193 protein-coding genes, 1 other RNA gene, 2 pseudogenes and 1 riboswitch (2 of these 197 running past the window's edge) are annotated in these 230,686 nt (G+C 67.0%); of the genes and pseudogenes, 71 read left to right on the forward strand and 125 right to left on the reverse strand.

Features of this window, described 5'->3' with window-relative positions; all coding sequences use genetic code 11:
• The 9 genes from BIZ42_RS05550 to BIZ42_RS05590 all read right to left on the reverse strand — a co-directional run.
• On the reverse strand, positions 1-915 hold the 5' portion of the coding sequence (locus BIZ42_RS05550; RefSeq protein ID WP_070425800.1) for an alanine/glycine:cation symporter family protein. It extends 570 nt beyond the left edge of the window; only the first 915 of its 1,485 coding nucleotides appear in the window; its start codon is at positions 913-915; its stop codon lies off the left edge, out of view.
• A 61-nt stretch (positions 916-976) separates the two neighbouring features.
• Positions 977-1,978 (reverse strand): hypothetical protein, encoded by a 1,002-nt coding sequence (locus BIZ42_RS05555; RefSeq protein ID WP_216636708.1) that lies wholly within the window; start codon positions 1,976-1,978, stop codon positions 977-979.
• A gap of 565 nt (positions 1,979-2,543) precedes the next feature.
• The gene (locus tag BIZ42_RS05560; protein WP_237393584.1) at positions 2,544-3,323 is read right to left on the reverse strand and encodes a TrmH family RNA methyltransferase; all 780 of its coding nucleotides are present in this window, start codon (positions 3,321-3,323) and stop codon (positions 2,544-2,546) included.
• A gap of 52 nt (positions 3,324-3,375) precedes the next feature.
• Complete coding sequence (locus tag BIZ42_RS05565; RefSeq protein ID WP_019183918.1) at positions 3,376-4,893, reverse strand: alanine/glycine:cation symporter family protein; 1,518 nt, start codon at positions 4,891-4,893, stop codon at positions 3,376-3,378.
• Between the two features lie 129 nt (positions 4,894-5,022).
• Positions 5,023-8,148 carry an efflux RND transporter permease subunit gene (locus tag BIZ42_RS05570; protein ID WP_019183917.1) on the reverse strand — a complete coding sequence of 1,042 codons (3,126 nt, stop codon included), beginning with the start codon at positions 8,146-8,148 and terminating at the stop codon, positions 5,023-5,025.
• Positions 8,145-9,233 (reverse strand): efflux RND transporter periplasmic adaptor subunit, encoded by a 1,089-nt coding sequence (locus BIZ42_RS05575; RefSeq protein WP_026069891.1) that lies wholly within the window; start codon positions 9,231-9,233, stop codon positions 8,145-8,147. The genes BIZ42_RS05570 and BIZ42_RS05575 overlap by 4 nt, the downstream gene beginning before the upstream one ends.
• A gap of 248 nt (positions 9,234-9,481) precedes the next feature.
• Positions 9,482-11,539 carry a TonB-dependent copper receptor gene (locus BIZ42_RS05580; RefSeq protein ID WP_070427454.1) on the reverse strand — a complete coding sequence of 686 codons (2,058 nt, stop codon included), beginning with the start codon at positions 11,537-11,539 and terminating at the stop codon, positions 9,482-9,484.
• Positions 11,540-11,609: 70 nt separating this feature from the next.
• Positions 11,610-12,071 (reverse strand): hypothetical protein, encoded by a 462-nt coding sequence (locus tag BIZ42_RS05585; RefSeq protein WP_237393585.1) that lies wholly within the window; start codon positions 12,069-12,071, stop codon positions 11,610-11,612.
• Between the two features lie 248 nt (positions 12,072-12,319).
• The gene (locus tag BIZ42_RS05590; RefSeq protein WP_019183912.1) at positions 12,320-13,303 is read right to left on the reverse strand and encodes a LysR family transcriptional regulator; all 984 of its coding nucleotides are present in this window, start codon (positions 13,301-13,303) and stop codon (positions 12,320-12,322) included.
• 239 nt (positions 13,304-13,542) lie between these two features.
• On the opposite strand from BIZ42_RS05590, the gene cysK reads away from it, so the two are divergent.
• Both cysK and BIZ42_RS05600 read left to right on the forward strand, forming a co-directional pair.
• Positions 13,543-14,502 carry a cysteine synthase A gene (gene cysK / locus BIZ42_RS05595; RefSeq protein ID WP_019183911.1) on the forward strand — a complete coding sequence of 320 codons (960 nt, stop codon included), beginning with the start codon at positions 13,543-13,545 and terminating at the stop codon, positions 14,500-14,502.
• A 238-nt stretch (positions 14,503-14,740) separates the two neighbouring features.
• Positions 14,741-15,340: an O-acetyl-ADP-ribose deacetylase gene (locus BIZ42_RS05600; protein WP_070425804.1), complete on the forward strand. Its 600-nt coding sequence runs from the start codon at positions 14,741-14,743 to the stop codon at positions 15,338-15,340.
• On the opposite strand, the gene BIZ42_RS05605 is transcribed toward BIZ42_RS05600, so the two are convergent.
• The 8 genes from BIZ42_RS05605 to gap form a co-directional block, all read right to left on the reverse strand.
• The gene (locus tag BIZ42_RS05605) at positions 15,231-16,661 is read right to left on the reverse strand and encodes a M1 family metallopeptidase (RefSeq protein ID WP_237393561.1); all 1,431 of its coding nucleotides are present in this window, start codon (positions 16,659-16,661) and stop codon (positions 15,231-15,233) included. The genes BIZ42_RS05600 and BIZ42_RS05605 overlap by 110 nt on opposite strands.
• Positions 16,662-16,788: 127 nt before the next feature.
• A complete protein-coding gene (locus BIZ42_RS05610; RefSeq protein ID WP_019183908.1) occupies positions 16,789-17,793 on the reverse strand; it encodes a class I fructose-bisphosphate aldolase in 1,005 nt (334 codons plus the stop codon).
• A 151-nt stretch (positions 17,794-17,944) separates the two neighbouring features.
• Positions 17,945-19,411, reverse strand: coding sequence for a pyruvate kinase (gene pyk / locus BIZ42_RS05615; protein WP_019183907.1), 1,467 nt, complete (start codon positions 19,409-19,411; stop codon positions 17,945-17,947).
• A gap of 213 nt (positions 19,412-19,624) precedes the next feature.
• Entirely contained in the window at positions 19,625-20,266 is a 642-nt protein-coding gene (locus BIZ42_RS05620; RefSeq protein WP_070425806.1) for an HAD hydrolase-like protein, read from the reverse strand.
• Complete coding sequence (locus BIZ42_RS05625) at positions 20,263-21,438, reverse strand: phosphoglycerate kinase (protein WP_019183905.1); 1,176 nt, start codon at positions 21,436-21,438, stop codon at positions 20,263-20,265. The genes BIZ42_RS05620 and BIZ42_RS05625 overlap by 4 nt, the downstream gene beginning before the upstream one ends.
• 155 nt (positions 21,439-21,593) lie before the next feature.
• On the reverse strand, positions 21,594-22,949 hold the full coding sequence (locus BIZ42_RS05630; protein WP_070425807.1) for a DUF3999 domain-containing protein: 1,356 nt from the start codon (positions 22,947-22,949) through the stop codon (positions 21,594-21,596).
• The gene (locus BIZ42_RS05635) at positions 22,946-25,615 is read right to left on the reverse strand and encodes a DUF2339 domain-containing protein (RefSeq protein WP_070425808.1); all 2,670 of its coding nucleotides are present in this window, start codon (positions 25,613-25,615) and stop codon (positions 22,946-22,948) included. Before BIZ42_RS05635 ends, BIZ42_RS05630 begins: the two co-directional genes overlap by 4 nt.
• 179 nt (positions 25,616-25,794) lie before the next feature.
• Positions 25,795-26,796, reverse strand: coding sequence for a type I glyceraldehyde-3-phosphate dehydrogenase (gene gap / locus BIZ42_RS05640; protein ID WP_046273181.1), 1,002 nt, complete (start codon positions 26,794-26,796; stop codon positions 25,795-25,797).
• A gap of 200 nt (positions 26,797-26,996) precedes the next feature.
• Here gap and BIZ42_RS05645 point away from each other — a divergent pair, with 200 nt between their 5' ends.
• A complete protein-coding gene (locus BIZ42_RS05645) occupies positions 26,997-27,626 on the forward strand; it encodes an OmpW family outer membrane protein (protein WP_070425809.1) in 630 nt (209 codons plus the stop codon).
• A 123-nt stretch (positions 27,627-27,749) separates the two neighbouring features.
• Here BIZ42_RS05645 and BIZ42_RS05650 read toward each other — a convergent pair whose 3' ends face one another.
• A complete protein-coding gene (locus tag BIZ42_RS05650) occupies positions 27,750-28,451 on the reverse strand; it encodes an aspartate/glutamate racemase family protein (RefSeq protein ID WP_070425810.1) in 702 nt (233 codons plus the stop codon).
• 121 nt (positions 28,452-28,572) lie between these two features.
• Here BIZ42_RS05650 and BIZ42_RS05655 point away from each other — a divergent pair, with 121 nt between their 5' ends.
• Both BIZ42_RS05655 and BIZ42_RS05660 read left to right on the forward strand, forming a co-directional pair.
• Complete coding sequence (locus BIZ42_RS05655; RefSeq protein ID WP_070425811.1) at positions 28,573-29,388, forward strand: S1/P1 nuclease; 816 nt, start codon at positions 28,573-28,575, stop codon at positions 29,386-29,388.
• A gap of 10 nt (positions 29,389-29,398) precedes the next feature.
• Entirely contained in the window at positions 29,399-30,205 is an 807-nt protein-coding gene (locus tag BIZ42_RS05660) for an MBL fold metallo-hydrolase (RefSeq protein ID WP_070425812.1), read from the forward strand.
• Positions 30,206-30,251: 46 nt separating this feature from the next.
• On the opposite strand, the gene BIZ42_RS05665 is transcribed toward BIZ42_RS05660, so the two are convergent.
• Genes BIZ42_RS05665 through BIZ42_RS05675 form a run of 3 tightly spaced genes read right to left on the reverse strand, consistent with a single transcriptional unit; the run spans position 30,252 to position 32,381 of the window.
• Positions 30,252-30,821, reverse strand: coding sequence for a hypothetical protein (locus BIZ42_RS05665; RefSeq protein WP_070425813.1), 570 nt, complete (start codon positions 30,819-30,821; stop codon positions 30,252-30,254).
• Positions 30,818-32,023, reverse strand: coding sequence for a TonB family protein (locus tag BIZ42_RS05670; RefSeq protein ID WP_070425814.1), 1,206 nt, complete (start codon positions 32,021-32,023; stop codon positions 30,818-30,820). The genes BIZ42_RS05665 and BIZ42_RS05670 overlap by 4 nt, the downstream gene beginning before the upstream one ends.
• Positions 32,016-32,381: a BlaI/MecI/CopY family transcriptional regulator gene (locus BIZ42_RS05675; protein ID WP_026069888.1), complete on the reverse strand. Its 366-nt coding sequence runs from the start codon at positions 32,379-32,381 to the stop codon at positions 32,016-32,018. The genes BIZ42_RS05670 and BIZ42_RS05675 overlap by 8 nt, the downstream gene beginning before the upstream one ends.
• Positions 32,382-32,498: 117 nt before the next feature.
• Between BIZ42_RS05675 and BIZ42_RS05680 the strand changes: the two genes are divergently transcribed.
• Positions 32,499-33,056, forward strand: coding sequence for a flavin reductase family protein (locus BIZ42_RS05680; RefSeq protein ID WP_070425815.1), 558 nt, complete (start codon positions 32,499-32,501; stop codon positions 33,054-33,056).
• Between the two features lie 31 nt (positions 33,057-33,087).
• Complete coding sequence (locus BIZ42_RS05685; RefSeq protein ID WP_070425816.1) at positions 33,088-35,040, forward strand: acetyl-CoA hydrolase/transferase C-terminal domain-containing protein; 1,953 nt, start codon at positions 33,088-33,090, stop codon at positions 35,038-35,040.
• A gap of 198 nt (positions 35,041-35,238) precedes the next feature.
• On the opposite strand, the gene tkt is transcribed toward BIZ42_RS05685, so the two are convergent.
• The 13 genes from tkt to BIZ42_RS05750 all read right to left on the reverse strand — a co-directional run bounded on the left by tkt (position 35,239) and on the right by BIZ42_RS05750 (position 50,921).
• Positions 35,239-37,248 (reverse strand): transketolase, encoded by a 2,010-nt coding sequence (tkt, locus tag BIZ42_RS05690; protein WP_070425817.1) that lies wholly within the window; start codon positions 37,246-37,248, stop codon positions 35,239-35,241.
• A gap of 151 nt (positions 37,249-37,399) precedes the next feature.
• Positions 37,400-38,743: a dicarboxylate/amino acid:cation symporter gene (locus BIZ42_RS05695; RefSeq protein ID WP_070425818.1), complete on the reverse strand. Its 1,344-nt coding sequence runs from the start codon at positions 38,741-38,743 to the stop codon at positions 37,400-37,402.
• 67 nt (positions 38,744-38,810) lie between these two features.
• Complete coding sequence (locus BIZ42_RS05700) at positions 38,811-40,514, reverse strand: BatD family protein (RefSeq protein ID WP_070425819.1); 1,704 nt, start codon at positions 40,512-40,514, stop codon at positions 38,811-38,813.
• Positions 40,511-42,265: a tetratricopeptide repeat protein gene (locus tag BIZ42_RS05705; protein WP_070425820.1), complete on the reverse strand. Its 1,755-nt coding sequence runs from the start codon at positions 42,263-42,265 to the stop codon at positions 40,511-40,513. The genes BIZ42_RS05700 and BIZ42_RS05705 overlap by 4 nt, the downstream gene beginning before the upstream one ends.
• The gene (locus BIZ42_RS05710) at positions 42,262-43,269 is read right to left on the reverse strand and encodes a VWA domain-containing protein (protein ID WP_070425821.1); all 1,008 of its coding nucleotides are present in this window, start codon (positions 43,267-43,269) and stop codon (positions 42,262-42,264) included. Before BIZ42_RS05710 ends, BIZ42_RS05705 begins: the two co-directional genes overlap by 4 nt.
• Complete coding sequence (locus BIZ42_RS05715) at positions 43,266-43,733, reverse strand: DUF4381 family protein (RefSeq protein WP_070425822.1); 468 nt, start codon at positions 43,731-43,733, stop codon at positions 43,266-43,268. Before BIZ42_RS05715 ends, BIZ42_RS05710 begins: the two co-directional genes overlap by 4 nt.
• Entirely contained in the window at positions 43,730-44,653 is a 924-nt protein-coding gene (locus BIZ42_RS05720; protein ID WP_070425823.1) for a DUF58 domain-containing protein, read from the reverse strand. Before BIZ42_RS05720 ends, BIZ42_RS05715 begins: the two co-directional genes overlap by 4 nt.
• Positions 44,654-44,658: 5 nt before the next feature.
• Complete coding sequence (locus BIZ42_RS05725; protein WP_026069886.1) at positions 44,659-45,681, reverse strand: MoxR family ATPase; 1,023 nt, start codon at positions 45,679-45,681, stop codon at positions 44,659-44,661.
• A 138-nt stretch (positions 45,682-45,819) separates the two neighbouring features.
• Entirely contained in the window at positions 45,820-47,808 is a 1,989-nt protein-coding gene (locus tag BIZ42_RS05730; protein ID WP_070425824.1) for a type IV pilus secretin PilQ family protein, read from the reverse strand.
• 20 nt (positions 47,809-47,828) lie between these two features.
• On the reverse strand, positions 47,829-48,365 hold the full coding sequence (locus tag BIZ42_RS05735; RefSeq protein ID WP_156785693.1) for a pilus assembly protein PilP: 537 nt from the start codon (positions 48,363-48,365) through the stop codon (positions 47,829-47,831).
• The gene (locus tag BIZ42_RS05740; RefSeq protein WP_019183882.1) at positions 48,362-49,036 is read right to left on the reverse strand and encodes a type 4a pilus biogenesis protein PilO; all 675 of its coding nucleotides are present in this window, start codon (positions 49,034-49,036) and stop codon (positions 48,362-48,364) included. Before BIZ42_RS05740 ends, BIZ42_RS05735 begins: the two co-directional genes overlap by 4 nt.
• Positions 49,033-49,863 carry a PilN domain-containing protein gene (locus BIZ42_RS05745; protein WP_070425825.1) on the reverse strand — a complete coding sequence of 277 codons (831 nt, stop codon included), beginning with the start codon at positions 49,861-49,863 and terminating at the stop codon, positions 49,033-49,035. Before BIZ42_RS05745 ends, BIZ42_RS05740 begins: the two co-directional genes overlap by 4 nt.
• Positions 49,863-50,921, reverse strand: coding sequence for a pilus assembly protein PilM (locus BIZ42_RS05750; protein WP_019183880.1), 1,059 nt, complete (start codon positions 50,919-50,921; stop codon positions 49,863-49,865). The genes BIZ42_RS05745 and BIZ42_RS05750 overlap by 1 nt, the downstream gene beginning before the upstream one ends.
• Before the next feature lie 223 nt (positions 50,922-51,144).
• Here BIZ42_RS05750 and BIZ42_RS05755 point away from each other — a divergent pair, with 223 nt between their 5' ends.
• Complete coding sequence (locus tag BIZ42_RS05755; protein ID WP_070425826.1) at positions 51,145-53,574, forward strand: penicillin-binding protein 1A; 2,430 nt, start codon at positions 51,145-51,147, stop codon at positions 53,572-53,574.
• Between the two features lie 189 nt (positions 53,575-53,763).
• Entirely contained in the window at positions 53,764-54,411 is a 648-nt protein-coding gene (locus tag BIZ42_RS05760) for a hypothetical protein (protein WP_019183878.1), read from the forward strand.
• A 23-nt stretch (positions 54,412-54,434) separates the two neighbouring features.
• Here the strand turns inward: BIZ42_RS05760 and BIZ42_RS05765 are convergent, their stop codons facing one another.
• A complete protein-coding gene (locus BIZ42_RS05765; protein WP_070425827.1) occupies positions 54,435-55,199 on the reverse strand; it encodes an alpha/beta hydrolase in 765 nt (254 codons plus the stop codon).
• A gap of 95 nt (positions 55,200-55,294) precedes the next feature.
• Here BIZ42_RS05765 and BIZ42_RS05770 point away from each other — a divergent pair, with 95 nt between their 5' ends.
• Complete coding sequence (locus tag BIZ42_RS05770) at positions 55,295-56,071, forward strand: helix-turn-helix transcriptional regulator (protein ID WP_070425828.1); 777 nt, start codon at positions 55,295-55,297, stop codon at positions 56,069-56,071.
• Between the two features lie 65 nt (positions 56,072-56,136).
• Here the strand turns inward: BIZ42_RS05770 and BIZ42_RS05775 are convergent, their stop codons facing one another.
• The 10 genes from BIZ42_RS05775 to BIZ42_RS05820 all read right to left on the reverse strand — a co-directional run bounded on the left by BIZ42_RS05775 (position 56,137) and on the right by BIZ42_RS05820 (position 66,793).
• The gene (locus tag BIZ42_RS05775; RefSeq protein ID WP_070425829.1) at positions 56,137-56,502 is read right to left on the reverse strand and encodes a NirD/YgiW/YdeI family stress tolerance protein; all 366 of its coding nucleotides are present in this window, start codon (positions 56,500-56,502) and stop codon (positions 56,137-56,139) included.
• Between the two features lie 202 nt (positions 56,503-56,704).
• The gene (locus tag BIZ42_RS05780; RefSeq protein ID WP_019183874.1) at positions 56,705-57,982 is read right to left on the reverse strand and encodes a citrate synthase; all 1,278 of its coding nucleotides are present in this window, start codon (positions 57,980-57,982) and stop codon (positions 56,705-56,707) included.
• 316 nt (positions 57,983-58,298) lie between these two features.
• A complete protein-coding gene (locus BIZ42_RS05785; protein WP_019183873.1) occupies positions 58,299-58,559 on the reverse strand; it encodes a type B 50S ribosomal protein L31 in 261 nt (86 codons plus the stop codon).
• Between the two features lie 112 nt (positions 58,560-58,671).
• Positions 58,672-59,607, reverse strand: a complete 936-nt coding sequence (locus tag BIZ42_RS05790; RefSeq protein WP_019183872.1) for a nucleoside hydrolase — start codon at positions 59,605-59,607, stop codon at positions 58,672-58,674.
• Between the two features lie 167 nt (positions 59,608-59,774).
• Positions 59,775-61,886 carry an ATP-dependent DNA helicase RecG gene (gene recG, locus BIZ42_RS05795; RefSeq protein WP_070425830.1) on the reverse strand — a complete coding sequence of 704 codons (2,112 nt, stop codon included), beginning with the start codon at positions 61,884-61,886 and terminating at the stop codon, positions 59,775-59,777.
• A gap of 1 nt (position 61,887) precedes the next feature.
• Complete coding sequence (locus BIZ42_RS05800; protein ID WP_019183870.1) at positions 61,888-62,280, reverse strand: RidA family protein; 393 nt, start codon at positions 62,278-62,280, stop codon at positions 61,888-61,890.
• 261 nt (positions 62,281-62,541) lie between these two features.
• Complete coding sequence (locus BIZ42_RS05805) at positions 62,542-64,701, reverse strand: bifunctional (p)ppGpp synthetase/guanosine-3',5'-bis(diphosphate) 3'-pyrophosphohydrolase (protein ID WP_070425831.1); 2,160 nt, start codon at positions 64,699-64,701, stop codon at positions 62,542-62,544.
• Between the two features lie 157 nt (positions 64,702-64,858).
• On the reverse strand, positions 64,859-65,158 hold the full coding sequence (rpoZ, locus tag BIZ42_RS05810; protein ID WP_005410877.1) for a DNA-directed RNA polymerase subunit omega: 300 nt from the start codon (positions 65,156-65,158) through the stop codon (positions 64,859-64,861).
• A gap of 112 nt (positions 65,159-65,270) precedes the next feature.
• Positions 65,271-65,936, reverse strand: a complete 666-nt coding sequence (gene gmk, locus BIZ42_RS05815) for a guanylate kinase (protein WP_046274013.1) — start codon at positions 65,934-65,936, stop codon at positions 65,271-65,273.
• On the reverse strand, positions 65,933-66,793 hold the full coding sequence (locus tag BIZ42_RS05820; protein ID WP_019183867.1) for a YicC/YloC family endoribonuclease: 861 nt from the start codon (positions 66,791-66,793) through the stop codon (positions 65,933-65,935). The genes gmk and BIZ42_RS05820 overlap by 4 nt, the downstream gene beginning before the upstream one ends.
• A 120-nt stretch (positions 66,794-66,913) precedes the next feature.
• Between BIZ42_RS05820 and rph the strand changes: the two genes are divergently transcribed.
• The 7 genes from rph (at position 66,914) to pepQ (ending at position 74,266) form a co-directional block, all read left to right on the forward strand.
• Positions 66,914-67,642: a ribonuclease PH gene (gene rph, locus BIZ42_RS05825; protein ID WP_070425832.1), complete on the forward strand. Its 729-nt coding sequence runs from the start codon at positions 66,914-66,916 to the stop codon at positions 67,640-67,642.
• Positions 67,639-68,028 carry a VOC family protein gene (locus BIZ42_RS05830; protein ID WP_070425833.1) on the forward strand — a complete coding sequence of 130 codons (390 nt, stop codon included), beginning with the start codon at positions 67,639-67,641 and terminating at the stop codon, positions 68,026-68,028. Before rph ends, BIZ42_RS05830 begins: the two co-directional genes overlap by 4 nt.
• Entirely contained in the window at positions 68,025-68,618 is a 594-nt protein-coding gene (gene rdgB / locus BIZ42_RS05835; RefSeq protein ID WP_019183864.1) for an RdgB/HAM1 family non-canonical purine NTP pyrophosphatase, read from the forward strand. Before BIZ42_RS05830 ends, rdgB begins: the two co-directional genes overlap by 4 nt.
• Complete coding sequence (hemW, locus tag BIZ42_RS05840; protein WP_237393562.1) at positions 68,618-69,835, forward strand: radical SAM family heme chaperone HemW; 1,218 nt, start codon at positions 68,618-68,620, stop codon at positions 69,833-69,835. Before rdgB ends, hemW begins: the two co-directional genes overlap by 1 nt.
• A gap of 234 nt (positions 69,836-70,069) precedes the next feature.
• Positions 70,070-72,508 carry a DUF1631 domain-containing protein gene (locus tag BIZ42_RS05845; protein WP_070425834.1) on the forward strand — a complete coding sequence of 813 codons (2,439 nt, stop codon included), beginning with the start codon at positions 70,070-70,072 and terminating at the stop codon, positions 72,506-72,508.
• The gene (locus BIZ42_RS05850; RefSeq protein WP_019183861.1) at positions 72,505-72,855 is read left to right on the forward strand and encodes a PilZ domain-containing protein; all 351 of its coding nucleotides are present in this window, start codon (positions 72,505-72,507) and stop codon (positions 72,853-72,855) included. The genes BIZ42_RS05845 and BIZ42_RS05850 overlap by 4 nt, the downstream gene beginning before the upstream one ends.
• Positions 72,856-72,937: 82 nt before the next feature.
• The gene (gene pepQ / locus BIZ42_RS05855) at positions 72,938-74,266 is read left to right on the forward strand and encodes a Xaa-Pro dipeptidase (protein WP_070425835.1); all 1,329 of its coding nucleotides are present in this window, start codon (positions 72,938-72,940) and stop codon (positions 74,264-74,266) included.
• Positions 74,267-74,337: 71 nt separating this feature from the next.
• Here pepQ and BIZ42_RS05860 read toward each other — a convergent pair whose 3' ends face one another.
• Together BIZ42_RS05860 and BIZ42_RS05865 are read right to left on the reverse strand one after the other, a co-directional pair.
• Positions 74,338-75,663 (reverse strand): aminopeptidase P N-terminal domain-containing protein, encoded by a 1,326-nt coding sequence (locus tag BIZ42_RS05860; protein WP_070427457.1) that lies wholly within the window; start codon positions 75,661-75,663, stop codon positions 74,338-74,340.
• 7 nt (positions 75,664-75,670) lie between these two features.
• On the reverse strand, positions 75,671-76,219 hold the full coding sequence (locus BIZ42_RS05865) for a UPF0149 family protein (protein ID WP_019183858.1): 549 nt from the start codon (positions 76,217-76,219) through the stop codon (positions 75,671-75,673).
• Between the two features lie 165 nt (positions 76,220-76,384).
• Here BIZ42_RS05865 and BIZ42_RS05870 point away from each other — a divergent pair, with 165 nt between their 5' ends.
• From BIZ42_RS05870 to BIZ42_RS05905, 8 genes are all read left to right on the forward strand, one after another.
• Positions 76,385-76,606, forward strand: coding sequence for a TIGR02449 family protein (locus BIZ42_RS05870; RefSeq protein ID WP_019183857.1), 222 nt, complete (start codon positions 76,385-76,387; stop codon positions 76,604-76,606).
• Complete coding sequence (locus tag BIZ42_RS05875; protein WP_019183856.1) at positions 76,603-76,902, forward strand: cell division protein ZapA; 300 nt, start codon at positions 76,603-76,605, stop codon at positions 76,900-76,902. Before BIZ42_RS05870 ends, BIZ42_RS05875 begins: the two co-directional genes overlap by 4 nt.
• 130 nt (positions 76,903-77,032) lie before the next feature.
• Positions 77,033-77,217, forward strand: a non-coding RNA gene (ssrS, locus tag BIZ42_RS05880) — 6S RNA.
• Between the two features lie 79 nt (positions 77,218-77,296).
• Positions 77,297-77,896, forward strand: coding sequence for a 5-formyltetrahydrofolate cyclo-ligase (locus BIZ42_RS05885; protein ID WP_070425836.1), 600 nt, complete (start codon positions 77,297-77,299; stop codon positions 77,894-77,896).
• A 13-nt stretch (positions 77,897-77,909) separates the two neighbouring features.
• Positions 77,910-78,386, forward strand: coding sequence for an EVE domain-containing protein (locus BIZ42_RS05890; protein ID WP_070425837.1), 477 nt, complete (start codon positions 77,910-77,912; stop codon positions 78,384-78,386).
• A 27-nt stretch (positions 78,387-78,413) separates the two neighbouring features.
• Positions 78,414-79,061, forward strand: coding sequence for a ribose-5-phosphate isomerase RpiA (gene rpiA, locus BIZ42_RS05895; RefSeq protein WP_070425838.1), 648 nt, complete (start codon positions 78,414-78,416; stop codon positions 79,059-79,061).
• Positions 79,062-79,107: 46 nt separating this feature from the next.
• Positions 79,108-79,560 carry a DUF192 domain-containing protein gene (locus tag BIZ42_RS05900; RefSeq protein ID WP_070425839.1) on the forward strand — a complete coding sequence of 151 codons (453 nt, stop codon included), beginning with the start codon at positions 79,108-79,110 and terminating at the stop codon, positions 79,558-79,560.
• Between the two features lie 62 nt (positions 79,561-79,622).
• Positions 79,623-80,468: a tetratricopeptide repeat protein gene (locus tag BIZ42_RS05905; RefSeq protein ID WP_019183851.1), complete on the forward strand. Its 846-nt coding sequence runs from the start codon at positions 79,623-79,625 to the stop codon at positions 80,466-80,468.
• A gap of 30 nt (positions 80,469-80,498) precedes the next feature.
• Here BIZ42_RS05905 and BIZ42_RS05910 read toward each other — a convergent pair whose 3' ends face one another.
• Positions 80,499-80,690: a rubredoxin gene (locus BIZ42_RS05910; RefSeq protein ID WP_037553342.1), complete on the reverse strand. Its 192-nt coding sequence runs from the start codon at positions 80,688-80,690 to the stop codon at positions 80,499-80,501.
• Positions 80,691-80,762: 72 nt separating this feature from the next.
• On the opposite strand from BIZ42_RS05910, the gene thiE reads away from it, so the two are divergent.
• Positions 80,763-81,395 (forward strand): thiamine phosphate synthase, encoded by a 633-nt coding sequence (thiE, locus tag BIZ42_RS05915; RefSeq protein ID WP_070425840.1) that lies wholly within the window; start codon positions 80,763-80,765, stop codon positions 81,393-81,395.
• A gap of 15 nt (positions 81,396-81,410) precedes the next feature.
• On the forward strand, positions 81,411-82,700 hold the full coding sequence (hemL, locus tag BIZ42_RS05920) for a glutamate-1-semialdehyde 2,1-aminomutase (RefSeq protein WP_070425841.1): 1,290 nt from the start codon (positions 81,411-81,413) through the stop codon (positions 82,698-82,700).
• Positions 82,701-82,759: 59 nt separating this feature from the next.
• On the opposite strand, the gene azu is transcribed toward hemL, so the two are convergent.
• The gene (gene azu / locus BIZ42_RS05925) at positions 82,760-83,218 is read right to left on the reverse strand and encodes an azurin (protein WP_070425842.1); all 459 of its coding nucleotides are present in this window, start codon (positions 83,216-83,218) and stop codon (positions 82,760-82,762) included.
• Between the two features lie 113 nt (positions 83,219-83,331).
• On the opposite strand from azu, the gene BIZ42_RS05930 reads away from it, so the two are divergent.
• Positions 83,332-83,943: an HAD-IA family hydrolase gene (locus tag BIZ42_RS05930; protein WP_070425843.1), complete on the forward strand. Its 612-nt coding sequence runs from the start codon at positions 83,332-83,334 to the stop codon at positions 83,941-83,943.
• A gap of 72 nt (positions 83,944-84,015) precedes the next feature.
• Here BIZ42_RS05930 and BIZ42_RS05935 read toward each other — a convergent pair whose 3' ends face one another.
• Positions 84,016-85,245, reverse strand: coding sequence for an acetylornithine transaminase (locus tag BIZ42_RS05935; protein ID WP_070425844.1), 1,230 nt, complete (start codon positions 85,243-85,245; stop codon positions 84,016-84,018).
• Between the two features lie 65 nt (positions 85,246-85,310).
• Between BIZ42_RS05935 and BIZ42_RS05940 the strand changes: the two genes are divergently transcribed.
• Positions 85,311-86,183, forward strand: coding sequence for an ion transporter (locus tag BIZ42_RS05940; RefSeq protein ID WP_070425845.1), 873 nt, complete (start codon positions 85,311-85,313; stop codon positions 86,181-86,183).
• 40 nt (positions 86,184-86,223) lie between these two features.
• Here BIZ42_RS05940 and BIZ42_RS05945 read toward each other — a convergent pair whose 3' ends face one another.
• Positions 86,224-87,189 (reverse strand): YiiG family protein, encoded by a 966-nt coding sequence (locus tag BIZ42_RS05945; protein WP_070425846.1) that lies wholly within the window; start codon positions 87,187-87,189, stop codon positions 86,224-86,226.
• 90 nt (positions 87,190-87,279) lie between these two features.
• Positions 87,280-88,098, reverse strand: a complete 819-nt coding sequence (locus BIZ42_RS05950; protein WP_070425847.1) for an NAD(P)-dependent oxidoreductase — start codon at positions 88,096-88,098, stop codon at positions 87,280-87,282.
• A 116-nt stretch (positions 88,099-88,214) separates the two neighbouring features.
• Here BIZ42_RS05950 and BIZ42_RS05955 point away from each other — a divergent pair, with 116 nt between their 5' ends.
• A complete protein-coding gene (locus BIZ42_RS05955) occupies positions 88,215-88,886 on the forward strand; it encodes a hypothetical protein (RefSeq protein WP_070425848.1) in 672 nt (223 codons plus the stop codon).
• Between the two features lie 20 nt (positions 88,887-88,906).
• On the opposite strand, the gene BIZ42_RS05960 is transcribed toward BIZ42_RS05955, so the two are convergent.
• Entirely contained in the window at positions 88,907-89,569 is a 663-nt protein-coding gene (locus BIZ42_RS05960; RefSeq protein ID WP_070425849.1) for a phosphotransferase, read from the reverse strand.
• Between the two features lie 101 nt (positions 89,570-89,670).
• On the opposite strand from BIZ42_RS05960, the gene BIZ42_RS05965 reads away from it, so the two are divergent.
• A complete protein-coding gene (locus tag BIZ42_RS05965; RefSeq protein WP_070425850.1) occupies positions 89,671-91,674 on the forward strand; it encodes a bifunctional DedA family/phosphatase PAP2 family protein in 2,004 nt (667 codons plus the stop codon).
• A 51-nt stretch (positions 91,675-91,725) separates the two neighbouring features.
• On the opposite strand, the gene BIZ42_RS05970 is transcribed toward BIZ42_RS05965, so the two are convergent.
• The 3 genes from BIZ42_RS05970 to BIZ42_RS05980 form a co-directional block, all read right to left on the reverse strand.
• Complete coding sequence (locus tag BIZ42_RS05970) at positions 91,726-92,304, reverse strand: LON peptidase substrate-binding domain-containing protein (RefSeq protein ID WP_019183838.1); 579 nt, start codon at positions 92,302-92,304, stop codon at positions 91,726-91,728.
• Positions 92,305-92,317: 13 nt separating this feature from the next.
• Positions 92,318-93,682 carry a UDP-N-acetylmuramate:L-alanyl-gamma-D-glutamyl-meso-diaminopimelate ligase gene (gene mpl, locus BIZ42_RS05975; RefSeq protein WP_070425851.1) on the reverse strand — a complete coding sequence of 455 codons (1,365 nt, stop codon included), beginning with the start codon at positions 93,680-93,682 and terminating at the stop codon, positions 92,318-92,320.
• A 333-nt stretch (positions 93,683-94,015) separates the two neighbouring features.
• Positions 94,016-94,579 (reverse strand): adenylate kinase, encoded by a 564-nt coding sequence (locus tag BIZ42_RS05980; protein ID WP_019183836.1) that lies wholly within the window; start codon positions 94,577-94,579, stop codon positions 94,016-94,018.
• Positions 94,580-94,720: 141 nt separating this feature from the next.
• Here BIZ42_RS05980 and BIZ42_RS05985 point away from each other — a divergent pair, with 141 nt between their 5' ends.
• The gene (locus BIZ42_RS05985) at positions 94,721-95,977 is read left to right on the forward strand and encodes a 6-phosphofructokinase (protein WP_070425852.1); all 1,257 of its coding nucleotides are present in this window, start codon (positions 94,721-94,723) and stop codon (positions 95,975-95,977) included.
• Between the two features lie 96 nt (positions 95,978-96,073).
• Here the strand turns inward: BIZ42_RS05985 and BIZ42_RS05990 are convergent, their stop codons facing one another.
• Positions 96,074-96,577, reverse strand: a complete 504-nt coding sequence (locus tag BIZ42_RS05990; protein ID WP_070425853.1) for a hypothetical protein — start codon at positions 96,575-96,577, stop codon at positions 96,074-96,076.
• A 362-nt stretch (positions 96,578-96,939) separates the two neighbouring features.
• Here BIZ42_RS05990 and BIZ42_RS05995 point away from each other — a divergent pair, with 362 nt between their 5' ends.
• Entirely contained in the window at positions 96,940-98,967 is a 2,028-nt protein-coding gene (locus BIZ42_RS05995; RefSeq protein ID WP_019183833.1) for a sodium-translocating pyrophosphatase, read from the forward strand.
• 63 nt (positions 98,968-99,030) lie between these two features.
• On the opposite strand, the gene BIZ42_RS06000 is transcribed toward BIZ42_RS05995, so the two are convergent.
• From BIZ42_RS06000 to BIZ42_RS06025, 6 genes and pseudogenes are all read right to left on the reverse strand, one after another.
• Positions 99,031-99,855 (reverse strand): DUF5694 domain-containing protein, encoded by an 825-nt coding sequence (locus BIZ42_RS06000; protein WP_070425854.1) that lies wholly within the window; start codon positions 99,853-99,855, stop codon positions 99,031-99,033.
• Positions 99,856-99,996: 141 nt separating this feature from the next.
• A complete protein-coding gene (locus tag BIZ42_RS06005; protein WP_070425855.1) occupies positions 99,997-100,725 on the reverse strand; it encodes an energy transducer TonB in 729 nt (242 codons plus the stop codon).
• Positions 100,722-101,147, reverse strand: a complete 426-nt coding sequence (exbD, locus tag BIZ42_RS06010; RefSeq protein ID WP_019183831.1) for a TonB system transport protein ExbD — start codon at positions 101,145-101,147, stop codon at positions 100,722-100,724. Before exbD ends, BIZ42_RS06005 begins: the two co-directional genes overlap by 4 nt.
• A gap of 9 nt (positions 101,148-101,156) precedes the next feature.
• Positions 101,157-101,887 (reverse strand): annotated as a pseudogene (gene exbB, locus BIZ42_RS06015) (tonB-system energizer ExbB).
• Between the two features lie 113 nt (positions 101,888-102,000).
• Entirely contained in the window at positions 102,001-102,393 is a 393-nt protein-coding gene (locus BIZ42_RS06020) for a YbaN family protein (protein ID WP_046274323.1), read from the reverse strand.
• Between the two features lie 49 nt (positions 102,394-102,442).
• A complete protein-coding gene (locus BIZ42_RS06025; RefSeq protein ID WP_070425856.1) occupies positions 102,443-103,030 on the reverse strand; it encodes a biliverdin-producing heme oxygenase in 588 nt (195 codons plus the stop codon).
• 165 nt (positions 103,031-103,195) lie between these two features.
• Between BIZ42_RS06025 and BIZ42_RS06030 the strand changes: the two genes are divergently transcribed.
• The gene (locus BIZ42_RS06030) at positions 103,196-103,453 is read left to right on the forward strand and encodes a DUF2789 domain-containing protein (protein WP_019183827.1); all 258 of its coding nucleotides are present in this window, start codon (positions 103,196-103,198) and stop codon (positions 103,451-103,453) included.
• A 93-nt stretch (positions 103,454-103,546) separates the two neighbouring features.
• Here the strand turns inward: BIZ42_RS06030 and BIZ42_RS06035 are convergent, their stop codons facing one another.
• The 5 genes from BIZ42_RS06035 to BIZ42_RS06055 all read right to left on the reverse strand — a co-directional run bounded on the left by BIZ42_RS06035 (position 103,547) and on the right by BIZ42_RS06055 (position 109,343).
• Positions 103,547-106,462 (reverse strand): TonB-dependent receptor, encoded by a 2,916-nt coding sequence (locus BIZ42_RS06035; RefSeq protein WP_070425857.1) that lies wholly within the window; start codon positions 106,460-106,462, stop codon positions 103,547-103,549.
• 190 nt (positions 106,463-106,652) lie between these two features.
• Entirely contained in the window at positions 106,653-107,597 is a 945-nt protein-coding gene (locus BIZ42_RS06040; protein ID WP_070425858.1) for a FecR domain-containing protein, read from the reverse strand.
• 134 nt (positions 107,598-107,731) lie between these two features.
• Positions 107,732-108,232, reverse strand: a complete 501-nt coding sequence (locus BIZ42_RS06045) for a sigma-70 family RNA polymerase sigma factor (protein ID WP_046274129.1) — start codon at positions 108,230-108,232, stop codon at positions 107,732-107,734.
• A gap of 104 nt (positions 108,233-108,336) precedes the next feature.
• Complete coding sequence (locus BIZ42_RS06050) at positions 108,337-108,813, reverse strand: hypothetical protein (protein ID WP_070425859.1); 477 nt, start codon at positions 108,811-108,813, stop codon at positions 108,337-108,339.
• Positions 108,810-109,343 (reverse strand): hypothetical protein, encoded by a 534-nt coding sequence (locus BIZ42_RS06055; protein ID WP_237393564.1) that lies wholly within the window; start codon positions 109,341-109,343, stop codon positions 108,810-108,812. Before BIZ42_RS06055 ends, BIZ42_RS06050 begins: the two co-directional genes overlap by 4 nt.
• Positions 109,344-109,569: 226 nt before the next feature.
• On the opposite strand from BIZ42_RS06055, the gene ppa reads away from it, so the two are divergent.
• Together ppa and BIZ42_RS06065 are read left to right on the forward strand one after the other, a co-directional pair.
• On the forward strand, positions 109,570-110,106 hold the full coding sequence (ppa, locus tag BIZ42_RS06060) for an inorganic diphosphatase (protein WP_019183821.1): 537 nt from the start codon (positions 109,570-109,572) through the stop codon (positions 110,104-110,106).
• Between the two features lie 153 nt (positions 110,107-110,259).
• Positions 110,260-111,378, forward strand: a complete 1,119-nt coding sequence (locus BIZ42_RS06065) for an HDOD domain-containing protein (protein WP_070425860.1) — start codon at positions 110,260-110,262, stop codon at positions 111,376-111,378.
• 56 nt (positions 111,379-111,434) lie between these two features.
• Here BIZ42_RS06065 and BIZ42_RS06070 read toward each other — a convergent pair whose 3' ends face one another.
• The 6 genes from BIZ42_RS06070 to thiC all read right to left on the reverse strand — a co-directional run bounded on the left by BIZ42_RS06070 (position 111,435) and on the right by thiC (position 120,980).
• Complete coding sequence (locus BIZ42_RS06070; protein ID WP_237393565.1) at positions 111,435-111,635, reverse strand: hypothetical protein; 201 nt, start codon at positions 111,633-111,635, stop codon at positions 111,435-111,437.
• A gap of 178 nt (positions 111,636-111,813) precedes the next feature.
• Positions 111,814-114,672: a TonB-dependent receptor gene (locus BIZ42_RS06075; RefSeq protein ID WP_172838038.1), complete on the reverse strand. Its 2,859-nt coding sequence runs from the start codon at positions 114,670-114,672 to the stop codon at positions 111,814-111,816.
• 69 nt (positions 114,673-114,741) lie between these two features.
• Positions 114,742-115,623, reverse strand: a complete 882-nt coding sequence (locus BIZ42_RS06080; RefSeq protein ID WP_019183817.1) for a helix-turn-helix transcriptional regulator — start codon at positions 115,621-115,623, stop codon at positions 114,742-114,744.
• A gap of 113 nt (positions 115,624-115,736) precedes the next feature.
• Entirely contained in the window at positions 115,737-118,076 is a 2,340-nt protein-coding gene (locus tag BIZ42_RS06085) for a winged helix-turn-helix domain-containing protein (protein WP_070427459.1), read from the reverse strand.
• A 251-nt stretch (positions 118,077-118,327) separates the two neighbouring features.
• Positions 118,328-119,005 carry an ion channel gene (locus BIZ42_RS06090; protein ID WP_070425863.1) on the reverse strand — a complete coding sequence of 226 codons (678 nt, stop codon included), beginning with the start codon at positions 119,003-119,005 and terminating at the stop codon, positions 118,328-118,330.
• Positions 119,006-119,102: 97 nt separating this feature from the next.
• Positions 119,103-120,980, reverse strand: a complete 1,878-nt coding sequence (gene thiC, locus BIZ42_RS06095; protein ID WP_070425864.1) for a phosphomethylpyrimidine synthase ThiC — start codon at positions 120,978-120,980, stop codon at positions 119,103-119,105.
• A 113-nt stretch (positions 120,981-121,093) separates the two neighbouring features.
• Positions 121,094-121,195, reverse strand: a riboswitch (TPP riboswitch).
• Positions 121,196-121,482: 287 nt separating this feature from the next.
• On the opposite strand from thiC, the gene BIZ42_RS06100 reads away from it, so the two are divergent.
• On the forward strand, positions 121,483-123,051 hold the full coding sequence (locus tag BIZ42_RS06100; RefSeq protein ID WP_019183813.1) for a BCCT family transporter: 1,569 nt from the start codon (positions 121,483-121,485) through the stop codon (positions 123,049-123,051).
• A 211-nt stretch (positions 123,052-123,262) separates the two neighbouring features.
• Here the strand turns inward: BIZ42_RS06100 and ggt are convergent, their stop codons facing one another.
• Positions 123,263-124,981 (reverse strand): gamma-glutamyltransferase, encoded by a 1,719-nt coding sequence (ggt, locus tag BIZ42_RS06105; RefSeq protein ID WP_070425865.1) that lies wholly within the window; start codon positions 124,979-124,981, stop codon positions 123,263-123,265.
• 658 nt (positions 124,982-125,639) lie between these two features.
• Between ggt and ilvC the strand changes: the two genes are divergently transcribed.
• The 9 genes from ilvC (at position 125,640) to gdhA (ending at position 135,933) form a co-directional block, all read left to right on the forward strand.
• A complete protein-coding gene (gene ilvC, locus BIZ42_RS06110) occupies positions 125,640-126,614 on the forward strand; it encodes a ketol-acid reductoisomerase (protein ID WP_019183812.1) in 975 nt (324 codons plus the stop codon).
• Between the two features lie 40 nt (positions 126,615-126,654).
• Positions 126,655-128,388: an acetolactate synthase 2 catalytic subunit gene (gene ilvG / locus BIZ42_RS06115; RefSeq protein ID WP_070425866.1), complete on the forward strand. Its 1,734-nt coding sequence runs from the start codon at positions 126,655-126,657 to the stop codon at positions 128,386-128,388.
• Positions 128,372-128,626 (forward strand): ACT domain-containing protein, encoded by a 255-nt coding sequence (locus BIZ42_RS06120; protein WP_019183810.1) that lies wholly within the window; start codon positions 128,372-128,374, stop codon positions 128,624-128,626. Before ilvG ends, BIZ42_RS06120 begins: the two co-directional genes overlap by 17 nt.
• Positions 128,627-128,740: 114 nt before the next feature.
• The gene (locus tag BIZ42_RS06125; RefSeq protein WP_070427460.1) at positions 128,741-129,838 is read left to right on the forward strand and encodes a threonine dehydratase; all 1,098 of its coding nucleotides are present in this window, start codon (positions 128,741-128,743) and stop codon (positions 129,836-129,838) included.
• A 2-nt stretch (positions 129,839-129,840) separates the two neighbouring features.
• Positions 129,841-131,388: a 2-isopropylmalate synthase gene (locus BIZ42_RS06130; protein ID WP_037553334.1), complete on the forward strand. Its 1,548-nt coding sequence runs from the start codon at positions 129,841-129,843 to the stop codon at positions 131,386-131,388.
• Positions 131,389-131,428: 40 nt separating this feature from the next.
• A complete protein-coding gene (gene leuC, locus BIZ42_RS06135; protein ID WP_070427461.1) occupies positions 131,429-132,850 on the forward strand; it encodes a 3-isopropylmalate dehydratase large subunit in 1,422 nt (473 codons plus the stop codon).
• Positions 132,850-133,428 (forward strand): 3-isopropylmalate dehydratase small subunit, encoded by a 579-nt coding sequence (leuD, locus tag BIZ42_RS06140; protein ID WP_019183806.1) that lies wholly within the window; start codon positions 132,850-132,852, stop codon positions 133,426-133,428. Before leuC ends, leuD begins: the two co-directional genes overlap by 1 nt.
• Positions 133,418-134,479 carry a 3-isopropylmalate dehydrogenase gene (leuB, locus tag BIZ42_RS06145; RefSeq protein ID WP_070425867.1) on the forward strand — a complete coding sequence of 354 codons (1,062 nt, stop codon included), beginning with the start codon at positions 133,418-133,420 and terminating at the stop codon, positions 134,477-134,479. Before leuD ends, leuB begins: the two co-directional genes overlap by 11 nt.
• A gap of 110 nt (positions 134,480-134,589) precedes the next feature.
• Entirely contained in the window at positions 134,590-135,933 is a 1,344-nt protein-coding gene (gdhA, locus tag BIZ42_RS06150; RefSeq protein ID WP_070425868.1) for an NADP-specific glutamate dehydrogenase, read from the forward strand.
• An 11-nt stretch (positions 135,934-135,944) separates the two neighbouring features.
• On the opposite strand, the gene BIZ42_RS06155 is transcribed toward gdhA, so the two are convergent.
• From BIZ42_RS06155 to BIZ42_RS06165, 3 genes are all read right to left on the reverse strand, one after another.
• On the reverse strand, positions 135,945-137,021 hold the full coding sequence (locus tag BIZ42_RS06155) for a hypothetical protein (RefSeq protein ID WP_156785694.1): 1,077 nt from the start codon (positions 137,019-137,021) through the stop codon (positions 135,945-135,947).
• A gap of 202 nt (positions 137,022-137,223) precedes the next feature.
• Positions 137,224-140,388 carry an efflux RND transporter permease subunit gene (locus BIZ42_RS06160; protein ID WP_070425870.1) on the reverse strand — a complete coding sequence of 1,055 codons (3,165 nt, stop codon included), beginning with the start codon at positions 140,386-140,388 and terminating at the stop codon, positions 137,224-137,226.
• 4 nt (positions 140,389-140,392) lie between these two features.
• Positions 140,393-141,538, reverse strand: a complete 1,146-nt coding sequence (locus tag BIZ42_RS06165; RefSeq protein ID WP_070425871.1) for an efflux RND transporter periplasmic adaptor subunit — start codon at positions 141,536-141,538, stop codon at positions 140,393-140,395.
• 121 nt (positions 141,539-141,659) lie between these two features.
• Between BIZ42_RS06165 and BIZ42_RS06170 the strand changes: the two genes are divergently transcribed.
• From BIZ42_RS06170 to mgtE, 5 genes are all read left to right on the forward strand, one after another.
• Positions 141,660-142,325: a TetR/AcrR family transcriptional regulator gene (locus tag BIZ42_RS06170; RefSeq protein ID WP_070425872.1), complete on the forward strand. Its 666-nt coding sequence runs from the start codon at positions 141,660-141,662 to the stop codon at positions 142,323-142,325.
• A gap of 131 nt (positions 142,326-142,456) precedes the next feature.
• Positions 142,457-143,104 (forward strand): protein-L-isoaspartate O-methyltransferase, encoded by a 648-nt coding sequence (locus tag BIZ42_RS06175; protein WP_070425873.1) that lies wholly within the window; start codon positions 142,457-142,459, stop codon positions 143,102-143,104.
• Between the two features lie 16 nt (positions 143,105-143,120).
• A complete protein-coding gene (locus tag BIZ42_RS06180) occupies positions 143,121-144,482 on the forward strand; it encodes a TolC family outer membrane protein (protein ID WP_070425874.1) in 1,362 nt (453 codons plus the stop codon).
• Positions 144,483-144,940: 458 nt separating this feature from the next.
• On the forward strand, positions 144,941-145,609 hold the full coding sequence (locus tag BIZ42_RS06185; protein WP_070425875.1) for a hypothetical protein: 669 nt from the start codon (positions 144,941-144,943) through the stop codon (positions 145,607-145,609).
• A gap of 175 nt (positions 145,610-145,784) precedes the next feature.
• Complete coding sequence (mgtE, locus tag BIZ42_RS06190) at positions 145,785-147,167, forward strand: magnesium transporter (RefSeq protein WP_070425876.1); 1,383 nt, start codon at positions 145,785-145,787, stop codon at positions 147,165-147,167.
• Positions 147,168-147,224: 57 nt separating this feature from the next.
• On the opposite strand, the gene waaA is transcribed toward mgtE, so the two are convergent.
• A complete protein-coding gene (waaA, locus tag BIZ42_RS06195; protein ID WP_070425877.1) occupies positions 147,225-148,523 on the reverse strand; it encodes a lipid IV(A) 3-deoxy-D-manno-octulosonic acid transferase in 1,299 nt (432 codons plus the stop codon).
• Between the two features lie 95 nt (positions 148,524-148,618).
• Between waaA and BIZ42_RS06200 the strand changes: the two genes are divergently transcribed.
• Positions 148,619-149,542 carry an LpxL/LpxP family Kdo(2)-lipid IV(A) lauroyl/palmitoleoyl acyltransferase gene (locus BIZ42_RS06200; RefSeq protein ID WP_070425878.1) on the forward strand — a complete coding sequence of 308 codons (924 nt, stop codon included), beginning with the start codon at positions 148,619-148,621 and terminating at the stop codon, positions 149,540-149,542.
• A 56-nt stretch (positions 149,543-149,598) separates the two neighbouring features.
• On the opposite strand, the gene BIZ42_RS06205 is transcribed toward BIZ42_RS06200, so the two are convergent.
• The 3 genes from BIZ42_RS06205 to BIZ42_RS06215 are packed head-to-tail and all read right to left on the reverse strand — an operon-like array spanning position 149,599 to position 152,227.
• Positions 149,599-150,921 carry an O-antigen ligase gene (locus tag BIZ42_RS06205; protein WP_070425879.1) on the reverse strand — a complete coding sequence of 441 codons (1,323 nt, stop codon included), beginning with the start codon at positions 150,919-150,921 and terminating at the stop codon, positions 149,599-149,601.
• On the reverse strand, positions 150,902-152,014 hold the full coding sequence (locus BIZ42_RS06210; protein ID WP_070425880.1) for a glycosyltransferase: 1,113 nt from the start codon (positions 152,012-152,014) through the stop codon (positions 150,902-150,904). Before BIZ42_RS06210 ends, BIZ42_RS06205 begins: the two co-directional genes overlap by 20 nt.
• 15 nt (positions 152,015-152,029) lie before the next feature.
• Positions 152,030-152,227 carry a zinc-finger domain-containing protein gene (locus BIZ42_RS06215; protein ID WP_019183790.1) on the reverse strand — a complete coding sequence of 66 codons (198 nt, stop codon included), beginning with the start codon at positions 152,225-152,227 and terminating at the stop codon, positions 152,030-152,032.
• Between the two features lie 387 nt (positions 152,228-152,614).
• Between BIZ42_RS06215 and BIZ42_RS06220 the strand changes: the two genes are divergently transcribed.
• Positions 152,615-155,971 (forward strand): GH92 family glycosyl hydrolase, encoded by a 3,357-nt coding sequence (locus BIZ42_RS06220; RefSeq protein WP_070425881.1) that lies wholly within the window; start codon positions 152,615-152,617, stop codon positions 155,969-155,971.
• An 8-nt stretch (positions 155,972-155,979) separates the two neighbouring features.
• Positions 155,980-156,666, forward strand: coding sequence for a basic secretory family protein (locus BIZ42_RS06225; RefSeq protein WP_237393566.1), 687 nt, complete (start codon positions 155,980-155,982; stop codon positions 156,664-156,666).
• Positions 156,667-157,090: 424 nt separating this feature from the next.
• Here BIZ42_RS06225 and BIZ42_RS06230 read toward each other — a convergent pair whose 3' ends face one another.
• Both BIZ42_RS06230 and BIZ42_RS06235 read right to left on the reverse strand, forming a co-directional pair.
• Positions 157,091-159,385 carry an NADP-dependent malic enzyme gene (locus BIZ42_RS06230; protein WP_019183787.1) on the reverse strand — a complete coding sequence of 765 codons (2,295 nt, stop codon included), beginning with the start codon at positions 159,383-159,385 and terminating at the stop codon, positions 157,091-157,093.
• A gap of 199 nt (positions 159,386-159,584) precedes the next feature.
• The gene (locus BIZ42_RS06235; RefSeq protein WP_070425883.1) at positions 159,585-160,934 is read right to left on the reverse strand and encodes a dicarboxylate/amino acid:cation symporter; all 1,350 of its coding nucleotides are present in this window, start codon (positions 160,932-160,934) and stop codon (positions 159,585-159,587) included.
• A 264-nt stretch (positions 160,935-161,198) separates the two neighbouring features.
• Between BIZ42_RS06235 and BIZ42_RS06240 the strand changes: the two genes are divergently transcribed.
• Both BIZ42_RS06240 and BIZ42_RS06245 read left to right on the forward strand, forming a co-directional pair.
• The gene (locus BIZ42_RS06240; RefSeq protein WP_019183785.1) at positions 161,199-162,365 is read left to right on the forward strand and encodes a porin; all 1,167 of its coding nucleotides are present in this window, start codon (positions 161,199-161,201) and stop codon (positions 162,363-162,365) included.
• Between the two features lie 56 nt (positions 162,366-162,421).
• Positions 162,422-165,085 carry a PAS-domain containing protein gene (locus tag BIZ42_RS06245; RefSeq protein WP_070425884.1) on the forward strand — a complete coding sequence of 888 codons (2,664 nt, stop codon included), beginning with the start codon at positions 162,422-162,424 and terminating at the stop codon, positions 165,083-165,085.
• Here BIZ42_RS06245 and BIZ42_RS06250 read toward each other — a convergent pair.
• Positions 165,082-165,732: a response regulator transcription factor gene (locus BIZ42_RS06250; protein WP_070425885.1), complete on the reverse strand. Its 651-nt coding sequence runs from the start codon at positions 165,730-165,732 to the stop codon at positions 165,082-165,084. The genes BIZ42_RS06245 and BIZ42_RS06250 overlap by 4 nt on opposite strands.
• Before the next feature lie 111 nt (positions 165,733-165,843).
• Here BIZ42_RS06250 and BIZ42_RS06255 point away from each other — a divergent pair, with 111 nt between their 5' ends.
• Positions 165,844-167,145 (forward strand): citrate:proton symporter, encoded by a 1,302-nt coding sequence (locus BIZ42_RS06255; protein ID WP_070425886.1) that lies wholly within the window; start codon positions 165,844-165,846, stop codon positions 167,143-167,145.
• Here the strand turns inward: BIZ42_RS06255 and BIZ42_RS06260 are convergent.
• From BIZ42_RS06260 to BIZ42_RS06270, 3 genes are read right to left on the reverse strand one after another with little or no spacing between them, the layout of a single operon-like run.
• Positions 167,073-168,212: an ABC transporter substrate-binding protein gene (locus BIZ42_RS06260; RefSeq protein WP_070425887.1), complete on the reverse strand. Its 1,140-nt coding sequence runs from the start codon at positions 168,210-168,212 to the stop codon at positions 167,073-167,075. The genes BIZ42_RS06255 and BIZ42_RS06260 overlap by 73 nt on opposite strands.
• Positions 168,209-169,591 carry a sensor histidine kinase gene (locus BIZ42_RS06265; protein WP_156785803.1) on the reverse strand — a complete coding sequence of 461 codons (1,383 nt, stop codon included), beginning with the start codon at positions 169,589-169,591 and terminating at the stop codon, positions 168,209-168,211. The genes BIZ42_RS06260 and BIZ42_RS06265 overlap by 4 nt, the downstream gene beginning before the upstream one ends.
• On the reverse strand, positions 169,581-170,282 hold the full coding sequence (locus BIZ42_RS06270; RefSeq protein ID WP_019183779.1) for a response regulator transcription factor: 702 nt from the start codon (positions 170,280-170,282) through the stop codon (positions 169,581-169,583). Before BIZ42_RS06270 ends, BIZ42_RS06265 begins: the two co-directional genes overlap by 11 nt.
• Positions 170,283-170,438: 156 nt before the next feature.
• Between BIZ42_RS06270 and BIZ42_RS06275 the strand changes: the two genes are divergently transcribed.
• The 3 genes from BIZ42_RS06275 to phbB are packed head-to-tail and all read left to right on the forward strand — an operon-like array spanning position 170,439 to position 173,755.
• Positions 170,439-171,620, forward strand: a complete 1,182-nt coding sequence (locus tag BIZ42_RS06275; RefSeq protein WP_070425889.1) for a porin — start codon at positions 170,439-170,441, stop codon at positions 171,618-171,620.
• A gap of 40 nt (positions 171,621-171,660) precedes the next feature.
• Positions 171,661-172,989, forward strand: coding sequence for a CitMHS family transporter (locus tag BIZ42_RS06280; RefSeq protein ID WP_070427462.1), 1,329 nt, complete (start codon positions 171,661-171,663; stop codon positions 172,987-172,989).
• Positions 172,990-173,014: 25 nt separating this feature from the next.
• A complete protein-coding gene (gene phbB / locus BIZ42_RS06285; RefSeq protein ID WP_019183776.1) occupies positions 173,015-173,755 on the forward strand; it encodes an acetoacetyl-CoA reductase in 741 nt (246 codons plus the stop codon).
• Positions 173,756-173,823: 68 nt separating this feature from the next.
• Here the strand turns inward: phbB and BIZ42_RS06290 are convergent, their stop codons facing one another.
• The 30 genes from BIZ42_RS06290 to rsgA all read right to left on the reverse strand — a co-directional run bounded on the left by BIZ42_RS06290 (position 173,824) and on the right by rsgA (position 212,401).
• Positions 173,824-174,927 carry a DUF4274 domain-containing protein gene (locus BIZ42_RS06290; RefSeq protein ID WP_070425890.1) on the reverse strand — a complete coding sequence of 368 codons (1,104 nt, stop codon included), beginning with the start codon at positions 174,925-174,927 and terminating at the stop codon, positions 173,824-173,826.
• A 148-nt stretch (positions 174,928-175,075) separates the two neighbouring features.
• Entirely contained in the window at positions 175,076-177,367 is a 2,292-nt protein-coding gene (locus BIZ42_RS06295; protein WP_070425891.1) for a TonB-dependent receptor, read from the reverse strand.
• Positions 177,368-177,685: 318 nt separating this feature from the next.
• Entirely contained in the window at positions 177,686-178,771 is a 1,086-nt protein-coding gene (locus tag BIZ42_RS06300; protein ID WP_070425892.1) for a sterol desaturase family protein, read from the reverse strand.
• Positions 178,768-179,397, reverse strand: a complete 630-nt coding sequence (locus BIZ42_RS06305) for a phosphatase PAP2 family protein (RefSeq protein WP_070427463.1) — start codon at positions 179,395-179,397, stop codon at positions 178,768-178,770. The genes BIZ42_RS06300 and BIZ42_RS06305 overlap by 4 nt, the downstream gene beginning before the upstream one ends.
• Positions 179,387-180,214, reverse strand: a complete 828-nt coding sequence (locus tag BIZ42_RS19245; RefSeq protein ID WP_083279798.1) for an MBL fold metallo-hydrolase — start codon at positions 180,212-180,214, stop codon at positions 179,387-179,389. Before BIZ42_RS19245 ends, BIZ42_RS06305 begins: the two co-directional genes overlap by 11 nt.
• The gene (locus BIZ42_RS06310; protein WP_070425893.1) at positions 180,192-181,202 is read right to left on the reverse strand and encodes an NAD(P)-dependent oxidoreductase; all 1,011 of its coding nucleotides are present in this window, start codon (positions 181,200-181,202) and stop codon (positions 180,192-180,194) included. The genes BIZ42_RS19245 and BIZ42_RS06310 overlap by 23 nt, the downstream gene beginning before the upstream one ends.
• Positions 181,199-182,008 carry a ketoacyl-ACP synthase III gene (locus BIZ42_RS06315; protein ID WP_216636709.1) on the reverse strand — a complete coding sequence of 270 codons (810 nt, stop codon included), beginning with the start codon at positions 182,006-182,008 and terminating at the stop codon, positions 181,199-181,201. The genes BIZ42_RS06310 and BIZ42_RS06315 overlap by 4 nt, the downstream gene beginning before the upstream one ends.
• Positions 182,009-182,148: 140 nt before the next feature.
• Entirely contained in the window at positions 182,149-182,283 is a 135-nt protein-coding gene (locus tag BIZ42_RS19935) for a hypothetical protein (RefSeq protein WP_257785239.1), read from the reverse strand.
• Positions 182,284-182,625: 342 nt separating this feature from the next.
• Positions 182,626-183,942: a DUF2875 family protein gene (locus tag BIZ42_RS06320; RefSeq protein ID WP_070425895.1), complete on the reverse strand. Its 1,317-nt coding sequence runs from the start codon at positions 183,940-183,942 to the stop codon at positions 182,626-182,628.
• Between the two features lie 230 nt (positions 183,943-184,172).
• Positions 184,173-184,742, reverse strand: coding sequence for a DUF3274 domain-containing protein (locus BIZ42_RS06325; RefSeq protein ID WP_172838039.1), 570 nt, complete (start codon positions 184,740-184,742; stop codon positions 184,173-184,175).
• A gap of 14 nt (positions 184,743-184,756) precedes the next feature.
• Positions 184,757-186,418, reverse strand: a complete 1,662-nt coding sequence (locus tag BIZ42_RS06330; RefSeq protein ID WP_070425897.1) for a DUF3274 domain-containing protein — start codon at positions 186,416-186,418, stop codon at positions 184,757-184,759.
• Complete coding sequence (tssI, locus tag BIZ42_RS06335; RefSeq protein WP_172838040.1) at positions 186,405-188,909, reverse strand: type VI secretion system Vgr family protein; 2,505 nt, start codon at positions 188,907-188,909, stop codon at positions 186,405-186,407. Before tssI ends, BIZ42_RS06330 begins: the two co-directional genes overlap by 14 nt.
• A gap of 29 nt (positions 188,910-188,938) precedes the next feature.
• A complete protein-coding gene (locus BIZ42_RS06340) occupies positions 188,939-189,196 on the reverse strand; it encodes a PAAR domain-containing protein (RefSeq protein WP_070425898.1) in 258 nt (85 codons plus the stop codon).
• A 65-nt stretch (positions 189,197-189,261) separates the two neighbouring features.
• Positions 189,262-189,780, reverse strand: coding sequence for an Hcp family type VI secretion system effector (locus BIZ42_RS06345; RefSeq protein WP_070425899.1), 519 nt, complete (start codon positions 189,778-189,780; stop codon positions 189,262-189,264).
• 265 nt (positions 189,781-190,045) lie between these two features.
• A complete protein-coding gene (gene tssM, locus BIZ42_RS06350) occupies positions 190,046-193,660 on the reverse strand; it encodes a type VI secretion system membrane subunit TssM (RefSeq protein ID WP_070425900.1) in 3,615 nt (1,204 codons plus the stop codon).
• 34 nt (positions 193,661-193,694) lie between these two features.
• Positions 193,695-195,131 (reverse strand): type VI secretion system protein TssA, encoded by a 1,437-nt coding sequence (tssA, locus tag BIZ42_RS19870; RefSeq protein WP_156785695.1) that lies wholly within the window; start codon positions 195,129-195,131, stop codon positions 193,695-193,697.
• Positions 195,125-195,796: a type VI secretion system-associated protein VasI gene (gene vasI / locus BIZ42_RS06360; protein ID WP_083279803.1), complete on the reverse strand. Its 672-nt coding sequence runs from the start codon at positions 195,794-195,796 to the stop codon at positions 195,125-195,127. The genes tssA and vasI overlap by 7 nt, the downstream gene beginning before the upstream one ends.
• Positions 195,793-197,322 (reverse strand): sigma-54 dependent transcriptional regulator, encoded by a 1,530-nt coding sequence (locus BIZ42_RS06365; RefSeq protein ID WP_156785696.1) that lies wholly within the window; start codon positions 197,320-197,322, stop codon positions 195,793-195,795. Before BIZ42_RS06365 ends, vasI begins: the two co-directional genes overlap by 4 nt.
• Before the next feature lie 14 nt (positions 197,323-197,336).
• Positions 197,337-199,925: a type VI secretion system ATPase TssH gene (gene tssH, locus BIZ42_RS06370; RefSeq protein ID WP_070425903.1), complete on the reverse strand. Its 2,589-nt coding sequence runs from the start codon at positions 199,923-199,925 to the stop codon at positions 197,337-197,339.
• Positions 199,926-199,969: 44 nt separating this feature from the next.
• A complete protein-coding gene (gene icmH / locus BIZ42_RS06375) occupies positions 199,970-200,782 on the reverse strand; it encodes a type IVB secretion system protein IcmH/DotU (RefSeq protein ID WP_083279804.1) in 813 nt (270 codons plus the stop codon).
• 1 nt (position 200,783) lies between these two features.
• Positions 200,784-202,121: a type VI secretion system baseplate subunit TssK gene (gene tssK, locus BIZ42_RS06380; protein ID WP_070425904.1), complete on the reverse strand. Its 1,338-nt coding sequence runs from the start codon at positions 202,119-202,121 to the stop codon at positions 200,784-200,786.
• 3 nt (positions 202,122-202,124) lie between these two features.
• Positions 202,125-202,895 (reverse strand): type VI secretion system lipoprotein TssJ, encoded by a 771-nt coding sequence (tssJ, locus tag BIZ42_RS06385; RefSeq protein WP_156785697.1) that lies wholly within the window; start codon positions 202,893-202,895, stop codon positions 202,125-202,127.
• Between the two features lie 70 nt (positions 202,896-202,965).
• Positions 202,966-204,252: a type VI secretion system-associated FHA domain protein TagH gene (tagH, locus tag BIZ42_RS06390; protein ID WP_070425906.1), complete on the reverse strand. Its 1,287-nt coding sequence runs from the start codon at positions 204,250-204,252 to the stop codon at positions 202,966-202,968.
• Entirely contained in the window at positions 204,249-205,271 is a 1,023-nt protein-coding gene (tssG, locus tag BIZ42_RS06395; protein WP_070425907.1) for a type VI secretion system baseplate subunit TssG, read from the reverse strand. The genes tagH and tssG overlap by 4 nt, the downstream gene beginning before the upstream one ends.
• Positions 205,235-207,001, reverse strand: coding sequence for a type VI secretion system baseplate subunit TssF (gene tssF / locus BIZ42_RS06400; protein ID WP_070425908.1), 1,767 nt, complete (start codon positions 206,999-207,001; stop codon positions 205,235-205,237). The genes tssG and tssF overlap by 37 nt, the downstream gene beginning before the upstream one ends.
• 6 nt (positions 207,002-207,007) lie before the next feature.
• The gene (gene tssE / locus BIZ42_RS06405) at positions 207,008-207,436 is read right to left on the reverse strand and encodes a type VI secretion system baseplate subunit TssE (RefSeq protein ID WP_070425909.1); all 429 of its coding nucleotides are present in this window, start codon (positions 207,434-207,436) and stop codon (positions 207,008-207,010) included.
• Positions 207,437-207,448: 12 nt separating this feature from the next.
• Positions 207,449-208,927, reverse strand: coding sequence for a type VI secretion system contractile sheath large subunit (gene tssC, locus BIZ42_RS06410; RefSeq protein WP_070425910.1), 1,479 nt, complete (start codon positions 208,925-208,927; stop codon positions 207,449-207,451).
• A 32-nt stretch (positions 208,928-208,959) separates the two neighbouring features.
• Positions 208,960-209,472 (reverse strand): type VI secretion system contractile sheath small subunit, encoded by a 513-nt coding sequence (gene tssB, locus BIZ42_RS06415; RefSeq protein ID WP_070425911.1) that lies wholly within the window; start codon positions 209,470-209,472, stop codon positions 208,960-208,962.
• A 549-nt stretch (positions 209,473-210,021) separates the two neighbouring features.
• Positions 210,022-211,275 (reverse strand): flavohemoglobin expression-modulating QEGLA motif protein, encoded by a 1,254-nt coding sequence (locus tag BIZ42_RS06420; RefSeq protein WP_026069868.1) that lies wholly within the window; start codon positions 211,273-211,275, stop codon positions 210,022-210,024.
• Between the two features lie 19 nt (positions 211,276-211,294).
• On the reverse strand, positions 211,295-212,401 hold the full coding sequence (gene rsgA, locus BIZ42_RS06425; RefSeq protein ID WP_070425912.1) for a ribosome small subunit-dependent GTPase A: 1,107 nt from the start codon (positions 212,399-212,401) through the stop codon (positions 211,295-211,297).
• Between the two features lie 176 nt (positions 212,402-212,577).
• Between rsgA and BIZ42_RS06430 the strand changes: the two genes are divergently transcribed.
• From BIZ42_RS06430 to BIZ42_RS06450, 5 genes and pseudogenes are all read left to right on the forward strand, one after another.
• The gene (locus tag BIZ42_RS06430; protein WP_019183771.1) at positions 212,578-213,852 is read left to right on the forward strand and encodes a pyridoxal phosphate-dependent aminotransferase; all 1,275 of its coding nucleotides are present in this window, start codon (positions 212,578-212,580) and stop codon (positions 213,850-213,852) included.
• Positions 213,852-214,471 (forward strand): annotated as a pseudogene (locus BIZ42_RS06435) (GDSL-type esterase/lipase family protein). Before BIZ42_RS06430 ends, BIZ42_RS06435 begins: the two are co-directional and overlap by 1 nt.
• A gap of 17 nt (positions 214,472-214,488) precedes the next feature.
• Positions 214,489-215,172 (forward strand): class I SAM-dependent methyltransferase, encoded by a 684-nt coding sequence (locus BIZ42_RS06440; protein WP_070427467.1) that lies wholly within the window; start codon positions 214,489-214,491, stop codon positions 215,170-215,172.
• A 68-nt stretch (positions 215,173-215,240) separates the two neighbouring features.
• Positions 215,241-215,612, forward strand: a complete 372-nt coding sequence (locus tag BIZ42_RS06445) for a hypothetical protein (protein ID WP_046273503.1) — start codon at positions 215,241-215,243, stop codon at positions 215,610-215,612.
• Between the two features lie 35 nt (positions 215,613-215,647).
• The gene (locus tag BIZ42_RS06450; RefSeq protein WP_046273502.1) at positions 215,648-215,971 is read left to right on the forward strand and encodes a hypothetical protein; all 324 of its coding nucleotides are present in this window, start codon (positions 215,648-215,650) and stop codon (positions 215,969-215,971) included.
• 30 nt (positions 215,972-216,001) lie between these two features.
• Here the strand turns inward: BIZ42_RS06450 and BIZ42_RS06455 are convergent, their stop codons facing one another.
• Entirely contained in the window at positions 216,002-216,778 is a 777-nt protein-coding gene (locus BIZ42_RS06455) for a polysaccharide deacetylase family protein (RefSeq protein ID WP_070425913.1), read from the reverse strand.
• Between the two features lie 58 nt (positions 216,779-216,836).
• Here BIZ42_RS06455 and grxD point away from each other — a divergent pair, with 58 nt between their 5' ends.
• Positions 216,837-217,763 (forward strand): Grx4 family monothiol glutaredoxin, encoded by a 927-nt coding sequence (grxD, locus tag BIZ42_RS06460; RefSeq protein WP_070425914.1) that lies wholly within the window; start codon positions 216,837-216,839, stop codon positions 217,761-217,763.
• 76 nt (positions 217,764-217,839) lie between these two features.
• Here grxD and BIZ42_RS06465 read toward each other — a convergent pair whose 3' ends face one another.
• From BIZ42_RS06465 to BIZ42_RS06475, 3 genes are all read right to left on the reverse strand, one after another.
• A complete protein-coding gene (locus tag BIZ42_RS06465; RefSeq protein WP_019183764.1) occupies positions 217,840-218,379 on the reverse strand; it encodes a DUF924 family protein in 540 nt (179 codons plus the stop codon).
• Positions 218,380-218,431: 52 nt separating this feature from the next.
• Entirely contained in the window at positions 218,432-219,208 is a 777-nt protein-coding gene (locus BIZ42_RS06470) for an AMP nucleosidase (protein WP_019183763.1), read from the reverse strand.
• A gap of 110 nt (positions 219,209-219,318) precedes the next feature.
• Positions 219,319-222,900, reverse strand: coding sequence for an autotransporter serine protease (locus tag BIZ42_RS06475; protein WP_070425915.1), 3,582 nt, complete (start codon positions 222,898-222,900; stop codon positions 219,319-219,321).
• Between the two features lie 252 nt (positions 222,901-223,152).
• Between BIZ42_RS06475 and BIZ42_RS06480 the strand changes: the two genes are divergently transcribed.
• The 5 genes from BIZ42_RS06480 (at position 223,153) to BIZ42_RS06500 (ending at position 228,027) form a co-directional block, all read left to right on the forward strand.
• A complete protein-coding gene (locus BIZ42_RS06480) occupies positions 223,153-224,559 on the forward strand; it encodes an amidohydrolase (protein ID WP_070425916.1) in 1,407 nt (468 codons plus the stop codon).
• The gene (locus BIZ42_RS06485; RefSeq protein WP_070425917.1) at positions 224,556-225,836 is read left to right on the forward strand and encodes an amidohydrolase family protein; all 1,281 of its coding nucleotides are present in this window, start codon (positions 224,556-224,558) and stop codon (positions 225,834-225,836) included. Before BIZ42_RS06480 ends, BIZ42_RS06485 begins: the two co-directional genes overlap by 4 nt.
• 72 nt (positions 225,837-225,908) lie before the next feature.
• Complete coding sequence (locus BIZ42_RS06490; protein ID WP_156785804.1) at positions 225,909-226,541, forward strand: DsbA family protein; 633 nt, start codon at positions 225,909-225,911, stop codon at positions 226,539-226,541.
• 90 nt (positions 226,542-226,631) lie between these two features.
• Positions 226,632-227,576: a DegV family protein gene (locus tag BIZ42_RS06495; RefSeq protein ID WP_046273496.1), complete on the forward strand. Its 945-nt coding sequence runs from the start codon at positions 226,632-226,634 to the stop codon at positions 227,574-227,576.
• Between the two features lie 112 nt (positions 227,577-227,688).
• Positions 227,689-228,027, forward strand: a complete 339-nt coding sequence (locus BIZ42_RS06500; protein ID WP_026069862.1) for a hypothetical protein — start codon at positions 227,689-227,691, stop codon at positions 228,025-228,027.
• Here the strand turns inward: BIZ42_RS06500 and BIZ42_RS06505 are convergent.
• The 3 genes in view from BIZ42_RS06505 to BIZ42_RS06515 are tightly spaced (at most 17 nt apart) and all read right to left on the reverse strand, a layout consistent with a single transcriptional unit that may run on beyond the window.
• Positions 228,000-229,505, reverse strand: coding sequence for an efflux transporter outer membrane subunit (locus BIZ42_RS06505; protein ID WP_083279805.1), 1,506 nt, complete (start codon positions 229,503-229,505; stop codon positions 228,000-228,002). The two genes, BIZ42_RS06500 and BIZ42_RS06505, sit on opposite strands and share 28 nt — an antisense overlap.
• Positions 229,502-230,557, reverse strand: coding sequence for an HlyD family secretion protein (locus BIZ42_RS06510; protein WP_070425919.1), 1,056 nt, complete (start codon positions 230,555-230,557; stop codon positions 229,502-229,504). Before BIZ42_RS06510 ends, BIZ42_RS06505 begins: the two co-directional genes overlap by 4 nt.
• Positions 230,558-230,574: 17 nt before the next feature.
• Positions 230,575-230,686, reverse strand: partial view of an MFS transporter gene (locus BIZ42_RS06515; protein WP_156785805.1) — the 3' portion only. It continues 1,403 nt past the right edge of the window; the window shows 112 of its 1,515 coding nt (coding positions 1,404-1,515); its start codon lies off the right edge, out of view; the stop codon is at positions 230,575-230,577.

The following is a 230,686-nucleotide window of genomic DNA, read 5'->3' on the forward strand; positions in this document are numbered from 1 at the left end:
GACCACCAGCGTGTCGATGTAGATGGAGAACGACTGCACCAGGCCCTGTTTGACCGGATGGCTGACCTCGGCGGCGGCGGCAGGGTGCGCGCCGGTGCCCATGCCCGCCTCGTTGGACAGCACGCCGCGCCGGACGCCCCACATGATCGCTGCACCGATCATGCCGCCGAACGCAGCGTCCGTACCGAATGCACTGCGCACGATCAGCATGAACATCTCAGGCACGGCCTGCAGGTTGAAGACCACCGCGATCGCCGCCACCAGCAGGTACGCCACCGCCATGAACGGAACGACAAACTGCGCTACCTGCGCGATGCGACGCACGCCGCCGAAAATCACCAGCGCCAGCACCATGACCACCCCGGCCGCCGAGGCCCACGCCGGGACCTCCCACGCATGTGACAGCGACGCCGCGATGGCATTGGACTGGGTACCCGGCAGGAACAGACCGGCACCGATCACCGTGCTCAATGCGAACAGGCACGCATACCAACGTTGCCCAAGACCTTTCTCGATGTAGTACGCCGGGCCGCCGCGGTACAGGCCTTCGGCATCGCGCTGTTTGTAGATCTGCGCAAGCGTGGACTCGATGAAGGCGCTGGAGGCCCCGAAGAAGGCCACGATCCACATCCAGAAGATCGCGCCGGGCCCACCGTAGGCGATGGCCATCGCCACGCCTGCGATGTTGCCCACGCCGACCCGGCTGGACAGGGAAATGCTCAAGGCCTGGAATGAGGACACGCCGGCGGCCGACGCGCGCGATTGAAACATCAACCTCACCATGTCCGGCAACCTGCGCAGCTGGACGAAGCGGGTACGCACACTGAAATAAAGGCCTGCCAGCAGACACAGCCCAACCAGCGCAGGGCTCCAGATCACACCGAGAATCCAGCCAATGGCCGCTTCCACACTCATGGGGTACTCCTTATCGTGTCGGCGGGATGCCGTATGGCATCCACGAGCTTTGGTCGTTGCATCAGAAGTACATGCCCAAGGCCACCTGCGGGCTGATGAAGTGGCCGCTGTTGCGCCCGGCGACACTGAATTCCACGCCGGCGATCAGGCCGATCTTCGGAGTGAAGTGGTATTCGATTGCAGGTGCCAGAGTCAGGCTCGTGCTGGCAGGACGCACCTCATCGATGTGCTGCGCGATTCCCTGCGCATCGGGTGCATAGCCGATGAGGCGATGACGGGTTTCGCGACTCGCGGCCGCCTCCATCACCGCGACCCATCGGGGGTTGATGCTGTATTCGGCGGCCAGCGAGCCCGACAGCGTGGATCCGCGCGCGACGCTGCCGCGGAAGCCTGCGGGGGTGTCGTACACGCTGTGGCCGTGTACCGCCACACGTGCCGGTGCCGGGCTGGCGCTCAGTTGCCCGCGCCAGCGCAGCGGCCGGTCATTGGGCATCCACACCACCTGCTGGATGCCCAGCGCCAGGCTGGTGCGCTGGACGCCATCGCCCTGCGCATTGAGCGGATTGCCGCCAACCCGGTCGTGGCTGCCGGTGGCGTAGCGCTGGCTCAACGCCAACGAAACCGCTGGGCGGGTGCCATCGGCGCTCGGTGCCTGCAGCAGATACTGCAGCCTGGCAGTGGTATCGCCCGCGCGGAAGCCACTGCTGCGGGCGCTCCCCGATTCGGCACGGACCGCGCTCAGGTTGGCCTGCACCGTGACCCGCTCGCCGAGCCCATAGATGATCGGCATCACTGCCAGCCAGGCACCACTGTCCTGCGCGCTGCGATGGCGGTTACCGGCGCCGTCGTAGCTGGAGCGGCTGTCGACGCGGATCAGGTAAGGCTCCACGTACAGGTGCCCCTGCGCCACACCCGCAGGATTGGGCGTGATGAGCGGACCGGTGAAATTGGCATCGTCGAGGCTGCGCGCCTGCGCCCCACCCGGCGCGCAGAGGGTGGCACCGGCAACGACGGCGGCGACAAGGGGAATCAGACGGATCGAATGCGACAACGGCAAGGTCATGGACATCTCCGGAAGAATGGGCGGCGGCGCAGAGGTGCACCGACGCGCCAATCTGCACACGCTGCTGGCGGCCGGAAATGCTCAAAATCGTGAAACATCGTGTTTTGTGAGGGATCGCACAGCCCACATGCGCACGCCGCTCGAATGTCGCGGGAAACGGAAAGAGCAGTAGATCGCGAGGAGTCAATCGATCGCATTGCTAGATCGAAAGACCGCTGTTACGCCAGCGTGCAATGACGCGACGGCCTCGTTCGTACCGGCGAATGTCGGTGGGGAAGACAAAAAAAAGCCCGGTCGCAATGCGACCGGGCTACCGGGATAACGTCACACCCCACGCGGTGAGCGCCGCTAGACCTTCGCGGTCCGGACAAGCGGATCGCCGCGCTGCGGGGGTGTCTCTCCTCATCCACGCAGCACAGCGTCCACCCCGCACTGTGCGCAGTTTTCACTGCATGCACTATGCGATTAATCCGAAAGCGATGTAGTCACGACGATTTCGGTGAAACCGATCACACCGTGGGTGGCGCGAATGACGCCGCGCTCCCCCCGAAATTGCACGCTGTGGTCAAACGCGACTGCGTCCGTACCACTGCGCCAACAGGACTGCCGTCGCCGAAGCGACGTTGAGGCTTTCCACGACACCGGTACCCGGGATCGAGACCTGATGGTCACAGTCCTGGGCCAGCGCGCGGTCCATGCCTTCGCCTTCGGCGCCCATCACATACACCAGCCGCGATGGCAGCGCCGTGGCGAACAGATCATCGCCGCTCTCCACCAGCGTGGCCGCCAAGCTCAAACCGGCGGCACGCAATTGGGCCATCGCCTCGGGCAGCGCCGGCAGGCGCACCAGCGGCACGGCCTCGGCACCGCCTTCGGCCACGCGCGCGGCCGCACCGGACAGCGCCAGCGTCGAGTCCGGCGGCAACAGCAGCCCGGCCACACCGAAGTGCGCCGCCGAGCGCAGGATCGCGCCGAAGTTGTGCGGGTTGCCCACGCCATCCAGCCACAGGGCCAGCACCGGCTTCCCGGCCGGCAGCGTGGCCAGCCATTCATCCAGCGCCAGCATCGGCGCGCGCAGCACGTCGGCCACCAGGCCTTCGTGATGCGTGGTGGCGGCGAGCTTGTTCAGATCGCCGTCTTCCACCACGCGGTAGCCGACGCGGTTGGCCACGCACCACTTCAGCACCGGCTGCATGCGCGGAATCAGCGCCTCGGTGAGGTACAGCTTGCGCAGCGCCTGCGGGCGATGCTCGAACAACGCCTGCACGGCGTTCCAGCCATACAGGCGCAGCTCGTCGCTGCCACGGCCGGGCGGCGGCGGGGTGCCACCTTCGCGGGGCGGCAGCGGCGTGGCGCGCGGCGGCCGCGAGGACGGACGGCGCGCATTCTTCCAGGGATCATTCACTACGGGACAGCTCCAGCTTGCGGGTACGCCAGAAATCGGCGTTCTTGATGCCCAGGGCATCGGGGTCGAAAATCGGATCCAGGCCGAGCTTCTTCTGGCGCTCATAGTCGCGCAGCGCCAGCATCGCCGGCTTCTGCACGATCAGGATCGCGATGATGTTCAACCACGCCATCAGGCCCACCCCGATGTCGCCCAGCGCCCAGGCCAGGCCGGCGTTGTGGAAGGCACCGAAGATCACCATGCCGATGATGCCCAGGCGCAGCAGCAGCACGGTCAGCGGGCGCTTGGCGTTGTGGTTGATGTAGCTCAGGTTGGTTTCGGCCATGTAGTAATAGGCCATGATCGTGGTGAAGGCGAAGAAGAAGATCGCGATCGCCACGAAGCCTGCGCCCCAGCCCGGCAGCACGGTTTCCACCGCGGCCTGCGCGTAGCCGGCACCTTCAGCCACGCCGGCCAGGCCGGCGAACACGGGCGCGCCGCCAGCCACCGGCGAGTACACGTTGTAGGTGCCTGCGGCCAGGATCAGGAAGGCGGTGGCGGTGCACACCATCATGGTGTCGAAATAGATCGCGAAGGCCTGCACGTAACCCTGCTTGGCCGGGTGCGAGACCTCCGAGGCGGCTGCCGCGTGGGGGCCGGTACCCTGGCCGGCCTCGTTGGCATAGATGCCGCGCTTGACGCCCCACTCCACCGCCAGGCCCATCATGGCGCCGAACGCGGCGTGCGCGCCGAAGGCGCTGCTGAAGATGATGTTGAACATCTCCGGCACGCGCTCGTAGTTGAGGATCATGATGACGATGGCCATCAGGATGAAGCCGGCGGCCATGAACGGCACCACCACTTCGGCAAAGCTGGCGATGCGCTTGACCCCGCCGAAGATGACCACGCCCAGCAGCAGCGCGACCACGATGCCGATGCCCAGCTTGAGCGCCTGCACCGATTCCAGGCCCATGACCTGGCCATCCAGCGGCCCGCACAGGGCGCCACCACGGCAGGCATTGATGATGCTGTCGGCGATGGCATTGGCCTGCACGCCCGGCATCAGGAAGCCGGCGGCGATGATGGTCGCCACGGCGAAGGCCAGCGCGTACCACTTCAGGCCCATGGCCTTTTCGATGTAGTACGCCGGACCACCACGGTAGCGGCCTTCGGCATCCTTGGTCTTGTAGATCTGCGCCAGGGTGCACTCCACATACGACGTCGAGGCGCCGAGGAAGCCCATCACCCACATCCAGAAGATCGCGCCGGGGCCGCCGAAGGCGATCGCGGTGGCCACGCCGGCGATGTTGCCGATACCCATGCGGCCGGCCATGGACATGGCCAGTGCCTGGAACGAGGACACACCCGCCTCGGATTTTTCACCCTGTACGGTCAGGCGGCACATCTCCACGAACCCGCGGATCTGCATGAACCGGGTGCGGGCACTGAAATACAGGCCTGCGGCAAGACACAGGAAAATCAGAGCCTTGCTCCAGATGATCCCATTGATGAAATGGACTACTTCTTCCACGCGCTCTCTCCAGTCGGCGGAAACAAAAGGAACGTCCCCGTCGGCTGGGACCCGGTCGATTCTCCACGATCCGCGCCGGGCTGCGTAGTGGCAATTTCGATGAATGGGCGGCAATGCCGCCCATTCCGGTCAGGCATGGCCGCCCACGGAGGGGGTTTCCGCTTCCTGGCGGGCCAGTTCGCGCGCCACCGCTTCGGGCGAACGCGTGTACGGGGCCAGCAGCGAGTAGAAGGCGGGCACCACGAACAACGACAGGAAGGTGGACACGGTCACGCCGAAGATCACCACCACGCCGATCGTGCCGCGGCTGGCCGAACCGGGGCCACCGGCCACCACCAGCGGGATCGCACCGACCACGGTGGCGATGGAGGTCATCAGGATCGGACGCAGGCGGACCATGGCCGATTCGACGATGGCCTGGTGGACGTTGCGGCCTTCATCGCGCAGCTGGTTGGCGAACTCCACGATCAGGATGCCGTTCTTGGCCGCCAGGCCGACCAGCATCACGATGCCGATCTGGCTGAACAGATTGATCGTGCCGCCGCTGACATACAGCCCCAGCAGCGCGCCGAGCACGCCCAGCGGCACGGTCAGCATGATCACCAGCGGATGGATGAAGCTCTCGAACTGCGCGGCCAGCACCAGGAACACCACTAGCAGGGCCATCGCAAAGGTCAGCAGCACGGCGCTGCCGGCGTTCTGGTACTCACGTGATTCGCCCTTCCAGCTGATCTGCGCGTGCTGCGGCAGCTCTTCGCTGGCCACCTGCTGGGCCCAGGCGATGGCTTCACCCAGCGGATAGCCCGGGGCCAGGCCGGCATTGATGGTGATCGAGCGCAGCCGGTTGAAGCGGTTGAGGCTGCCGGCCTCGGCCACTTCGCTGAGCGTGACCAGGTTGGACAGCGGCACCAGTTCGCCGCCACTGGCGCGCACGCGGATCGCAGCCAGATCCGACGGCGAGGCGCGGCCTTCGCGACCGGCCTGGACCAGCACGTCGTACTCCTCGCCGTTGTCGACGAAGGTGGTGACGCGGCGCGAGCCCATCATGGTTTCCAGCGCGCTGCCGATCGCGGTGACCGACACGCCCAGATCGGCCGCACGCTGGCGGTCGATGTTCACGCGCATCTGCGGGCGCGTTTCCTTGTAGTCCGAATCCGTGCCGACCAGGCCGGGGTTGTCGGCCATGCGCAGCAGCATGCGGTCACGCCATTGCGCGATTTCCGCGTATTCCGGGCCACCGAGCACGATCTGGAACGGCTGGCCCTGGCTGCGGACCAGGCCGCCACCGACCTGGGTGCGCACGCGCACGCCACGCAGATCATTGAGGTGGGTCTGCAGTTCGGCCGCCACGTCCGGGGTGGAGACATCGCGCTGGCGCCACGGCTGCAGGAACACGCTGATCCGGCCGGTATGCATTTCTTCGCTGGAGCCCCAGCCACCGGGAACGCGCGGGTTCGCACGCACGATCGGCTCGTCCTCGCCGACGAAACCGGAGACGATCTTCTCGACCTGCTGGACCTGGCCGACGGTGTAGTCGAAGCCGGCGCCTTCCGGGCCGTCGATCATGATCTGGAACGAGCCGCGGTCTTCGGCCGGGGCCAGTTCGGAGGGCAGCACCTTGAGCAGCAGCGCGCTGGCCAGCAATGAGAGGATCATCACCACGATGTAGACCCAGGTGCGGGTCACGTGCGCTTCCAGGAAGCGGCCGTACGCGCCCGACAGGCGATCCAGGTTGCGGTTGATGACCCCGTGCAGGCCCTTCGGCGCCTGGCCGGTGTGCGGCTTGAGCAGCTTGGAGGCCATCATCGGGGTGAGCGTCAGCGAGACGAACGCGGACAAGGCTACCGCCGCGGCCAGCGCGACGGCCAGCTCACGGAACAGGCGGCCGGTGTTGCCTTCCAGGAAGCCGACCGGCAGGAACACCGCGACCAGCACGGCGGTGGTGGCGATCACCGCGAACGCCACCTGGGTGGTACCGCGTTTGGAGGCGACCAGCGGCGGCTCGCCCAGATCGATGCGGCGCTGGACGTTTTCCACGACCACGATGGCGTCATCCACCACCAGGCCGATACACAGCACCAGCGCGAGCAGGGTCAGCAGGTTGATCGAGAAACCGAAGGCATACAGGGCGATGAAGGCGGCGATCAGACAGACCGGCACCGTGACTGCGGGAATCAAGGCGGCACGGAAACTGCCCAGGAATAGCCAGATCACCGCCAGCACCAGCAGCATCGCCTCGACCAGTGTGGCGTAGACGCGATCGACAGCGGCCTCGATGAAGGTGGTGTTGTCGAAGGCGACGAAGATGCGCGTACCCTCCGGCAGCGTGCTGCTGATCCGGTCGGCTTCGGCGCGCGCTTCGCGGGCGACATCCAGCGCGTTGGCGGTGGAGGTCTTGACGATGCCCAGGCCGATGTTCGGCTCGCCGTTGCTGCGGTAGTAGGCGCGGCGCTCGGAGGAGGCCAGTTCGATCTTGGCCACATCGCCCATGCGCACCACGTAGCCGTCGGCGCCCTTGCCGAGCGGGATGCCGGCAAAGTCTTCGGGTTTGACGTAGTTGCGCTCTACGCGCAGGGTGAAATCGCGGTCGGTGGATTCGATGCGGCCGGCGGGCAGCTCGACGTTCTCGTTGCGCAGAGCGGTTTCCACATCGCCCACGGTCAAACCACGCGCGGCGAGCTGGTCGCGGTCCAGCCAGATCCGCATCGCATAGCGCTGGCGGCCACCGATGCGCACCTGGGCCACGCCATCCAGGCTGGAGAAGCGATCGACGATGTAGCGGTCGGCGTAATCGCTCAGCTCCAGCGTATCCATCGAGGTCGAGCTCATGTTGAGCCAGATGATGGGATCGGCGTCGCTCTCGACCTTCGCGATTTCCGGCGGCCGGGCCTCTTCGGGCATGCGGTCGGCCACGCGGCTGACCGCATCGCGCACGTCGTTGGCGGCCGCTTCGATATCGCGGTTGGAGGTGAATTCGATGCTGACCTGCGAGCGCCCGTTGGAGCTGCGCGCATTGATGGTATCGATGCCTTCGATGCCGGCCAGGGCATCTTCCAGCACCTGGGTGATGCGGCTTTCGATGACCGCCGCCGAGGCACCCGTGTAATCGACCGAGACCGAGACGATCGGCGGATCGATCGCCGGCAGTTCGCGCAGCGTCAGGCGGGTGAACGACATGAAGCCCAGCACCACCAGCAGCAGGCTCATCACCACGGCGAAGACCGGCCGCTGGATGGAAATATCGGAAAGCTTCATCCGGCGGTGTCCGGTTCAGCCGCGGCAGCGGCGGCCGGCGTGGCCGGTGCCGCCTCTTCGGCCTGGATCTTCAGGCCCGGGCGCAGCTTGCCGGTGCCATCCACGACGATGCGGTCACCGGCGGCGAGGCCATCGCGGATTTCGACCACGCCGCTGCGGCGCGCGCCGGCGGTGATGTCCACGCGCTCCACCACCTGGTCCGGTTTGACCCGGAACACATACGAATCGCGTCCGACCTGCACCACGGCGATTTCAGGAATCACCAGCGCCTGGCGCTCGGGGCGGAACATGCGCACATCCAGCAGCATGCCCGGGCGCAGGGCGTGGTCGGCGTTGATGAAATCGGCGCGCACGGTCACCGCACGCGTGCCCGGATCCACGCGGGTATCGATGGTGGCGACCTGCCCTTCAAAGTTGCGGCCCGGGTAGGCCACGCTGGTCGCGTTGACTTTGTCGCCGGTGCTCAGCGAGGCCAGCTCGGCTTCGGGCACCTGGAAGTCCACGTGCATGCGCTCGATGTCGTCCAGCGTGGTGATCGCGGTGCTGGGCGTGACCAGCGAACCGGCGCTGACCTGGCGGATGCCAAGCACGCCGGCGAAGGGCGCGCGCACGCGGCGATCACCGATATCCGACTGCATCTCACGCACGCGTGCATCGGCGGCATCGCGGATGGCGCGCTGCGTATCCAGGGTGGAGCTGGCCACCAGCTGCTGGGCGGCGAGTTCGCGCTGGCGCTTGTACAGCTGGTCCGCTTCCAGGAAGGTGGCCTGGGCCTGCAGCAGCGCGGCTTCCTGGGCCTGCCCGCGCAGGGTCACCAGCGGCGTGCCGGCACTGACCTGCTGCCCGCTTTCGAAGTGCACCGTCTCGATGATTTCGCTGACCTTGGCGGTGACCGTGACCGATTCGCGCGCCTTGGCCGTGCCCAGTGCCTGCAGGGTGTCGCTCCATGCCGAGGTCTGCACCACCTGGGTGGTGACCGGTACGGCGTCTGCCTGCCGGCGAGCGGCCTCGTCTTTGCTGCCACACCCAGCCAACGCGACCAGGGTGATGCCAGCGGCGAAGCGCGCTGCGATGCGTCCCAACATGTAATCCATTCCCGGTTGTTTCTCGACCGCCGAGTGTATAGAGGGGTCGAGCCGGGGCATATGTGCCAAGCGTTTACCGGCCTCTTCACATCCGCCGGTGACGGGCGAAAGCCTTTCCGTGCTGGGGCCTGCACCGGATGTATCGCCATGTATCGACGCATGTCGAAATGCGCGGGCGGCGCCGGGTGGTCGCGCCCGGCAGCGGCAGAGGCCGGGCGGGAGGCTTTGCCCCCGCCCGGCCGTGAGGCTCAGTAACGATAGTTCACTTTCAGCCAGGCGGTGCGGCCGGGCTCGTTGATGCGCACCGGGTCGGCCGGGAAGCCGAAATCGGCGCTGCCGGCCAGGTTCAGGTGCTCGCTGTAGGTGCGGTCGAACAGGTTGTCCACGCCGGCACTGACCAGCAGCGCTGCGTTGACCCGGTAGCTGGCGTTCAAGGCCAGGGTGGCGAAGCCGGCGCTGGGGCCCAGGTCGCGGGCGACCACGTTGCCCTGCCCGGCTGCCACGCGCCCCTGGCGGGATACGGCACGCGCCAGCGCCCCCACGCTCCAGCGGTCGCCTTCCCAGGCCGTGCTGAACCGGGCTTCCAGCGGCGGCATCTGCGGCAGCGCGCCGCCGTCGCTGCGGTTCTCGCCCCAGGCGTAGGCCAGTGTGCCGCCGAGCTTCCACTGCCGGGCCAGCTGCCATTCCGCACCCGCCTCGGCACCGGCGATGCGCGCGTCGACGTTGGTGGCCTGGCTGCTGCTGCCCATCATGCCGCCGTCGCGGTAGGTGAACAGGATGTAGTCCTGGAGGCGCCCGGCATACGCCGAGACCCAGGCGTTGAGGCGATCGGTGCGGTACTGCAGGCCCAGATCGAGCTGGGTGGTCTTCTCCGGCTGCACACCGCTGAAGGCGTTGATCGCGCCCACCGGGCCGAGATCCGGCGAGAACAGTTCCCAGTAGTCGGGCATGCGCTCGCTGTGGCCAACGCCGGCGTACCAGGTCAACGCGGGCGCGATGTCGCGCTCGAACCGGACGAAGCCGCTGCCCAGGTTCTCGCGACGGGTCTGCCCGGCGGTGGGATTGGGCATCGCCATCATGCCGGCGGTGGCGCGCTCGTCCTTCACTTCGGCGCGGTCGATGCGCAGGCCACCGACCCAGCGTTGCGCGGTGCCCTCGCCCAGGGTGATTTCGGTGAACGCCCCGAGGTTCTCCAAGCGTGCGTCGGTACGCCACGGCTGCTGGCGGTACACGTTGCGACCCATCGCGCTGCGGCTGCGATGACGGCTGTCCTGCGCATCCACGCCGGCCACGATGGCGATGTCCTGCCAGCGCCATTCCGAAGCGATACGGCCACCGGTGGTGCGGCGATCAACGTTGGAGGCCATCGGCATCGGCATGCTGCTGGCCGGGTTCGGCGTGCGCAGCGTGTAGTTGTCCATCACGTGGTCGGCGTCGTTGTAGTACAGGTTGGCCTGCAGCTTGTCCCACGCACCGGGCAGGTTGCCCTTCTCGAAGCGGGCGGCGTAGCTGGTGCGCTTGAACGCGGCACCGTCCATGCCGCGGCCGGCGTAGCGCGCGATCGCATCGCCGGTGCCGGCCGACAGCTCCAGCACGGTATCGGCATCGGGCGTCCAGCCGACCGCGACATCGCTGTTCCACTTGCGCCACCTGGAGGGCACCACATCGCCGTTGCCGTCCTTGTAGTCATCCGATTCGGAGCGGTTGCCGTTGACGCGCACATAGCCCGGCGATGCGCCGGCGGTGAGATCGAGCACCTGGTCGTTGCGGTTGCGCGAGCCGACCAGCGCACTGGCGTTGATGTCCATGCCCGGTTGATCGAAACGCGGCGTATCGCGCTCGAAGCGCACCGTGCCGGCCGAGGCACCGGCGCCCCAGCGCACGCTCTGCGGCCCCTTGATGATGGTCAGCCGGTCGAAGGTTTCCGGGGCGATGTAGGACAGCGGGTTGTCCATCCGCGAGGGACACGCGCCGATCAGGTTGCCCTCGTTGCTGACGATGTTCAGGCGCGAGCCGAACATACCGCGCAACACCGGATCGCCGTTGGTGCCGCCGTTGCGGACCGCGGCGAAGCCGGGAACCGTCTTCAGGTAATCGGCGCCATCGCTGGCCGGCACCGGCTGCCGCGGCAGGCGCGGATCGGTGACCCAGTGCAGCGGTGAGGACGGCGCGGTGGCGGTGACCACCAGCGTATCGAGGGTGCGGGCATCGTCATTGGCCGCATGCAGCGGTAGCGCGACCAGGGCCAGCGAGAGAGAAACAGACAGGCGCGTCAGTGCGCCCGCGCTGCGGGAAGAAACCGTCATGGTGGAACTCCAGAAAAACACGCAGGCACGCGCCGCCATCACGGCGACACGGGCAGGAAGGGCGGTGGTTTCAGGAGAGTGCGGGCGGGCCGCGCGCGGCGTGGGCCGGCCAGCGCAGGCTGCGAGGCGTGGGGACCGCGCGCAGCACGCGCGGTGCGATCACCGGCATCGCCGGCAACAGCAGGATCAGCACCGCCAGCCACGGCATCAGCCGCGAGGCCATCATGCAGTACTCGCAGGCGTCGCCATGCCCGGCATGCTCGCTCATCGGTGGCGACGATGCGGGGGTGTCGTGGGCGCTTGGCAGGGCGTGCGTCGGCATGGGCTGCATCGCCATGTCATGGCGCGCCATGTCGTGCTGCTGCATGTCGTGGTGGTGCACGTCGCGCTGCGCGATGTCGTGCTGCATGCCGTGCCCCGCGTGCGCATCCGGCGGCGCAGGCAGCGCGTGGGTCATGCCGGTCGGCATCAGCATCACCGGCGCCCCGGCATGCGCCTGCTGCCAGCGGCTGAGCAGCGGCGCCAGCGCCATCAGCAGCGTCGCCACGAAGGCAAGCTGCAGAAAAACGGCATACGGGCGACGGCGGACGTTCACCCCGTCATGGTAGCGCCCGACCGTGGGCCGGGCAGCCCGAAACCCTGCGACCAACCGTCGCAGTGGCCTTCTCGAAGCACCCCACCGACCCCCTCAACCCTCTGGAGAAAAGCCCCCTTCTGTTGAAGGAGGCGCGCCAACGGCGCGGGGTAGAGGGGGAATGCGCGGGCAGACCATCACCGTCGTCAGACGGTGATGGTCTGCGTCAGCGATTCCCAGGTGGGCGGCAGCGGCCAGTTGGCCTCCTGGTTGCCGTCGATCACCCGGCGCAGGTCGCGGGTGTCGATCTGCGGGGCCAGCACGTGCACCAGTTCCAGCGCGTAGTCGCGCAGTACGCGGTCGCGCGGCAGCACCGCCCAGGCGATGCACTCGTCGATCGGGGCCGGGGCCGGCCAGGCGCGCAGGTCTTCGTCGCTGGCGTTGACCGCCATTTCCGCGAGCAGGCCCACGCCCAGCCCGGTACGCACATAGGTCTTGATCAGGTCCGCATCGAGCGCAGTCAGCGCGATATCCGGGGTCAGCCCGGCGCTGGCGAAGGCGCGCTGGAGCGAGGAGCTCCCGCGGGTGGAGGATTCGTAGCTGATCAGTGGATGGCTGGCGAGCGCCTGCAGATCCGGCGCGGCACCTGGGCGGTCCAGCGCGTGCCCACGTGGCACCAGCACCAGCCGGCGCCAGCGGTACAGCGGAATGGCCAGGCCGGCAGTGGGCTCACCACCGGCGGTGCTGATGATGGCGATGTCCGCATCGCCCTGGCTGAGCAGGTCCAGCGCATCGCTTTCGGCGGCCTGCTGCAGGTGCACGCTGACCTGCGGGTAGGCCTGCTTGATCCGCGCCACCGCCGGCGGCAGCACGAAGCGCGCCTGGGTATGGGTGGTGGTGAGCACCAGCTGGCCCTGGCTCTCGCGGCGCTGGTTGGCCGCATAGGTCCGGATATTGTTCGCTTCGCCGAGGACGGCGCGGGCGCGGCCGATCACTTCCACCCCGGCCGGGGTCACCGCTTCCAGGCTGCGGCCCTTGCGTACGAACAGCAGAAAGCCCAGTTCATCCTCCAGCTGCTTGAGCTGCTTGGACAGGCCGGGCTGGGTGGCGTGCACGCGGGACGCCGCCAGCGTGATGTTCAGCTCGGCGTCGGCGATGGCGACCAGATAGCGAAGTTGGGTCAGCGTCATGGGCGGGCGATACGGCGCATGGAGAGGGGGCCATCCGACTGTAGGGCAAATGCCGTCACCAGCTTATAACCAAACGTTGTTTAAGAAGGTAATCAGGTCATTTCGCGCGGTCATATGCCGGCGGTACGGTCTGACCGACCCCGGCCCGGCCGCGAGCGGGCGCCCTGCGCCGCCACCGGCCCGAGCCTCCCCCTGCCGCTCGGCCTCCCGGGCGGCAACGACTTTCCCGGAGCATCCCCATGGCCCTGTACGACTCCATCCTGGACACCATCGGCAACACCCCGGTGGTGCGCCTGCACCGTCTCGCCCCCGAGCACGTCACCCTGTATGCCAAGGTCGAGTCGTTCAACCCCGGCGGCTCGGTCAAGGACCGGCTGGCGCTGGCGATCATTCTCGACGCCGAGGCCAAGGGCCTGCTCAAGCCGGGCGACACCATCGTGGAGGCGACTTCGGGCAACACCGGCGTGGCCCTGGCCATGGTGGCCGCCGCGCGCGGCTACAAGTTCGTGGCCACGATGGTGGAGACCTTCTCCATCGAGCGCCGCAAGCTGATGCGCGCCTATGGCGCCAAGGTGATCCTGACCCCGGCCGCCGAGCGCGGCTCGGGCATGGTGCGCCGGGCGAAGGAACTGGCCGAGGAACATGGCTGGTTCCTGGCCAGCCAGTTCGCCAACCCGGCCAACCCGGCCTATCACCGCAACACGACCGCCCCGGAAATCCTGCGCGATTTCGCCGGCAAGCGCCTGGATTACTTCGTGACCGGCTGGGGCACCGGTGGCACCCTGACCGGGGTCGGCGAGGTGCTCAAGGTCGCCCGCCCGGAAACCCGCATCGTCGCCACCGAGCCCGAAGGCGCCGCCCTGCTCAAGGGCGATGAGTGGAAGCCGCACAAGATCCAGGGCTGGACCCCGGACTTCGTGCCGGAGGTGCTCAACCGTGGCGTCTACGACGAACTGCTGACCATCGACGATGCACGGGCGATCGAGACCTCGCGCCGGCTGGCGGCCGAGGAAGGCATTTTCGTCGGCATCTCGGCCGGCGCCACCGTTGCCAGCGCGCTGGACATCGCGGCCAAGGCCGCGCCGGGGTCGGTGATCCTGGCGATGCTGCCCGACACCGGCGAGCGCTACTTCTCCACCCCGCTGTTTGCCGATATCAATGAAGGCTCCGACGACGACTGGCTGGCCGGTCTGCCCTGATCCCGCCGTTGGTCCGGAAGAACGCAACGCCCGCCCTGACCGGCGGGCGTTTTGCATGCGGCGCTTCATCTGCGGTGAAGCGATCCGGCGGCATCGTGTGAAGGTCAGCCAGCGCTCGGGCGGGTCGCACTGCCTGAGACGATGATGACGCAGCCTAGATGTCCTGCCCGGTACCGTGCAGGTCAGGCACGTCATTCCGTTGTATGGACCCGGTAACAGTGAGTAAGGAGCGGTACGCATGAAGATCGAAGTGTGGCAGGGCGACATCACGACCCTGGCGGTGGATGCGATCGTCAATGCGGCCAACGAATCCCTGCTGGGCGGCGGCGGCGTGGACGGCGCCATCCATCGCGCGGCCGGCCCGCAGCTGCTCGACGCCTGCCGTGCCCTGCCGGAGATCCGCCCGGGCATGCGCTGCCCGACCGGCGAGGTCCGCCAGACACCCGCTTTCAACCTGCCGGCAAAGTATGTGTTCCACACCGTCGGCCCGGTCTGGCAGGACGGCCTGCGCGATGAGCCGGCACTGCTGGCCAACTGTTATTGGAAGTCGCTGCAGCTGGCCGAGAAGCTGGACGTGGAATCGATCGCGTTCCCGGCCATCAGCTGCGGGGTGTTCGGCTATCCGCTGCACCAGGCTGCGCACATCGCCGCCACCGAGACCCTGACCTGGCAGCGCTCGCACCGCCAGCCGCGCCGGATCATCCTGGTGGCCTACAACGCGGCGACGTTCAAGGCGTACCAGTCGGCGCTGGCCGCACTGGGGCAGCCGGTGGAACCCTCGACCTCGGCGATCTTCGCGCCACTGGCGTTGGGGCTGCCGCCGGCGGCAGCGCACTGACACCTTCGCCCACGCCATAGACCCACTGGGCGAAGAACGGCTGCAATGAGCGGCCGGCCGCTGCTTCCATCGCCCGCTGGAAATCGACGGTCGCCACCGAGCGTCCATCGTTGGCCTGCGTGTAGTCACGGATGCCGCGCCAGAACGCGGCCTCGCCCATTTCCACGCGCAGCAGGTGCAGGACGTAGGCGCCCTTCTGGTACACGACCGCGCGGTCATCACCGCTCGGCGCGCTCCAGTCGGCATACACCAGCGCGTGATCGGCCCCCTTGGTACGCAGCGCCTCCAGCCGCGTGCGCCAGATCGTCACCTGCGCCTGGTAGGCCGCCTCTCCCTGCGTGTGCTGGAGGTAGGCGGCGGTCATGAAGTTGGCCATGCCCTCGTTGAGCCAGAAATGCTCCCAGCCGGCGCAGGTCACCCGGTTGCCCCACCACTGATGCGCGGCTTCGTGCGCCATCAAGGCGGTCTGGGTGGGATCCTCCAGCAGTTGCTGGCCATAGCGCTCGGACATCAGCGACAACCCGGCCATCTCCTGTCCGATCGTGCGGGCCACCAGCGCCTGCTGGTAGTCGCCGCGATACGGCAGGCCGGCGCGGTCGGCGAAGAAGTCGAGCATCTCGCCCGTAGCGGTGAACACGCGCTGCAGCTGCTCGGGCGACCGCTGCATGGACAGGAACCGCAAGTCGGTCGCGCCGTGGCGCTGCGTCGCTTCCTGATAGCGGCCGGCCGTGAAGCCATAGACATACCCCGGCATCGGCGTCTTGAGCTGCCAGCGATGTTCGATGCGCCCATCGGGAAGGGAGCGCAGCGGCAGCGTGCGGCCGGTGCCGGCAGCCAGCAGGCCCGCCGGCAGGGTCACGGACAGGTCCAGCGTGGCGCGCTCGTCGGGGGCATCCACCGAGGGCATCCACTGGCTGGTCGAGAAAATCGTGTAGACCTCATCGCGCTCGGGCGCGAATTCCAGGCCATACGGCGGTTCGCCGTGATAGCGGATCGTCACGCTGGCGGTGGCTCCCCGCGCGAGCGGTTCGGCCAGCGTGATCTGCACCTTCGCCGCGTGCTGCTCGAAGGCCAGCGCGCGATCCCCCTGCATCACGGCCGTCACTTTGAGCGAACCGCTGTCCAGGGTCACTGCGCGCAGTTCCTGCTCGGCTCTGAACCGCAGCGTCTGCTGCCCGGTGACGCGCTTGTTGGCGATGTCGGGCACCAGCGCGACGTCGTAATGCAGTACATCAAAGCCGCGCGGCGCCACTGCGTACGCTGGTGCGCTCCCCAGCAGCCATGGCACTACGCACAGCGAGACACAGAGACGTACGACCATGGGATCCATCCACGCGAAGATGGATCGCATCGTGCCAGAGCACGCGTGCATGTGCGCACCACTGCCCCGCCCAAACAAAAACGCCGGCACAAGGCCGGCGTTTTCGTTGACGGTGGTCAGGCGTGAATCAGCCGTTCCACTTGCCCAGGGCGGCCTGGCCGTTTTCCTTGGCGCGATCGTAGATCGTCTGCTGCGCCTTGGCGACGTTGGCCTTGGTGTCCTTGGCCCACAGCTTCAGCGCGGCCTGCTGCATGGCGCGGCCGTAGGAGAAGCTCAGCGGCCACGGCAGGTTGCCCATCTGGTTCATGGCGTTCAGATGCGCGGTGGACTGCTCATCGCTCTGGCCACCCGACAGGAACACCACGCCCGGCAGGATCGCCGGCACGGTGCTCTTGAGGCACATCACGGTCGACTCGGCCACTTCCTCGACGTCGGCCTGCTCTTCGCAGCCCTTGCCGGAGATGACCATCGAGGCCTTCAGGATGGTGCCTTCCAGCAGCACGTTCTGCTGGTACAGCGCGTCGAACAGCGAACGCAGGGTGGCTTCGGTGACTTCGTAGCAGGTCTCGATGTCGTGGTCGCCGTCCATGATCACTTCCGGCTCGACCATCGGCACCAGGCCACATTCCTGGCACAGCGCGGCGTAACGGGCCAGCGCGTGGGCGTTGGACTCGATGCAGGTACCCGAGGGGATGCTTTCACCGATGTTGATGACCGCACGCCACTTGGCGAAGCGCGCACCCAGCTTGTAGTACTCCTGCAGGCGCTCGCGCAGGCCGTCCAGGCCTTCGGTGACCAGCTCGCCCGGGCAGCCGGCCAGGGCATGGGCGCCCTTGTCGACCTTGATGCCCGGGATGATGCCCTGGGCGGCCATGTACTTGGCGAACGGGACGCCGTCCTTGGTGGACTGACGGATGGTCTCGTCGTACAGGATCGCGCCGGAGATGTGCTCGTTCAGCTTGGGCGTGGTGAGCAGCAGTTCGCGGTAGGCGCGACGGTTCTCCTCGGTGTTCTCCAGGCCGACGCTGGCGAAGCGCTTGCCGATGGTGCCGGTGGATTCGTCGATCGCGATGATGCCCTTGCCCGGGGCGACCATGGCCTGTGCGGTTTCAGCCAGCTGTTCGATGCTCATGTACTTCCTGTGGCGGGTGCGGGAAAACGCCAATTATAGACCCCGCCTCCCGTGAACTGACCGTCCACGGAATCTGGAAACGATTCCATCTGAAACGACGAACCCGCGCGGCCGTAAAGCCACGCGGGTCCGGGTGTTGCGCGGGGGTCGGTCAGAGCTCGCCCAGGCCGCTGGCACGGCCGTCTTCGCCCACTTCCAGCAGGCGCAGCGTGTTGGTGGCGCCATGGGTTTCCATGTGCTCGCCACTGGTGAAGACCACGCGGTCGCCGCCCTGCAGCTGGTTCGCTTCGAACAGCAGGCGGATGCTGCCACGTGCGGCTTCGCGCGGGGTCAGGCCGCGGCTGTCGAAGTTGATCGGGAACACGTCGCGCATCAGGGCCATCTGGCGGCGCGCGCCGTCATGGCGGGTCACCGCGAACACCGGGGCCGAGGCACGGAAACGCGACAGGTAACGCGCGGTGCCACCGGATTCGGTCATCGCCACGATCGCGCGCACGCCCACGTGCTGGGACAGGAACATGGTGGCCATGGCGATCGCCTGGTCGGCACGTTCCAGGTTGCGCGGCGAGGCGCCGAAGTCCGTCTCGGTCTGGAACTGGCGTTCGGCACCCAGGCAGATGCGGGCCATCGCTTCGACCGCCTTGACCGGGTACATGCCGGCGGCGGTTTCGGCCGACAGCATCACCGCATCGGTACCGTCGATGACCGAGTTGGCCACGTCCAGCACTTCGGCGCGGGTCGGGATCGGGCTTTCCACCATCGACTGCAGCATCTGGGTGGCGGTGATCACCACCTTGTTCTGCGCCAGCGAGGCCTTGATGATCTTCTTCTGCAGGCCCGGGAGTTCGGCATCGCCGATTTCCACGCCCAGATCACCACGCGCCACCATCACCACGTCACTGGCGTCGACGATCTCTTCCAGGTTGTCGATCGCTTCGGTGCGCTCGATCTTGGAGACCAGCGCGGCGTAGCAGCCGTGCGACTCGGCGATCTCGCGCGCATCGTTCATGTCCTGCGCGTTGCGGCAGAACGAGACGGCGATGAAGTCCACGCCGATCTTGGCCACGATGCCGATCAGTTCCTTGTCACGCTCGGTCAGCGCGCCCAGCGACAGGCCACCGCCCTGCTTGTTCAGGCCCTTGCGGTCGGACAGCACGCCATCGTTGAGCACGGTGTTGATGATGCGCTCGCCCTGCACTTCGGTGACCTGCAGCTGCATCAGGCCATCGTCGAGCAGCAGGATGTCACCGGCGGTCACGTCCTGCGGCAGGCCCAGGTAGCTCACGCCGACCTGGGTGGTGTCGCCGGCCGGCGCATTCGGCGAGGCGACCAGGTCGAAGCGGTCACCGGCCTTGAGCTTGATCTTGCCTTCGGCGAAACGCTCGATGCGGATCTTCGGGCCCGGCAGGTCGGCCAGGATGCCCACTTCCACGCCCACGCGGGCGGCCGCGGCACGCACATCGGCGGCGCGCTTGGCCTGGCCGGACGGGTCACCGTGGCTGAAGTTGAGGCGAACCACGTTCACGCCGGCGCGGAAGAGATCCTCCAGCACGCCCGGCGGGTCGGTGGCCGGTCCGAGGGTGGCGAGGATCTTGGTGCGACGCTGACGCTCAATCATGGTTAATGGGCTCCCGTTAAAGGAGCGAAATTAGCACACCCTTCATGTCCCATGAATACGTTTACAGCATTGGCGCAGTTGGGTTTCGCTGTTGTCCTGCAGACAGCGCGAGACGACCGGGCGGACAGCGCATTGGCTGCCCGCCGGCCAGCGCCAGCCCCGGCGGGGCTTTGCGCAGGACATGCGGCGGCGTACGGGACGCCGCCGGATGCTTCAATCGATCAGCGTGAGCAGCTCATCGGGGGCCTGCACCAGGTGCGCCGCACCGGCCGCCGTGAGTTCTTCGGCACCGCCAAAGCCCCACAACACGCCGATATTGCGCAGCCCGTGATGACGCGCGCCTTCGATATCCATGCGCCGGTCGCCGATCATCCAGCACTGGGCCGGGGTCAACGACAGCCGGTGCAGGGCCTCGGCGACCAGCTGCGGCTTCTCGCTGCGGCTGCCGTCCGGGGTGGCCCCGATCACGTCCTCGAAGCAGTCGCCGAACGGCAGGTGCTCGATGATGCGCCGCGCGTGCGGCTCGTTCTTGGCGGTGACGATCGCCAGCCGGTGGCCGCGATCCTTCAACGCCTGCACGACCTGGCCGATCCGCGGGTAGACCTCATGCTCGCGCCAGCCGACCACGTCGAAGCGCTCGCGGTAGTACGTCACCGCCTGCTCGACCTGGGCCGGGTCAGTGAACAACGGCGCGAAGCTGGTCCGCAGCGACGGCCCGATCCAGCGCCGCAGCTCGGCCTGCGGCGGAACCGGCTGGCCCATCTGCGTGAGCGCATGCGCCACGCACTGGGTGATCCCGACGGCCGAATCGATCAGCGTGCCGTCGAGGTCGAAGAACAGCACATCGCGGCTCACGAGCCGCGGGCCTCCAGCGCGGCGACGGCCGGCAGGGTCTTGCCTTCCAGGAACTCCAGGAAGGCGCCGCCGCCGGTGGAGATGTAGCTCACCTCGCCCGCGATGTCGTACTTGTCCACTGCGGCCAGGGTGTCGCCACCGCCCGCGATCGAGAACGCCGGCGAGGCGGCGATGGCACGGGCCAGCGCTTCGGTGCCATGGCTGAAGGCCTCGAACTCGAACACGCCGACCGGGCCGTTCCAGACCACGGTGCCGGCCTTGGCGATCAGGCCCGCATAGTGCTGGGCGGTATCCGGGCCGATATCCAGGATGAGGTCATCCTCGGCCACGTCGGCGACGGCCTTCACCGTGGCTTCGGCGTCGGGCAGGAACTGCTTGGCCACGACCACGTCGGTCGGCAGCGGGATGTCGGCGCCACGCGCCTTGGCATCGGCCACGATCTTCTTCGCGGTGTCCAGCAGGTCCGGCTCATACAGCGATTTGCCGACCGAATGACCGGCGGCTGCGATGAAGGTGTTGGCGATGCCGCCGCCGACGATCAGCTGGTCGACCTTGCCGACCAGGCTGGAGAGCAGCTCCAGCTTGGTGCTGACCTTGCTGCCGGCCACGATCGCCAGCAGCGGCTGGGCCGGGGCAAGCAGCGCCTTGGCCAGTGCGTCCAGTTCGGCCATCAGCAGCGGGCCGCCGGCAGCGACCGGAGCGAAGCGGATCACGCCATGGGTGGAGGCCTGTGCACGGTGCGCGGTGCCGAAGGCATCCATCACGAACACATCGCAGAGCGCAGCGTACTTCTTCGCCAGCGCTTCATCGTCCTTGCCTTCGCCCACGTTCATGCGGCAGTTTTCCAGCAGCACGATCGAGCCCGGCGCGACCTGCACGCCGTCCACCCAATCGCGCACCAGCGGTACCTCGACACCCAGCAGCTGCGACAGGCGCAGCGCCACCGGCGCCAGGGATTCGGCCTCGCTCCACACGCCTTCCTTGGGACGCCCCAGGTGCGAGGTCACCATCACGGCAGCGCCCTTCTCCAGGGCCAGCTTCAGCGTCGGCAGCGAGGCGGTGATGCGCTGCTCGGAGGTGATCTGGCCGTTGTCGATCGGCACGTTCAGATCCTGGCGGATCAGCACGCGCTTGCCGGAGAGATCGAGGTCGGTCATGCGAACAATGGACATAAGCAACTCTTTGGCTCTGAAGAAGGAAAGGCGCCGCGCGGCGCAGACCGTCATTGTCCCGGCTGGCGCGGTGCATCGCAAATCCAGTGAGAAAGGCGCAGTGGCGAGTGTTGGTCGTCGCGCGCGCGCAGGCCGTACCGACCAATGATCGGTCCCTACCCGTTCCGGTGTGGCTGGCGCAGCAGGCTGAGCGCGAACCCGCCGACGATCAGCACGCCGATCACCAGCAGGGCCCACAGCAGCCACTGCTTCCAGTCGCGCTGCGGGGCCAGCGCAGCATCGCCGGCGAGCACTTCCGGTGCGCCGTGCACGGTGGCCTGTGCCGGCTGCCACTGTGCGCCATGCTGTTGGCGCAGTTGGGCGATCACAGTGGCGACCGGCGCGTCCTGGCGCTCGGCGCGCACGCTGCCGGCGGCCACCGCATACGGCGGCTCGCCCTGGCTGAGGAACACCAGCGTTTCGGGCTGGTAACCGAGCTTGAGCGTTGGCGCCGGCATCGACTGCGGCTGGCCCGCGATCAGTTTCCAGTAACGATCGCGCGTGCTGCGCGTCAGCGGCTGGGTCTGGGATTGGCGGCGGTCGGCGGCGTCCTGCAGCTGATAGGCCACCCACGGGCCTGCGCGCACCTGCCATGGCTGGTCGGCGTCATCGCGGCTCAACAGCGTCCACTGCACCACGCTGTTGTCGGCGGTGGCGATGTCGGCCTGCGCGATCGGGAAGCGCCCATCGAGTTGATATTCAAACTCGCCCGGCTTGCCGGCGGTACCGCTCAACGATTGCCAGCGCCAGGCGATCGCCTGCGCGGTCGGCACCAGCTCGGCCTGCACGGTGGACAGCGCCGGCAACGCATCCGCGCCGATCGGCAGGATCCGGAAATACCTGGCCTGGCGCGCGATCTCGATGCGGCGCTGCTGCAGGCGGCGGCCTTCGTGCTGCAGGTCGACCAGCGGCACATCGTCGGCGATGCGCAGCCAGTCGCGCAGGTCGTTGCTCATTTCCACCCGCACGCGCGCCTGCAGGGGCGCCTGGGCCTGCCAATCCAGGCGCAGTGCCTGCACCCCGGTCTTGAGCGCACTGGCATCGATCAGCCAGCCCGCCGGTTGCCCGGCCGCCCCACCCCGCCCCAGGCGCGCTTCCACCCGGCGCACGCTGCCATCGGTGTTGCGCTCGGTGAGCAACTGCAGGTCATCGCCGGAGGTGCCCGCCATGGGGGGCAACGGGAACCAGGACAGCGTCTGCCATTGCGGTGCCTGGGCCAGCGGCTGGTCGGCCGCGAGCAACGCCGAGGGCAGTGCCTGACCTTGTGCATTGAACACCTGCACATCGGCCAGGCGTGGCGACACCGCGGTGCGGTACACCCCGTCATCCAGGGTCAACCGATATGCACCAGCCTGGGGTTGCGCGAGCTGCAGCGGCCATTGCTGGCGGTACGCCTGGCGGTCATCGGCCGTCTGCGCCAGCGCCGGCAGTGCGAATACGGCAAGGAGGATCAGCGGGCGGAAGGTCTTCAAGGGTGCGGCTCCACGGCAGAGTCCGGCGCGCGGGGCGGCGCCGGTGCCAGATAGCCCACGACCGTGCATAGCAGGCCGTAGGCGATGAAGGAAGAAATGCCGAGCAGGTTGCCCAGATGCTGCCGGTCGATCAGCACCAGCTTGGCCAGCACCACGCCCATCAGCACCGCACCGACCAGCCACAGCGCGCGCTGCCCGCGGCGCGAGCCCCATACCCAGCTGATCACGCCGAGCACGCTCCACACCACGGTCAGGCTGGTCTGGGCCAGGGTGGAGGACCACAGGCGTTCGTTCCACGGCACCCCGCCCCAGTGATGCACGGCGTGCAGGGTGATGCTGGTCAGCGCGACGAAGCCGGCAATGGCCAGCAGCGGAATGCGGAGGGCGCGCAGGCTATCGGGCGCGTGCGCGGACCACAGCCAGCGCGCGGCCAGCACCAGCACCGCCAGCTGCGCCAGCTCCACCGGGTTGAGCAGCGGCAGCCACGGCAACGGCGCGGCGCTGGCCGGAACCAGCAACAGGCCGGCCCAGCTCACGCCCAGCACGGCGAACAAGGTGATTTGCAGCGGGGTGCGCATCGGGTCGAAGCGCTCGCCCAGCGGCACCGTCAGCCAGCGCCAGCGCAACAACGCGACCGCGGTGACCAGCAGCCACGGCAACAGCATCAGGGCCAGGCCCCAGCCCTGCGCCAGCGCAAAGCGATCGGCCAGCCACAGGGTGGCCAGCGACACCACCGAGGGCCACAGCAGCCACCATAGGAACTGCGCCGCCAGCGAGGTGCGGTCGTCGCCCCCGCGCAGGCACCACAGGCTGCGCACGCCCAGCAGCGCGAATACCGCCCAGGCCAGCGCGCCATAGCCGGCGAACGGTTGGTCATGTACATCGGCCTGCCACAGCGCCAACGGGAAGGCGGCCAGCACCATCGCCAGCGTGGTCAGCACCAGCGCACGCGCCGGCCAGCGGCGATGCATCTCGGCGGCCAGCCAACCGGTCACGGCTGCGGCGATCAGCAGCGCATCGGGCTCGGTGCGGTGGGTGACGAAGCGCAGGATCTCGTGACTGAGGCTACCCAGCCACCACAGCAGGCCCCACAGGTAGTACACGATGGCCGGCGCATCGCGCTGCGCGCGGCGGTAACTGAAGGCAGCGGCAAAACCGGCCAGCGCCAGCAGCAAGCCACTCATGAAGGTCGGGTTGGCGATGGCGGTGGCATCCAGGTGCCAGTAGTCCGCGCCCACGACGAAGCCGAACGCGGCCCCCAGGGTCAGCACTGCCCCGGTGACCTGTGGCAGCCAGCGTTGCTGGCGCAGGCCCAGCCAGGCCAGCGCGGCACCTTCCAGTGCGAACACACTGGCGGTGGCCCGTGCAGACAGCGCCAGCGGCACCGCCAACGTGGCGAAGCCGACCGCGAGTACCGCGTGCGACTGGCCGAGCGCAGCGTAGCGCTCACGCTTGATCAACGCCCACGCCAGGCCTGCATACAACGCAGCCAGTGCCAGCGAACACAACGCCAGCAGCAGGCGGTCGTCATGCAGCAGGCCGGCCTGCAGCGAGAAGGCGATCAGCGGCGTGCCGAACACCAGGCTGCCATCGATCAGGTCGCGCTTTTCCGCACTCTGCCGACGCGCGTAGAGGATCGGGATCAGCAGATAGAAGGCGAAGAACAGCAGCAGGAACGGCTCGGTGCTGGCGAACTTGTCGGCGCTGTACTGGAGCACGCCCCAGGCCGTCCCGATGCCGAAGGTGAAGGCGAAACCGAGCAGGTTCAGGGCGCGCCACGGGCGCCACCAGGCAATCGCCAGGATCGCTGCATTGAGCACGGCGTAATACGAGAACAGCGCGACATGGTTGCCGCTGCCGGTGGACAGCCAGATCGGCGCCATGAAGCCGGCCAGGATGCCGAGCACGGCCAGCGTGCGCGAGTTCTGCACCACCGCCAGCACGCCCATGCCGGCGATCAGCAGCACGCTGAGCACGAAAGCGGGCGCGGCAGGCATCAGGTCATAGCGTTTGAACGCGGCGAAAATGGTCAGCAACAGGATGCCGATCGCCCCGCCCTGCAATGCCAGCGCGAACATGCGCCGGGTATCGCGCTGCACCCAGCCGAACACCAGCCCGGCCAGCGCCGCCACGGCGATGGCGGCCAGGCGCAGCTCGATCGGTGCATTCAACCAGCCCTGGTCGCTGGCGTACTTGAGCAGTGCGGCCACGCCGGCCAGCAGCACCAGCATGCCGATCTTGACCGGCACATTGCCTTCGGTGAACCACTGTTTGAGGGTGCCGACAAGCCGCTCGCCGATGCCAGGGCCCTGCGGTTCGGGCGGGGCGACCGGCTGCGCGGGCGGGGGCGGCAATGGCGGCGGTTGCGCCACGTCGATCACCGGTTCGATCCTCGGCTCCAGCGCCTCGGCGGCCGTCGTGGAGACAGGCGCAGAGGTGGCCCTCGCGGCGCCGACGGTGTCGACCGATGCCAGGTCGGTCCAGTGCAGCGACGTTTCCCGCTCCGCCGGCGCCGGCGCCGGCGCAGCCTCCCAGGCGGACCCGGCGGCGCGCTGCTCCAGCGCGGCGACGCGTCGGCGCAGCCCGGCGATCATCACCAGCGCCACGATCAGCAGCAGCGGGATCGCCAGCAGCACCAGCACCAGCAGGACAATCAGAGCTTCCATTCCAGGCCATCCTCAAGAGGTCGCCACGGCTGTACCCGGTAGGCACAGTGCCGGCGGCACGCGGGCCATGCTAATGGATCGGCGGCAGGCGCGGGATCAACGCCCCGCAGCGCCTGCCTGAAACGACAGACCCCGGCACGGGGCCGGGGTCTGTGGAATGACGCAGGGGACGCGCGGGCTTACGCCGCGACGACCTTGACCATTTCCAGGCACTTGTTGGAGTAGCCCCACTCGTTGTCGTACCAGGACACCAGCTTGACGAAGGTGCCGTCCAGCGCGATGCCGGCATCGGCATCGAACACCGAGGTGTGGGTCTCACCGCGGAAGTCGGTCGCCACGACCTTGTCTTCGGTGTAGCCCAGGATGCCCTTCAGCGCGCCTTCGCTCTGTGCCTTCACTTCAGCGCAGATCTCGGCGTAGGTGGCTTCCTTCTCCAGCTCGACGGTCAGATCGACCACCGACACGTCCGAGGTGGGCACGCGGAAGCTCATGCCGGTCAGCTTCTTGTTCAATTCCGGGATCACCACGCCGACGGCCTTGGCCGCACCGGTGGAGGACGGAATGATGTTTTCCAGGATGCCACGGCCACCGCGCCAGTCCTTGTTGGACGGGCCATCGACGGTCTTCTGGGTGGCGGTCGCGGCGTGCACGGTGGTCATCAGGCCACGCTTGATGCCCCACTTGTCGTTGATGACCTTGGCCAGCGGGGCCAGGCAGTTGGTGGTGCACGAGGCGTTGGAGACGATCGCCTGGCCGGCGTAGGTCTTGTCGTTCACACCGAACACGAACATCGGGGTGTCGTCCTTCGACGGTGCCGACAGGATGACCTTCTTTGCGCCCGCGTCGATGTGCTTCTGCGCGGTTTCCTTGGTCAGGAACAGGCCGGTGGATTCGATGACGACGTCCACGCCGACCTCGTCCCACTTCAGGTTGGCCGGATCGCGTTCCTGGGTCAGGCGGATCTTCTTGCCGTTGACCAGCAGGTCGTTGCCGGAGACTGCCACGTCAGCCTTGAAGCGGCCATGCACGGAGTCGTACTTCAGCATGTACGCCAGGTAATCCGGCTCCAGCAGATCGTTGATGGCGACGATTTCGATGTCATTGCCGAAGTTCAGCACGGCCGAACGCAGCACGTTGCGCCCGATGCGACCGAAACCGTTGATGCCAACCTTGATTGCCATGTTCACAAGCTCCTGCAGCCGCGACGGTGCGGCGCCGATGGAAAGGGGTGTTCATTCTAGCAGGGCCGGACCCGGGCAGGCCCGCGCAAGCCGAATGGGAACCGGTTACAACGGCAAATACCCGGATTGATCCGGATCAAGGCGCGCAACCGCGCGGGCGGCAAAACTGGCCCCATTCCAACCCGCCACGAGACCGTCTCATGCGCAAGACCTCCCCCCTCCTGCTCACCAGCCTGGCCGCCGCCCTGGCGCTGGCCGCCGCCCCGGCCATGGCCCAGTCCAAGGGCGACTGGACGATCGGTGCCGGCGTGCACCAGGTCGCCCCGAAGTCCAACAACGGTTCGCTGGCCGGCGGCACCCTGAAGGTCGATGTCGACAACGACATCAAGCCGACCATCACCGGTGAGTACTTCATCGCCGACAACCTCGGCATCGAGATCCTGGCCGCGCTGCCGTTCAAGCACGACATCAACATCGCCGGCCTGGGCAACGTGGGCGGCACCAAGCACCTGCCGCCGGTGGTGTCGCTGCAGTATCACTTCAACAGCGCGGGCAAGGTCTCCCCGTTCCTGGGTGCCGGCATCAACTACACCACCTTCTTCAGCGAGAAGACCGGCGGCGCGCTGGCCGGCAGCAAGCTGAAGATGGAGGACTCCTGGGGCCTGGCCGCCCATGCCGGCGTGGATTTCGCGATCAATGACAAGGGCTCGCTGCGCGTCGATGTGCGCTGGATGGACATCGACAGCAAGGTCAAGCTCGATGGCGAAAAGATCGGCACCGTCAACATCGACCCGCTCGCCTACGGCGTGTCGTACGTGTTCAAGTTCTGATCGGCGGATCAGAACCCAACAAGGCAACACCCTCGCAGCAAGACAGTTTCCCCGGCTTCGGCCGGGGTTTTTTTTGGACAGGCGCGGCGGTCTGAGGGTCACTGCGGGGCGTGACGCTCGCGGTTACGCTGCGGAAAGCAGATGCCGGGCCGCGGCCTGCGCATGCAGCGTGGTCGTATCGAACACCGGCACGGTTGCATCCTGCGCGCCGACCAGCAGCATGATCTCCGTGCAGCCCAGGATGATGCCCTGCGCGCCGCGATCCACCAGCCGCTGCATGACCGCGCGATACCTCTGGCGCGATGCCGGCAGCACCTGCCCCTGCACCAGCTCCTCATAGATGATCCGGTGCACTGCCGCGCGGTCCTCGGGCTCCGGGACCAGTACCTCCAGGCCATGCGCGTGCGTGAGCCGACCCTTGTAGAAATCGTGTTCCATCGTGAACGCGGTGCCGAGCAGGCCAATGCGCCGCAACCCGGCGCCCTTGATCGCTTCGGCCGTCGGGTCGGCGATGTGCAGCAGCGGAATCGCGATCGCCGCCTGCACCGCATCCGCCATGCGGTGCATGGTGTTGGTGCAGATCACGATGGCGGTGGCTCCGGCGCCCTGCAGGCGTTGGGCCGCATCGATCATCCGCTGCGTGGCACTGTCCCAGTCGCCGGCATGCTGCAGCGCCTCGATCTCGGCGAAATCGAACGACCACAGCAGGATCCGCCCGGAATGCAGCCCGCCCAGCGTGTCGCGCACCTGCTCGTTGATCAGGCGGTAATAGTGGGCCGAGCTTTCCCAGCTCATGCCGCCGATCAGGCCAACGATGTGGGCCATGGGGTCGCTCCTGCGTCCGCCCGATGCCGGGCACCCGCCGAGCCTAGCCGAACCCGAGCGGCACTGCAGCCGGCCAGATCGCGGCAAGCCCGCGCGTGGCCAGCCCGCTAGAATGCCGCAGATGAAAATGCCTTCCCTGCTCCCGGCCACCGCGCTCGCGCTGGCCCTCACCCTTGTTTCCACCGATGCCCTGGCCTGGGGCGCGCAAGGCCACCGCCTGGTGGCGCGGATCGCCGAGACCCGGCTGACCCCGCAGGCCCAGGCCGAGGTGGACCGTCTGCTCGCCGCCGAGCCGGATCCGACACTGCATGGCATCGCCCCGTGGGCCGATCAGCTGCGCGCCAAGGACCCCGGCCTGGGCAAGCGCTCGGCCGGCTGGCACTACGTCAACATCGGCGAAGACGATTGCCACTACGAAGTGCAGAAGCACTGCAGGAACGGCAACTGTGTGGTCGAGGCGCTGAAAGCACAGACCGCGATCCTCGGCGACCGCAGCAGGTCCGATGCCGAACGCGCGCAGGCACTGAAGTTCGTGGTGCACTTCGCCGGTGACATCCACCAGCCGATGCATGCCGGCTACGGCCATGACAAGGGCGGCAACGATTTCCAGGTGCAGTTCAACAACCGCGGTACCAACCTGCATTCACTGTGGGACAGCGGCATGCTGAATGAGCAGACGCTGGACGACGACCAGTACCTCAAGCGCCTGCTGGCCCTGCCCAAGCCGGTGTTCGCAACGCGCTCCAACATCGATGCCGATGCGGTGCAGTGGGCCGAGGCCAGTTGCCGGATCGCGATTGCACCTGGCGTTTACCCGGACAAGCGTACGCTGGCCCCGAGCTATGCGGCGACCTATCGCCCGGTCGCCGAGCGCGAGCTGCGCCTGGCCGGTGAACGCCTGGCGGTGCTGCTCAACGACACCCTGGGCAATCGCTGAGGCCATCACCATGTCACTGCACGTCGCCAGTTTCTTCCATCCGGACAGCCACACTTTCAGCTACGTGGTGCATGACCCGGCGACGTTGCAGGCGGCGGTGATCGATCCCGTGCTGGATTACGACCCGGACACCGATGCATTCGGTGCCGGGCCGCTTCAGCCGCTGCTGGCCCACGTAAGCGCGCACGGCCTGCAGGTGCGCTGGCTGCTGGACACCCATGCCCACGCCGACCACGTCAGCGCCGGGCGCTGGCTCAAGCGCCAGTGGCCGGACGCGACCCTGGCCATGGGTGCGGGCATCGTGCAGGTGCAGCGCACCTTCGCACCCCGTTACGCGCTGGAGGTGCCGACCGACGGCTCGCAGTTCGATCATCTGTTCGCCGATGGCGAACGCTTCACGCTCGGTGATATCGACGCCGAGGTGATCGCGGTGCCGGGCCATACCAGTGACAGCGTGGCGTATCGGATCGGCGATGCGCTGTTCACCGGTGATTCGCTGTTCATGCCTGACGGCGGCACCGCCCGCTGCGATTTCCCGGGCGGTGACGCGGCGCAGCTGTACCGCTCGATCCAGCGGCTGCTGGCCTTGCCGGACGCGACGCGCGTGTTCATCTGCCACGACTACGGCCCCGGTGGCCGCGAGGTCGCCAACGAGACCACCATCGGCGCGCAGCGCGCGCACAACATCCACCTGCATGACGGCATCAGCGAAGCCGAGTTCGTGGCCACCCGCCAGGCCCGGGATGCCACGCTGGCCGAGCCGAAACTGATGCACCCCTCGGTGAAAGCCAACATCCAGGGCGGCCCGCCGAGGTAGTGCCGGCCGCTGGCCGGCTCCCCTGCAACGGGTGGCCCCGTTTGCCTCAGCGGCCTTGGCCGCGCACCACGTGCTGCCCTTTCACGATCTCAAACGTGAAGCCGTACAGCAGGCTCACCGGTACCGGTTCGATGCGCTCGGCGCCCTCGCAGTTGCCTCGATCCGTGGGCACGCGCTGCGGAGGGAAATGACAAACGGCCGCGGGGACAAAGCGCCATATCGCCACCGCTTCCTGGGCAGCCTGCACGAGGGGCGCGTTCTCCGGGGCATTGCCGGCGGCACAATCGCTGCGGTCGATCACGGGCAGACTGCGTTCGACCTTGCCTTCCGCATCGATCACCAGCTGCAGGCACACTGTCGTCGGTGCCAGCGCGCGGCGCGGGTCGCGATCACCGACCGCCGGGTCCGGCCCCGCATTGAGCTGCGGCATCCGGTAGCCCTCGCTCGGCCCCAGCTGATACGTCTCCACCTTCCCGCTCCCCTGAGCGCCGACGTTCGGATCCAGACGCTGGTGAGCCACGCTCTCGGCACGCGTGTCCACCGTGGTCGGCGAGGGGTGACTGGCGCAGCCGGCCACCAGCATCGCCAGGACCACGGCCAGTGACCCCCGCTTCACAGCGTCGGGTCCGACGCATCCAGTTCGAATGTCATCGGAATCTTCAATGCCGAGGCAACGGCGTGTCCATTCTGGCGCGCCGGTTCGAACGTCCATTGCTTGGCCGCAGCGATCGAGGCCTCATCGAACACGCCGGCCGGGGTCGAACTGAGTACCCGGACATCGCCGGGCTTTCCAGCCGCATCCACCTCCACGCGCAGCACCACCTTGCCGGAAATGCCCTGATCAAACGCGGCTTTGGGATACCTGGGCGGCGTCAGGTCACGGGCCTGCGCGCCCACATCGCTCGTTGCCGCGTTGGCCTTCGCCGGCTCGTCGCCGGCGCCGCTCTGGCTGGCCCAGGCCACCGTGCAGAGCCCGACACACAGCCCGACCACCAGCACCTGCCCGGTCATCCACGGCAATGCCTTCCGCTTGTGTTCCTTCAACATGGCAATACGCTCCTTCAACATCGGTTGGCTGCGCCAGTGGCAGGCCATCGGGGCAACCGGGTGGACCAACTGCGCCTTCAGCAGCGCAGTGGCGTAGAGCCGGCGCAGGGCCGGATGCGGATCGACCGTGCGCGCGTCGCAGGCCAGTTCCTGATCGCGCAGGAAGCGGCGCGCCGCCCACGGCAGCAAGGGGTGGAACCAGAACACACAGCGCAGCACGGCAAGCGCGGCGTTTGCCCAGGGATCGCCATGGCGGCGATGGCTGTGCTCATGGCGCAGGATCAGCTCCTGCTCGGCCGGGCTGAATCGCTGCTCGAAGTCCGGGCTCACCACGATGCGCGGCTGCAACAGGCCGACCAGCGCCGGCAAGCCGGGATCGCCACTGGCCTGCCAGCTGCCATCCATGCGCGGCTGGAGCACGCCCAGTGCGTGCTCGAAGCGGCGCTGCGCGCGCCAGCTGACGCAGGCCACCGCTACCGCGCCCAGCAACCACACCGTCAACAGCAGTAGCGGCCACTGCGAGGCGTCGGTGGGCACGGCCGGCGCGCGCAGGGCCGAGGCCATGACCATGACCGGGTCCGTTTCAGTCATCGGCAGCCGTGGCAGTGGCAGGTAGGGCGCGACCAGCATCAACGGCAGCAACCACCAGCTGCGGTAGGCCAGCGCTGCGCCTCCGAGGCGCAGCAGCAGCGGCCTGGCCGCGGCCAGCACCAGCGTCGCCAGCGACAGCCACACGCTGGCCTGCAGCAGTCCATCAAGCAGCTCAGTCATGGCCCAGCTCCCGGATCAGCTGCTTCAGCTCGGCGATGTCCTGCGCGCTCAGCTCCCCGCGCTGGCTGAAGTGCGCCACCAGCGGCGCGACGCGACCGTCGAAGACCCGGTCCAGGAAGCCCTCGCTCTGCTCGGCCACCCAGGCCTGGCGCTGCAGCACCGGCGAGTACAGATAGCGACGCCCATCACGGCTGGCGCTGATCGCGCCCTTGGTCAGCAGCCGGTTGAGCAGGGTCTTGATGGTGGGCTCGGCCCAGTCGCGGCTGGCCAGCGCGGTCACCACCTCGTCAGCGCCCAGCGGATGGCTGCGCCACAACACCTCCATCACCACCGCTTCGGCTTCACTGATCTGGCTCATCATTTACATCCGTAATCGACAAACCGATTACGCCCGTAATCAACCTGGGTGTCAACCCTTCGACAGCCGGTTCATGCAGCCGCTGCCAGCATCGGCGCACGCCCCACGGAGCCCTCGATGAGACGCTACCGAAAATTCGACTACCCGGTCGACGATGTGCGCCGCTTCCTGGAGCCGGGCCCGATCGTGCTGCTCAGCTCGGCCTGGAAAGGCCAGCGCAACATCATGACCCTGGGCTGGCACATGGTGCTGGAGTTCACGCCCTCACGGCTGGCAACGATGATCTCCAGCGGCAACCACAGCTTCGAGCTGATCCGCCGCAGTGGCGAATGCGTCATCAATGTGCCCACCGCCGAGATGCTCGATACGGTGGTGGGCATCGGCAACAGCAGCGGCACGGAGATCGACAAGTTCGACCACTTCGGCCTGGAGGCGGTGGCCGCCACGGAGGTCGCCGCCCCCTTGATCGCCCAGTGCCACGCCAGCTTCGAGTGTCGGCTGGCAGACCGCAGCCAGATCAAACGGCATGGCCTGTTCATCTGGGAGGTCGTCAAAGCGCACGTCGCGCGCTCCCCGAAAGTGCCGCGCACGGTGCATTACCGCGGCGATGGCCAGTTCATGCTTTCCGGCGATGAAGTCTCGCGTCGCCGTCTGTTCAAACCGGAAATGCTGTAATGACCCGCATGATTTCGCAGGATAGCGCCGCATGACCGAACACCTGACCGACCTGGACGCCGCCGTCGAGTGGCTGCTGCAGCGGGTCGATGGCCCCCTGCGCATTGGCGCCCCGCTCGCACTGGGCAAGCCGCACCGGCTGCTAAACGCGCTGTATGCCCGTGTTGAACACGATGCCTCGCGGCCGCTGCAGCTGTATACCGCGCTGTCGCTGAATCCACCGCGTGGCGGCGCCGGGCTGGAAGCGCGCTTCATGACGCCCTTCGCCGAGCGTCATTTCGGTGCGGAGTTCCCGCGCCTGGCCTACGCCGATGCCATGGTGCGCGACCAGCTGCCGGCGCATGTGCAGGTGGAAGAGTTCTACATGCAGTCCGGTGCGCTGCTCAATTCCTCGCAGGCGCAGCGCAGCTACACCAGCCTCAACTACACCCATGCCGCCGATGCGGTGGCGCAGCGCGCACCGCATGCGATCGTGCAGAAAGTGGCGATGCGCGCGAACGACCGGCGCCTGTCGCTGTCGTGCAACAACGACATCACCCAGGACACGCTGGATGCGATGGTCGCGCGCGGGCTGCCACGCCCGTTGATGATCGCCGAGATCGATCCGCAGCTGCCCTACCTGGCCGGTTCGGCCACGGTGGATGTGTCGTTCTTCGATCTGGTGATCACGCCACCGGGGCCCTACCCGGACCTGTTCGGCCTGCCGCGCCAACCGGTGAGCGATGCCGACTATGCGATCGGCCTGTACGCCAGCACGCTGGTGCGCGATGGCGGCACGCTGCAGATCGGCATCGGTACGCTGGCCGATGCGCTCAGCCATGCGCTGGTGCTGCGGCATACCGACAACGCTCGCTACCGGCAGATCCTGCAGGCGCTCGATCCCGGCCTGGCCAGCAATCCCACCGTCCTTGAGTGCGGTGGCCTGGAGCCGTTCGAGATCGGCCTGTACGGTTGCAGTGAGATGCTCAACGAGGGCTTCCGCCGGCTGGTCCAGACCGGGGTGATCCGGCGCAAGGTGCACGACGATCTGGCGCTGCTGCAGCGGATCGAGAACGGCACCGCCTGGACCACCGACTACGCCACGCTCGAGGCCGAGGGCGAGTATCTGCACGGCGCGTTCTACCTGGGCTCGCCGGAGTTCTACCAGTGGCTGCGCGACCTGCCCGAGGAGGAGCGCAGCGCGATCGGCATGCGCCGCATCAGTGAGATCAACCAGCTCTACGGCGGCGATGAAACGCTGGAGCGGATGCAACGCCGCGATGCGCGCTTCTTCAACTCCTGCATGATGGCCACTGCGCTCGGCGCGGCCGTTTCCGATGCGCTGGACGACGGGCGCGTGGTTTCCGGCGTGGGCGGCCAGTACAACTTCGTGGCGATGGCCCATGCCCTGCCCGGTGCACGCAGCGCGCTGATCTTCCGTGCCACCCGCGAGGACAAGGGCACGCTGCAGTCCAACGTGCGCTGGAACTACGGGCACACCACGATTCCGCGGCATCTGCGCGACCTCTACATCAATGAGTACGGCATCGCCGACCTGCGCAACATGACCGACGAAGACTGCGTGATCGCGATGGCCACGATCACCGATGCGCAGTTCCAGGCCGCCTTGCTGGACAAAGCGAAAGCCTCGAAAAAGCTGGCCGCCGGGTTCACTGCGCCCGACGATGGGCGGCGCAACACCGCGGCCGAGGTCAGCGCGGCACTGGCGCCATTCCGCCAGTCCGGCCTGCTGCCGGACTATCCGCTGGGCAGTGATTTCACCGAAGTGGAGCAGCATCTGGTCAAGGCGCTGGGCTGGCTCAAGCAGAACACGCAGACACCGATGGCCAAGCTGCGCACGGTGCTGTCTGCGCTGACGCAACCGGCCGGCGATGGCGACCAGGCCTATCTGCAGCGGATGGGGCTGGAAGCGCCGAAGTCGTTCGGCGAACGCATCGAAGCGCGGTTAGTGCGCTTGGGATTGGCGCGCACCGCAGCCGGATGATGGAGCTCCACGCCATGCGTGGATGCGTGGTGATCACGCGTCAGCCATGGTCGAGGGTTGCGCCAACAGCATCCACGCATGGCGGGGATCTACCCTCGATCAAGGATGGCGTGGTGTTTGCCCTTCAACAAACGAAAAGGCCGGGGAATCTCCCCGGCCTTTCGCGTTGCAGCTACCGGGCATCGCCCGGCGCCACGATCAGTTCGCCAGCTGCGCCTTGGCCGCGGCCACGACGTGCTCGGCGGTGATCCCGAAGTGCTTGTACAGCGCTTCGGCCGGGGCCGAGGCACCGAAGGTGTCGATACCGACCACCGCACCGTCCAGGCCCACGTACTGGCGCCAGAAACCGGTGACGCCGGCTTCCACGGCCACGCGGTTGCGCACGGCGTTGGGCAGCACGGACTCGCGGTAGGCGGCGTCCTGGCGCTCGAACACGTCGGTGGACGGCATCGACACCACGCGGGTCTTGATGCCGGCGGCATCCAGTTCCGCCTTGGCGGTCACGGCCAGGCCCACTTCCGAACCGGTGCCGATCAGGATCACGTCCGGCACGCCGCCTTCAGCATCGGCCAGCACGTAACCACCGCGCTCGATCTGTGCGATCTGCTCAGCGTCGCGCGGCTGGTGCGGCAGGTTCTGGCGGCTGAAGACCAGGCAGCTCGGGCCATCCTTGCGGGTGATCGCCGACTTCCAGCTGACCGCCGATTCGACCGCATCGCACGGGCGCCACACATCGTTGTTGGGGATGTAGCGCAGCGAGGCCAGGTGCTCCACCGGCTGGTGGGTCGGGCCGTCTTCGCCGAGGCCGATCGAATCGTGCGTGTAAACGTGGATGGCGTGGGCCGGGATCAGCGCGCTCATGCGCACGCCGTTGCGGGCGTAATCGCTGAACACCAGGAAGGTGGCGTCGAAGGGAATGAACCCGCCATGCAGGGCCAGGCCGTTGGCGATCGCGGTCATGCCGAACTCGCGCACGCCGTAATAGACGTAGTTGGCGTTCGGGTCATCGGTGGCGACCGACTTGCTGGCCTTCCACAGGGTCAGGTTGGAGTGCGCCAGATCGGCCGAACCACCCACCAGCTCCGGCAGCAGCGGCGCGAACGCTTCGATCGCCAGCTGCGAGGCCTTGCGCGAGGCAATGGTCTGGCCGTCGGCCTGGACCTGGGCGATGTAGGCATCGGCCTTGGCAATGAAATCGGCCGGCAGCTCGCCGTGTGAACGACGGATCAGCTCATCGGCTTCGGCCGGGTACTGCGCGGCGTACTTGTCGAACTGCTGCTCCCACTCGGCCTGGCGCAGGGTGCCGGTACCGCCGGCACGCCAGCCGGCGTAGATCTCTTCCGGGATCTCGAACGGGCCGTACGGCCAGCCCAGCTGCTTGCGGGTCGCTTCCAGCTCGTCCTTGCCCAGCGGGGCGCCGTGGCTGGATTCCTTGCCGGCCTTGCCCGGCGAACCGAAGCCGATGGTGGTGCGGCAGCAGATCAGGGTCGGCTTGTCGAACTGCGACAGCGCGCTGTCGATGGCGGACTTGATGCTCTCCGGGTCGTGGCCATCGACGCCGCGCACCACGTTCCAGCCATAGGCTTCGAAACGCTCGGGGGTGTTGTCGGTGAACCAGCCATCGGTGTTGCCGTCGATGGAGATGTGGTTGTCGTCCCAGAAGCAGACCAGCTTGGACAGGCCCCAGGTGCCGGCCAGCGAGGCGGCTTCATGCGAGATGCCTTCCATCAGGCAGCCGTCGCCCAGGAACACCCAGGTGCGGTGGTCGACGATCTCGTGTTCGGGGCGGTTGTAGCGCTGCGCCAGCAGCTTCTCGGCCAGGGCGAAGCCCACGGCGTTGGCCAGACCCTGACCCAGCGGACCGGTGGTCGTCTCCACGCCGGGGGTTTCATGGTGCTCGGGGTGGCCGGCGGTCTTGCTGCCCAGCTGGCGGAACTGCTTGAGCTGCTCGATCGGCAGGTCGTAGCCGCTCAGGTGCAGCAGCGCGTACTGCAGCATCGAGCCGTGGCCGTTGGACAGCACGAAGCGGTCGCGGTTGAACCACTTGGGATTCTTCGGGTTGTGACGGAGATAGTCGTTCCAGAGCACTTCGGCGATGTCGGCCATGCCCATCGGCATGCCGGGATGACCGGACTTGGCGGTTTCGACCGCATCAGCGGCAAGGAAGCGGATGGCGTTGGCCAACTGGCGGCGGGTAGGCTGCGTCATGGTTCTGTCGGAGTCGGGAGGCTCCCGCGGAGCTGCGGGCAGCCCATTGTCCCACAGGTGATCGGCGGGGTCAGGCCGAAGACAGGCCAGGCCCTTAACGACGACACCCCGCACTGGGCGGGGCGTCAGGTCAGCTCGGGCCTGTGCAGGCTCAGTCGCGCGGGGCCGGCGCGGGGGCCGGGGCCACCGTGGCCACGACCGGGCCATCGTCCACCTCGCCCTTGGCCACCAGGGTGGTCAGGGCCAGATCGCCGGTGACGTTCAGCGCGGTACGGCACATGTCCAGGAAGTGGTTCACGCCCAGGATCAGGCCGATGCCCAGCGGGTTCACGCCCACCATGGCGCAGATCATGGCCACCACCGGCAGCGAGCCGGAGGGCACGCCGGCAGTGCCGATGCCACCCAGGATGCAGACCGCCATCACCATGAACTGCTGGCCGATGCTCAGGTCCACGCCGAAGAACTGCGCCAGGAAGATCACCGTCACGCCCTCGAACAGCGCGGTGCCGTTCTGGTTGGCGGTGGCGCCCACGGTCAGCACGAAGCGCGAGACCTTCTGCGGCAGGCCCATCTGGTCGGCCACGCGCAGCGCGGTCGGCAGGGTGGCATTGCTGGACGCGGTCGAGAAGGCCATCACGGTGGCCTCCTGGGTGTCGCGGAAGAATGCCAGCGGCGAGCGGCCGGACAGCCATACCGCGACGCCGTAGGTCACCACCATGTGCAGGCCCAGCGCCAGCACCACCACGCCGACGTAGGCGCCCAGGCGGATGATCAGCTCGAAGCCGAACAGCGCGGCCAGGTTGAACATGAAGCAGGCCACTGCGTACGGGGCCAGACGGATGACCAGGTTGATCAGGGTCATCGAGATTTCGAAGATGCCTTCGATGGCGCGACGCAGCGGGGCGACTTTCGCCTCGTCGGTCAGCACCATGCCGATGCCGAACATCAGCGCGAAGAACATCAGCGAGAGGATGGCGCCATTGCTGGAGGCCGCCTCGACCACGTTGCTCGGCACGATCGACAGCAGCATGTCCATGCCCTTGGGCGTGCCATGGATGCCAGCGACGATTTCCTTGCTGCGCTCGGCATTCTCGGTGAGCATCTGCGCGGCCACGACCGGGTCCACGCCTGCGCCGGGCTTGAGCACGTTGACCAGCACCAGGCCGATGCCCACGGCGATGCCGGAGAGCAGGATGGTGTAGGCCAGCGTCTTCCAGCCGATGCGGCCAAGGGCGCGGATGTCGCCCATCTCCGACACGCCCATGATCAGCGCCGAGAAGATGAGCGGCACGATCAGCATGAAGATCAGATTGAGGAACAGGCCCGAGGCCGGCGTGGTGATGTAGTCCATCACCCATTTGGCTGCGGCCTGCAGGCCGTCGATACTGCCACCGAGCGCATGGACGGTCAGCCCGAGGACCAGGCCGATGATGAAGCCAATGCCCATTTTCCAGTGCAAAGGCAGTTTCTGCCGGGTCGTTGCGGCCTCAGTCATGGAGCGGCGTTCCTCGAAAAAATGAAATCAGCTTAGCAAAGGCGGCCGCCCTGACCGACACGCTTTTTTATGAATGCGCAGATGGGTACAGCGGCGCCAGGCCATTGTTCTGCGTGGCCGCAGGGGGCCGCCAGTGCGGTCCGTCATGGAAGGCGCGGCGCAGATCCTGTCGGGCCTGGCCGACATCGCCGCCCTGCCCGCCCCAGCGGACCTGCTGCATCTGGACCAGCGCCGCCCGCTGCTGTGCGTCGTCGAGGCGCTCGAGCACCCGCTCGAACGTCTGCACACCGCCCATTCCCGCGAGCACCGCAATGATCTCGTCCAGTCCGCCGGCTTCCATCGCCCGGCGCAGGTCGGCGCGGGTGTACGGACTCCCCGACGCGGTGACGGATACCACCCCCTCGGCGCCCCGCACGACCGCCGGGCGCCGCCGTCGGCGCCAGCCCCAGGCCAGGGTCAACAGCCACAGCACGGCCAGGCCGGCCGACAGGGCGATCCAGCCCCAGGGACGTGGCGCGGCCTGCGCAGGCGCCAACTGCAGATCGGTGGACGCCGTGGCCGGCTCACCCGGCAGGGCCGAGGTGGTGTCCACCGGCAGGGGTGCTGCGGCACTGCCGCCGACGCCGGCGGCGATATCCAGCTGCAGGTCCGGCAGGCTCGCGTTGCGCGGCTGACCGGCCGCCACGTCCCACCACGCCATGCGCAGCCCCGGCACCGTCAGCGCACCGGCCTGGCGCGGCACGATCGCGAAGCGCCGGGTCAGCGTGAGCTGCGGCGTGCTGCCGTTGAAGGTTTCATCGAACTGCGGCGGCTCGGCGAAGACCTGCGCACCTGGCCCGACATCGGGCACCGGCAACTCCGGGAACTGCGCCTTGGTCGCGCCCTCGGCCACGGCCTCGACCACGATGGTGGCCGCTTCTCCGGCACGGCCGGTGGTGGGCGCGGCGGTGTAGCGCAGGCGCAGCCCATGCAGCGGCAGCCACGGCTGCGGTGCAGACGCGGGCTGCGCCTGGACCTGCAGCGTGCGCTCGGCCGATGCGGCGCGCAGGCGGCCATCGCCACCGAACATGTCGTTGAAAAAGCCGCCCGCGCTGCGCCCGTTGAACTGGGCCGCCGGCAGCACCAGCGCTCCGCTGCGCTCGGGGATCAGCAGGAAACGACGTACCACCACGTTGTAGCGGCGGCCATTGACCTCGCGCACCAGGGTGCGGTCTTCGCCCACCCGCTGCAGCGATGCACCGGCCGGCGTATCGAGCACCAGTTCACCGCTGAGCAGTTGCGCGGCGTAGAACAGGCGCACCACCACACCGACACTCTGCTGCACGTACGGCGTCGGATCATCGACCTCGGTTTCCAGGAACACGGCGGCATTGCCCGTGGCCGCGGCGGGGGCCGATGCGCTGCTCGCACCGACCTGCAGCGTCAGCGGCTGCGTACGGCTGCTGCCAACCTGCAGGGCGGGAACCTGCAGCGTGCCGCTCCGCTTCGGGCTGAGCGCCACCGCGTACAACGCGCGCGAGGTCATCGCGCCATTGCTCCACTGCACCTGGCGGCTGCTGGTCTGGCTGCTGAGATCGAAGTCGGTCCGCAGCGGTGCATAGTCCGGCGCACCACCGCCCGCATCGGATTCAATGTTGAGCGTGACGGTGTCGCTGTCGGTGATCTGGTCACGATCAAGCCATGACCGGGTCTGTGCCTGCGCGGCCAGGCTCGCGCACAGCAGCAGGACGAGCCCGGCGCGCAACCAGCGCTGTATCGTGGAGTGTGTCATCGCCCTTCCCGTTTCCTGCGTTCGTTTTCCAGCTGGAACTTGGCCCGCAGCAGGCTGCCCGGATCATCCGGTACGCGCCGCATCCAGGCCTCGACCGCCTGCTGCTGCTCACGCTGCTGCGGGGTGCCGCTGATCTGGCCGTGGGCCTTGTCGTTGCCGTCGTTGTTCCCTTGGCGCTGCATCGCCTGCTGCATGCGTTCGCGCTGGGCGGCGTCGGCCTCGGCCTGCGCCTGGCTGTCGGCGGCCTGCGGTGACTTCTCGCCCTGGGAGCGGCCATCCTTCGGATCACCGGACGAGGGCGGCGGTGACTGCCCCGGTTGGCCCTGGTTCTGCGGCGGCGAACCGTCACCCTCCTTGCCCTGTCCCTGCTGCCCCTGATTCGTGCCTGCGTCGGGCTTTTCGGGCGGGTTCTTTCCGTCCTTCTGATCGTTGTTCTGGTCGTTGTTCTGCGGCGGCTTGCGCTTCCGGGCGGCGTCGACCGCGGCGCGGTTGGCCACCGCATCGGCCATGCCGGGATGCTTCTTCAAGGCGCGGTCATAGGCTTCGATTGCCGCGTCGTACTGCCCCTGGCGCGCCAATGCGTTGCCGAGGTTGTACCAGCCGGCGTCGGTGTCGATGCCCTCGAACTGCTGCTGCGCGGCCTTGAAGTCGCCCTTGCGGTACGCATCCACGCCGCTGGACAAGCGTTGCTGATCGACCTGGTCGGCGCGTTGCCACCACGTTCCTTCGGCGGCGTGCGCCGTGGTGGGCAGCGCCATCGGCACGGCCGCCATCATCACCAGCACCGACAGTGCGCCGCGCCGCCGGAACGCAAACAGGGCCAGCACCATCAGCGGCGGCAGCAGCCAGAAACCTTCATCGCGCCAGGTGCGGCCCTGCCCTTCGCGGCTGTCATCGGCACTGACCCGCGGGATCAACACGTCCAGCGCGGCCAGATCCTTGTCGTCGGAGGCGATGCGGGCATAGCGACCGCCGCCGCGGCTGGCGACGCCGCGCAGGGTGCCCTCTTCCAGCCGCGCGGGCACGATCTGGCCTTCGCCATTACGGTAGGCCGCGCCCTGCGGCGTACCCAGGCCGAGCACGGAGACCACGAAACCCTGCGCGCGTGCCGAGGCCGCCGCCTGTTCTGCATCGGCATCGGCGCGATCGGTCAGCAGCAGAATGTCGCCACCGCGTGCGCCGGATTGCTGCAGCAGCTTCACCGCCGTTTCCAGCGCACGGTCCGCGCGCTGGCCATCGCGTGGCATCACGTCCGGTGCCAAGGCATCCAGGTACAGGGCGACATTGGCCATGTCGTCGGTCAGCGGCGCCACCGTGTAGGCGTCATCGGCGTACACCAGCAGGGCGACTTCACCGCCCTGGCGTTCGCGCAGCAGTGTGGCCAGTTTGGCGCGTGCCTGGAGCAGGCGCGACGGTGGCAGATCGGTCGCGGTCACCCGAGAAGAGAGATCCAGCGCAACCACCAGCGGCGACGGCGTCTGCCACAACGGTTGGGCGACCTGCCGCCACGAGGGACCGGCCAGGGCCACGATCGCGATCACCGTACCGGACAGCAACAGCACCAACCCACCCCAGGCGCGACGGTCGCGGCCGACCAGCAGGTGGCGCAGCAGATGCGCATCCACGGTCTGCCGCCACACGTTGGCCCGGCGCCGGCGCAACCACCAGATCGCCACCAGCAGCGGCAGCGCGAGCAGCGCCCACAGGGCCTCGGGGCGCGTGAAATGCAGGGCGTTCCAGCTCGCGCTCATATCCAGCGCCTCGGCAGCAGCCAGGCCAGGCCGGCCAGCAGCAACGCCAATGCCAGCGGCGGCGCGTAGCGCTCGATCCGCGGCCGCACCGCCGGGCCCGTCGATTTGACCGGTTCCAGCCGCTCCAGCTCGGCATAGATGCCGGCCAGCTCATCGGTATTGCGCGCGCGGAACGAGCGGCCACCGGTGAGCTCGGCAATCCTGTTCAAGGTCGCCTCGTCCACCGGGTCGTCGCCCGGCGCGATCTGCACGCCGAACAGACTGATGCCGCCATCGCCGCCGAAGGCCACGGTGTAGACGCGCACGCCTTCGGCCTGGGCGAGTTCGGCCGCGCGCAGCGGTTCGAGGACGCCGGCATTGCTGACGCCGTCGGTGAGCAGGATCAGCACGCGCTGGCCCTGGGGTTGTTCGCGCAGGCGTTTGACCGCCAGCGCGATCGCATCGCCGATCGCCGTCTCGCGCCCGGCCAGGCCGACCACGCTGTCGCGCAGCTGGTCACGCACGCTGGTGAGGTCGGCGGTCAACGGCGTGAGCGTGTAGGCGCGCTCGCCGAAGATCAGCAGGCCGACACGATCGCCGACGCGGCGGTCCAGGAAGTCGGCGAGCACTGCCTTGGCCGCGGTCAGCCGCTCGACCACCTGGTTGCCGAGCATCATGTCCGCCTCGCTCATGCTGCCGGATACATCCACTGCCAGCATCATCTGCCGGCCCTGCTGTGGCGGCGTCACTGCATCGCCGAGCTGCTGCGGCCGCGCGGCGGCCACGCACAGGCAGGCCCAGGCCAGCCACAGCAATGCACGCCCCAGCCGTGGCCCCGCACCGCCCGGGGCAGCACCGAGCGACTGCAGCTGGTCGGCGGCATAGGGCACCCGCAGCGCGGCGCCCGCGCCGGGGCGCGACGGCCACCAGCGCATGAGGATCGGCAACGGCAGCGCCAGCAGCATCCAGGGCCAGGCCAGGCTGTCGACCCAGCTCAACCACGTCGGCAGCGTGATCGCGATCATCGGCGCCGCTCCGTAAGCAGCGACAGATAGCGGCGGCGCGCGAGCACGCGCAGCCGCTGCACCGCCTCGGCATCCACGCTTGGCCGATAGCCACCGTCCAGCAGCAGCGCGCCGTCGCCGTCGCCGTCGGAGAAGGCGCGGCTGTTGTTCTCATCCAGGAACGCCAGCCACGCCGGCCCCTGCAGACGCTCCGCGCCTGGCTGGTACCGGCGCGCCGCACGGCGCAGCAGGGAAGCGATCGCAGCAACCTGCAGTACCGGCGAGCCGGCGTGGTCGACCTCGGCATCGAACAGCTCCAGCCACCGCTGGCGCGCGCGCCGCGCACGCCACTGCCAGACCCAGATCGCGACCACCACCAGCACGAGCGCGGCGAACACCAGCCACCAGCCCGGTGCGGGCGGCCACCATGGCGGTGACGGCGGCAGCTGCACATCACGCAGCGGCAGCGACGCGGCCGCGCTCATGCCACCACCGCGGTCGGCAGCGGGCTCAACCAGCTGTCGCTGGCGTCATCGGTAGAGACCACGTGCACCTGGATCCGGCGTGCGGACAAGGTGGTCTGCAATGCATCCAGCGGCGCGACGAATCGTTCGCGCCAATGCTCGCGCACCGCCGCATTGCCCAGATCAAGCAGGACGCGACGTCCCTGCGAGAGGAAGGGCAGCGCATCGGCAGGGGGCGCCTTTTCCAGCGGATCGACCAGCAGCATCACCACCACTTCGTGGTGCATGGCCAGCGCAGCCCAACGGGCAACGGTGATGGTGGAGGCGCGCGCCGGATCGGCCAGCACGACCACGCGTGCGCCCGGACGCAGCAACCGGGCCGCCTGCTCCAGCGCGCGATCCAGCCCGGCATCTTCGGCAGGCGGTTCGGCATACCAGCGGGTCAGGGCATTCAGCACGCGCAGCACCCCGCGGGTGCCACCGGCCGGTGCGATCGGCGGTTCCTGGGTACTGCCCCGCACGGCGGCGAGGCGATCGCCCTGGCGCTGCGCCAGCCAAGCCGCGACCGCGCCGACGCGTGCGGCCTGCACGGATTTGAAGCGGACCCGGGTGCCGAAATACAGCACCGGATCGGTGTCGGCGACCAGCAGTGTCAAACGTTCGCGCTCGGCCTGGAACAGCTTGGTGTGGGCCCGCCCGGTGCGCGCGGTGACCCGCCAGTCGATATGCCGCGCATCATCTCCCGGCACGTAGTCGCGGGACTCGGCGTACTCCATGCCCCGGCCACGCGCCGGTGACGGCGCACTGCCGGCATGACCGAGGCGGCCACGGCGGGCCGGCGGTGCGCGATGCGCACTGCGGCGCAGCGCCACCAGCTCGGCCAGGCTCGGCCGCAGGCCATCGCCCTCCAGCGGCGTGGCCGTATGCACGGGGGTCTCCATCGCGCTCAGGGCGCCGGCACGCGGGCCAGCAGCTCGGCGACCAGGCGCTCGCCATCCCAGCCTTCGGCGGTGGCTTCATAGCTGGGCAGCACGCGGTGGCGCAGTACGTCCGGCGCCACGTTACGCACATCGTCCGGGGTGACGAAGTCACGCCCGGCCAGCCAGGCGCGCGCACGCGCACAGCGTTCCAGCGCGATCGAGCCACGCGGGCTGGCGCCCCAGGCGATGCGCCGGGCCAGCGCCGGGTCGTAGCGGGCGGCATCGCGCGAGGCCAGCACGATCTCGATCAGGTAACGCTCCAGCGCCGGTGCCACGTGCAGCGACAGCACCGCCTTGCGCGCGGCGAACACATCGCTCAGCGGCATGCGGGCCGGCGCGGCGGCCGGCGTGGACAGCGCCTCGCGGGCGCGCTCGCGGGCCAGGCGCAGGATTTCGGTCTCCGCATCCGAATCGGGATAGCCGATCCGCACATGCATCAGGAAGCGGTCCAGCTGGGCTTCGGGCAGCGGGAAGGTGCCTTCCTGCTCGATCGGGTTCTGCGTGGCCATCACCAGGAACAGCGAGGGCAGCGGATAGGTATGCCGGCCCACGGTGACCTGGCGCTCGCCCATGGCTTCGAGCAGCGCGGACTGCACCTTGGCCGGTGCGCGGTTGATTTCGTCGGCAAGCAGGATGGGATGGAAGATCGGGCCGGGCACGAACTCGAACCGCCCTTCCTGCGGGCGCCAGATCTCGGTACCGGTCAGGTCGGCCGGCAGCAGGTCCGGGGTGAACTGCACGCGCGAGAAATCCGCATCCAGCCGGGCGGCCAGGGCACGGATCGCGGTGGTCTTGGCCAGGCCCGGGGCGCCTTCGACCAGCAGGTGGCCATCCGCCAGCAGTGCGGTCAGCAGGCGCTCGACGAGCGCGCTCTGGCCGACGATTTCGGACGACAGACCATCGCGCAGCGCGCGGAAGGCATCGTGCAGGCGGTCGTGCTCCACCGGAGCGGGCGTGGGGGTATCGGGCATGGGGGGCGGCAGATTCATGGCATCCATGTGACCTCCACGGTGGGCAGAGGTTCCATCGCCATGATGGCAGGACAGCGCCGGTTACGACATCAAGATTGGCTGAACGCAGAAAGGGCCGCACGCGGCGGCCCTTTCGTCATTGCATGCGGGTGCGTATCAATTCACGGCCGGGGTGGTCCGGGACACGCGCAGCACCTTGGGGGTCACGAACACCAGCAGTTCGGCCTTGTCCTTGTTGCGGCTGCGCTTCTTGAACAGATTGCCCAGGAACGGCACGTCGCCCAGGAACGGTACCTTGTTGACGCTGTTGCGGTCGGTGAACTCATACACGCCACCGATCACCACGGTCTGGCCATCATCGACCAGCACGGCGGTGTTCACTTCCCGGCGGTTGATGGTCGGCACGGTGCCGTAGCCATCCAGGACGATGTAGCTGTCCACTTCATCCTTCTTGACCGCCATGTTCAGGAACACGCGGTTGTCGTTGGTGATGGTCGGGGTGACCTTCAGCTCCAGCACCACTTCCTTGAACTGCACGTTGGCCTGGGCCACACCGCCGGCACCGCCACCGCTGATGGTGACGTAGCCGATTTCCTTACCCTGCTTGATCACCGCTTCGCGCTGGTTGGTGGTCACCACGCGCGGGTTGGAGATCACTTCGCCGCGGGATTCTTCCTGCATGGCCGACAGTTCGACGTCCAGCAGATAACCGGCATTGAGGATCGACAGCGCCAGCGAGCCGGGGCTCTTGAGCGCGTCCACCGGCAGGTTCCAGTTCAACCCGCTGTTGATGGTGGACGGCGCACGGACCGGGATCGCGCCGGTGCGGCCTCCGGCCACCCACTCGTTGATGGCCTTCTGGTACTCGAAATCCTTGGCCGCACGGTCGTTGATGTTCTTGCCGTTCTGCCCGAGGTCGCCGCTGAAGTACACGTTGTCGCGGCTGCCGCTGATGCCGAACTTCGCGCCGAGCTCGCGTGCGAAGGTATCGGTGGCGATCACGATCCGGCTTTCGATCAGCACCTGGTCCACCGGACGGTCGATCACGTTGATCAGCTCGCGCATACGCGCGATCTTCTTCGGGATGTCGCTGATCATCAGCGTATTGGTGCGCTCGTCGGCCACGATCCGGCCACGCGAGGACAGGAAGCCACTTTCTTCCTGCGAATTGCTGCCGCTGCCACTGCCGCCGCTGCCGCTGTTGCCGCCGCCGATACCCTTGGCCTCGGTCAGCGCTTTGAAGATCACCGCAGCGTTGTGGTAGTTGATCTGGATGTAATCGGTGACCAGGTCCTCGCGATTCTCGATCGCGATGCGCGCGTCTTCCTTGTCCTGCTCGAACTTGGCCAGCTCCGGCTGCGGTGCAACCCAGATCACGCCGCCATCGCGGCGCTTGTCCAGGCCCTTGGCGCGCAGCACGATGTCCAGCGCCTGGTCCCACGGTACGTTGATCAGGCGCAGGGTCACATTGCCCTGGACGCTGTCGGAGGCGACCACGTTGAGGTTGGATTCCTCGGCCACCAGCTGCAGCACGGTACGTACCGGCACGTCCTGGAAGTTGAAGGTCACCGGCTTGCCGCTGTAGCCGCGCTGGGCGACGGACGCCGCCGCCTGGCTGACCGTGGCGGCATTGACCGCACCGGTTGCCGGGGCCGCCTGGCGCGGGCTGATCTCCACCACGTACTCGTTGCCGCTCTGGTAGGCCAGCGATTCGAACGCGGTGTTGGTGTTGAGCACCAGCTGGGTGCCGCCGCCATACGGCTTGGCGTCGATGCGCTGCACCGGGGTGGCGAAGTCGGTCACGTTGATCGGCTTCTGCAGGTTTTCCGGCAGGCGCGCATTACCCACGTCGATGACGACGCTGTTGCCCTGGCTGCGCAGATCCGGGCTGGCGCCCTGACCGTCAAACTGCAGGATCAGCCGGCCGGCGCCATCGTCGCCGCGCTTGAAGTCGATCTTGGACACCGACAGCGAGGCCGGTGCAGTCGCCGGCGCGGTGGTGGCCGCCGGTTTGGGCACGGCGCCGCTGGGCGTGGCCGCCATCAGCGTGCCGTTGGCCACCATGAGCGCGACTCCCAGCGCGCACAGGTGGATCAGCTTCTGCCGCCGGACCGGACGCAGCCGCAGGGCGTTGGAAAAGGTCATCGTGCTATCCCCATAATCATTCATTGATCTTCAAGCGCGAGCGTTGCCGGCCGTTCCAGCCAGCCACCCGCGCCATCCGGCACCAGTTCAATCAGCTCAATCCGGTCCTCGAAGACCCCGGTCACCCGCCCGTCGCTCTGCCCCAGATAGACGCCCGGACGCACCCGATAGGTGACCTTGTCCGGTGCCATCACCAGCACGACGAGTCCGCCCCCACGGCCGATCGAACCCACCATGTCCAGGCTGTCCAGCGGGAAATCTTCCAGCGGCTCCTTGCGGCGGTTCGGATCCGGACGCAGCCCCGATCCCCCTTGCGGATTGGTCCAGGCGTCGGTGAACGGGTCGCGCATCCCCTGCGCGGAATACTCAAACGTCTCGAACTGCTGCATCACCGGCAACGGTTCAAGCGGCGGTGCCGGGCGTGCACGCACGTCGGCCACCCACTTTTCCAGGTTCGGTGCATCGCCGGGCGTGCTGGTCACGCCGCGGGCGCAGCCGGCCAGCAGCACCACGCCCAACAGGCCGCATACCCGTGCGGTCGGGGTCAAGCGGCTCATTTCCGGCCTCCCTTGGCGGCCTTTTCCTGCTCGGCAGCGGCTTTCTCCTGGGCTTCCATCTCCACGTCATCCAGGTAACGGTAGGTCTTGACCGTTCCGGACAACTCCAGCGCACCGCTGCGGGCGGTGATGCCGGTCTTGGGATCCTTGGGCTTCAGGTTGATGTCGTGCATGGTCAGGATGACCACGCGCGGCAGCGAGGCCACACCACTGACGAAGGCACCGAACTGGTGGTAACTGCCCACCATGCGCAGGGCGATCGGCTTCTCGGCGTAGAACTCCTTGGGCTGCTCGGCACCGGGCTGGAACAGCTCGTTGGCCAGCCCGCTGGAGAGCGCCGTCTGCGAGATGTCGATGATCAGGTCCGGCATTTCGGTCTTGCTGGGCAACTGGCGCAGCATCTGCTGCAGCACCTGCTCCATCTGGGTCAGCTGCTGCTTGAGCGGCTCCAGATTGACCGCACGGCCCTGCTCTTTCTCGAACTCGGTGCGCAGCTCGGCTTCCTTGTTGACCAGGGCCGAGAGCTCGTCGCGCTTGCCGCTGATCAGCAGGAACCAGCCCATGACCACGATGAACAGGGCGAGGACGACGCAGAACACGACCTTGGCCTGCTGCGGCCAGTTGCCGATGTTGTTGAAATCCAGCTCTTTGAGGTTGATTTTCTGGCTCATTGCTGGCTCCCCTCCGGCGCATTGGCAGGCGCCGGCGGAGGTGCGGGCGGCGTGGTCGGAACAATGCGGCTACCGGCCGGCTTGGCCGGTGCGGCGGCGTCCGGAGCGGTCGACCCTGCCGGTGCGGCGGCCGGATCCTGCGATGGCGCGGCCGGGGCGGCGGACAGCGGGGCGACCGGGGCAACCGGCGCGGCGGCGGTGGTGGTATCGACCACCGGACCATCCGCGGACAGGGCGGCATCGCTCTGTGCGGGCAGGTTCACCTTGACCACGAACATGTACGGCAGGGACTTGATGTCCAGCAGCTGCCCGGGGGCGGTGGAGGTCTTCTCCTTGTCCGGCGCCTTGGCCTCGATGATCGACAGCTCCGGGTTGGTCATCCAGCCCGAGCTTTCCAGGTTGCGCATGTAGGCACTGACGCGCGCATTGGACTGCGTGCGCCCTTCCAGGGTCAGCACGTCGCCTTCCTGCTTGAGCGTGGTCAGCACCACCCCGTCCGGAATGGTCCGCACCAGCGCATCGAACAGATGCACCATCTGCGAGCGCTTGGCCTGCAGTTCCTCGATCACGCCCTTGCGGGCCAGCAGGCGGTCCTTCTGGCGGTCCAGGCGTTCGATTTCCTTGTTCTGCTCCTTGACCTTGTCAATCTCGGCCTGCAGGAAGGTGTTGCGATCCACCTGCCCGCTGACCTGGCGGTCGTAATAGAACCAGATCAACAGCGACAGCAGCAGACCGCCGATGGCGGCGGCACCGAGCATGGCGTAGAAGTCGCGCTGGCGTTGCTTGCGCCGCTCGGCGCGCCAGGGCAATAGATTGATGCGCGCCATCAGTCAAAGCTCCTCAGCGCCAGACCGGTGGCGATCATCAGCGCCGGGGCGTCCTGGGCTAGGGCGTGTGCCTGCACCTTCGGGCCCAGGGTCATCTGTGCCAGCGGGTTGGCCACCACGGTGGCCACGCCCAGCTGCTCTTCCACCATGTCCGGCAGGCCGGTCAGGGCCGCGCAGCCGCCGGCGAGCACGATGTGGTCGACCCGGTTGAACTCGCTGCCTGCATAGAAGAACTGCAGCAGGCGACTGATCTGCTGGACCGTGGCTTCCTTGAACGGCTCGAGCACTTCCATCTCGTAGCTTTCCGGCAGCCCGCCCTGGCGCTTGGCCAGGCCGGCCTCTTCATAGGTCAGCCCGTAACGGCGCATCACTTCGTCGGTCAGCTGCTTGCCGCCGAACACCTGTTCGCGGCTGTACAGGCTGCGGCCGCCACGCAGGACATTCAGGGTGGTCATGGTGGCGCCGATGTCCACCAGCGCGACCACGCCATCACTGGCCACCGGCAGCTCGCTGGCGACCAGGGCAAAGGCGTTCTCGACCGCGAAGGCCTCCACGTCCATGACCCGCGCCACCAGCCCGCCCAGCTCCAGTGCCGACTGGCGCAGCTCGACGTTCTCTGAACGCGAGGCAGCCAGCAGCACCTGGACCATTTCCGGGTTGTTCGGAATCGCACCCAGCACTTCGAAGTCGAGGTTCACTTCCTCGATCGGGTACGGGATGTAGTTGACCGCCTCGAGCTCGACCTGGGCTTCCATGTCGTTCTCGTCCAGGTCGGCGGGCATCGGGATCAGCTTGGTGATCACGGCCGAGCCGGCCACGGCTGCCGCCGCATGGCGTGCCTTGGTTCCGGAGCGGTTCACGGCACGTCGAATGGCCTCCCCGACCGCTTCGACCTCCACGATGTTCTTTTCCACGACCGCATTCGGCGGGAGTGGTTCCACGGCGTAATGTTCCACGCGGAAACGATTGCCGCTGCGGGATAACTGCAACAGCTTTACTGCAGTCGAGCTGATATCGACGCCGATAAGAGGCGACTGGCTTTTTGGGATAAGCCCCACGGTTTCTCCCCTGCCGATGGGCACTTGGACGCAGAACCTGCGACCGCGCATTAATAACGTTTTTTTTGCAAATCGCAACCGTCAAGCTGTAAAACGGGCATCACTGCTCGTTTCACGCGTCCCCAGACGGTGATCGACTGCTCTCCCCGGGAACACCCCCAGCCGTTCCCTTGCGTAATCTATACTCTGCGACCACGAAATTCGCAATCGGAATCTGTCACTGATGACACGTCTTCGCCGTTGGCTGCGCTGGATGCTGGTCGCGTTCCTGGTCCTGGCATTGATCGGCGCCGCGGTTGCCGGCGGCCTTTACTACGCCGTCTCCTCCAAGCTCCCGGACGTGCAGACCCTGCGCGACGTCGAGATGCAGGAGCCCATGTACGTCTATGCCAGCGATGGCAAGCTGATGGCGGTGTTCGGCGAGACCCGGCGCACCCCCATCACCATGAAGGACGTCCCCGAGCGCCTCAAGCAGGCCTTCCTGGCCACCGAGGACGCGCGCTTCTACGAGCACGGCGGCGTGGACTACAAGGGCATCGGCCGCGCGGTGTGGCTGCTGGCCACCACCAACGACAAGCGCGTGCCCGGTGGTTCGACCATCACCCAGCAGGTCGCCCGGCAGTTCTTCCTGAGCTCGGAGTACAGCTACACCCGCAAGCTGGCCGAGATCCTGCTGGCGCGGAAGATCGAGAGCGAGCTGAGCAAGGACGAGATCTTCGAGCTGTATCTCAACAAGAGCTTCTTCGGCAACCGCGCCTACGGCGTGGCCGCCGCGGCCGAGTTCTACTACGGCAAGAAGCTGGGCGAGCTGGACCTGGACGAAATGGCCTCGCTGGCCGGCATCCCCAAGTTCCCCTCCAGCGGCAACCCGCTCAGCAACCCCGAGCGCGCCCGCGAGCGCCGCGACTTCTATGTGCTGCAGCGCATGGCCAGCCTGGGCTTCATCTCCCAGGCCGAGGCCGACGCAGCCAAGGCCGTGCCGATGCACGCCACCGCGCATGAGCCGCCGCTGCAGGTGGAGGCCCCGTACGTGGCCGAGCTGGTCCGCCAGGAAATGATCGCCCGCTTCGGCGGCGACGTGGTCAACAAGGGTTACCACGTGACCACCACGATCAACGCCGAACTGCAGACCGCGGCCAACCTCTCGGTGCGCGACGGCCTGCTGGCCTACGACCACCGCCACGGTTGGCACGGCGTGGAGCAGCACGTGGAGGTCCCGGCCGACGCCGACGCCGCCGCGCTGGCCACCAAGCTGTCCGGCATTTCCGCGCAGACCGGCCTGCTGCCGGCGATCGTCGCCGCCACCGCGGCCGATGGCAGCGCCACCGTGGTGCTGGGCAACCGCAGCGAAGTGGTGCTGCCGGCCAACGCCGCGCGCTGGACCAACAAGACCCCGGCCAAACTGGTCACCCGCGGCGACATCGTGCGCGTGCGCGCCGGCGAGAAAGAAGGCGAGTGGCTGCTCGACCAGATCCCGCGCGGCCAGGCTGCGCTGGTCTCGCTGGATGCCGAAAACGGCGCACTGAAAGCGTTGGTCGGTGGCTTCAGCTTCTCGGGCAACAAGTTCAACCGCGCCACCCAGGCGCGCCGCCAGCCGGGCTCGAGCTTCAAGCCCTTCATCTACGCGGCGGCCTTCGACAAGGGCTTCAACCCGGCCTCGATCGTGCTCGACGCCCCGGTCGTGTTCCGCGACCGCCGCGGCAAGACCTGGTCGCCACAGAACGATGGCGGCGGCTTCCGTGGCCCGATGCGCCTGCGTGAAGCGCTGGTGCAGTCGCGCAACCTGGTCTCGGTGCGCCTGCTCGACGGCATGGGCGTGGATTACGCGCGCAAGTACATCAGCGAATTCGGCTTCGCCGAGGCCGAGCTGCCGCCGAACCTGTCGATGTCGCTGGGCACCGCGTCGCTGACCCCGCTCTCGGTGGCCCGCGGTTACGCGGTGTTCGCCAACGGCGGCTCGCGGGTGGACACCTGGCTGATCGATCGGGTCACCGACCGTGATGGCGTGGAAGTGTTCAAGGAAAACCCGGCTGTTGCCTGCCGCGATTGCGCCGGCAACAGCGGCGTGCCGGTCAGCCAGGTGGTGGACGGGTTCAACTTCGGCTCCGCGCCGGCGGCAAACACCGCACCGGCCAAGCCCCAGCAGGCGACCGCCGCTGCCGAGGCACCGGCCCCGGTGCCGGTCAACCCGGATGCCAAGGTCGCGCCGCGCGCGATCGATGCGCGTACCGCCTACCAGCTGAACTCGATGATGCGCGACGTGGTCCAGCGCGGCACCGGCACCGCGGCCAAAGTGCTCGGCCGCGAGGACGTGGGCGGCAAGACCGGCTCGACCAATGATCACCGCGATGCCTGGTTCTCCGGTTTCGGTGGCCCGTACGCGACCACCGTGTGGGTCGGCCGCGACGACTTCCGCTCGCTCGGCTACCGCGAATACGGCGGCCGCGCCGCCCTGCCGATCTGGATCGAGTACATGCGCGTGGCGCTCAAGGACACGCCGATCGCGCAGAACGAGCCGCCGTCGGGCATGGTCCAGGCCACGCTCAACGGCGCCACCGAGTGGGTCAAGGTCGAAGACATGGAGAAGCTGGAGGAGTACGACTTCAACAGCCACACCCCGCAGGCCGACGACGCCGCGTTCGATATCTTCTGACTGCGTGCGCCGGGTACGCCCGGCGCGCCCCCCTCCTGCGTATCGTCCGCCCCATCGCCCCGGTGGAGCCACCCCATGGGTGGCTGCACGCAATCCCTGATCGCAGGCACAGCCACGCATGGCGTGGCTCTACCCGCCTGTCACATCGCCGGTGTACATTGCCGTGCAGGTCGCCAAGGAGTACCGGTCATGCATCGAGCCCGTCAGCATGCAGCCACGCAGACCCGTGAGCGCCGCCACCAGTTGGCGCATGAGGCCGCCCGCCTGATGGCCGAGGGCGGCATCCGCGATTACCACCAGGCCAAGCTCAAGGCCGCGACACGGCTCGGCATCCATGACGATGCCTCCCTGCCCCGCAACACCGAGATCGAAGACGCCCTGCGTGAGTACCAGCGCCTGTTTGCCGGTGCCGACCATGGTGCGCAGCTGCGCCAGCGCCGCGAGGCCGCCCTGCGCGCGATGGAGTTCCTCAAGGCGTTCTCGCCGCGCCTGTGCGGCCCGGTGCTCGACGGGACCGCCGATGCCAACAGTCCCGTGCAGCTGCAGGTGCACAGCGACGATGCCGATGCGGTGCAGCGCTTCTTCGACGAACACGGCATCCCGGCCGAATCGCGTACCCGCCGGCTGCGGCTGGACCGCGAGCGCAGCCTGGATGCACCGGTCTGGATCTTCAGTGCCGAAGCGCTGACGTTCGACATCGCCGTGCTGCCCTACGATGGCCTGCGCCAGCCGCCGCTCTCGGCCATCGATGAAAAGCCGATGCGGCGTGCCTCGGCGGCGCAACTGCGCGAGCTGCTGGCCGACAGTGAGATCGAGGGGTACCTCGGCAGCCGCTGAGGTCCCTGCTCCGGTGGGCCAGGTCAGGCATCGCCGAACGGGGCGAGAAACCGCTCGATGGCCGTGACCAGGGCCAGCGGGGTTTCATTCATCGGGTAATGCCCGGCGTTGCCCAGCACTTCGAGGGACGCGTGCGCATAGCGGCGCAGGTACGTCCGCTCCATCAGCGCAGCGTTGAACACCGGATCGTGCTCGCCGACCAGCACCTTCACTGGATGTCGGCCCACGATCCCGGCACTGAAATCGGTGTCGGCCCACGCCGGGAAATAGGCTGCGAACGCCTCCGCCGAGGCGCGCTGCATCGAGTACTGCGCCTTCCAGTCCAGCCATGTGCCGGGCAGCCGCCCGCCGGTGCTGCGATCGATGATGCCGCGACGGATCTCCGTACTGCCCGCTGCCGCCTCCAGCAGTCGTCGCGTCGGCGGCTCATGCGCGATGCCCCCACAGGGTACCGGTGCAACCGCGACCAGCGCACGCACACGGTCCGGTGCGAGCACCGCGATGCGCTCGATGGCCATGCCACCCATGGAATGGCCGACCACGCTGAAGGTGTCGATGCCCAGCGCATTGGCCAGGGTGAGCGCGTCCGTGGCGATCTCCTCGATCGTGAATTCGCCGCGCGCATCGTGCATGCCACCGTAGCCGCGGCAATCCATGAAGACGTAGCTGAACACGTCGCCGGACAGCCACGGCTCGATCGGCGCGAACGCATGCGCGTCGCCGAACCAGCCATGCAGCACCAGGACAGGGTGCGCGCCGGTGCCGACGCGGTGAAAGGTATTGGCCATGGCTGCAGCATCAGGAAGGAAGCGGGGGGGTGATGCTAAGCCGGCCGCGCATGGCCCGCCTTCGATGCCAGGTCAATGACGATAGAATCCGGGCCATGCGCAACGCCCTGCTCGATCCCTACGAAGACCTCCCGCGCGCCGTGGTCGTTACCGCGAACGACCATGCCGCCGGATCGGTCTTCCCGGCACACGCGCACCGGCGCGGCCAGTTCGCTTTCGCCTCGCGCGGCACCATCAGCCTGAGCACGTCCGAGGGGCACTGGCTGGTACCGCCGCAGCGCGCATGCTGGGTACCCGCGGGCATCACGCATGCGATGACCATGCGCGGCCCGGTCACGATGCTCAATGTGTTCGTGGCCGCCGAGGAAGTCGCCGCGGTCCAGTTGCCTGCGCGCTGCGGCGTCTACGGCGTCTCGCCGCTCCTGCGGCATCTGCTGGACGATGCAATCGACCTGCCGGCGATGTACGACCAGCGCGGTCGCGCCGGCCGGCTGATGCAGCTGCTCGTCGCAGAAATGGCCGCCATGCCGCGCCTGTCCCTGCATGCACCGCTGCCCTGCGAGCCGCGCCTTGTCCGCGCCTGCCAGCAGGTATTGGACCGGCCTGCGATCACGACGGGCCTGGACCAGATCGCCGCCGACGCCGGCATGAGCCGGCGTACCTTCACGCGCCAGTTCCGCGTGGAAACCGGGGTGAGCTTTGCCGAATGGCGCCAACAGGTCTGCCTGCTCGCCGCGATTGAACGGCTGGGTCACGGCCAGCCGGTCACCCGGGTCGCACTGGACTTGGGCTACGCCAGCCCCAGTGCGTTTTCATCGGCGTTCCGGCGCGTGCTGGGGACATCGCCCAGCCGCTACGCTCACACGCGCTGACACGCGGAACTGCAGGCAGAACGCCCCGGGGTGCGGGGCGCCAGGCAGTCCGGCGGTTCAGCGGCTCAGCGCGGGCCGACGATGCTTACGTGCTCCACATCGATATCGGTGGGCTTGAAGCGATGCGTATCCACTTCGCCGTGCAGCTCCACCACCGTCGTCGCGCTCACCGCCTGGTGGGCGGGCAGATCCTTGTCATCGATCTCGACATCGATCTCGCCGGTGGCGTCCTTGAAGCGATAGCGCTCGTGCCCGATCTTGGCGATCAGCGCGCCGCGCAGCACGACGGACTGGTCGTCACGCTGGCTGCGGGCTTCCGCCACCGTGGTGACGGCGCTGGTGGCGCCCGGGCCGGTGTATTGGGCATGCGCACCGGGACTGAACACACTCACCGGTACGGCGAGGGCAAAAAGGGCAATCAGACGGTTCATCTGGACTCCATGCTGTGGGGGTATGACCAAGGGTGTACCTCGACGGCCGTGACGCCCATACAACATGTACGAAAAGAGGTGTTTGCGACGCGAAGAGTCAGAAGCGGTTCATGCCACTGATCCAGTGGTCACCGTCCGGCACCGCCGGGAAAAGAAAACGCCCCGCGATGCGGGGCGTTTTCATCACGACCTGCCGGGGCGATCAGCCCTGGTAGTCACGCACGTCGCTGCCGGTGTAGACCTGGCGCGGACGGCCGATCTTCATTTCCGGATCGACCTGCTGTTCCAGCCAATGGGCGACCCAGCCGGAGGTACGGCCCAGGGCGAACATGACGGTGAACATTTCGGTCGGGATCTGCAGCGCCTTGTAGATGATGCCGCTGTAGAAATCGACGTTCGGGTACAGCTTGCGGGCGACGAAGTAGTCATCCTGCAGCGCGGCCTGCTCCAGCTTGACGGCCACGTCCAGCAGCGGATCCTGCACGCCCAGCTGTTCCAGCACCTTGCCGGTCATCACGCCGATGACCTTGGCACGCGGGTCGAAGTTCTTGTACACGCGGTGGCCAAAGCCCATCAGGCGGAAGCCGGAGGTCTTGTCCTTGGCCTTGAGCACGGCCGACTCGACGTTGTCGGCGGTGCCGATTTCTTCGAGCATCTTCAGCACGGCTTCGTTGGCACCGCCGTGGGCCGGACCCCACAGCGCGGTGACGCCAGCGGCGACCGACGCATACGGGTTGGCACCGGTCGAACCGACCAGGCGCACGGTCGAGGTCGAGGCGTTCTGCTCGTGATCGGCGTGCAGGATGAACAGCAGATCCAGTGCCTTGACCACGTCCTGGTTCAGCTCGTAGGTGCCATCGGCCGACTCGAAGGTCTGCTTCAGGAAGCGGCTGACGTAATCCAGCGAGGTGTCCGGCTTGTTGGCCGGCAGGCCCTTGCCGTGGCGGTAGATCAGGGCCGACAGGGTCGGCACCTTGGCGATCAGGCGCACGGCGGCGTGGCGACGCTGTTCGGCGTCGGACAGATCCAGCGAGGCGTGGTAGATGCCCGACAGCTGCGCGATGGCGGCGGTCAGGATGGCCATCGGATGGGCATCCTTGGCGAAGCTGCCGATCAGCGTGTTGATCGACGGATCCACATCGGCCTCGGCGGCCAGCTCGTCGGTGAAGGCCTTCAGCTGCTCGGCGCTCGGACGCTCGCCGTTGATCAGCAGGTAGGCCACTTCGACGTAGCTCGACTTTTCCGAGAGCTGCTCGATGGGATAGCCGCGATACAGCAGCACGCCCTTGTCACCGTCGATGTAGGTGATGGCGGACTTGCAGCTGGCGGTGGCGGTGAAGCCGGAGTCGTACGTGAAGAGACCGGTTTCCTTGGTCAGCTTCGAGATATCGACGCAATCGTTGCCGAGCGTGGGTTTGATGACTGGCAGAACAACCGACTTGTCGCCGGCGTTGAGCGTGACCTGATCAAGATCGGACACTGTGTGCGCTCCTCGAGGGAAGGCGCCCGCCCAAGCGCATGGGTCAGGCACGTGAAGGAAGTCCACGATCGTTATCGTGGATCCCGCCATTATCGCACAGCAACATTTTCGACGCCGTAGGACGGAAGTCGTAGACGCAGGTTCCGGGTCGCGGCAAAGGCGCCGTTGCAGTCGTCCCAAGGCATGGCGCCCGATCACGGACACAGCGTTCCGTCGGCGGGGCACACGGGCCTCACCTGGCGTTCAGCAATCCGGAAACAACAAAAAACAACGGCCGCCAAGGCGACCGTTGTTTTCATGCAGCTGCGTTGACAGCTCAGGCCGCGGTCGGCGCCGGCTTGCCGAAACGCTTCTGGAACTTGTCGATACGGCCGCTGGTGTCGATCACCTTGTGCTTGCCCGTGTAGAACGGATGCGAAGCCGAGGAGATTTCAACCTTGACGAGCGGGTACTCGTTGCCGTCTTCCCACTTGATCGTGTCCTTGGTGGACATGGTCGAACGGGTCAGGATCTTGAAATCAGAGGTAACGTCGTGGAAAACCACGTCGCGGTAAGCAGGATGAATATCGGCCTTCATGGGCGCGCACCGTAATAAGGGCTGGTGGTCAAGAGCGGCATTATAGTCCCGGCCGCCGCAAAGGGCAAGCCGGGTCCATCAACCGTGCGAAAGGTCCGCCGCAGCGGCGTCGTCAGACGCCGAGTGCCGCCCTCACCTGGGCCTCGAAGCGACCCTGGTCGTAGGCCATCAGCAGCTGGGTGTTGTCAGGCTGCCCGGTCTGGCGGTTCCAGTCGACAATGGTAGCACCCCGGCTGTGCACGCCGGCCAGTTCCACGTTCAGGGGACGCGATTCGACCCGCAGGGCACCCTCGGGCTGCAGTGCCCAGGCCATGGCCAGGGCATCGGCGGCGAACCAGCGCTCGCCACGGCTGTCTTCGGACCACAGGCGGGTCTGGCGCGAGATCAACTCGTAGAAGCGGGCCTTGTCGGTATCGGCCGCCAGCCACTTCTCGACATCCGCATGCAGCAGGCCGTGGGCGACCGTGGCTTCCCAATCGGCCACTTCGATGTGCGGGAAGCCGGTGAACACCACGTGCGCCGCTTCGGGATCGAAGGCGATGTTGAACTCGGCCGCCGGGGTGATGTTGCCGTGGCAGGTCACCGCCCCGCCCATCACCAGGAAGCGCTTCACGCGCTGCGGCAGGGTCGGGTCGAGTTTCAGGGCCAGGGCCAGGTTGGTCAGCGGGCCGAGCGCGACCAGGAACAGTTCACCGGCGTATTCGTGCGACAGGCGCAGGATCGCCAGCGCGGCATGTTCGGCCTCGGCCTGGCGCTTGGCGGCCGGCAGGTTCACATCGCCAAAGCCGTCGGCGCCATGCACGTGGGCGGCATCGACGGAGGGGTGCAGCAGCGGATCGGCGGTACCGGCGTAGACCGGCACATCGTCGCGGCCAGCCACTTCGCACAGTTTCAGGGCATTGCGGACCGTGTGGTCCAGGCCAACGTTGCCGGCGGCGATGGTCAGGCCAACGATATCGTGGCGCTCATCGGCGAAGGCCATCAACAGGGCCAGGGCATCATCGACACCCGGGTCGGTGTCGATCAACAGCGGAATCTTCTTGCTCATCGTTGCCGTCTTGATAATCGGCAAGGGACTTTCGCACCCTGCCATGACAAATACAAGGCGGGGGGGGCTCGGGCGCAGGCAGGTACCGACCGTTGGTCGGTACAGGGTTCAATGGTGCCGCGTCGATCGGCCCCACCCACGACCGGATGGGCCGTTTCGGCGCTGCTTTACGCCGATGCGTAGCGCACGGCCGTGCCGATCCAGCGCCGCACCACCTGGTCGGCCACGTCAGGCGCCTCCGCCAGCAGCCGCTCGGCCAGATCATGCACGCCCGGCAGCAGGTCCGCATCGCGGGCCAGATCGGCCATGCGGAACCCGGCCAGGCCGGTCTGCCGCGTCCCCAGCAGTTCGCCGGGGCCACGCAGTTCCAGGTCCTTCTCCGCGATCAGGAAACCATCGTTGGTCTGCCGCATCGTCTCCAGCCGCTCGCGCGCCATGTTCGACAGCGGCGCCTGGTACAGCAACACGCAGCGCGACACCGCCGAGCCGCGCCCTACCCGGCCGCGCAGCTGGTGCAGCTGGGCCAGCCCGAGGCGCTCGGCGTTCTCGATGATCATCAACGACGCATTGGGCACGTCCACGCCCACTTCGATGACGGTGGTGGCGACCAGCAGATCGATTTCGCCGGCCTTGAAGGCAACCATCGTGGCCAGCTTCTCGCTCGCCTTCAGCCGCCCGTGCACGAGCCCGACGCGCACACCGGGCAACAACGCCTGCAGCGATTCGAACGTGGCCTGGGCCGGCGTGGCATCGAGTTCTTCGCTTTCTTCGATCAGCGTGCAGACCCAGTACACCTGCTGGCCTTCGCGGCACGCCACCGCGATGCGTTCGATCAGCTCCGGGCGACGGTCGTTGTTGAGCGCCACGGTCTGCACCGGCGTGCGCCCGGGGGGCAGTTCGTCGATGGCCGACACGTCCAGATCGGCGTATTCGGACATTGCCAACGTGCGCGGAATCGGCGTGGCCGTCATCACCAGCTGGTGCGGCACGCTGCGTCCGTCGGCGCCCTTGTCGCGCAGGGCCAGGCGTTGATGCACACCGAAGCGGTGCTGCTCATCGACGATCGCCAGCGCCAGGTCCTTGAACACCACGCTTTCCTGCATCAGCGCGTGCGTGCCGACCACCACCTGCGCCTCGCCCGAGGCGACCTCGGCCAGCACCTTGGCGCGCGCCTTGCCGGTGACCTTGCCGGCCAGCCATGCGGTGCGCACGCCCAGCGGTGCCAGCCAGGCGCGAAGATTGTTCATGTGCTGCTCGGCCAGCAGTTCGGTCGGCGCGGCCAGCGCGACCTGCTTGCCCCGCTCCACCGCCAGCATCGCCGCCAGGGCGGCGACCACGGTCTTGCCCGAGCCGACATCGCCCTGCACCAGCCGCAGCATCGGATGCGCCTTGGCCAGGTCCTTGCGGATCTGCACGAACACGCGCTGCTGCGCGCCGGTCAACTGGAACGGCAGGCTGTCGCGCAGCTGGGCCACCAACGCGCCCTGCCCGCGCAGCGACGGCGCGTGATGGGCCTGCAGCGCCATGCGCTGACGCCGCAGGCTGAGGTGATGTGCCAGCAGTTCTTCCATCGCCAGCCGGCGTTGCGCCGGATGCCGCCCCGCGGCCAGCGCCGCCAGATCCGCATCCGGCGGTGGCCGGTGCACCGTCAGCAACGCACTGCGCAGCGAGGGCAGGCCCAGCCCGGACAACCAGCCCGCCGGCAGCAGTTCCAGCGTGGATTCTTCCGGCAACCGGTCCAGCGCCAACCCGATGAACCGGCGCATCGTCGCCGGCCCGACCCCTTCGACCGCCGGATAGACCGGGTCGAGGCTGTCACCGAGCTCGTCATCGTCATTGCTGCCCATCACCCGGTAGCTGGGGTGGACGATCTCCAGCCCGAGATGACCGGGCTTGGCGGTGCCGTAGCAGCGGATGCGCGTGCCCACGGCGAACTGCGAGACCTGCTGGGCGCGGAAGTGGAAGAACCGCAGCACCAGCGTGCCGTAGGAATCATCTTCGATGGCGACCTTGAGCACCGGCCGACCACGGAAACCGCGCTCGACCGCACTCACCCGCCCTTCCACCTGCGCCGCCACGCCCGGCTGCAACCGGGCGATGGTGGTCAGCCGGGTCCGATCTTCATAGCGCAGCGGCAGGTGCAGCCACAGATCCTGCAGCGAGGACAGGCCACGGGCAGCCAGCTTGGTCGCCACCGCCGGCCCGATGCCGGAGAGCATCGACAACGATGCCTCCCCGGCCGCGGCCAGCGCCGGTGCGGGAGCCCGTGACCGCGCCACGTCAGGCCTGGTCGAGCACCATCACCGCATCGACTTCGAAGTTGGCCGCCTTCGGCAGGCCCGACACTTCGATGGTCGAACGCGCCGGGAACGGCGCCTTGAAGTAGTCCTGCATCACCGCATTGACCTTGGCGAACTCGCCCAGATCGGTCAGGTACAGGCCCAGGCGGACGATCTGGTCCAGCGAACCGCCGGCTTCTTCGGCCACGGCCTTCAGATTGTCGAACGCACGGCGGGCCTGCGCCTCGATGTCGCCGGCACCAACGATGTCACCGGTGGCCGGGTCCAGCGGGATCTGGCCGGAGAAGTACACGGTATTGCCGGCGCGCACGGCCTGCGAATACGGACCGATCGCGGCCGGGGCGTTGGCGCTGGTGATGATCTGGCGGGACATGGGAGCTCCAGGGAACAAAAGTGGGCCCACCATTGTACCGCCGAAGCCGAGGCCCGAAGCCGCAATCCCTGGTAGAGCCGACCGTTGGTCGGCTGGCCGGAGAATGACGAAGACGATTGGTCGGCTGGCCGGAGAATGACGAAGACGATTGGTCGGCTGGCCGGAGAATGACGAAGACGATCGGTCGGCAGGCCGACCATATCGATCATCGCCGCATGGCGTGCAGGCAGCCGACCAACGGTCGGCTCTACGGAACGCGGCTTATTGCCTGCGGACCGATTGCACGACCGACAACCGCCGCAACCTGCGCATCACTTCCGCCAGATGGTTCCGGTCACGTACCTGCACGTTGAAACACAGCACCGCCGCATTGAAATCGCGATCCAGGTAATCGACCCGTTCGATGTTCGAATGGCTCTGCGCGATCGCCGCCGCCAACTGGGCCAGCACGCCGGTCCCGTTCTCCACTTCCACGATCAAGGACGTGTCGTAATCACCCGACACCGTCGTATCCCACCCGATCGGCACCCAGCGCTCCGGCGACTTGCGCAGCTCGGCCAGGTTCGGGCAATCCAGACGGTGCACCACGATGCCCTTGCCGGCGGTGTGGTAGCCCATGATGTCGTCACCCGGGATCGGCTGGCAGCAGTTGGCGAAGCTGACCACGCCGCGCTCGCTGCCATTGATCAGGATCTTCTCCTGCGAATGCTTCGAATGCGCCCCACCGCGCAGCTCGGCGTAGGCCATCAGCGCCTGCGCGGCCTGGTTGGGCATCCAGTTGCCCAGCGCCACTTCGGCCAGCAGGGCCTCCAGGCGGGGGTAGCGGTGTTCGGCCAGGAAGGCATCCAGGCGCCCCTTCGGCAGGCGCTCCAGCGAGCTGTCCATCGCCTCCAGCGCGCGGTCGAGCATGCGGTGGCCCAGCTGGACCGCGTCTTCGTGCTCCAGCTGTTTGAGCTGGTGGCGGATGGCGGTGCGCGCCTTGGAACTGACCACGAATTCCAGCCACTGCGGCTTGGGCGTGGCCGAGCGCGCGGTGATCACTTCCACCGTCTGGCCACTGACCAGCTTGGTGCGCAGCGGGACCAGCTTCTTGTCCACGCGCGAGGCCACGGCCATGTTGCCCACATCGGTGTGCACCGCGTAGGCGAAATCGAGCGCGGTGGAGTTGCGCGGCAGGGCCAGGATCTTGCCCTTCGGGGTAAACAGGTAGACCTCGTCCGGGAACAGGTCCACCTTGACGTTGTCCAGGAACTCCAGCGACGAACCGGCGGCGCGCTGGGAATCGATCAGTTCCACGATCCAGGCATGCGCACGGCTCTGCGCGCTGTTGGGCGAATCGCCACCGAACTTGTACGTCCAGTGCGCCGCCACACCGCGCTCGGCGATCAGGTCCATCTCTTCGGTGCGGATCTGCACCTCGATCGGCGAACCATATGGCCCGAACAACACCGTGTGCAATGACTGGTAGCCGTTGGCCTTGGGGATGGCGATGAAATCGCGGAAGCGACCGTCCAGCGGCTTGAAGGTGGCATGCACCGAGCCCAGCGCGTGATAACAGTTGGGCACGTTGCGCACCACCAACCGGAACCCGAACACATCCATCACCTGATCGAAGGATTTGTTCTCGTCGCGCATCTTGTTGTAGATGCTCCACGGCGTCTTGATGCGGCTGACCAGGCGGTGCTCCAGCCCTTCCTTGGCCAGGCGCTGGCTCAACTGCACTTCCACCTGCGCCATCGCCTCGCGGCGGACCACCGGCTGGCTGCGGATGTGCTTTTCCAGGATCGCGTGGCGCCACGGATACAGCGCCTTGAAACCCAGGTTCTGCAGCTCGCTCTTGACCAGGCTCATGCCCAGCCGCTGCGCGATGGGGGCGTAGATTTCCAGCGTCTCGCGCGCGATCCGGCCACGCGCCTCGCGGCTCTGCGCGCCGAGGGTACGCATGTTGTGCAGGCGGTCGGCGAGCTTGATCATGATCACGCGCAGGTCGCGCGACATCGCCAGCAGCATCTTGCGGAAGCTCTCGGCGGCCGCTTCCTGGCGGTCGCGGAACTTCAGCTTGTCCAGCTTGGTGACACCGTCGACCAGCTCGGCCACGGCCTCGCCGAACTCGGCGGCCAGCTCTTCGCGGGTCAGCGGGGTGTCTTCGATGGTGTCGTGCAGGATCGCCGCGATCAGCGCCTCCACGTCCAGGCCGAGCTCGGCCAGGACCTGGGCCACGGCGACCGGATGGGTGATGTAGGGCTCGCCCGACTTGCGGGTCTGGCCGGCATGCGCGGCGGCGCCTACTTCCCAGGCGCGGCGCAGCAGCGGCAGTTGGTCGGGCGGCAGATAGTGCGCTGCGCGCTCAAGCTGGAGGACATAATCGGGTACGGCCGCGCCGGCGGGCGTGGCGACCTTGGCAGTGGGGCCTGGGTTCATGCTCAAAGACTATGCCAGCGGCGTGATATCGGCAAACCCCTGAACAGGGAGTTTCACCTGCAACAACACGCCTGCACCGGATCCACCGGCGGCCCAAACGAAACAGCCCGCCAAACGGCGGGCTGTTCGCAGCAACAACAACGAACGCGCGGGGCGATCAGTCGTCGTTCTTGGACATGTCTTCGTCGGCGACGACTTCGGCAGCGGCCCATTCCAGTGCTTCACGCTCGGCACGCTCGCGCTCGGCCTTCTCGACTTCGTCGATCAGGGCGTTGTCGATCTTGCGGGCGGCAATTTCGCGCAGCGCCAGCACGGTCGGCTTGTCTTCGGTTTCGCTGTTGTCCAGGGTGGCCTGGACGCCATTGGCCAGCTGACGGGCGCGCTTGGACGCCATCATGACCAGTTCGAAACGGTTGTTCACGACTTCCAGACAATCTTCTACGGTGATGCGGGCCATGCGGGCTCCCGGCAGCCGGTGAGGGCTGCTCAATCGAATGAGGGAAAGGGGACGGATTGTACCGGCCGGGGCTGGACAAAATCAAGCCAACCGGCTAGCACCCCGTTGAGAATCAGTCAGTTGTGGCCGGGTCCTGGGTCAGCAGGGCCTGGATGAGGCCCGCGTGGCGGACCTTCTGGGCCTCCCGGCGCAGGCGGCTGGCCGTGAAGATCGCGCACAGCTCGTCCACCGCGGTCTCGAAGACCTCGTTGACGATCACGTAGTCGAAGTCGTTGAAGTGCAGCATCTCTTCACGCGCGGCGGCCAGGCGCTGGGCGATCACCGCCTCGCTGTCCTGCCCGCGCTTGCGCATCCGGTCCTGCAGCGCCTGTCTGGAGGGCGGCAGGATGAACACGGTGACCGTGCCCGGCACCAGCTGGCGGACCTGCTGGGCGCCCTGCCAGTCGATCTCCAGCAGCACGTCCTGGCCAGCCGCCAGCTGCGGCTCGACCGACTGCCGCGCGGTGCCCTTCCAGTCGCCATGTACCCAGGCATGCTCGAAGAAGTCACCGGCGGCGATCATCTTTTCGAACTCGGCGGCGCTGACGAAGTGGTAGTGCTCGCCGTTGATCTCACCCGGGCGGGTGGCGCGCGAGGTGAACGAGATCGACAGCGCGATCTGCGGGTCACGGGCCAGGGTGGCGTTGACGATGCTGCTCTTGCCGGCCCCGGAGGGCGCGGCCACGATGTACAGGGTGCCGCGCGCGGGCTCGGCGGCCGGAGGGGTCTGGCTGCTCATTCGATGTTCTGCACCTGTTCGCGGATCTGGTCGATGAGCACCTTCAGCTCGACGGCGGCATTGGAGGTACGGCTGTCCACCGACTTGGAGCCCAGCGTGTTGGCCTCGCGGTTGAATTCCTGCAGCAGGAAATCCAGGCGGCGGCCGACCGGCTCGCGCTGCTTGAAGACCCGGCGGATCTCGGCGATGTGGCTGCCCAGGCGGTCCAGTTCCTCATCCACGTCCAGCTTCTGCAGCCACATCACCAGCTCCTGCTCGGCACGGCCGGGATCGACCGGGTGCGGCAGATCGGCCAGGCGGGCCGACAGCTTGGTGCGCTGGCCTTCACGGATCAGCGGAATCAGCGTGGTGACCTCCGCGGCGATGCGCTCGATGCTGTCCACGCGCTCCTGGATCGCGGTGGCCAGCTTGTCGCCTTCACGCTCGCGCGCGGCCACGAAGCCATCCAGGGCGGTATCCAGCAGGGCCAGGGCCTCGGCATGCAGCGCGGCGGCATCCACTGCCTCGCCCTGCATCACGCCCGGCATCTGCAGCAGTTCGGTAAAGCTCACCTGCAGGCTGGGGAAGCCGGAGGACAACCGGGTGGCCAGCTCACCGAGCTGGCCCAGCAGCGCATCGTTGACCACCAGGGCACCGGTGACGTCCGGCGCACGCAGGCGCATGACCAGATCGATCTTGCCGCGGCTGCAGCGCGAAGCGACGCGCTCGCGCAGTTGCGGCTCCAACGCACGCAGTTCTTCAGGCAGGCGCACGCCGACCTCCAGGAACCGGTGGTTGACCGAGCGCAGCTCACAGGCCAGCGTCCCCCAGCGGGTGGCGCGCTCGCCGTTGGCGTAGGCGGTCATGCTTCGAATCATGCGGGTTTCCGGTGCTCTCAAAGTGCAAATGGTACCCTAGCGGTCTCCTTAGAGCCTCCTCGCCCGCCGGTCTCCGGCCCGGGCGTGGCCCCGCATCCCCCGTCTTACCGGAACTTGAGCATGACTGATTCCCGTCCCAGCGGCCGCCAGGCCGACCAGCTGCGCGAAGTGCGCATCGAGCGCGCCTTCACCCGTCACGCCGAGGGCTCGGTCCTGGTCAGCTTCGGGCAGACCCGCGTGCTGTGCACGGCCAGCGTGGAAAACCGCGTGCCGGGCTTCCTGCGTGGCAAGGGCGAAGGCTGGGTGACCGCCGAGTACGGCATGCTGCCGCGTTCGACCCACACCCGTAACGACCGCGAAGCCGCCCGCGGCAAGCAGGGTGGCCGCACGCTGGAGATCCAGCGCCTGATCGGCCGTACCCTGCGTGCCTGCATCGACCGCGGCGCGCTCGGCGAGCGCACCATCACGCTCGATTGCGACGTGCTGCAGGCCGATGGCGGCACCCGCACCGCGGCCATCACCGGTGCCTACGTGGCCCTGGTGGATGCGGTGAACTTCCTGATCAAGCGCGGCGACATCAAGCGCAACCCGATCTTCGGCGCGGTGGCGGCGGTGTCGGTCGGCGTGTACCGCGGCACCCCGGTGCTGGATCTGGATTACGCCGAAGACAGCGACTGCGATACCGACATGAACGTCGTGATGAACGACGGTGGCGGTTTCATCGAACTGCAGGGCACCGCCGAAGGCCACGCCTTCCGCCGTGATGAACTGGATGCGCTGCTGGTCCTGGCCGAAAAGGGCATCAAGGATCTGTTCGCTGCGCAGCAGGCGGCCCTGGCCAAGGCATGAACCGTCGTATCGCCCTGACCACCCTGGTAGTGGCCGACTACGACGAGGCGATCGCCTGGTACACCGGCGCGCTGGGCTTCAGCCCGATCGATGACATCGACCAGGGCGACAAGCGCTGGGTGGTGGTCGGTCCGGCCGACGGCAACGCGGCAGCCCTGCTGCTGGCACGCGCCAGCAACGACGAACAGCGCGCGCGGATCGGCAACCAGACCGGCGGCCGGGTCGGTTTCTTCCTGAACACCGATGATTTCTGGCGCGATCACGCGGCAATGACCGCGCGTGGCGTGGTCTTCCTCGAAACCCCACGCGAAGAGGTCTACGCGACGGTCGCGGTGTTCCGCGATCTGTACGGCAACACGTGGGACCTGCTGGAGCCCAAGCAATGAAACTGGTACTGGCCAGCGGCAACGCCGGCAAACTGAAGGAACTGCAGGCCATGCTCGGCGGCCTGCCGCTGGAGATCGTGGCGCAGGGTGAACTGGGCGTCAGCGACGTGCCGGAAACCGGCCTGACGTTCGTCGAGAACGCGCTGATCAAGGCACGCCACGCCTGCCAGAGCACCGGCCTGCCGGCGCTGGCCGACGACTCCGGCCTGATCGTGGACGCGCTCGACGGCGCGCCCGGCCTGTACAGCGCGCGCTATGCCGGCAGCCCGACCAACGATGCGGCCAACAACGCCAAACTGCTCGAGGCGATGCGCGAGGTGCCGGCCGAACGCCGCACGGCCCGCTTCTACGCCGTGATCGTGCTGCTGCGCCATGCCGATGATCCGCAGCCGCTGATCTGCGAAGGCAGCTGGGAAGGCGTGATCCTCGACGAACTGCGTGGCAGCCACGGCTTCGGCTACAACCCGCTGTTCCTGGACCCGGTGCTGGCCCAGACCGCGGCCGAAATGGCGCCGGACCTGAAGAACGCGATGAGCCACCGCGCCAAGGCCCTGCAGCTGCTCAAGCAGAAACTGCCCGCCCTGCTCTGATGTCACACGACCACTGCTCCCACCTGCCCGGCGAAGCCTGCGCCGGCGATCACGATCACGCCCCGCCGCTGGTGACGCCGCCGCTGGCGCTGTACGTGCATCTGCCGTGGTGCGTGCGCAAATGCCCGTACTGCGATTTCAACTCGCACGCGGCCAAGGGCGAACTTCCGTTCGATGCCTACATCGACGCACTGATCCGCGACCTGGACCAGGATCTGCCGCTGGTCTGGGGACGGGTGGTGAGCAGCGTGTTCTTCGGTGGCGGGACGCCGAGCCTGTTCCCGCCCGAAGCGATCGACCGCTTCCTGCAGGCCGCCTCGGCCCGGCTGCGCTTCGCGCCGAACCTGGAAGTGACCCTGGAGACCAACCCGGGCACCGCCGAGCATGGCCGTTTCGATCGTTACCGCGCCGCCGGGGTGAACCGGATCAGCTTCGGGATCCAGACGTTCAACGACGAGGCGCTCAAGCGCCTGGGCCGCATCCACGACAGTGGCGAGGCCGAGCGCGCAGTGAAACTGGCGCAGGACGCCGGCTACGACAACTTCAACATCGACCTGATGTACGCGCTGCCGCAGCAGACGCTGGCCCAGGCCGAGCATGATCTGGAGCGCGCCTTCGCGCTGCAGCCCACGCACCTGTCGCATTACCAGCTCACGCTGGAGCCGAACACCGTGTTCTTCGCGCGGCCGCCGCAGGGGATTCCCGACGAAGATTCAGCGTGGGACATCCAGGAGCACTGCCAGCGCCTGCTGGCCGAGGCCGGCTACGCGCAGTACGAAGTCAGCGCCTACGCCAAGCCGGGCCGGCAGAGCCAGCACAACCTCAACTACTGGCGCTTCGGCGATTACCTGGGCATCGGCGCCGGTGCGCACGGCAAGATCAGCAGCGGTGCCGAACAGCACGTGCTGCGCCGATGGAAGCACAAGCATCCGCAGGCCTTCATGGACACTGCCGGCACCCTGGCCTCGATCGGTGGCGACGATGTGATCAGCGCCGAACGCCTGCCGTTCGAGTACATGCTCAACCTGCTGCGCCTGCACGAGGGTTTCGGGCTGAAGGATTTCGAATCGCGCACCGGCCTGGACCGCGCGCAGATCGCCGCGCCGCTGGGCGTGGCCGTGGCCAACGGCTGGATGACCGTCAGCGGCGATCGCGCCACCCCGACCGAACTGGGCCGGCGCTTCACCAACGATGTCGTCGAGCTGTTCCTGCCCTGAAGGCACGACACCCCCCTGCAGTGCCGGCCGCTGGCCGGCTCCCCACATCCCCCTGTAATGCCGGCTGCTGGCCGGCTCCCCACACGCCCCGGTAGTGCCGGCCGTTGGCCGGCGCCAGACCTCCCGACGGGCCGTTATGGCAGGCATCCGGCGAAACCGTTAGATTCCGTGTTCTCAGGGGAGCTGGAAGCACATTGGATGTCTGCGCCCGCACTTTCGTCGTCCCAGCCCGACATGACGCGCTTTACGGACGTGGCCGCACCACCGCGCGTGCGCCGCCTGCTGGCCGCGTTGCACGCGCTGGCGGTACAGACCCTCACCACACCGCTCAGACTGACCATCGTGGAACTGGAGCGCGAGCTGTTCCGCGACGCCGAGCGCGCGCGCAACAGCCAGATCCAGGCCGACATCTTCGCCCAGGCCCGCCAGCTGCACGAGGTCAACGCGCAGTTCGGCCCGCGCTTCCTGGACGCCCTCGGTGACCGCCTGGCCACCCTGCGCGGGCCGCGCCATACCCAGCGCATCGTGCCAACCGAGGTGTCCGTGTCGGCGACCGCGCTGACCCTGGTCAACGACACCGACGTGGACCGCGACATCGTGCTGGTGGACATCATCCGCCGCGAGGCCCAGCGCTCGGCCACCGCCCTGCAGCTGTTGGGCCAGCGCTTCGGCGTGCTTGCCGCCGGCCCGGCCTTCGATGTCGATGACCTGCCGTTCGGCCCGCAGGCCTTGTGCCGGATCGTGCGCGAGCTGGGCGAGCAGTTCGCGCTCGGGCTGGAAACACAGCTGGCGCTGTACCGCGTGTTCGACCGCCAACTGCTGGAGCGGCTGGGCGAACTGCTGGAGCGCGCCAACATCCTGCTCGCGCACGAAGGCGTGCTGCCCGGGCTGGTCTACACCCCGTACCTGGCGCGCTCGGCCACCACCCGCCGGATCATCACCGGGCCCGAGCGCGGCCTGCCTGGCGCGCGCGGCGGCGCCGCTGCCGCGCGGCCCTTGACCGCCTGGAACGGCAGCGCCCCCAGCGCGGGCTGGGCGGCGATGACCCAGGCGGCAATGGCGCCGCCGGCCGCGGGGCCGGCCCATGGCATGTCCAACGGCGACGCAGCAGCGCCAGGTCCAGCAGCCGCCGCGTCTGCATCGGCGCCAGCCACCAGTGCCCCGCCTGCGGCGACCGATCTCGGCGCACCGGCTATGTCAGCCCTGCACCAGATGCTCGGTGCCGCCCGCCAGGCGCACGCCGCAGGCACCGTGCCGGGCGGCGATGCCATGGCCGCTCAGGCTGTCGCCGCGACGACCGGCGCGCCCACGCCCGCCGCCGACAACGCGTTTCTCGCCCCGGACGCCCCCCCGGCATTGGCGGTTCCCGCCGAAGCGGTGCATGCCACGCTGGCGCGCCTGCAGAGCCAGGCCATTCCCCCCGGCGGCGGCCGCCGCAGCATGGCCGACCTGCACAACGCCCTGCTCGCCCAGGTCCGCGCCGACCATGGCGCGCACGCGGCCCTGACCGTCAAGGACAGCGACACCTTCGACCTGCTCGACATGCTGTACGGGCAGATCCAGCGCGAGGTGCGGCCCGAGGCCGTGGCCGCCGACCTGCTGACCCGCCTGCAGGTACCGGTCGCCCGCGCGGCCCTGACCGATCCGGCCTTCTTCGTGCGCGACCAGCACCCGGCGCGGGAACTGCTCAACGCCGTGGCCGAGGCCGGTGCCAACTGGCTGGGCGAGGAGGATGTGGACCCGCTGCTGGTGCAGAAGCTCGGCCACGCGGTCGATCAGGTGGTGAACGACTATGACGGCGATGTGGCGGTGTTCGACACCGCCAACGAAGAGATCCAGCAACACTTTCGCGCGCTGGCCCACAAGGCCGAACTGGCCGAGCGTCGTCATGTCGAAGCCGCCCGCGGCAAGGAGCGACTGGAGGCGGCCAAACAGCAGGCCAGCGCCAGCATCGAGCAGCTGTGCACGCAGGCCGCGCCCCCGCGCTTCGTGCAGGCGCTGCTCAAGCAGGCGTGGTCGGATGTGCTGACCTTGACCCTGCTGCGCAACGGCGAAACCTCGCCGCAGTGGCAACAGCGCCAGCAGGAAACCACCCGGATCGCCGAGGTCACCTGCCTGGCCCCGGGCGCAGGCGCGCGCGATGACGCGCTGGGCAACGAGGTCGAGGCCGCCCTGCTGCAGGTCGGCTATCACCAGGATGAAGCAGCCGCGATCGCGCGTCGCCTGTCCACGCCGGGCGGCGAGGACGACAGCAGCTCGCGCACCGAACTCACCGCGCGCCTGCGCGCGCGCACCCGGCTGGGCGAACAGGCCGACGCCGGCGACCCGCGCAAGGTCGCCCCGCTCGCGCGCAGCACCGCAGAAGACGATTGTTACCGCCAGTTGCGCACACTGCCGTTCGGTACCTGGTTCGAGTTCACCACCAACCAGCAGGGCGACGTCCGCCGCCAGCGGCTCTCGTGGTACAGCCTGATCACCGACAACGCCCTGTTCGTCAATCAGCGCGGGCAGAAGGTTGGCGAGCATTCGCTGGACGCACTGGCCCGGCTGATGGCACACGGCCAGGTGCGGATCGTCACCGAAGACAAGGGCCGGCTGATCGACCGCGCCTGGCAGGCCACCCTGCGCACGTTGCGCTCGCTGGCCGGCAGCCCCGTGGAGAACGCTGGATGACCACGCCCGATACCCGCCGCGCACCGCGCCGCCAGGTGACCGAGCTGGTGCCCGTCACCGACCTGATGGCCGAGACCGTGATCGGCCGGCTCGGCAATGTCTCCGAAACCGGGATGTTGATGCTGGCCTCGGTGCCGATGCACGAGGACGCGCTGTACCAGCTGCACTTCGCCATTCCCGGCCCGCAGGGAGAGCCACTGCGGATCGACGTGGGCGTGCACCTGCTGTGGAGCGAGCAGACCCATGCGCCGGGCCAGGCCTGGGTGGGTTTCCGCTTCCTGACCCTGGCACGCGACGCACGCGAACAGCTGCGCCACTGGATCGCCGAGGAAACTTCGGCAGTCTGAGCGCCGGTTCCGGCACAGCGCCCGCGGGCGGATTGCGGCAGAATCCAAGGCTGCATTCCGCACTGCCAGCGAGCTTCATGCCATGAACCAGCCAGACCTCGGCGCCCTGTATTCCCACCACGCCAGCGTCATGCGCCAGCGCGCCGACGAAGCGCTCGCGCGTGGCGGCTTCGATCATCTGGTGATTCCCAGCGGCACCCAGCATTACCAGGCCTTCGATGATCGCGACTACCCGTACGCGGTGAATCCGAACTTCAAGGCGTGGCTGCCGCTGACCAAGCTGCCCAACAGCTGGCTGGTGTACACCCCGGGCCAGCGCCCGAAAGTGATCTTCTACCAGCCGTTCGACTACTGGCACGTAGTGCCGGATGCGCCGAACGGCTGGTGGGTCGAGCATGTCGATATCGAGATCATCCGCAAACCCGACGATGCGCTGGCACTGCTGCCCAAGGACGCGGCCCGCTGCGCGATTCTCGGCGAGCCGCAGAGCGCGCTGGGCGCGTTCGTGCCGAACAACCCGGCGCCGGTCATCGATTACCTGGACTGGCAGCGCGGCTACAAGACCCCCTATGAAATCGCCTTGATGCGCGAAGCGCAGCGGTTGGGCGTGCGCGGTCATCGTGCCGCCGAGGCGGCCTTCCGCGCCGGCGCCAGCGAATTCGAGATCCACATGGCCTACTGCCGGGCGGTCGGCCAGGATGCCAATGAGCTGCCGTACGGCAACATCATCGGCCTCAACGAGCATGCCGCAGTGCTGCACTACACCGACCTGGGCCGCAGCGCGCCGACCCCGCTGCGCAGCTTCCTGATCGACGCCGGCGCCAGTGCCTACGGGTACGCCAGTGACATCACCCGCACCTATGCGGCCAGCGGCCACGACGAATTCCAGGCCCTCATCGACGCGGTGGACGCGGCCCAGCAGACGATGGGCGCGGGCGTACGCGCCGGGGTGGATTACAAGCAGCTGCACATCGATGCGCACCTGTCGCTGATGGGCATCCTCAAGGACTTCGGGGTGCTCAACGTCTCGCCGGAAGCAGCGTTGGCCACCGGCGTGAGCGCGGCCTTCTTCCCGCACGGCCTGGGCCATCTGATCGGCCTGCAGGTGCACGACGTGGCGGGTTTCGCGGCCAGCGACCGCGGTGGCCGCATCGAGCGCCCGCAGGGTCACCCGTACCTGCGCATGACCCGCGCGCTGGAGCCGGGCATGGTGGTCACCATCGAACCAGGCGTGTACTTCATCGACATGCTGCTGGACGAAGTGAAGCAGGCCGGCCACGGGGCCAGCGTCAACTGGGACCGCGTGGACTTCTTCCGCCCGTACGGCGGCGTGCGCATCGAGGACGAAGTGCTGTGCACCGAAGCCGATGCCGACAACCTGACCCGCCCGGTGTTCGCGGCCGCCAGCTGATCCGACATGCAGGTGCCGACCCACGGTCGGCACCTGCGCGACATCGCGGTAGTGCCGGCCCCTGAAGCGGATCAGCGCTTGGCCATCTCGTCTTCCATCTCATCGGCACTGCGCGCCAACGCAGCGGTGAGCACCTGATGGCCGTCCTCGGTGATCAGCACATCATCTTCGGTACGAATGCCGATACCGCGCCAGCGCGCTTCCACGCTGCGGTCGTCCGGTGAGACATACAGGCCCGGCTCGATGGTGAACACCATGCCCGGCTCCAACATCCGCGAATCCCCCGCCAACCGGTAATCGCCGACGTCGTGCACGTCCAGGCCGAGCCAGTGCCCGGTCTTGTGCCGATAGAAACGCTGGTAATGCGCTTCGGCGATGTTTTCTTCCAGCGTGCCCTTGAGCAGGCCCAGCCGCAGCAGCCCCTCGGTCAGGGTTTCCACCGCAGCCAGATGACCGGCCTCATAGGCATTGCCCGGGCGCGCCTGCGCCAGTGCCGCGGCCTGCGCGGCGCCGACCAGGTCATGCAGCGCGCGCTGCTCGGCACTGAAACGGCCGTTGACCGGGAAGGTACGGGTGATGTCGCTGGCGTACCCGCGGTACTCGGCACCGGCATCGATCAGGACCAGCTCGCCGTCCTGCGCGCGCGCGTTGTTGTCGCGGTAATGCAGGATGCAGCCGTTGGCACCGGCACCGACGATGCTGCTGTACGCCGCACACGCATCATTGGCGCGGAACACCCGCTCCAGGTCGGCCTGCAGCTCGTACTCGTGGATGCCCGGCCGCGCCGCGTGCATCGCGGCGCGATGCGCCTGCACGCTGATATCGGCAGCGCGCTGCATCACGGCGATTTCCGCCGTGGATTTGAACAGCCGCTGTTCGTGCAGCAGGTGGCCCAGTTCCAGGAATTCATGCGGCGGCTGCGCGCCATGCCGCACCTGCGAACGCACGCGGTTGACCCAGCCGATCAGCTTGAGATCGAACTCGGCATCGCGGCCGAAGTGGTAGTACACCCGCGAGCGCCCTTCCAGCAGGCCGGGCAGGATGTCGTCCAGATCGTCGATCGGGTACGCATCGTCCATGCCGTAGTGCGAGACCGCCCCTTCCTGGCCGGCGCGCGCGCCATCCCAGGCTTCACGGTCGGCGTCGCGCTCGCGGCAGAACAGGATCACCTCGCCATGGCGACGGCCCGGGATCAGCACCAGCACGGCCTCCGGTTCCGGGAAGCCGCTCAGGTACCAGAAATCGGAGTCCTGCCGGAACGGGTAATGCGTATCCAGGCTGCGCACCCGCTCGGCGGCGGCCGGCAGCACCAGGATCGCGTCGTCGCCGGCCATCTCCATCAACTGCTGGCGGCGACGCGTGTATTCGGCGGCGGAGATGCCGGTCAGCTGCCGGATATCCATCTCAGTTCAGGCGCTGCCGATGGCGCGCCGCCATGACGCAGTCGCCGTGCAGGAGCAACACCGCCACGCGGATGAACTCCTCGATCTCGGCCAGCGCGTCTTCGTCATCGTCGTTGCCGCTTTCGAAGTCTTCGCTGGAGGCCTGCGCCAGTTTGGCCAGATCGGTCAGCGCCTCGTCACCCTCTTCGGACAACGCCGGGCGGTTCTGCCCGGAGCCCAGCCCGAACCCGCCCAGGAACGCACGCGCCCAGGTGAACAGGGCATCGGCCTGGGTGGCGGTATCGCTGGCATCGCTGAGCAGCAGTTCGAACGCGAAATCGCGGTCTTCCAGCTGCGCCACGCTGGCATCGAGCAGGCGTGCCAAGGCATCGCCCTCGGCCGGGGTCGGCAGGTTGTCATCGGCCAGCACGCGGGCGGGCCATTCACGCACCGGCGCACCGCCGGCAGACAGCCAGCCGCACAGGCCACCGTGCAGTTCAGCGGCGCTGGCGCCCAGGCCCAGGGCCTGGCTGGCCTGGTTTACGTCGTCGACACTCGGGAGTTCGGTCATCTTGGGGCTACGGTTTGTGAGCGCCACAGTGTACCAATCCACCCGTGTCCGCCGGGTTGCGATGGCCGTCCCCGCGGCCGGCCCCGGCACCCTGGGGGCGACCGCCCCCAGGCCCCGTCATTATTCGCTTGACCGCCCCGTCCGCCCTTGCCTATCGTGCCGGTCATGGAACCCGCCGACGCCATCGCCCAGTTGCAGGCCTTCGCTGCCCGCGTGGAGGCGTTGCTTGAGCGCAACCAGCGCCTGGCCGACGAGAACCGCAGCCTGCGCCATCAGCAGGAACAACTGGTGGCCGAGCGCTCCCAGCTGCTGGCCAAGAACGAGCAGGCCCGCTCCCGGGTCGAAGCGATGATCACCCGCCTCAAATCCCTGGAGCAGCACACATGAGCCAGACCGAACCGGTCAGTGTCCGCATCCTGGACCGTGAATACACGGTGGGCGTGGGCGCGGAGGAACGGGAGAGCCTGACCGCCGCCGCCCGGCTGCTGGACGCCAAGATGCGCGAGATCCGGGGCAGCAACAGGATGGCCGCGGTGGACCGCGTCGCGGTGCTGGCCGCGCTGAACCTGGCCCACGAGCTGCAGCAGCTGCGCGATGAGCACGCCCGCCAGGCGATCGCGCTGCAGCAGACGCTGAGCGATCTCAACCGCCGCCTGGATCGGGCGTTCGACAGCGCCGGGTGATCCACGGGCGTGGTTCCACGCCATTCGATTGCACACCTGCATCGCGTGGTCTTCATCGATCTGAATTGATGTGCAATTCGACCGACGAACGGACTGGTCGAATTGCCCAGGAAGGCTATAATCCTCGTCGCGTTCTCTGCTGTGAACGACGGCGTGTGCAAACATTCGCCTTGTCCCTTAATTACGACCACGGGTGCGCGACGGCGCCGGGAGTGCAAGTCCGCCTTGTAGCGGGAAGCCCGATGGAACCCCAGCGTACCCACTTGAACCCCGGGTTCAAGGTCGTTTCGCATGCATCGTCACGGCGGAGAATGCAATATTCCAGCAAGAGCGGCGTTCCCCTGGGACGTCGCTCTTGTTTTATCCGCTTCCCCCGCACGCTCCGGACCCAGGCATGACCGACCCGCGCTCCGCACTGCGCCAGCAGCTGCGCCAACGCCGCCGCGATCTCCCCGCCGCCGTGCGCCTGGCCGCCGCCGAGCAGTTGGCCGATGCCCTGCTCGCCCTGCCGTTCGCGCCTGCCCAGGGGCATGTTGCCGGGTACTGGGCGATGGATGGCGAGATCGCACTGCACCGCTGGCAGATGCAGTTGCCCGCCGGCCTGACCTACTGCCTGCCGGTGCTGCACGAGCAGACGCTGCGCTTCGCGCCATGGCGCCCGGGGCAGGCGCTGACCGCCAACCGCTTCGGCATTCCCGAACCCGACCTTTCGCTGGACGACACCCTCGCGCCGGAACAGATGGCGCTGGTCGTCGCGCCGCTGGTCGGTTTCGACGCGCAGGGCCGCCGGCTGGGGATGGGAGGCGGCTGGTATGATCGCAGCTTCGCATTCCGCCACCAGCGCCCGGCGCCGCCGTGGCTGGTCGGGGTCGGCTTCTCGGTCCAGCAGGTCGATGACCTGCCGGTACAACCGTGGGACGTCGCGGTGGATGCGATCTGCACCGACGTCTCCACCCTTGTCTGCGTACCGACCAACGGTCGGCACCGACCGTAATCAAAGACTCCGCATGACCGCACGCAAGCGCTACTGGCTGATGAAGTCCGAACCGGACGCCTTTTCCATCGATGATCTGCAGCGCGTGGGCCGCGAGCCCTGGAACGGCGTCCGCAACTACCAGGCGCGCAATTTCATGCGCGATGGCATGAAGGTCGGCGACGGGGTGATGTTCTACCACTCCAACACCAAGGTGCCGGGCATTGTCGGGCTGGCCACGGTAGCCAGCGAGGCCTACCCGGACGACACCCAGTTCGACCCCAGGTCCGATTACTACGACCCCAAGGCGACCCGCGAAGAACCGCGCTGGATGCTGGTGGACGTGGCGTTCGAGCGCAAGCTGCGCGACACCATTTCGCTGGACGAGATCAAGCTGCACGCCGATGCGCTGGGCGAAGGGTTCCCGCTGACCGCGCGCGGCAACCGCCTCTCCATCCTCCCGGTGACCGCCGCGCAGTGGAAGCTGCTGCTGTCGCTGGAAAAGCACTGATTCCCTTTCCTCCAAGAGTTGCCCGCCATGTCCGAAGCCAAACGCCTCGCCGCTGAAAAAGCCATCGAATACGTCGAAGACGGCATGATCGTCGGCGTCGGTACCGGCTCCACCGTTGCCTACTTCATCGACGCCCTGGCCAGGATCCAGCACCGCATCAAGGGCGCTGTCTCCAGCTCGGACCAGAGCACCGCGCGCCTGAAGCAGCACGGCATCGAGGTGCTCGAGCTCAACCACACCGGCAACCTCTCGCTGTATGTGGACGGTGCCGACGAATGCGATGGCAACAAGAACCTGATCAAGGGCGGCGGCGCCGCGCTGACGCGTGAGAAGATCATCGCCGAGGCCAGCGAGCGCTTCGTGTGCATCATCGACCCGAGCAAGCAGGTCAAGGTGCTGGGCAGGTTCCCGCTGCCGGTGGAAGTGATCCCGATGGCACGCAGCCTGGTCGCCCGCCGCATCATGGACATGACCGGCGGCCAGCCGGCCTGGCGTGAGGGCGTGGTCACCGACAACGGCAACGTGATCCTGGACATCCACCACCTGGAGATCACCGATCCGGTCAAGCTGGAGCGCGAGCTCAACCAGCTGCCCGGCGTGGTCAGCGTTGGCCTGTTCGCGCGCCGCCCGGCCGATGTGGTGATCATCGGCGGCGAGCCGCCGGTCGTGATCTGACCCCCGTGGCCGGCGCCCGCGCCGGCTGCCCCAACGAGGCAATCCCATGTCCCTGTCGCGCCTGCTGCCCCTGCTTCTGCTGCTCACCCTGGCCGGCTGTGCCAGCACCAACGCCCGTCACTGGGTGGAGTTGGACGGCAACCGCTACCACGTCGAACTGGCCACCAATGACGACACCCGCGCCCGCGGGCTGATGTTCCGCGACCAGATGCCGGAGGACCACGGCATGCTGTTCATCCATGAACGCGAAGAGCTGCAGGCGTACTGGATGAAGAACACCAAGATCGCCCTGGACATCCTGTACTTCGATGCACAGCGCCGCCTGGTCAGCCAGCAGCGTGACGTGCCACCGTGCTCGGCCGGTGACCGTTGCCCGCCCTACCCCAGCAGCGAGCCGGCCCGTTACGTGCTGGAACTCAATGCCGGGCAGGCCGAAAAGATGAAGCTCAAGGACGGTACCGAACTGAAGTTCGGCCCCGGCATCGCCGACGGTAAATAAAAGGGACCCGATAAACGCGCCGCGCCCTTGAATCGCGGCGCGTTTGTCGCCAGTCTTGTCCCATGCAGGGGCAGATCACATTGCCGACGTGGGAATCGCTGGCCGAGCTGGATGACGAGGCGCTGCCTTTGTTGCCGACCGCGCTGCTGATCGCCCGGGACGAATACCCGGACCTGGACCCTGCCGTCTACGACGCGGTCCTGCAGAGCCACGCCGACCACCTGCGCACCGAGATCGCCACGATCGACATGTGGCCGCTGAAGATCGCCGCGGTCAACCGCCATCTGTTCGACGAGCTCGGCTACAGCGGCGACCATGGCGAATACTACGACCCGCGCAACAGCTATCTGAACCAGGTCTTCGAGCGCCGCCTGGGCAACCCGATTTCACTGGCGCTGGTGCAGATGGAAGTCTCGCGCCGGCTCGGCATCCCGCTGGACGGGGTCTCCTTCCCCGGCCATTTCCTGGTGCGCCTGCCGCTCAACGACGGCGTGCTGGTGATGGACCCGTTCAACGGCGGCCGCCCGCTCGGCGTGGAAGAACTGCGCGAACGCGCCCGCTCGCACCTGGGCGGTGAAGTGCCCGACGACGATGTGCTGGCACAGATTCTGGACCCGGCCCCGGCGCGCGCGATCCTGATGCGGATGCTGCGCAACCTGCATGGCGTCTATGTGGAACGCGGTGAATGGGACCGTGCCGCGCGCAGTGCCGACCGCCTGCTCAAGCTCGCTCCGGAACAGGACGATGCCCTGCGCGACCGCGGCATGGCCTACCTGCAGCTGGACTACGAGGCGGGCGCGCGCAACGACCTGGGGCTGTACCTCAAGCGCAATGCCAAGGCCAGCGACGCCCAGTACGTGCGCGAGAAGCTGGTCAGCCTGGGTGGCGCGGTGCCGCGCCTGCATTGAAAGGCGCCATGACACGGCGCCGGCCCGGCCTCAGTCGACTTCGACCATCTCGAAATCGTCCTTGGTCACGCCACAGTCCGGGCACGTCCAGGTATCGGGAATGTCTTCCCAGCGCGTGCCCGGGGCGATGCCCTCTTCCGGCAACCCGTCTTCTTCCCGGTACAGGAAGCCGCAGACAACGCACATCCAGGTGCGGAAGGTGGTGGCGGTAGCGTCGGTCATCGGATAATCACGGCAGGACAAGAGCTGACAGCGCTCATTGTCCCACTCCCGTTGCGCTACCGGTAGCCATTGATGAATCACGCTTCAGCCCCCACGCCGCCCCGCGGCGTCTACCTCATCACCCCCGACGAACCCGATACCGCACGATTGCTGGCGCGCACCGCGCCGCTGTTGGCGGCCGGCGCCACCTGGCTGCAGTACCGCAACAAGACCGCCGATGCCGCCCTGCGCCTGCAGCAGGCGACCGCGCTGCAGGCGCTGTGCGCGCCGCACGGCGTGCCATTGATCATCAATGACGACCCGGCGCTGGCCCATGCCGTGGGCGCCGCTGGCGTGCACCTGGGCGGCACCGACGGCGACATCGGCGCGGCGCGCGCCCTGCTGGGCCCCGACGCCATCATCGGCGCGTCCTGCTACGACCAGCTGGCCAATGCCGCACGTGCCGTGGCCGAAGGGGCCAGTTATGTGGCCTTCGGCGCGTTCTTCCCCACCACCACCAAGGTCACCGCCAGCCGTGCCACGCCGGACCTGCTGCGGCAAAGCGCCGCACTGGGCGTGCCGCGGGTGGCGATCGGCGGGCTCAGCCCGGACAATGTGGGTCCCATCATCGCGGCCGGCGCCGACCTGGTGGCCGTGGTCAGCGGCATTTTCGCCGCCCCCGACCCGGTTGCCACCCAGCGCGCCTTCCTCGCCCAGTTTCCGTAAGACCCAGGACACCCCATGAACCACGACCAGTCCCACGCCCTGTTCACCCGCGCCCAGAAACTGCTGCCGGGCGGCGTCAACTCGCCCGTGCGCGCGTTCAAGTCGGTCGGCGGCGAGCCGTTCTTCGTGCAGCGTGCCGATGGCGCGTACCTGTACGACGTGGACGGCAACCGCTACATCGATTACGTCGGCTCCTGGGGCCCGATGATCGTCGGCCACAACCACACCGCGGTGCGCCAGGCGGTCAAGCAGGCGATCGGCAACGGCCTGTCCTTCGGTGCGCCGTGCGAAGCGGAAGTGACCATGGCCGAAACGCTGACCCGGCTGGTGCCGTCCTGCGAGATGGTGCGCATGGTCAACTCCGGTACCGAGGCCACGCTGTCGGCGATCCGGCTGGCGCGCGGCGCCACCGGCCGCACCCGCATCGTCAAGTTCGAAGGCTGCTATCACGGCCACGGCGATTCGTTCCTGGTCAAGGCCGGCAGCGGCATGCTGACCCTGGGCGTGCCGACCTCGCCGGGTGTCCCGGCTGGCCTGAGCGAACTCACCCTGACCCTGCCCTACAACGATTTCGAGGCCGCCACCGCGCTGTTCGCCGAACAGGGCGAGCACATCGCCGGCCTGATCATCGAGCCGGTGGTCGGCAACGCCAACTGCATCCCGCCGCGCGAGGGCTACCTGCAGCACCTGCGCGCGCTGTGCACGCAGTACGGCACGGTGCTGATCTTCGATGAAGTGATGACCGGCTTCCGCGTGGCCCTCGGCGGCGCGCAGGCGCACTACGGCGTCACCCCGGACCTGACCACCTTCGGCAAGATCATCGGCGGCGGCATGCCGGTGGGGGCCTATGGCGGCCGCCGCGAGCTGATGTCGCAGATTTCCCCGGCTGGCCCGATCTACCAGGCGGGCACGCTCAGCGGCAATCCGGTGGCGATGGCCGCGGGCCTGGCGATGCTGGAACTGGTGCAGGAACCGGGCTTCCATGATCGCCTGAGTGCCGCCGCTGCGCGCCTCTGCGCCGGGCTGGAAGCCGCGGCGGCCGAGGCCGGCGTGGCGGTGACGACCACCCAGGTCGGCGCCATGTTCGGCCTGTTCTTCACCGACCAGAAGGTGGAAACCTACTCCCAGGCGACGGCGTGCGACATCACCGCGTTCAACACCTTCTTCCACGCGATGCTGGAGCGCGGTGTGTTCCTGGCCCCCTCGGCCTACGAGGCCGGCTTCCTGTCCAGCGCCCACGACGACAGCATCATCGATGCGACCATCGAGGCCGCGCGCGAAGCCTTCAAGCTCGTCAAAGGCTGATGGGAGGCGGCAGGTGACGACCGTTGGTCGTCACGCCGTCCACCGGCCGGCATCGGCGCTCAGCCGAACAGAAAACGGCCTTTCATCATCGCGAAGTGCCCCGGGAACGAGCAGAAGAACGTGTAGTCGCCGCCCTTGGCCAGCTTCGCGGTCGAGAAGGTGACGCTGGTGGTCTGCCCGCCCCCGATCACCGGGGTATGCGCCAGCACACGCGCATCGCCCTTGGGCAGGTAGCTGTCGGCCAGGGTCGTGCGCATGCCGGCCATCGCCACCGGCTGGTAATCCGCGGTGCGGGTCAGCACCCAGTTGTGGCCCATCGCGGTCGCGGCAAGCTTGCCGGTGTGGCGCAGGGTCAGCTTCACCTGGGTGCAGTCCGCCGCAACCTTGATCTCCTTCTGGCTGAAGCTCATCTGGTCGGTGCTGTCGATGGCGATCGCGCAGACGCGCGCATGGGCGGCCGGGGCCAGCATCAGGCCGGCAAGCAACACGGGGGCAAGCAGTTTCACGGCGATCTCCATCGAACAGTCCACGCGATTCTAGAGTCCGTGCCCACGCCCGGCCTGCGACGCGATGTCGCAGCGAGCGCCCCGACTGCGGTACGGTCAGCGTTGGACCCGGACAAGAGTGCGCGATGACCGATGCCGTGGAGGGGCTGCTGCTGGATTTCGATGGCGTGCTGGTGCGCCATGCGCGGCATTTGCGCGTGCGTCACCTGGCCGCCAGCACCGGCTGCAGCGTCGCACAGGTGCACGCCGCCCTGTTCGACAGCGGCCTGGAGCAGCAGCATGACGCCGGCCTGGACAGCACGCTGTACCTGCAACAGTTGGGCGCGGCGTTGGGCAGCACGGTGAGCATCACGCAGTGGCAGGACGCCCGCATCGCCGCGTCCATGCCACAGGCCGGGGTCATCGAACGCATCGAACAGGTTGCACGCCGCATGCCGATCGCGATCCTGACCAACAACGGCGCGCTGATGGTGGACACCATCCCGCGCATCCTGCCCACCCTGGCCGCAGCGCTGCGCGGGCGCATCCTGTGCAGCGGCGCGCTGGGCGCTCGCAAACCGGACCCGGCCGTATTCGTGCAGGCGATGGCGCTGTTGGGCGCACGCGCCGGGCGCACGTTGTTCGTCGATGACCTGTTCACCAACGTGCGCGGTGCGCGTCAGGCAGGATTGCGGGCGGAAACCGCCACCGACAGTCGCAGCATCGGCAAGGTGTTGAAGCGGTACGCCCTGGCGTAGAGCCGACCGTTGGTCGGCTGGGTTCGCCCAGAACAACAGCAGCCGACCAACGGTCGGCTCTACCGCTGTTGGTTATCGCGAGGCGATGAAGGATTGCACCGCCGCGCGCAGGCGCTTGAGGCCTTCGGCGATTTCTTCATCGGTGATGTTCAGCGACGGCACGAAACGCAGCACGTCCGGGCCGGCCTGCAGGGTTAGCAGGCCGTGCTCGGCGGCGTGGTCGAGGATGGGACCGGCCTGGCCGGCAAAATCCTTGTCCAGCACCGCGCCCAGCATCAGGCCGCGGCCGCGGACCTGGCTGAACACCTTGAACTCGTCGTTGATCCTGCCCAGCCCATCGCGCAGCGCCTGCGACTGACGGCTGACGTTGTGTGCGATCTCCGGCGAGGACAGCTTGCGCAGCGCCACGCGCGCGACGGCCGCGGCCAGCGGGTTGCCGCCGAAGGTGGTGCCGTGGGCACCGAACTGCATCACCTCGGCCACCTTCGGGCCGGCCAGCATCGCGCCGATCGGGAAGCCGCCGCCCAGCGCCTTGGCCAGGGTGACGATGTCCGGCTTGATGTTGTCCTGCCAATGCGCGAACAACGTGCCGGTACGGCCCATGCCCGCCTGGATCTCATCGAGCACCACCAGCGCGTTGTGCTGGTCGCACAGCTCGCGCAGGCGCTGCAGGAAGCCCGGCTTGGCCGGCATCACGCCACCCTCGCCCTGGATCGGCTCGAGCATCACCGCGGCCACATCGCCGGCGGCCATCGCGGTTTCCAGCTGGACCTCGTCGTTGAAGTCGACATAGCGGAAGCCACCGGGCAGAGGCTCGTAGCCTTCCTGGTACTTCGGCTGGGCGGTGGCGGTGACCGCGGCCAGCGTGCGGCCGTGGAAGCTGCCGCGGAAGGTCACGATCACGCGCTGGTGCGCCGGGCGGCCCAGCGAAGAGGCCCACTTGCGGACCAGCTTGATCGCCACCTCATTGGCTTCGGCGCCGGAGTTGCACAGGAACACGCGCTCGGCGAAGCGCGAGGCGGTGACCAGCTCCTCGGCCAGGCGCAGCGGCGGCTCGCTGTAGAACACGTTGCTGGTGTGCCAGAGCTTGCCGGCTTGCTCGATCAGCGCCGCCTTCAGGTCCGGATCGTTGTGGCCCAGGCCGCACACGGCGATGCCGGCGGCCAGATCGATGAACTCGCGGCCCTGGTTGTCCCAGACGCGCGCGCCCTGGCCGCGCTCGAGCACCACCTGGCGCGGTTTGTAGACCGGCAGGTAGTAATGCGACAGGGACAACAGCGGATCGGTGGCAGCGGCGGTCATGGCAGTAAGGGGCTCAGGAAAGATCCCATTCTCGCGCTTTGGGCCGGTGGGGCACAATGCGGCCCATGCGACCGTTCACCGCCCCTCAGCTCAACCCCGCCACCGAGACCGGCTGGCGCCGCCAGTGGTTCGACATCATCTACCGCCACGACACCCGGCCCTCGCGCAATTTCGACCTGCTGCTGGTCTACGCGATCATCGCCAGCGTGGTGGTGGTCATGTTCGACAGCGTGCAGCGCTTCCATGCGGCCTACGCCGACTGGCTGTACGTGCTGGAATGGGGCTTCACGATCGTATTCACCGCCGAGTACCTGCTGCGGCTGGTGGTGGTCAAACGCCCACTGCGCTACGCATTCAGCATCTGGGGCATCATCGATCTGGCCTCGATCCTGCCCACCTACCTGTCGCTGTTCATCCCCGGCGCGCAGAGCCTGCTGGTGGTGCGCGCGCTGCGCATCCTGCGGGTGTTCCGGATCCTCAAGCTGACCCGCTACATCGAAGAAAGCGGCGTGCTGATGGAATCGCTGTGGCGCAGCCGCCGCAAGGTGCTGCTGTTCCTGTTCACGGTGATCACCATCACCATCATCGCCGGCACGATGATGTACGTGATCGAAGGCCCCAACCACGGGTTCACCAGCATCCCCAGCAGCATGTACTGGGCGGTGGTGACCATGGCCACGGTGGGCTTCGGCGACATCGTGCCGCAGACCGTGCTCGGCCGCTTCGTCACCTCGGTGCTGATCCTGATCGGCTACAGCATCATCGCCGTGCCGACCGGCATCTACACCGCCGAACTGGCCAATACCATGCGCGATGCCGAGCATGCCGCGCGCCGTGATGCGCGCGGCTGCCCGCATTGCGCACTGGAAGGCCACGAACCGGACGCCGTGCATTGCCGCCATTGCGGCGAAAAACTGCCACCGGTCTTCAACGTCTGATGCTTGCGGCGGGCCGCCAGGCAGCCCGCCGCGCGATCACTCAACGCGCGCCGCTGGTCCGCGCCAGGCGGTTGCTCATGTCGACCAGGTCGTTGTAGCTGGCCAGCAAGGCTTCGGCCGAGCCCTGCGGGTTGCTGATCCGCCCACCGCTCTCCATCAGCATCTGCTCGCTGCGGGTATACGGCTTCTTTGACTCGACGCGCTCGATACGGCGGCCGGCATCGCGGGCCAGCGCATCGGCGGCGCGCTCCACGTGGCCCCACATCGCATCGCCCTTGCCGATCTTGTCATCCTGCGCCTGCTGCAGCAGCGCCTGGAACGCCGCGAGCTGGGTGCGTGCCACCGCCAGATCGGGCGTCTCGCTGTTGAGCAGCTGCGTGAGCTGCTTGCCATCACCGAGGATCTTGATCTGGTAGTACGCCATCGAGCGGCCTTCGGAAGCTTCAATCTCCTTGAGCTGTTCCGCACGTCGTTCGTCTTCGCGCTTTTCCAGCGCGGCATCCAGTGCGGTGCCTGCGTCGAAGAAGGCCATGTAGGCCTTCATCAGCGGGGCATGCTGGCTGCGCATCCCGGCATGGTCATCGCGCAGGTAGTCCTCGCGGCTGTAATAACGGTCGGCCTGCTCGATCAGCGCGTACAGGTCGACGAACGTCTTCTGGTAAGCGCTCGCCGCCGGATCCAGCTCGGGCTCGGCCGGCGTCATCGCCAGCGCGGCGACCATCGGGGCGTTGCACGCTTCCACGCGATGCGAGAGCACCGTGCCCGGCCCACGCACCTGCTTCTCATTGCCGGTCGGGCCAGCCTCCGGATCCTGCATCCAGCCGATGTACTGCTGGAAGCCTTCGTGGATCGGCTGTTCAACGGCGTTGAAGCAGGCGATGTAGGCGTTCACCTTTTCCACGCCCTGGGTATCGGCAACGCTGCCCGGGCCCTTGCTGCAGGCGCCGAGCAGGCTGATCAAGGCGATGGCGGCGGCGAGCGGTGCGGTCCGTGTGCGGAATGACATGCATGTGTCCATACGATTTGGGGCCCGCACCATAGCAGCCCGGCCTGTGCAGCGTTTGTCATCGCGCACGCGACGCGCACCGCGCACGCGTCAATCCAGGAACAGATCGGGCATCAACGGACGCGACGGATCGACGGCATAGCCACTCAGATCGGTAATGCCGGCCTGCGCCAACACCTCGTCATCGAGCAGGAACTGCCCACTGAAGCCGGCCGCCTCGCGGGTCAGCACTGCGTGTGCGGCATCGGCAAGGATGGCAGGCGTGCGGCAGCCGCCGATGTCCACGCCGGGAATCATGTTGATCGCGTCAGTGGCGATCACGGTACGCGGCCACAACGCATTGACCGCCACGCCCTGTGGGCCGAACTCCGCGGCCAGGCCAAGCGTGACGAAGCTCATGCCCATCTTCGCCAGCGTGTAGCCGGTATGCGGCGCCCACCACTTCGGGTCCAGGCTTGGCGGCGGCGCGAGGGTGAGAATGTGTGGATTGGGTGCCTGCAGCAGGTGCGGCAGGCAGGCCTGCGCGCACAGGAAGCTGCCGCGTGCGTTGACCTGTTGCATCAGGTCGAAACGTTTCATCGGCGTGTCCAGCGTGCCGCGCAGCCAGATCGCGCTCGCGTTGTTGACCAGGATGTCGATGCCACCGAAGGTATCCACGGTGGCGGCGACGGCCGCACGCACCTGGTCTTCCTCGCGGATGTCGCACTTCAGCGCCAGTCCCTGGCCGCCGGCGGCGGTGACCGCCTCCGCTGCGCTGTGGATGGTGCCGGGCAGCTTGGGGTTGGGCACCGAGGACTTGGCCGCGATGGCGATGTTGGCCCCGTCCCGTGCAGCACGCAGTGCGATGGCCAGGCCGATGCCGCGCGAGGCGCCGGTGATGAACAGAGTCTTGCCTTGCAGACTGGCCATGCGCGGATTCCTTCGATGCGATTGCAGTGAACCGGCATTATGCCGCCCCGGCGCACACACCGGATTCATGCGCCGCGTCGATACTGGGCGTTCACGTTCTGCATGGAATGAGCGACATGACGGCGATCCGCCTTCCCCTGACCGCGCTGGCGCTGGTACTGGCCATGGCTGCCTGCCAGCCCGCCGGCGACCCGTCCACCGCCCCTGTGCAGGCGGCGGCCACCGTTCCCGGTACGGCCGGCGGCACCTCCCCCTTCAGCGAAGCGGCGATCTGGGACGGCGAGGTGGACGCCTGCCGTGGCCAGGCGCCGGTTGCCGATGATTGCCTGTCCAAGGCGATGCAGGCGGCCAAGGCCAGCCCGCAGGCGATCGCCGCGGCCCATCAGCTGGGCGCGCAGGGGAATCCCGGCTACGTCAGCGCATGGCGCGAGCAGGACGGCGTGGGCATTGCCACCATCGAGTACCCGTTCCGTGCCAATACCAATGAAGGCACGCTGCTGGTCGACAGTGCCGGGCATACCGTGGATGTGGATGCGGATGTCCTGCCGGAGATGTCGCGCGCCGATGCAACGGTCAAACCCTTCCTTGATGCGCACCCGGACGCCTCACCGTTCGCCCCCGCCGAGGCCAGCGGCAGTGAAGCGCTGCCCAACGGCGGGCTGCGCCTGATCTACAGCACGCCGCTGCGCACCTGCCATGCCTGCGCGGACGAGGGCATGCTGCGGGTCGCCTACGAGTTCGACGCGCAACGCCGCTTCACCGGCAAGCAGATCCTCGACCTGCGCTGAGCGCCAGGCATCGGCCCCTGCTACGGCTTGGGGCCCTGCCCTTCGTTGTCTTCCCAGTGCAGGATCCTGCGGGTGACGAAGCGGTAGACCGGCTTGCCGGTGCGGAACCAGAGGTCACGCACCCACGAGGTGCGCTTGAGCAACCGCTTCTCCACCGGCGTCAGCGACGGCCGGCAGTACATGCGCTTGTGCTTGAGCAGGTGGCGCAGGTCCTCGCGGGCCAGCAGGCGCATCCAGCGTGAGCGCGGATTGCCGATCACCGCCAGCTGGAAATCGATCAGGGCCGGCGAGCCGTCTTCGCGCACCAGCCAGTTGGCTTCCTTGGCCAGGTCGTTGTGCGCGATGCCGTGGCGATGGACCTGCTGCAGCAGACGGCGCGCCGCACGGAAGTAGGCCACGTCGCCATGCGGCGGACGCTGGTACATCGCATCGCCGGCCATGAAGCTGCGGTCCAGCCAGCGCCCGTTCCAGCCCAGCAACCGCGGCGTGGCGGGCATCCCATCCAGATGCGCCAGCGCGCGCGCCTCGCGCCGGGCCAGCCACCATGCCGGCAGGCGCAGCCACCACGGGGTGGCCTCCAGATCACGGCGCACGAAGCGCTGGCCGTCCTGCTCCATCAGCAGGATGCGGCCGAAGCTGTCGGCTTTGAGGGCGGTCGGGGCGGGATCGGCAGGGCGTGTCATGGCGCCATTCTAGGCGGCTGATCGCGCTCATTCACTGTAGATGCCGCACATTGCCCGCCGCTGGCCGGCAGTCAGTCACTTTGCCCCCCTATAATCCTCCGATGGACTCGTCATGGATCGATGCCACGCTTGCGTGGATCTCAGCTCACCCCGTGCTTGCCGGTGCGGTCATTTTCCTCATTGCCTTCTGCGATGCGGTCATCGTGCTGGGCGCGATCGTGCCCGCGTTGCCGCTGCTGTTCGCCGTGGGTGTGTTCATCGGCCTGGGCCAGATCACCGGGCCGTACGCGGTGGCCTGCGCAGCGCTGGGCGCGTTTGCCGGCGACGGCATCAGCTACTGGGTAGGCCGGCGCTGGGGGGATCGCCTGCGGGGCTTCTGGCCCTTCAGCAAGTATCCGCAGCTGCTCGACCGCGGCGAGACGATGTTCCGCCGCAACGCGTTCAAGAGCATCCTGGTGGCGCGCTATGTCGGCGCGATCCGCCCGTTCGTGCCGGCCATCGCCGGCATGATGAAGATGCCGCTCTCGCGCTACTTCCAGGCCAGTGGCATCGCCAGCCTGTCCTGGGCGGTGCTGTTCCTGGCCCCCGGCTGGGTGCTCGGCGAGGCGTATGACGCGGTCGCCGCCGTTGCCGGCCGGCTGGTGATGGTGCTGGGCCTGCTCGGCGTGATCATGGGCCTGGTCTGGGCGATCGTGCTGTACGGCTACCGCTGGTCGGCCTCGCGCATGGACAGCTGGCTGGCCATGCTGTTGAACTGGTCGCAGCGCCATCCAACGCTGGGCCGTTACTCGGTGGCGGTGTTCGATCCCCAGCGGCGTGAATCGGTGCCGCTGGCGATGCTGGCGGTGATGCTGCTGCTGCTTGGCTGGGGCTGGTTCGCCCTGTTGATGGCGGTGGTCGCCCATGGCGAACCGCTGCGGGTCGATCTGGCCGTGCACCACGCCATGCTGGCCCTGCGCAATCCGCTGGCCGATTACCCGATGGCCGCGCTGGCCTCGCTGGGCGCCTGGCAGGTCCTGTTGCCGGCCACGGCCGCCGGCATGGGCTACCTGGTCTGGCGCCGGCGCTGGATGGCGGCCGGTCACTGGCTGGCCGCGCTGGCCTTCGGCCTGGCCCTGTGCAAGCTGCTCGGCGCAACCGTGGATGTGGTCCGGCCGCCGGATGCGAGCAGCGGCTTCGGCTTCCCGTCGGTCTCGGTAACGATGGCCACGATCACCTTCGGCTTCTTCGCCGTGCTGATCGCGCGCGAACTGCCCGGCCGCACCCGCGTGTGGCCCTACCTGCTGTCGGGCATCATCGTCAGCCTGATCGGCTTCGCCCGCATCTACCTCGGCGCCCATTGGCTGAGCGATGTGATCGGCGGCATGCTGTTCGGCCTGTTCTGGCTGCTGGTGCTCGGCATCGCGTACCGCCGCCGCTTCAACCGCTCGTTCTGGGTCAAGCCGGTGGCGTGGCTGTTCTACGGTACCTTCGCCGTGGCCGCGCTCTGGTACGCCCCGCGCAACATCCCGGTGAAACTGGCGCGCTTCGAACCGGCGCAGCCGAGCCCGGCGCCGCTGGATGCACAGGCCTGGTGGACGACCGAGTGGCAGCACCTGCCCTCGCGCCGCAATGAATTCGATGACGACCAGCGCTGGCCGCTGGATGTGCAGGTGGCCGGCCCGCTGGCACCGCTGCAGCGCCGCCTGGAGAGCCAGGGCTGGCGCGTACAGCCGCAGGCCGGCTGGGAGCAGGCGCTGTTGATGCTCGACAAGTCATCGGACAAGGACAAGGTGCCGGTCCTGCCAGCCACCCTGGACACGCAGGTCGAATCGCTGCTGATGCTGCGGGCCGGCAATGCCCCCAACGAGATGTTCGCATTGCGCCTGTGGCCGGCGCCGGCGCGTCTGTCAGCGCCGGTGGATGAGCCGTTGTGGCTCGGCAGTGCGCAGACCCTGCACTACCAGCAGCACTTCAATCTGATCGGGATGTGGCGCCCGATGCGTGGCATCGACCCCTCGCTCAATGCGGTGCGCCAGGCACTGGATGGCCTGCCACAGCAGGTCGACACCCATCCGGATACGCAGATGCCGGTGCTGCGGGTGCGCATGCCCGCGGCCGAGTGAGGCAGCGCCGGGATCATCCCGGCCGTTCGTGCAGCGGGGCCTCGCCCCGCGTTACGGCATCCAGTCCAGCAACGCCTGCAGGCGCTGGTGCGGGTCATCGTGCTGCAGCAGCTGCAGGCGCTGCGCATCCTGCAGGGGCAGCAGCTCAGCCAGGCGCCAGCCGACCCAGCTGGCCTGCTCCATCTGCGCCGGGCTGACCGGAGCAAACGCGGCACCGGCCTGTTCGATGATGTGCTCAAGCACGGTCGCCATCAGGGCATGTTCGGGCTGCAGCTCATCGTCGCTGTCGGCCGCACACCAGGTCACCTCGGCAATGATCAGCCCATTGTCGCGCACGCGCGTGCGATCGACATGGAAGCGACGCTGGCCACGCAGGCGCAGCACCAGCACCCCATCGGCGCCCACGTCGAAATCCTCGATCCGCGCCTCCACGCCGTAGGCGGCCGGCACCGCGGGGGCGCCGGTTTCCTCACCGTGCAGGATCATGCAGACACCGAACGCGGTACCGGCGCGGCTGCATTCGCGCAGCATGTCCAGGTAGCGCCGCTCGAACACGCGCAGGCCCAGCGCGGCGCCGGGCAGCAGCACGGTGTGAAGCGGGAACAGGGGCAGTGACGCGGTGTCGGTCATGGCCAGCCCCCGCTCAGGACGGCTGCAGCTGTGCCAGGAAGCGCCGCGGCGCGCCGTCGAAGCCACCATTGGACATGAACACCACGTGGTCGCCGGGCATGGCGATCGCGTCCAGGCGCGACAGCAGCGCATCGGTATCCGGCACGGCATACGCGTCGCCTCGCACGGCGGCGATCACGCCGGCCGCATCCCAGGCCAACTCCGGGCGGTGCAGGAACACCACGGCATCGGCACCGTCCAGCGACGGCGCCAGCGCCTGCGCATGCGCGCCCAGCCGCATGGAATTGCTGCGCGGTTCCATCGCCACCACGATGCGGGCTTCACCAACCCTCGCACGCAGGCCCTCGAGGGTGGTGCGGATCGCGGTGGGGTGATGCGCGAAGTCATCGTAGACGGTGACATCGCGCGCCTGGCCGATCACTTCCAGCCGGCGCTTGACGCTGCGGAACGCGGCCAGCGCCGGCATCACCGTGGCCAGTTCGACACCTACCGCATGCGCGGCGGCCAGCGCCGCGAGCCCGTTGAGCACGTTATGGCGACCGAGCAGCGACCAGCGCACTTCACCGATGCGCTCGCCGCGATGGTGCACCACGAACACGCTGCCGTCGGCCTCCACCAGTTCGGCGTGCCATTCCAGCGCAGGATCGAAACCGAAGCGCTCCACCGGCGTCCAGCACCCCATCGCCAGCACCTCGGCGAGATAGGCATCTTCGCCGTTGACGATCAGGCGCCCGCGCGCGGGCACGGTGCGGATCAGGTGATGGAACTGGCGCTGGATCGCGGCCACGTCCGGGAAGATGTCGGCGTGGTCGTATTCGAGGTTGTTGAGGATCGCCACCAGCGGCCGGTAGTGCACGAACTTGCTGCGCTTGTCGAAGAACGCGGTGTCGTACTCGTCGGCTTCGACCACGAACTCGCGGCCGCTGCCGATGCGCGCGGACACGCCGAAATCCTCCGCCACGCCGCCGATCAGAAAGCCCGGCTCACGCCCGGCGCTGTGCAGCAGCCAGGTCAGGATGGTGGTGGTGGTGGTCTTGCCGTGTGTGCCGGCCACAGCCAGGGTGTCGCGGCCCGGCAGCACCTGCTCGGACAGCCACTGGGCCCCGGAGATATAGCGCTGGCCGGCATCCAGCACGGCTTCCACGGCAGGGTTGCCGCGCGAGAGCGCATTGCCGATCACCACCTCGTCGCAGTCCGGTGCCACGCTGTCGGCGCGGTAGCCCGGATCCAGGGCGATGCCCAGGCGTTCGAGCTGGGTGGACATCGGCGGGTAGATCGCCTGGTCGCTGCCGCGGACCGTATGGCCCTTCTCGCGTGCCAGCGCGGCCACGCCGCCCATGAAAGTGCCTGCAATACCAAGAATGTGGATCGTGCTCATGCCTGCGATTGTCGCCGATCATCACCGTCGATGGACATCGCCGTCAGATAACTCCTAGTCGAGTATCAGAGAAGTCCATCACGGTGTCAGGGAAATCCCGATAGCGCCGTACTGTGAAGACGGACACAATTCCATGGGCCAGCCGCAGCACCCCATTGGTCCTACTCCCCAAGAGGCCATCCCCAGGGGGGCTCATGCTGCGGGGCTCTGAGCAAGCCCGCTCGCTGGCACCTTCAAACCACACGCCTGGTCCCTTCGGGGGCCGGGCGTGTGTGTTTCAGGCACTGGGCAGCGCACTGCCCGTGCGGTGCCGCCGTAGCGGCACCGACCGGATCAGGCCTGGATCGCGGCGCGGATGCGCGCTTCCACGTCGTTCAGTTCACCCACGCCATCAACGCGTGCGAGCGTGCCACGGCCGGCATAGAAATCCACCACGGGCGCGGTCTGGTCGTTGTAGACCTGCAGGCGCTGACGCACCGATTCGGGGTTGTCATCGGCACGGCCCTGCTCGGCGGCGCGGCCGGCGATGCGCTCGACCAGCAGTTCGGTCGGCACGTCCAGCTGCACGACCGCATCCAGCGGCTGGCCGATCTTGGCCAGCAGGCTGTCCAGCGCATTGGCCTGGGCCACGTTGCGCGGGTAACCATCCAGGATGAAGCCCTTGGCCACATCGTCCTGGCCCAGGCGCGACTCGAGCATGCCCAGCAGGATGTCATCGGACACCAGGTTGCCGGCATCCATCACGGCCTTGGCCTGCTTGCCCAGCTCGGTCCCCGCCGCCACTTCGGCACGCAGCAGGTCGCCGGTGGAAATGTGCGCAATCGAAAGATGTTCCTTCAGGCGCGTCGCCTGCGTCCCCTTGCCCGAACCGGGCGGTCCCAACAGAACCAATCGCATCAACCTGACTCCAACGTGGTAAGAAAATGGAAGGGCGCGCGCCCCGGGATTGTCCACAATCACGCTGCACCGCAATACGCGCACTTTACCCCATACCGGTAATGTCTCTGCAATGTCCTTCCCCCAGACCAAGGTCGCACCATGCCCAACGGTACCCTGCTCTACGCCCAGTCAGGCGGCGTCACCGCCGTCATCAATGCCACGGCCTCGGCGGTCATCAGCACGGCAAGGGCCAAAGGAATCAAGGTCTTGGCCGCACGCAACGGCATTCTCGGCGCGCTCCGCGAGGACCTGATCGACACCTCGAAGGAAACCGCTGCCGCGATCGCCGCCCTCGCCCATACCCCCGGCGGCGCGTTCGGCTCGTGCCGCTACAAGCTCAAATCGCTGGAGGCCGACCGCGGCAGGTACGAGCGGCTGCTCCAGGTGCTGCGCGCGCACGATGTGCGCTGGTTCCTCTACAACGGCGGCAACGATTCGGCCGATACCGCCTGGAAGGTTTCCCAGCTGGCCAAGGCCTTCGACTACGACCTGACCTGCATCGGCGTGCCCAAGACCATCGACAACGATCTGGCCGTGACCGATACCTGCCCGGGCTTCGGCTCGGCGGCCAAGTACACGGCCGTCTCGGTGCGCGAAGCGGCGCTGGACGTGGCCGCGATGGCCGAGACCTCGACCAAGGTGTTCGTGTACGAAGCGATGGGCCGCCATGCCGGCTGGCTCGCGGCGGCCGCGGGGCTGGCCGGCCAGGGCGCCGATGACGCCCCGCACATCATCCTGCTGCCCGAGCGCGCCTACGACGAGGCCGCGTTCCTGGCCAAGGTGAAACAGGTGGTCGAGCGCGTGGGTTACTGCGTGGTGGTGGCCTCCGAGGGCATCCAGACGGCCGATGGCCGTTTCGTCGCCGATGCGGGCGGTGGCACCGATTCGTTCGGGCATACCCAGCTCGGCGGCGTGGCCTCGCAGCTGGCGGCCCGGGTCAAGGATGGACTGGGCTACAAGGTCCACTGGACCCTGCCCGACTACCTGCAGCGCTCGGCGCGCCATCTGGCCTCCAAAACCGACTGGGAGCAGGCACAGGCGGTGGGCAAGGCGGCGGTGCAGTTCGCGTTGAAGGGCCAGAACGCGGTGATGCCGGTGATCGTGCGCACCAGCGATAAACCCTATCGCTGGAAAATCGAGGCCGCCCCGCTGCACAAGGTGGCCAACCACGAGAAGAAGATGCCGGCCGGCTTCATCCGCCGCGATGGCTTCGGCATCACCGACAAGGCCCGCGCCTATCTCGCCCCGCTGATCAAGGGGGAAGCCCCGTTGCCGTTCGGGCCTGATGGGCTGCCGAAGTACGTGACGCTGAAGAACGTGGCAGTGAAGAAGAAGCTGCCTGCCTTCGAAGCATGAGCAACCCGTCGGTGCCGGCCGCTGGCCGGCACCGCGGTGTCCCCGGCAGCGTCCGGGAAGCCGGCCAGCGGCCGGCACTACCGGTGCGTGGTCAGGTCAGTTGCAGGCCTTGCCCTCGACCTTCATCTGCGCGGCGAACATCGGCACCTGCGCGATCTTGCCGGCGGCGGCCTGCTTCTTGGCGTCTTCCAGGTAGATGCGCGACTGGCCCTGGCCATCGCGTTCGGGCGTGGTGGTGACCGGCATGCGCCACACGCGCACCACCGCCTGCTGGGCCGGGCAGCCCGCATTCGGCACACGGATCACATCATTGAGTTTCCAGCCCTTGGCCTCGCTGGGCTGCGCCTTGTCGTAGTCGACGAAGCGGGCCCGCGGCTGGCACTGCTCGCTGGTACGCACCACGGCGAATTTGTACGGTTGGGCCGCTTCGCCGGTGAACACGCCTTCCAGCCGCGCGCAGGCTTCGGGAATCTGGCGCAGGGTGTGGGCCGCGCCCACCGCCTGCGGGGTGCCCGCGGCGCGCTGCAGTTCGGGGGTCTCGGCGGCGAAAGAGGACACGGCGGGCAACAGGGCCAGCCACAACAGATGACGGGGGGACATGGCAGGACTCCAACGGCTGGGGATGGGCCGAGGCTGCCAGTGGGTGGCTGAACGGCGTGGCAAAGGCGGCCCGTCGTCCGGATCTGCGTGGTTGCCGGCCAGCGGCCGGCACTACCCATGCCACTGGTCGGCGCTACCCATGTCACTGACAGTTCGGCCTCACGCATGCGGTTTGTAATCCTTGCTGGCTTGCATCGAGGATTTGCCCGCATACTCGGTCCACCAGGGATTGCTGAACACCGCCACACGCTAGACGACCGGGCACGGTCTGAACGGGTTGGTTCATGGTTGCAGCCCGTTGTGCCCCCGTGTGGAGAAGTTCATCCGTTCACTGGATGTCATTCCATCACCCGGGAGGGGACATGCTGGAACGTTATGGGCTTTCTCTGGCGCTGTTCTGCGCCATCCTCGCGATTCTCTACGGCATCGTGTCGGCACGCTGGATCCTCCGGCAGCCGGCTGGCAATGCGCGCATGCAGGAAATCGCCGCCGCCATCCAGGAAGGCGCGCGCGCCTACCTCAACCGCCAATACCTGACCATCGCCATCGCCGGTGCCGTGCTGTTCGTGCTGGTCGGCATCTTCCTCAGCTGGTACACCGCGATCGGCTTCGCGATCGGCGCCGTGCTCTCCGGCGCGGCCGGCTACATCGGCATGAACGTCTCCGTCCGCGCCAACGTGCGCACCGCCGAGGCGGCCCGCAACGGCCTGAGCGCAGCCATGGACGTGGCCTTCCGCGGCGGTGCGATCACCGGCATGCTGGTGGTCGGGCTGGGCCTGCTGGGCGTGGCCGGGTACTACGCGCTGCTGTTGAAGCTCGGGCTGGATGTCGCGCAGACGCTGCACGCGCTGGTCGGGCTGGCGTTCGGTTCGTCGCTGATCTCGATCTTCGCGCGGCTGGGCGGCGGCATCTTCACCAAGGGCGCCGACGTCGGCGCGGACCTGGTCGGCAAGGTCGAAGCCGGCATTCCCGAGGACGACCCGCGCAACCCGGCGGTGATCGCCGACAACGTGGGTGACAACGTCGGCGACTGCGCCGGCATGGCGGCGGACCTGTTCGAAACCTACGCCGTCACCGTGATCGCCACGATGCTGCTCGGCAACCTGATGATCGCCGAGGCCGGCGCCAATGCGGTGCTGTATCCGCTGGTGCTGGGCGGTGTCTCGATCATCGCCTCGATCGTGGGCGCGCTGTTCGTCAAAGTAAAACCGGGCGGCTCGATCATGGGCGCGCTGTACAAGGGCGTGATCGTATCCGGGGTGCTGGCGGCGATCGCGTTCTACCCGATCACCACGCAGTTGATGCCGGACAACGCGCATGGCGCGCTGAACCTGTATTTCTGCGCGTTGATCGGGCTGGTGCTGACCGGGTTGATCGTGTGGATCACCGAGTACTACACCGGCACCCAGTACAAACCGGTGCAGCACGTGGCGCAGGCCTCCACCACCGGGCATGGCACCAACATCATCGCCGGGCTCGGTGTCTCGATGAAGTCCACCGCCCTGCCGGTGATCGCGGTGTGCGTGGCGATCTGGCTGGCACACTATTTCGGCGGCCTGTACGGCATCGCCATCGCCGCCACGGCGATGCTCTCGATGGCCGGGATGATCGTCGCACTCGATGCCTACGGCCCGATCACCGACAACGCCGGCGGTATCGCCGAGATGGCCGAACTGCCGCCGGAGATCCGCGACATCACCGACCCGCTCGATGCGGTCGGCAACACCACCAAGGCGGTGACCAAGGGCTACGCCATCGGCTCAGCGGCCCTGGCCGCACTGGTGCTTTTCGCTGATTACACGCACAACCTGCAGGCCGCCAATCCCGGCGAGACCTTCGCCTTCGATCTGTCCAACCATGAAGTGATCATCGGCCTGCTGATCGGTGGCCTGATCCCCTACCTGTTCGGTGCGATGGCGATGGAAGCGGTGGGTCGCGCGGCGGGTGCGGTGGTGGAGGAAGTGCGCCGCCAGTTCCGCGAGATTCCCGGGATCATGGAAGGCACCGGCAAACCGCAGTACGACCGCGCGGTGGACATGCTGACCCGCTCGGCGATCCGCGAAATGATCATCCCCTCGCTGTTGCCGGTCGCCGTGCCGGTGGTGGTCGGCCTGCTGCTCGGGCCGCGTGCGCTCGGTGGCCTGCTGATCGGCACCATCGTCACCGGTCTGTTCGTGGCGATCTCGATGACCACCGGCGGCGGCGCCTGGGACAACGCCAAGAAGTACATCGAAGATGGCCATTTCGGCGGCAAGGGCAGTGAGGCGCACAAGGCCGCGGTGACCGGCGATACCGTCGGTGATCCGTACAAGGACACGGCCGGCCCGGCGATCAACCCGCTGATCAAGATCATCAACATCGTGGCACTGCTGCTGGTGCCACTGCTCTGAGGCAGAACGGGCGCGCTGGCCTCGTTGGCCGGCGCGCCCAAGGGGTGCGTGCGTGCCGTGCAGTCAGTGCGATGCAACCGGGCTCGTGTCCACCAGCCATCTGGCAGGATCGTGGATACGGTAAAGGCCCGAATCCTCCGCCAACTGGCGAAGCAGGTTGCCATGCCCCGCTCCATAGATCACCAACACGCGATCACCGGCGCGGGTGGCACGCGCGATCGCATTGAAGATCATCAGGTTGCGTCCGTACCACGACTGCACCCAGTTGGCGCCGACCGGGTCTTCCGGCGTGCCCAGCAGGCCCAGACGGTAGTAGGTGGCGGCGTTCCAATGCAGCCACTGCGCGCCATTGAAGTGGCGCAGCGCCTCCGCCACGGTCCCGTTGTCGAGCAGCCGTTGATCCTCGTCGACCTGCGCCTTCACCATTGCCGTGAAGGCCGCGTACTGCGCCTGCTGGCCGTACGTCTCGACGGCGGCGGTGTAATCGATGCGCGCCTTGTCGGTGATGGGCCCCTGGCCGTTCCAGTCCACGGCGTACACCTTGCCAAGGTCCAGCGCGCAGGCGATACGAAAGCCGAGCTGTTCGGATTCGCTGCGCGACAGCGCGCGCTTGCCTGCACAGGAAGCGACGAAGTTCTCCTGGAGCGTAGCTTGTCGAGCCGAGTCGACCTCGACCATGATCTTGGTGGGTCGATAGCGTTCCAACAGCTGGGCGACGTCGGCTATTTCCTGTTGGCGCTTTTCGCCCAACACATCATCGGCCGTCATGTTCTGCAGATCACGGCCAGGATTGTTCATGTGGTAACTGCCAATCAGCAGGTAGTCGGCAATCGGACCGCCGTCAGTGCTCCGCGCGTGAGCGACGCCGCTCAGGAGGGCGGCAACCATGCAGAGGGATACGACGGTGGGCCTGCATGCCATACGAGGTGCTCCTCAGCTGTTGACCGGACGTACCGGTGTTGCTGGAGTGTTGCAACGCGATCACGGCATGCACGCGGGTCGAAAGTCACTGCGAGCGTGATGCACGCCTCAACGCCGCCGGATGAAGAACGTCACCGGTACCATCACCTCCACCGGATCACCGGCCACCTCGGCGGGCGGCGGCGGCAGCGGGCTGCCGCGGCGCACCGTGGCCAGGGTTTCCTCATCCAGCAGCGGATGGCCGCTGCTCTGGCCCAGGCGGATGTTGGAGGCGTTGCCCTGGCGGTCGACCGAGAAGCGCACATAGGCCACGCCCTGCTGGCGCAGGCGCTCGGCCTGGCGCGGATAGCGGCGGTACTGTTCCAGATGGCCGAGCAGCAGCCCCTGCCAGGTGACCGCCGCGTTGCCCTGGTGGCCGGCCACGGTCTGCGTGGCAGCGTAGCGTTCGGACGGGCGTGCGGAGACATCCGGCGGTGCCAGCGTCTGATCGACGTTGTGCGGGTCGGTCGGCTCCTCTTCGCGCGGCGTCTGCCGACGCAGCACGTCCTGCGCGTCCGGGGTGTCGGCCGGCGGCAGATCGATCTTCGGCACCGGCGTGGGCTCGGGCCGATGCTGTTCGTGCTGCAGCGGCCCGGGCGGCATCTCCTTCGGTGGCGCGGATGGCGCCTCAGGCACCGGCGCCAGCTCCACCATCACCGCTTCCACGGGCGTGTCGCTGGCCAGCACCGGCGCACGGTGCTGCCACCACAGCGCGCCGCCGATCAGCGCGCCATGCACGGCCAACACGAGGGCCAGGCTGCCCACCCAGCGCAGCGTCGCGGCGGGGTCGCGGCTCATTCGCGGCGCTGCTCCAGCCCGACCAGCGCGATCCTGCGATACCCCGCCGTGCGCAGGGCATTCATGGTCTGCATCAGATCGCCATAGGGCACCGCCTGGTCGGCGCGCAGGTAGATGCGCTGCTCGTGGTCACCGGCGGTCAGCCGCTCCAGCGCAGCTTTCAGGCCATCACGGCCCACAGGCACGTCGTTGATGCTCAGTGACAGATCGGCCTGCACCGAGAGGAACACCGGTTCGCCATCGCGTGGCTGCGGCTGCGCAGTGCTGGCCGGCAGGTCCACCGGCGTGTCCACGGTGGCCAGCGGCGCGGCGACCATGAAGATGATCAGCAGCACCAGCATGACGTCGATGAAGGGCGTGACATTGATCTCGTGGCTTTCTTCCAGCGCGTCGTCGTCGTGGCGGGCGGTCTTGATGGGCATGGCCGGTCCTCAGCGCGCGTCGTGCACGGCCGGCGCCTTGCCAAGCCGGTCCAGATCGCGCGAGACCAGTTGCTGCACGCCCGCGGACAGATCCCCAGCAGGCCGCGGATACCGGCCAGCACGCGGGTGAAGTGGTTGTAGATCACCACGGCGGGAATCGCCGCGACCAGGCCCAGTGCGGTGGCAAGCAGCGCCTCGGCGATGCCCGGTGCGACGACGGCAAGATTGGTGGTGTTGGCATGGGCGATGCCGATGAAACTGTTCATGATTCCCCAGACCGTGCCGAACAGGCCGACGAACGGCGCGATCGCGCCGATGCTGGCGAGCAGGCCCACGCCGGTGCGCAGCTGGCGCGCATGCGCCAGTTCGATGCGTTCCAGGCGCGACGCGACGCGCTCCTTGATCCCGACGGGATCATGCGCGTCATGCGAGAGGCGCAGCTCGGTGCGGGCGGCATCGATCAACGCATGCGCGACGCCCTCGTCCAGCAACGGCTGCGTCTGCGGCGCCGGCAGGTGCGCGGCCTGCAGCAGCAGCGCACGGGCCGCGCGCAACGTCGTGCGCTGCCGCGCCAGCTCCCAGGTCTTGGCGACCAGCACGGTCCAGGTGGCGATCGAGGCGAGCGCCAGCCCGATCATCACGGCCTGCACCACGCCATCGGCGGCCTGGTACATGCCCCAGGGAGTCAGGTCATGCGGCAGCGCCGCCACGGTGGCAGGAAGAGCGATGGGCAGGGTCATGGGCGGAGTCGTCGGTCAGGGCATCGCGGCGCGTGACAGGGCCGGAGGCAGGCAAAGGGGGGAGGAATATCGGGGGCGAAGCGGTGGAAATCAGTGCGGGGCGGACAGCACGTTCAGCGCTCCGACGGGCGATCCGGCGTGGCCGATGGCCGCGGCGCGGGCCGTGACAGCACATAGGCCGCGCTGGCGGCGAAGAACAGGCCGACGCCGAGCAGCAGCGGCCAGGACGGATGCGCGCCCCAGCAGAACATGACGAAGCCGAACGCCATGCCTGCGCCGGCAAAGGCCTTGCCCTTGCGGCTGATCGCGCCCTGCTCGCGCCACAGGCGCAGCGGTGGGCCGTAACGAGGATGCTCGAGCAGCCGACGCTCGAACTTCGGCGAGCTGCGCGCGAAGCAGCCGACGGCCAGGATCAGGAAGATGGTGGTCGGCATCACCGGCAGCAGGGCGCCGATGACGCCCAGCGCCACCATGATCCAGCCCAGGCCGAACCAGAGCCAGCGCATCACGGGTGGCCGTGGCGGTCCGGCACGGCGGAGCTGTGCCGAACGGTGCTCATGCGAATTCTTCCTCGACGTGACCGTGCACGCTGCGGAAAGCGGCATCGGCGGCATCGATCACCTGTTGTTCCTGCGCCTGGGTGAGCGCGACGCCGTCGAGCGCGGCGGTGAACGCGCGCCAATGGCGGGCCGCGCCATCGGGATGTGCGGCCAGGTGGCGCGCGCCGAAGTCACTGTCCAGGCCGAGCCTGGCGGCCATCTTGTACAACACGGTGCCCCCCAGGTTGGAGCCTTCGGCCACATACAGCCAGCCGAGCGCGGCCGGCAGCGGCAGGTCGCCATCCAGGCCGGTGGATGCCGACAGTGGCAGGGTCTGTTCCAGATCGGCCAGGTCGCGGGCGATCAGCGGCAGCCGGCGGCGCTCGTCCAGGTCGGGCAGCAGCGCGTCCAGCGCGGGGTTGCCATACAGCGCGTCGATGTCGCGGTGAAAGCGGAACTGCACGCGCACGAATTTCGCGAACAGGTCGCGGCTGGCGAAGATGTCGCCGGCCATGATGCGCTTGTCCAGCGCGCCGTGGCTGTCACGGGTGGCGGCCTTGAGGCGTTGGCTGCGGGTGGCTTGGGGAGTATCGATGACGATCATGGCACTGCTTGGATGGGGAAGTGGGGCGCGGTTCTCTGTTGAAGACGTCTGTCACGGCTGCAACCCCAAGCCCATTGTCGCGTGGGAAGCGTTGCGTCCGTCACATGCCACCGTCACGGCCTTGCCCCGATAATACGGGCCACGCCCTGCCACTGGAATGACACGATGATCACCACCGAACCGCGCATGACCAATCTGTTCCTGCAGCTCGGGCTGGAGGCCAGCGAGGAGGCGATCGCCGCCTTCATCCGCGACCACCAGCTCTCCAACGATATCCGCCTGATCGAAGCGCCGTACTGGAACGACGGGCAGCGCCAGTTCCTGACCGAGCAGCTGCGCTCGGATGCCGAGTGGGCGATCGTGGTCGATGAGCTCAGCGAAGCCCTGCACGCCGATGCGACCGCGCAGGCCAACGCCGGCTGAGCGATTACGGGCATCTGATGCCGGCCGGCCCCGGATGGGCAGGCTGGATGCACGACAGGGGCCGGCCATGCCGGCCCCTGTCGAGTCCAGATATCAGTAGCGGTAGGTCAGCGCCATCCGCACCGTCCGGCCCGGTGCGGGCATCACGCCCAGCGCCAGCGGATCGAGATAGTAGCGGTCGGTCAGGTTGTCCACGTTGAGGTCGACCGCGAACTGCTCGCTGGCCTGCCAGCTGGCGAACAGATCCACGATGGTCGCCGGGCGGTACAGCTGCTGGATCGCCGACAGGCCCACGTTCCATTCCTTGTCCAGCGTGCTGATCGGGCCGGCGTTGTGGATCACCCGGGTGCCGAAGCTCAGGCGCTGGTCGAACAGGCGCGAGCCCAGGGTCAGGTTGACGTTGTAGCGCGGCGGGTTCTGGGTGTTGCTGTAGGACCCTTCGAAGCCACCATCCACGCAGTCCGGCGTGTTCTTCAGTTCCTCGATCTTCCGCTGGATGCCGTAGGCACGACGCTCGGCGGCGATGTCCGGCGCGCAGGTCTTGGCCTGAATGTAGTAGTGCGCGGACAGATCGGCGAACACCATGCCGCTGTCATAGCTGGACTGGAACTCCACGCCGGAAACCTTGAAGCGGTCCACGTTGCGGATCAGCCCGGCCGACAGGGTGCGGTAGTCGCGGGTGATCAGATCAGCGATGCGCGTGTTGAAGTAGGCCAGCTTGAAGCCGGCCTGGTCGCCCTCGGTGAACAGGCTGTGGCGCACCGTGCTCGCACCGACCTCCCAGGTCCCTGCCCGCTCCGGCTTGAGCTCACCGGTCGGCTTGGCCGCGGTGAACAGGCCCAGCGTGGTCTCGAACAGGCTCGGCAGCTTCACGCCCTCGGCGTACTTCACGTACACCATCGTGTCTTCGTCGAAACGGTAGGTGACGCTGGCACTGGGCATGAAGGCGCTGTCGCGCCGACGGATCGGCTGCGACCAGGTCCAGCTGACCGGCACGCTCAGATCTTCGGCATCATCGGCGTCGTAGAAGTTCCAGCCGGTGATGTCAGCCACCGTGCCCTTCTCATACGGTGATGCCAGCAGCGAGGCTTCGGTGAACTGGCCGTTGGCATCCGGATACCAGTTGAGCATGGCGATGCGCTTGGCGCGCCATGCCGGCAGATCGGGGTTGCCGTCCAGCAGCTGGGTGTAGCGGTACTGACCGATCACCCCGTACGTTTCCGGCGTGGCCAGGCGATTGCGGTCGTGCACGTTGACGCGGTTGTAGCGGCCACCGACCACCACTTCCCAATGCTCGTCCGGCTGCCATTTGACCGAGGCCACCGCGCTGTATTCCTTGCGCTCGGCGTTGCGCAGGAAGCGGTTGTTGACCAGGTCGTCGTGCATGACCGGCGAGTGCGGGCCCGGGCCGACGTCCTCGTCGCTGAAGGACAGGCCGTAGTCCAGCGTGAACAACCCGGCGCGACCGTCCAGATGCGTGGTGTTGCCCACATCGAAACCGAGCCGGGTCTGGGTCAGCTCATTGCGGTAGGCATCCTTGTAGCCCGGGTCGGTGTTGAACGAGGGGCCGTCGTACCACTCGGTGCGGCGATCGAAGTACCACGGGGTGATGCCGGTCAGGCCGTTGTACATCAGGCTGTCGGCGTCGGTGTACCAGAGGTTGGCCTTCAGATCGATCCGCTCGTTGTCCGGGTTGAAGCGGTAGCGCAGGTTGTAGGCATCCATGTCGACATGGCCCGGGTCCCACTGCGGCACGCGGTCGCGGTCCACGCGGATGATCTGCGAGGCCATGATCTCGCCGGCGGTGCCTTCATAACGGCGGTAGCCCGCTTCCAGCGTCTGCTCATCGTCGATGCGCCAGGTGCCTTTGAGCAGGAAGGACTCCGAGCGCGCGGAGGTGTTGAACACTTCGGTATCCGGCGGATTCAACGGTGCCAGCGTGCGTCGGGTCTGTGGGAAGTCGTCGTAGCCGTGCTTGCCCGAGAAGTAGTTGCCGTTCTCCCGCCATGCGTAGGCGGCGACCAGGTCGAAGCGATCCCAATGCTTGGCGGTGGCGATGTTGAAGAACTGGCTGCCCAGCGCGCTGCGGTCGGTGCGCGGTGCGGCGTCGTAGGCGGGCACGTTGTTGGCGCTGGCATTGGCCATGCCGGTGCGCACGCGCAGCCCGGCGTCACGGCCATCGCGCAGCACGTCCTCGATCTTCAGCGTTTCCATCTCCACCACGCCGCCGATGCCGCCGGAGGCATTGACGCCCAGGCTCGGCCCCTTGGTGATGGTGATGTTGGAGATCAGGTCCGGATCCAGATAGGTGCGTTGCGACTGGCCTGCGTAACCCCGGTAGGTATCCATGGTCGACTGCCCGCCGTCGATGATCACCGGAATGCGGCTCTGGCCCTGGATGCCGCGGATGTTCACGTCCAGCGCGTTGGCGGTGCGCGGATCGCCGGCGGTCACACCGGCCACGCCCTTGACGATGTCCGAGGTGGAGGTGCCGCGAAAGCGCTCGATGGTGGTGCGGTCGATGTAGGCGCTGGAACCGGCGGTGCGGTACACGTCCAGCGCGCGCTCGGCGTCGCTGCCGCCCTCGATGCGATCACCTGCCACGCTGAGCGCATCGGTGACGATCAGGCCGTCGTCGTTGCCGGCCACCCGTGCGCGCTCCAGCGTTACCGCTTCCGGCCCGACCTGGCGCATGTTCAACCCACTGCCCTGCAGCAGGCGCAGCAAGGCCGACGGTGCATCCATCTGCCCGGCCACCGCCGTGGAGGTGAGCCCTTCGGCCAGTGTTGCCGGATAGGCGACCTGGACACCGGATTGCCGCATGTAGGTGCGCAGCGCGTCGGCCAGCGGCTGGGCGGGAATGTCGAAACGCAGCGTGGCCGCAGCGGAGGCCGGGCTGGACTGGGCCAGGGCCGGCAGTGCCGGCGCGGTGGCCAGGCCGGCGCTGAGCAGGGCGATGCAGAGACGTGACGGGCGCAGGCGATGCCCCGCGCGGGTGGAAGTACGCATGAAAAAACCTGTCGAAAGATCAGTGCCGCAGAGGCGGGTCATCCACACGCAGGTGCGGATGCAGCGGACGTACGTGGCGGCGGCGGGTACGTTATGCCGGGTAAGACGAACGAACAGGTCGCTGCCCCAAGACCAATGCGCCGCCCCCGACTGGACGCACGCCACGCCGCCTCCGCAGCAGGCCGCCGCGCTACGGGTGGGTGGCCGGCGCCACGATCGCCACGCCCATCGGCAGGCGGGTCACGCTCAACCCGGCGCTGACCGCCAGGGCGTCCAGGGCCTGCTCCGGCCGGTCGATGCGGAAGGCCGCATTGATCGCGGGCAGACTGGCCAGATCCCCGCGCACGAAGGTGGGCCCGGACCGATAGCGCGCGATGCGCCGCACCGCCTCTTCCACCCCGGTTGCGTCGAGCAGCAGTTCGCCCTCACGCCAGGCCGCGATCCTGTCCAGCGCGACGTCTTCCTGCCGTGTGACCCGCCCACCCGGTGCGAAGCGCGCACGCTGGCCCGCGTCCAGATAGGTCCAGCCACCCCGATCGGCCGCCGCGACCCGGACCCGGCCCTGCGCCACGACGGTGTCCACGTGGTCACCTTCGCGTGCGACCGCGAACGCCGTGGAAATGTCCTCGATCACCCCGCCCTGCGCATCCACCTGGAATGGGCGCGCCGCGTCGGGTGTCACCTGGAACCACGCTTGGCCGCGCAGCAGCGCGATGCGCCGCACCTGCCCGTCGTAGTGGATGGCGATGGCGCTGTCGGCGTCAAGCACGGCGCGGCTGCCATCGGGAAGCACCACGGAGTGGATGGCCGTGCCGCTGCGGTGATCGGCCTGCAGCCGCAACCAGGCCTCCGGCGCCACCCAGGCCAACGCCAGCAAGGCGGCCGTGGCCGCGCCAACGGCGGGCCAGCGCAGGCGGCGCGGCGGCCGGCTGGCCACCACCGCCGGGGCCGGTTGCGGCCCGAGACTGCGCCACAGCTGGCGTTCGTATTCGAAGGTGCGCCGGTTGTCCGGCTCGGCCAGCCACTGCTCGAAGGCCTGCATCTGCCCGGGCTCGACCGCACCGGAGGCCAGCCAGGCAATCCAGGCGCGGGCCTGGACGGCAGTAGGGTCGGACGGTGGCAAGGGTCGGGACATCGGAGGCTGTTCGTGCGGGCTCATGGCTGGCAGTGGGTGCGCAGGCGCGCGCGGACGAAGAAGAGGCCGGAAGGGTCGGCATTATGATCAAGACGGATGGGAAACGGGCTTCCCCAAGCCCGGATGCGTGCCGCTCAGCGCCCGCTGCGCGCCCAGGCCAGGCGCTGCAAGGCGCTGCGCACGTGGTTTTCGACGGTCGTCACCGACACGCCCTGGCGCTTGGCGACCTCGACCTGGGTCATGCCCTGCAGGCGGTTGAGGCGGAAGATCGTGCGGGTCGGCTCGGGAAGATGTTCGGCCGCCGCCAGCACGCGCTGCAGTTCGTCCTGCGCCATCGCCTGCTCTTCGGTGGAGAGCACCTCGTCCGGCCCCCACAGGTAATGCTCGGCCAACAGGCGCGTGCGTCGCGTGCGCTCACGGCCGTGGTCGGTGGCCAGATTCGCCGCCAGCCGATACAGGTACGCCCGGGGGTTGCTGATCGGCTGGCCGCCGTCGACACCCCGGGCCTTGAACCAGATTGACTGGATCACATCCTCCGCGCCGCCATCACTGCCCAGAATGCGCTGCACCAGGCGCAGCAGCGCCGGGCGTTCGCGTATCAACAGCTCGGTGAGAGTGGTGGCGTTGGAGGACATGGGCCAGTGCACAAAGCGGGACCGCAGGGAGACGGCAATCCGTAAGGCGCGGCATGTTACTCCGCAAATGAGAATGAGTCACGTTTGGCCATGCCTCATGCCGGTCACAGGCATCCGGTCAGCCCTTCGTAGAGATTGGTCGTGGTGCCGGGCAGCCGCACGTGCAGTGGATCGTCCTGTTCCAGGGCCTGGAGCAGTATCGGCAGGGGCGTCCTGGCGGCCAGCGGGACGGGGCAGGCCCAGCTGCGCGCATCGACGATGATCCGCCCGCTCGATCCATCCACCTGCGCGGTGCTGCCGGTGAACGTCCATACGCACTCCTCCACGCCGCCATCGGCGGCGTTGACCGAACAGCGGAAACGCAGTGACTGCAGGTTGTGATACTCCCCTTCGCAGAAGGTATCGCCGCAGACCTCATCGAAGCCGCGGACCAGTCGCGTTTCCAGCGCGAGGAAGCGCTCCCTGCCGGCGGCCGGGGTCGGATAGCTGCGCGCATCGATGAAGGTCTCCGCAGTGGCGCCCCCTGCCGGGAAGCTGGCGGCTGCAAGTACAAGCGCGACGCTCGCGAGGAAGCGGTTCATGGGTGTCTCCTGTGGGACGCGGCAAGCGAACCGCCTTCGCCGAGGCAGCCGAGAAGCGCGTCATGGACCGACCGGCCGGTACCCGGCAGCGGCAGGATCAACGCGTCACGACGTCCCAGGGCGGCATGCAGGGCCTCCACCGGCGTGTGCGGGGCCAGTGGCACGGCGCACGCCCAGGTGCGGTTGTCGGGCATGACCTTGCCGGTGACGGCGTCCACCTCCAGGTTGCCGGCCGCAATGACCAGCGCGCATTCCGTCACGGTGCCCGTGGCCGCGTGCACCGAACAGCGGAACTGCAGCAGGACATGGTTGGCATGCGTTCCCTGGCAATACGTGGCGCCGCACAGGTCATGAAACTCCCGCATCAAATGGCCCTGGAGGGCGTAGAAACGGTCCCAGTTCGCCTCCTTGTAGGGAAAGTCGACCAGGTCCACGTACGGTCTGGACGAGGCATGGGCCTCGGCGGCCGGGGCCACCAGGCAGAGTGCCGCCGCCATCGAAAGGCCGGCCATCGGGGTCATCTTGGGCATCGCCAGGCTCGGAGTGGGTTCCACGCCATGATCGCCAGCGGCGCCGGCCCCGGCCATCAGGCCTCAACCGAGCGCCGTGTCGGGATGAAAGGGGCAGCCGTGTGGCGATTCTTCCCTGCCTGGCGGACCAATTCGGCGCCCCGGCGGCCAGGCCGCTGCACGTTGGCCGGCAAAGGCATAAAATAGCGGACTTTGCGCCCTACCCCCTCTCAGCTGGAGCACACCCATGGGTCTGGAACTCGTTTCGCCGGGCAAGAACCCGCCGGAAGAAATCAACGTCATCATCGAGATCCCGAAGGATTCCGAGCCGGTGAAGTACGAAGTGGACAAGGAAACCGGCGCGATCTTCGTCGACCGCATCCTCTCCACCCCGATGCGCTACCCCTGCAATTACGGCTACGTGCCGAGCACCCTGTGCGGCGACGGTGATCCGGCCGACGTGCTGGTGGTGCTGCCGCTGCCGCTGGTTCCGGGCTCGGTGGTGCGTTGCCGTCCGGTCGGCGTGCTCAAGATGAGCGATGAGGCCGGCAGCGACGAAAAGATCCTGGCCGTGCCGATCTCCAAGGTCTTCAGTGGCTATGCCCACGTGGAAGACATCGAGCAGGTGTCCAGCCACTGGCTGGAGCGCATCGGCCACTTCTTCGAGCATTACAAGGACCTGGAAAAGGGCAAGTGGGTCAAGCTCGATGGCTGGGGCGGCGCCGCCGAAGCCAAGAAGATCCTGGTCGAAGCGCACCAGCGCTACCTCGGCAACATCGCCTGAGACTGACCGGCATCGCTCCGGCACCGCCTGCCGGAGCGATGTGCATCACGTTTTTCCAATGCGGCACATCACTATTCGTGCCGGATTGGGTACATTGCGTCTCTTCACACCGTCCACGGTGCGTTTCACCGTGGTCAGCCAGGGGACCGTGTCGTGCGCATTCTGCTTGTTGGGGACGAAGCCAGCCTGTCGGCTGAGCTGTTGGAATTCATTGCCGATCTTGGGGAAGAGTGGCAACCGCTGACCGCCGCCGATGGCCAGAGCGCCATGGGCATCGTTGCCGGCTCGCCGGTGGATGCGGTGATCGTGTGCCCGCAGTTGCCCGATCTCAACGCCACCACGCTGCTCGGCCAGATCCGCACGCTGCGCCCTGAGACCATCCGCATCGCACTGGTGGATGCCGAGCACGGCAACCGCCCGCCGCCGGCGCGCCTGATCGGTGTCGCCCACCGTTTCCTGCCGATGCCGCTGGCCCCGGAAGTGCTGCTCGAAGCGCTGACCAGCCTGGAAGAGCTGCGCGAACTGCTCGACAGCGCGCGCCTGCGCAGTGCCATCGGCCGGATCGAGAAGCTGCCCTCGCCACCGCACCTGTATCTGTCCCTCACCCAGGCGCTGGAACACGACGACGACACCAATACCGCCGACGTGGCCAAGCTGGTCGCGGCCGACCCGGCCATCGCGGCCAAGGTGCTGCAGTTGTCCAACTCGGCGTTCTTCAACAGCGGCCGGATCATTTCCGACCTGCGCACCGCCGTGACCCGACTGGGACTGTCGACCCTGCGCGACCTGGTGCTGGCCAGCGAAGTGTTCTCGGCCCAACCGCTGTCCGGTGCCGAGCGCAACTCGCTGCAGCAGCGCGCACTGCTGGCCTCGCGCCTGGCCGCCAAACTGCTGCCCGATTCCAGCGCCGAACTGGGCGCCACCGCGGCCCTGCTGGCCGACATCGGCCTGCTGCTGCCGGGCGTGCGCAACGAGCGCACCCCGGAAGACGTGGCCGACAATCGCCCCGGCCATGCCGAGGCGGGCGCCTACCTGCTGGGGCTGTGGGGCCTGCCGATGCCGATCATCGAAGCCGTGGCGTTCCACCTGCAGCCGCATCGCTCCACCACCCGCAGCTTCTGGGTGACCGGTGCGGTCCACGTGGCCCTGGCGCTGATCAACGGCGACCCGGTCGACGAGGAGTATCTGCAGCGGGCCGGCGTGCTAAACAAGCTCCCGCAGTGGCGCGATCACGCCAACGCACTGATGGGGCTGGTGGCCAGCGACGCCTGAGTGTACGGCGGAGCATGCTCAAAGGATGGCGCGCCCCGTGGCGCGCCATCGTCGTTTCAGCGCTGCGGACAGGCGTCCAGCACGCACAGGCGCCACAGGCGCTCGCACATGGCGGCCGAGCCACCGTCGGCGAGGCATTCGATGCGGACGTCTTCGCAGTAGCGCCCTCCCGCGCAGATGATCAGGCCGGGCGACGCACTGGCCGCGGTCGCCAGGGAGGCAAGCAGTACAGCGGAAATCTTCTGAGCGAGCGTCATTTTCATATCGATCTCTCAATCGTCCACGATTGGACCGATTGACAGTATCAACTGCATTTCCGCTCGAATTGTGAGGCGGATCACCTTTCGCTGAAACTCAGACTTTCCCTACCCCACAACGCAAAGAGGGCGGACCTTGCGGCCCGCCCTCCTTTTTTTACGCCATTGCTTCGATGGATCAGAAGCGCTGGGTGTACTTCAGGTAGTAGAACCGACCGATGTCGAAGCCGCCGTAGTAGGAGAAGCTCGAGTTCGGCTGGCTGTACATCACCGGGCCTTCGTGGTTGAACACGTTGTTCGCGCCAGCCGAGATGGTGGCATCCCACGGGGTGTTGTAACGCACCTGCAGGTCATGGAACGTGTTCGAGCCGGTGTTGCGCACCGGGATCGCCAGCGTGTAGGCCGAGGAGTAGCTCGGGTTGTTGCACTCCGGACCGCCTTCGCGATCGTAGGCGCACTCTTCCTTCAGACCGGAGTAGTAACGCATGCCCCAGTTGACGCCGAAGTTGCCCAGGCTCCAATCGATGTTCAGGTTGGAACGGACGCGGAAGTTGCCGCCCCAGTCGCCCGTGCCCCAGCCGGTGTGCTGCTCGACGGCGGTTTCAGCTTCGTTGTCGCGCTTGTACTCGAGGTAGTCCACATAGGTGGTCTTCCAGTCGATGACGATGTTGCCGAAGGACAGTTCCGGCAGACGGTAACGGATACCCAGGTCGTAACCTGCGGTTTCCTGGTAGCCGCCGTTGATCAGCGTACGGGTCACGTCGACGACCTGGCCCGAATCGGTGTCACGGGTGACACGGTCACAGGCGTTGGCGTTGTTCAGCACGTAGCACTGGTTGAGGATCGAGGTGACCGACTCCGCCGCGATGACGTTGTCGATGCGGATCTTCCACCAGTCCAGGCTGACGTCCAGGCCCTGCACGAAGTTCGGGCTGTACACCAGGCCGACGGTCCAGGTCTTGGAAGTTTCCGGCAGCAGGCCGTCATTGGAACCGGACAGGTACGGGTAGTTCGACTGTGCGCCCGGGCCGGTGGCATCGATGCCACCGGACGCTTCCTGACGGAAGTTGGCCGGCACGGCGCCGCCGCAACGGGCAGCGACGTCGGGGTTGCGCACGGCAGCACCGAAGAAGGTGTCGCACGGGTCGGTGTACTTGTCGAAGCTCTGCGAGGTGCCACCGTACAGGTTGGCCACGGTCGGCGCACGGAAGCCGGTGGCATAGGTGCCACGGACCAGCAGGTCGTCGATCGGCTTCCACTTCAGGCCGAACTTGGAGTTCACCGTGTCGCCGAAGGTGTTGTAGTCCGAGTAACGGCCGGCCATATCGACCGACAGTTCCTTGGCGAACGGCAGATCGGCGAGGATCGGCACGTTCAGTTCCAGGTAGAACTCGTCCAGCTTGTAGCCACCGGCGGTCGGCGCACCGGCCAGGTCGGTGCTCAGGCCCGACTGCAGCAGTGCATCCGGGTTGTACTCGGCGTCTTCTTCGCGGTGCTCGTAACCGGTCGCGAAGGACAGGTCACCGGCCGGGAGGGTCACGATGACGCCGCTCAGGTTGGCGCTGTAGACCTTGCTGGTGGTCAGCGAGGTATCGTGGGTCGGCAGGAACAGGTACTTCTGCAGGTCCGGGTTGGACAGCGAACCGTCGGCGGTGGAGCCGTACGGCAGCAGCGGGTTCCACGGGGTGCAGCCGGCGATCGGAGCAGCGGCGGTACCGCACTGGGCGATACCGTTGGCATCCAGGTACGACGGGCCCACGGCATTCTTCACGTTCGGAATGAACAGGTTGCCGGTGCCGGTCTTGACGCCCTTGTTGCGGTTGTAGACGTAGCCCACATCCCAGTCGAAGTACTTGTCGGCGAACTCGAACGAGCCTTCCAGACCACCGCTGAAGCGGAAGGTGTTGAGCTCGGACTTGGTCTGGCGCGGCACTTCCCACGTACGACGCATGAAATCAACGTCGGTATCGAGCGGGTTGAAGACGCTGTCGCCGGACATCTGGGTGTCGTAGGCGGCCGAACGGTACGGGTAGCCGGCGATCTGCTGCAGCGCTTCGCGTTCGGTGTACAGGACGCTGGCGGTACCGCGGATGTTGTCGGTGAAGTCGAACTGACCGTTGGAGAAGACCGAACGACGCTTGATGCCGGTCGACAGGTACATCTGCTGCGACGGGTTGGACAGATCGGCGTTGCCCAGCTCGTGGTAGTCGCCGAAGTTGTTCGAGGCGCCGCCCGGGTTCAGGACGTAGTTGCCATCATCGGTAACCAGCACGCCCTTTTCGGTGATCGCGCTCCAGCCGTTGGTGTCGTCGTCGGTCGGAACCGGATGACGATAGCCGTTGGCAGAGGCGCTGTAGCGACGGTTCTTGGCCAGAACCGGCTCTTCTTCGCTGTACTCGGCGCCAAGGGTGATCGAACCGCGATCGCCGGTCTGGCCGTAGACGAAGTTGTAGGTGGTCTTGTCGCCGTCGCCCTGGCCGTACTGGCCCTTGTAGACGCTGGCTTCCAGGCCGTCGAAATTCTTGCGGGTGATGATGTTCACCACGCCGGCGATCGCGTCGGAACCGTAGATCGCCGAGGCGCCGTCGGTCAGCACTTCGATGCGCTCCACGACCGAGGTCGGGATCGAGGCCAGGTCGGTGTAGCCGCCGGAGCTGACGCCCATGCGCTTGCCGTCGAGCAGCACCAGGGTGCGCTCCGGACCGAGGTTGCGCAGGTCGACGTACTGGCCGCCGACTTCTTCGCCCGAGGACAGCGCATCGGCGCGGCTGATCGCCGGCGAGCCGGTGGCCGACAGGTTCTGCACGATGTCGGCGACGCTGGTGAAGCCCTGCTTCTCGATGTCGGCGCGCTGCAGCGCGATCACCGGCTGCGCGGTTTCAGTGCTGGCCTGACGGATACGCGAACCGGTGACCTGGATGCGGTCCAGGTCGGTCGTGCCGCTTGCTTCCTGAGCCGAAGCAAAGGCCGGCGTCAGGGCAAGCGCAATGCCGGCGGGCAGAAGGCCCAGCCGCACTGCGGGAGTACGAAAATTCATTTATCTCTCCGAGGTACGTTAGTAGCGTGTTAAAAACGCCTCGGAAAGTTACGATTGCGTTGCAATGAATTATTTGCGGGAGACAACCGAAGACTTTGCCGAATCTGGCGAGAGATTCGCACCGGCCTCACGATAGCGTGACGCAGACAACCCGAAGCGGGCCCGAAACGCCCGTGCGAAGCTGCAGCAGTTGTCAAATCCGCTGGCGGCCGCCACTTCGCCCACCATCATGTCCGTATCGCGCAGCAGATCGGCGGCCCGCTCCAGGCGCAGGCGCGCGGACAGCGATTGCGGACTCTCGGCATACAGGCTCTGGAACGTCTTGGACAGGTACCAGCTGGAGAAGTTGGTCAGCTCGGCCAGCTCCCCGATGCGCACCACCCGGTGGCTGTTGCCCTCCAGGTACAGGCGCGCGCGCTGCATGCGTCCAAACACCTGGCGCTTGCGGCTGCGGGAGCGGCCCGGGCAACGCTGCACGCCGGTCGCCATGCCCTGCTGCAGGGCCGCCAGGTGCAACAGCACCGGGCGCAGCGCCTGGGTCGGGTGGCCGCTGGCCAGCACATCACGCCACAGGCGCAGGGCGACACGGGCATCGCTGCGGCTCATGCTGCCGCGGCCGGCGTAGAGGCTGCAGTCGGTAAGCTCACCCAGCGCGCGCAGTGCGTCCGGGGCCAGGCTCAGGCCGATGCACAGGCCATCGCGACCGGCCTGGACCATCGGGCGGGATTCCTTTTCGAAGGCGATCCACTCACGCTGGCGCAGCCGGAAGCGCCCCTCTTTGGATTCCACCCATGCGCTGCCGCGCAGCTGGATCCAGACCGTGAAGGTCGTGCCAGGGCTCTGCAGGCTGCCCAGGCGGGCAACGCCCAGGCAGGTTGGCAGGGGACCGTCATCGACGACCTTGTCCAGAGAGAGCGCTTGACCGCGATCGGCCAGGGAGAGCTGACGCATGACGACACCGTGAGTTTGCCTTTGCTGGCCTGCAGTGTTGCCAAATCAGGCCACTGCCTCAGGAAGTCCTGGCGAGATTGATCCGAATTCGAGGCGAGAACCTTACGAAGAACTTACGAAGGGTCTTTCGTCTTGAAAATCATGGACTTGACGAAGCCGGGGAACAGCGACGGGACGCGTTCGGGAAGCGACATCACGCCAATGTCCGTGCCGTCGGCCACGGCCAGCGCCAGGTACAGCGCTTCGCCGCCCGGGCCCGCGCTGAATCCATTGCTGGCACTCAGCCGCTGTGCGTCCAGGCAGTGCTCCTGGTCGGCGACCGGCTGTGCGATGCGCGTGAACACGGTCGCGCAATCGGCACGGTTGGACAGGTAGTCGATGCTGCCCTGCGCCGATACGGTCCAGGTGCGATAGCGCCAGCGCGTGGGCCGGTCTTCACTGATCTGGCGGATGCTGCCCGGCGTCAGGGCGGCATCGGCCTGCCACAGCCCCCCGGCCGAGAGGCGGGTGAACAGCACACGTTCGCCGGCGATGTCATAGCGTGCCTGCGAGACGCCCTCGATGCTGCCGAGCAGGCGCCATGGCGTCACGCTGCGATCGAACAGGGACAAGCGCATGCGTTCGTCACGGTCGCGCTCCACCACCAGCAGCTGCTGCCCATCCCTGCCGTACAGCGCCTGCAGCGGCTGCCGTACCGGCACGGGCAGGCGCACGGTCTGCTCATCGCGCGGAGACACCTCATAGATGCCGGGGTTGGCATGTTCATCGCGGCCCAGCACCAGTACGCGTTTACCGTCGTGCGACCAGTCGGAGGACTGGCGTGCCTCAGGCCGCAGCCCTTCGATCGGACGCAGCGACTCCGGCCGCTGCATGTCGGCCCACCACAGCGCGTAGCTGCCCGAACGGTCCGACGAAAACACGATCTGCTGGCCTTCCGGCGACACCATCGGCTGCGCATCGCGTCCACTGGAGGGGAACAAGCGCTCCGGTGCGCCCAGCCCCCCGGCCGTCACCGGAACCCGGAACAGGCCGAACTGCGGGCGGCGGTGCACGAAGGCGAGCATGTCGCCGGTGCGCGAAACGGTCGGCGACTGCGCATCGTCCAGGCCGACATCACGCAGCACGCGGGTGTCGGTGTCCAGTTCATACAGGCGCGATTCGCTGTCGACGCGGCGGCCGAACACGAGGTGGCGGCTGTCGCTGCGCCAGGCCCAGCCACGGATCTCCGCCGAATCGTCGGTCAGCTGCTCCGGGGTGCCCCCTTCGGCAGGCATCCGCCACAGATCGCCGATCTGGGGATTGCGGACGAACACGATCCAGCGACCGTCCGGCGAATAGCGTGGCGCGTATTCGAAGTTGTCACGGCCGAGATCGTAATCAAGCGACTGCCATCGTCCGCTGGCGATATCCAGGGTGCGGATACCGCGCTGCGCATACCGGCCGGACAGCGAGCCGAACACCAGACCCCGCCCATCGGGCGTCCAATCGAAGCTGAGCAGTTCGGTACCGTCGCACCGGGTGACATGGCGCACTGCGCCGCCGGTCGCGCTGGCGATCAGCACTTCGCAACTCTCGGCAGGGCCGAACCGGGCGAACGCAATCTCACGACCGTCGGGCGACCAGCTCGGGAACCGGTCGGACATTCCCTTGGGAGGCTCGACCAACAGGCGTGCAGGCGTATTGCCGGAGGTCTGCACTTTGATGACGCTGCCCGGGCGGCTGGGCACATCGGCCTCATAGGCGATCTGCGATCCATCCGGGGACAATGTGGGATACGTCTCGAACCCTGCCGTTGCGGTAATCAGCCGGTAAGGCCGCTGCGGGCTGCCGATCACCCGCGTGCCATCTTCCACCGCCGCGTCCACCGCCGAGGCGGGCGGATCGCGCTGCATCAGCATTCCCGCCATCACCAGCAGCGCCACCAGCATCGCCATGCCGACCGCCACCACCGCATAGCGACGCAGGCGACGCCGACGGCGTTTGATCGGGTCCAGCTCGGTCAGCACCGGCGGCAATGCCGCAGGCACTTCAGCCACGGTGAGCACGCTTGCGGCCGGCTGCTGGAGGTCAGGCTCGATCAGCAGTGCAGGCGCGGCATCCTCGACCACGCTGACGGCCACCAGAAGCCGGTAACCGGTCTTGGCGATGGTTTCGATATAGGGCGCGGCCGCGTCATCATCGCTGGCGAACGCCTTGCGCAGCTGGGTCACCGCCTGGGTCAGCACGTCGTTGGTCGGCAGGGTATCCGGCCAGACCTCCGCGAACAGTTCATCCCGGGTCACGACCGCGCCCGGCGATCGCAGCAGCATCCTGAGCACGCCCAGCGCCTTGGGTGTGAGCCGACGTGGGCGACGCATGCCTTCGCTCATCACTTCCCGCGAGGAGAAAGTGACGATGAAGTCGCCGATTCGAATCACATCGGCGGAGGGGCGCTCACTGTCGTTGCTGATCATCCAGAACACGTGGAAATGCAAAAAAACCACTGGAATTCACGCGATCGTCACAATCGATACAGCCAGACGAACCGCCAGATTCCGCACACGCCATCGGCGCAAACCGCAAAAACACCAAGGCGCGCGAATACTAGCCTATGCCGGTTAACCACGCCTATGCGCGCGGGTGACGACAGGCTCTCTCTCGCCGATGAATTCACATAAATCGCCTCACCATTCGCGCCTTCTGGCGCGAATTTTTTATCCTGGATTCAGTTTCGTGCACGCGCCAACATGGTCAGCCCGACGAGCCGCGAGACCACCAGGGCGACGTACATCACGCCTGAAAACTGCTCCAGCATCACCAATGCACGCGCTTGGGAATGGATCGGCACGACGTCGCTCAGCCCCACCCCGGACAACAAGCTGAAGCTGAGATAAAGCAGCTCCATCCAGGTCCTCAATTCGCTCTCGCTGGTCGCCACGAAACTGCCCGGGTACCACTGCTGGCAGACCGCGAACGCGAAGGCGAAGGCCCAGGCCAAAAGCGTGAACGTGGCGCCCGCAGCGAACAGTTCGTCACGGGTCACCTTGTGGTCCTGCAGCATGTAGGCGATCAGGCTGCCGGCCGTATAGAAATACAGCAGGCATTCGAGCAGCTGTGCGGTGGTCACCAGTGCCGGGCGCTCCAGCAGGGCGCCTGCAATGGAGAACACCACCGAGGGAATCGCCAGCACCAGCGCCACCCACATTCCAAGCGGACTGCGCCGCACCACCCACAGCGCCAGGCCGAGCACGACGATGCCGAACGCGCCGAACAGCGCGCGGCTGGCGCCGGCCTCGTCCATCGCGGGGTAAAGCAGCACGCCCAGCAGCTGCACGGCCAACAACCAGGCCGAGGGATGCCGGCGCGCGATGGCCAGCCATTTGGTGCTGCGTGCTATCGCCATTGTGGTCCCCCACCCCTGCCTGGTCGCGCCGAGCTTAGCCGGAATCGTGCGCGCGCCGGATGATGGCCGGGACGGCGCGCCCGCCCCGGCCGATGCGTTACTCCTGCCGATACACCTCTGCGCCCAGATCGCGGAACTGTGCCGACTTCTCAGCCATGCCGACCTCCAGCGCCGTGCGCTCATCCAGGCCCTGCCCCGCTGCATAGTCACGCACGTCCTGGGTGATTTTCATCGAGCAGAAGTGCGGGCCGCACATCGAGCAGAAGTGGGCCAGCTTGTGCGCGTCCTTGGGCAGCGTTTCGTCGTGGAACTCCTTGGCCTTCTCCGGGTCCAGCCCGAGATGGAACTGGTCTTCCCAGCGGAATTCGAAGCGTGCCTTGCTCAGCGCGTTGTCACGCACCTGCGCGCCGGGATGGCCCTTGGCCAGGTCCGAGGCGTGCGCGGCGATGCGGTAGGCCATGATGCCGTCGCGCACGTCCTGGCGGTTGGGCAGCCCCAGGTGCTCTTTGGGCGTGACGTAACAGAGCATCGCCGTGCCGTACCAGCCGATCATGGCCGCGCCGATCGCACTGGTGATGTGGTCATAGCCCGGGGCGATATCGGTGGTCAGCGGGCCGAGTGTGTAGAACGGCGCCTCACCGCACTCACGCAGCTGCTTGTCCATGTTTTCCTTGATCAGCTGCATCGGCACGTGGCCGGGGCCTTCGATCATGGTCTGCACGTCGTGCTTCCAGGCGATCTTGGTCAACTCACCCAGTGTTTCCAGCTCACCGAACTGCGCCGCGTCGTTGGCGTCGGCGATGCACCCCGGGCGCAGGCCGTCGCCAAGCGAGAAGGTCACGTCGTAGGCCTTCATGATCTCGCAGATGTCTTCGAAGTGGGTGTACAGGAAGTTTTCCTTGTGGTGTGCCAGGCACCACTTGGCCATGATCGAGCCGCCACGCGAGACGATCCCGGTCACGCGCCCGGCGGTCAACGGCACATAGCGCAGCAGCACACCGGCATGGATGGTGAAGTAGTCCACGCCCTGCTCGGCCTGCTCGATCAGCGTGTCGCGGAAGATGTCCCAGGTGAGTTCCTCCGCGCGGCCATCGACCTTTTCCAGTGCCTGGTAGATCGGCACGGTACCGATCGCCACCGGCGAGTTGCGCAGGATCCATTCGCGGGTCTCGTGGATGTGCTTGCCGGTGGACAGGTCCATCACGGTGTCACCGCCCCAGCGGATCGCCCAGACCAGCTTTTCCACTTCCTCGGCGATGCCCGAGGAAACCGCGCTGTTGCCGATGTTGGCGTTGATCTTGGTGAGGAAGTTGCGGCCGATGATCATCGGTTCGCTTTCCGGATGGTTGATGTTGTTGGGCAGCACCGCACGGCCGCGGGCGATTTCATCGCGGACGAACTCCGGCGTGATGCGCGCCGGGATGGACGCGCCGAAGGCTTCGCCGGGATGCTGCCTGAGCAGCGCGGCATCGACGATGGCCTCGATGCGCTGGTTTTCGCGGATGGCGACGAATTCCATTTCCGGGGTGATGATGCCGCGCCGTGCGTAGTGCATCTGGGTGACGTTGGCACCGGACCGCGCGCGCCGTGGCTGCAGCCGCGACGGGAAGCGCACCGCATCCAGGCGCGCATCGGTTTCGCGGGAGCGGCCAAATGCCGAGCTCAGGCCATCGAGCACATCAGTATCGCCCCGCTCGGCCACCCAGCCGGCACGCAAGGGCGGCAGCCCCACGGAGAGGTCGATCCGCGCATTCGGATCGGTATACGGGCCAGACGTGTCATACACGGTGACCGGCGCGTTCTCTTCCCCACCAAACAGGGTCGGCGTGCGGGTCAGCACGATCTCGCGCATCGGCACCTGCAGGTCGCTGCGTGAACCCGGCACATGGATCTTGCGTGAGCCGGGAATCGGGCGCGTGACCGATTCGGACAATTGCTGGGCCTGCTGCTGCAGGGAGGAAAGCGCTGCGTTCATGACGTCGTCCTGGATCGGGTTCCGCCCGGGAATGGGCGGAACGGACGAAGCGGCGGCGCACGGCAGACGCAACACGGGCGGTCTTCGGGCGGGGCAGCCCTACGGCGCAGTGCATCAGCAATTGCGAAGCTTCCCTACGCCGGTATCAACCGGATCAGGTTCGAAGGGACTGTCTCAACCTTGGCCACTGGGCCGCGGTACCCCCGCTTCGGGGCGAATTAGAGCACAAAGCGAAGACCGTCAGCGCGCTGGGGCGGACCAACCAAGCTGCTTGGCCCTGGGTGTGAACAAGGCGCCGACATCTGATGCACTACGATGCTGCAGCGCGGTATGCGGTGCGATCAGGGGTAGCGTCCCGATCACGCGCGCATTGCGCATTGTTCGACGCCATTGACGTCCGTACTGACCGGCCTCGACCGGCTTGATCCGCCCCAGTCGTTGCCGCCGTGCCGCTGGAGATTGCAAGCCTCGGCTCGCCCCTACTGATCGGAGACACGCCTGCATGGTGTTCCGCATTTCCATCGCACTGGTCGCACTGCTGGTGCTGATCGCTGGCCTCGCGCCGGGCCCCTTCAACGAGGTCGTCCAGAGCGGCCTGTCCACCATCATCCGCAGTACCGGCTGGCTGTACCTGCTGGTGGTGTTCATCACCCTGTCGTTCCTGATGTACCTGGCCTTCGGCCGCTTCGGTTCGCTGCGCATCGGCGGCGAAGACGCCGAACCCGACTTCTCCAACGCGAGCTGGATGTCGATGCTGTTCGCGGCCGGCATGGGTATCGGCCTGGTGTTCTGGGGCGCGGCCGAGCCGATCTCGCATTTCGTGAAGCCACCGGAAGGGTTGGCCCCGCAAAGCATGGAGGCGGCGCGCGCATCGATGCGCTATGCGTTCTTCCATTGGGGCCTGCATCCCTGGGCGATCTACGCCCTGATCGGCCTGGCGATGGCGTGGTTCCAGTTCAACCGCAACGGCCGCGGGCTGATCAGTGATCTGCTGCAGCCGATCATCGGTGCGCACCACCGGGGCTGGATGGGCACTGTCGTCAACGTCGCTGCGGTGGTCGCCACGGCGATCGGTGTGGCAACGACGCTGGGCTTCGGCACGATCCAGATCGCCGCCGGTCTCGAGCGCGTGTTCGGCATCCAGGCCTCGGTGCCGGTGCAGCTGACCATCATCGCGGTGGCGTTCGTGCTGTACATGGCCTCCACCACCAGCGGCGTCAACCGTGGCATCAAGTGGCTCTCCAACTTCAACCTGGGTCTGGCGGCGGTACTGCTGGCGCTGGTGATGGTGCTGGGGCCCACCGGTTTCATCTTCGATACGTTCACTACCACGATCGGCTCCTACCTCAACTCGCTGGTCACCATGAGCCTGCGCATGTCGCCGTTCTCGGGCAGCACCTGGGTGGCGGACTGGACGATCTTCTACTGGGCCTGGTGGATCGCGTGGGCGCCGTTCGTGGGCTCGTTCATCGCCCGCGTCTCGCGTGGGCGCAGCATCCGCGAGTTCGTGCTGGGCGTGGTGATCGCACCGAGCGTGCTGGGCTTCCTGTGGTTCTCGGTATTCGGCGGCACCGCGCTGTGGTCGCAGATCTTCGGCCACGTGGACCTGGCGCAGGCGCTGGGCAATGGCTACGAGACGGTGCTGTTCACGATGTTCGACAGCCTGCCGATGCCGATGGTGTTGTCGGCGATCGCGCTGGTGCTGTTGATGATCTTCTTCGTGACCTCGGCTGATTCGGCGGTGCTGGTGCTGGCGACGATGTCGACCGAGGAATCCGGTGATCCGCCGCTGGCACGCCGGATGGTGTGGGGCGTGGCGATTGCGTTGATCGCGGGCGTGCTGCTGTTGGCCGGCGGCCTCAATGCGCTGCAGGGGATGATCACGATCGCGGCGCTGCCGTTTGCGTTGTTGATGTTGGCGGTGATGTGGTCGTTGTACCGGGTGCTGGACATGGAGCATGCGCTGCAGCGGCGCCGTGCGCAGCGTGCGCGGCGGTTGATGGATGAGTGGATCGAGCGGGAAATCGCGGCGCAGGAAGAAACGCGCGATGAGGCGGCTCGGGCGCCTTGAGCTGAACGCTTGAAGCATCCCGCCTTCCGGGCTATCGGTGGGCGGGGCGGGTGGGTTGCAGTGAGAGGAGCCACGCATGGCGTGGCTCTACCGCTTCGGCCATGTGCGCATTTGCCATGCGCACGCCCCCCCGAAGCCCCGAAGCGTCCTGCTCTACGCTCTGCTCTGCGCTAGTGCCGACCAACGGTCAGCACTACGGAGTGCGAGAAAATCAGTAACCCGCCGCCTGCCCATCCTTGCGGCTTTCCGACGCCCCGTAATACACCCCGGTCTCCGGATCACGCAGGATCGCCTGATACCCGCCATACGGGCCATCCGCAAAAACAACACGGTGGCCCTTGCGCATCAGCGCCCGCACCGTCTCATACGGGAAGCCCGTTTCCAGATTCACTTCGCCGCCATCGCTCATCGCCGTCGCCTGGCCGGTCGGCTCGGTCGAGCCCTCATGCTGGATGCGCGGCGCATCGCCGGCCTCCTGCAGATTCATCCCGAAGTCGACCATGTTCATCACGATCTGCGCATGGCCCTGCGGCTGCATCGCACCGCCCATCACCCCGAAGCTCATCCACGGCTTGCCATCCTTGGTGACGAACCCCGGAATGATCGTCTGGAACGGACGCTTGCCCGGTGCATACCCGTTCGGGTGATCCTTGCGCAGCACGAACATCTCGCCACGGTCCTGCAGGATGAAGCCCAGGCCCGGAGGCGCCATGCCACTGCCCATGCCACGGTAATTGGACTGGATCAGCGAGACCATCATGCCGTCGGCATCGGCCACGGTCATGTAGATCGTGTCGCCTTCCTGCAGCTGCTTGGGCGTGCCCGGCTGCACTTCGCTCAGCGCCTTGTCCATCGAGATCAGCTTGCGGCGCTCGGCGGCGTAGCCCTTGGAGATCAGCCGGTCGACCGGAGCCGGATGGAACGCCGGGTCGGTGTAGAAGCGCGCGCGGTCGGCGAAGGCCAGCTTCTTGGCCTCCACGAACAGGTGCACGTGTTCGGGTGAGCCAAAGGGAATCCTGGAGAAGTCGTAGCCTTCGAGCACATTGAGGATCTGCAGCGCCGCGATGCCCTGGCTGTTCGGGGGCAGCTCCCACACGTCATAGCCGCGGTAGTTGCTGCTGACCGGCTCCACCCACTCGCCGTGGTGGCTGGCCATGTCGTCATAGCTCAGGTAGCCGCCGTTGGCCTTGAAGTAGGTGCCGATGGTGCGGGCGATGTCGCCCTTGTAGAAGGCATCGCGACCGCCCTGGGCGATCTGCTCCAGGGTGTGGGCCAGGTTCGGGTTCTTCCACATCTCGCCCTTGCGCGGGGCATGGCCGTTGATCGTGAACTGCTCGGTGAAGCCAGGATACTTGGACAGTCGCGGCACCGAGCGGTCCCAGTAGTAGGCGATGACCTCGGCGACCGGGTGGCCTTCGCGGGCGTAGCGGATCGCCGGGGCCAGGTTGTCGGCCATCGGCTTGCGACCGAAGCGCTCGTGCAGGGCGAACCAGCCGTCCACCGCGCCGGGCACCGAGACCGGCAGCGGCCCGGTGGCGGGGATTTCCTTCAGGCCGCGGCGCTGGAACTCGGCCAGGGTCAGCGACTTGGGCGAGCGGCCCGAGCCGTTGTAGCCATACAGCTTCTCGGTTCTGGGGTCCCAGACGATCGCGAACAGGTCGCCACCCACGCCATTGCCGGTCGGCTCCATCAGGCCGAGGGCAGCATTGGCGGCGATCGCGGCATCCACGGCCGAGCCACCGGACTTCATCACGTCCAGGGCGATCTGCGTGGCCAGGGGCTGGGAGGTGGCGGCCATCGCGTGCGGTGCGATCACCTCCGAGCGGGTGGCAAAGGCATGGCCGGTGATCCGGTCTGCGGCGATCGCCGCGGCGGGCAGCGTGGACAGCAGGGCGGCGGCGAGCAGGCCGCGGGCGAGGCGTGGGGACACGGGGGAATTCCTGAAGGGTGGTAGCGACATCGATGGTGGCGGCAGATGCCCTGTGATGACATCCCACAATGGTCATGTACCGGGGAGGAAATCGGCCCCGGATCCGCGCAATCGACAGCGCCAAAATACTGAATTCCGGTTCACCGGAACGCTTTCAGCCGCAACCATCCTTGTCTGGCGGGGCATTGCGGTGGATGCAGACGAAACCGATGGAAATTGTCCTGCCAGGGTTGACACCGCCAAAACCCGTGTGGTTTTCTCGATCTCATGTTGCAGCGCACAGCCACCCGCGAATCCATCCAGCACGCCGACCCCGGCGCGGCCGCGATCCATTCGCTTCTCGTCCTCGTACTTATTACCCAACCAACAGGTGCGGGACGGACCGGCGTGTAAGCAAGACTGCCAGGTATCCATCAAAACCCGCACCCGACCAGGTGCGGGTTTTTTCGTTTCAGAACCCTTTGTTTTCCATCCTCCCCTCCGAGTTGCCTTCCACCATGACCCGCCAGCCCGCCCCGAGCCAGCCGACGCCCACCGCCCCCACGGCGGGTGCGTTCGCGTGTGGTCGCGGCCAGGCCGGTGCCACCCCTTCCCCTGATGGGCCGACGCGTCGCTGACCGTCGGCCCTCTTTTTTCTTGCCTCCAAAGGACCTCCCCCATGAGCACCAACGACCTGCCCCAGATCAAGATCGCTGTTGTCGGCTACGGCAGCCAGGGCCGCGCGCACGCGCTGAATCTGCGTGAATCCGGTTTCGATGTCGTCGTCGGGCTGCGCCCGGGCGGTCCGACCGAGGTCAAGGCACAGGCCGACGGCTTCACCGTCAAAGCCCCGTCCGAAGCGGTGAAGGATGCCGATCTGGTCGCGGTGCTGACCCCGGACATGGTGCAGAAGAAGCTCTACGAAGACGTGCTCGCACCAAACATGAAACAGGGCGCGGTGCTGCTGTTCGCGCATGGCCTGAACGTGCACTTCGACATGATCACTCCGCGCGAGGATCTGGACGTGGTGCTGGTCGCACCGAAGGGCCCGGGTGCGCTGGTCCGTCGCGAGTATGAAATCGGCCGCGGCGTGCCGTGCATCTGGGCGGTCTACCAGGACAAGAGCGGCAAGGCCGCCGAGTTCGCGCTGGCTTACGCCGGTGGTCTGGGCGGCGCGCGCGCCAACCTGATCCAGACCACCTTCAAGGAAGAGACCGAGACCGATCTGTTCGGCGAACAGGCCGTGCTGTGCGGCGGTGCTTCGGCACTGGTCCAGGCCGGGTTCGAAACCCTGGTCGAAGCCGGCTATCAGCCGGAAATCGCCTACTACGAAGTACTGCACGAATTGAAACTGATCGTGGATCTGTTCTACGAAGGCGGCATCACCCGCATGCTGGAATTCATCTCCGAGACCGCGCAGTACGGCGACTACGTCAGCGGCCCGCGCGTCATCGATGCCGGTACCAAGGCGCGCATGAAGGACGTGCTGACCGACATCCAGAACGGCACCTTCACCAAGAACTGGGTGGCCGAGTACGAAGCGGGTCTGCCGAACTACAACAAGTTCAAGCAGGCCGACCTGGAGCACCCGATCGAGAAGGTAGGCAAGGAACTGCGCGCCAAGATGGTCTGGTTGCAAAGTCAAGCCGCGTAAAACGCGCGGCTCCCCCACCCGCTTTCGTAAAGGTCACCGCATGAATACCTCCGCACACAGCACCGCGCCCCGCAACGGCGCACGCTGGTTGACGCAGGCCCTGGAAGCCGAGGGCGTGCATACGCTGTTCGGCTATCCGGGCGGCACCATCATGCCGTTCTACGACGCCCTGGTGGATTCCGGGCTGAAGCACATCCTGGTCCGCCACGAACAGGGCGCCGCCCTGGCTGCCAACGGCTTCGCCCGCGCCAGTGGCCGGGTCGGCGTCTGCGTCGCCACCTCCGGCCCGGGCGCCTCCAACCTGGTCACCGGCATCGCCGATGCGATGCTGGATTCGGTGCCGATGGTCTGCATCACCGGCCAGGTCGCCACCCCGCTGCTGGGCACCGACGCGTTCCAGGAACTGGACGTGTTCGGGCTGACCCTGCCGATCGTCAAGCACAGCTGGCTGGTGCGCTCGGTCGATGACCTGCCGCAGGTGGTCGCCGATGCGTTCCGGATCGCCCGCGAGGGTCGCCCGGGTCCGGTGCTGATCGATCTGCCCAAGGACGTGCAGGTCGCCGATGCGTCGCATCTGCCCGACCACGTCCCCTCCACCGTGGTGGCACCGCCTGCGCCGCAGGACGAGGCCATCGCGCACGCCATCGCCGCCATCGCCGAGGCCGAGAAGCCGGTGATCTATGCCGGTGGTGGCGTGGCGCTGGGCGATGCGGTGGAGGACTTCCGTGCCTTCGTCGAGGCCACGGCGATCCCGACCGTGCTGACCCTGCGCGGGCTGGGTGCGCTGCCGCCACAGCATCCGCACTACCTGGGCATGCTGGGCATGCACGGTACCCGCGCGGCCAACATGGCGGTGCAGGAAAGCGATCTGCTGGTGGTGGTCGGCGCCCGTTTCGATGACCGCGCCACCGGCAAGTTGAACGAGTTCGCTCCGTTTGCGCGCGTCGTGCATATCGATGCCGACGCGTACGAGATCTCCAAGCTGCGCACCGCCGACATCGCGGTGCCGGGCAACGTGGGTACGGCGCTGCGCGCGCTGACCGTCGCGGCCACCGCCCCGGCCACGCAGGAGGCCTGGGCGAAGCGCTGCCAGGGCCATCGTGAACGCTTCGCGCCGCGCTACGACGCACCGGGCAAGCACATCTATGCACCGGCGCTGCTGAAGCGCCTGAGCGAACTGGCCCCGAGCGACGCGATCATCGCCTGCGATGTCGGCCAGCATCAGATGTGGGTCGCCCAGCACTGCCGCTTCAACCACCCACGCAACCACCTGACCAGCGGCGCGCTGGGCACGATGGGCTTCGGCCTGCCGGCAGCGATGGGCGCGCAGTTCGCCTGCCCCGACCGCACCGTGGTGCTGGTCTCCGGCGATGGCAGTTTCATGATGAACGTGCAGGAGTTGGTCACCATCGCCCGCTGCCGCCTGCCGGTGAAGATCGTGCTGCTGGACAACAGCTCGCTGGGCATGGTCCGCCAGTGGCAGGAGCTGTTCTTCGCCGAGCGCTACAGCGAGATCGATCTGTCCGACAACCCGGACTTCGCTGCGCTGGCGCAGGTGTTCGGCATTCCGGCCACGCGTATCGAAGCGCGTGACGATGTCGAGGGCGGCCTGGCCGCGATGCTGGCCCAGCCCGGCCCGGCGCTGCTGCATGTGGCCATCGATGCCCGTGCCAACGTTTGGCCGCTGGTGCCGCCCAACAACGCCAACAGCACGATGCTGGAAAGCAACCCCGCCCATCAGTCCCAGGAGTTCCCCAATGCAATACCGGCTTGACCTGGTGCTGACCCCGGCCGAAGGCGCGCTGCTGCGCGTGATCGGCATGGCCGAACGCCGCGGCTTCGCGCCGCGCGCGATCGCCGGCGCGCCCAATGCCGCCGACGATGGCCGCTGGCACCTGCAGCTGGTGGTGGACAGCACCCGTCCACCGGAAACGCTGCGCCGCCAGATCGAGAAGATCTACGACTGTGTTTCGGTGCGCATCAGCGCACTGGAACCCGGAGTATCCGCATGAACGCCCGCACCGCTGCATCGGTGCCGGTACGGAGGTGCCTTCTCGGTCGTGCGCCGCACCGTGCGCCGTCGCAGCGCGTACCGCATGGCGACGATCACCGTGGCCGGGTGCACGATGCCGGCTAGCCGCGCCCCGCAGGAACCGGACGTAGGCGACGTAAGCGTCGCCGACGTGCTGGCCGCGCAGGCGCGGCTGCGCCGCTTCCTGCCGCCCACGCCGCTGCATTACGCCGAACGTTTCGGCGTGTGGCTGAAGCTGGAGAACCTGCAGCGCACCGGGTCGTACAAGGTGCGCGGCGCCCTGAACGCACTGCTGGCCGGGCGTGAGCGCGGCGATGACCGCCCGGTCATCTGCGCCTCCGCCGGCAACCACGCCCAGGGCGTGGCCTGGGCCGCCTACCGTCTGAACATCCCCGCCATCACCGTGATGCCCCACGGTGCGCCCGCCACCAAGATTGCCGGCGTCGCCCACTGGGGCGCCACGGTCCGCCAGCACGGCGAGAGTTACGACGAGGCCTATGCCTTCGCCCGCGCCCTGGCCGACCAGCACGGCTACCGTTTCCTGTCCGCCTTCGACGATCCCGATGTGATCGCCGGCCAGGGCACCCTGGGCATCGAACTGGCCCCGCATGCGCCCGACGTGGTGATCGTGCCGATCGGCGGCGGTGGCCTGGCTTCGGGCGTCGCGCTGGCGCTGAAATCGCAGGGTGTACGCATCGTCGGCGCGCAGGTCGAGGGCGTCGATTCGATGGCCCGTGCGATCCGCGGCGACGTGCGTGAGATCGCCCCGGTCGCCACCCTGGCCGACGGCGTCAAGGTGAAGATCCCCGGTTTCCTGACCCGCAGGCTGTGCAGCGCGTTGCTGGATGATGTCGTCATCGTCCGCGAAGCCGAGCTGCGCGAAACCCTGGTGCGGCTGGCGCTGGAAGAACACGTCATCGCCGAAGGCGCCGGCGCGCTGGCGCTGGCGGCCGGCCGCCGCGTGGCCGGCAAGCGCAAGTGCGCGGTGGTCTCCGGCGGCAACATCGATGCGCTGGTCCTGGCCCAGCTGCTGGCCGACATCCGTCCCCGCCCCCCGCGCAAACCGCGCCGCCGCGCCAGCGAGCGAACACGCCCGCCCCTACCAACCGTGCTCGCGACACCCCCGATTTCCGTTTCGATTCCTACCTCTGCCATCCCATCCGACATTGCCGTCGAGGAGACCTCCTGGTGACCATGCCCAACTCCCCCCGAATCAGAATTTTCGACACCACCCTGCGCGACGGCGAACAATCGCCCGGCTGCAGCATGAGCCCGCAGCAGAAGCTGGTGATGGCCCGCGCGCTGGACGAGCTGGGCGTTGATGTCATGGAAACCGGCTTCCCGGCCAGTTCCCAGTCCGACCGCGAAGCGATGGCGATGATCGCCCGTGAGGTCCGTCGCCCGACCCTGGCCGTGCTGTCGCGCTGCCTGGCCGCCGATATCGAAACCTCGGCCAAGGCGCTGGAAGCCGCCGCGAACCCGCGCCTGCATGTGTTCCTGTCGACCAGCCCGCTGCATCGCGAGCACAAACTGCGCATGAGCCGCGAGCAGGTGCTGGAGTCGGTGCACAAGCACGTCAGCCTGGCCCGCAGCTACGTGGGCGATGTGGAGTTCTCCGCTGAAGATGCCACGCGCACCGAGGAAGATTTCCTGATCGAGGTTGCCCGCGTGGCCGTGGCCGCCGGCGCCACCACCATCAACCTGCCCGACACCGTGGGGTTCACCACGCCCGAAGAGATCCGCGGCATGTTCCAGCGGGTGATCGCCGGCGTGCCCGACAGCGACCGCATCATCTTCAGCGCGCACTGCCACAACGATCTGGGCCTGGCCGTGGCCAACTCGCTGGCCGCCATCGAAGGTGGCGCACGCCAGGTCGAGTGCACGATCAACGGCATCGGGGAGCGCGCGGGCAACTGCTCGCTGGAAGAGATCGCGATGGTGCTGAAGGTACGCAACGCCTTCTACGACGAAGACACGCGCATCAACACCCAGCGCATCGTGGCCACCTCCCAGCTGCTGCAGCGCCTGGTCGGCATGCCGGTCCAGCGCAACAAGGCGATCGTCGGTGCCAACGCCTTCGCGCACGAGTCGGGCATCCACCAGCACGGCATGCTGCGCCACCGCGGCACCTACGAAATCATGCGACCGGAAGACGTGGGCTGGGAGTCCTCGCAGATGGTGCTGGGCCGCCACAGTGGCCGCGCCGCGGTCGACCAGCGCCTGCGTGCGTTGGGCTTCTGGCTGGAAGAAGAAGAGCTGAAGCTGGTCTTCGAGCAGTTCAAGGCGCTGTGCGAGCAGCAGCGCGTGGTCACCGATGCCGACCTGCAGACCCTGATGCAGGGCAGTGCCACCCAGAACGGCTACCGCCTGGCGTCGATGACGATCAGCGATGTCGGCAGCCGCGCCAATGCGCTGGTGGAGCTGTCCGATCCTGAAGGCAACCGGGTTGCCGAGACCGCCCAGGGCGATGGCCCGGTGGATGCGTTGTTCGGCGCGCTGTCGGCCGCCACCGGCGTGCAGTTGATGCTGGACAGCTACCACGTGCACAGTGTGGGCATCGGCGCCGATGCGCGCGGCGAAGCCAACCTGAGCGTGCGCCACGAAGGCGTGGAGTACGAAGGCACCGGCACCAGCCGCGACATCATCGAAGCCTCCGCATTGGCGTGGCTGGAGGTGGCCAACCGTCTGCTGCGCCAGCGCAGCGCGACGACCGAGCAGCCCACGGCCACCGCCGCGGCCTGAGCACCCCATGACGTACCCCGAACCGCAGCAAGGCCAGTCCATGACCCCAGCTCCCCGCACCCTGTACGACAAACTGTGGGACGCCCACGTCGTCGTGCCCGAAACCGACAGCGCCCCCGCCGTGCTGTACATCGACCTGCACCTGATCCACGAAGTGACCTCGCCGCAGGCCTTCACCGAACTGCGCGAGCGCGGCCTCTCCCCGCGCCGGCCGGACCGGACCAAGGCGACGATGGACCACTCCACCCCCACCCTGCCGGCCGCTGCCGACGGCAAGCTGCCGTATGCCAGCGCCGCCTCCGAAGCCCAGGTGGCGATGCTGGCCGACAACTGCGCCACGCACGGCATCGAGCTGTTCGACCTGCAATCGGCCAGCCGCGGCATCGTGCACGTGATCGCCCCCGAGCAGGGCTTTACCCAGCCGGGGATGACCATCGTCTGCGGTGACAGCCACACCTCCACCCACGGCGCGTTCGGCGCGCTGGCCTTCGGCATCGGCACCAGCGAGGTCGGCCACGTGCTGGCCACCCAGTGCCTGCTGCAGCGCAAGGCCAAAACGATGGCGATCACCGTGGATGGCACGCTGGCGCAGGGCGTCGGCGCCAAGGACGTGGTGCTGCATATCATCGGTGTGATCGGCGTCAACGGTGGCACCGGCCATGTGCTGGAGTTCCGTGGCAGCGCGATCGAAGCGATGGACATGGAGCAGCGCATGACCTTGTGCAACATGTCCATCGAAGCCGGGGCACGTGCCGGCATGGTCGCCCCCGACCAGGTCACCTTCGACTGGGTGGCCGCCACCCCGCGTGGCCCCAAGGGCGCCGACTTCGATGCCGCGGTCAGCGCGTGGTCGCAGCTGCGCAGCGATCCCGGTGCGCGCTTCGACGTGGAGGTCCACATCGACGCCGCCGACATCCGGCCGACCCTGACCTGGGGCACCCACCCCGGCACCGCCATCGCCGTGGACCAGCCGATTCCGGCGGCCAACGATGCGGCCGACCAGAAGGGGCTGGATTACATGCACTTCCACGCCGGGCAGACCCTGGCCGGCACCCCGGTGGATGTGGTCTTCGTCGGCTCCTGCACCAACGGCCGGCTGAGCGACATGCGCGAAGTGGCGCAGGTACTCCAGGGCCGCCGCGTCGCCCCGAGCGTGCGCATGCTGGTGGTGCCGGGCTCGGAAATCGTCAAGCGCCAGGCCGAAGCCGAAGGCATCGATGTGGTGGTGCGCGCTGCCGGTGCCGAATGGCGCGAGCCCGGCTGTTCGATGTGCATCGCCATGAACGGCGACCTGGTTGCCCCGGGGCAGCTGGCGGTCAGCACCAGCAACCGCAACTTCGAAGGCCGCCAGGGCCCCGGCTCGCGCACCCTGCTGGCCTCGCCGATGACGGCCGCCTGGGCGGCGGTGAACGGCCGCGTTGCCGACCCACGTGAACTGTATGCCACGCTGGAGGTGGCCTGATGAGCGGCTTCCGTACCCTGACCTCGACCAGCGTGGTGCTGCGCGAGACCAACATCGATACCGACCAGATCATCCCCGCGCGCTTCCTGTCCACCACCGAGCGTGTCGGCCTGGGCAAGCATGCGTTCAATGATTGGCGCTGGCAGAGCGAAGGCGTGCCGAACCCGGCTTTCGCCTTCAACCAGCCGCACAACGCCGGCCGCAGCATCCTGCTGGCCGGCCGCAACTTCGGCTGCGGCTCTTCGCGCGAGCATGCGCCGTGGGCGCTGACCGACCTGGGCCTGCGCGCCATCGTCAGCAGCGAGATCGCCGATATCTTCCGCGGCAATTCGCTGAAGAACGGCCTGCTGCCGATCGTGCTGGACGAAGCCGACGTGCAGACGCTGATGCAGCGCCCGGATGACGCACTGACCATCGACGTGGCCGCACGCGAACTGCGCACGCCCGATGGGCGTGTGTATACCTTCCCGCTGGACGGCTTCTCGCAGACCTGCCTGCTGGAAGGCGTGGACCAATTGGGGTATCTGTTGGGCCGTACTCCTGATATCGAACGTTACGAGAGTGAACATGCACGCTGAGATTGTCGTATTGCCGGGTGACGGCATCGGTCCGGAAGTCGCCACCGCCGCCGTGGCGGTGCTGGAGGCCGTCGCCACCCGTTTCGGGCACACCTTCGGGTTCCAGGAGCACGACATCGGTGGTATCGCCATCGATCGCCACGGCGAACCACTGCCGGCCAGCACGCTGGAGGCCTGCCGGAAGGCGGACGCCATCCTGCTCGGTGCGGTGGGCGGGCCGAAGTGGTCCGATCCCAACGCCAAGGTGCGCCCGGAACAGGGCCTGCTGGCGATCCGCAAGGCACTGGGGCTGTATGCAAACCTTCGCCCGGTGCGCACGCATGCCGCCGCGCTCGGCGCTTCGCCGATCAAGGCCGAACTGCTGGAGGGCGTGGACTTCGTCGTCGTGCGCGAACTGACCGGCGGCATCTACTTCGGTGAGAAGACCCGCACCGCCGACACCGCCAGCGACCTGTGCAGTTACAGCGTGGGCGAGATCGAGCGCGTCATGCGCACCGCGTTCCGGCTCGCGCAGACCCGCCGCGGCAAGGTCACCTCGGTGGACAAGGCCAACGTCCTGGAGACCTCGCGCCTGTGGCGCGACGTCGCCGCACGGATCGGCCGCGAGGAATTCCCGGAGATTGCCTTGGAGCACCAGCTGGTCGATTCGATGGCCATGCATCTGCTGGCCAAGCCACGCGAGTACGACGTGATCGTGACCGAGAACATGTTCGGCGACATCCTCACCGACGAAGCCTCGATGCTGGCCGGCTCGCTCGGCCTGCTGCCCTCGGCCTCGCTGGGCGAGCCCGGCGCGGTCGGCATCTACGAGCCGATCCACGGCTCGGCGCCGGACATCGCCGGCAAAGGCATCGCCAATCCCTACGCCACGATCTTCAGCGCTGCGATGCTGCTGCGGCATTCACTGGGGCTGGACGAAGAGGCTGCTACGGTCGAGGCAGCGGTGTACGCCGTGCTCGATGACGGCGTGTTCACCGCCGACCTCGCCGCCAAGGGTTTCGCGGTGAGTACTGCCGCCGCAACCGACGCGGTCCTTGCCAAGCTGCAATGATCGCAACGAGCGCGGCCTGAGGGCCGCGTTCGTGTTTCTACATCCCGCACGGCCTCCCTGTCCCGTCGGCCACGTCGCAGTCAGCGGCCGGCCCCCAACAAGGAAAGCCCTTGAACCATCGTTCCTCTGACGACTTTCTCAACCACGTGGCCCAGCGTGATCCGCACCAGCCGGAATTCCTGCAGGCCGTCAAAGAAGTGATCCAGAGCCTGTGGCCGTTCCTGCAGCGCCACCCCCGCTACCTGGAACAGGGCCTGCTGGAGCGGCTGGTGGAGCCGGAGCGGGTGATCCAGTTCCGCGTTGCCTGGGCCGATGATGCCGGCAAGACCCATGTCAACCGTGGCTGGCGCGTGCAGCACAGCTCGGCGATCGGCCCGTTCAAGGGCGGCATGCGCTTTCATCCCTCGGTGAACCAGTCGATCCTGAAGTTCCTGGCGTTCGAGCAGACACTGAAGAACGCGCTGACCACCCTGCCGATGGGCGGTGGCAAGGGCGGTTCGGATTTCAATCCCAAGGGCCGCAGCGACAGCGAGGTGATGCGCTTCTGCCAGGCGCTGATGCTGGAACTGCATCGCCACCTGGGGGCAGACACCGATGTACCGGCTGGCGATATCGGCGTGGGCGCCCGCGAGGTCGGCTACATGGCCGGCATGATGAAGAAGCTCACCAACAATGCCGCCTGCGTGTTCACCGGCAAAGGCCTCTCCTATGGTGGCAGCCTGATGCGCCCGGAAGCGACGGGCTTCGGCACGGTCTACTTCGTCGAGCAGATGCTGCACCATGCGCGGCGCGATACCGATGGCGCGAAAGTGCTGATTTCCGGCGCTGGCAACGTGGCCCAGCATGCGGCGATCAAAGCCATCGAACTCGGCGCGAAAGTCCTCACGCTTTCCGATTCCGGCGGCACGCTGTACGCCCGGGAGGGCTTCGACGAAGCGGGCCTGCAGGAGGTGATGGAACTGCGCAACGAACGTCGCGGCTGCCTGTCGGAACTGGCCGACGACACACGCTTCGAGTACCTGGACGGCAAGCGCCCCTGGCACATCCCGGCTGAGATCGCCCTGCCCTGCGCCACCCAGAACGAACTGGACGAGAACGACGCCCGCGCCTTGGTGGACAACGATGTGCTGTGCGTGGCTGAAGGCGCCAACATGCCGTCGACACTGGAGGCCATGGAGGTCTTCCTCAAGGCAGGCACCCTGTATGCGCCGGGCAAGGCCAGCAACGCCGGCGGCGTGGCCACCTCGGGGCTGGAAATGAGCCAGAACGCGCAGCGCCTGTCATGGCACCACGCCGATGTCGATGAGCGCCTGCACGGCATCATGAAGGATATCCACGCCAACTGCGTGCGCCACGGCAAACGGGCCGATGGCAGCGTGAACTACGTGGATGGCGCCAATATCGCCGGCTTCGTCAAAGTGGCCGATGCGATGCTGGCGCAGGGCGTTTACTGATCCTGCCGGCTCTACCGGCGCGGGGCGACGAGGGTGCCATCCATCCTGTCGCCCGGCCACCAGCCGAACTCGCTGACGCGCTCTTCGTAGCCACACCCCACCAGGGTTGCGCCGTCTTCTTCGTCCAGTACCCACAGACGGCGTTGCTCTTCCCAACCATCCGGCGCGACCCGTACCGGCATATCCTTCAGATAGACCGGCTCGCCAAAATCGTTCTCCGCTGACGATAGACCCCAACGCCGCGCCAACTCAGCGGCGGGCACATCCTCTACGGCGCCAAATGCAATCGAATCCACGAGCCGCAGGCTGCGCACGGTCACATCGCGCAGCGGCAACGGGCGCGGCAGTATCCATTGGAAGCGCTCCGCATCGGATTCATCTCCCCACGTCGCGAACGGTGGGCTGGGCGGTCCATTCATCAACAAAGAGGTCGCCAGCGTCACCGAAGCCCGCCGGTCGGCCTTGCACTCCAGTATGTTTCCCACCAGCGGCATCACGTCCGTGCCGGCGGGATACGTCATGGGTGCCACGTCGCCCGCTCGCTCCTGCTGCTGCCGGCGGCTGTCGATGACCTCTGCGCACGCCACCCGCAGATCGCCCGGGCGCTGCGGATCCACATCCACCTCGATCACACGCTGCCGGATCCATCCGTCGCCGTCATTGCGCACCGCCACGGGGGTGAGCCACCTACCCTGGCGCTGCGGATAGTGGTGCGGCGTCAGGGCAGCGGTACCAGTGAGGTTGCCGATCGGGGTGTCGGCCAGGATGGCGTGGATGCCATCGCCGCCAACCGCGATCAGGTCCGTAGGCGTGCCAAGCACCGTGACCGCGGCGGGGAGGCGAAAGCGTTGGGCTGCACCGGGAAGATCCTCCGCACGCGTGCCAGCGCGCTGCAGCAGCTCGGCGGCGAGCGCCGCCTCGGTATACGTCGTAGGTTGGCAGGACACCAGGGCGGTTACGGCGGCCATCGCGCGCGCATCGGCCGGAAGTGCGACGGGCGCCAACGCCGCTTCGCTGGCAGCCGCTGACGCTACAAGCGAGCCCAGCAACGTCGAACCCATCAGCAGCATGGGGTGCAGAAACTTCATGGAGAACCTGTGGCAGTTGGGCAGACAACTGCCTACGCTGACCACTGCGCGCACAGGAGGCAATGCAACTTCTACGAAAATTGCGCGTGATGCACCACTGCGGGGAAACAACTGCCCCCGGCCAGGCAACCGCCCAGATGCCCCGTCGCGGCACCGGTGGCGCCGACCAGCGGTCGGCCCCACCCATTGGCATGGCCGCAGGTCAGCCAGCGCCCGCCTCATCCGGCTTCACCCGGAACCACGCCGCATACAGTGCGGGCAGGAATACCAGGGTCAGCACGGTGCCGACGATCAGGCCACCCATGATCGAGATCGCCATCGAACCGTAGAACGCACTGCGCGACAGCGGGATCATCGCCAGCACCGCGGCCAGCGCGGTCAGCACGATCGGGCGGAAGCGACGCACGGTGGCATCGATGATTGCGTGCCAGCGGTCGTGGCCGGCGTCGATGTCCTGCTGGATCTGGTCGATCAGGATCACCGAATTGCGCATGATCATGCCGGCCAGCGCGATCGTGCCCAGCAGGGCCACGAAGCCGAACGGTGCACGGAACAGCAACAGGAACAGGGTCGCGCCGATGATGCCCAGCGGCGCGGTGACCAGCACCATCGCCGCACGCGAGAAGCTGCGCAGCTGCAGCATCAGCAACGTGGCCACCACGATCAGGAACAGCGGCATGCCGGCCTTGATCGAATCCTGGCCACGCGTGGAATCCTCCACGGTGCCGCCGGTTTCAAGCAGGTAACCGGACGGCAGCCCGGCACGGATTTCCTCCAGTGTCGGCAGGATCTGCTGCACCACGTCCAGCGGCTGCTTCGCATCGGCGATGTCGGCGCGCACCGTCACCGTCGGCAGGCGGTTGCGGTGCCAGATGATGCCGTCCTCGAACACGTACTCCAGGCGCGCCACCTGCGACAGCGTCACCGAGGTGCCGCTGCTGGTCGGGATCGCCAGGCTGCCCAGCATGTCCAGCCGCACGCGTTCGTTGTCCGGCCCACGCAGCAGCATTTCGATCAGGCGGTTGCCTTCCCGGTAGGTGCTCACACTCATGCCCGACAACGAGGTGCCCAGCAGCTGGCTCACCTGCGCGCTGCTCACACCCAGTGCGCGTGCCCGGTCCTGGTCGATCACCAGCCGTACCACTTTGCTCGGCTCGCTCCAGTCCAGGTTGACGTTCATCACGTGCGGGTTCGCACGCACCTTGGCTTCCACCTGCCGGGCGATGGCCTGCACCTGCTCGATATGCTCGCCGGAGATGCGCATCTGCACCGGGTAGCCGACCGGCGGGCCGTTTTCCAGGCGGGTCACGCGCATCTGCACGTCCGGGAACTGCGGAATCACGTCCTTGAGCAGCCAGTCGCGGGTCGCCTCACGTGCCTTGGTGTTCTCGGTCAGCACCACGAACTGCGAGAAGTTGGTGGCGGGCAGCTGCTGGTCCAACGGCAGGTAGAAGCGCGGCGAGCCGGTGCCCACGTAAGCGACATAGTTGCTGATGCCCTCGCGGTCCTTGAGCAGTTTTTCCAGCTTGGCCGCCTGGGCCTGGGTCGCCTGCAGCGAGGCGCCCTCGGCCAGTTCGATGTCCACCATCAGTTCCGGGCGGGTCGAATCCGGGAAGAACTGCTGCGGCACGAAGCGGAAGATCAGCAGCGAAAACACGAACAGCGCGGCGGTGGCGGCGATCACCCACCAGCGATGGCGCAGGCAGACATCGAGGAACCTGCGGAAGCGCACGTAGAACGGACGCTGGTACGGATCGTGGTCGTGCGCATGCACCTTCGGTGCGATCCAGCGCGCGAACGCGGGATGGCGGTCGGCCCACTGCAGGCGACGCGCGTGCCAGCGCCCGGCCAGGCTCTCCGGCCTGGGCGGCTGCGGGTTGAACAGGTCCGGCAACATCTTGTCGCCCAGGTACGGAATGAACAGCACCGCGGCGATCCACGACACCACCAGTGCGATGGTCACCACCTGGAACAACGAGCGGGTGTACTCGCCCGTGCTGGAGGCGGCCGTAGCGATCGGCAGGAAGCCGGCCGCGGTGATCAGCGTGCCGGTCAGCATCGGGAACGCGGTCGACTCCCAGGCGAAGCTGGCCGCGCGCAGGCGGTCGTACCCCTGCTCCATCTTGGTGGCCATCATCTCCACGGCGATGATCGCATCGTCCACCAGCAGGCCCAGCGCCAGCACCAGCGCGCCCAGGGAAATCTTGTGCAGGCCGATGCCGAAGTAATGCATGACGAAGAACGTCATCGCCAGCACCAGCGGAATGGTCACACCCACCACCAGGCCGGTGCGCAGGCCGAGCGAGAAGAAGCTCACCAGCAGCACGATCACCACCGCTTCGGTCAGCACCTGCACGAACTCGCCGACCGACTCTTCCACCGCATGCGGCTGGTCGGAGACCTTGCGCAGCTGCATGCCGGCGGGCAGTGTCTTCTGCAGCCGTTCGAACTCGGCGTCCAGCGTGCTGCCCAGCTTGAGGATGTCGCCGCCGTCTTTCATCGCCACGGCGATGCCGATCGCGTCTTCCCCCATGAAGCGCATCTTCGGCGAGGCCGGATCGGCAAAACCGCGTTTGATCTCGGCGATGTCGCCCAGGTGGACGGTGCGGTCGCCAGCCTGGATCGGGAAGCTGCGGATGTCCTCCACGCTCTGGAACTGGCCGGTGACGCGCAGCTGCACGCGATCGGTCGGGGTTTCAAAGAAGCTGGTGGCGGCAATCGCGTTCTGGTCGGCCAAGGCCTGCTGCACCTGCTGCAGCGATACGCCCAGCGTGGCCAGCTTGGTGTTGGACAGCTCGATCCAGACCTTTTCGTCCTGCAGGCCTTCCAGCTCGATCTTGCCCACATCGGGCACGCGCTGCAGTTCCAGCTGGATGCGGTCGGCGTAGTCGCGCATCACGGCGTAGTCGAAGCCCTGCCCGGTCAACGCGTAGATGTTGCCGAAGGTGTCGCCGAATTCGTCGTTGAAGAACGGCCCGACGATCTCGCGCGGCAGGGTCGGCTTGATGTCGCCCACGCGCTTGCGCACCTGGTACCACAGGTCGGGAATCGCCTTGGAGCGCAAGCTGTCGCGCGCCACGAAGATCACCTGCGACTCGCCCGGGCGCGAGTAGGAGCGGATGAACTCGTACTGCCCGGTGTTCAGCAGGGCTTTCTCGATCGGCTCGGTGACCTGGCGGGAGACCTGTTCGGCGGTCGCGCCGGGCCAGTTCGTGCGCACCACCATCACCTTGAAGGTGAACGGGGGATCTTCGGACTGGCCCAGGTGCTTGTACGACCACGCGCCGATGATCGCGAAGGCCAGCATCGCAAACAGCACCAGGGGCCGGTTGCCCAGCGCCCATTCGGAAAGATTGAAGCGGCGCACGGGATCAGTTCCCCTTGCCGGCAGCAGGCGCGTCGGCCGCGGCAGGCTTGGCCGCCGGTGCCAGCACCGGGCGGTTCTGGCGGTCCACCGCCGTCACCGGCTGGCCCTCGCGCAGCAGATGGCCGCCGGCGGCGACCACCCAGTCGTTCGCGTTCACCCCGCTCAGCACCGGAACCGATTCAACGGCGTACGCCCCGACCGTCACCGGCGTGGCCTTCAACGTGTGCTTGGCCGGATCGACCACCCACACGCTGCTGCGGCCGTCGGCGCCGCGCTGTACGGCGGCCAGCGGCAACTGCAGCGTGCCCTGGCGTCCTGCGGCGGCGAACACGCGCGCGCTCTGGCCCAGTTCCACTTCGGTCAACGCTTCCGGTGCCAGGCTGACGCGGGTGGCATAGGTGCGCCCCTGTGCATCGGCGGCCGGGGCGATCTCACGGATCGTACCCGGCAGCATCTGGCCGGGGCGGTTCCACAGTTCCACCTGCACCGGCTGGCCGACCTGGTAATCGCGGATGTTGCTCTCCGGCAGGGCGATCACGACTTCGCGGCCACCGTCGGCGGCCAGGGTGAAGACAGTCTGCCCAGCGCTGACCACCTGCCCGGCTTCGGCCTGGCGACTGGCGATCACGCCATCGGCCGGCGCGCGCAGCTGCGCGTACTCGGCCTGGTTGCGCGCCACGGCCAGATTGGCGCGGGCAGCATTGGCCTGGCCCTGCGCGGCCTTGAAGGCAGCAGTCTGGCTGTCCAGCGCGGACTGGCTGACCAGTTGCTGCTCGGCCAGGGTGGCGTAGCGCTTCTGGTCATCACGGGCACGGATCAGGTCGGCTTCGGCAGCGGCCAGCTGCGCCTGTGAGGCGCTGGCCTGGGAGGCGTAGTCGGCGGCGTCCAGCTCGGCCAGCAACTGGCCCTTGCGCACGCGCTGGCCGGCATCGACATGGCGCTTGATCAGATTGCCGCCGACGCGGAAGGAGAGCGGGCTTTCCTCGCGGGCCCGGATCTCACCGGGGTAGGCGGCCACTTCCTGGCCGGCCACGGTGCCCGGGTGGACAACCAGCACCGGCATCGGCGCGGCCGGTTCGGCATCCTGCTTGCCACATGCTGCCAACGCCAGCGCCAGCAACCCACCACCCATCCATCGCATGTTTTTCATGAGGTCCTGGACCTGAAAGTAACTCGGGGAAAGCCACTGGAAACGCTCTGTTCCAATCGCCTCAATATTGAACCAGCCGGTATAGTATAAATATCGAACCGATTGGTCTAGTATTGATTGGATGACTGATCCGACCTCCTCCAAATCGCCCTCCAAGCCGGTCGCCAAGGCCGCCGGGCCGGGGCGCCCGAAGGATCTGGGCAAGCGCGCGGCCATCCTGGAAGCGGCCAAGTCGCTGTTCGTCGACCAAGGCTACAACGGGGTGAGCATGGACAGCATCGCCGCCCAGGCGGGCGTATCGAAGCTGACCGTTTACAGCCATTTCGGCGACAAAGAGACGCTTTTCACCGAAGCAGTGCAGTCCAAATGCGTCGAGATGCTGCCTGACGAACTGTTCGTCACCGACGTCGAAGGCCCGCTGCGCGACCAGCTGATGGGCATCGGCCACGCCTTCTTCACCCTGATCACCTCCGATGCGGCCGTCGCCGTGCAGCGGGTGATGATGTCGCCGGATACCGATGACCGGATACGCGAGATGTTCTGGCTGGCCGGCCCGCAGCGGACCACCGATGCGCTGGCCGACTTCCTGCGTGCCCGTACGGCCCGCGGCGAGCTGGAGATCACCGATTTCCCGACGGCCGCCATCCAGTTCCTGACCTTGATCAAGGGCGAGCTGCATACGCATATGATGTGCGGGCTGCGGCCGGCCCCGGCCGAGTGCGATGCCAACGCTCATGTGAGCGCCAGCGTCGACTTTTTCCTGCGGGCGTATGCCCGGCGGCACTAAACTGAATGGACCGGAGGTCGCGGTGACTTCCGGCACTGCGACCCCGGCGCGACGGCAGCGATGCTCTCAGCGCGCCGCCGGCTCCCGGCACCGGTAAAATGGCCGGCCCACTGCGCTGGATATAGAACCTCATGACGATCGATTACTCCCACGCCCGCGAACTGATGGTCGAACAGCAGATCCGCCCCTGGGATGTGCTGGAAATCCGCGTGCTCGATGTACTGGCACGCTTGCCGCGGGAGGCGTTCGTCGCTGAATCGCACCGGGCCCTGGCCTATGCCGACATCGAGCTGCCGCTGGGCAACGGGCAGAAGATGATGAAGCCGGTCATCGAAGGCCGCACCCTGCAGGCGCTGGATCTGCAGCCGGGCGATGAAGTGCTGGAAATCGGCACCGGCAGCGGCTACCTGAGCGCCTGCATGGGCGAGCTGGCCCGCGAAGTGCTGAGCCTGGAGATCGATGCCGAGCTGGCCACCACCGCGCGCGCGCGTCTGGACGCCGCCGGCCTGGGCAACAACGTCCGCATCGAAACCGCCGACGCGCTGAGCTGGAATACCGAGCGCCGCTTCGATGCGATCTGCGTCACCGGCGCGGTGGATGTCATCCCGTCACGTTTCGCCCAGTGGCTGCGTCCGGGCGGTCGACTGTTCGTGATCCGTGGTCGGTCCCCGGTCATGGAAGCGGTGCTGGTCAAGGCGGACGGCACCACTGAATCGCTGTTCGAAACCGATATCGACTACCTGCGCGGTGCCGCCCCGGCACCCCAGTTCCAACTCTGAGTCCAAGGAAGCCGCAATGATCCGCCGATCCCTCGCCCTTGCGCTGGCCGCCGCCCTGCTGCCGATGACCGCCTCTGCCGCCGACCTGCTGCAGGTCTACGAAATGGCGCGCAATGGCGATCCGCAGCTCTCGGCTGCCGAGTCGACCCGCCTGTATGACAAGGAAGGCGCCGTGCAGGCGCGTGCCGCATTGCTGCCGCAGCTCAACGGCGAGGCCTCGCTCAACCGCAGCCGCACCAACCCGAACCATGATCTGACCTCCAGCTCGTTCACCACCAAGAGCCGGAACTACACGATCAACGGCAGCCAGACGGTCTTCAACTTCACCCAGTTCGCCAACCTGCGTTCGCAGCGCGAACTGAGCCGCGCAGCGGATTTCACCCTGGATTCGGCCAACGACGACCTGATCGTGCGCACCTCGGCGGCGTACTTCAACGTGCTGGTGGGCATTGAATCGCTGTCGGCCGCGCAGACCAACGAAGCCGCTGCCAAGAAGCAGTTCGACTTCGCCGACAAGCGCCTGGAAGTGGGCCTGGCCCCGATCACCGACGTGCACGAAGCCCGCGCCCAGTACGACCAGGCGCGCGCCAACACGATCATCGCGCAGAACACCCTGGCCGACGCCTACCAGGCGCTGACCGAACTGACCGGCCAGCCGGTCACCGACCTGCGCGCCCTGCCGGCCGATTTCCGTCCGGAGCTGCCGGCCAAGTACGCCACCATCGATACGCTGGTGAACGAGGCCGTTGCGCAGAATCCGGCGCTGAAGGCGCAGGAACTGAAGGTCAACGCCGCCGAAGCCGGCGTCTCGGCCGCCCGCGGCGCGCACTACCCGACCCTGTCGATCGGTGCCACGGCCGGCAAGTCGGCCAGCTGGGGTGATGTGGTCGGCGACAGCGGCAGCTTCAGCCCGGACCGCCGCACCAACAGCGTCGGCCTGACCCTGAACGTGCCGATCTTCTCCGGCGGCGCCACCCAGTCCGGCGTGCGCCAGGCGCTGGCCCAGCGTGACATCGCCCAGGACGGTTACGAGCAGCAGAAGCGCGCCCTGGACCGCAACACCCGCAACGCCTACCAGACCCTGGTGGCGGGCATCAGCGAAGTGGAAGCGCGTCGCCTGGCGGTCGTGTCGGCACAGAGTGCCTATGACGCTTCGCAGGTCGGCCTGGAAGTCGGCACGCGTACCGTGCTGGACGTGATCCAGAACCAGCGCATCCTGTTCTCCGCGCAGCTGGACTACGCCAACGCCCGCTACACCTTCCTGCAGAACCGCCTGCAGCTGGGCCAGGCCGTCGGCACGCTGGACATCGCCGAACTGCAGGACATCAACCGCCTGCTGACCCAGAAGGCGGCCACGCCGAGCACCACCGTCAACTGATCGACGGCGCACGGCGAGATAAAAAACCACCCGCCTGCGGGTGGTTTTTTTTTGCGTGCAAGGTGGTGATCGCGACATGCCACAGATGCTGCCCATGTGGCGGCCGCCATCGCGACCGCTTCGTGCGATGCCTACCCGCGCACACTCTCCACCGTGAAGCGGTCCACAGTCCGGCACGTGCCGTGAAAAAGGGCTTGACCCTCCGGCAGCGGCCGACTAAGGTCCGCCCCGCACCACCTTCCCTTTCCCTCCAGAGGCCCCCTCCTTGGACAGTCATAGTCGATCTCGTTGCTGCTCCTGAGCCGACGGACCCACTGACCCCAAGGTCGGTTCCGTCCGCACAGGACGGGGCCCACCGGCGCAGCTGACACGCTCGCCCGCCTCGCAACATCCGTATCGCCGTTCCACCGACCCCAAGAAGGGTGCCGCTGGCGTTTCCGTTTGCCTGGAGATTGCCCATGCACGTTTCCCGTGTGTTCGCCCTGCCCCTCGTGGCCGTGGCGATGCTTCCGCTCGACACCCGCGCCGCCGCCAGCCTGATGGTGGACGACGCCTCCATCACCGATGCCGGTCGCTGCCAGTTGGAAAGCTGGGGCCGCCATACCGATGCCGGCAATGACTGGACGGCCGTACCGGCCTGCACGTTCGCCGATACCGAATGGTCGCTCGGCGCCAGCCATCAACACGCCACCTCGACGACGCAGTGGGCCGTGGGCGCCAAGCGGGTACTGCGTGATCTGGATCAGCGCCGCTGGGGCGTGGCGATCAGTGCCGGCCTCGGCAGCGACTGGCACCGCCCGCGCGCCGACGACTGGAGCCTCAATGCACCGCTGACGGTGGTGCTCGGCGCGTCGGATCGCACCCTGCTGCACCTCAACCTGGGCTGGGCACGCACGGGCGATGCACGTGGCCGCACCGATGGCATCGGCGTGGAAGTCGTGGCTGCACCGCAGTGGTCACTGCTGGCCGAAACCGCCCGCGATGCGGCGCGCCAGCGCAGCAGCCAGTTCGGCGTGCGCCACGAACTCTGGCGTGGCGCCAGCGTGGATCTGCTCGCGGGACGTGCCCACCACCGGCGCGACGGGCAGTGGATCACGCTCGGCCTCAATCTCGCCGCCGCGCCGTAATGCCCCGCGTGCCGACTGAGCGCACCGACTGATCCCGCCGGCCGCCTGCGCTGCGTACGCGGCGCGCACGCACACCCCTGCCTGCCTCGCCCGGGCGCACGCCGATGCGTGCCACGCCTGCACCTCATCACTGCGCGTTGCCACCCCACGCGCCGCTTTCTGCTGGAGAACCACCATGAACCGCGAAGACCTCCTGTTCTCGATCCGCACCCTCTCGCTCTCCCTCGACGCCGCTGGCTTTGCCAGCATCGCCGCGACCACCCATCCGTCCGATCTGGTCGATGCGCTCGACGCGCTGAGCGTGGACAGGTCGCTGCCGTTGCTGATGACGCTCGCGCCACCGGCGCGCGCGGATCTGTTCGCGCACTTCGCCGAGCTCCGCCAGGATCAACTGCTGGCCGCGATGCCGCGCGAGGCGGTAGTGCAGCTGTTCGAACACATGCCATCGGATGATCGTGCCGATCTGTTCAACCGCCTTGGCGATGACGCCAAGCAGACACTGCTGCCGGCGCTGACCAAGGTGGAACGCGACGACATCCTCAAGATGGCGTCCTATCCCGAGGGCACGGTCGGTTCGGCGACGACGTCCGACTATGTCTGGGTCTCGCCGGAAATGACGGTCGCGCAGGCGCTTTCACACATCCGCGCCACCGCGCTGCACAGCGAGACGGTGAACATCCTGTTCGTGCTCGACCACACCCTGCGCCTGCGCGGCACCGTGGCGCTGCGCGATCTGGTCCTGGCCAACGAGAACCGCACGGTCGCCTCGATCATGCATGAGCAGCCGATCGCCGCGAAGGCACATTGGCCGCGACTGCAGGCCGCCGAGCTGATCCGTCGCTACGATCTGCTCGCGCTGCCAGTCACCAACGGCGGAGACCGCATGATCGGCATCGTCACCGTCGACGATGCGATGGACATCGACAAGGAACAGGACGCCTCGCAGCTGGCGCGCTTCGGCGGTACGGTGAGCGCGCACGGCAACGACCTGGACGTTCGCAGCACGCCACTGAAGCAGATGTTCCGCGTGCGGGTGTTCTGGCTGGCGATCCTGACCTGCTTCGGCATCGTCACCAGCACCTTCGTGGCCGCGCAGGAAGAGCTGCTGTCGCAGGTGATCGTGCTGGCCGCCTTCATCGCCCCGATCGTGGACATGGGCGGCAACACCGGCAGCCAGTCGGCCACGCTGGTGATCCGCAGCATGGCACTGGGCGAATTGAAGCTGAGCTGGCGCGATGTGGCGTTCGTGATCAAACGCGAACTGCCGGTGGCCGCCGCGCTGGGCATCAGCATCGCCGTGCTGGAAGCGGTCCTGGCCTATTTCAGCAAGGGCGTTGGCATGGACGTGCTGCTGGTGGTGGGCTCGAGCATGCTGGTGTGCACCGCACTGGGCGGCATCATCGGCGCATTGCTGCCGTTCGCCGCACGCCGCATCGGGGCGGATCCAGCCACGCTGTCGGCCCCGATGATCACCTCGGTGATGGACCTGGTCGGCGTGTTCATCTACTTCGGCTTTGCCTACGCCTTTTTGGGCGACCTGCTGGTCGCCGCTGCCTGACGCACGCGCGGGCCTGGTCGTCGCATCGCGCGATCAGGCCTGCAACCAAGCCTGTAATCAGGCCACCGGCGGCGGCAACTGCGGGGCGATCAGGGCCACGGTGCGCTTCAGTGCGCCGCGCCCGTTGCTCACCAGCGCGCAGCCCGCCCGGGCCATGTCCTCGCGGGCCTGCGGATCACGCAGCAGGGTCAGCAGTGCATCGCCGACCCCGTTGGCATCCTCGGCAATGACCACCGCACCGGCCTCGCGCATGCGCCGGGAAATCTCGGCGAAGTTGTGCAGGTGCGGGCCAGTGACCGCTGCGGTGCCCATTGCCGCCGGCTCCAGCAGGTTGTGCCCCCCGATGGCCTGCAGGCTGCCACCGACGAAGGCCACCTGGGCGCACCCGTAGAACGACATCAACTCGCCAAGCGTATCGATCACGAACACATCGGTATCGGCCTGCGGCCACTGCTGCTGGCGGCGCGTGGCCACCTTCCAGCCCTGCTCGCGGGCCAGCGCTTCCACCCTTGGGAAGCGCTCGGGATGCCGCGGCGCCCACAACAGCAACAGGCCCGGCACCGCCTCGCGCAGGCGGCGGTGCAGATCGATGGTGGCCTGCTCTTCGCCCTCGTGCGTACTGGCGGCGATCCAGACCGGATGCTGGGCGGGCACCAGCTCATGGAAGCGCGCGATGAAGTCCTGCACGTTCGGCGTGGCGATATCGAATTTCAGATTGCCCAGCGGCTGCACCTGGTCCGGGCGGGCGCCGAGCTGGATGAAGCGCTCGGCATCGTCGGCCGATTGCGCCGCCACACAGGTCACGGTACGCAGCGCGCGGCCGATCAGCGGCCGCAGCAGGCGGTAACCGCGCAGCGAGCGCGCCGACAACCGCGCATTGAGGATGTAGACCGGGATGCTGCGGTCGCGGCACCCGAACAGCAGGTTCGGCCACAGCTCGGTTTCCAGGATCAGCGCCAGGCTCGGCTTGAAGTGGCCGAGGAAGCGACCGACGCTGCCCGGCACGTCGTAGGGCAGGTACACGTGGTCGACCGCATCGCCCCACAACGCGCGGACCCGTTCGGAGCCGGTCGGGGTGATGGTGGTGATCACCCAGCGGATGTCCGGACGCAGCGCACGCAAGGCGTTCACCAGTGGCGCTGCGGCGTTCACCTCACCCACCGAGACCGCGTGCAGCCAGACCCGCGGCTGGCCGCTGGAGTGCGGATAGGAGGCATAGCGCTCATCCCAGCGCTGGAAGTACTCGCGCACCCGGAAGCCCCGCCACACCAGGTGGTACACGGTGATCGGCAACAGCAGGTAGAGCACGGCCGAGTACAGGCCGCGCAGGATCCATTCGACAGGGCTTTTACGCATGGGCAAAGGATACGGGAGCGGCGCGGGGAAGACACGCCGCGGCGCCGTGATGGCCCTGCCGGGACGCATCCGGGCGCATCCATTAGAATCGAGGCATGTCCGATAACGCTTCCACCGCCACCCGGCCGTCCCTGCGCAATCCGCGCCACTGGCCGACCTTCGCTTTCATGCTGGTCGCCTTCGCGATCGCCCGCCTGCCGTGGATGCTGCAGCGTGCGCTTGGCCGCGGTGTCGGCACGGTCGCCTACCGGCTGGCCAGCAGCCGCCGGCGCGCCGCCGAGGTCAACCTGAAGCTGTGCTTCCCCGAGAAGGACGATGCCTGGCGCCAGCGCCTGCTGCGCGACAGCTTCGACGCGCTGGGCGTGGGCATCTTCGAATTCGCCCGGGCCTGGTGGGGCAGCATCGACAGCATCCGCCCGCAGGTGCAGATCGAGGGGCTGGAGCACCTGCACCGCATGCAGGCCGAGGGCCGTGGGGTGCTGCTGGTGTCCGGCCACTTCATGACGCTGGAGATGTGTGGCCGCCTGCTGTGCGACCACGTCGAGCTCTCCGGCATGTACCGCAAGCATCGCAACCCGGTGTACGAGTGGGCGGTGAAGTTCGGCCGCCTGCGCTACGCCAAGGCGATGTACGCCAACGAGGACATCCGCGCGACGGTGCGGCATCTGAAGAAGGGCGGCTTCCTCTGGTACGCGCCGGACCAGGACATGCGCGGCAAGGACACGGTGTTCGTGCCGTTCTTCGGCCACACCGCTTCGACCATCACCGCCACGCACCAGCTGGCCCGGATGACCGGCTGCGCGGTGATCCCGTATTTCCACCGTCGCGAAGGCGGCAAGTACTTCCTGAAGATCGGCGCGCCGCTGGAGAATTTCCCCAGCGAGGATGTCGAGGCCGATACCGCGCGCGTCAACCAGGCCATCGAAGCGATGGTGCGCGAGGCCCCTGACCAGTACCTGTGGATCCACCGCCGCTTCAAGCGCCAGCCCGGCGGCCGCAGCGATTATTACCGGTCGTAGCGCCACCCCGGCATGTCCCCATACCCGGGCCACAAGCAGCCACGCATGGCGTGGCCCTACCCGTCCTCGCGTGCCAACAGACTGCCGGCATACAGCGCGGCCAACAACAGCGTGAGGCCTCCCCAGAAGGTGGAATAGAACGCCAGATGCGTGTTGAGCGGGAACACGGTCACCGCCAGCGCCAGCATCGCCGGGCGTGCGCGCTCACGGGCCTGGGCCGGCGCGAAGCGCCACGCGCGCCACGCCTGTGCGACCGCCGCCAGCCACAGCAGCAGGCCGAGGATGCCGGTTTCAGACAGTATCTCGAGCACGATCTGGTGCGCGTGCAGTGCCGGACCCGCGCCCCAGACTTCCTGGGCGGCAGGGTCCGGGTTGCAGGCCGGGTAGGCGTCGCGGAAGCCACGTGCGCCGACGCCGTTGATGGGGTGCGCTTCGATCATGCAGGCAGCCGCCGCCCAGATCTGCGCGCGGCCGGACAGGGCTTGATTGACGCCATCGCTCTCACCCTCCCAGGCCATGGCGGTACGCGCAACGCGGTCACCGACCTGGGGCACGGTCACGGCCAGGACGACCGCTGCCACCGCACCGAAGGCGACGCAGGCCAGCAGCCCGCGCACGCCGATCAGGCGCCAGCCGGAGAACACCAGCACCAGCGCATAGGTCAGCCAGGCCGCGCGCGAACCGGCCAGCACCAGCACCACCCCCACCGCAGCCGCTCCCAGCGACCAGCCGAGAATGCCGGCGCGGCGGGAGGCCGCGAACAGCAGGAACGGCGAGAGGCTGGCCAGCACCTGGCCGAACTTGAGATTGCAGGGGCCGAGCACCCCGCTGAGCCGGTCCACCAGTGCCATCTCTTCAGGCGAGCACAGGCCGTGGCCACTGACGGCCCACTTGAGCTGGTCCATCGACCAGAACAACGGACTGCTGCCGATGAGGGCCTGGGCCAATGCATCGGCGGTCCACAGGCCGGTGATCGCGGCCAGGCCGCCCAGGGTCAGCGCGCGCCGCTGCGGGGTGGCCACGGCTATCGCCACCAGCCACATGAAGGGCAGGTAGCGTAGGCCGGCGGCGGTTTTGCGCCACGCGGTGCCGGGGTCGATCGCATCGAAGGCGGACACTGCCTGTGGCAGCCAATAGCCCAGGAACAGGATGCTGGTCAGCGCCCACGCCGGGCTGCTGAGCAGCCGCTGATTGCCCTGCAGCCGCAGCTGCACCATGCGCACTGCCGCATACAGCGCGCCGAGTACCAGCACGCCTTCGGCGATGCCCGGCAACGGCCACAGCGCAACGAACGCGATGACCCACCACGGCGCCCAGCGGCCAGCGCGGGAGGCCGGCGACCCGGGCACGAGGGTCGTCTCAGCCGACGAGGGAGGCATAGAGCTGGAGCGTGTCACGCTGCATCGCCTGCAAGGTAAACGGGATCCGCGACGGCAAGGCCGGCGGCTGCAGCAACAGCTGCTGCGCGCGCGCCAACAGCGCATCGGCGTCGCCCAAGGGTACCGCGCCGGAGGGTTGCAGCTGAGTCAACAACTCGCCCACGCCGCCGTGGTTCCAGCCCAGCACGGGGCGCCCCACCGACAGCGCTTCGACCACGGTGCGGCCGAACGCTTCGGCCTTGTCCGAGAGCTGAAGCACCAGATCGCTGGCCGCATAGGCCTGCGCGATGCGCGAGGTCGGCGCGGTCATCAGCACCGCATCGAACACACCCAGGCTGCGTGCCTGGGCGTCCAGTTCGGCGACATAGGATTCGCGGCCCGGCTCGCGCGTGCCCGGCATCCACAGTCTGGCCGGCACGCCGGCAGCATGCAGCCCGGCCAGCAGGGTCAGGGCGTGGCGATGCCCTTTCAGGCGGGTGCCGCGGCCCGGCAGCAACAGCAGCGGCGCATCGCCGGCCAGCGCCGGATGCTGCCCGGCCACGGCCAGGCGCGCGCGCCTGTCCTGGCGGCCCACGCGCGGGAACTGCGCGACATCGACACCGCGGGGGATCACCTGCAGCCGCTCGGCCGGGACACTGGGGTAATGCGTCTGCACGAACTCGCGCACGCTGTTGGACACGCAGATCACGCGCTCGCCGCTGGTCATCACCGCGCTGTAGCGGCCCGGGGAATTGAGGCCGTGCACGGTGGTGACCCAATGTGGGCGGGTCGCCGCCGGCAGATTGCGCACCGCGTACAGGCCCAGCCACGCCGGCAGCCGCGAGCGCGCGTGCACGATGTCCGCGCCCACCTCATTGAAGAGATTGCGCAGGGTCAGCACGTGACGCAGCGTCAGCAGCGATTTGCGGCCGATATCCAGGGTCAGGTGTTCGGCGCCACTGGCCAGCAGCGGCTCGACCAGGCGCCCACCGGCGGACACGACGATGGCCCGGTGGCCGGCGGCAACCAGGGCGGAGGCGATCTCAAGGGTGGAGCGTTCGACCCCGCCGGAGTGCAGCGCCGGCAGCAGCTGCACCACGGTCAGTCGGCGCACAGTGTGGTCCGCGGATCAGTCGGCGAGCACGAACACGGCGCCGCAGTACGGGCACGCGGCCTCGCAGTTGGGCTCGTCTTCGATCGGCAGGTACACGCGCGGGTGCGAGTTCCACAGCGCCATTTCCGGCGTCGGGCAGCTCAGCGGCAGGTCGCTGCGGTGCACGGTGTAACGCTTCTCGGCGTTGGCGGGCGCAGTGGCGGTATGGCTCATGGCGTGGACACACAAAGGGGGTTGCGAGACCGTGGATTCTAGCATCTGGTGGCCGCGTCAGGCCGCAGGGGCCCTGCGGGTGCCTGGCGCCGCCGCGGGTGGCCCGGCGACGCATCATCGGTCCTTTTAAATCGATCCAAATTGATTGTCAACAATTCGATATGAAACGGATTTGCCGGATTTAGATCGAACTAATTGCACTTGTCAGGGCCAGTTGCGGTGATGCAGGATCGACCGGTACCGATCATCGACCCGATCGCCTGCCCGCCCCCACCGGACATGCATCGCCTCTTTACCTGCCGTCTGCCGATGGCTGGGGCGACGCCGTCCGCCGTGGCCATCGATGCGGGTCCTGCCTGCCGCCTGCCCTTCTCGGGAGACCCTTGCATGACCCTGTCCGACCTGCGCCCCGCCCGCCGCGCCCTTCCCCTCGCTCTGGCCTTGGCCTGCGCCTCGATCGCTCTGCCGGCCGCTGCGCAGGACCTGCAGACCTCGTTCGAGCCCGGCCAGCCGGCCCCGGCCGCGGCGGCCGGCGACGGCGCCCTGCAGGTCCGGATCGGCAATGGCCCCGCCGCGCCCTACGCAGCCAAGCCCGGCGTCGGTTACAGCGGCCTGCATGCGCTGCATTACGCCAGCACCGGCGGCCAGGCGCGCCGCCAGCTCTTCGAAACCGATCTGACCATCGACGCCGACACCACCCTGTCCTGGCTCGTGCTGCCCGAGATCGTCGGCAAGGACACCGTGGCCTCGACCTACGTCTCGCTTGACCTGGTCCTGGACGACGGCACGCGCGTTTCGGCCAGTGCCGCGCGCGATCACCATGGCGTGGCGCTGGGCGCGCGCGCGCAGGGCGATTCGAAGACGCTGTACCCGCAGCAGTGGGCGCGCAAAGCCGTGCGCCTGGGCGACACCCCGGCCCTGCGCGGGCGGCGCGTGGTCGCACTGGAGCTGGAGGTGGCCAGCGCCGACGGCGCCCCGGTCGCCGGTTGGATCGACGACGTCCGCCTGCAGGCGCAGCCGCGCGGCACGCCGCAGCGTCCCTCGGACTGGGTGCTGACCACCCGCGGCACGCAGGCCAACGGCACCTTCTCGCGCGGCAACAATTTCCCGGCCACCGCCGTGCCGCACGGCTTCAACTTCTGGACGCCGGTGACCGATGCCGGCTCGCTGACCTGGCTGTACCGCTGGAACGAACAGAACGACGCGGCCAACCGGCCGCGCCTGCAGGCGCTGGCACTGAGCCACCAGCCCAGCCCGTGGATGGGCGACCGCCAGACCTTCCAGGTGATGCCGTCGGCCACGCGCGGGGTGCCCGACGCCGATCGCAGCAAGCGCGCGCTCACCTTCTCGCGCGAGAACGAACAGGCCCGTCCGTACCGCTATGACGTGCGCTTCGACAACGGCATCGCGGCATCGATCGCGCCAACCGACCACGCCGCGGTGTTCCGCTTCGTATTCCCGGAAGGGGGCGATGCCAACCTGCTGTTCGACAATGTCGATGCCCGCGGCGGGCTGACCCTGGATGCGGCGACCCAGACGCTCTCCGGCTACACCGACACCCGCAGCGGCCTGTCCACCGGCGCCACCCGCATGTACGTGGTGGCCAGCTTCGACCGGCCGTGGCGCAGCAGCGGCACCGTGGAGACCGGCCGCCCGACCGGCTACATCAAGTTCGATGCCGGTGCCGACCGCCGCGTCTCGATGCGCATCGCCACCTCGCTGATCTCGGTCGAGCAGGCGCGCCACAACCTCGCGCTGGAGCTGTCGGCCGCTGACGATGTCGACCGCGTGGCCGCACGCGCGCAGGATGCCTGGGACCAGCGCCTGGGCCGCTTCGACGTGGGCGACGCCACCGACGACCAGAAGACCACGCTGTATTCCAACCTGTACCGCCTTTACCTCTATCCCAACTCCGGGCACGAGAACGCCGGTACTGCGGCGGCACCTGACTGGCGCTATGCCAGCCAGGCCAGCGCCTCGGATGAGAACACCGACGGTAGCGCCACGCGCAGCTTCGCGCCGGTGCGCGACGGCAAGGTCTACGTCAACAACGGCTTCTGGGACACCTTCCGCACCACCTGGCCGGCGTATGCGCTGTTCACCAAGGACGATGCCGGTGCGCTGGTGCAGGGCTTCCTGGAGCAGTACCGCGCCGGCGGCTGGGTCGCCCGCTGGTCCTCGCCCGGCTATGCCGACCTGATGGTGGGCACCAGTTCGGACGTGGCCTTCGCCGATGCATGGCTGAAGGGGATCGGCGGTTTCGACGCGCAGGAGGCCTATGCCGCCGCGCTGAAGAATGCGACCGTGGTTCCGCCGGACCGCCATGTCGGGCGCAAGGGCATGGACCGTTCCACCTTCCGCGGCTACGCCACCGCCGATGTGCATGAAGGCATGTCGTGGACGATGGAAGGCGCGCTCAACGATTTCGGCGTGGCCAACATGGCAGAGGCGCTGGCCAGACAGGCCGATACCCCGGCCGCCCGCGAACGCTATGCCACTGAAGCCGATTATTTCCGTCACCGCGCTGGCACCTACGCCACGCTGTTCGATCCGGCCGCGGGCTTCTTCCAGGGGCGCAAACCGGATGGCAGCTGGCGGCTGGATGCCAAGGACTACGACCCGCGCGTGTGGGGCCATGACTACACCGAATCCAACGGCTGGACCTTCGCCTTCACCGCCGCGCACGACGGCGAAGGGCTGGCCGCGCTGTACGGTGGCCGCGAGCAGCTGGCGGCCAAGCTGGACACGTTCTTCGCCACCCCGGAAACCGCCGATGCCGCGTTCTCGGGTTCCTACGGCGGCACCATCCATGAAATGACCGAGGCGCGCGATGTGCGCATGGGCATGTACGCGCACAGCAACCAGCCGGCGCACCACATCCCGTGGATGTACCTGTATGCCGGGCAGCCGTGGAAGACCCAGCAGCATGTGCGCGAGATCCTGTCGCGCCTGTACCTGGGCAGTGAGATCGGCCAGGGCTACCCGGGCGATGAGGACAACGGCGAGACCTCGGCGTGGTACCTGTTCGCGTCGCTGGGCATCTATCCGCTGCGCATGGGCGCGCCGGAGTACGTGATCGGTTCGCCGCTGTTCCGCCACGCCCGTGTCGAGCTGCAGGGCGGCGCGGTGCTGACCGTCAACGCGCCGGAGAACTCGGCCACCAACATCTACGTGCAGTCGTTGAAGGTGAACGGCACGCCGTGGACCAGGACCTGGCTGCCGCACGAGCTGCTCGCCAAGGGCGCCACGCTGGACTTCGTCATGGGCCCGGAACCTTCGCGCTGGGGCACCGGCCCGGATGATGCACCGCGCTCGCTCACCGCGCGCGGCCAGCAGCCGGCCCTGCTGCACGACCTGCTTGGCAGCGGCGCCACCGCCCAGCTCGGCGACGGGCGGGCGGCCACGTCGCTGATCGATGACGACGCGGCCACGGCGCTGCCGCTGGGCGGCTCCAGCACGATCACCTTCAGCAACGTCGCCGCGGGTACACCCTCGATGTACACCCTGACCAGCGGCAATGGCCCGATCCGCGGCGGCGAATGGACGCTGGAGGCACGCACCACCGGGGGCCGCTGGGTGCAGGTCGACCAGCGCCGGGGCGAAGCCTTCGCCTGGGCCATGCAGACCCGTCCGTTCCGCATCGCCCAGCCGGGCCGCTATGCCGAGTACCGCCTGCGCATTGCGGCACCCGGCCGCCTGCAGCTGGCCGAAGTCGAACTGCTCGCCCCGGCCACCACCCGATGAGGCCCCGCATGCCGATCTCCCGTTGCCTGTTGGCCGCCCTGCTGGTCGGCGCCGGGCTGGCCGATGCCCACGCGTTCGAGACCACACAGACCCGCGAGGATGTGACCCTGCACTACCGCGACCCCAGCGATGCGCTGGCCGCGCCGGTGCGCGAGCGCATCATCGAGACGTTTTTCGGCGCCTACCTGCGCGAGCGCGCCGATTTCCATCCTGCCGCGCCGACCCAGGTCGGCATCGTGATCGACCCCGGTTACGACGGCATCGCCTTTGTCGGTGAGAAGGCGCAGGCGGCGACGATCACGATCAACCCGGCCTGGCTGTCCAAGCACCCGGGCGACATCGACCTGGTTACCCATGAGGCCATGCACATCGTGCAGGGCTACCCGGAGTACGCCAACGCGCGCGTGCCGGGCTGGCTGGTGGAAGGCATCGCCGATTACGCCCGCGACCGCTACGGCAAGGACAATGCCGGGGCCGGCTGGGCGTTGCCCACGCAGGTCAAGCCGGAGCAGAACTTCGATACCGGCTACCGGGTGACCGGTGCGTTTCTCGCCTGGAGCGAGGCGCAACATCCCGGGCTGGTGAAGGCGCTTGATGGCGCCCTGCGCGAGGGGCGCTACACGCCGGCGTTGTGGGAAACGCTCAGCGGCGTGGCGTTGCCGGCGTTGTGGGAACAGTACGTGCGGGCACGCTGATTGCTCCAAGTGCCCGATCGGCGTCTGCGGGGCGCCGGCCAGCGGCCGGCACTACCGGTGCCATCGGTGCCCACGGTTGTTGGTAGGCACCGACCGTTGGTCGGTACGCTTTCGTGGGTCAGCGCGCGCCCACCAACCCGGCGTAGAGCGCGAACAACTGCTGGAAATACCGCTTCGTGCGTGGATCGCGCATGACACCGTTCCCGTGGCTGGCCGTGGAGGATATGGTCGGGCCCAGGGTGGCGACGCCCCCACCGGAGCGCCACCACGGCCGGGCCGCGTGGTGCTATTGGGCGCCTGGGAGGTTGCAGGGCGGTGACGTCTGTGCGGCGCGCGTGTGGCAGAGCCACCGGTTTCGCTGCCTGAAACGAGAACGCGCCCCGAAGGGCGCGTTCTGGCAACTGAGATCAAAAAGACCGGCAGGTTACGCGCCGTTCTTTTCGGCCTCCAGCTGCTTGCGGATCTGCGCATCCACGGCCGCGATCGCGGTCATGTTGAGCACGCGGCGCGAGGTCGCGCTGGTGGTCAGGATGTGCACCGGCTTGGCCACGCCCATCAGGATCGGGCCGATCGCCACGCCGTCGGTGAACACGCGCACCAGGTTGTAGGCGATGTTGGCCGCTTCCAGGTTGGGCAGCACGAACAGGTTGGCGCGGCCCTTCAGCGTGCTGTTGGGCAGCAGCTTCTGGCGCAGGGCTTCATCCCATGCGGTGTCGCCCTGCATCTCGCCATCCACGTTCAAGCGCGGGTTGCGCTTGAGCAGCATCTCGCGGACCGCACGCATCTTCAGCGCGTCCCTGGAATCGTGGCTGCCGAAGTTGGAGTGCGACAGCAGCGCCACCTTCGGCTCGATGCCGAACAGCTTCATTCGGTACGCCGCCTGCAGCGTGGCTTCGGTGATCTGCTCGGCGGTCGGGTCTTCCTGGACGTGGGTATCCACGAAGAAGAACACGCCCTGCTGGTTGATCACGCCGGTCATCGCCGAGGTGGAGGTCACCTTGGCTTCCAGCGGCAGCACGCTGCGCACGTAGCCCAGCTTCTTGTGGAAGCGGCCGACCACGCCGGTCAGCATCGCGTCGGCTTCGCCGCGCGCCACCATCACGGCCGCGATCAGGGTCGGGCGCGAGCGCATCAGGTTCTTGGCCGCGGCCACGGTCACACCGCGGCGGCCGGTGAGGTTGTGGTAGTACTGCCAGTAATCGTTGAAGCGCGGGTCGTCGTTGATGTTGGTGATGTCGAAGTCGACACCGGCCTTCATGCGCAGGCCCAGGCGCTCGATACGCGATTCGATCACGTCCGGGCGGCCGATCAGGATCGGCTGCGCCAGGCCTTCATCGACCACGTTCTGCACCGCGCGCAGCACCACTTCTTCTTCGCCTTCGGCGTACACCACGCGCTGCTTGTCCGAGCGGGCGCGGTCGTAGACCGGCTTCATCATCAGGCTGGTGCGGTAAACGAACTGGGCCAGCTTCTCGCGGTAGGCGCCCATGTCGGCGACCGGACGGGTGGCCACGCCCGAATCCATCGCGGCCTGGGCCACGGCGGCCGACAGCTCCACCAGCAGGCGGCGGTCGAACGGACGCGGAATCAGGTAGTCACGGCCGAAGCTCGGGGTCTCATCGCCATAGGCCGAGCCCAGGTCGCTGGCCTCGCGGCGTGCCATTGCGGCGATCGCGTGCACGCAGGCGATCTTCATTTCCTCGTTGATCGCGGTCGCGCCGACGTCCAGCGCACCACGGAACAGGTACGGGAAGCACAGCACGTTGTTGATCTGGTTCGGGTAGTCCGAACGACCGGTACCGATCAGCGCGTCCGGACGCACCGAACGGGCCACTTCCGGCATGATTTCCGGGGTCGGGTTGGCCAGGGCGAAGATCACCGGATCCTTGGCCATGGTCTTGACCATGTCCGCGGTCAGGATGCCCGGGGCCGACAGGCCCAGGAAGATGTCCGCCCCATCGACGATCTCGGCCAGCGTGCGCTTGTCGGTATCACGCGCGTAACGCGCCTTCTCCGGGTCCAGATCGCTGCGGCCGGTGTGGATCACGCCGTCGCGGTCGAAGGCGAGGATGTTCTCTTTCTTCAGGCCCAGCGAGACCAGCATGTTGACGCAGGAGATGCCCGCCGCACCCATGCCGGTGGTGGCCAGCTTCACCTCTTCGATCTTCTTGCCGGTCACCAGCATGGCGTTGAGCACGGCCGCACCGACGATGATCGCAGTGCCGTGCTGATCGTCGTGGAACACCGGGATGTTCATGCGCTCGCGCAGCTTGCGCTCGACGATGAAGCACTCCGGTGCCTTGATGTCTTCCAGGTTGATGCCACCGAAGGTCGGTTCCAGCGAGGCGATGATGTCGACCAGCTTGTCCGGGTCGTTTTCATCGATCTCGATGTCGAACACATCGATGCCGGCGAACTTCTGGAACAGCACGCCCTTGCCTTCCATGACCGGCTTGCCGGCCAGCGGGCCGATGTTGCCCAGGCCCAGCACGGCGGTGCCATTGGAGATCACGGCGACCAGGTTGCCGCGCGCGGTGAGCTCGCTGGCCTGCTGCGGGTCGGCCATGATCGCCTCGCAGGCGTGTGCCACGCCCGGGGAGTACGCCAACGACAGATCGCGCTGGGTCAACATCGGCTTGGTCGCGGTGACCTTGATCTTGCCGGGCGGCGAGAGCCGGTGATAGTCGAGGGCTGCCTGTTTGAAATCTTCGTTGGACATCGCTTTCTGCAGATGAATGGGCGAGAGGAACAGGGGATCATACCCCCGTTGGCGTGGACGGACCTGTCGCTACGCTGTCGCGGTCATGCTGCAACCGCACATAATCCAGCAGCGCGCACCGGGCCTTCAAAACAAAACATGGCCGTGCCGCCCCGGCAGGAACGGCACGACCATGCACCACACAATCAGCTCATCGGGCTCAATGCGCCGGGGCCGGGAGCGTCGCCGGCAGGTCATCGACCACCAGCGGCGGCAGCTCGGCTTCACGGCCATCGAGCACCATCGCCAGGCGGTCACGGTCCAGCGCGTTTTCCCAGCGCGAGACCACCACCGTGGCCACGGCATTGCCGATGAAGTTGGTCAGCGAGCGGCATTCGCTCATGAAGCGGTCCACGCCCAGGATCAGCGCCATGCCGGCCACCGGCACTTCCGGCACCACCGCCAGGGTGGCGGCCAGGGTGATGAAGCCGGCACCGGTGACGCCGGCAGCGCCCTTGGAGCTGAGCATCGCCACCAGCAGCAGCGCGATCTGGTGGCCCAGGGTCAGCTCGGTGTTGGTGGCCTGGGCGATGAACAGCGCGGCCAGGGTCATGTAGATGTTGGTGCCGTCGAGGTTGAACGAGTAACCGGTGGGGACCACCAGGCCGACCACCGACTTGCTGCAGCCAGCCTTTTCCATCTTCTCCATCAGCGAGGGCAGCGCCGATTCCGAGGATGAGGTGCCCAGCACCAGCAGCAGCTCGGCCTTGAGGTAACGGGCCAGCTTGAACACCGAGAACCCGCACAGGCGGCAGACCACGCCCAGGATCACCGCCACGAACAGGAAGGCGGTCAGGTAGAACGAGCCGACCAGCCAGGCCAGGTTGACCAGCGAGCCGACCCCGTACTTGCCGATGGTGAAGGCGATCGCGCCGAACGCGCCGATCGGGGCGGCCTTCATCAGGATGTGGACCAGGCGGAACACCGGCGCGGTCAGCGCCTCCAGGAAGGTCAGCACCGGGCGGCCCTTCTCGCCGGTCAGGGCCAGCGCGATGCCGAACAGCACCGCCACGAACAGCACCTGCAGGATGTTGCCCTCGACGAAGGCACTGACCAGGGTGGCCGGGATGATGTCCATCGCGAAGCCGACCAGGGTCAGCTCATGGGATTTCTGCACATAGCCGTTGACCGCAGTCTGGTCCAGGTCGGCCGGGTTGATGTTCATCCCCGCGCCCGGCTGCACCACGTGCGCCACCACCATGCCGACCACCAGGGCCAGCGTGGAGAAGAACAGGAAGTAGGCCATCGATTTGGCGAACACCCGGCCCACGGTGCGCAGGTGGGTCATGCCGGCGATGCCGGTGACGATGGTCAGGAAGATCACCGGGGCGATGATCATCTTCACCAGCTTGATGAAGGCGTCGCCCAGCGGCTTGAGCGATTCGGCGAAGGCCGGCTCGTAATGGCCGAGGATGGCACCGAGGACGATCGCCACCACCACCTGGAAATACAGTTGGCGGTAGAACGGCAGCGGCTTGGCCGCCAGCGGGGCGGTGGTGGGAACGTGCATGGGAAAGCTCCGGCAGTGTCACGAAGGATGCCGGCCGCATTGGGCGGCATCTGGCGTGGCCTTTTTACGCCCGCATCTCGCCAACGCAGATAACCTATTGGTACTAGCCCCCCGGTTCAGCTGGCCGGACTGCCTACACTGCCCCGGCACCGCGCCCCCACGGCGGCGGGTGGCCCGGCAGCGGATCAAGGGGGACAGACCCACAGATTTGCCGTCCGCGGCCGTTGTTGTTCTGCCCCACCCTTATTCAAGCAGCTACCGCCCATGCGCCCTACGCCCCTGTTCATCGCCCTGGCCCTGACCACCGCCCCGCTCGCCGCCACCGCGGCCGACTGGGACAACTGGCCGACCAAGACCACTTTCAGTGACGGTACCGAGCTGGCAGCGACTGCCAACATCGCCTATGACCTCAACGACTTCTCCGGCGGCAGCGGCATCGAAGACGCCGACGCCGTGCGCCGCAAGGAATTCGGCGCGACCCTGAAGAAGAAGGGCGTGTACGACGCCATGGTCTATTACGACTTCCAGGCCGACACCTGGCTGGACGTGTTCGTCCGCTTCGAGAGCAAGGCCTTCTTCGGCAGCGACATCGGCCGCTTCCGCTTCGGCTACATGAAGACCCCGGTCGGCCTGGACGCCGGCACCTCCTCGCGCGCCGGCAGCTTCCTGGAAACCGCCCTGCCCGTGCAGGCGTTCTACGAAGGCCGCCGCACCGGTGCCGAATGGGTGCTGGAGCGCCCGCAGTACCTGCTGCAGGCTGGCGCCTACGGCGGCAAGGACCTGCAGGGCGACAACCCCGGCACCACCCAGGCCGTGCGCGGCGTGTGGACCCCGGTCAAGGCCGCAGGCGACGTGGTCCACCTGGGCCTGGCCTATTCGCAGGAAAACCCGCGCGGTTACCGCGATGGCCGTGACGTCTCGCACGCCGCCAGCGCGCGCCTGCGTGCGCGTCCGGAAGCCGGCCTGACCGACATCCGCCTGGTCGACTCCGGTGCCCTGACCACCGCCGACAAGATCGTGCGCACCGGGCTGGAAGGCATCTGGATCCGCGGCCCGTTCTCGCTGCAGGGCGAAGCGCTGCAGACCACGGTCAGCCGTGACGGCAAGCCGGATTACACCGGCAGCGGCCAGTACGCGATGGCGAGCTGGATCCTGACCGGCGAATCGCGCCCGTACAGCGCCGGCGCGGTGGCCAACGTCAAGCCGGCCCACGGCTACGGCGCGGTCGAGCTGGTCACCCGCTACAGCCGCATCGATCTGGACGATGCCGACGTGTTCGGCGGCCGCCAGCACGATTGGACCCTTGGCGCCAACTGGTACCTGACCTCGCACTTCAAGTTCCAGGCGAACTACGTCAAGGTCGACGCCAGCCGTCGCGGCGTGCGCAGCCAGCCGGAGATCTTCGAACTGCGCGCGCAGATGCATTTCTGAGCCCGCCCGGCGGACGCGTTGACGCGCGTCCGCCCTGCCCTGCCTAAACTGGCGCCATGTATCTCGTCTCCCGCTATCGCCCCTGGTGGCTGCTCATCGTCCTGATGCTCGGCGGCACGGCGCTGTGTGCGCTGCTGGCCGGGCGCTATGCGCAACAGCGGGCGCTGGATGACGAAAGCCTGCAGGTGCGGCGTCAGCTCGGCCTGTATGCGCAGACCCTGCAGCAGCGCATCGATCGCTTCGGCACGCTGCCGCAGGTGCTGGCGCTGGATCCGGACCTGCACCAGGCGGTGTCCCATCCGCTCACCGCCGCCGAGCGGCAGCGGCTGAACCTCAAGCTGGCCCAGGCCAACAGCGTCACCCGTGCCTCGACCCTGACCCTGATCGACCGGCACGGCATCGCCGTGGCCGCCAGCAACTGGGACCAGCCGACCAGCAATGTCGGCGAGGACTACAGCTACCGCCCCTACTACCAGCAGGCGATGGCGCGCGGCAGCGGGCATTTCTACGGCATCGGCATGACCACAGCCGTGCCGGGCTACTTCCTCTCGCAGGCGATCTACGACGATCGCGGCACCGTGCTGGGCGTGGTGGCGATCAAGATCGAGCTGCGCGCACTCGAACAGGAATGGCTGCAGAGCCCGGACATCGTGCTGGCCACCGACGCGCATGACGTGGTGTTCCTGGCCAACGGCGATGCCTGGCGTTACCGCCTGCTGCGCCCGCTCGGCCCGCAGGAGCGCAGCGAGATGCTGGCAACCCGCCAGTACGCCGACCGCTCGCTGCAGCCGCTGCAGGCCCGCACCGCGGAGGTGCTCGCCGATGGCGGGCGCATGGTGCGTGTGGAGCAGCCCGCCCTGCCACGGCCGGTGCTATGGCAGACCCTGGCCCTGAACGAACCGCAGTGGAAACTGCACCTGCTGCATGACGCCAGCGCCAGCACGGCCGTCGGCCGCAGCGCCGCGCTGGCCGCTGGCGGGATCTGGTTGGCGCTGTGTTTCCTGGGCCTGTTCGTGCAGCAGCGCCGACGCCTGGCCGCGCACCGCCAGCGCAGCCGGCGCGAGCTGGAAAGCGTGCTCAAGCAGCATGCACAGGAGCTGCGCACCGCCCAGGACGGCGTGCTGCAGGCCGCGCAGCAGGCCGACAGCGGTCTCAGCCGCAGCCTGGCCCACCTGCCACAGGGCGTGGTGGTGATCGACAACGAGCAGAAGCTGGTGGCGTGGAACGCACGCTACCTGGAGCTGTTCCGCTTTCCGACCGGGCTGATCCGGGTCGGACGCCCGATCGAGGAGATCTTCCGCTACAACGCGCGCCGTGGCCTGCTTGGCCCCGGGCCGATCGATGAAGCCATCGAACGCCGGTTGAACCATCTGCGCAGCGGGCGCCCGCACATGCGCGAGAGCGAGAAAGACGACGGCACGGTGCTGGAGATCCGCGGCAACCCGCTGCCCGACGGTGGCTTCGTCACCAGCTACGCCGACATCACCGCCTACAAGAACACCGCGCGCGAACTGCGCTCGCTCGCCGATGCGCTGGAGCACCGCGTCGCCGAGCGCACCCGGGATCTGGATGAAGCGCGCCGCGAAGCCGAACGGGCCAACCGCTACAAGTCGCGCTTCGTGGCCTCGGCCGTACACGATCTGCTGCAGCCGCTGAACGCCGCGCGGATGTTCGTTTCGGTGCTGCGCGGCAAGCTGCAGGGCGACGCGCGCGAACTCAGCGAGCACGTGGATGCCGCGCTCGCGGCGCAGGACGCCATCCTCAACAGCCTGCTCGATATCTCGCGGCTGGAATCGGGTGCGCTGCAGACCCATGTGCGCGCCTTCGCGCTGTCGCCGCTGCTGGAAACGCTGGCGCGCGAGTTCGGGCTTGCTGCCGAAAGCCGCGGCCTGCAATTGCGCTGGGTGGATACGCGGGCGGTGGTGGTCAGCGACGAGGCGTTGCTGCGCCGGATCCTGCAGAACTTCCTGTCCAATGCGCTGCGCTACACCCCGCGGGGCCGGGTACTGATCGGCTGCCGCCGCGACGGTGCCCAGCTGCGCATCGAAGTGCATGACCAGGGGCCGGGCATTCCCGACAGCCTGCAGGGCGAGATCTTCGAAGAGTTCCGGCGGCTGGACGATGGCGTGGACCAGGAACGCGGGGCCGGGCTGGGCCTGGCGATCGTGGAGCGCATCGGCCGCCTGCTCGGCCACCCGATCCGCCTGCGCTCGACGCTGGGGCGTGGCAGTGTGTTTTCGGTAAGCCTGCCCATGGGCGAGGCGGCAGACGTGGTGCCCGCATCGGCGCCCGCGGCTGCCCCGGTGGTGGACACCGGCGATGACAGCCCGCTACGCCATTGCCGGGTCTGGAGCATCGATGATGATCCGCGGGTCTGCGCCGCCACCCGCGCGCTGTTGGAACGCTGGGGCTGTGCGGTGGAACTGGCCGATGGCCCGCAGGCCGCGCTGGACCTGGCCGCGCCCGCCACGGTGCCGCAGCTGCTGCTGCTCGATGTGCGCATGGGCGAGTTCCATGGCCCCGATCTTTACGAGGCGCTGTGCGTGCAATGGCAGGCGCGGCCCCCGGTGATCCTGGTCACGGCCGAACGCGACGATGCACTGCGCGCACAAGCGGCCGAAAACGGGTGGGGATTTCTGTCCAAACCGGTGCGTCCGCCGGCCTTGCGCGCGCTGATGACGCAGGTGCTGCTGCGCCATCGCGGTGATGCCACGCGCTAGATGCCGGCGCCTGCGTCCCCTTCCGGCTCCAGCGCCTTCACCAGCACCGCCGCCTGCGTGCGGCTGTGGCACTCGAGCTTCTTCAGGATCGCGGTCACGTGCACCTTGACCGTATTTTCGGCCAAGCCCAGTTCATAGGCGATCTGCTTGTTGAGCAGGCCGTCGGCCAGGCACAACAGCACCCGGAACTGCTGCGGGGTCAGTTGCGCCAGCCGCGTGGCCAGCAGCGCATCGGATTCGGACCGCTCTGCCGCCATCGCCGGGAACCACACGCCGCCATCGAGCACCGCCGCCACCGCCTGGCCGAGCGTTTCGGCCGGCGCTGATTTGGGAATGAACCCCGCCGCGCCGAACTGCTGCGCCCGCCGGATCACGCGCGGGTGGTCGTTGGAGGACACGATCACCACCGGTATGTCCGGATGCGCACCGCGTACGTGCAGCAGCGAGGAGAATCCGCGCGCACCGGGCATGGTCAGGTCGAGCAGGACCAGTTCGATTTCGGCGTGCTGATCGAGCGCGCTTTCCAGCGTGGCGGCACTGGCCACTTCGATCACGTGGACCTGGGGCAGCGCCTGACGCAGGGAATGCACGACCGCAGCGCGGAGCAGCGGGTGGTCATCGGCGACCAGGACGGTGATGTCACTCATGCACGAAGTGTGGCATGCCACCCGGCGCACTGTCGCATTCGGCCGCTGACAGCTGGATGACAGCTCACCGGTGACAGGGTCGGATCGACATTTCCTTGTACTGGAGGCTGCATGCTGACACTCATCGGGCTATTGACCATTGCTGCACTGGTGGCTCTGCTGATCACCGGGCGAACGACGGCCATCATCGCCCTCGTGTTGGTCCCGCTGGTGGCTGCGCTGATTGTCGGAACCGGCACGGATGCGCTTGCTGGCTACTTCAATGACGGCCTGAGGCGGGTCGCCCCGATCGCTGCGATGTTCATGTTCGCGATCACCTTCTTCGGGGTGCTGCAGGATGCGGGGCTGTTCCGCCCCCTGGTTGACGGGCTGGTGCGGATGACTGCGGGCAATGTCGTCGCGGTCGCCATGATGACCGCACTGCTGGGGATGGTGGCGCATCTGGACGGTGCCGGTGCCACCACCTTCCTGCTCACCGTGCCGGCGCTGCTGCCGCTGTACCGGCGCCTGCACATGAGTCCGTACCTGATGCTGCTCCTGCTGGCGACCGGTGCAGGCATCTTCAACATGCTTCCGTGGGCGGGTCCGCTCGGGCGCGCTGCCGCCGTGACCGGCATCGACGTCGGCGTGCTGTGGCAGCCGCTGCTGCCGGTGCAGGTGGTCGGTGCGGTGTTGCTGCTGGCGATGGCGGCCGTGCTGGGGCTGCGCGAACGCGGGCGTGCTGCCCGCCTTGCCGCCAGCGGCGGCGACCTGGCGCCTGCCGGGACCGCTGCGCCGCTGCCCCGCGCAGCGGCGCCGGTGCCCGTGCGCCATGCGGGGCTGAACGCGCTGCTGTTCGTCGCGGTCCTGGGTGCGCTGGTCGGTAGTCTGTTGCCCTCGGCCTACATCTTCATGATCGGCCTGGCGCTGGCCCTGCTGATCAACTACCGCCGCCCCGCGCAGCAGATGGAGGCGATCGCCGCGCATGCGCCGGCGGCGCTGAAGATGGGTGCGATCATCCTGGCCGCGGGCTCGTTCCTGGGGGTGATGGACGGCAGCGGGATGCTGCGCTCCATCGCGGCGGACCTGGCCCATGTGCTTCCCGATTCCATGCTGCCATGGCTGCATGTGCTGCTCGGCGTGGTCGGCTTGCCGATGGAACTGCTGCTCAGTACCGATGCCTACTATTTCGGACTGCTGCCGGTGGTACTGGAGATCACTACGCCGCTCGGCGTGGACCCCGCACACAGCGTGTATGCGCTGACCATCGGGAACATCGTGGGGACCTTCATCAGCCCGTTCTCACCGGCGCTATGGCTGGCGCTGGGGCTGGCCGGAGCGGACATCGGGCGCCACATCCGCTACTCGCTGGGGTGGATGTGGGGCTTCTCTCTGCTTCTGCTGGGGGCCGCCTGGTTGCTGGGCGTGTTCTGATCTTCGCGCGGCGTGCTGTCACTGCCTGCGGGCAGCACGCTGGCGCGCCAGGCTTCCAGGAACTGGCGACGCTTGAGTGCGTCCAGATACACCAGCAGGCCGGGGCCGAGCTGGATCGGGCGAAGGTTGCTGGATGGCCCGCCGCCAGTAGTAGCCGCGGGCAGGATCGAGGTCAGGCGTGCCTCCCGTGAGAGGACCTGCTGCCCGCGCGGAGATAGCAGGTAATCCAGGAATCGGCCCGCTTCCTCGGGGTGCCGGCTGCTGCGCGGTATGACCGCCGTACGCAGCACCACCAGGGTGTAGTCCTCCGGCTCGACGATGGCCAACGGCGCGCCGGCCTCGATCCGTGCGCGTGCATACGACCCCAGCACGTTGTAGACAAGCGCCAGTTCGCCCCGGCTGACCCGGTCCAGCAGCACGCCGGTCCGTTCCTCCAACTGCACCGCGTTGTCGCCCAGTGCACCCAGCAGCGCGCCGGCAATGCTGCCGCGCTGGCTGTCCTGGGTGGCCATGAGGTAACCCACGTTGCTGCGCTCGATATCGTACGTGCCCACCCGCCCTTTCAACGGTGCATCGGCAGCGTGCAGCAGATCGAGCAGTTGCCGGCGCGTGCGCGGCACCCGGTTCGCCGCCAGGCGGCGGGTGTTGTAGACCATGACCACCGGCTCGTAGCTGATCCCGAACGCCTCGTGCCGCCACTGCGCCCAGGAGGGCAAGGCATCGGTCTGCGCCGAGCGGTGCGGCAGCGCGTGTCCATCGTTGACGAGCTTGGTCTGCAGGTCCATGCCGCTGCTGATGAGCAGATCCGGTGCCGCACCAGGCCCCGGCACGTGCAGGTAACGGCTGTAGATATCCTGGGTGATGATGTCTTCGTAGATCACCTCCGTCCCCGGATGCAGCCGCTGGTAGTCGGCGATCACCGTGGCGAACACCTCGATGTCGGTCGAGCCATGGATGCGCAGCTGCGCGGTGGGCGTGCCCTGCGCGGGAAAGCGCTGCACGTCGCCGGGGTCGGCCGCTGCAGTGAAAGCCACCAGCATCAACCACAGACCAGACAGAACCTTCATGCGTGCCTCCTCGGCAGCCGGATCGTGGCGATCAGGCCGCCGCCCACCCGGTTGGACAGATCGATATGGCCGCCATGGCTGTCAACCACGCGCTTGACGATCGCCAGCCCGAGCCCGGCGCCACCGGCGGCCGCACCTTCGCCACGCGCGAAACGCTCGAAGACCCGCTCCGCATCGGCCGGCGCGATGCCCGGGCCGTGATCGGCGATGGTCAGTACGCAGTGGGTGTCATCGGTGGTCAACGCGAGCTGCAACGCGCCGTCCCCACCGTACTTGAGCGCGTTGTCGATCAGGTTCTTGATCGCTTCGCGCAGCAGCAGTGCATCGCCGTTGACCCAGGCCGGCTCGCGGGTCACCGCCAACTGCACGCGGGGTGCGGGCAATGCCTGCGGGAGCGCCTCATGCAGGGCCTGGTGCACGGTCTCGGCCAGGTCCACCGGCGCGAACCGCTGCAGGTTCGCGCGATGGATCACGCTGGCATCGCTGAGCAGCTGGTTGAGCAGGCGGCTCATGTGGGTTGCGTTGCGCTCGATCGCCTGCAGGCTGCGGCGCATGTCCTCCGGATCATCATCATCCAGTGCCAGCTGCGCCTGCGCGCGCAGCGCGGCCAGCGGCGTACGCATCTGGTGCGCGGCCTCGGCCATGAACGCGCGCAGGGTTTCATTGCTGGTCGACAGCCGCCCCATGAAGCGGTTCAGCGCACCGACCATCTGGTCCATCTCCTGCGGCGTGGCCGCATCCAGTGGCCGCAGATCGGAGGGCTCGCGCCGGGACAGCTCGCGTTCGACCCGCACCAGCGGCCGCAGCGCCCGGTGCACGCCGAGCGCGACCAGGGCCAGCGACAACAGCGAGAGCACCACGATCGCGACCAGGGCGCGGGTCACCATGTCCTGGGCCAGCGCCTCGCGTGCGCGCCGGGTCTGCCCGACCTGCACACGGACTTCCGCCTGCGCGGACGGGGAGGAGACCCGCCGCGACACCACGACGAAGCGCACGGTCTCGCCGCTGTACGGCGCATCGAACAACTGCGGACGATCGGTCGGCGGGCGCGGCGGTGCCGGCAGGTCGTCGTAGCCGGTCACGGTCTGGTTGCGTGCATCGGAGACGCGATAGAACACGCGGTCTTCCGGCGCCATCGCCAGCAGGTCGAGCGCGGCGTAGGGCAGATCGACCTGCCACTGCGCCTCCACCAGCGCCACCGAATCGATGATCGACAGTGCCGAGGACACCAGCAGGTGATCATAGGAACGATTGGCCGCGCGCTGGCCATAGTCGCGTGCACCGAAGAACAGCGCCACGGCGAACAGCGCCATCAAGCCGCCGAGATAGAGCCACAGCGTGCGCCGGATCGAGCTCGGCGCGCGGGCATCACCCGCCATCGGGACGGCTGCCATCGGGCGTGGCGTCGTGTGCTTCGAGCAGATAGCCGCTGCCGCGTACGGTGACGATGCGCAGCGGGGCATCGGCCAGCTTGCGCCGCAGGCGACCGACGTAGAGTTCGATCGCGTTCGGGCCGGCCTCGTCATCGAAGCCGAACAGGCCATTGCCGATCTCGTCCTTGCCCACCACCTGCCCCAGCCGCCCCATCAGGATCTCAAGCAGGCGGTACTCGCGGTTGGGCAGCTCGATCGGCTGGCCGTCCAGGCTGACCCGGTGCGCGGCGTTGTCGAACTGGAAGCCACCAATCTGCACAACCTCGCTGGCCTGCCCGCGGGTGCGGCGCAGCAGCACGCGGCAGCGCGCCTCGAACTCGCGGAAATCGAACGGTTTGCCGAGGTAATCATCCGCGCCGACATCCAGCGCCTGCACGCGATCTTCGATCCCGTCACGCGCGGTGAGCATCAGCACCGGCGTGCTGTCGCCGCGCTCGCGCATGCCGGCCAGCACGCGCAGACCGTCCAGCTTGGGCAGGCCGATATCGAGCACGACCAGATCGAAGCTCTGGTAGCGCAGCACGCTCGCCGCGGCCAGCCCGTCGCTCTGCCAGTCCACGGCATGCCCACTGCGGCGCATGCGGCGGACGATCGCGTCGGCCAGGTCCGGGTTGTCTTCCACCAGCAGGATGCGCATCGGTCGGGATCGGGAAAGGTGCGGGAATGCTAGCGCGTGCGGCCGCCTCCGTGCGCTTCGCTGCGGTGCAGCAATGACTGACAGGTGGATGACAGCATCCCGGCACTAGGCTGCGCCCTCGCGTCACCACTGAACATCCGGCACCTGGGAGGGTCCATGGAACTGAACGCATTGCGCTGCTGTCTGCCGGCTGCCTGCACCCTGTTGTTGGCCGCGCCGGCCTGGGCCGCCGACGACCGTGATGACGAGCGCCCGGTCACCGCCAGCCTCGGCGGCCGCCTGCACCTGGATTTCGCCGATTTCCACAACGACCGCCGCGGCACCCCGAACAAGGACGACACCGAGATCCGCCGCGCGTGGCTTGACGTATCCGGCAAGTTCTTCGTGGTCGACTACAAGATGGAAGCGGATTTCTCCGGCGACCGGGTCGAGGCCAAGGACGTGTTCGTCAGCCGCAGCTTCGGCGAAGCGGGCAAGCTGACCGTGGGCCAGTTCAAGCAGTTCTTCTCGTTGGATGACCGCACCAGCTCCAACTACGGCTCCTTCCTGGAGCGCGGCAACGCCGGCACCACGCTGGCCCCGCTGTATCGCCTCGGCGCGTCCTGGCAGGCCGCACGCGGCGACATGACGTGGGCCGCCAGCGCCTACAGCCTGGAGAGCATCGACGCATGGCAGGTCAAAGGCCGTGCCGCCGGTGGCCGCGCTACCTGGGCGCCGGGCGCCACCGCCGGCGACGTGCTGCACCTGGGCCTCTCGCTGGCCCATGAGCGCTACGACAACCCCGGCACGGACGGCGTGCCTGCCCTGCGCATCCGCCCGCGCCCGGCCGGCCACCTCTCCGATAACAGCCGCCTGACGCTGGTCGATTTCTCGGCCGGGCGCGATACCGACGTCAACAAGTGGTCGCTGGAATACGCACAGGTGAACGGGCCGCTGTCCTGGCAGGGCGAGTTCAGCGGCGCCACCTTCGACGATGGCAGCCAGCGCGGCAAGGTGCTGGCCGGCTACGGCCTGGTCAGCTGGTTCGTCACCGGCGAATCGCGCGTGTACGACCGCAAGACCGGGCGCTTTGGGCGGGTCAAGGATTTCCAGCACCGGGCCGGCGCGTTCGAACTGGCCCTGCGCTACGACCAGATGCGCGGCGACCAGCACCTGATCGGCCAGCCCGACCTGCGCGACGGCCAGACCGAAGCCTGGACGCTGGGCGGCAACTGGTACATGCGCCCGAACCTGCGCTTCATGCTCAACCTGATCGAAAGCCGCAACCGCGACCGTCTGGCCGACGCCACCGTGGACCGCACCCGTGCCGTGACCGGCCGCCTGCAGTACGACTTCTGATCCCCTCCTTCCCCTCTGTTGCTTCTGGAGAATGCAGATGATGCTGAGCATCCTCGGCTTTGGCATGGTCATTACATTCATGTACTTGATCATGAGCAAGCGGCTCTCGCCGCTGGTTGCCCTCATCACCATTCCGATCCTGTTCGCGCTGATCGGCGGCTTCGCAGCCGGTATCGACGACATGATGCTGGAAGGCATCAAGAAGATCGCGCCGACCGGCGTGATGTTGATGTTCGCCATCCTGTACTTCGGGGTGATGATCGATGCCGGGCTGTTCGATCCGCTGGTGCGGATCATCCTGCGCTTCGTCAAGGGCGACCCGATGAAGATCGTGCTCGGCACCGCCATCCTGGCGATGCTGATCTCGCTCGACGGCGATGGCTCGACCACCTACATGATCACCGTGTCGGCGATGCTGCCGCTGTATCAGCGGCTGGGCATGAACGCGTTGAACATGACCTGCGTGACCATCCTCGCCGGCGGCGTGATGAACCTCACCCCGTGGGGCGGCCCGACCGCGCGTGCCGCCACCGCGCTGCACGTGGATCCGGCCGACGTGTTCGTGCCGCTGATTCCCTCGATGGTGATCGCCTGCGCCGGCGTGCTGGTGCTGGCCTGGTACCTGGGCATGAAGGAGCGCCGTCGCTTGGGCGTGGTGACCCTGCCGCAGGGCGGCAGCTGGATGGACAACAGCGTCTCCGATGATGGCAACACCCTGCCGACCGTGGAAGACGCCGAAGACATCAAGCGCCCGAAGCTGCTGTGGGTCAATCTGGGCCTGACCATCGCCCTGATGACCGCGCTGATCATGGGCCTGCTGCCGATGCCGGTGCTGTTCATGGTCGGCTTCGCGATCGCCCTGGTCATCAACTACCCGAACCTGGCCGAGCAGCGCCGCCGCGTGGTCAACCACGCCGGCAACGTGCTCTCGGTAGTCTCGCTGATCTTCGCGGCCGGCATCTTCACCGGCATCCTCAACAACACCGGCATGGTCGAGGCGATGTCGCACAGCTTCCTGGCGGTCATTCCCGACAGCTGGGGTCCGTACCTGGCGGTGATCACCGCGTTGGCCTCGATGCCCTTCACCTTCTTCATGTCCAACGACGCCTTCTATTTCGGCGTGCTGCCGATCCTGTCCGAGGCGGCCGGCAACTACGGCATCACCCCGGTGGAAATGGCGCGTGCCTCGCTGGCCGGCCAACCGGTGCATCTGCTCAGCCCGCTGGTGCCCTCGACCTATCTGCTGGTCGGCCTGGCCAAGGTGGAGTTCGCCGACCACCAGAAGTTCACCCTGAAATGGGCCATCGGCATTTCGCTGCTGCTGATGTTCGGTGGGCTGCTGTTCGGTCTGTATCCGCTTGCGTCCTGACCCGTTTACCAAGGAGCGTTCCGCCATGACTCTTCGCATCGCCTACGTCACCAGCGCCATGGGCAGTGTCGGCACTGCCATCTGCCAGAAGCTGGCCCGCAACGGCCACACCGTGGTGGCCGGCTGCGCACCCAATTCGCCGCGCAAGGCTGCCTGGCTGCGCGAACAGCGCGAGCTTGGTTTCGATTTCATCGCCTCGGAGGGCAACGCAGCGGACTGGGCCTCCACGGTGGCGGCGTTTGCGAAAGTGAAAGCCGAGGTGGGCGAGATCGACGTGCTGGTCAACAATGCCGGGGGCAGCCGCGACGTCTTGTTCCGCCAGATGAGCCCGGACGACTGGAATGCAGTGATGGGGTCCAACCTGCACGCGCTGTTCAACATCACCAAGCAGGTGATCGATGGCATGAGCACGCGCGGCTGGGGCCGGATCGTGAACATCGGCTCGGTCAGTGCGCACAAGGGCCAGATCGGCCAGGTGAACTTCGCGACGGCAAAGGCGGCGATGCATGGTTTCAGCCGGGCGCTGGCCAATGAGGTGGCGACGCGCGGGGTGACGGTGAATACGATTTCGCCCGGGTACATCGCGAGCCAGTCGATCAGCAGTTTCCCGCCGGATGTACTGGATCGCCTGGCGGGGTCGGTGCCGATCCGTCGTCTGGGCAAGCCGGAGGAGGTGGCCAGTCTGTGCGCGTGGTTGGCGTCGGATGACGCGGCGTATGTGACGGGTGCGGATTATGCAGTAAATGGTGGTCTGCACATGTTCTGAGGCCTCTGCAGGCGCGGCGTGGATCTGCCGGTTCAGTAGATCCACGCCACCCGCGGATGCTTCATCCTTTACCCGCGGGCGTTCGCCAGCGCCTCGGCAATGTCTTCGGGCAGGCCGGTGATGAAATCCACGTCGTCCGACTCGTCCACGATCTGGCCCGGACGTGGCCGCCACATCTGCCCGGGGATGGCGCGCCGCTCGTCCCGCCCCGGCCAACGCGTGGGGAAACGCGGCCGGATCCGAGCCAGGTCGAAACCCAGCCCGTGGTCCGCGTAACCGTCATCAGCCAGGCGCTGCTCGATCCGTCTCAGCACCGCCGCCGTGTAGCGGTGAGATTCCGGCACATCTTCGATCGTAGCGAAGGGGACGTACCACGACGCGCCCAGGTTCCAGTAGAGCGCCAGTGCGCTGGACGCAGCCAGTGTCGGCTGCTCCAGCAACCATTGCAGCGCGTCTGACAGCGCGCTGGTTTCAGCGAACAGCATCAGTTGATGGCATTCCTGTGGTGAAGCCTGGCGAAGAAAGGTCTCAAGTACCGCCCACCCGGGGTCCGCGGCCGTCGCCAACGGTAAGAGCGTTGGCGGCGTCACGTCGGCCCAGATGTCAATCTCGCCGGCTACGGCATCGCCCAAGGCCGGACCACGATCAGGCTGCACGCCAGCGGCCATGTCGTGCAGCTGCGCTGCGAGCGCAAGCGGCAGGCCGTCATCAAAGACCGTGTCGACGGCCTCCGCAAAGGGATCGCAGGCCTGCTCGCCGACCACCGCGACCCTCATGGCATCCGGGACGGTGCGACGCATGACCAGGCTTGGATAATCACCCATCGAAGGGCCCGGCCAGTTGCCCGGGTCGAAGTCGAGTCCACGGCCCGCATAGAATCCATCGATGTAGCGTTGCTCGATGCGGCGGACGATCGCATGGGCCTCGCGCTCATGCTCGGGTACGTCGCCGTCAGCGGCGTACTGGGTGAACCAGGCCGCGCCCAGCGACCAGTACATCATCAGCGCCGTCGCGCGATCCAGCTCGCTGCGATCCGCCAGCCAAGCCAGCAGCTCGGGGCTGTCATCGTAGTTGCGGCGCGCGACGTAAATGTGGCGCTGCTCGGGAGATGCCTTCAGCAGGTAGTCCTGCAGCAGCGCGCAGGAGGCGCGGTCGAACTCGTCGGGGGTCAAGGGGCACTTCCATTGTGGGGACCCCTGCAGTTTAGTGCTCCCTTGCCAACGAAGTTCAGAGCCCTGTCCTGCGGACTATGCAGGCGCGGCGTGGATCTACTGGGTTTCAGTAGATCCACGCCATGCGTGGCTGCGCCACCCCACCGGATCAGAACTCCGCAGCGACCGTCATGAACAGCTGGCGCGGCGCGCTGGCGTGGATCGCGTAGCGGGTGCCGGTCGGGTCGGTCGGGGCGAACGAACTGAGCTGGCCGGCGTAGCGCTTGTTGGTCAGGTTGGTTGCGTTGAGCGAGACCTTGATGTCGCGCAGGCCCATGCCCGGCCCGAACGAGTACCCCATGCCCGCATCGAAGGTGGTCACACCCGGCACCGACTGGTCGTTGGTGTAGGTGTAGTACCGCTTGCCCGTGTACTTCGCGCGCAGGCTGGCGAAGAAGCCATCGCGGTTCCAGCTGATTTCACTGGAGGCCATACGCTCGGGCGTATCGACCGTGATCTTCCCGGCCACCGGCACGATCGCACCGCCCGAGGTGTAGTTGTCCTCGTAGGTGGTCTTGTTCCACGAGAGCGCGTTGTACCACTGCAGGCCGTCCATCGGCTTGAGGATGAAGGTCAGTTCCGCACCGCGGCTTTTCACCGAACCGACGTTGATGAAGCGCGTGATGCACTCCGGTCGCGTGCCCACTTCGATGCTGGTGCAGGGGTTGAGCGAGAGCAGGCGGTTGTCGAACGTCACGTGGTAGGCCGCGATCGAGGCCTGGTACTTCTCGCCGAAGGTGCGGAAGCCGGCTTCCAGCGTCTTGGACTTTTCCGGCTCCAGCCCGGCGCTGGCGGCGAAGGATTCCGGCGAGACCTGCAGCGGGCCACCGCTGCCGCCACCGACGAAGGCGGCGATGTTCTCCGAGTACGAGGCGAATACTTCCTGGTTCGGGCTCAGCTTGAAGCCGATACCGGCCTGCGGCAGCACCGATTCCTTGGCGGTCAGGGTGCCGGAGGCGTAGCTGGCTTCGGTGCCCGGCTTCGCGTTGGCGGTCATGCGGGTGTTCGGGCTCTTGATGCCCACATCCACGGTCAAGCGGTCGTCCAGGAAGCGCATGCGGTCCTGCACGTAGAACTGGCGCGTGCGGATGTCGAAGTCCTGGTCGAACAGGCGGCGGTCCGGGTGGTTGAGGTAGCCGTCATCCAGGAACGGGCCGGTGATGTAGTAGAAGTTGCGCTCCACGTTGTGGTCGTTGCGCTCGTACCACAGCCCTGCTTCCAGCGAATGGATGCCCCACTGCCAGCTCAGCGCGGCGGTGATGCCCTGGCGGTTGATGGTGTAGTTGGTGCTGCGGATGGAGATCGGCAGCATCTCCGGCGTGCCCGGGTTGGACGGCTGGCCCGGTGCCCACCAGTGGCCCTGGCCGCGGTTCTCGTGGTGATAGCCGAGCAGCTTCAGGCGGGCGCTGTCGCCCAGGGCGAGGTCGGCATCGAGCGAATACAGGTTGTCATCACGCAGGGCGCGGCTCTGGTAGTACGCATCATCGATGCTGTTGACGCCACCGGTGAATGCACACTTCTGGGCGTTGTAGGTGCCTGGTGCGCAATAGGCGGCGGCGACGGCGCGATCCCAGTCCGGCGCGTAGATGTTCCAGTCCCAGCCCAGGCCGCGTGCCAACATGCTCTTGGAGAGGTAGGCGTAGTTGGCCTGGCTCACGCGCGAGGTCGCGGCGAACGCGCCGAAGCGGTTGTCACCCACGTTCCAGATCGCCTTGGCATTGAACTGGCGGGTGGTCTGGTTCTGGTTCGGCTCGGCCCACATATCCGCGTCCTGGTGCACGCCGGAGACGTAGGCAGAGAAGCCATTGATATCGCCGGTGTCCACGCGCAGGTAGCCACGGCGCTGGTTGTCATCGCCCACGGTGACACTGGCCTTGCCGCCGAACTCGGTGGACGGGTCCTGCGAGAAGTACTGGATGGTGCCACCGAGGTTGCTGGTGGAGGCCACGCCCAGCGAGCCGATGCCCTGCGACAGCTCGGCGCCGGCCAGGTTCTCGGCGATCAGCGCACGCGCGATGCTCAGGCCGTTGTAGTTGCCGTAGCTGTTGTCACCCAGCGGGATGCCGTCCAGCGTGTAGCCCAGGCGGCTCTTGTCGAAGCCACGCAGGCTGATCGTCTGCGATTCTTCATTGGCGCCGAAGGCATCGTTGGACTGCACGGAGACGCCCGGCAGGCGGTCGAGGATCTTCTGGCCGCTGGTACCCGGCGGCAGCACTTCCTTGTCCACGGCGGTAATGCGCTGCACCTGGCGGGTCTCGCCCTGGCCGATCACCGAAACGGTGTCCAGGGTCTGCGCGCTGAGCGCGACGTTGGCAGCGGCGGTGGCGTCTACATCGGCAGCGTGGGCGTTGGCGGCGCACAGCGCGAGCGCCACCACGATCGTCAGGGGTCGGGTAAGCATAGGGTTCCGTTGCGTGCTGGGGGTCCCTGCGCGGGGCAGGTGCGCGACCATGGTGCAGACGGAAGATGAAAGGATTCTTACGGAGCGGTGGGCAGGCAAAAAGTGCGACGGCGCTCATGAACCTGATGATTCAACGGTTACCCAGTCACTGACCAACATGCGGTTTCGGGGGCAGCCGTCAAAATTCCCTTATTGACTCATGATTTTGCCAATCCCTTGGGCGCCATGGTGTCATCTCTCACGCCACCTGCCTCACTTCCAGGCCGCAGTCAGCTCCTGGTAAAACTCCGGGATCCGGCCAAGCCGCGCCACGCCGCGCTACCGTTTGACACGATGGAATCCGAGCAGGACGTGGCCGATGAAAGCCAGCAGCAAGAGCCGAACCGCCACCTCCTTGACCGGCAAGAGGAATATGAATATGCATGGCATTGCTAACGCAAGGACACGCCACATCCACAGTCCCCAGCGCCGGCCGTCGGACATGCCACCTATCGCCAAGGTCATAGCGAAGCTGCCGACCAGCCAAATCGTGCCCGCAGGCTGAGACCACGTGTTCTCGTGAAACACGTAATAGATCGCAGAAGCAAAAACCAGCACGCCACCGGACGCGATGTAGATGTCGGACACCTTGCCCGTCACCGGAAGACCTTCTACGCGAGGCTCCCGCAATCCCAACCACCGAATGAAAGGCAGATTACTGGCCCAGAAAGGATTGAGGCTGCGCTGTGCGCCCTGCACCCCAAGAACGATCGGCACGTCCTTCAGCTCCTTCTGGAAGGTTCCGAACAGGCGATCCCAGAGCAGCAAGGTTCCGCCGAAGTTTTTATCTCGGTAGTCCGCATTACACCCATGATGCACGCGATGGTGCGTCGGCGTCACCAACCATTGCTCCAACACGCCTAGGCGTGGCGTCACACCGTTGTGATTGAAGAACTGAACCGAGTAGTGAAACGTCGAAACCACAAGGAACACCTCAGCAGGTACACCTATCACCGCCAGCGGAAGAAAGAATGGAATTGACGCCAACGATGAGTACCACGAATTCCGCACGCCCAGCGAAGTGTTGAAGTATTCGCCCTGGTGGTGTACCTCGTGGATCGCCCACATGAACGCCCAGCGATGGTGCATACGGTGCAACCAATAGAAGCAAAAGTCCCAACCAAAGAAACAGAACGCCACAACGCCCCACATTGGCCAGCCTTCGAGCCAGTGGAAACTCGCGTTTCTGGACACCCACACAAAAATTCCAACCTCCAGCCCTCGAAACAGCCACATCAGTAGATGGCCGGAGTTGAGGTTGAAGATAGTGTCGCGCCAGCAATAGGGGCCACGACCGCGCAACCATAGCCCTTCAAGCAACACGGCCACGAGCATGGCGAGCAGTGGGACGAAAAGCAGGCTCATACAGGACGCCTCCACCTGCACCGGGCCGCGAGACACCCGGCCAGCAGGGCGACAATCACTCCTGCAATAGCGTCGATCGCGAGGTGGCGCCGCGTCTGGATGACGGAGTAGATGATCGCAAGACACCAAAACCACATCACTGCCGAGACCACTGGACGTCTTCGGTCATTCACCGCCAATGCGCCGATAAAGGTAAGCGCCACGTGCAGGGATGGAAAGCAGTTTCCATCTGTGTCGAAAGATTGCAACCAGCCCAGCAGCAATGAACCATACCCTGACCCAGGCAACTCCTGGACCGGCAAGGAGGTCGGAAACAGCATGAAGACAATTCCGCTCAATATCGCGCACCACTGCGTCGCCAATCGGAGGCGGCGCAGATTCCTCGCCGCCACTAAGCCATAGGCCGTCGGGACGAACGCGAAGAACGACATGTACCACCATATGCCTATGGGATCGAAGGTGACCCACCGGTCAAGCACACTCTCCGACAGGACGAACCTCGTCCTTTCAATATTCGCGCACAGGGCATACACCACACCCACAGTGCCCCAGCCCAGCAGCAATTCACCCACTCGTTGCAGCGCTCCTGAAACGGGTTGCGCTGAATTACCACTCTTATACGACATAGCCACCATCCTGATGCCCAAGCTCATGGGCCAGGTGAATAGCAACACGGCCACGCTTGTCCAATTCATGAAGCTTCATCAGCGTCTGGAAGTACGCGGCACGATCGTGAAGAAGGCCGTAGGTGAGAAGTGATGGGGCGCGCAGTTCGCGATAGTTGGCCTGCGTCCATGCTGCATCACCAGCGAGCAACTCCCAGCCAGAAGCAGTAAGCACGAAGGCTCCAATATGCCCAACAGCATGCCCGGGCAGTTCTACGACAAGGATCTCGGCATTGCCACCAGGCAACACGAAACCGAACTGGAATGGCCACAGGTCGTCCGGTAGCCGGACGCGGGGGCATCTTTCGATCCACTGCGCACGCCGCTCAAAATCCGCAGGCATCAGTGCCGGCACGAATCCACGTAGTAGAGCAGATAGTCCACGTAGTGATCGCAACGATTCCCAGCCGGTGATCGAGCACAGAAGTGGCACCTGCGGAAAGTCCTTCAACCCCGCGATATGGTCACCATGGAAGTGTGATATCACCACGCCAGTAAGGTCCTCCGGCACATAGCCATGCCGTGCCAGCTGCCTCACTGCCGATTGCTCTGCGTCGAAATGGACGGGCGTTGCTCGCCGATAAAGCGACATGACACCGGTGCGCGTATGTTCCTGGAAGTGGGTCGCGTATCCCGTATCCCACAGCCACCGACCTGCCTCGGTTTCGATGAGGTATGAGCGTGCAGGAAACGTCCGCTTTTTCCATCCGTCTCCGCGCGCCGCCAAACAGGCCAGATGCGTGCAGTGCCCCACCTCAAATACTTTTATCGTGGCCATTGCAAAGAAACCAGTCAGCGGCCAGTGCTACGCCCGCATCCAACGAAATGGGCGGAAGGTAGCCAAGCTCTTGCTGCGCAAGCCTGGCACTTAGTGTCATATCGAAGTTAAGTACCCCAGCGCCGTATCGAGTCAACAGGGGCTCACGACCGGTCATAGCGCTCGTCAGCTCCATCGCGGATGCTAATCCTCGCAAGAGCGCGTAGGGAACCGGGCGGATATCGATTCGTTCCTGCAGGCCACTGAATAGCCCAACGATGAGATCACAAAGGCGGATTGGCTGTTGATTGGTGATGTTGTACACCCGCCCGGATGCAACGTCAGCCGTGCCCGCCAACCGCATAGCGTGTACGACGTTCCCGGTATACGTTACATCCTGCAACGCTGCACCGCCTCGCGGCAGCCAGAGTACACCGTGACCACGTCGCACCAGATGCATCAATCGAGGTAGAACGGCTCGATCATGGGGACCGAAAAGCGCGCGTGGACGCAGTATCACGAAGCGTGTATGCGGATACCGCAGCGTGGAAGCCTGCACAGCGTCTTCAGCCAGAGCCTTCGTGTAGACGTAATCATTGGCGAATCGGGTGGCCCGCCAGCTCTCCTCCACATCGAGGTGATGGCGACGATCGAAGTACAGGCCCGGCGTGGATACATGAACGAAGCGGGCGACTCCACATTCGCCTGCGGCATCGAGCAATTTCTGTGTGGCAACAACATTGATTGCGTGGAAGTCAGCGGAACTACCCCACGGGGACGAAAGCGCGGCACAGTGCCACACAACATCCGTGCCGGAGAGCAGGCGATGCCATGCCTCGCGCGGCAGCGTCGGCAGATCAGCGGCGATGAACTCCGCGCCCATGCTCCGCAAAGCCGCTCCGGCAACAGGATCCCGGCCCATCGCCCGCACCTCAATGCCTTCGGCGAGCATCGTTTCGGCCGCCACCCGGCCGAGTCCGCTAGTCGCGCCTGTGATCAATAGCCTCACGTGGTGAGAACCATGCCGGCTATCGTGAAGCCGGCCGCAGTGCCCAACATGAGCACGCGCTTGCCCGGTTTCAGCAACCCTTCTTCGTGCGCCTCATGCAGCGCGGTGGGCAGCGATGCGGCCACTTGATTGCCGTACTTATCGTAGACATCGATCACGTGGGCCTGCGGACGAAGCGGGATACGTCGCAGCATATGCTGCATGCCCAGCCTACTTGCTTGGTGCGGAATCAGGATATCGACGTCGCGTGGCTTCATGCCCGCAGCGGGTAGCAGCTGATTCAGGAACGACGGGACTGTCTTCGAAGCCAAACGGAACACTCGTTTTCCATCCATGCGGAACAGCGAGTCGGCGGGGGTGGCCCCCGTACGTGGAGTGAGACGGGTGCCGCCAGCGCGGATCTCGCAATATTCGTTTCCCTCTGGCCACGTTTCAAGGCGATAGCTGAGAATTCCTGTACTGCCATCGCCGCGTTCCACGATTGTTGCCGCAGCGCCATCACCGAATAGCGAGCGCGTTTCAGGGTCGTCCCAATCGATGCCGCGTGAAGCGAGCTCAGATGAGACGATCGCGACCCGGCGAAATGATCCGCCTCCCAACAGCGTTGCAGCCAGGTGCAGCGCGACGACGAAACTTACGCAGCTTGCGTTCACATCGAAGGATGCGACGCTGGCCATATCCATAGCGCCGGCAATCCGACTGGCCGTATAAGGTAACGCCTGCTCAGGAATTGCGCTTGCGGAAATAAGCAGGTCGATATCGGCCACAGCCAGGTTCGCGCGCGAGAGCGCGATCTGCAGGGCCATTGCCCCCAACGCGGACTGGCTGTCCTGTGGCCCGGCGTGATGTCGTTTTTGCCCTCGGGCGGGTAGATTGACACAGGCAGGTGTCGCGAGGTCCGATCCGTTCGGCAGTGCCACGCCTGTGGCGACGATTTTGAGTGGGATCATTCGACTGTCGCAACCGGCACTACCGGCGGTGCTACTGGAAAATAGGATGCATCGATGGAGACCTTTTTCAATCGCATTGATTTTGCGCCGCAAGCGATTGGGGCGCTTGGCGCTTCCGTCTGTTCTTTCATGGACTAGCTCCTCGCCCGTATGGAAAGGCTCTGGATCGAGACATCAAGCTGTCAGTCTGCTGATAGCTCCCAGCTGTCCGAATTGTTGAGCGAATTGCGCCTGGGGAATATCAGACAACTCTGAAAGTTTGGGCGACCTTCTCACGCTGAGTTGCAGTTCGCTGACGGACCCGCTGCGGACCGCTATCCAGATGAGCATCACCGCGGATGATTGCGACAGCGCGGAGCTGTAACCAGGGGTGTCCGATTCGCCCCCCAACATCGTCGTCAGCGCGGCCCAAACGAAGGATCGTGCCGGCAGCCAAGGTGGATGAACGCAGGCGGCGAAGTACGTCACGGCTCTTAGCCTTCATGTGGCGAACCAGGCAGACCGTCCAGCAACGCATTCAAGGCGCGGCCGTCGTCCGCCACCTGTGTGGGGCTGTTGTAAACGGGCGCTGCTCGATTCTGCTCAGGCTCTGGCGGGGCTTGCCGTGGCATGTCCTGGCCATCGGAAAGCTGCGGCATGAGCTTTACGTCGAAGGCATCAGGGCCAGGCTTCTCTTCAGGCTGTGTCAGCAGCATGAACGTGGCCTGGTCCTTGCGCCGCAGCGGCACCACCATGCTGGGCGTGCCCGATTCGGACGTTGCCATGGTCGCCAGCACCAGCCCCACGAAGGGCGAGGCTGCGCTCATCTCACCCAAGCGTGCACTCAGGTCGATGCCCTCTTGAGGATCGATCAGATCCAGTTCCGACTGCGTGGCGGTGAGCACCGGGCTCAGCGTGGCAATGCCGCCCCCTGGCTTGCCTGCATCAAAGAACACACGGGCAGGTGCTGCAACCTGCGTTGCCGCTTTCCAGCCAGCTGCCAGGGAGGCCTCCTGCTGCTTGCGCTTCAACGTAGCACCCTCATCGTCGACGAGTGCAGCGACCAAGGGGCGATGCAATCGTGCGAGCGTTGGCAGCGCATCCCATTGTTTAAACTGTGCCAACGTCCATGGCTCCGGGAAGAACGGTGTCGGTTGGAAAGTACGAGGAGGACTATTCCTCCAGCCATTGAACAGTGGGTTCAATGGGTCGCTGTTCAGGTGCACATAAGGCAAGAATGGCCGCAGCCATTCGACACGCTCGCGGCGGGCAACAACCATGGCTGCATAGGTTGCGATCGGCGCGTTGCTTACCCGTTTGCCGTCTTCATACTGGCCCGAGGGACCTTCCACGTACACAAGCATCGCAGGAAGATCCGGATGCCGTTCGAAGGTGCGGAAGAGAGCCTCGACCACATCTTCAGGGGTGTCGTTGTAAACCACGTCCAACTGATTGATCTGGGTCCAATGCAGGCCAGCAGGCATGCGAAGTCCGTCAACCGAATTGAAGTATATGTCCTTCAATCTTTGGCTCATCTCGATGGTTGGCGGATCATAGACAGTGATTGTTGGTACTGGCCATGCCTCTACCATCGGCTTGAGCACCAGCTCCAGCACATCAGCCAAGCGTTTTTCATATACACCTGGATCATCGGAGTGCAGATACTCCTGCGACTCCGGAGGCGGCAACACATTGTTGTGGAAGTCCGAGGCCTTCTGTACCTCTTTCCACACGTTGCCTTGGCGGAACATTTCCACCGACAGGCCGACACTGATGACATCGAGGGTTTGCAGACGGCTGTTCGGATCCATGACAGGAGGCTCCGGGAGGGCAATGGGCGCCGGTGCGCCGGGATGGTTGAAGTGGCTCAGGCCCGCAAAGTCACTGGGGAGCTGGCTGCGGTCATAACTGACCGGAGGCGGTGGTGCGCGATCAAACGCGGCCGGATCGGGGCGTCCTGGGCTGCACGCGGGCGTGACGCCAAGCAAGCCGAGCAAGGCAAGCACCAACAAATTCAACCAGCGAATGCGAGGGAGCGCTTTCAACGGCTCGAGCCCCCATTGCTTGGGCGTTTGTTCGCTTCACGGTCAGAAATTGTCTGCGACACGACCAGTTGTGGAAGTTCACAGGTGGCACAGGCGGGCAGCTGACCAGTCTTCCTGTAGGTTATGGTCTGATCGATCAGACTGCGAGCTGGGCCGGTTTCTTTCGAGCGCAAGGCAAATGCTTCTTGATATGTCCTCAACTCCGAGCTGGACAGCATCATGTTCTTCGAGATCTTCTTCTCAGCCTGATCCCAATCAGTCCGCCAATCAGCCACTAGGCACAGATACAGGTAATAGACCGGATCATCGATGCACTTCGCCTGCCCAATGCCCAGGTCATAGGCCGTGACCTCACGGCTGTGCTGGGCCTCGGCGACGATGCTGGAGTGGAAGGACTTCTTGTTGTCCTCGCTCTTCTGGATGTCCATCCAGCGGCGGCGCGCCTCGTTTGGCGTCTGGCTGATGAGTATCAGGCCAAGGCCCTCCCCCAGATGGTAGCTGGGGTGCAGCACCTGGACTGATTCCACCGGTTCCTTTCCGCTGTTGATGATTTTTTCAATGTCCAAGCGCTCTTTCTCGCTCAGCACTCCAGTGGCCCGCTTCGCCAAGGATGCAAAGGTTCTCCTGACAGTGCCCTTGGGGGGAGCTTTTCGCGGGTGATCGCGATGGATGCATCGATAGGAGAGATATCGTCCCAGTCACTGCCCAACCGGGGGCGGACCGCAGGGCTCAGCACTTCGCCCGTGATACGTACCTTCTGGCCTGAGCTGAAACCCGCGCGTGCCATCCTGTCGGTGAACGTACCCAGCGTTGTGCCGGACCAGGCGAACTCATGCCATTTCTCCAGCTCATACTCCCCCGGCGCGGCGCCAATCATCAGGGGTTTTCCATCGCGCAGGCGCTTGGTGAAGCATCGCTGCTTGAACCGTGGCCCCAGGGCGTCCAGCGCTGGGCGCACAACCATGTAGTCTTTCGCCTCGCTGCCACGCAGCATTACCCGACTTCTCCTCCACCGCTGGTAGCTGTCGGTGGTGAACATCGACACGGTGTCGGGCACGCCCTGCCAGCCGATGCCCTGCACGCTCAGCACCGCCACCGTCTGGTCGTCGGGACAAAAGTACAGATAGACCTTGCCGCGGTTGTCGCGCTCGTCAAATAGCTTCGGAGCGTTGCCCTCACCCTGCGGGATCCTGAGTGCCCATGTTGGCTTCCAATGCTTGCCCGTCACCACAGCGTTGCCCGAACTGCCTTGGCCTGTCTCGGCCAAGGACTCGAACGCGGGTGTGTGATGTGGCGTCTCGGTCATGAACCGCACGATGCCGGTCAGTGTGTTCAGCCGTGCTTCTACCGTTTCCACTTGACCGCCCAGCGTGAGCTTGTCGGCCATCACCTCGCCCAGACCATAGGGCGGGTGGTTCATTACAAAGGTGTCGATCGGGCGGTCATTGGTTTCCTTGAGCAGTGCATTGGCCAGCAGCGTGATCAGACAGCCCTGGCTGTGCGCCACCACATTGATCGTGTCGTCCGGGTGCTTGTCACGGATCATCCGCACCAGCATCGCCAGCCGCTGCGCGGCCAGCACCATGTAATTGCGTGGGCCAGCGCTGAGCAGGGGCCGGGTCTTGGTGCTGCCTGCCTCACCCGGCAGCGCCTTGAACCCCGCTGACCACATGGCCGGAATGTTGTTGGTGGCATTGGCGAATGGGCCGCCGTTCTTGGCGCTGTCCTTGTCCAGGCGGTTGCCGTAGCGGTCGAGGTACTCTCCATGTGTTGTCTTCTTCTGGACGTAGTACACCTTCTCTCCCGTCTTGGGGTCTTTGTAGAAGCCCTCCTCTTCCCGATACCCCCAGTAAAACGGAATCACCACACTGTTCGGCATCTCCTTCTGATTGGTCGCAGCCTTGGTGTGGTGCCGCCGGTAGTAAACGGCGTCGGGGTCAACGGCATGCCTGTCCTCTTCTTGCTCCGCGCTCTTCTTCCGGGGCTTTCGGTAGTAGGCGTGGCCAAGCAGCATTCTGGATGCTCCCTTGCCCACCCGCCCCAACCGCTCGCTCAACCCCAGGCAGAGGCCAAGCTCCTGGTTGGCGAATGCTTCGCCTACATCATTTACGCCGTGAATCAGGATCACGATCGCTGGCTTGGGCATCGGCAGTACCACCGGCTGTACGATGCCGCCCGGGGCGGTACGCAGTGTTCCCGTGGCACTTACCCGGGGCCCGGCAGCATGGTCAATTGTCGTCATGGAGCACCTCGATGTCGGCGATGCGCAGCGCATCCTTCTGTAGTCGCTCGGTCAGTCCCTTGGCATCGGTAATCCCTTCGATCACGCTGCCGTCCTCCAGGGAAATGCGGTAGCGGCGATTGGCCGCCGGGCGCTCGCCGTCGGCCTGGCGCAGGACGAACTGGCCCGCCGTGTCGATTTCGCCAAAGGTGGGCAGCGAGCTCTGCACGGAGGACGGCGGGAGGATCTGCACCTCGGCGTGGACCTGCAACTGCGTGCCGAACAGCTCGATACACCCGTCAGGGTTGAGTACCAGCGCGCTCTTCCCGCATTCGATCAGCGCTTTCTCGCCTGCGGTGACAATCACGTGCCTGTGGCCACGCTGGTGAATGGCCTGCTCCGCATCCACGGTGACATTGCCGTGCTGGGCCTGGATGCGTACATCGTCGCGATGGGCGATATGGCTCAGGCCGCCATCGACCGCGAACTGGCTGATGCCCTTGCCGGCGGTGACGAGCAGCTGCCCGCCAGCACTCTGTACGTGGTCGTCCTGCGCCGATACCTCAACGTTCTCCCGGGCGGCGACCAATACCGTCTTCCGGGTCGCCAAGGCGATGCCCTCTGGTGCGGCCAGGGCGACGATGGGCTCGCTGCCAGCCTGGTCCTGCCGATCATTCGCGCCCGCTCCCAACTGCTCCACCGCCTTGACCAGTGCCTCGCGCGGCCCGTGGTCCATCGGCGCTGCCTGGTGCTGCGCGGCTGTGTCGGCAAGGGTTTTCGCCATGCTTGCCAACGTGCTCACGCACTCCACCAGCTCGGCATGGTCCAGCTGTCCGCTGCCAGCCTCGGCGCGCTCGTAGGCGGTGATGAGCAACCCCCTTGCCGCGCGCAGTGCGCCGCTGGCATCGGTGCGCAGCTCGAAACCTTCGCCACGCGGGGTGCCGCTGCCGTCCATGCCGCGCGGGTGGGTCAGGAAGCCCAGGTTGAGCTGGGTGGCGGCGTGGGTGCTCTTGAGCTGGGCCTTGATCTGACCGTTGGTGTCATCGATCAGCAGTTCATTATGCCCCCCGCCATTGTGCTCCTGGCTCTTGATCGTGGTCAGCGTCTTCAGGTTGGGCAGCTCATACGGCGGCCGGTTGGTCACGTGGTAGCTGCGACCGGTCACGATGGGCTGGTCCGGGTCGCCATCCAGGAAGCTCACCAGCACTTCGTGGCCGATGCGCGGCAGCGCCATGATGCCGTAGCTGGCTCCCGCCCAGCCCTGGCTGACCCGGATCCAGCAGCTGCTGTTTTCCTTGGGGCCTTCGCGGTCCCACGGAAACCACACCATCACCCGCCCGTGTTCGTCGGTGTGGATCTCCTCCCCCGGCGGCCCGACCACGTGCGCCACCTGCAGCCCGTCCATCACCGGGCGGGGGCATGGCTCGGGCTGCCAGTCAGCATTGTCGGGCACGGCGGTGCCGCTGCAGTGGTAACGGCTGCCCTGTTCGGCACCCACGCTGTCTTCTTCCTGGCCGCTGGACTGCTCACCTTCATGGCGCATGCCGACCACGCGCCAGTTGCGCGGCAGGCTGCTGCTGGGGTGCCCGTCCAAAGCGAAAGCCAGGCCGGGCCACAGCCGGGCGTCATCGCCTTCCAGCTCGGCCAGGGTGGTGTCGCGGCGCAGTGCGCTCAGGCGCGAGCGGGTGAACGGCTTGCCGGCCTCGTCGTGCTTGTAGCGGCCGGGTGCGTCGTAGTGCTCGTAGTCGCCAATGCCCTCAACGGCACGCGCCTGGTGTTCGAAGCGGTACGACGGGTTCTTGAAGCTGTAGTCGCGCCGGGTGGCGCGGGTGCTGGCCATCTGCCGGCGGTAGGCAAAGCGCCGCAGGCCCGGCCCGGCGGCGTCGCCGCCGGGGCTGGGCTGGTAGGCCACCGTACCCAACGCGCCGTCGAGGCCCGGAAGGCTGGGGCCTGCCAGCAGGGCATCGGTGAGCACCAACCGGGATTCGGCGCGGGCGTCGAAGAAATACACCAGCCCTTCCTCGCCGGCCAGGCGCTGGAAGAAGGCCAGGTCCTGCTCGCGGTGCTGTACGCAGTATTCGCGCTGGACGTGCTCGCCCCCGCGCAGCATTTCCAGGCTGCTGGCCGGTACGTGCTGTTCGTCCAGCAGGGTCTTGAGGATGGCCGGCACCGCAACGCGCTGGAAAATGCGGCTGTTGTGGCGCAGACCCAGCCGCACCAGGGGCGGCTCGATCACCGCGCGGTAACGGGTACGGCGGAATCCGGTGTCGCCCTGCTCGAAAGCGGTGACGATGCCATGGACCTCGCGCACGGGCTGCCCGTTGCGGGCGATGGTAAAGGTGGCCGGGCCGTCCAGCAGGACGTCCAGCTCGATGTCATGCTGGAAGCAGGACAGCTCCAGGGACAGGCGGAAGGGTTGGGAGAGCCCTTCGGTGAGCACGAAGCGGACCACGTCGAAGGATGGCCCCTCAGCAAGCTGGAGCCGGAAACGGTAGTCGGATTGCGATGCCACAGTCATCTCCATCGGGCGGGACGATGCCCTTAATCAATCAACACGCCAGGCTCGCCTTCCACCAACGTGCCGCCGTGGTCGGTCCGGTCGCCCTCGCAGGCCACCTGCCGCCCCTCAATCGTCACGCCGCTGGCGCCACTGGTGATCCGCGCACCGCAGCTGGTCGTATCGCCCACACAGGCCACTTGGCGCGCGCCGAACAGGACGCTGGCCACGCCAGAGGTGACTTCATTGGTGCCATGCAGGGGGCACTCATGGCGATGGCCGACCAGAACAACGGGTTTCATGGGATCTCCTTGCAGCAGGCAGGTGGGTGGGCGCCGCCGTGCGGCGCCCACCCGGCATCACGCGGTTACGCTTCCAGCGGTGCGCGCCAGTCATCCGAACCGGAGGTGCCTGCCACCGCGTGCTCCCAGGTGATCTTGCGGTAAGCCAGGCTCACTTCGATCAGCTGGGTGAAGTCGGAATTGTCCGGATCCTGTGCATGCGGCATCTGGGTGTTGATTTCCACGATGGTGGCGTCTTCCAGCAGCGTGCTGAAGAAGTGCTCCTGCTTGCCATCGATGGAAGTGCGGTACCACTTCAGCTGCACGGTGGGCAGCGCTTCGCCCGAAGCGAGTGCGTTGTACATCAGCGGCACGGCCTTGTTCAGGGCGCAGGTGAACTTCAGCGGCCGGTGCACACGCTGCCCGGCCGGCTGGCCCGATTGCGGATCGGTCGGCACGGTGACCACGTGCTTGACTTCCTGCACCAGGATTTCGTCTTCATGGCCTTCAACGAAGATATTGCCGACGGAATCGGAGGTGAAGGCGCCCTGGGTGATGTTGCGCTGGGTCTTGCCCTGGATGGAAATGTAGGCGGGAGTTGGCATGGTGAAATCGTCCTTTGTGGTCGTGAGTGGAAAGCATTCGAACCGGGCTCCACCCGGCAGGGCCAACATTGGCAAGGGTGGTGAACCAAGATCCGTGCCAAGTGGTTGGGAGCCCGCTGCACAAGGCAACACTGCAAAACGGCATCCGTCGTTGCCGCGGTTTTGCGCAGCTGAGTGCGCAATGCTTTGCGCACTCGGCCGAACACCATGGATGAAAAGGGCTTTTCGAGCGCACCTTGATGCGCACATTGGCTGGCACGTGCCGCTATTGGGTGCGGTTCGACGCCGTCGCCTCCGCGCCCGTGCGCAAAAGCGTGCGCGGCAGCACAAACCCATTGAAAATGCGCTGCGTGAATGGATTGACGGGCTTGTCGGCAGTGATGCGGTACCGCACGCTCCCCTCCCCTGCCTTGAAACTGACATCCACGCTGCCGGCCGTGGTGCCATTGAGCTGGGCCTGGCTCAGCAGACGGAACCACGCCCATGGACCCTGGAAGCGGGTGGCCCGCGTATTGCCGGCGCTGTCCACCACGGTGATCTTGCTCTCTACTCCGTCGCGCAGCGCATTGGGCCAGATCAGTCCGGTTGCGATGTGCGGGCCGTGCGCGTAGGACACCAGCTGGCCGTCCACGCTCAGCACGCTGTTCAGCTGGTTGGCTGACAAGGCCAGGGGCTGCACGGTGAACTGCAGGCCCAGTGCACCGCGGTTGTCGAAGAACGCCTCGCGGATGCGCTGCGCCGCCGTCAGCTGCTCGCGAACCTGCGTATTGACCAGGTAATCGCCTTGGCTTTCCGAGTACAGCGCCTGGTAGTTGTCTTCGAAGAAGAGCTTGAGGTAGTTGTCGTAGAACACCAGCAGCCGCCCCTGCGGCCCGAAGAACGCGTCGAAATCCTGGAGCGAGATGTTCTGCGCGCTGGTCGGGTCGAGTGGATAACGACCGGCCAGACGCTCCTGGTAGAAGCCATAGACTTGTTGGTCCCAGCGGTTATCGAGCTCGCGCAGTGCTTCAACCATGAGCACCTTCGCGCTTTCGTCGGCCAGCTTGGCCACCTGCCGGTTGAGCGGCTCGGGCAAGCCGTTGGACATCCGCTTAAGGGTGAAAATCGGGTCGGTTCCTTCCAGCTTGAAATGGCCCACCACCGCATTCAGCGCGGCCTGGCCACGGTCCGGGCTGTTCTGCACCGTCTTCATGTAGTCGTGCAGGGCAAGCACGGCCCTGCTGGTTTCGTCCAGATATGCCGGCTGGTCACCCCTGGCCGCGAGCAGCCCTGTCAGGGAGGCGAACTCGCGCTCGATCCGCGCAGCCTGCAGGCGGTCGGGGTCTTCGGCCAGCGTCTTGTCTGTTTCGGCCACAGCAGCAGAGGTGCCCGCAGTCAGTGGCGCAAAGATGCGGGTGTTGCGATCAACCGTTTCCAGCAGCCGCTGCAGGGGCTGCGCGGCGCCGGTCACGTTGCCCAGCACCAGCACTGCATGGTCGACATCGCGGAAGTCGGTGACATTCAGGCTGTTCAGCCCCTGCCGCCAGGTGGCGACGTAATCGGCGGTATACAGGTCGCGTACCTGCGCGGTGAGCTGTCGGCTGTCCTCTTCGGAATATTCCAGGCCGGAGCGGTAGCCCAGCGTCCACTGGTCGATCAGGGCCAGTCGGGTCAGGTCCTTGCTGTTGATGGCGAAGTAGTCCTTGAACCCTTTGCCGGTCAGCAACCGGTCGATGCGAAGCGGGTCGGCCGCAGGCGCGCCTGCCTGCGGCGCTGCAGGTTCCGGCTGGCGATACAGAATCTCGAAGACAGGACCAATTTCCCCATGCAGGTCCAGCGGCGCCGGCAACACGGCTGACGCATCGCGCTTCATGGTGGCGTACACCCGCTGCGGCAGTGGCATCTGGCGCAGCTCGGTCTGTACCTCGGTGACCCTCTGCCGGTACTGCGGCAGGTCGGTATCCACGTACTTCATGGCGTACTGCAGGTGGCCCATCAGTTGCCCCTGCGTCGCGCCGTCGGCGGGAAACGCCTGTTGCCACTGGCGGGCCATCCACCCTTCCACCAGTTCGGGATTGCGGTTGGCGCGGTCCTCGATCATCCGGAATACACGCAGGGCCGCGAGCCTCTCATCGCTGCCGACCTCGGCGGCGCTCAGGCGCTCCATCACGCCGATCCCCAGTTGCGGCAGGAAGCGTTGGCCGAGCAGACGCATGTAGGCGGCATCGACCTTGGGGCCGATGGTTCGCCCCTGGTACAGCCCCATGCCGGACACCAGCGGCCAGGCGGTGCGATAGTCCTCGAACACGGCCACCGCCTCGCGGATCTGGTTCAGCGGCGCGAGCAGGTTGCGCCCGGTCGGGTCAAGCTGCTGGTCAACCTGCCCCCCGGTGTACGCTCGGGTCTTGTCCAGCACGGCGTAAGCCTGCTGCCTGTTTTCGGTGTAGTGGTAGTGCCAGCCGGCCGTGACCACCAGGCACCCCACCGCGACCACCCCCGAACTGACCCACAACAGCCGGCGCTTCCCGCGCAGGACGCTGATGTTGTCGCCAGCCAGGCCAGCTTCCGGGTAGACGATGCGTTGGAAAAGGCGATCGGTGAAGTAAGTGGCCGCACGCCCAAGGGGCAGCGCCCTGGAGACGGCCGGCGCCACGCCGTAGCTGGTCGCCGCTGCATTGACGAACGCGTTGGCCGGTACGCCCTGCTGATACACGGAGGAAAAGTACATGCCGCGCACCAGCGCGGGGGTGGAGTAGCGATCGCTCTCGAAAATCTCCGAGAGGAAGGTGAACAACGCCGGTTTCACCCCTGCCATCTGCCGCGCGAACACGAAAACGTCCTCGCGTTCGGCCTGGTCCGCCTTTGCCGCCATGGCATCGAATACCTGCTCGTGGAGACGGCTGACGAACGTGTCGTACTGCTGGCTCAGCTCGCCGATCCAGGCATCGAAGTCGTCCACCGAGCTCAGGGTGCAGGTGAAGCCCAGGCTGTTTTCCCTGGCGGCACGCGGCAGCCCGCCAAAGAAGGTATCGAAGCCGCGCACCAGGTCGAACTTGCTGAGCACCACATAGATCGGCAGACGCGTTCCCAGTTGCTCCATCATTTCGCGCAGGCGAGCACGGATCAGCACGGCCAGCGCACGGCGGTCACTGGCGGTCTGGGTAAGCAGGGTGGAAAGGTCGACGATCAGGATGGCGCCATTGAGGGGACGCCTTGCCCGACTCCGTCCGAGCCAGCCGACAAAGTGCGTCCACAGCCGGCGCGGCAGGTCCGGGTGCAGTTCGCTCTGTTCCACATTCTGCTGGCTGATCAGCTCACCGGCCGGGTCGATGAGGACAGCATCGTTGCTGATCCACCAGTCAATCTTCAGCGGCGACTGGATCTCCCGTGACGGGCGCTTGCCGGCCCTGGTCACGCTGGTCAGCGAGAAACTCTGGTTGGAGCGGTTGATGAAGCTGGTCTTGCCCGCGTTCTCCTGGCCAATTACCACATACCATGGCAGCTTGTAGAGGTAGTCGCGCGTGTGCAGGTTCTGCCGAAGCATCTCCAGCGCGGCATCCAGTGCCCGCTCCTGGGCCGCTTCAAAGCCCTGCAGCGGGTCGGCGACGGCCGCGTCGCGTCGCTCTTGTTCGTCCTGCAGCCGACGGTAACGCGCGCGCATCACCCAGGCCCAGGCGACCACTGGAATCAGCACCAGGAAGATGCTCAGCGCCAACCGCACCGACAAGGGGGAAAGCGGCGTCTCGCCCCTCCACTGCCAACGCGGACCCAGCCACCAGATCGCCACCATGACCAACGCCAACCCGAGGAGCAACAGCACCGGCGCCGCGTTCTTCAGGTGGCGGCTGATCGCGCGCCACGCGGTGCGGGCGCGGTTGAACCCATCCAATTTGACCGACATACCACTTACTCCCTGAAAAGGATCATCCGTTGGGTTACTGGGTTTGCTGACCGCTGCGGGCCACGACGTGGTCGAACAGGCCGGGTTCCCACTGGCTTGCTGTCTGCTCTGCCATCGCGCGTGCCACGCCCGCGTAGATGTCCTGTGCAAGCCAACCCAGGCCCCGCGTGGCCAGGGCATCGGCAGCAGCCACGCTGGCGTAGTGCCGCTCGCGTGGCGGCGTGCCCGCGTCCTGCCTGGACTGCAAACGCAGCAGGAAGGCATCCATGGCTTCGTCAGCCGCCTGCGCGTCATCCAGCGCGCCGCGACGCGCCGCAAGCGGCCCTGGGCCGGCCAAGGTTCCCTGGCCATGCCCCGCCGCCGACAGCCACGCGAAGACGTCGTCGTCAATGAAACGCGTACCATCGCTGAAGCGCAGCTCGCGCAGGGTGGGCAGGCGCCGCACGAATCGTTCGGCGGCCGATTTGATCACCATTGCGACCATCGGCATCTCCAGTCGCTGCGCAACGGTCGCGGCGAGGAAGCTGCCACGCAGCCAGTAAGGGCTGGAGGCCAGGCTCTTCTCGATACGCAGCAGCAACGCGGGGCTGATCGCACTGCCGGCAACGGCTTCCTGGTACTCGGTAGCGATATCGATCGGGACACACATCAATTCGGTACGCTGCTCGCGCTTCACCGGGGGCGTGCTGAGAATTCCCGACCACAATGCGTGGCGACGCAGCAGATAGCCGGTGGGTTCGTAGGCATCCTGCTGATTGATGAACTCGGCCAGCTTCAGGTAAAGGGTGCGGGTTTCGCGCTCGTTGCCCAGGGGCGAGTCGCTTCGTGTGGTGAAGAACGCGGCGTTTACCGTATCCCCGCCGCGCGACGGCGGCAGGGCCCGCTCCGGGTGTGCGGGCTCGTAGGCGGACCGCTTGGCCGCCTCGGCCGCCAGCCGCAATGCCGGCAGCAGGCGAGCGGCCACCGACGGCTCAATGGCGTGCTTCTGCTCTGCGCGCGCCAACGCGTCCACTGCCGCCGATGCCCGCGCGTGCACCTCGTCGGAATGCCCGCCAGCGTGCAGTTGCTTGAGCGCGTGCAGCAGCCGGTCCCCTCCTGCGGTGAACTGACGCTGCCTGGCCACCAGGCTGTTGGGGGTGCGACGCGGATAACCGCTCAGCCAGTAAGCCTCCACCATGGCTGCCGTCAGCCAGGTGGCCTTGATCCAGCCTTCCCACTCGCGGTCGCGCAACCAGGCGCTGACCAGGTGGCCCATGATCCGGAAGTGTTTGCAACGCTCGCGAAGGTAGCGGGTGGAGGCCTGTTCGACCATGACCCAGTCCAGCGTCTGCGCCTGCAGGCCACCCAGCTTGACCATCTCCATGTCGATGGCCAGGTACAGCTCGTCCTCCTCATCGAAATGGCCTTGAGGCTGCGCCGACGAGATGGGCGTCACCAGACCTTCAATCTGTTCGCTCATCGACGTCACCACCGGCAGGCCTCCCGCTGGGCAGCAATCAGCGCGTCGAGCGCCCCTGCATCGAAGCGCAGACCATCCAGCGCAGGCAGATCACTTGCCACCTCCAGATGCGCTGCCGAGCGCAGTCGGCGCACCACATCGATGCCGGCAAGGCCGCGCCCTGCATCGACCAGGAGGCCGCCGTCGAGCACCTGCCAGGTCTCTTCGGGCGCTGCCGTACGGCCATCAAGACGCAGCGCGATCCTGGCCTGATGGCGCTGCACGGGCGGATGAACGATGAACTGCAGACGGGTGATGTTGTCGATGCAGGCCAGGGTCAACAGAGGGCGCGGCGAGGGACGGTTGAGCGCCGGCGCGGATATCAGCACCCGTCGCTGACCGTCGCGCTCGTCCGATTCAATCATGCGGAAACCCAGGTCGCCAGCAGGACGTGCCTTCTCGAGTACGGCGATCGCGGTGACGATCTCCGGCACGTTGGGCCTGGCCTTCGGCACGCTGGCCCGAAGGGACGTCATCGGTGTCCCGGCAACCCGGTCGAAGCACTCCAGGCGCTGAAGCGCCGATGTAATGCTGGTACACGCCGACAGTGGTGCAGCGGGCTGGGAGGCGCCCTCGGTGGGCGTCGCGACGGCCCAGGCCATCAGCAGCGCGGCGATCAGTCGTTCACTGGTCATCATGGGCTCTCTTCCAGGCCAAATCGCTTGCACTTGTAGATCAAGGTGCGCCGCGCAATGCCCAGGCTGTTGGCGGTCCGGGTGCGTGAGCCATCGAAATGGCGCAGGCGCTGGACGATGACGCGCCGCTCGAAGGCTTCGCAGGCGCGATTGAGCGGCAGATGGTCCGTGGTGTCGTGCGCTGGCGGCATGGCGTCGCCGGGCGGATCGGCCAGCAGACCGTGCAACATGCCGAGCTCGATCAGCTCGGCATTCCGTGCCCGCTCGCACGCAACTTGCATCAAGGTCAGCAGTTCACGGATGTTGCCGGGAAACGGATGTTTGAGCAGCGCGGCGCTCGCGTCGGCCGACAACCCTGTCACGGCAGTGTGGTGCTCGCGGTTGTGACAGGCGATGGCGTGGGCAGCCAGCAGGGGAATATCGATACGGCGCTCACGCAGGGGTGGCAGCGCAAGTGTCAGCTGGCGGATCCGGAAGTACAGGTCCTCGCGGAAGCGCCCGTCGTGCACCATCTCGGCCAACGGTTGGTGGGTGGCACAGATGAGGCGGAAGTCCGAGTGCTTTTCTTCCACCTCGCCCAGTGGCCGGTAGCGCCGCTCGTTGAGCAGGCGCAGCAACGTGGCCTGCAGTGGCAGGGGCATGTCGCCGATCTCATCAAGAAACAGGGTTCCGCCATCGGCCGCTGCCACCAGCCCCTGCCGCGCACGGTCGGCACCGGTATAGGCACCCTTGGCGGCACCGAACAGTTCGGCGGCGATCAACTCTGGCGCCACGGCCGCGCAGTTCAGAGGCACGAAGGCCTTCTCGCTACGGGGAGACGAGCGATGGATCAGCCACGCGGCATGGTCCTTGCCGGTGCCTGTTTCACCGGTGATGAGAACCGACAGCCTCGACTCGGCGGCGGCCAGCACTTCGGCGCGCAGGCGGCGTGCGACGACACTGGTGCCGATCAACCCGTCCCCGACGCATCGTGCTGCGCTTTCTGCGAGCACCGGCGCAGACGCTCTCACGGACCTCGTTGGCGCACATCCTTGTCTGCTGGCCTGGCCCAGCAGCCGTTGGACCACGCCCAGCAGGGCTGGCCATTCCAGACTGGCCTGGACACGCCGCAGTTCGTCTGCGCTACCGGCGAGCAGCAGCACGCCCAAGGCCCGTTGCCGCTGGCGATCACGCAGCGGGAAGGCAAGCAGTGCGGCACTTCGTTTCATCAGGCCCGCCAGACCGGCCAGGTCGCCGTCAACGCTGGCCAGGGCATCGCTGACCATGCACGCGCGCCCTTGGACCAGGCAGTACGTCGCCGGATGTTGCAGATCGTCCATGCCGATCTGCGGCAGCTGTTGCAACGCGGCGCCCCAACTGGCGACCGGCAGGAGCGAGTGCCCGCTGTCATCCAGACGGAAGCAGGCAACGGCCTGCAGTGCGGACGTCGGCAGCGCGGCAATGGCGGCCACGAGCGCACTGGCCCGCTCGACGAACCCGGACGCGGCCAGGGTGGCCTGGACAACACCGAGTGCCGACAGCGCGTCCATGTCGCTGGCATCCTTCACGCCAATGCCGCCATGAAGTGTGCGCCCCGCGCATCAACCACTGCCTCGGCGAACCGTTCCCCGCTGGCCAGCCGGTTGAGCACCGACAGCGACAACGGGGGCAGCAGTTCGCCGTCAATGACGGCATCCAGCATGCGCGCGCCGTTGGCGTGGCGAACGCAGCGTGCCTTGAGGATCTCGCGCGCCGTGTCGGTCACCTGCAGCTGTGCGCCGTAGCGGCTGGTGAACTGCTGCTGCAAACGGGCCAGGCGGTGGTCGACGATATCGGCGAGCACGTGTTCATCCAGCGCGTCGTATTGAACCACCTGCATGCGCGCCAGCAGCGCCGGCTTGAAGAAACCTGAGAGATGGTGGCGCAGGGCGTCGTCGGCCAGGCGATCCAGCCGGCTGTCGGCCTGGTCGAACCCCAGGTTGGAGGTAAGGAAGAACAGGATGTTCCTGCAGTCGATGAGCCTGCCTTCGCCATCGGCCACCTCTCCCTTGTCGAAGGCCTGGTAGAAGATGTTCAACACCTCCGGGTGCGCCTTTTCAACTTCGTCCAGCAGGACCACCGAGTAGGGCTTCTGCCGGATCGCTTCGGTGAGCACCCCGCCTTCGCCAAAGCCCACGTAGCCCGGCGGTGCGCCCAACAGGCGCGAGACCGTGTGCTTCTCCTGGTACTCGGACATGTTGATGGAGGTCAGGAACTGACCGCCTCCGAACAGGTACTCAGCCACCCTCACTGCGGTTTCGGTCTTGCCCACGCCGCTGGGACCGACCAGCAGGAACGCGCCCAAAGGCGTGCCAGGGCGCCTGAGATCGGCCATGGCGGTCAGCAGGTGCCGGTGGATGCTGCCGATCGCATCGCTCTGCCCTCTCACGTCCGCACCGATGACTTCGGGTAGCTGCCTTAGACGATCCACTTCATCGCCGTTGAGCGTGCTCACCGGTATGCCGGTCCACCCCGCGATGACCTGGGCGATCTGCTCTGCGCCCACATCGGCATGCAGCAATGCACCTTCGCGCTGGACCTGGCGCAACCGCTCCACCAGGCCGGCCAGCGCATCGCGCTGCGCACTGGCCTCCTCCGGCGCAACGGATTCCATCCCACTCCGCTTTGCGCGGAGCTCTTCGACCAGGGCCTTCTGTTGTGCCCACGCCTCGGAAATCCGCCGATGTTCGTCTTCAAGGCCGGTGCGGCGCGCCGCCAGGGCTTCAAGCCGATCCGGGTCGACGGCATGGCCAGCGTTGGCGTCCCGCATCAGCAGCTCGGCCTCGGCGTCGACCTGCACCAGCGTCGTATCGATGGCCGCAAGGCGGCGCGGCTCGCCGTCCAGCGCGGCGGCCACCCTCGCGCATGCGGTATCCAGGACGTCGATGGCCTTGTCCGGCAGCTGCCGGCCCGACACGTAGCGGGCCGACAGCGCCGCCGCGGCATGCAGCGCTGCGTCGCTGATGTAAACCTTGTGGGCTGCTTCATAGACAGCGCGCAGTCCGCGCAGCATGTGCACGGCCTGCTCTACGCTCGGCTCGACCACCTTGACCAGTTGGAAGCGCCGCGACAGCGCGGGATCCTTCTCGAAGTACTTCTTGTATTCGGACCAGGTGGTAGCTGCGATGGTGCGCAGTTCGCCGCGGGCCAACGCAGGCTTGAGCAGGTTCGCCGCATCACTGCCACCTGCCGCATTGCCGGCACCGATCATGGTGTGCGCCTCGTCAATGAACAGGATGATCGGAACGGGCGAGGACTTCACCTGATCAATCACGCCCTTCAACCGCTTCTCGAATTCGCCCTTGACCGACGCGCCGGCCTGCAGCGCCCCCATGTCCAGGCCCCACAACTGCACGGACCTGAGCCATTCGGGCACCCGCTGTTGCGCGATGCGTAGTGCCAGGCCCTCAACCAGGGCTGTCTTCCCAACGCCCGCGTCACCCACTGCGATGGGATTGTTCTTGCGACGGCGCGACAGGATGTCGATCATCAGGTTGATCTCAACATCGCGCCCGAGGACAGGGTCGATGTGCCCGTCAACCGCCAGCCGGGAAAAATTGATGCCGTACGTCGCCAGTGGCGCCTGTGCTTCGTCCCGCCTGGCCTGGGGCGGGGCGCTGCCCGATACCTGCGTCGGTGCCTCGGCCGAATCCGCCAGCACCTGGCCGAACTGCTTGCGCAGCGCCTCGCGGTTGATCACATCCAGGCTGCGAATGGCCGGCAGCGGCAGGTAGCGGGCCGGGTTGAGCAGCGCCGACAGCAGCACCGCCCCACTGCGGATGCGGTCTTCGCCCAGCTCCAACGAGCCCAGCAACCAGGCTTCCTGCAGCAGTTCGATCAGCAGGGGCGAGAACACCGGGTACTGGCCTTCCTGCGCGCTGCGAAGCTCAAACCCCTCGGCCAGGCCCGACTTCACGACATCCACCTGCAGCGACGCCTGCTTGAGTATCAGGCGTACGTCGCTGAACGGGTTGTCCATCAACTTGAACAACAGGTGCGGCACGGTCACTTCGGTACCGGCCTGGCTGATGACCAGGCTGCTGGCTTCTTCCAGCGCGTGGCGCGTGGGATCGTTCAGTCGCGCCATCAGAGTTGAGAGTTCAATGCGAATCATGTGGTGCGTTCCATGGAATCTAACCGGTGTGGGTGGACAGGGGCTCAGGCCAGAATCCTGTCAAGCGCCTGCAGTACTTCGGTTGTGACCAGGCGCAGGCGGAAGGTGTAGAACACGTAAGCGCCTGCGAGCACGCCCGCGCCCACCGCCCAGGGTGTCCACCAGGGCATGCGGCGCGCGAAGCGGTAGCTGCGCGGTGCGGCATTGATCCCCCCCTCATCCAGGTGTTCGGGTGTGTCGCCGCGCATCTGGCGCAGGACCCGATGCAGCTTCTGAAGAATGTGTTTGAGCTCGTCCTTGCCATCGTCCCGGACCTGGTAGCGGCCCTTGAAGCCAAGGCACAGGCACAGGTAGAGAAACTCCAGCACGTCCTTGTAGTGCTCCGGCTCCATCAGCATGCGGGTGAGGATCGTGAAGAACTTCTCCCCACCCCACGTTTCCTGGTGGTACGCACTCAACAGGGAGCGCTGCGCCCATACTGACTCTGCGCCCCATACGGTCCCCATCACGGCTTCATCGAGAAACGTGCACAGACAGTATTGGTAGGACGCCAGCACACCGCTGTCGTAACCAAGACCGCGTACTTCCAGGCCAATCGCGGCGATCTGGGTGTGGACGCGCTCGTAGAGCGCCTGGACGTCGGCGTCCATGTCCATCTTCCGGATACGGATCGCCAGCCCGAACAACGGCATCGCCGCATCCACCAGCGGGTTCCAGCTGTGCCCACGCAGCTGGAACCACAGGTCCGCGTCGTGGTCGATGCCGGCCACAGTCTCGAAGGCGATATCGGCCTTGTCCGCGATCGAATGCCCAGCCGGGTCGAAGCGGTACCGTTCACGGGGGGTTGACTGGTTCATGTCATTCACTCCGGATGGCCCACAACTGCATTTCCAGCTCGGGGAAATCCCCAGCGATATGGAAGCTGAGACCGGCACTGCTGCGCATCATCTGCCATGCCGGATTGCCGCGGTCGAGCTGGAAGTAGGTGAACCCGGCGTGGTACGGCAGATGCCGTGGCGCCACCGGCAACGGCATCAGCGGGATGCCCGGCAACTGCAGGTTGATGAGTTCGTTGATGCGCTCGATGGAGGCCAACTTCGCCTGCTGCACGAACAGTTGGCGCAGGCGCTCCAGCGGCATGCGGGCGCGCACGGCCAGGATGAACTCGGCCCCCTCCATGAGGCGACGGTCCTGCACCGGAGCACTCAGCACGCCGAACTTCTGCTTGAGGATCGGAATGGAGACCGCCCGCGGTTGAAGCACGGTGCTCAATGAACGGCGGAGGGTCTCTTCCAGCGCGCGGAACGATTCACGCAGGTCCTGGTGCTGGTAGGCAGGGTATTCGGCCGGCAGCCTTCCTTCGTCGGTGAACGTGACCAGTTCGCCACATGCCTGGCATAGCTCGCGGTAGAGCGCCTCGGGATGCATATGGCGGCAACGGGCCAGATGCTGGAAAAGCGGGTGCAGACGATTCAACACCTGCAACAGGTTGAAGTCGGTGACGTCGGCCACCCCGGACTGACTCGGCGAGCCAATACGCTCTGCGATGTTGCGTGCCCGCTCGCGCATGAGCCCGGCAGCCTCACCGAGGAATCGCGCGAGCGGCGGAACGGCCTGGATGGACATCGCGGTCGGGTAGTGCGCGTCATCCAGCACCAGACTGCCGTCGGGACGACGGTCCAGGATACGGGCCATCGGGATCGAGGTGAACGCACTGCGGTCTTCACGCTCCAGCATCAGCTGGAGATTGAGTTTGGCCACATCCATCGTGACGTGATCGCCTTCCTCGCTGTGGACGTCACGCACTTCGGCCGGCCGGGCCGCATAGCGTCGGTTGGCGTGGACATCCGGCCACTGCACCTCGAGCGAGCCTTCCGAACGCAAGGGCAGCGCGAGATACACGGTCTGGTTGACCGCAGAGATGTCCGAGACCGTCAGCGGCGGTGGCGGCGGCGTTTCCGCTGGCAGCTCAAAGGCACTGCCGTCGGGCATGACGCCACGCGCGCGCAGCAATGCTACCTTGCCGAAGCTGAGGTACTCGGTATTGATCTCCAACTCGGTGAAACCATACAGGTGCTCGGCCACACTGCTGACCCGCTGGTGCACGTGGCTCTCGAAGTAGCGCGCTTCCTGCTGGAAGTGTTGAGGCTTGACGAACAGGCCTTCGCGCCAGACCACTCTATTGCGTGATGACATCGTTCAATCCTCTCCCTTGATCGTGACGCCGTGCTCGTCGAGCGAGACCAGCAATGGATATCTGCCGCCGGTCGGCTCTATGCGCCATATCGCCTTCCAGTTGACCGAATGAAGGTCCTGGTAGGCAGCCACAACGGCGATGAAGTGCGTGGTCGGCTTGACTGTGTGGAAGCGGACGAATTTGAATTCGTTGGGCCTGAGCACGTACTCGTCGTGGTCCACATAGGTCTTTCCCAAGGCTTTCTCGGGCTTGTCCATCAGCGCATCGGCGTCGGCAGCGAGAAACACCCCGTTGTCCTTGAGTTCGAAGACCTTGACCGCGATCGGGTTGGCTTGTCGGGCCTGCACCGTGGTCGCCGGTGAAACCGCCGGCTCACCGTCCGGCGTGGAGATGCCGTCACGGTATTGGCCCAGCTGCCGCGCGGCGCCGTCGCCCGCGTTGACGATGTGGCTGACCGGCTCCTGCTCCGACTGCCCCCCTCGCACAGCGATGGAGCCCGTGTCGCGCACGTGGCCATGCGTTGCCTCAAACTCACCCCGAAGAGCGTCTGTCGTTGCCTTCAGCTGGCCCAGCAGGCTGCCCAGGTCATCGCTGGACAGGTTCACCCGATATGGCACGCCCGCGTCGTGGCCGGAGACCGGCTCCTCCTGTGCGAACGCATTGGGATTGACCCCGGCCGATGTCACCAGGCTGAGCGCCACCTGCGAGGGCTGGTCCCTCAGTTCACCCACGGCAATGCTGGGATCCTTGAGCACCTGCAGGGTCTTCTTCATGGCCGTGCAACCGCTCAGACCGATGAACATGGCCGGCAGGAATGCCCATGGCAGCGCACGCTTGAGCACTTCAACCCCCGGCCCGCATTGCGCGGTCGTAGGCCTGGTCGAACACTTCCCAGAACATACGATCGAACCCCTGCTGCCGCGAGGACATCAGCTCGTCGAAGTAGTGCCCGTACATCTCCCAGAGCCAGCCAGCATCCGGCTGGGCATCGGTGCCGCCGGCGTATCGCTGGAAGCGCGTGGTCAGCGCGTCGGGCGAAAATGCAGCCAACAGGGCACCCAGGGCCGCCTTGACGGCGACAGCGCTGGCGTCATTGTGGCGGGCGACCTGTTCAAGGCTCTCGGCGACGGCAGCCTGCGGGGCCAGATGAACCGGACTGCGGGTTCCAGCGAACAGGGCATGCGCGGTATCCGCATAACCCTGCTGCAGGCGCAGGGGGTTGTCCTCGATCGGCTGCAGGGTGCGATTGAGCAGCCCGGTACCCTGCCCCTCCCTGCGCGTCTGTGCATAAAGGCCGGCAAGGCCTTGGATGGCAGCACGCAACGCACTGCCGGCGTCGTGCAGGACGCGGTGCGCCTGCTCGGAGTCCAGGTGGCCCAGTCCGATTCCCAGGCCCTGTCCAAACGGGATCATGGCCACATGCAGCCCCTCGGCGTGGGTCGCGGGGGAACTTGTGTGTGCATTGTTCATTGCTCGGTCGACTCCATGCGCCGGGGTACCATTGCTGATGACTTCACGGTTGGTGTCTGCCAGGTCGCTCTGCGTGACAGCGCTGCTCGACAAGCCATAGTGCGTGGCGTCCATGGGCGTGCTGAACTTGCGTTGGGCATTGATCCGCCTGACAGCGGCGTCCAGCGCCGCCATCGGCTCGATCGCGTCATGTCGCTGCACAGGCTCCACATCTGCTGGTTCCTGCGTGGACAGCCGCTCGAACTGCGCATCGTGCGTGTTGAGGATTTCGCCAAGGGATTGCTGCCCCAGATGGCGGCCCGGATCGTCGGTCGTGGGTGAGTCATCCCCCAGATTCACGTTGATCCGGTAGGGCCCGATGCGCACGACCTCGCCATGGTTGAGGGCGATGATGACATCCGGCCCGAGCGGGTCCTTTGCGTCGTTGATCCAGGTGGCACCGCCCCGCTGGACGAGGCAGTAGGCACGGTCGACCCAGGCGACCTCCGCGTGGATGGGGGCTACCCGGCCGGCGCTGTCGGCCAGCACCCAGTTGGCCCCACGGCTGCCGATGGTGCCGCCCGCGGCATCGAAAACGTGGATTGGCGTGCTCCCGACATCCAGGAACTCCGGATTGGCCACCACCAGATGGAGCCGTGGCGCAGGTGAGTGAGTAGTCATTGACGTACCTTTATTCTTACGACCGACTCCTGCCTCAACCGGTCGTCATTGCCAAAGAAGGTTGTCCAGCCAAGGTTGGCACCACGGCGGGAGTCCAGTTGCAGACGGGGTATTTCTTCCTGGCGCAGCCCCAACTCCAGGTCGTAGGCCAGTTGGTCGCGGAGAAGAAACTCGACAAGCCGATTCAACGGCAGGAAATGACGGCCGTTGGGCAGGAAATCGCGAAACCGGCGCTGGCTCAGGCCCCGGATGGCGATGACGAAGCTGTGTTCGTAGGTCTTGACCCGGTCGCCGATCATGAAGCTGTCGCCGAGCACGCCTCCCTGTCGCCCCAGGTGCGTCTTCTGCTCTTCGGGAATCTCCACCCGCAGTGGCTGAAACTCCCGGATCTCCACCTGCCCGAGGTCGAAGCAGTGCGCGACGATGCCACCGACCACGGCGGGGGACCGGCTGCGGCTGGCCACCAACCCCGCGTAGGTCAGCAGCCGACTCCACGGGAGCTGGGTCTGGCCACGGAGCTGTTCGTCATTGAGACCAATGAGAGAGAACACGTAGCGCGAGAAGCGGTCGCGTGCGCCATCCTGGAACCTGACGTGGTACCGGTACTTTCGCCAGGCGCGATGCAGCAGGGTGAGCAGGCGGTGGTTGAAAAAATCAAGGAATGCGGCGCGCAGGTCGTTGCCGTGCGCATGGTCACTGGCGACCCGCTCCAGGTAGTGACCCGGCAGGGGCGAATCCACCCCGTGCAGGCCCAGGAAGCTGACGACCAGACGATACGCGTTCTGCGAGCGACCCTCCAAGGCCGACGCGGCAAGCACGTCGGATACCGGAAAGCCGAGGCCGGGATCGCTTTCGAAACGAATCCGCTCGGTGGCCGGGTCGAGGTCAAGGAGGTACTCCAGGTTGTCGCCATGCAACCGGTACAGCTGCTCCACCAGGCTGAAGAACCCGTAGTCCTTTGCGTCGCGCAGCAACGGCAGGGCTAGATCACCGGCTGGTGACCGCGTTGCAGGGTCCATGTGTAGGTCTCGTTGTTGGTGAGGTTCTTGACTTCAAGAAGATGGAACGAGTTGATGCTTGCGTAGAGTCCGAAGAACTGCGAAAGGACGGTTCCGAACAGGTAAAGCTCGCCCTCGCAGAGGAAGGCATCCTGATCGAGCTCCAGCACGGTCTTCAGGCCGCGCACCGGCAGGCCCTTGATCAACGTGTTGACGGGCAGGGTGCGAGCGCCGCGAATGCCCTCGAGGCGCTTTCGGCTGCTGCGTTCAGACTGGATGTCATGCAGCGCTGCGAAATCGTAGGCGCGCAGTACCGCCTTGAGCGGTTCGGTCCCGAGCAGGGACAGATAGTTCAGCGAGAGATTGGAGATCAGGGTCCAGTGCAGGCTCCCGTCGAGTACCGGGCGATAGGGCTGCGTTGGCGGCGTGATGTTTGCGAACGTCAGGTAGGCGGGTGTCTCCTGCGTCGGGATGCACACATCCCCGGCTGCAAGGGCCGCGGGCAGGTCGCGATTGGTGCAGGTCAGATCCACGGAAATGGTTTCCCGCCTGCCGATGAAACTGCTGTCGTCGCTGCGCACGAACGAGATGCGCTGGCGGAGCCCGCCATCGGACGCATCGGCTTCGACGCGGGTGCGGAAGTACAGCGCCGCCCTGCCCTCCGATTTCTCGATCTCATGCTGGAAGGAGTTGAAGTCGTGATACTGGCGGCCCCGTCCGCCGGGATGTGGATTGGCCCCCTGGTCCCAGCCACTGACATGGTCGACACTGAACACTTCATGGGCATGCGGCAGGCCACCAGATGGCCGCAAGGGGTAGTCGCTGTCCTGACCATCCAGGCTCATCGGCTCGGCGTCATGGGCGAACAGGTTGATGGCCGGCACACAGTGAAGCGAGATATCTGCGGTGCGCACCTTGATGTCGGTCGGCATCGGCCGGGTATAGTGGAACTCGATGCGGACGTGCCGACCAATTGCGGCAGGCCAAACCGCTCGCAGCCTGGTCAGGCGGATGAAATAGAACCGGCGCGGAAACGAAAAATACTCCTGCAGCACCCTGTAGCCATCGAAAACGTTGCGCGGATAGGGCAGCAACGCCTCGTCCGCGCCGAACCCGGGGAAACCGACGTCAGCCGACCTCAGCGTGCGCACCTGGTCGCCGACGATGACCCTCACTTCATCCAGATAGCGCGCCGTCCAGAGGTAAAGCGTCAGTGCGGTGTAGTCATCCCCGCTGAGGTGCAGGTCCAACGCATCACAGTCGATTTCGTCCAGCCGCCGGTCCGACAGCGCCTGCAGCTCCAGGCAGACCACGGACGTTTCACGGGTATGCGCGTCATGGACCGCATCGATGCGTAGCGGATCGATCTTCAGGTCCGTGCAGGTGCGGAACTGGCACGCTACGCCATCCACCGGAACCGAGGCCAGCCGCGCTCCCTGCGGAAGCGTCTGCCGCACGGCGATGGCACGATCAACAGGATCGAAGCGCATGATGGTCATGCTTGGAATGGGGCGCAGGTAATTCGGCCACAACAACTGCAGGAGCGAATGGGTCAGCTCCTCGAAATCGTCTTCCAGTTTGAGCCGCAGCTTGCCGGTAAGGAATGCGAAGCCCTCAAGCAGGCGTTCAACGTCAGGATCGGCGGCCTTCTCGCCCAGGAACCGGGCGAGCTGGGGATTATGGCGCGCGAACTCCTGCCCCTGCAGGCGCAGGAACGTGAGCTCATCGCGGTAGATCCTTCGGAATGGCATGCAGCCTCACGTGACGCGGTAGTGGCGGTTATGCCCGTTCATGACCAGGTCGACCTCGAGAACAGCATCCTTGCTGTCGACCGCCAGGACACAGTCCAGGCGGAAGTTGAGCTCAAGCGGCGCCTGCGGATTGGGGGTGAAGTGCACGTCCCGCACAACGACGCGCGGCTCGTAGGACTGGATGGCGTCGCGGATACCCGAACTCGTCCGGATCAGCAGCTCTGACGACCCGGCGGTGGCATCGGTGAAGTCCGGCAACCCCACGTCAGGACTGCTCTGTGAGCAACCCTGACGTGTATTGAGCAGCAGTTCGATGTTCCGCTTGATGCTGCGGATCCGCTCCGGCATCTCGTTGTGCGACTGCAGGCTCCGCCGCTGGAGCAGGTCAGGCTCCAGTCGATCAAACAGGCTTCCTTTCCCTGATACCCGGGTCATCTGCGCTCCGTGTCAATCCTTGTCCAGCCGGCCTACAAGCGAGAGCTCGAAATTGGCGCCCATGTACTTGAAGTGCGGTCGCACGGCCATGGACACCTGGTACCAGCCAGGATCGCCTGCAACGTCGCTCACTTCGACCTTTGCCGCCCGGAGCGGACGCCGGCTGCGTACCTCTGCAGGTGGGTTTTCCTGATCGGCGATGTACTGCTTCAGCCAGGTATTGAGCTCCCGCTCAAGGTCCTGGCGTTCTTTCCAGGTGCCGATCTGCTCGCGCTGCAGCACTTTGATGTAGTGCGCCAGACGATTGATGATGAACATGTAGGGGAGCTGGGTACCCAGCTTGTAGTTGGTCTGCGCGTCCTGCCCTTCCCTGGTCTTCGGGAATATTTTGGGCTTCTGCACGGAGTTGGCCGAGAAGAACGCCGCGTTGTCGCTTCCCTTTCGCATGGTCAGCGGGATGAAGCCTTCCTCGGCAATCTCGAACTCCTTGCGGTCGGTGATCAGCACTTCAGTCGGAATCTTGGCCTGCAGCTGACCCAGGGCTTCGTAAAGGTGCACCGGAAGGTCTTCGACTGCGCCACCAGACTGCGGCCCGATGATGTTCGGGCACCAGCGGTATCGGGCGAAGCTGTCGGTGATCCGGCTTGCCATCAGGTAAGCCGCATTGCCCCACAGGTAGCTTTCATGGGTGGCACTGACGCCTTCGCGGTAATTGAACGTGCGCACCGGGTTCTCCAGCGGGTCGTACGGCTGGCGAAGCAGGAAGCGTGGCATTGCCAGGCCAAGGTAGCGTGCGTCTTCGGATTCGCGCAGGGAGCGCCATTTCGCATAGCGCGGTCCCTCGAAGATGTCCTTGACCTCTTTGAGGTTGGGCAGGTCCTGGTAGCTTTCGACGTTGAAGAACTCGTGCCCTGCAGCCGCGATGAACGGCGCGTGCGCCATCGCACCGACCGAGGCAACGTAGTTCAGCAGCTTGATGTCGGGCGCGGACGGGCCGAAGTAGAAATTGCCGATCATTGCAGCAACCGGTTCGCCGCCGAACTGGCCGTACTCGCCCGAGTAGACATGCTTGTACAGGCCGCTCTGCGTGACATCCGAGGCGCCGTCGAAGTCTTCGAGCAGCTCTTCCTTGGTGACATGCAAGAGCTGGATCCTGATGTTCTCGCGGAAGTCGGTGCGATCGACCAGAATCTTCAGGCCCCGCCATGCCGACTCCAGCTTCTGCAGCTCTGGATGATGCAGAACATCATCCATCTGCTTGCCGATCTTCTGGTCAAGTTCGACAATCATCTGGTCGACCAGGCGCTTGTTGACCGGTTCAGATTGCTCATCGTTCTTGAGCATCTCGGCGATGAACTCAGCCACGCCCTTTCTGGCGATCGAATAGCCCTCCTGGGTAGGCTCCATCTTGGTCTGCGCCATGATCTGGTCGAGCAGCCCCGTGCCTGCCACGACCGCTGCGCGGGTCGCACCCTGCTGTTTCGCTTCCATGGATTACTCCTGTACTAGTTGTGCGAAGGGGGTTAAGCCGGGCTGTCTTCCGGTGTGTTCAATGCGATGTCCAGTTCTCTGGCCAGGGTGTCGCGGGCATTCGGGTCGGCCAACAGTTCCTGCAGCTTGCTCCGGAAGGCGGGCACGTTGCCCAACGGGCCCTTCAGCGCAACCAGCGCCTCGCGCAGTTCAAGCAACTTGCGCATCTCCGGTACCTGGCGGGCAATGGCGTCGGGGGCGAAATCCGTGAGCGACGTGAAGCGCAGGTCCACCGCCATGCACGCGTCTTTTTCATCCGAAAGACGGTTTGGCACCTCCACGTTGAGCGAGAGCTCAGCCTTTTCCATGACCGCATCGAACGTATGTTTGTCAATGCAGATGGATTCGCGCTCTTCCAGAGGCTGGTCTTCGCCATGCCCCTTGAAGTCGCCCACGACCACCAGCTTCAGCGGCAGCTCAAGCTCCGCCTTCTGATCACCTGTTGCAGGCACGTACTTGATGCTGATTCGCTCCTTGGGAGCAACAGATCCTTCCTTGCTCGACATTGCGTCTTACCTCGGCGTTGGTGAGATGGTGTGGGTACGGCATCGGCGTGACGCCGGGTCATGCGCGGCGGAACGCTACGATCAGGCGTATGGACAAGTCAGGTTCGAAACTGTGGCTGGGCAGCGCGGAGGCGGCACACACACCGAGCCCGCGGCGCCTCGCGTCGGCGAGGTGATTGACACAATGATGGCGATCTCGTTCGCGCCTCGTCCTCGCATGGTCGTCAACGCTCTTCTTCTTGAGAGATCAAATCGGCAAAGGTCAACCCTTGCCCTCATTTGAATGAGAGATGACTCAAAGTTCAAAGGGCGTTTCCGACATCTGCCACTTCGGTTTACTGGAGAGTGACATCAGGCACGTTTCGACTGAGATTGCGCGCAATGCCGTGCCGTCCTGAGCGCTGTCAGGACAAGGCGTGTTGGCATCGCTCGCGCTGCGACGATGCGGCTGCCCCGCTGGGGAGCACTGGTTACTCCGCCGTGAGCTGGTCCATGCGGATGCGGGTTGGCGAACAGCGAGACCGCCAGCTTGCCGGCCAGCGGCCGGCCCTACTCGGGGGCGAGCTGATCCATGCGGATGCGGTTGGCGAACAGCGAGAACGCCAGCATGCCGGCCAACCCATTCGCGCGGCTGACCCAGTGCGGGAGCCAGCGCGGCGGGCGCAGGATGCCCTCTTCGAACAGCGGCGCGAACGCGATCGCATCGGTGAGCGACATCTTGCCGGCAAACAACCAGCGGCAGACCTGCAGGCGGTCTTCGGCCAGCATGTGGCGGAAGAAGGTGTGCACCGAGACCAGCCCACGCAGGTACACGGTGTCCTTGGTGAAGGCTGCGCCGCCGCTCGGCGGCACGCCGCGGAACACGCGCTGGGCCGAGGCAAAGCTCTCTTCGTTGTTCTGCCCCGCCGCGCAGAAATAGCGGAACACCTCGATGAAATCGGCGCCCTCGCGTGCCATCGCGATGGCTTCGGTACGCAGGCTGATGCGCTTGAGGCGCTCGATGTCGATGCTGCCGGTGATCTGCTCGGCGAAGGTGGCCAGCCCCTCCTGGGTGGCGGTGACCCGCGGCGAGGACAGCGCCAGGCTGGGCAGGTGCGGCTGCTCGCGTCCGTTGAGTGCGGTCAGCGAGTGCACCAGTGCTTCATGGTGGAACAGCTGCGCGCGGTCGTAGGCGCTGAAGCGGGCACTGGTGCGCAGGCGGATCCGGTTGGGGCCGGCGGCGGCCTTGGAGATCAGCTCCGGATCCAGCTGCACGGTGATGATGCGCGACTCGAAGAACGCATCCAGATCGCTCTGCAACTGCAGCTGCAGCGCAGTGGCCGAGACCGGCACCTGCTCTTCGGGTGCGAGCAGTTCGTGGTCCAGCTCCTGCGCGATCTGGATGAAGTGGCGGGCAGCATCGCGGGTACTGGGTCCATTGCCTGGCAGTGGCTGCTCCGGCGCGCCGAACAACTCCACCGAATAACGGTCGACCTCGGCGGTGCCCAGCGATTCGAGCAGTCCGGCGGCCTGGTCCCAGCTGTGCGCCGAGCGCTGCACGTACAGGCCGATGGGATGGTCGGGATCGCATTGGGCGCTGATCGCAGCCAGCCGGTGGCGGGTATCGCTGAAATCGAGCCGGGGGTAGTCGACCTGCGGCAGCACCGGCTGGCCGCGGGCGACGCTGGCCAGGAACGGGGCCTGCAGCGCTGCCGGCCAGCTGGTCAATCCCAGCAGTTTGATCCCGCCCACCGCCTCGACCAGTTGGGCATCGAGCGCGGTGTGGTGGGCAACGTCACGATCCACGGTCATTGGCGTGTCCATGGACGGACAGTAGCAAAAGCTATCGCCGGCCGCCCTTACCGCCCGGGCGCCACTGGGCGCCCTTGCCCACGTGCTTGCGTTCGATCGACTGCTGCGCCTGGCGCACGGCCAGCTTGGCAGCGGCGGCGGCCACTTCTTCTTTCAGCTTGAAGTAGTTGAGCAGGCGCTCTTCATCCAGCGTGCCGTCCTCGATGGCCGCGCGGATCGCGCAGCCCGGCTCACGCTGATGGGCGCAGTCGCGGAAACGGCATTGCGCCGACAGGGCTTCCACGTCGGAGAAGCCACCTTCGCTCAGGGCCTCCTCACCGGTCGGCTTGAGTTCGCGCATGCCGGGGGTATCGATCAGGCAGGCGCCGGCCGGCAGCGGGATCAGCGCGCGGTGGGTGGTGGTGTGGCGCCCGCGCGAGTCGTTGACGCGCACATCGGCGGTCTTCATCCGCTCCTCGCCCAGCAGCGTATTGGTCAGGGTCGACTTGCCGGCCCCGGAAGATCCCACCAGCACCACGGTCTGGCCGGCGGCCAGCCACGGCAGCAGGGCCGAGGCACTGGCCGGGTCCTTGCCGTTGATGGCCAGCAGCGGGATGTTCTGCGCGGCCAGTTCTTCCAGCACGTCCAGGGCGTCCTGGCTGTATTCGGTCTGGTCGGCCTTGGTCAGCACCACCACCGGCTGCGCGCCGCCCCCGCCGACCAGCAGCAGGTAGCGTTCGATCCGGCGCGGATTGAAGTCCGCATCCAGGCCACAGACGATGAACACCGTATCGATGTTGGCCGCGATCACCTGCTGGTGGTAATGCTCGCCGGCCGCGCCACGCTTGATCGCGGTGCGCCGCGGCAGCAGGGCCACGATCTTGATCCCCTCCAGCAGCACCCAGTCGCCCACCGCCGCGCGCTCGTGGCTGGGGAAGCGCGGGCGCTGCCACTCCGGCGGCGACTCGGTCTTGATCGCCGCGTCCGGCGCATCGGACACGATGTAGCCGGTGCGATGCTGCTCGATCACCCGGCCCGGACGCGCCTGCGGGAACTGCTCGAACAGGGCCTGCCAGGCCGGCAGTTCAGGGCCGCCCGGCCAGGGCCAGCCGATGGTCTGCAGGGCACGGTAATCAGTGGGTTCGCTCATCGTGCCCATTCTAAAGGGTGTGGCGGCCGGGCGTCGCCGCGATGGGCCGGCGCCGCGGTGGAGCGGTGGAAATCCTTTCACTTGAAACCGCCTTGCCAGCGCAGGGAATGCGGCCGGAAACGCTTGCCCTGCAACGCAACAATTCCGCTACCATGCGGTTTCCATGCCTGAATGACGGCCCGTTCATGTCCACGCCCCCGCTGAAGCCGCTCGCCACCCGCGAGCGCCTGTCCGAAGTCCGCTACGAGATCCGGGGCGAACTGGCGCGACGAGCGCGGGAGCTGGAGGCCCAGGGCCGCAAGCTGATCAAGCTCAACATCGGCAACCCGGGCAATTTCGGGTTCCGTGCGCCGGAGCACCTGCAGCGTGCGATCGCCGACGACATGGGCCGCACCGATCCCTATACCCACCAGCAGGGCCTGCCGGAGGCGCGCGAAGCGATCGCCGCCGCGTACGCCCGGCGCGGCGCACCCGATGCGCACCCGGACCGGGTATTCATCGGCAATGGCGTCAGCGAGCTGATCGACCTGTCGCTGCGTGCCCTGCTCAACCCGGGCGACGAAGTGCTGGTGCCCTCGCCCGATTACCCGCTGTGGTCGGCGGCGACCATCCTCAACGATGGCCGCCCGGTCTATTACCGCTGCGCGCCGGAGAACGGCTTCCAGCCCGACCCGGTCGAGATCGAGGCCCTGGTCTCCTCGCGCACCCGCGCGATCGTGCTGATCAACCCGAACAACCCCAGCGGCGCCAGCTACTCGCGCGAGCTGCTTGAGCGCATCGTCGCCATCGCGGCCAAGCACAACCTGCTGCTGATGGTCGATGAAATCTACGATCAGATCCTCTACGACGATGCGCAGTTCCATGCCGTCGCGCCGCTGGCCGGCGAGCACCCGTGCATCACCTTCAGCGGCCTGAGCAAGGTGCATCGCGCCTGCGGATGGCGGGTGGGCTGGGCGATGCTGTCCGGCGCGGCCGAGCGGCTGGGCGAGTTCCGCGCGGCGATGGACCTGCTCAGCGCGCTGCGCCTGTGCGCCAACGTGCCCGGCCAGTACGCCATCGACGCGGCGGTGAACGGGCCGGACACCATCTCGCCGCTGTGCGCGCCCGGTGGCCGCCTGTATGAAACCCGCCGCGCGGTGATCGAGGCCTGCGATGCCAGTGAGCATCTGTCGCTGGTGGCGCCGGCCGGCGCGCTGTATGCGTTCCCGGCGGTGGTCGGTGCGGCGGCACGCAGCTTCGACGACCATGATTTCGCGCTGGAACTGATGAACGAGGAAGGCGTGCTGGTGGTGCCGGGTTCGAGCTTCAACGTGCCCTACCGCCACCACTTCCGCGTGACCCTGCTGCCCGAGCCGGAGGTGATGCGCGATGTGTTCGCACGCATCGACCGCGCCCTGGCACGCCGTGCCGAGGCCAACACCAAGGTGGTGCCGCTCAAGCCGCGCAGCGCGGTGGCCTGATGGGCCTGCCGTATCTGGCGCTGGGCGACTCCTACACGATCGGCGAAGGCGTCGCGCCGGCCGGGCGCTGGCCGACGCAGCTGGCGGCAGCGCTGCGCGACATCGGCGTTGCGGTGGATGATCCGACGATCATCGCCACCACCGGCTGGACCACCGACGAACTTGAAGCCGGCATCGATGCAGGCGCACCGCAGGGGCCGTTCGAGCTGGTGAGCCTGCTGATCGGGGTCAATGATCAATACCGTGGGCGCAGCGTGGACGAGTACCGCCCGCGCTTCACCGCGCTGCTGCAGCGCGCGCTCGCCTTCGCCGGTGACCGTGCCGCGCGGGTGCTGGTGCTCTCGATCCCCGACTGGGGCGTGACCCCGTATGCCGTGGCATCCGGCCGCGACCGCGTGCGGATCGGGCAGGAACTGGATGCCTACAACGCGGCGGCGGCAGCGATCTGCGCCGAGCACGATGTAGCGTTTGTCGACATCACCGACCTGAGCCGCCAATGGGGGGCGAGACGGTGATGCTGGCCGACGATGGCCTGCACCCCTCCGCGGCGATGTACACGCTGTGGCACCAGCGCGCGTTTGAAGTCACGCGCGTGCTGTGGGCGGAGCCGAGCCGCTGAGCGAGGCCACGCTGCCGCTGGCCAGGGAACAGGCCCGCCGGATTGCCACGGCGTTCCTGCCGGCACAGCGCTTCGGCAACCGCCGCGATTACTACTACAGCCGCGGCAAACTTGGCAGCGATCCGCTGTATCCCGGGGTGCTCGCCGCGCTGGAGGATGCTCCTGCCGCGCCCTTGCTGGATATCGGCTGCGGTTTGGGCCTGCTGGCCCACGTGCTGCACCAGCACGGCAGTGCGCTGGCGTACCACGGCCTGGATATCGACGCCGACAAAGTGGCCCGCGCCGAGCGGGCCAGCGCACGCGCCGCGCTGCCGCACGCCCGGTTCACCTGCGTGGATGCCAGCGCCGCCCTGCCCGCACACCACGGCAACGTCGCGCTGCTGGACGTGTTGCAGTACCTGCCTGCCCCGGCCCAGACCCGGTTGCTGCACGAGGCCGCCGCACGCGTGGCGCCCGGTGCGCGGCTGGTGATCCGCACTGTGCTGGCCGACAACAGTGGCCGCGATCGCACCACGCGCATCACCGACATGCTCGCGCACCTGGTTGGCTGGATGGGCACGCGGCCACGCCATTACCCCGATGCCGGGAGCCTGCGCGCCCCCCTGGAGCGGGCCGGGCTGCAGCTGCGGATGACACCGCTGTATGGCAACACCCCGTTCAACAACTGGCTGATCGTCGGCGATCGGGCGCGCGTCGCTTGACCGACGTGGCTCGCGCCACCGGCCGCACGCGCGCATACTCGCGCCCCCCTTCCGGCACGGAGCCGCCCATGCCTCGACAGACCCGACATTCCGCGCTTGGCATCGCCGCGCTGATCGTCAGTGGCGTGGGCCTGGTGATGCTGCTGCTGAGCATGCATTACGCCCATGCGCCCGAACACGCGGCGATGCGCGAGCTGCCATGGTCGCTGGCCGCACTGCTGGGCAGCAGCGTCGGCCTGGCGATCCTGGCCCTGCTGCTCGGCCTGGGCAGCGTGCTGCAACCCCGCCGGCGCCGCCTGTTCGGCATCATCGCGCTGCTGGTGACTCTGGGCCTGCTGATCGCCCAGCTCTCGCTCGGGGGCTGGATCAGCGACCAGTGGCATGCGTCGCACCCGCCCGCAGGCGCCACGACCCCGACCACGCCCGCCCTGGCCCACTGACACCGTCCGTTCCACCGCATCGACAAGGAGCCCTGATGCACACCCCTCATTCCGGCATGGGTATTGCCGCGTTCATTACCGCCGTGTGCGGCGCCGTGTTGATGCTGGGCCTGGTCGTCATCGCCGGCATCATCGAGACCACGACGCCGGGCGGCATGGAAGAAACCTCGATGTCGGCGATCCTCGTCGGTCTTGGCCTGATGCTCACCGCCCTGATGCAGCTGGTGGCCTTCGGCCTGGGCGTGGCCGGTGCATTGCAGGCGGACCGCCGTCGCGTGTTCGCCGTGCTCGGCCTGGTGTTCTCGATCGGCAGCATGCTCGGCGTGGTGCTGCTGATGGTCATCGGCTCGCTGAGCTGAGCCCGGCCTGCGCCGGTCCCCCGTCTGGCGTCAGTCCGGCAGGCCGGCATGCAGGCCACGCGCCTGCACCGCCTGCAGCACCGCTTCGATGATGGCCAGGTTGTGGCCATGCGCGGCGCCCTCATGCAGCAGCACGATGCTGCCGGGCGCCAGATCACGGATGATCCGCTCGACCACCTGGCCGGGCGTGCAATCGACACCGTCGAAACCACGGGCGCTCCAGCCGACCCGGGTCAGCTGCCACTGCTTCAATGCAGGGGCCACGAACGGATTGGTCATCCCCACCACCGAGCGATACCAGCGCGGCGGCATGCCGGCGATCGCGGTGAGGGCCTGCTGGCACAGCGCGATTTCCTCCGCCATGGCCTGCCGCCCCAGCCGCCAGAAGCGGGTCTGGGGGTGGCGGTGGCTGTGGTTGCCCAGGCTGTGCCCGCGGGCCAGCATCGCCTGCACCAGCTCCGGCCGCGCCTGCGCGCGTTCACCGACCAGGAAGAAGGTCGCCTTGGCCTCGTAACGGTCCAGCAGGTCGAGCACCGCCGGGGTTTCTTCCGACGGCCCATCATCGATGGTCAGCCAGACCTTGCGCGCCTGGCCGGGCAGGCGGCTGAGCACCGGGGCATAGAAGCGGCTGTTGGGCAGGAACACCGGCACCATGAACAGGGCATGGGACGCCACCATCAGCGGCAGCCCGCAGCGCCAGCCCCAAGCGACCCAGGCCAGCACCACCAGCACCTGCGACAGCACCAGCCACGGCAGCCAGCGCCAGGGGCGCCGGGGAATGCGATACAACGTTTCCGGTACGGTCATGCCCCATGATGCCATGCCGCGTAGAATAGGCGGTTCGCATATCCGGACCCCGACCGTCATGTCCCTTGATCCCGCCCTGCGCTCGCGCATCGAATCCATTCTCAACGCCAACCGCGTCGTGCTGTTCATGAAGGGTCAGCCGAGCATGCCGCAGTGCGGTTTCTCGGCCAAGGCCGTCGGCGCCCTGCAGGACCTCGGCGTGGAGTTCGACCACGTCAACGTGCTGGCCGACGCGGAGATCCGCGAAGGCATCAAGGCCTACGGCGAGTGGCCGACCATCCCGCAGCTGTACATCGATGGCGAGCTGATCGGTGGCAGCGACATCATCCTGCAGATGGCCGGCAGCGGTGAGCTGAGCAGCGTGCTTGGGCTGGCCGCCCCGGACCGCACCCCGCCGCGCATCACCGTGACCCCGGCCGCGGTGGAAATGCTGCGTGGCGCGCTGGCCGATTCCCCGGGTGCTGCGCTGCAGCTGGGCATCGACGCGCGCTTCCAGCCGAACTTCCAGCTGGCCCCGCACGACGACAACGCGATCGCCGCCGAGTCCAACGGCCTGCGCGTGCAGTTCGACCTGGCCAGCGCCCGTCGCGCCGAAGGCATCACCATCGACTGGGTGGACGACATCCGCGGCAAGGGCCTGGCGATCGACAACCCGAACGCCCCCAAGGCGGTGCAGGAACTGAGCGTGCGCGACGCCGACGACCAGCTGCGTGCCGGCAGCATCACCGTGGTCGACGTGCGCCCGGCCGACGAGCGTGCGATCGCGGCGATCAACGCCCCGTTCGAAACGTTCGACGGCGACAACCGCGCCGGCCTGGAAGCCCTGCCCAAGGACACCGCGCTGGCCTTCCTGTGCCATCACGGTGGCCGCAGCGCACAGGCCGCCGAGCAGTTCCGTGCCCTGGGCTTCACCAAGGTGTCCAACATCACCGGCGGCATCGATGCCTGGTCGAACGAGGTGGACAACGGCGTGCCGAAGTACTGATCTTCAGCACGTCACTGCACAGAAAAACGCCGGCAATGCCGGCGTTTTTTGTGCGTGGCGCCCGGGCGTCCATCGGTTATCCCGCAAACCCGCCTTCGGCCAGGTAATCCAGTTCCTCCGGCGTCGGCATCCGGCCCAGCACCGCATTGCGATGCGGAAAGCGGCCGAACCGGCGGATGATGTCGCGGTGCAGTTCGGCGTACTGCAGGTATTCCTTGTCGCCGAGCGCATCGAACATCGCCACCGAGCGTTCCTGGTCCTGCGGATCCTCGGAGTGCTCGAACGGCAGATAGATGAAGGCCCGCAGCTTGGGCACCAGCTGCAGGTCCAGGCCTTCTTCCACCGCGCGCATGGCGTAATGACGCGCCAGGCCATCGGTGGCGTAGGAATGGGCCGTATCGCGGAAGCAGTTGCGCGGGAACTGGTCGAGCAGGATCATCAGTGCCAGCGCGCCATCGGCACTGCTGAGCCAATGCTCGCGGGCACGCCGGGCGGCGGCGAAATGCGCGTCCTGGAACTGCTGGCGAAACCGCGCATCGAACGCGTCATCGCGCGCGAACCACTTCTGCGGTCCGGCGTCGCGCCAGAACTCCACTACTTGTGCCGCCACGTCCATTCACTACCCCTGTGGATGGCCCGCCCCAAGACGCCCATCCGTTCCATTGCCGTTACTCGTCAAAACGCAGGTGGCGGACCGACTTGCCATTGCGCCGTATCAGCTTAAGTGCCTCGATACCGATCTGGATATGGTTCTCGACGAACTGTGAGCTGACCTTGGCATCGGAGACCTCGGTCTTCACGCCGTCGGGAATCATCGGCTGGTCGGACACCAACAGCAAGGCCCCGATCGGGATGTGGTTGGCAAAGCCGGCGGCGAACAGGGTTGCCGTCTCCATGTCGATGGCCATGCAGCGCATCACCCGCAGCTTTTCCTTGAAGGCTTCATCGTGCTCCCAGACCCGGCGGTTGGTCGTGTAGACGGTCCCGGTCCAGTAGTCGTGGCCGAGGTCGCGGACCATGGTCGAGACCGCCCGCTGGAGGGCAAAGGCCGGCAGGGCCGGGACTTCCGGTGGCAGGTAATCGCTGGAGGTGCCCTCGCCACGGATCGCGGCGATCGGCAGGATCAGGTCACCCAGCTGGTTCTTGCGCTTGAGCCCGCCGCACTTGCCCAGGAACAGTACGGCCTTGGGCATCACCGCCGACAGCAGGTCCATGATGATGGCCGCGTTGGGGCTGCCCATGCCGAAGTTGATCAGGGTGATGTCGTCACTGGTGACGCTGGCCATCGGCCGGTCCGCACCCTGGATGGGCGCCCCGGTGAGCTGGGAAAAGGTATGCAGGTAGCCACCGAAGTTGGTCAGCAGGATGTGCTGGCCGAAGTGTTCCAACGGCACGCCGGTGTAGCGCGGCAGCCAGTTTTCAACGATGTCCTGCTTGGTTTTCATGGGGCAATTGCCTGCGGTCGTACCGAGCATGCAATTTTGAGCGAGATCAACGAATACGCAAGAAAAAGGCGGCCCATGGCCGCCTTTTCCCGTTTACCGGTACCGCTAGATCAGAACTGCACGGACCAGCGCGCGGTGACGCTGCGGTCGCGGGCGTCGTCACCGAAGGTGCCGTTGTAGCCCAGCTCCAGCTGGTTGCGCGGGCTCAACCAGGCCGACAGGCCCAGCTCGGCGACCACGGCGTTGTCGGCAATCGCCGCACCGCTGACCGCGAAGCTGCTGCCGCCGGTCCAGGCCAGATCGGCGACCTGGCTGCGGTCGCCGGAGGCACGGCGGTAGCCGACGCCACCGCGGACATGCAGCCAGCTTTCCTGCTGCCACGAGGTCTTCAGGCCCTTGTCGAACCGAACGCCGGCGGTCGCCACGTTGGTGCGGGTGTCGGCGACCTGGCCGTGCAGTGCCGCAGCCCCCCCCTGCTCGGTGATGCCGTCCACATCCACCTCGACCCGGGCGAACTGCAGGTACGGCTCCAGCCCGGCCTCGCGACCACCGAAGCGGTACGCGCCCTCGATGAAGCCCTGGCGGGTGGTGGCGTCGTACTTGGCCGACAGTGCGTCCTGGTAGCCGGCAAACGTCAGCTGACGCTTGCTGTCCACGTCATGACGGGAATAGCCCAGACCGGCGCGCAGGCCAAACGCCCCCCACTGGTTGCCCACATAGGCACCGAAGTGGGTGTTGTCGATCTCCGACCGGGCGCCGCGACCCGCGGCCTGCTTGATGTCGGTACGGCCGGTACCGACCAGCCCACCGACCTGCCAGCCACCACCGAACACATGATCGGCACCGACCAGCAGCCCGTTGCTGTTGGAATCGGTGCGCGCAGCGTTGGCATCGCCGTCGAGCTTGCCGCTGCCCCCGATCGCCTGCACCCATGCACCACCGGCAGCCTCATCCGCAGCACCCGGCGAACGCACGCCGACCGCACGGCTCAGGGCCGCATCACGCAGGTAGCGGCTGCTTTCCACCAGCGCCATCGGCGTGGCGGCGTGGAGTTCACCACTCAGCGCATCCAATGCTGCACCGACCTGGGCCGGGAACAGCTGGGTCAGCGGCCTGGGCAGGCCCTGGTTGATGGCCAGGCCATCGGCGCTGGTGGCCACGGCGATCTGGTTCGGCGTGACCGCAGCGCTGGCCAGCGCGTTGCCGCGGGCGACGTCGATGCGCAGCCCATTGGCGCTGTAGCCCAGGCTGAACTTCAGGAACGGCGAGAAGGCCGAGAAGTCGGTCGTGGCGAACTGACCGTTGATGCCACCGGCGGCCTGCAGGAAGTTGAACTGCTCGCCGAGGTAGTACACGCCGGCTTCCGGCAGCGCCTTCAGCGTGCCGCCCAGCGTAGCCGTACCGGAGACGCGCAGCAGATCGCTGCGGCTGCCCGGCGCCAGCTCGGCCTGGTAGATGCCGGTGGCGGTCTGCACGTAATCGCCGTTGACGGTCAGCGTGCCGATCGAGTTGCCCGGGGCGATGATGCCTTCCACGCGGGTGCTGCCCAGCGTGCCGACGCCCTTCAAGGTGCCCTTGGCACCGACCACCGTCGCGCCATCCTGCTGCACGCCGTTGAAGGACACGGTGCCGGCGGTGACGAACAGATCCGAGCCGTCCAGCAAGGCCCCGGCATTGACGCGGGTGGCACCCGCCGAGGTCAGCGAGCTGTCGACCAGCCGGCCATTGAGCACAAAGCTGCCGCCGCTGCCGACCGTGGTGTCGCCCGCCTGCTGCAGGCCGTTGAAGGTGACCGAGCCGCCGGTCACGTTGAGTGCCGAGCCATCGAGCACGCCCGTGGTGGAGATCACACTGCTGCCCCCCAGGCTGTTGAGCGTGGTGGACACCAGGCTGCCGTTGAGCAGGAACTGGCCGCCCTGCACATCGACCGAAGCGGTCAGTGCATTGGCACCGTCCAGTTCCAGCACGCCGTCGCGCACGATGGCGCCGTTGAAGCTGTTGTCACCGCTCAGGCGCAGCCAGCCGATGCCGGACTTGGTCAGCTTGCCCGGGCCGCCGATGTCATTGGTCCAGTCGTCCCACGCATCGCCTTCCCACACCTTCAGGCCACCGGCCTTCTGGTTCATGACCACGTCGGTGTCCACGCGCAGCAGGCCGTAGCCTTCGATGGCCTTGCGCAGGTCGACCATGCCCCAGCCGTAGATCGCGTCGACGCCGGGCGCGCCCAGGTCGCGTGCCGTGGTCAACAACACATCGCGTACCTGTGCGTTGTCCAGGTACGGGAAGCGCTCCATCAGCAGACCGAGCGCACCGGTGATGTGCGGTGCCGCCATCGATGTGCCGGTCTTGTAGCCGTAGGTGTATTCAGGACTTTCGCTTTCGATGAGAAAACGCAGGTAATCCTCGGTCAGCTCCATGCGACCGTTGATCTCGCCGGCCACGATCGTGCTGGCGATGTTGGTGCCCGGTGCGGACAGGCACCAGTTGGCCGAAGCACCGCAGATGCTGGAACTGGCATCAATGACGTAGTCCGTTTCCCCTGCGGTGGGGAGGCGGACATTCGCGACGGCCAGCCAGTACGGCTCGATCTCCGGGTTCCAGCGCGGCAATGCCGCCGTGATGCCGGCCATCCCCCCGGCCGAGTTGCCTGCCGACCACACCTGGATCAGCTTGGAACCCGGTGCACCCTCGGTATCACCGTAAATGCTGCCGTAAACACCATAGTCCGCGCCGATCGCTGCGTACTGCGCGTCCAGACTGGCCACCGTGGCATGGCGGGTCGAGATACCCCAACTGTGATTGAGCACGCGCACGCCCTGTGCCTCGGCCTGTGCATACATGTCCAGCGTTGCTGCATCGTCCGGGTCAGTGCGATACAGCGCACGCGGCCGGTAGAAGTTGTCAGGATCCAGGCGCCACTCGTAATACGTGTCGCCAAAGACGCGGGCAGCGGTCAGGTTGGCGCCAAAGGCCACGCCATGCATCCCGGTGCCATCGCGGTTGGCGCCAACGGTACCCAACACGTGCGTGCCATGGTCGGCGTAGCTGAAACCGTACGGCTGGCCCGCCGCGATCAGTCGATCAGCAAGCGCTGGAGGCACACCGGGACCCAGACCGTAGTAGTTGTACCCGGGCTGGTCGCCGCGGGTACTGCCGCAGGCGCCTTCGCCCGCCACGATGCTCGGGTCGGCGCAGCCGCCGTTGCCGATGGAGATGCTGGAGGTGTTGCGTCCGGCGAATTCGTCGTGGGCAAGGGCAGAGCCCGAATCGAACACGCCCAAGCGCACGCCCTGACCGGTAAGGCCGCGCGCATACGCGTAATCGGCCCCCATCGCGGCCAGACCCCAGTCGGCATTGAACTCATCGCTATGCCAGCTTTCCACATCACCCGGCTTGCCCAGAATGGGGCCGGCGGCCTCGGCGCTGGTGCGCGGGCTCGTGAAGGAAACGGTCTGGTCGTTGGCGCCGATCGGCGCAACAAAGGTCGCCGCCAGCGAAGCGCTGTGCAGGTCACGCGCGAACGCGACGGACTGCTCTGCGCGCTGCTGCTGGTAACGCTGCAGGACATCGGTGGTGGGGCTGGCCAGCGCCGGAACGGCGATGGCGGCAAGCAGGGTGCCGGTGATGGCCGAGGCCAGCAGGGACGGCGAAGGACGGCGGGACGCCGCGCGGGACAGGGAGTGCAGGGTCATGTACTGAGAACTTCCTTGATCTGGTTCGAGTGTCGGAATCTGGAACGGGAGGATCAGCAATGCTTCTGGAACCGGCATGGATCACGCCGATGCCGACCTGAGCGTAACCGAAAAATTCATGGAAAGTTCACAATTGTTTCTGATAACGATGCTAGATCCCATTTGATAAAAATATGCAAAAGGTCACTTGGCAAGGCGCCCCGCTCCCGGCTAGCGTCGGGTCATTGTGTCCATGCGGCTTCGGGGAGAACCATGCAGAAGTTGTTGAGCGTCGGCGTTGGCCTGGCGTTGATGTCGATCGTGTCCGCGCCGGCGCCCGCCGCGTCGCGTTTCCTCCAGGATCCCTACCCCAGCACCTATGCGCCGATCGCCTCGGCGCCGGTGTTGATCAGCAATGCCACCGTGCTCACCGGCACCGGCGTGCGCCTGGACAACGCCGATGTGCTGCTGCGCGACGGCCGCATCGCGGCGGTGGGTACCGGCCTGACGGCACCGGCCGATGCGGTGCGTGTCGATGGCCAGGGCAAGTGGGTCACGCCGGGCATCATCGATGTGCACTCGCACCTGGGCGTGTATCCCAGCCCGGGCGTCAGCGCGCACAGCGACGGCAACGAGATGACTGCCCCGGTCACCGCCAACGTCTGGGCCGAGCACTCGGTGTGGCCGCAGGATCCGGGCTTCGCCGCGGCACTGGCCGGCGGCGTGACCTCGATGCAGGTACTGCCCGGCTCGGCCAACCTGGTCGGCGGCCGCGGCGTGACCTTGAAGAACGTACCCGCGACGACCTACCAGTCCATGAAGTTCCCCGGTGCGCCGTGGGGCCTGAAGATGGCCTGCGGCGAAAACCCCAAGCGCGTCTACGGTGGCAAGGGCACCGCCCCGGGCACGCGCATGGGCAATGTCGCCGGTTACCGTGCGGCCTTCATCGATGCCAGCGAGTACATCGCCAAGAACACCCCGAAACAGCCGAAGAAGAAGCGCTGGTTCAGCGGTGACGACAAGGGCGACAGTGCCGGCGACAGCGGCGGCAAGCGCGACCTCAAGCTGGATACGCTGGCCGGCGCGATCCAGGGCGATATCCGCGTGCACATCCACTGCTACCGCGCCGATGAGATGGCCACGATGCTGGATCTCTCCAAGGAGTTCGGCTTCAAGATCGCCGCCTTCCATCACGCGGTGGAGGCCTACAAGCTGGCCGACCGGCTCGCCGAGGAAGGCGTGTGCGGTGCGCTGTGGGCCGACTGGTGGGGCTTCAAGATGGAAGCCTTCGATGGCATCCAGGAGAACATCGCGCTGGTCGACCGCCCGGCCAACAGCTGCGCGATCGTGCATTCCGATTCGCCCGAGGGCATCCAGCGCTTGAACCAGGAGGCGGCCAAGGTGATCGCAAACGCACGTCGTGCCGGCATCGAGATCGCCCCGGAGCGGGCCATGATGTGGCTGACCTCCAACGCAGCGCGCTCGCTCGGCGTGGAGACGCAGACCGGCAGCCTGGAGGCCGGCAAGATGGGCGATGTGGTGGTGTGGAACGGCAGTCCTTTCAGCTCCTATGCGCTGGCCGAGAAAGTCTACGTGGATGGCCACCAGGTCTATGACCGCCAGGACGTGAGGCGGCAGCCGCTGTCGGACTTCATGCTTGGCCAGGAGGCGCGCCCATGAGCCGCCGCGTCCCGATGCGCCTGCTGCCGCGCGCACTGCTGTTGCTTGCCGGTGCCTGCGCCGCCCCCGCATTGTTCGCGCAGGATCTGCTGATCCGCAATGCCACCGTGCATACCGCCGCGGCACGCGGCAGCCTGGAGCACAGCGACGTGCTGGTCCAGGGCGGCGTGATCCGCGCCGTCGGTCCGGGCCTGTCGGCGCCGGCCGGCGTGGCCGTGGTCGAAGCGGCGGGCAAGCCACTGACCCCGGCGCTGTTCGGCGGCATCACCGATATCGGCATCGAAGAAGTCTCCGGGGAGTCAGCCACGGTGGACAGCACGCTGAAACTGGACGACCAGCCGCTGCGCCCGGAATTCGACGTGACCCTGGCCTTCAATCCGGACTCGGTGCTGATCCCGGTCGCGCGGCTGGACGGCATCGGCTTCACCCTGCTCGGGGCGAATACCGGCGGCGGCTTCATCGCCGGCCAGGGCGGGGTGGTGCGGCTGGACGGCAGTGCCGATCCGGTCGGCCCGCAGGCGTTGTTCATTCGTCTCGGCGCGTCCGGTGCGGAGCTGACCGGCACCTCGCGCGCCGCGCAGTGGATGCTGCTGGAGCAGATGGTCAGCGAAGCACGGGGCCGCGTTCCGGCCGATTCGCCGCATGCCCTGCTGACACCGGCCGGGCGCGCCACGCTGGCGCGTTACCTGGCCGGCCAGGGGCGGATCGTGGTGCAGGTCGACCGCGCCGCCGACATCCGCCAGCTGCTGCGCTGGGCCGGCCGCGAGAAGGTCAGGATCGCCATCGCCGGCGGGGCCGAGGCGTGGCGCCTGGCTCCGCAGCTGGCCCAGGCCGGCGTGCCGGTGTTCGTGGATGGGCTGGGCAACCTGCCGACCAGCTTCGATCAACTCGGCGCGACCCTGCAGAACGCCGCACGCCTGCAGGCGGCCGGCGTGCCGGTCAGCTTCGCCCAGCGCGACGATGCCTCGCACAACGCGCGCAAGATGCGCCAGCTGGCCGGCAATGCGGTCGCCAACGGGCTGCCCTGGGGGGATGGCCTGGCCGGCCTGACCCGGGTCCCGGCACAGGCGCTGGGCGTCGGCGACCGCCTCGGCACCATCGAGCCCGGCAAGCTGGCCGACCTGGTGCTGTGGGAGGGCGATCCGCTGGATGTCGGCCACTATGCCGAGCAGGTCTGGCTGGGGGGCCGCGCGATGCCGATGCGTTCACGCCAGACAGAACTGCGCGACCGCTACCAGGCCCCGGCGTCGAGCGAACCACGCGCATACTCGCGCTGAGCCCCTGCACAGGGCCGCTGCCTGCGGCGGCCCTGTTTGCGCACCCCTGTCGTCCTGCAACGTGAGCACCCGATCATGGCCCTGCGCTGGTACTTCGATTTCGTCTCACCGTTCGCCTATCTGCACTGGCAACAGCTCAAGGCGTTGCCGCAGTTCAAGAGCATCGCCCCGGTGCCGATCGCCTTGGGCGCGGTACTGCATCACCTGGGCAACCTGGGCCCGGCCGAGATTCCGGCCAAGCGAGTGTTCACCTACCGGCAGGCGTTGTGGCAGGCGCGCAGCGCCGGGGTGACACTGCGCTTTCCGCCGGGCCATCCGTTCAACCCGCTGGCGGCGCTGCGTCTGTGCCTGGCCGCCGGTGCCAGCCACGAGGCGGTCGAGATCCTGTTCAACTGGATCTGGCGCGATGGCCACGCCGGCGACAGTGCCGCCGCGCTCGCCCTGCCCGGCGCGATGCTGGACATCGCCGATGTCGCCGCGGCGATCGGCGCACCGTCGGTCAAAGAGGAACTGCGGCGCAACACGGATGCCGCGCTGGCCGCGGGGGTATTCGGCGTGCCGACGCTGGCGATCGGCAGCGAACTGTTCTGGGGCAACGACGCCCACCCGCTGATGCAGGCGGTGCTGGCCGACCCGGGCCTGCTTGAGCAGGGGGAGTGGGCCCGGATCAAGGATCTGCCGGTGGCGGTGGAACGCAGCCGCTGACGCCCGGCCCCTCTCCCCGGTCAGGCAAGCCGAGCCGTTTTGCGATAGCGTTCACGTTTCCGAACCTACAACCTGCCGGAGGGGCACAGGATGCGCATCGGAATCGTGGTCGACTCTGCGTGCGATCTGCCGCAGGATTTCATTGAACAACACAACATCGTGCTGCTGCCGATCACCGTCCGCATCGGCGAAGCCATGCTGGCCGACCATCGCGACGAACAGGCCACGCTGAGTTTCCTGCATGCCCACGTGGCCGAGCACGGCGCCGAGGCGGAGACCATTCCGTTCACCGTCAACCAGATCCGGGACCTGTTCCTGGGCAAACTGGTGATCGACTACGACCATGTCTTCTGCATGACGATCACCAAGACCCGCAGCCCGATCCACGACAACGCGATGCAGGCGAGCTTCGCGATCCTCAACGACTACAAGCCGGTACGGCAGGCGGCAGGGTTCAACTCACCGTTCGCGCTGCGCGTGCTCGATACCCAGAACCTGTTCGCCGCACAGGGCGTGACCGCGGTGGAAGCGGTGCGCCTGCGCGACAGCGGCGCGAGCGTGCAGCAGATCCGCGAACGGCTGGAACTGCTGGCGCACAACGTGCACGGCTACATGATCACCCGCGATCTGTACTACATGCGCGCCCGCGCACGTCACAAGGGCGATCGCAGCGTGGGGCTGATCAGCGCCGCGCTGGGCAGTGCGCTGGACATCAAGCCGGTGCTGCATGGCTACCGCGGCGAGACCGGGCCGGTGGCCAAGATCAAGGGCTTCGACAACGCCGTGCAGAAGCTGTTCGATTTCGTCGGGCAACGGGTCAAGGCCGGCCTGATGACGCCCACGGTGTGCATCAGCTACGGCGGCGAGCTGGCCGACCTGCGGGCCCTGCCCGGTTATGCCGCGCTGCGTGAGACCTGCCAGGCGCAGGGCGTGGATGTGTTCGAGGCGGTCATGAGCCTGACCGGGATGGTCAACGTGGGCAAGGGCGCGGTAACGATCGGCTTCGCCGACGGCCCGCATGTCTTCAGCGGCTGAGCACACTGGCCAGCCCTGCAGCGGCCATGCCACGATCCGGGCACGGCCGCCGGTTCTGCACGCGGATTGCACCGCGTCTCTGCCAGCCTTGCCGCATTCAATGGAGGTAACCATGCCAGTTAGTTACGACATCAGCCTGCCGGATCCGGCCAAGGCGCGCGGCAACGATCCGGACCTGTCCTTCCGCGCCCAGGGTGCGGCCGGGCTGGCCGAAGAACTCGAGAACGCCCTGCGCACCACGGTGCTGTTCGACCGTTGGCGCGCCAAGCAGGACGATCCCGATGCGGTCGATCCGCAGTGGGGCGCGACCGATCCGGCCGCGACCGTGACCGGCGCGCAGGATGATCTGCGCATCAACCTGTGCGCCACCACCAGCATCGACAGCGAGGTGTTCAAGCAGCGCCTGCGCATGCTGGCCGGCAGTCACTGGGAACTGCGCAACGTGCGTTGATCGGCGTTGCCTGCCCCGCTGGCAGCCGACGCGCTGCCAGCGCGGGTCACGCCTTCCCCAACCTCGCGCCAGCCGCCACCCAGCGCGCGATACAGATCCACCCGTGCGATCGCAGCCGCCGCCTGGCTGTCAGCCAGCGCTGCCTGGTTGTCCAGCGCGATGCGCTGGGTGGTCAGCACGTCGAGCATATCGATCACCCCCGCCTGGTACTGGCGGCGCGCCGCGGCCAACGCACGCTCACTTTCCTGCACGGCCACCTGCAGCGCCTGCCCACGCTGCTGCGCTGCGCCGTAGCCGCCGATCGCATCATCCACCTCGTGCCAGGCCTGCAGCACGGTCTTCTGGAACTGCAGCCCGGCCTGGCGTTCCTGCAACTGGCTCAGGGCCAGGTTCGCCTTGAGCCGGCCGCCCTGGAAGATCGGCAGACTGATCGCCGGGCCGATGCTGAAGCGATGTGCATTCCACCCGTCCAGGTCGTCGAGCTGCCTGGCCTGGAAACCGGCATCGCCAGTGAGGGTGATGCGTGGCAGGAAGCTGGTCTTGGCCGCGCCGATGCCAGCCGTCGCCGCGTGCAGGGCCGCTTCGGCGCGGCGGATATCCGGGCGGCGTTCGACCAGATCGCTGGGCAGGCCGGTTGCCAGCGCCGGCAGCGCCGGCCAGTCATGCCGCGCCGCGTCCAACTGTTCATCCAAGGTCCGTGGCGAACGTGCCAACAGCATGGCCAACGCATTGCGCAGCTGCGATTGCCGGTGCTGCAGCGGCGCCAGCCGCGCCTCCAGCGCGGCCACCTGCGCGGCCGCGCTGGCGACCTGCAGCGTGGTCGCCACGCCCTGCTGCTGGCGGGCCAGGGTCAGCCGCTGCACGTCGCGTGCGATGTGCAGATTGTCCTCGGTGATGGTCAGCAACTGTCGCGTGGCACGCAGTTGCAGGTACGTACGGGCGGTTTCGGCCATCACCGCGGTCTGCACCGCGTGCCAGTCTTCGTTGGCGATCTGCACGCGGGCGTCGGCGATCTCGACCTGGCGGCGCACACGCCCCCATAGATCCAGTTCCCACCCAAGGCCGATACCGGCCTGGAACAGCCCGTAGTCCTCGCGCCCGGCATTGCCGGACGGATCGTTCAGGCCGACCTCGCTGTTGCGGGCACGGGTGGCACCGACCGTCGCACTGACGGCCGGCGCGCGGTCGGCGGCACTGATACCGCGCAGCGCGCGGCTCTGGGCGACCCGGTTGGCGGCCAGCTGCACATCCAGATTGGCCTGCATGGCCTGGCCTGCCAGCGCCGCCAGCAGCGGATCCTCGAAGCCGTTCCACCACGCCGCGTCATCGGCAAAGGCCGCCGAGGTGATCACGCTGCCCTCCCATTGCATCGGCAGGCTCGCCTCGGGCCGCACGAAATCCGGGCCGAGGGTGCAGGCGGCCAGTGCGGTACACAGCGCGCTGCCCGCCATCACACGCAACGTCTGCCGGATCATCATGCGCCCTCCCCCGGCAGCCCACGCCCGCCGCTGTCCAGGTCCACGCGCGCTTCCACCGACATGCCCGCGCGCAGCTTGTTCGCCAGCGGCTGGCCTTCGTCGAGCACGATCTTGACCGGAATCCGCTGCACCACCTTGGTGAAGTTGCCGGTGGCGTTCTCCGGCGCGATCGCGGCGAAGGTCACGCCGGTGGCCGGGGCGATGCTGTCGATCCGGCCGTGCAGCGGCTGGCCGGGGAACACATCCACCTGCACATCCACACGTTGCCCGGCATACATGCGGGTCATCTGCGTTTCCTGGAAGTTGGCGACCACGAACGCCTGCTGCAGCGGCACCACCGCGAGCACCGGCGTGCCCGGGGTGAGGTAAGCGCCCACGCGTACGGCGCGGCGGCCGACCATGCCATCGATCGGCGCACGCAGTTCGGTGTGCGACAGGTCCAGTTCGGCCCGCGCCTGCGCCGCTTCGGCGCGTTGCACCGCCGCCTGCGCGGCTTGCACGCCAGCAGTGAGAATGCCGGTGCGCTGGCGTGCGGTCAGCAGCGCCGCCCGCCCCTGGTGCAGGTGCGCGCTGGCCACGGCCTGGCGCGACTGTGCCTGCTGCGCGTTCTGCACGGTACCGGCGCCGTCGCGGGCCAACGCGCCGTACCGATGCTGGTCGGCCTGGGCCAGAGTCAGTTCGGACTGGCTCACATCCAGCGTGGCGCGTGCCTGGTCGATCAATGAATCCTGCTGGGCCAGCGCGGCCTGCGCATTGGCCAGCTGCGCGCGCGCATTGGCCAGGTCGGCACGCGCGGCGGTCAGGGCCACCTGGTAGTCGCGGTCATCGATGCGTGCGAGCACATCGCCCGCCTTGACTCTCTGGTTGTCCTGCACGCGGACCTCGCTGACGAAGCCAGCGATCTTCGGCGCGACCACGGTGAAGTCCGCGGTGACATAGGCATTGTTGGTGGTTTGATGGCCGCCGTCGCGCAGCAGCCACCAGGCACCGCCAGCGAGCAGCAGCAGGCCGGCGGCGATGACGAAGGGAACGGAGTTGCGATGCAGGGACACGGGGGAGTTCCTTGGATTCAAGCCACGGCACGTGGCGGATGGATGCGTGTGGGCAACCACGGAATCAGCGCGATCAGCGCCACCGCCACCCACGCCACGATGAGATAGAGATCGGCCGAGGTCAGCGCC

The sequence above is a fragment of the Stenotrophomonas sp. LM091 genome (assembly GCF_001806305.1).
In the GTDB taxonomy this organism is placed as follows: domain Bacteria; phylum Pseudomonadota; class Gammaproteobacteria; order Xanthomonadales; family Xanthomonadaceae; genus Stenotrophomonas; species Stenotrophomonas bentonitica_A.

What these genes read in the sequence shown, in the direction of transcription:
- BIZ42_RS05555 (WP_216636708.1), bottom strand. Translation starts at nt 1,978, where the DNA reads ATGACCTTGCCGTTGTCGCATTCGATCCGTCTGATTCCCCTTGTCGCC.
- BIZ42_RS05570 (WP_019183917.1), bottom strand. Translation starts at nt 8,148, where the DNA reads ATGAAGCTTTCCGATATTTCCATCCAGCGGCCGGTCTTCGCCGTGGTG.
- BIZ42_RS05575 (WP_026069891.1), bottom strand. Translation starts at nt 9,233, where the DNA reads ATGTTGGGACGCATCGCAGCGCGCTTCGCCGCTGGCATCACCCTGGTC.
- BIZ42_RS05580 (WP_070427454.1), bottom strand. Translation starts at nt 11,539, where the DNA reads ATGACGGTTTCTTCCCGCAGCGCGGGCGCACTGACGCGCCTGTCTGTT.
- BIZ42_RS05585 (WP_237393585.1), bottom strand. Translation starts at nt 12,071, where the DNA reads ATGGCGCTGGCGCCGCTGCTCAGCCGCTGGCAGCAGGCGCATGCCGGG.
- BIZ42_RS05590 (WP_019183912.1), bottom strand. Translation starts at nt 13,303, where the DNA reads ATGACGCTGACCCAACTTCGCTATCTGGTCGCCATCGCCGACGCCGAG.
- cysK (WP_019183911.1), top strand. Translation starts at nt 13,543, where the DNA reads ATGGCCCTGTACGACTCCATCCTGGACACCATCGGCAACACCCCGGTG.
- BIZ42_RS05600 (WP_070425804.1), top strand. Translation starts at nt 14,741, where the DNA reads ATGAAGATCGAAGTGTGGCAGGGCGACATCACGACCCTGGCGGTGGAT.
- BIZ42_RS05605 (WP_237393561.1), bottom strand. Translation starts at nt 16,661, where the DNA reads ATGGTCGTACGTCTCTGTGTCTCGCTGTGCGTAGTGCCATGGCTGCTG.
- BIZ42_RS05610 (WP_019183908.1), bottom strand. Translation starts at nt 17,793, where the DNA reads ATGAGCATCGAACAGCTGGCTGAAACCGCACAGGCCATGGTCGCCCCG.
- pyk (WP_019183907.1), bottom strand. Translation starts at nt 19,411, where the DNA reads ATGATTGAGCGTCAGCGTCGCACCAAGATCCTCGCCACCCTCGGACCG.
- BIZ42_RS05625 (WP_019183905.1), bottom strand. Translation starts at nt 21,438, where the DNA reads ATGTCCATTGTTCGCATGACCGACCTCGATCTCTCCGGCAAGCGCGTG.
- BIZ42_RS05635 (WP_070425808.1), bottom strand. Translation starts at nt 25,615, where the DNA reads ATGGAAGCTCTGATTGTCCTGCTGGTGCTGGTGCTGCTGGCGATCCCG.
- gap (WP_046273181.1), bottom strand. Translation starts at nt 26,796, where the DNA reads ATGGCAATCAAGGTTGGCATCAACGGTTTCGGTCGCATCGGGCGCAAC.
- BIZ42_RS05645 (WP_070425809.1), top strand. Translation starts at nt 26,997, where the DNA reads ATGCGCAAGACCTCCCCCCTCCTGCTCACCAGCCTGGCCGCCGCCCTG.
- BIZ42_RS05650 (WP_070425810.1), bottom strand. Translation starts at nt 28,451, where the DNA reads ATGGCCCACATCGTTGGCCTGATCGGCGGCATGAGCTGGGAAAGCTCG.
- BIZ42_RS05655 (WP_070425811.1), top strand. Translation starts at nt 28,573, where the DNA reads ATGAAAATGCCTTCCCTGCTCCCGGCCACCGCGCTCGCGCTGGCCCTC.
- BIZ42_RS05660 (WP_070425812.1), top strand. Translation starts at nt 29,399, where the DNA reads ATGTCACTGCACGTCGCCAGTTTCTTCCATCCGGACAGCCACACTTTC.
- BIZ42_RS05670 (WP_070425814.1), bottom strand. Translation starts at nt 32,023, where the DNA reads ATGACTGAGCTGCTTGATGGACTGCTGCAGGCCAGCGTGTGGCTGTCG.
- BIZ42_RS05675 (WP_026069888.1), bottom strand. Translation starts at nt 32,381, where the DNA reads ATGAGCCAGATCAGTGAAGCCGAAGCGGTGGTGATGGAGGTGTTGTGG.
- BIZ42_RS05680 (WP_070425815.1), top strand. Translation starts at nt 32,499, where the DNA reads ATGAGACGCTACCGAAAATTCGACTACCCGGTCGACGATGTGCGCCGC.
- BIZ42_RS05685 (WP_070425816.1), top strand. Translation starts at nt 33,088, where the DNA reads ATGACCGAACACCTGACCGACCTGGACGCCGCCGTCGAGTGGCTGCTG.
- tkt (WP_070425817.1), bottom strand. Translation starts at nt 37,248, where the DNA reads ATGACGCAGCCTACCCGCCGCCAGTTGGCCAACGCCATCCGCTTCCTT.
- BIZ42_RS05695 (WP_070425818.1), bottom strand. Translation starts at nt 38,743, where the DNA reads ATGACTGAGGCCGCAACGACCCGGCAGAAACTGCCTTTGCACTGGAAA.
- BIZ42_RS05700 (WP_070425819.1), bottom strand. Translation starts at nt 40,514, where the DNA reads ATGACACACTCCACGATACAGCGCTGGTTGCGCGCCGGGCTCGTCCTG.
- BIZ42_RS05705 (WP_070425820.1), bottom strand. Translation starts at nt 42,265, where the DNA reads ATGAGCGCGAGCTGGAACGCCCTGCATTTCACGCGCCCCGAGGCCCTG.
- BIZ42_RS05710 (WP_070425821.1), bottom strand. Translation starts at nt 43,269, where the DNA reads ATGATCGCGATCACGCTGCCGACGTGGTTGAGCTGGGTCGACAGCCTG.
- BIZ42_RS05715 (WP_070425822.1), bottom strand. Translation starts at nt 43,733, where the DNA reads ATGAGCGCGGCCGCGTCGCTGCCGCTGCGTGATGTGCAGCTGCCGCCG.
- BIZ42_RS05720 (WP_070425823.1), bottom strand. Translation starts at nt 44,653, where the DNA reads ATGGAGACCCCCGTGCATACGGCCACGCCGCTGGAGGGCGATGGCCTG.
- BIZ42_RS05725 (WP_026069886.1), bottom strand. Translation starts at nt 45,681, where the DNA reads ATGAATCTGCCGCCCCCCATGCCCGATACCCCCACGCCCGCTCCGGTG.
- BIZ42_RS05730 (WP_070425824.1), bottom strand. Translation starts at nt 47,808, where the DNA reads ATGACCTTTTCCAACGCCCTGCGGCTGCGTCCGGTCCGGCGGCAGAAG.
- BIZ42_RS05735 (WP_156785693.1), bottom strand. Translation starts at nt 48,365, where the DNA reads ATGAGCCGCTTGACCCCGACCGCACGGGTATGCGGCCTGTTGGGCGTG.
- BIZ42_RS05740 (WP_019183882.1), bottom strand. Translation starts at nt 49,036, where the DNA reads ATGAGCCAGAAAATCAACCTCAAAGAGCTGGATTTCAACAACATCGGC.
- BIZ42_RS05745 (WP_070425825.1), bottom strand. Translation starts at nt 49,863, where the DNA reads ATGGCGCGCATCAATCTATTGCCCTGGCGCGCCGAGCGGCGCAAGCAA.
- BIZ42_RS05755 (WP_070425826.1), top strand. Translation starts at nt 51,145, where the DNA reads ATGACACGTCTTCGCCGTTGGCTGCGCTGGATGCTGGTCGCGTTCCTG.
- BIZ42_RS05760 (WP_019183878.1), top strand. Translation starts at nt 53,764, where the DNA reads ATGCATCGAGCCCGTCAGCATGCAGCCACGCAGACCCGTGAGCGCCGC.
- BIZ42_RS05765 (WP_070425827.1), bottom strand. Translation starts at nt 55,199, where the DNA reads ATGGCCAATACCTTTCACCGCGTCGGCACCGGCGCGCACCCTGTCCTG.
- BIZ42_RS05770 (WP_070425828.1), top strand. Translation starts at nt 55,295, where the DNA reads ATGCGCAACGCCCTGCTCGATCCCTACGAAGACCTCCCGCGCGCCGTG.
- BIZ42_RS05775 (WP_070425829.1), bottom strand. Translation starts at nt 56,502, where the DNA reads ATGAACCGTCTGATTGCCCTTTTTGCCCTCGCCGTACCGGTGAGTGTG.
- BIZ42_RS05785 (WP_019183873.1), bottom strand. Translation starts at nt 58,559, where the DNA reads ATGAAGGCCGATATTCATCCTGCTTACCGCGACGTGGTTTTCCACGAC.
- BIZ42_RS05790 (WP_019183872.1), bottom strand. Translation starts at nt 59,607, where the DNA reads ATGAGCAAGAAGATTCCGCTGTTGATCGACACCGACCCGGGTGTCGAT.
- BIZ42_RS05800 (WP_019183870.1), bottom strand. Translation starts at nt 62,280, where the DNA reads ATGTCCCGCCAGATCATCACCAGCGCCAACGCCCCGGCCGCGATCGGT.
- BIZ42_RS05805 (WP_070425831.1), bottom strand. Translation starts at nt 64,701, where the DNA reads ATGAACCCAGGCCCCACTGCCAAGGTCGCCACGCCCGCCGGCGCGGCC.
- rpoZ (WP_005410877.1), bottom strand. Translation starts at nt 65,158, where the DNA reads ATGGCCCGCATCACCGTAGAAGATTGTCTGGAAGTCGTGAACAACCGT.
- gmk (WP_046274013.1), bottom strand. Translation starts at nt 65,936, where the DNA reads ATGAGCAGCCAGACCCCTCCGGCCGCCGAGCCCGCGCGCGGCACCCTG.
- BIZ42_RS05820 (WP_019183867.1), bottom strand. Translation starts at nt 66,793, where the DNA reads ATGATTCGAAGCATGACCGCCTACGCCAACGGCGAGCGCGCCACCCGC.
- rph (WP_070425832.1), top strand. Translation starts at nt 66,914, where the DNA reads ATGACTGATTCCCGTCCCAGCGGCCGCCAGGCCGACCAGCTGCGCGAA.
- BIZ42_RS05830 (WP_070425833.1), top strand. Translation starts at nt 67,639, where the DNA reads ATGAACCGTCGTATCGCCCTGACCACCCTGGTAGTGGCCGACTACGAC.
- rdgB (WP_019183864.1), top strand. Translation starts at nt 68,025, where the DNA reads ATGAAACTGGTACTGGCCAGCGGCAACGCCGGCAAACTGAAGGAACTG.
- hemW (WP_237393562.1), top strand. Translation starts at nt 68,618, where the DNA reads ATGTCACACGACCACTGCTCCCACCTGCCCGGCGAAGCCTGCGCCGGC.
- BIZ42_RS05845 (WP_070425834.1), top strand. Translation starts at nt 70,070, where the DNA reads ATGACGCGCTTTACGGACGTGGCCGCACCACCGCGCGTGCGCCGCCTG.
- BIZ42_RS05850 (WP_019183861.1), top strand. Translation starts at nt 72,505, where the DNA reads ATGACCACGCCCGATACCCGCCGCGCACCGCGCCGCCAGGTGACCGAG.
- pepQ (WP_070425835.1), top strand. Translation starts at nt 72,938, where the DNA reads ATGAACCAGCCAGACCTCGGCGCCCTGTATTCCCACCACGCCAGCGTC.
- BIZ42_RS05865 (WP_019183858.1), bottom strand. Translation starts at nt 76,219, where the DNA reads ATGACCGAACTCCCGAGTGTCGACGACGTAAACCAGGCCAGCCAGGCC.
- BIZ42_RS05870 (WP_019183857.1), top strand. Translation starts at nt 76,385, where the DNA reads ATGGAACCCGCCGACGCCATCGCCCAGTTGCAGGCCTTCGCTGCCCGC.
- BIZ42_RS05875 (WP_019183856.1), top strand. Translation starts at nt 76,603, where the DNA reads ATGAGCCAGACCGAACCGGTCAGTGTCCGCATCCTGGACCGTGAATAC.
- BIZ42_RS05885 (WP_070425836.1), top strand. Translation starts at nt 77,297, where the DNA reads ATGACCGACCCGCGCTCCGCACTGCGCCAGCAGCTGCGCCAACGCCGC.
- BIZ42_RS05890 (WP_070425837.1), top strand. Translation starts at nt 77,910, where the DNA reads ATGACCGCACGCAAGCGCTACTGGCTGATGAAGTCCGAACCGGACGCC.
- rpiA (WP_070425838.1), top strand. Translation starts at nt 78,414, where the DNA reads ATGTCCGAAGCCAAACGCCTCGCCGCTGAAAAAGCCATCGAATACGTC.
- BIZ42_RS05900 (WP_070425839.1), top strand. Translation starts at nt 79,108, where the DNA reads ATGTCCCTGTCGCGCCTGCTGCCCCTGCTTCTGCTGCTCACCCTGGCC.
- BIZ42_RS05905 (WP_019183851.1), top strand. Translation starts at nt 79,623, where the DNA reads ATGCAGGGGCAGATCACATTGCCGACGTGGGAATCGCTGGCCGAGCTG.
- BIZ42_RS05910 (WP_037553342.1), bottom strand. Translation starts at nt 80,690, where the DNA reads ATGACCGACGCTACCGCCACCACCTTCCGCACCTGGATGTGCGTTGTC.
- thiE (WP_070425840.1), top strand. Translation starts at nt 80,763, where the DNA reads ATGAATCACGCTTCAGCCCCCACGCCGCCCCGCGGCGTCTACCTCATC.
- hemL (WP_070425841.1), top strand. Translation starts at nt 81,411, where the DNA reads ATGAACCACGACCAGTCCCACGCCCTGTTCACCCGCGCCCAGAAACTG.
- azu (WP_070425842.1), bottom strand. Translation starts at nt 83,218, where the DNA reads ATGGAGATCGCCGTGAAACTGCTTGCCCCCGTGTTGCTTGCCGGCCTG.
- BIZ42_RS05930 (WP_070425843.1), top strand. Translation starts at nt 83,332, where the DNA reads ATGACCGATGCCGTGGAGGGGCTGCTGCTGGATTTCGATGGCGTGCTG.
- BIZ42_RS05935 (WP_070425844.1), bottom strand. Translation starts at nt 85,245, where the DNA reads ATGACCGCCGCTGCCACCGATCCGCTGTTGTCCCTGTCGCATTACTAC.
- BIZ42_RS05940 (WP_070425845.1), top strand. Translation starts at nt 85,311, where the DNA reads ATGCGACCGTTCACCGCCCCTCAGCTCAACCCCGCCACCGAGACCGGC.
- BIZ42_RS05945 (WP_070425846.1), bottom strand. Translation starts at nt 87,189, where the DNA reads ATGTCATTCCGCACACGGACCGCACCGCTCGCCGCCGCCATCGCCTTG.
- BIZ42_RS05950 (WP_070425847.1), bottom strand. Translation starts at nt 88,098, where the DNA reads ATGGCCAGTCTGCAAGGCAAGACTCTGTTCATCACCGGCGCCTCGCGC.
- BIZ42_RS05955 (WP_070425848.1), top strand. Translation starts at nt 88,215, where the DNA reads ATGACGGCGATCCGCCTTCCCCTGACCGCGCTGGCGCTGGTACTGGCC.
- BIZ42_RS05960 (WP_070425849.1), bottom strand. Translation starts at nt 89,569, where the DNA reads ATGACACGCCCTGCCGATCCCGCCCCGACCGCCCTCAAAGCCGACAGC.
- BIZ42_RS05965 (WP_070425850.1), top strand. Translation starts at nt 89,671, where the DNA reads ATGGACTCGTCATGGATCGATGCCACGCTTGCGTGGATCTCAGCTCAC.
- BIZ42_RS05970 (WP_019183838.1), bottom strand. Translation starts at nt 92,304, where the DNA reads ATGACCGACACCGCGTCACTGCCCCTGTTCCCGCTTCACACCGTGCTG.
- mpl (WP_070425851.1), bottom strand. Translation starts at nt 93,682, where the DNA reads ATGAGCACGATCCACATTCTTGGTATTGCAGGCACTTTCATGGGCGGC.
- BIZ42_RS05980 (WP_019183836.1), bottom strand. Translation starts at nt 94,579, where the DNA reads ATGCGATTGGTTCTGTTGGGACCGCCCGGTTCGGGCAAGGGGACGCAG.
- BIZ42_RS05985 (WP_070425852.1), top strand. Translation starts at nt 94,721, where the DNA reads ATGCCCAACGGTACCCTGCTCTACGCCCAGTCAGGCGGCGTCACCGCC.
- BIZ42_RS05990 (WP_070425853.1), bottom strand. Translation starts at nt 96,577, where the DNA reads ATGTCCCCCCGTCATCTGTTGTGGCTGGCCCTGTTGCCCGCCGTGTCC.
- BIZ42_RS05995 (WP_019183833.1), top strand. Translation starts at nt 96,940, where the DNA reads ATGCTGGAACGTTATGGGCTTTCTCTGGCGCTGTTCTGCGCCATCCTC.
- BIZ42_RS06000 (WP_070425854.1), bottom strand. Translation starts at nt 99,855, where the DNA reads ATGGTTGCCGCCCTCCTGAGCGGCGTCGCTCACGCGCGGAGCACTGAC.
- BIZ42_RS06005 (WP_070425855.1), bottom strand. Translation starts at nt 100,725, where the DNA reads ATGAGCCGCGACCCCGCCGCGACGCTGCGCTGGGTGGGCAGCCTGGCC.
- exbD (WP_019183831.1), bottom strand. Translation starts at nt 101,147, where the DNA reads ATGCCCATCAAGACCGCCCGCCACGACGACGACGCGCTGGAAGAAAGC.
- BIZ42_RS06020 (WP_046274323.1), bottom strand. Translation starts at nt 102,393, where the DNA reads ATGCGCTGGCTCTGGTTCGGCCTGGGCTGGATCATGGTGGCGCTGGGC.
- BIZ42_RS06025 (WP_070425856.1), bottom strand. Translation starts at nt 103,030, where the DNA reads ATGATCGTCATCGATACTCCCCAAGCCACCCGCAGCCAACGCCTCAAG.
- BIZ42_RS06030 (WP_019183827.1), top strand. Translation starts at nt 103,196, where the DNA reads ATGATCACCACCGAACCGCGCATGACCAATCTGTTCCTGCAGCTCGGG.
- BIZ42_RS06035 (WP_070425857.1), bottom strand. Translation starts at nt 106,462, where the DNA reads ATGCGTACTTCCACCCGCGCGGGGCATCGCCTGCGCCCGTCACGTCTC.
- BIZ42_RS06040 (WP_070425858.1), bottom strand. Translation starts at nt 107,597, where the DNA reads ATGTCCCGACCCTTGCCACCGTCCGACCCTACTGCCGTCCAGGCCCGC.
- BIZ42_RS06045 (WP_046274129.1), bottom strand. Translation starts at nt 108,232, where the DNA reads ATGTCCTCCAACGCCACCACTCTCACCGAGCTGTTGATACGCGAACGC.
- BIZ42_RS06050 (WP_070425859.1), bottom strand. Translation starts at nt 108,813, where the DNA reads ATGAACCGCTTCCTCGCGAGCGTCGCGCTTGTACTTGCAGCCGCCAGC.
- BIZ42_RS06055 (WP_237393564.1), bottom strand. Translation starts at nt 109,343, where the DNA reads ATGCCCAAGATGACCCCGATGGCCGGCCTTTCGATGGCGGCGGCACTC.
- ppa (WP_019183821.1), top strand. Translation starts at nt 109,570, where the DNA reads ATGGGTCTGGAACTCGTTTCGCCGGGCAAGAACCCGCCGGAAGAAATC.
- BIZ42_RS06070 (WP_237393565.1), bottom strand. Translation starts at nt 111,635, where the DNA reads ATGACGCTCGCTCAGAAGATTTCCGCTGTACTGCTTGCCTCCCTGGCG.
- BIZ42_RS06075 (WP_172838038.1), bottom strand. Translation starts at nt 114,672, where the DNA reads ATGAATTTTCGTACTCCCGCAGTGCGGCTGGGCCTTCTGCCCGCCGGC.
- BIZ42_RS06080 (WP_019183817.1), bottom strand. Translation starts at nt 115,623, where the DNA reads ATGCGTCAGCTCTCCCTGGCCGATCGCGGTCAAGCGCTCTCTCTGGAC.
- BIZ42_RS06085 (WP_070427459.1), bottom strand. Translation starts at nt 118,076, where the DNA reads ATGATCAGCAACGACAGTGAGCGCCCCTCCGCCGATGTGATTCGAATC.
- BIZ42_RS06090 (WP_070425863.1), bottom strand. Translation starts at nt 119,005, where the DNA reads ATGGCGATAGCACGCAGCACCAAATGGCTGGCCATCGCGCGCCGGCAT.
- thiC (WP_070425864.1), bottom strand. Translation starts at nt 120,980, where the DNA reads ATGAACGCAGCGCTTTCCTCCCTGCAGCAGCAGGCCCAGCAATTGTCC.
- BIZ42_RS06100 (WP_019183813.1), top strand. Translation starts at nt 121,483, where the DNA reads ATGGTGTTCCGCATTTCCATCGCACTGGTCGCACTGCTGGTGCTGATC.
- ilvC (WP_019183812.1), top strand. Translation starts at nt 125,640, where the DNA reads ATGAGCACCAACGACCTGCCCCAGATCAAGATCGCTGTTGTCGGCTAC.
- ilvG (WP_070425866.1), top strand. Translation starts at nt 126,655, where the DNA reads ATGAATACCTCCGCACACAGCACCGCGCCCCGCAACGGCGCACGCTGG.
- BIZ42_RS06120 (WP_019183810.1), top strand. Translation starts at nt 128,372, where the DNA reads ATGCAATACCGGCTTGACCTGGTGCTGACCCCGGCCGAAGGCGCGCTG.
- BIZ42_RS06125 (WP_070427460.1), top strand. Translation starts at nt 128,741, where the DNA reads ATGCCGGCTAGCCGCGCCCCGCAGGAACCGGACGTAGGCGACGTAAGC.
- BIZ42_RS06130 (WP_037553334.1), top strand. Translation starts at nt 129,841, where the DNA reads ATGCCCAACTCCCCCCGAATCAGAATTTTCGACACCACCCTGCGCGAC.
- leuC (WP_070427461.1), top strand. Translation starts at nt 131,429, where the DNA reads ATGACCCCAGCTCCCCGCACCCTGTACGACAAACTGTGGGACGCCCAC.
- leuD (WP_019183806.1), top strand. Translation starts at nt 132,850, where the DNA reads ATGAGCGGCTTCCGTACCCTGACCTCGACCAGCGTGGTGCTGCGCGAG.
- leuB (WP_070425867.1), top strand. Translation starts at nt 133,418, where the DNA reads ATGCACGCTGAGATTGTCGTATTGCCGGGTGACGGCATCGGTCCGGAA.
- BIZ42_RS06155 (WP_156785694.1), bottom strand. Translation starts at nt 137,021, where the DNA reads ATGAAGTTTCTGCACCCCATGCTGCTGATGGGTTCGACGTTGCTGGGC.
- BIZ42_RS06165 (WP_070425871.1), bottom strand. Translation starts at nt 141,538, where the DNA reads ATGAAAAACATGCGATGGATGGGTGGTGGGTTGCTGGCGCTGGCGTTG.
- BIZ42_RS06170 (WP_070425872.1), top strand. Translation starts at nt 141,660, where the DNA reads ATGACTGATCCGACCTCCTCCAAATCGCCCTCCAAGCCGGTCGCCAAG.
- BIZ42_RS06175 (WP_070425873.1), top strand. Translation starts at nt 142,457, where the DNA reads ATGACGATCGATTACTCCCACGCCCGCGAACTGATGGTCGAACAGCAG.
- BIZ42_RS06180 (WP_070425874.1), top strand. Translation starts at nt 143,121, where the DNA reads ATGATCCGCCGATCCCTCGCCCTTGCGCTGGCCGCCGCCCTGCTGCCG.
- BIZ42_RS06185 (WP_070425875.1), top strand. Translation starts at nt 144,941, where the DNA reads ATGCACGTTTCCCGTGTGTTCGCCCTGCCCCTCGTGGCCGTGGCGATG.
- mgtE (WP_070425876.1), top strand. Translation starts at nt 145,785, where the DNA reads ATGAACCGCGAAGACCTCCTGTTCTCGATCCGCACCCTCTCGCTCTCC.
- waaA (WP_070425877.1), bottom strand. Translation starts at nt 148,523, where the DNA reads ATGCGTAAAAGCCCTGTCGAATGGATCCTGCGCGGCCTGTACTCGGCC.
- BIZ42_RS06200 (WP_070425878.1), top strand. Translation starts at nt 148,619, where the DNA reads ATGTCCGATAACGCTTCCACCGCCACCCGGCCGTCCCTGCGCAATCCG.
- BIZ42_RS06205 (WP_070425879.1), bottom strand. Translation starts at nt 150,921, where the DNA reads ATGCCTCCCTCGTCGGCTGAGACGACCCTCGTGCCCGGGTCGCCGGCC.
- BIZ42_RS06215 (WP_019183790.1), bottom strand. Translation starts at nt 152,227, where the DNA reads ATGAGCCATACCGCCACTGCGCCCGCCAACGCCGAGAAGCGTTACACC.
- BIZ42_RS06220 (WP_070425881.1), top strand. Translation starts at nt 152,615, where the DNA reads ATGACCCTGTCCGACCTGCGCCCCGCCCGCCGCGCCCTTCCCCTCGCT.
- BIZ42_RS06225 (WP_237393566.1), top strand. Translation starts at nt 155,980, where the DNA reads ATGCCGATCTCCCGTTGCCTGTTGGCCGCCCTGCTGGTCGGCGCCGGG.
- BIZ42_RS06230 (WP_019183787.1), bottom strand. Translation starts at nt 159,385, where the DNA reads ATGTCCAACGAAGATTTCAAACAGGCAGCCCTCGACTATCACCGGCTC.
- BIZ42_RS06235 (WP_070425883.1), bottom strand. Translation starts at nt 160,934, where the DNA reads ATGCACGTTCCCACCACCGCCCCGCTGGCGGCCAAGCCGCTGCCGTTC.
- BIZ42_RS06240 (WP_019183785.1), top strand. Translation starts at nt 161,199, where the DNA reads ATGCGCCCTACGCCCCTGTTCATCGCCCTGGCCCTGACCACCGCCCCG.
- BIZ42_RS06245 (WP_070425884.1), top strand. Translation starts at nt 162,422, where the DNA reads ATGTATCTCGTCTCCCGCTATCGCCCCTGGTGGCTGCTCATCGTCCTG.
- BIZ42_RS06250 (WP_070425885.1), bottom strand. Translation starts at nt 165,732, where the DNA reads ATGAGTGACATCACCGTCCTGGTCGCCGATGACCACCCGCTGCTCCGC.
- BIZ42_RS06255 (WP_070425886.1), top strand. Translation starts at nt 165,844, where the DNA reads ATGCTGACACTCATCGGGCTATTGACCATTGCTGCACTGGTGGCTCTG.
- BIZ42_RS06260 (WP_070425887.1), bottom strand. Translation starts at nt 168,212, where the DNA reads ATGAAGGTTCTGTCTGGTCTGTGGTTGATGCTGGTGGCTTTCACTGCA.
- BIZ42_RS06265 (WP_156785803.1), bottom strand. Translation starts at nt 169,591, where the DNA reads ATGGCGGGTGATGCCCGCGCGCCGAGCTCGATCCGGCGCACGCTGTGG.
- BIZ42_RS06270 (WP_019183779.1), bottom strand. Translation starts at nt 170,282, where the DNA reads ATGCGCATCCTGCTGGTGGAAGACAACCCGGACCTGGCCGACGCGATC.
- BIZ42_RS06275 (WP_070425889.1), top strand. Translation starts at nt 170,439, where the DNA reads ATGGAACTGAACGCATTGCGCTGCTGTCTGCCGGCTGCCTGCACCCTG.
- BIZ42_RS06280 (WP_070427462.1), top strand. Translation starts at nt 171,661, where the DNA reads ATGCTGAGCATCCTCGGCTTTGGCATGGTCATTACATTCATGTACTTG.
- phbB (WP_019183776.1), top strand. Translation starts at nt 173,015, where the DNA reads ATGACTCTTCGCATCGCCTACGTCACCAGCGCCATGGGCAGTGTCGGC.
- BIZ42_RS06295 (WP_070425891.1), bottom strand. Translation starts at nt 177,367, where the DNA reads ATGCTTACCCGACCCCTGACGATCGTGGTGGCGCTCGCGCTGTGCGCC.
- BIZ42_RS06300 (WP_070425892.1), bottom strand. Translation starts at nt 178,771, where the DNA reads ATGAGCCTGCTTTTCGTCCCACTGCTCGCCATGCTCGTGGCCGTGTTG.
- BIZ42_RS06305 (WP_070427463.1), bottom strand. Translation starts at nt 179,397, where the DNA reads ATGTCGTATAAGAGTGGTAATTCAGCGCAACCCGTTTCAGGAGCGCTG.
- BIZ42_RS19245 (WP_083279798.1), bottom strand. Translation starts at nt 180,214, where the DNA reads ATGGCCACGATAAAAGTATTTGAGGTGGGGCACTGCACGCATCTGGCC.
- BIZ42_RS06315 (WP_216636709.1), bottom strand. Translation starts at nt 182,008, where the DNA reads ATGGCCCTGCAGATCGCGCTCTCGCGCGCGAACCTGGCTGTGGCCGAT.
- BIZ42_RS19935 (WP_257785239.1), bottom strand. Translation starts at nt 182,283, where the DNA reads ATGAAAGAACAGACGGAAGCGCCAAGCGCCCCAATCGCTTGCGGCGCA.
- BIZ42_RS06320 (WP_070425895.1), bottom strand. Translation starts at nt 183,942, where the DNA reads ATGGATCCGAACAGCCGTCTGCAAACCCTCGATGTCATCAGTGTCGGC.
- BIZ42_RS06330 (WP_070425897.1), bottom strand. Translation starts at nt 186,418, where the DNA reads ATGACGACAATTGACCATGCTGCCGGGCCCCGGGTAAGTGCCACGGGA.
- BIZ42_RS06340 (WP_070425898.1), bottom strand. Translation starts at nt 189,196, where the DNA reads ATGAAACCCGTTGTTCTGGTCGGCCATCGCCATGAGTGCCCCCTGCAT.
- BIZ42_RS06345 (WP_070425899.1), bottom strand. Translation starts at nt 189,780, where the DNA reads ATGCCAACTCCCGCCTACATTTCCATCCAGGGCAAGACCCAGCGCAAC.
- tssM (WP_070425900.1), bottom strand. Translation starts at nt 193,660, where the DNA reads ATGTCGGTCAAATTGGATGGGTTCAACCGCGCCCGCACCGCGTGGCGC.
- vasI (WP_083279803.1), bottom strand. Translation starts at nt 195,796, where the DNA reads ATGATGACCAGTGAACGACTGATCGCCGCGCTGCTGATGGCCTGGGCC.
- BIZ42_RS06365 (WP_156785696.1), bottom strand. Translation starts at nt 197,322, where the DNA reads ATGGACGCGCTGTCGGCACTCGGTGTTGTCCAGGCCACCCTGGCCGCG.
- tssH (WP_070425903.1), bottom strand. Translation starts at nt 199,925, where the DNA reads ATGATTCGCATTGAACTCTCAACTCTGATGGCGCGACTGAACGATCCC.
- icmH (WP_083279804.1), bottom strand. Translation starts at nt 200,782, where the DNA reads ATGAACCAGTCAACCCCCCGTGAACGGTACCGCTTCGACCCGGCTGGG.
- tssK (WP_070425904.1), bottom strand. Translation starts at nt 202,121, where the DNA reads ATGTCATCACGCAATAGAGTGGTCTGGCGCGAAGGCCTGTTCGTCAAG.
- tssJ (WP_156785697.1), bottom strand. Translation starts at nt 202,895, where the DNA reads ATGAAGAAGACCCTGCAGGTGCTCAAGGATCCCAGCATTGCCGTGGGT.
- tagH (WP_070425906.1), bottom strand. Translation starts at nt 204,252, where the DNA reads ATGACTACTCACTCACCTGCGCCACGGCTCCATCTGGTGGTGGCCAAT.
- tssG (WP_070425907.1), bottom strand. Translation starts at nt 205,271, where the DNA reads ATGGACCCTGCAACGCGGTCACCAGCCGGTGATCTAGCCCTGCCGTTG.
- tssF (WP_070425908.1), bottom strand. Translation starts at nt 207,001, where the DNA reads ATGCCATTCCGAAGGATCTACCGCGATGAGCTCACGTTCCTGCGCCTG.
- tssE (WP_070425909.1), bottom strand. Translation starts at nt 207,436, where the DNA reads ATGACCCGGGTATCAGGGAAAGGAAGCCTGTTTGATCGACTGGAGCCT.
- tssC (WP_070425910.1), bottom strand. Translation starts at nt 208,927, where the DNA reads ATGGAAGCGAAACAGCAGGGTGCGACCCGCGCAGCGGTCGTGGCAGGC.
- tssB (WP_070425911.1), bottom strand. Translation starts at nt 209,472, where the DNA reads ATGTCGAGCAAGGAAGGATCTGTTGCTCCCAAGGAGCGAATCAGCATC.
- BIZ42_RS06420 (WP_026069868.1), bottom strand. Translation starts at nt 211,275, where the DNA reads ATGGACACGCCAATGACCGTGGATCGTGACGTTGCCCACCACACCGCG.
- rsgA (WP_070425912.1), bottom strand. Translation starts at nt 212,401, where the DNA reads ATGGGCACGATGAGCGAACCCACTGATTACCGTGCCCTGCAGACCATC.
- BIZ42_RS06430 (WP_019183771.1), top strand. Translation starts at nt 212,578, where the DNA reads ATGTCCACGCCCCCGCTGAAGCCGCTCGCCACCCGCGAGCGCCTGTCC.
- BIZ42_RS06445 (WP_046273503.1), top strand. Translation starts at nt 215,241, where the DNA reads ATGCCTCGACAGACCCGACATTCCGCGCTTGGCATCGCCGCGCTGATC.
- BIZ42_RS06450 (WP_046273502.1), top strand. Translation starts at nt 215,648, where the DNA reads ATGCACACCCCTCATTCCGGCATGGGTATTGCCGCGTTCATTACCGCC.
- BIZ42_RS06455 (WP_070425913.1), bottom strand. Translation starts at nt 216,778, where the DNA reads ATGACCGTACCGGAAACGTTGTATCGCATTCCCCGGCGCCCCTGGCGC.
- grxD (WP_070425914.1), top strand. Translation starts at nt 216,837, where the DNA reads ATGTCCCTTGATCCCGCCCTGCGCTCGCGCATCGAATCCATTCTCAAC.
- BIZ42_RS06465 (WP_019183764.1), bottom strand. Translation starts at nt 218,379, where the DNA reads ATGGACGTGGCGGCACAAGTAGTGGAGTTCTGGCGCGACGCCGGACCG.
- BIZ42_RS06470 (WP_019183763.1), bottom strand. Translation starts at nt 219,208, where the DNA reads ATGAAAACCAAGCAGGACATCGTTGAAAACTGGCTGCCGCGCTACACC.
- BIZ42_RS06475 (WP_070425915.1), bottom strand. Translation starts at nt 222,900, where the DNA reads ATGACCCTGCACTCCCTGTCCCGCGCGGCGTCCCGCCGTCCTTCGCCG.
- BIZ42_RS06480 (WP_070425916.1), top strand. Translation starts at nt 223,153, where the DNA reads ATGCAGAAGTTGTTGAGCGTCGGCGTTGGCCTGGCGTTGATGTCGATC.
- BIZ42_RS06485 (WP_070425917.1), top strand. Translation starts at nt 224,556, where the DNA reads ATGAGCCGCCGCGTCCCGATGCGCCTGCTGCCGCGCGCACTGCTGTTG.
- BIZ42_RS06495 (WP_046273496.1), top strand. Translation starts at nt 226,632, where the DNA reads ATGCGCATCGGAATCGTGGTCGACTCTGCGTGCGATCTGCCGCAGGAT.
- BIZ42_RS06500 (WP_026069862.1), top strand. Translation starts at nt 227,689, where the DNA reads ATGCCAGTTAGTTACGACATCAGCCTGCCGGATCCGGCCAAGGCGCGC.
- BIZ42_RS06505 (WP_083279805.1), bottom strand. Translation starts at nt 229,505, where the DNA reads ATGATGATCCGGCAGACGTTGCGTGTGATGGCGGGCAGCGCGCTGTGT.